The organism is Mycobacterium sp. 29Ha (genome assembly GCF_032883055.1).
In the GTDB taxonomy this organism is placed as follows: domain Bacteria; phylum Actinomycetota; class Actinomycetes; order Mycobacteriales; family Mycobacteriaceae; genus Mycobacterium; species Mycobacterium gallinarum.
Genome location: NZ_JAMQTI010000007.1, coordinates 55,666 through 270,558 on the forward strand (window position 1 = coordinate 55,666; position 214,893 = coordinate 270,558).

General features: G+C 65.4%; 226 protein-coding genes, 5 tRNA genes and 2 pseudogenes (1 of these 233 only partly in view). 103 read left to right on the forward strand and 130 right to left on the reverse strand.

All coding sequences use genetic code 11. The features are described 5' to 3' along the window. The 6 genes from M1248_RS10850 to M1248_RS10875 all read right to left on the reverse strand — a co-directional run. Nucleotides 1–653 carry the 5' portion of an alpha/beta fold hydrolase gene (locus M1248_RS10850; protein WP_163730885.1) on the reverse strand. The gene continues 289 nt to the left of window position 1, outside the view, so 653 of the gene's 942 nt are visible here — the first part of the coding sequence; it begins with the start codon at nucleotides 651–653; its stop codon lies beyond the left edge, outside the window. After that, the gene (locus M1248_RS10855; protein WP_317148329.1) at nucleotides 650–2,008 is read right to left on the reverse strand and encodes a cytochrome P450; all 1,359 of its coding nucleotides are present in this window, start codon (nucleotides 2,006–2,008) and stop codon (nucleotides 650–652) included. Before M1248_RS10855 ends, M1248_RS10850 begins: the two co-directional genes overlap by 4 nt. A 63-nt stretch (nucleotides 2,009–2,071) precedes the next feature. After that, nucleotides 2,072–2,404 carry a DUF4333 domain-containing protein gene (locus tag M1248_RS10860; protein WP_174262102.1) on the reverse strand — a complete coding sequence of 111 codons (333 nt, stop codon included), beginning with the start codon at nucleotides 2,402–2,404 and terminating at the stop codon, nucleotides 2,072–2,074. A 138-nt stretch (nucleotides 2,405–2,542) separates the two neighbouring features. Beyond that, nucleotides 2,543–2,616: transfer RNA gene (locus M1248_RS10865), tRNA-Phe, on the reverse strand. Nucleotides 2,617–2,660: 44 nt separating this feature from the next. Beyond that, a tRNA-Asp gene (locus tag M1248_RS10870) sits at nucleotides 2,661–2,737 on the reverse strand. 43 nt (nucleotides 2,738–2,780) lie between these two features. Then, nucleotides 2,781–2,853, reverse strand: a tRNA-Glu gene (locus M1248_RS10875). A gap of 121 nt (nucleotides 2,854–2,974) precedes the next feature. Between M1248_RS10875 and M1248_RS10880 the strand changes: the two genes are divergently transcribed. Then, nucleotides 2,975–3,050, forward strand: a tRNA-Lys gene (locus tag M1248_RS10880). Between the two features lie 31 nt (nucleotides 3,051–3,081). Here the strand turns inward: M1248_RS10880 and M1248_RS10885 are convergent. Then, entirely contained in the window at nucleotides 3,082–5,061 is a 1,980-nt protein-coding gene (locus tag M1248_RS10885; protein ID WP_317148330.1) for a serine/threonine-protein kinase, read from the reverse strand. A 233-nt stretch (nucleotides 5,062–5,294) separates the two neighbouring features. On the opposite strand from M1248_RS10885, the gene M1248_RS10890 reads away from it, so the two are divergent. Beyond that, nucleotides 5,295–5,645: a DUF2510 domain-containing protein gene (locus M1248_RS10890; RefSeq protein WP_317148331.1), complete on the forward strand. Its 351-nt coding sequence runs from the start codon at nucleotides 5,295–5,297 to the stop codon at nucleotides 5,643–5,645. Between the two features lie 9 nt (nucleotides 5,646–5,654). Here the strand turns inward: M1248_RS10890 and M1248_RS10895 are convergent, their stop codons facing one another. After that, entirely contained in the window at nucleotides 5,655–6,662 is a 1,008-nt protein-coding gene (locus M1248_RS10895; RefSeq protein ID WP_163730893.1) for an oxygenase MpaB family protein, read from the reverse strand. A 75-nt stretch (nucleotides 6,663–6,737) separates the two neighbouring features. On the opposite strand from M1248_RS10895, the gene M1248_RS10900 reads away from it, so the two are divergent. Beyond that, nucleotides 6,738–7,322: a TetR/AcrR family transcriptional regulator gene (locus M1248_RS10900; RefSeq protein ID WP_317148332.1), complete on the forward strand. Its 585-nt coding sequence runs from the start codon at nucleotides 6,738–6,740 to the stop codon at nucleotides 7,320–7,322. Nucleotides 7,323–7,325: 3 nt separating this feature from the next. Here the strand turns inward: M1248_RS10900 and M1248_RS10905 are convergent, their stop codons facing one another. Next, entirely contained in the window at nucleotides 7,326–7,751 is a 426-nt protein-coding gene (locus M1248_RS10905; protein WP_232076183.1) for a hypothetical protein, read from the reverse strand. 88 nt (nucleotides 7,752–7,839) lie between these two features. Beyond that, entirely contained in the window at nucleotides 7,840–8,271 is a 432-nt protein-coding gene (locus tag M1248_RS10910) for a hypothetical protein (protein ID WP_163737739.1), read from the reverse strand. Nucleotides 8,272–8,463: 192 nt separating this feature from the next. Here M1248_RS10910 and M1248_RS10915 point away from each other — a divergent pair, with 192 nt between their 5' ends. From M1248_RS10915 to phoU, 4 genes are all read left to right on the forward strand, one after another. Continuing rightward, complete coding sequence (locus M1248_RS10915; RefSeq protein WP_163730897.1) at nucleotides 8,464–9,477, forward strand: acyl-ACP desaturase; 1,014 nt, start codon at nucleotides 8,464–8,466, stop codon at nucleotides 9,475–9,477. After that, nucleotides 9,465–10,628, forward strand: a complete 1,164-nt coding sequence (dusB, locus tag M1248_RS10920) for a tRNA dihydrouridine synthase DusB (RefSeq protein WP_317148458.1) — start codon at nucleotides 9,465–9,467, stop codon at nucleotides 10,626–10,628. Before M1248_RS10915 ends, dusB begins: the two co-directional genes overlap by 13 nt. Nucleotides 10,629–10,835: 207 nt before the next feature. Then, nucleotides 10,836–12,959, forward strand: a complete 2,124-nt coding sequence (locus M1248_RS10925) for an LCP family protein (RefSeq protein ID WP_317148333.1) — start codon at nucleotides 10,836–10,838, stop codon at nucleotides 12,957–12,959. Between the two features lie 102 nt (nucleotides 12,960–13,061). Then, nucleotides 13,062–13,727, forward strand: coding sequence for a phosphate signaling complex protein PhoU (gene phoU / locus M1248_RS10930; RefSeq protein ID WP_317148334.1), 666 nt, complete (start codon nucleotides 13,062–13,064; stop codon nucleotides 13,725–13,727). A 20-nt stretch (nucleotides 13,728–13,747) separates the two neighbouring features. Here phoU and pstB read toward each other — a convergent pair whose 3' ends face one another. From pstB to pstS, 4 genes are read right to left on the reverse strand one after another with little or no spacing between them, the layout of a single operon-like run. Beyond that, the gene (gene pstB, locus M1248_RS10935; RefSeq protein WP_163730904.1) at nucleotides 13,748–14,524 is read right to left on the reverse strand and encodes a phosphate ABC transporter ATP-binding protein PstB; all 777 of its coding nucleotides are present in this window, start codon (nucleotides 14,522–14,524) and stop codon (nucleotides 13,748–13,750) included. A 7-nt stretch (nucleotides 14,525–14,531) separates the two neighbouring features. Next, nucleotides 14,532–15,434, reverse strand: a complete 903-nt coding sequence (gene pstA / locus M1248_RS10940) for a phosphate ABC transporter permease PstA (protein ID WP_163730907.1) — start codon at nucleotides 15,432–15,434, stop codon at nucleotides 14,532–14,534. Continuing rightward, nucleotides 15,431–16,477, reverse strand: coding sequence for a phosphate ABC transporter permease subunit PstC (gene pstC / locus M1248_RS10945; RefSeq protein ID WP_163730911.1), 1,047 nt, complete (start codon nucleotides 16,475–16,477; stop codon nucleotides 15,431–15,433). The genes pstA and pstC overlap by 4 nt, the downstream gene beginning before the upstream one ends. A 13-nt stretch (nucleotides 16,478–16,490) precedes the next feature. Next, nucleotides 16,491–17,621 carry a phosphate ABC transporter substrate-binding protein PstS gene (gene pstS, locus M1248_RS10950; protein WP_163730915.1) on the reverse strand — a complete coding sequence of 377 codons (1,131 nt, stop codon included), beginning with the start codon at nucleotides 17,619–17,621 and terminating at the stop codon, nucleotides 16,491–16,493. Between the two features lie 226 nt (nucleotides 17,622–17,847). On the opposite strand from pstS, the gene M1248_RS10955 reads away from it, so the two are divergent. Further along, complete coding sequence (locus M1248_RS10955; RefSeq protein ID WP_317148335.1) at nucleotides 17,848–18,525, forward strand: ArsR family transcriptional regulator; 678 nt, start codon at nucleotides 17,848–17,850, stop codon at nucleotides 18,523–18,525. 13 nt (nucleotides 18,526–18,538) lie between these two features. After that, complete coding sequence (locus tag M1248_RS10960) at nucleotides 18,539–19,225, forward strand: arsenate reductase ArsC (protein ID WP_317148336.1); 687 nt, start codon at nucleotides 18,539–18,541, stop codon at nucleotides 19,223–19,225. Nucleotides 19,226–19,269: 44 nt separating this feature from the next. Here M1248_RS10960 and M1248_RS10965 read toward each other — a convergent pair whose 3' ends face one another. The 4 genes and pseudogenes from M1248_RS10965 to M1248_RS10980 all read right to left on the reverse strand — a co-directional run bounded on the left by M1248_RS10965 (nucleotide 19,270) and on the right by M1248_RS10980 (nucleotide 22,315). After that, entirely contained in the window at nucleotides 19,270–20,055 is a 786-nt protein-coding gene (locus M1248_RS10965) for a DUF4239 domain-containing protein (RefSeq protein WP_163730925.1), read from the reverse strand. A gap of 271 nt (nucleotides 20,056–20,326) precedes the next feature. After that, nucleotides 20,327–21,424, reverse strand: a pseudogene (arsB, locus tag M1248_RS10970) (ACR3 family arsenite efflux transporter); the annotation flags it as partial. Beyond that, the gene (locus M1248_RS10975; RefSeq protein ID WP_163730929.1) at nucleotides 21,421–21,789 is read right to left on the reverse strand and encodes an ArsR/SmtB family transcription factor; all 369 of its coding nucleotides are present in this window, start codon (nucleotides 21,787–21,789) and stop codon (nucleotides 21,421–21,423) included. The gene M1248_RS10975 and the pseudogene arsB, both read right to left, overlap by 4 nt. A 49-nt stretch (nucleotides 21,790–21,838) precedes the next feature. Then, the gene (locus M1248_RS10980; protein WP_163730932.1) at nucleotides 21,839–22,315 is read right to left on the reverse strand and encodes an ArsI/CadI family heavy metal resistance metalloenzyme; all 477 of its coding nucleotides are present in this window, start codon (nucleotides 22,313–22,315) and stop codon (nucleotides 21,839–21,841) included. 95 nt (nucleotides 22,316–22,410) lie between these two features. On the opposite strand from M1248_RS10980, the gene M1248_RS10985 reads away from it, so the two are divergent. Then, the gene (locus M1248_RS10985; protein WP_163730937.1) at nucleotides 22,411–22,770 is read left to right on the forward strand and encodes an Rv2640c family ArsR-like transcriptional regulator; all 360 of its coding nucleotides are present in this window, start codon (nucleotides 22,411–22,413) and stop codon (nucleotides 22,768–22,770) included. 91 nt (nucleotides 22,771–22,861) lie between these two features. Further along, on the forward strand, nucleotides 22,862–23,470 hold the full coding sequence (locus M1248_RS10990) for a sigma-70 family RNA polymerase sigma factor (protein ID WP_163730940.1): 609 nt from the start codon (nucleotides 22,862–22,864) through the stop codon (nucleotides 23,468–23,470). Between the two features lie 18 nt (nucleotides 23,471–23,488). On the opposite strand, the gene M1248_RS10995 is transcribed toward M1248_RS10990, so the two are convergent. Then, the gene (locus tag M1248_RS10995) at nucleotides 23,489–23,950 is read right to left on the reverse strand and encodes an ArsI/CadI family heavy metal resistance metalloenzyme (protein ID WP_163730943.1); all 462 of its coding nucleotides are present in this window, start codon (nucleotides 23,948–23,950) and stop codon (nucleotides 23,489–23,491) included. Between the two features lie 140 nt (nucleotides 23,951–24,090). On the opposite strand from M1248_RS10995, the gene M1248_RS11000 reads away from it, so the two are divergent. After that, the gene (locus M1248_RS11000) at nucleotides 24,091–25,389 is read left to right on the forward strand and encodes an FAD-dependent oxidoreductase (RefSeq protein ID WP_317148337.1); all 1,299 of its coding nucleotides are present in this window, start codon (nucleotides 24,091–24,093) and stop codon (nucleotides 25,387–25,389) included. Here the strand turns inward: M1248_RS11000 and mshD are convergent. Both mshD and M1248_RS11010 read right to left on the reverse strand, forming a co-directional pair. Then, nucleotides 25,386–26,291: a mycothiol synthase gene (mshD, locus tag M1248_RS11005; protein WP_317148338.1), complete on the reverse strand. Its 906-nt coding sequence runs from the start codon at nucleotides 26,289–26,291 to the stop codon at nucleotides 25,386–25,388. The two genes, M1248_RS11000 and mshD, sit on opposite strands and share 4 nt — an antisense overlap. Beyond that, nucleotides 26,288–27,055 carry a response regulator transcription factor gene (locus M1248_RS11010; RefSeq protein ID WP_317148339.1) on the reverse strand — a complete coding sequence of 256 codons (768 nt, stop codon included), beginning with the start codon at nucleotides 27,053–27,055 and terminating at the stop codon, nucleotides 26,288–26,290. Before M1248_RS11010 ends, mshD begins: the two co-directional genes overlap by 4 nt. Before the next feature lie 178 nt (nucleotides 27,056–27,233). On the opposite strand from M1248_RS11010, the gene lmeA reads away from it, so the two are divergent. The 8 genes from lmeA to M1248_RS11045 all read left to right on the forward strand — a co-directional run bounded on the left by lmeA (nucleotide 27,234) and on the right by M1248_RS11045 (nucleotide 31,396). Continuing rightward, nucleotides 27,234–28,031, forward strand: a complete 798-nt coding sequence (gene lmeA, locus M1248_RS11015; RefSeq protein WP_317148340.1) for a mannan chain length control protein LmeA — start codon at nucleotides 27,234–27,236, stop codon at nucleotides 28,029–28,031. Beyond that, nucleotides 28,028–28,450, forward strand: a complete 423-nt coding sequence (locus tag M1248_RS11020) for a thioredoxin family protein (RefSeq protein WP_317148341.1) — start codon at nucleotides 28,028–28,030, stop codon at nucleotides 28,448–28,450. Before lmeA ends, M1248_RS11020 begins: the two co-directional genes overlap by 4 nt. Nucleotides 28,451–28,455: 5 nt before the next feature. Beyond that, nucleotides 28,456–28,572 (forward strand): Ms5788A family Cys-rich leader peptide, encoded by a 117-nt coding sequence (locus M1248_RS33365; RefSeq protein ID WP_350310128.1) that lies wholly within the window; start codon nucleotides 28,456–28,458, stop codon nucleotides 28,570–28,572. Nucleotides 28,573–28,667: 95 nt separating this feature from the next. Beyond that, entirely contained in the window at nucleotides 28,668–29,159 is a 492-nt protein-coding gene (locus M1248_RS11025; RefSeq protein WP_317148342.1) for a DUF4395 domain-containing protein, read from the forward strand. Between the two features lie 36 nt (nucleotides 29,160–29,195). Then, complete coding sequence (locus M1248_RS11030; protein ID WP_163730957.1) at nucleotides 29,196–30,029, forward strand: sulfurtransferase; 834 nt, start codon at nucleotides 29,196–29,198, stop codon at nucleotides 30,027–30,029. 1 nt (nucleotide 30,030) lies between these two features. Beyond that, the gene (locus M1248_RS11035; protein WP_163730960.1) at nucleotides 30,031–30,333 is read left to right on the forward strand and encodes a DUF1416 domain-containing protein; all 303 of its coding nucleotides are present in this window, start codon (nucleotides 30,031–30,033) and stop codon (nucleotides 30,331–30,333) included. A gap of 128 nt (nucleotides 30,334–30,461) precedes the next feature. Further along, nucleotides 30,462–31,136 (forward strand): FABP family protein, encoded by a 675-nt coding sequence (locus M1248_RS11040; RefSeq protein WP_174262273.1) that lies wholly within the window; start codon nucleotides 30,462–30,464, stop codon nucleotides 31,134–31,136. Beyond that, a complete protein-coding gene (locus M1248_RS11045) occupies nucleotides 31,136–31,396 on the forward strand; it encodes a hypothetical protein (protein WP_317148343.1) in 261 nt (86 codons plus the stop codon). The genes M1248_RS11040 and M1248_RS11045 overlap by 1 nt, the downstream gene beginning before the upstream one ends. Here the strand turns inward: M1248_RS11045 and M1248_RS11050 are convergent. Both M1248_RS11050 and M1248_RS11055 read right to left on the reverse strand, forming a co-directional pair. Then, nucleotides 31,393–32,244: an ABC transporter substrate-binding protein gene (locus M1248_RS11050; RefSeq protein WP_317148344.1), complete on the reverse strand. Its 852-nt coding sequence runs from the start codon at nucleotides 32,242–32,244 to the stop codon at nucleotides 31,393–31,395. The two genes, M1248_RS11045 and M1248_RS11050, sit on opposite strands and share 4 nt — an antisense overlap. Before the next feature lie 291 nt (nucleotides 32,245–32,535). After that, nucleotides 32,536–33,453 (reverse strand): aminodeoxychorismate lyase, encoded by a 918-nt coding sequence (locus M1248_RS11055; protein ID WP_317148345.1) that lies wholly within the window; start codon nucleotides 33,451–33,453, stop codon nucleotides 32,536–32,538. A gap of 32 nt (nucleotides 33,454–33,485) precedes the next feature. Between M1248_RS11055 and M1248_RS11060 the strand changes: the two genes are divergently transcribed. Both M1248_RS11060 and M1248_RS11065 read left to right on the forward strand, forming a co-directional pair. Next, nucleotides 33,486–34,559, forward strand: a complete 1,074-nt coding sequence (locus M1248_RS11060) for a YgfZ/GcvT domain-containing protein (protein WP_163730969.1) — start codon at nucleotides 33,486–33,488, stop codon at nucleotides 34,557–34,559. Between the two features lie 162 nt (nucleotides 34,560–34,721). Beyond that, nucleotides 34,722–34,898 (forward strand): DUF3073 domain-containing protein, encoded by a 177-nt coding sequence (locus tag M1248_RS11065; protein ID WP_083129021.1) that lies wholly within the window; start codon nucleotides 34,722–34,724, stop codon nucleotides 34,896–34,898. A 3-nt stretch (nucleotides 34,899–34,901) separates the two neighbouring features. Here the strand turns inward: M1248_RS11065 and purM are convergent, their stop codons facing one another. Beyond that, nucleotides 34,902–35,972 carry a phosphoribosylformylglycinamidine cyclo-ligase gene (gene purM, locus M1248_RS11070; RefSeq protein ID WP_083129022.1) on the reverse strand — a complete coding sequence of 357 codons (1,071 nt, stop codon included), beginning with the start codon at nucleotides 35,970–35,972 and terminating at the stop codon, nucleotides 34,902–34,904. Between the two features lie 109 nt (nucleotides 35,973–36,081). Here purM and M1248_RS11075 point away from each other — a divergent pair, with 109 nt between their 5' ends. Next, entirely contained in the window at nucleotides 36,082–36,516 is a 435-nt protein-coding gene (locus M1248_RS11075) for a cupin domain-containing protein (RefSeq protein ID WP_317148346.1), read from the forward strand. Nucleotides 36,517–36,578: 62 nt separating this feature from the next. Then, the gene (locus M1248_RS11080; protein ID WP_317148347.1) at nucleotides 36,579–37,526 is read left to right on the forward strand and encodes an NAD(P)H-binding protein; all 948 of its coding nucleotides are present in this window, start codon (nucleotides 36,579–36,581) and stop codon (nucleotides 37,524–37,526) included. 102 nt (nucleotides 37,527–37,628) lie between these two features. Here M1248_RS11080 and purF read toward each other — a convergent pair whose 3' ends face one another. Then, a complete protein-coding gene (gene purF, locus M1248_RS11085; RefSeq protein WP_163730979.1) occupies nucleotides 37,629–39,161 on the reverse strand; it encodes an amidophosphoribosyltransferase in 1,533 nt (510 codons plus the stop codon). Between the two features lie 218 nt (nucleotides 39,162–39,379). Then, entirely contained in the window at nucleotides 39,380–39,772 is a 393-nt protein-coding gene (locus tag M1248_RS11090; protein ID WP_163730982.1) for a sterol carrier family protein, read from the reverse strand. A gap of 16 nt (nucleotides 39,773–39,788) precedes the next feature. On the opposite strand from M1248_RS11090, the gene M1248_RS11095 reads away from it, so the two are divergent. After that, on the forward strand, nucleotides 39,789–40,994 hold the full coding sequence (locus tag M1248_RS11095; protein ID WP_317148348.1) for an MCE family protein: 1,206 nt from the start codon (nucleotides 39,789–39,791) through the stop codon (nucleotides 40,992–40,994). 41 nt (nucleotides 40,995–41,035) lie between these two features. Continuing rightward, nucleotides 41,036–41,458, forward strand: a complete 423-nt coding sequence (locus tag M1248_RS11100; protein ID WP_163730988.1) for a PPOX class F420-dependent oxidoreductase — start codon at nucleotides 41,036–41,038, stop codon at nucleotides 41,456–41,458. A gap of 4 nt (nucleotides 41,459–41,462) precedes the next feature. On the opposite strand, the gene M1248_RS11105 is transcribed toward M1248_RS11100, so the two are convergent. Genes M1248_RS11105 through M1248_RS11130 form a run of 6 tightly spaced genes read right to left on the reverse strand, consistent with a single transcriptional unit; the run spans nucleotide 41,463 to nucleotide 47,857 of the window. After that, nucleotides 41,463–42,248, reverse strand: a complete 786-nt coding sequence (locus M1248_RS11105; protein WP_163730993.1) for an SDR family NAD(P)-dependent oxidoreductase — start codon at nucleotides 42,246–42,248, stop codon at nucleotides 41,463–41,465. Nucleotides 42,249–42,276: 28 nt separating this feature from the next. Continuing rightward, entirely contained in the window at nucleotides 42,277–42,774 is a 498-nt protein-coding gene (locus M1248_RS11110; RefSeq protein WP_163730996.1) for a hypothetical protein, read from the reverse strand. A 9-nt stretch (nucleotides 42,775–42,783) separates the two neighbouring features. Beyond that, a complete protein-coding gene (locus M1248_RS11115; RefSeq protein ID WP_163730999.1) occupies nucleotides 42,784–43,422 on the reverse strand; it encodes a type II CAAX prenyl endopeptidase Rce1 family protein in 639 nt (212 codons plus the stop codon). After that, the gene (locus tag M1248_RS11120; RefSeq protein WP_317148349.1) at nucleotides 43,422–45,146 is read right to left on the reverse strand and encodes an alpha/beta hydrolase; all 1,725 of its coding nucleotides are present in this window, start codon (nucleotides 45,144–45,146) and stop codon (nucleotides 43,422–43,424) included. The genes M1248_RS11115 and M1248_RS11120 overlap by 1 nt, the downstream gene beginning before the upstream one ends. Continuing rightward, complete coding sequence (purL, locus tag M1248_RS11125; protein ID WP_317148459.1) at nucleotides 45,143–47,449, reverse strand: phosphoribosylformylglycinamidine synthase subunit PurL; 2,307 nt, start codon at nucleotides 47,447–47,449, stop codon at nucleotides 45,143–45,145. Before purL ends, M1248_RS11120 begins: the two co-directional genes overlap by 4 nt. A 60-nt stretch (nucleotides 47,450–47,509) precedes the next feature. After that, the gene (locus M1248_RS11130) at nucleotides 47,510–47,857 is read right to left on the reverse strand and encodes a VOC family protein (protein WP_317148350.1); all 348 of its coding nucleotides are present in this window, start codon (nucleotides 47,855–47,857) and stop codon (nucleotides 47,510–47,512) included. An 86-nt stretch (nucleotides 47,858–47,943) separates the two neighbouring features. On the opposite strand from M1248_RS11130, the gene M1248_RS11135 reads away from it, so the two are divergent. Further along, nucleotides 47,944–48,333: a nuclear transport factor 2 family protein gene (locus M1248_RS11135; RefSeq protein ID WP_163731008.1), complete on the forward strand. Its 390-nt coding sequence runs from the start codon at nucleotides 47,944–47,946 to the stop codon at nucleotides 48,331–48,333. A 112-nt stretch (nucleotides 48,334–48,445) separates the two neighbouring features. On the opposite strand, the gene M1248_RS11140 is transcribed toward M1248_RS11135, so the two are convergent. Next, on the reverse strand, nucleotides 48,446–49,702 hold the full coding sequence (locus M1248_RS11140) for a M18 family aminopeptidase (protein ID WP_317148351.1): 1,257 nt from the start codon (nucleotides 49,700–49,702) through the stop codon (nucleotides 48,446–48,448). Between the two features lie 53 nt (nucleotides 49,703–49,755). On the opposite strand from M1248_RS11140, the gene M1248_RS11145 reads away from it, so the two are divergent. Both M1248_RS11145 and M1248_RS11150 read left to right on the forward strand, forming a co-directional pair. After that, nucleotides 49,756–50,778 carry a Dyp-type peroxidase gene (locus M1248_RS11145; RefSeq protein ID WP_163731014.1) on the forward strand — a complete coding sequence of 341 codons (1,023 nt, stop codon included), beginning with the start codon at nucleotides 49,756–49,758 and terminating at the stop codon, nucleotides 50,776–50,778. Further along, nucleotides 50,778–51,575, forward strand: coding sequence for a family 1 encapsulin nanocompartment shell protein (locus M1248_RS11150; RefSeq protein WP_163731017.1), 798 nt, complete (start codon nucleotides 50,778–50,780; stop codon nucleotides 51,573–51,575). The genes M1248_RS11145 and M1248_RS11150 overlap by 1 nt, the downstream gene beginning before the upstream one ends. Here M1248_RS11150 and M1248_RS11155 read toward each other — a convergent pair whose 3' ends face one another. Genes M1248_RS11155 through M1248_RS11180 form a run of 6 tightly spaced genes read right to left on the reverse strand, consistent with a single transcriptional unit; the run spans nucleotide 51,576 to nucleotide 55,616 of the window. Beyond that, nucleotides 51,576–52,304 (reverse strand): hypothetical protein, encoded by a 729-nt coding sequence (locus tag M1248_RS11155; protein ID WP_317148352.1) that lies wholly within the window; start codon nucleotides 52,302–52,304, stop codon nucleotides 51,576–51,578. Then, nucleotides 52,304–53,650: a hypothetical protein gene (locus M1248_RS11160; RefSeq protein WP_317148353.1), complete on the reverse strand. Its 1,347-nt coding sequence runs from the start codon at nucleotides 53,648–53,650 to the stop codon at nucleotides 52,304–52,306. The genes M1248_RS11155 and M1248_RS11160 overlap by 1 nt, the downstream gene beginning before the upstream one ends. 3 nt (nucleotides 53,651–53,653) lie before the next feature. Next, nucleotides 53,654–53,938 carry a type VII secretion target gene (locus M1248_RS11165; protein ID WP_317148354.1) on the reverse strand — a complete coding sequence of 95 codons (285 nt, stop codon included), beginning with the start codon at nucleotides 53,936–53,938 and terminating at the stop codon, nucleotides 53,654–53,656. Nucleotides 53,939–53,994: 56 nt separating this feature from the next. Continuing rightward, complete coding sequence (gene purQ, locus M1248_RS11170; protein ID WP_083127443.1) at nucleotides 53,995–54,669, reverse strand: phosphoribosylformylglycinamidine synthase subunit PurQ; 675 nt, start codon at nucleotides 54,667–54,669, stop codon at nucleotides 53,995–53,997. Then, nucleotides 54,666–54,917 (reverse strand): phosphoribosylformylglycinamidine synthase subunit PurS, encoded by a 252-nt coding sequence (gene purS, locus M1248_RS11175; protein ID WP_163731030.1) that lies wholly within the window; start codon nucleotides 54,915–54,917, stop codon nucleotides 54,666–54,668. The genes purQ and purS overlap by 4 nt, the downstream gene beginning before the upstream one ends. Nucleotides 54,918–54,953: 36 nt before the next feature. Continuing rightward, nucleotides 54,954–55,616 carry an ATPase gene (locus M1248_RS11180; RefSeq protein ID WP_317148355.1) on the reverse strand — a complete coding sequence of 221 codons (663 nt, stop codon included), beginning with the start codon at nucleotides 55,614–55,616 and terminating at the stop codon, nucleotides 54,954–54,956. 44 nt (nucleotides 55,617–55,660) lie between these two features. Here M1248_RS11180 and M1248_RS11185 point away from each other — a divergent pair, with 44 nt between their 5' ends. Continuing rightward, on the forward strand, nucleotides 55,661–56,314 hold the full coding sequence (locus M1248_RS11185; protein WP_163731037.1) for an MBL fold metallo-hydrolase: 654 nt from the start codon (nucleotides 55,661–55,663) through the stop codon (nucleotides 56,312–56,314). After that, the gene (locus tag M1248_RS11190) at nucleotides 56,311–56,913 is read left to right on the forward strand and encodes a hypothetical protein (protein WP_317148356.1); all 603 of its coding nucleotides are present in this window, start codon (nucleotides 56,311–56,313) and stop codon (nucleotides 56,911–56,913) included. Before M1248_RS11185 ends, M1248_RS11190 begins: the two co-directional genes overlap by 4 nt. Here M1248_RS11190 and M1248_RS11195 read toward each other — a convergent pair. The 6 genes from M1248_RS11195 to M1248_RS11220 form a co-directional block, all read right to left on the reverse strand. After that, the gene (locus M1248_RS11195; protein WP_317148357.1) at nucleotides 56,910–58,553 is read right to left on the reverse strand and encodes an FAD-binding dehydrogenase; all 1,644 of its coding nucleotides are present in this window, start codon (nucleotides 58,551–58,553) and stop codon (nucleotides 56,910–56,912) included. The genes M1248_RS11190 and M1248_RS11195 overlap by 4 nt on opposite strands. A gap of 23 nt (nucleotides 58,554–58,576) precedes the next feature. Continuing rightward, nucleotides 58,577–59,281 carry a DUF2334 domain-containing protein gene (locus tag M1248_RS11200; RefSeq protein ID WP_317148358.1) on the reverse strand — a complete coding sequence of 235 codons (705 nt, stop codon included), beginning with the start codon at nucleotides 59,279–59,281 and terminating at the stop codon, nucleotides 58,577–58,579. 73 nt (nucleotides 59,282–59,354) lie between these two features. After that, nucleotides 59,355–59,846: a glutathione peroxidase gene (locus M1248_RS11205; RefSeq protein ID WP_163731046.1), complete on the reverse strand. Its 492-nt coding sequence runs from the start codon at nucleotides 59,844–59,846 to the stop codon at nucleotides 59,355–59,357. Between the two features lie 10 nt (nucleotides 59,847–59,856). Beyond that, the gene (locus tag M1248_RS11210) at nucleotides 59,857–60,423 is read right to left on the reverse strand and encodes a TetR/AcrR family transcriptional regulator (protein WP_163731049.1); all 567 of its coding nucleotides are present in this window, start codon (nucleotides 60,421–60,423) and stop codon (nucleotides 59,857–59,859) included. 37 nt (nucleotides 60,424–60,460) lie between these two features. Further along, nucleotides 60,461–62,596, reverse strand: coding sequence for a S9 family peptidase (locus M1248_RS11215; protein ID WP_317148359.1), 2,136 nt, complete (start codon nucleotides 62,594–62,596; stop codon nucleotides 60,461–60,463). Beyond that, complete coding sequence (locus M1248_RS11220; RefSeq protein WP_317148360.1) at nucleotides 62,593–63,480, reverse strand: phosphoribosylaminoimidazolesuccinocarboxamide synthase; 888 nt, start codon at nucleotides 63,478–63,480, stop codon at nucleotides 62,593–62,595. The genes M1248_RS11215 and M1248_RS11220 overlap by 4 nt, the downstream gene beginning before the upstream one ends. Before the next feature lie 30 nt (nucleotides 63,481–63,510). Here M1248_RS11220 and M1248_RS11225 point away from each other — a divergent pair, with 30 nt between their 5' ends. Both M1248_RS11225 and M1248_RS11230 read left to right on the forward strand, forming a co-directional pair. After that, nucleotides 63,511–64,131: a hypothetical protein gene (locus tag M1248_RS11225; RefSeq protein ID WP_163731058.1), complete on the forward strand. Its 621-nt coding sequence runs from the start codon at nucleotides 63,511–63,513 to the stop codon at nucleotides 64,129–64,131. Nucleotides 64,132–64,226: 95 nt separating this feature from the next. Continuing rightward, nucleotides 64,227–65,090, forward strand: a complete 864-nt coding sequence (locus tag M1248_RS11230) for a DUF559 domain-containing protein (RefSeq protein WP_163731061.1) — start codon at nucleotides 64,227–64,229, stop codon at nucleotides 65,088–65,090. Here M1248_RS11230 and M1248_RS11235 read toward each other — a convergent pair. The 3 genes from M1248_RS11235 to purB are packed head-to-tail and all read right to left on the reverse strand — an operon-like array spanning nucleotide 65,014 to nucleotide 68,596. Next, nucleotides 65,014–65,940, reverse strand: coding sequence for a tellurite resistance/C4-dicarboxylate transporter family protein (locus tag M1248_RS11235; protein ID WP_163731063.1), 927 nt, complete (start codon nucleotides 65,938–65,940; stop codon nucleotides 65,014–65,016). The two genes, M1248_RS11230 and M1248_RS11235, sit on opposite strands and share 77 nt — an antisense overlap. Then, a complete protein-coding gene (locus tag M1248_RS11240; protein WP_410506652.1) occupies nucleotides 65,937–67,172 on the reverse strand; it encodes a cytochrome P450 in 1,236 nt (411 codons plus the stop codon). Before M1248_RS11240 ends, M1248_RS11235 begins: the two co-directional genes overlap by 4 nt. A gap of 5 nt (nucleotides 67,173–67,177) precedes the next feature. Beyond that, complete coding sequence (gene purB, locus M1248_RS11245; protein ID WP_163731068.1) at nucleotides 67,178–68,596, reverse strand: adenylosuccinate lyase; 1,419 nt, start codon at nucleotides 68,594–68,596, stop codon at nucleotides 67,178–67,180. A 40-nt stretch (nucleotides 68,597–68,636) separates the two neighbouring features. Between purB and M1248_RS11250 the strand changes: the two genes are divergently transcribed. Continuing rightward, a complete protein-coding gene (locus M1248_RS11250) occupies nucleotides 68,637–69,491 on the forward strand; it encodes a DUF429 domain-containing protein (protein WP_163731070.1) in 855 nt (284 codons plus the stop codon). Here the strand turns inward: M1248_RS11250 and M1248_RS11255 are convergent. Genes M1248_RS11255 through M1248_RS11265 form a run of 3 tightly spaced genes read right to left on the reverse strand, consistent with a single transcriptional unit; the run spans nucleotide 69,488 to nucleotide 72,571 of the window. Further along, the gene (locus tag M1248_RS11255; RefSeq protein ID WP_317148361.1) at nucleotides 69,488–70,915 is read right to left on the reverse strand and encodes an APC family permease; all 1,428 of its coding nucleotides are present in this window, start codon (nucleotides 70,913–70,915) and stop codon (nucleotides 69,488–69,490) included. The genes M1248_RS11250 and M1248_RS11255 overlap by 4 nt on opposite strands. Before the next feature lie 19 nt (nucleotides 70,916–70,934). Then, on the reverse strand, nucleotides 70,935–71,900 hold the full coding sequence (locus M1248_RS11260) for an SDR family NAD(P)-dependent oxidoreductase (RefSeq protein WP_163731076.1): 966 nt from the start codon (nucleotides 71,898–71,900) through the stop codon (nucleotides 70,935–70,937). Between the two features lie 41 nt (nucleotides 71,901–71,941). Further along, nucleotides 71,942–72,571 (reverse strand): TetR/AcrR family transcriptional regulator, encoded by a 630-nt coding sequence (locus tag M1248_RS11265; RefSeq protein ID WP_163731080.1) that lies wholly within the window; start codon nucleotides 72,569–72,571, stop codon nucleotides 71,942–71,944. Between the two features lie 95 nt (nucleotides 72,572–72,666). On the opposite strand from M1248_RS11265, the gene M1248_RS11270 reads away from it, so the two are divergent. Continuing rightward, the gene (locus M1248_RS11270) at nucleotides 72,667–73,488 is read left to right on the forward strand and encodes an alpha/beta hydrolase (RefSeq protein ID WP_317148362.1); all 822 of its coding nucleotides are present in this window, start codon (nucleotides 72,667–72,669) and stop codon (nucleotides 73,486–73,488) included. Here the strand turns inward: M1248_RS11270 and purD are convergent. Then, nucleotides 73,485–74,753: a phosphoribosylamine--glycine ligase gene (gene purD, locus M1248_RS11275; RefSeq protein WP_317148363.1), complete on the reverse strand. Its 1,269-nt coding sequence runs from the start codon at nucleotides 74,751–74,753 to the stop codon at nucleotides 73,485–73,487. The two genes, M1248_RS11270 and purD, sit on opposite strands and share 4 nt — an antisense overlap. A gap of 82 nt (nucleotides 74,754–74,835) precedes the next feature. Between purD and M1248_RS11280 the strand changes: the two genes are divergently transcribed. Both M1248_RS11280 and M1248_RS11285 read left to right on the forward strand, forming a co-directional pair. After that, nucleotides 74,836–76,059, forward strand: coding sequence for a cytochrome P450 (locus M1248_RS11280; RefSeq protein ID WP_317148364.1), 1,224 nt, complete (start codon nucleotides 74,836–74,838; stop codon nucleotides 76,057–76,059). Between the two features lie 20 nt (nucleotides 76,060–76,079). After that, the gene (locus tag M1248_RS11285; RefSeq protein ID WP_317148365.1) at nucleotides 76,080–76,721 is read left to right on the forward strand and encodes a TetR/AcrR family transcriptional regulator; all 642 of its coding nucleotides are present in this window, start codon (nucleotides 76,080–76,082) and stop codon (nucleotides 76,719–76,721) included. Here M1248_RS11285 and M1248_RS11290 read toward each other — a convergent pair. The 5 genes from M1248_RS11290 to M1248_RS11310 are packed head-to-tail and all read right to left on the reverse strand — an operon-like array spanning nucleotide 76,660 to nucleotide 81,424. Further along, nucleotides 76,660–77,886, reverse strand: coding sequence for a hypothetical protein (locus M1248_RS11290; protein WP_317148366.1), 1,227 nt, complete (start codon nucleotides 77,884–77,886; stop codon nucleotides 76,660–76,662). The two genes, M1248_RS11285 and M1248_RS11290, sit on opposite strands and share 62 nt — an antisense overlap. Continuing rightward, complete coding sequence (locus M1248_RS11295) at nucleotides 77,876–78,319, reverse strand: carboxymuconolactone decarboxylase family protein (protein WP_317148367.1); 444 nt, start codon at nucleotides 78,317–78,319, stop codon at nucleotides 77,876–77,878. Before M1248_RS11295 ends, M1248_RS11290 begins: the two co-directional genes overlap by 11 nt. 3 nt (nucleotides 78,320–78,322) lie before the next feature. Continuing rightward, nucleotides 78,323–79,186 (reverse strand): NAD(P)-dependent oxidoreductase, encoded by an 864-nt coding sequence (locus tag M1248_RS11300; protein ID WP_163731100.1) that lies wholly within the window; start codon nucleotides 79,184–79,186, stop codon nucleotides 78,323–78,325. Then, on the reverse strand, nucleotides 79,183–79,944 hold the full coding sequence (locus M1248_RS11305; protein ID WP_083127420.1) for an SDR family oxidoreductase: 762 nt from the start codon (nucleotides 79,942–79,944) through the stop codon (nucleotides 79,183–79,185). The genes M1248_RS11300 and M1248_RS11305 overlap by 4 nt, the downstream gene beginning before the upstream one ends. Before the next feature lie 10 nt (nucleotides 79,945–79,954). Beyond that, complete coding sequence (locus M1248_RS11310; protein WP_317148368.1) at nucleotides 79,955–81,424, reverse strand: aldehyde dehydrogenase; 1,470 nt, start codon at nucleotides 81,422–81,424, stop codon at nucleotides 79,955–79,957. Between the two features lie 142 nt (nucleotides 81,425–81,566). Here M1248_RS11310 and M1248_RS11315 point away from each other — a divergent pair, with 142 nt between their 5' ends. The 10 genes from M1248_RS11315 (at nucleotide 81,567) to M1248_RS11360 (ending at nucleotide 89,300) form a co-directional block, all read left to right on the forward strand. Continuing rightward, nucleotides 81,567–82,181 (forward strand): TetR/AcrR family transcriptional regulator, encoded by a 615-nt coding sequence (locus M1248_RS11315; RefSeq protein ID WP_317148369.1) that lies wholly within the window; start codon nucleotides 81,567–81,569, stop codon nucleotides 82,179–82,181. Next, nucleotides 82,171–83,391 carry a cytochrome P450 gene (locus tag M1248_RS11320; RefSeq protein WP_317148370.1) on the forward strand — a complete coding sequence of 407 codons (1,221 nt, stop codon included), beginning with the start codon at nucleotides 82,171–82,173 and terminating at the stop codon, nucleotides 83,389–83,391. The genes M1248_RS11315 and M1248_RS11320 overlap by 11 nt, the downstream gene beginning before the upstream one ends. 11 nt (nucleotides 83,392–83,402) lie before the next feature. Then, entirely contained in the window at nucleotides 83,403–84,230 is an 828-nt protein-coding gene (locus M1248_RS11325; RefSeq protein ID WP_163731108.1) for an SDR family oxidoreductase, read from the forward strand. Beyond that, a complete protein-coding gene (locus M1248_RS11330; protein ID WP_317148371.1) occupies nucleotides 84,227–85,579 on the forward strand; it encodes a cytochrome P450 in 1,353 nt (450 codons plus the stop codon). The genes M1248_RS11325 and M1248_RS11330 overlap by 4 nt, the downstream gene beginning before the upstream one ends. A gap of 11 nt (nucleotides 85,580–85,590) precedes the next feature. Beyond that, a complete protein-coding gene (locus M1248_RS11335) occupies nucleotides 85,591–85,809 on the forward strand; it encodes a ferredoxin (RefSeq protein WP_317148372.1) in 219 nt (72 codons plus the stop codon). A 2-nt stretch (nucleotides 85,810–85,811) separates the two neighbouring features. Continuing rightward, nucleotides 85,812–86,351: a nuclear transport factor 2 family protein gene (locus tag M1248_RS11340; protein ID WP_163731117.1), complete on the forward strand. Its 540-nt coding sequence runs from the start codon at nucleotides 85,812–85,814 to the stop codon at nucleotides 86,349–86,351. A 93-nt stretch (nucleotides 86,352–86,444) separates the two neighbouring features. Beyond that, nucleotides 86,445–87,575 (forward strand): NDMA-dependent alcohol dehydrogenase, encoded by a 1,131-nt coding sequence (locus M1248_RS11345; protein WP_163731120.1) that lies wholly within the window; start codon nucleotides 86,445–86,447, stop codon nucleotides 87,573–87,575. Nucleotides 87,576–87,580: 5 nt separating this feature from the next. After that, the gene (locus M1248_RS11350; RefSeq protein ID WP_163731123.1) at nucleotides 87,581–88,027 is read left to right on the forward strand and encodes a nuclear transport factor 2 family protein; all 447 of its coding nucleotides are present in this window, start codon (nucleotides 87,581–87,583) and stop codon (nucleotides 88,025–88,027) included. After that, nucleotides 88,023–88,874, forward strand: a complete 852-nt coding sequence (locus M1248_RS11355; protein ID WP_317148460.1) for an SDR family oxidoreductase — start codon at nucleotides 88,023–88,025, stop codon at nucleotides 88,872–88,874. Before M1248_RS11350 ends, M1248_RS11355 begins: the two co-directional genes overlap by 5 nt. 21 nt (nucleotides 88,875–88,895) lie before the next feature. After that, a complete protein-coding gene (locus M1248_RS11360; protein ID WP_317148373.1) occupies nucleotides 88,896–89,300 on the forward strand; it encodes an HIT family protein in 405 nt (134 codons plus the stop codon). Between the two features lie 3 nt (nucleotides 89,301–89,303). On the opposite strand, the gene M1248_RS11365 is transcribed toward M1248_RS11360, so the two are convergent. Both M1248_RS11365 and M1248_RS11370 read right to left on the reverse strand, forming a co-directional pair. Further along, a complete protein-coding gene (locus tag M1248_RS11365) occupies nucleotides 89,304–90,752 on the reverse strand; it encodes a sensor histidine kinase (protein ID WP_410506653.1) in 1,449 nt (482 codons plus the stop codon). Nucleotides 90,753–90,780: 28 nt separating this feature from the next. Beyond that, nucleotides 90,781–91,503, reverse strand: a complete 723-nt coding sequence (locus M1248_RS11370) for a response regulator transcription factor (protein WP_163737766.1) — start codon at nucleotides 91,501–91,503, stop codon at nucleotides 90,781–90,783. Between the two features lie 94 nt (nucleotides 91,504–91,597). Here M1248_RS11370 and M1248_RS11375 point away from each other — a divergent pair, with 94 nt between their 5' ends. After that, nucleotides 91,598–92,428: a hypothetical protein gene (locus M1248_RS11375; RefSeq protein WP_163731132.1), complete on the forward strand. Its 831-nt coding sequence runs from the start codon at nucleotides 91,598–91,600 to the stop codon at nucleotides 92,426–92,428. 2 nt (nucleotides 92,429–92,430) lie between these two features. On the opposite strand, the gene M1248_RS11380 is transcribed toward M1248_RS11375, so the two are convergent. Beyond that, the gene (locus M1248_RS11380; protein WP_317148374.1) at nucleotides 92,431–92,760 is read right to left on the reverse strand and encodes a hypothetical protein; all 330 of its coding nucleotides are present in this window, start codon (nucleotides 92,758–92,760) and stop codon (nucleotides 92,431–92,433) included. 49 nt (nucleotides 92,761–92,809) lie between these two features. Here M1248_RS11380 and M1248_RS11385 point away from each other — a divergent pair. The 3 genes from M1248_RS11385 to M1248_RS11395 all read left to right on the forward strand — a co-directional run bounded on the left by M1248_RS11385 (nucleotide 92,810) and on the right by M1248_RS11395 (nucleotide 94,452). Beyond that, a tRNA-Thr gene (locus tag M1248_RS11385) sits at nucleotides 92,810–92,884 on the forward strand. 48 nt (nucleotides 92,885–92,932) lie between these two features. Beyond that, nucleotides 92,933–93,337 (forward strand): HNH endonuclease, encoded by a 405-nt coding sequence (locus M1248_RS11390; RefSeq protein WP_317148375.1) that lies wholly within the window; start codon nucleotides 92,933–92,935, stop codon nucleotides 93,335–93,337. A 677-nt stretch (nucleotides 93,338–94,014) separates the two neighbouring features. Continuing rightward, nucleotides 94,015–94,452, forward strand: coding sequence for a hypothetical protein (locus M1248_RS11395; RefSeq protein ID WP_317148376.1), 438 nt, complete (start codon nucleotides 94,015–94,017; stop codon nucleotides 94,450–94,452). On the opposite strand, the gene M1248_RS11400 is transcribed toward M1248_RS11395, so the two are convergent. Then, nucleotides 94,449–94,715 carry a hypothetical protein gene (locus M1248_RS11400; RefSeq protein WP_317148377.1) on the reverse strand — a complete coding sequence of 89 codons (267 nt, stop codon included), beginning with the start codon at nucleotides 94,713–94,715 and terminating at the stop codon, nucleotides 94,449–94,451. The two genes, M1248_RS11395 and M1248_RS11400, sit on opposite strands and share 4 nt — an antisense overlap. Before the next feature lie 49 nt (nucleotides 94,716–94,764). Here M1248_RS11400 and M1248_RS11405 point away from each other — a divergent pair, with 49 nt between their 5' ends. Together M1248_RS11405 and M1248_RS11410 are read left to right on the forward strand one after the other, a co-directional pair. After that, nucleotides 94,765–95,115, forward strand: a complete 351-nt coding sequence (locus tag M1248_RS11405; RefSeq protein ID WP_163731144.1) for a hypothetical protein — start codon at nucleotides 94,765–94,767, stop codon at nucleotides 95,113–95,115. 272 nt (nucleotides 95,116–95,387) lie between these two features. Further along, nucleotides 95,388–95,807 (forward strand): cupin domain-containing protein, encoded by a 420-nt coding sequence (locus M1248_RS11410; protein WP_317148378.1) that lies wholly within the window; start codon nucleotides 95,388–95,390, stop codon nucleotides 95,805–95,807. 39 nt (nucleotides 95,808–95,846) lie between these two features. Here M1248_RS11410 and M1248_RS11415 read toward each other — a convergent pair whose 3' ends face one another. Continuing rightward, a complete protein-coding gene (locus M1248_RS11415; RefSeq protein WP_317148379.1) occupies nucleotides 95,847–96,731 on the reverse strand; it encodes an NAD(P)-dependent oxidoreductase in 885 nt (294 codons plus the stop codon). A 9-nt stretch (nucleotides 96,732–96,740) separates the two neighbouring features. Beyond that, complete coding sequence (locus M1248_RS11420) at nucleotides 96,741–97,133, reverse strand: carboxymuconolactone decarboxylase family protein (protein ID WP_317148380.1); 393 nt, start codon at nucleotides 97,131–97,133, stop codon at nucleotides 96,741–96,743. A gap of 52 nt (nucleotides 97,134–97,185) precedes the next feature. On the opposite strand from M1248_RS11420, the gene M1248_RS11425 reads away from it, so the two are divergent. After that, a complete protein-coding gene (locus M1248_RS11425; protein WP_317148381.1) occupies nucleotides 97,186–97,860 on the forward strand; it encodes an Abi-alpha family protein in 675 nt (224 codons plus the stop codon). 17 nt (nucleotides 97,861–97,877) lie between these two features. After that, nucleotides 97,878–99,119: a DUF445 domain-containing protein gene (locus tag M1248_RS11430; protein ID WP_174262275.1), complete on the forward strand. Its 1,242-nt coding sequence runs from the start codon at nucleotides 97,878–97,880 to the stop codon at nucleotides 99,117–99,119. 47 nt (nucleotides 99,120–99,166) lie between these two features. Here the strand turns inward: M1248_RS11430 and M1248_RS11435 are convergent, their stop codons facing one another. Beyond that, on the reverse strand, nucleotides 99,167–99,796 hold the full coding sequence (locus tag M1248_RS11435) for a helix-turn-helix domain-containing protein (RefSeq protein ID WP_317148382.1): 630 nt from the start codon (nucleotides 99,794–99,796) through the stop codon (nucleotides 99,167–99,169). Between the two features lie 94 nt (nucleotides 99,797–99,890). On the opposite strand from M1248_RS11435, the gene M1248_RS11440 reads away from it, so the two are divergent. Both M1248_RS11440 and M1248_RS11445 read left to right on the forward strand, forming a co-directional pair. Further along, on the forward strand, nucleotides 99,891–101,105 hold the full coding sequence (locus M1248_RS11440; RefSeq protein ID WP_317148383.1) for a cytochrome P450: 1,215 nt from the start codon (nucleotides 99,891–99,893) through the stop codon (nucleotides 101,103–101,105). Next, nucleotides 101,102–102,079, forward strand: a complete 978-nt coding sequence (locus M1248_RS11445; RefSeq protein ID WP_317148463.1) for an SDR family NAD(P)-dependent oxidoreductase — start codon at nucleotides 101,102–101,104, stop codon at nucleotides 102,077–102,079. The genes M1248_RS11440 and M1248_RS11445 overlap by 4 nt, the downstream gene beginning before the upstream one ends. Here M1248_RS11445 and M1248_RS11450 read toward each other — a convergent pair. Then, a complete protein-coding gene (locus M1248_RS11450) occupies nucleotides 102,057–102,848 on the reverse strand; it encodes a cutinase family protein (RefSeq protein ID WP_317148464.1) in 792 nt (263 codons plus the stop codon). The two genes, M1248_RS11445 and M1248_RS11450, sit on opposite strands and share 23 nt — an antisense overlap. Nucleotides 102,849–102,880: 32 nt before the next feature. Further along, nucleotides 102,881–103,897 carry an NADP-dependent oxidoreductase gene (locus M1248_RS11455; protein WP_317148465.1) on the reverse strand — a complete coding sequence of 339 codons (1,017 nt, stop codon included), beginning with the start codon at nucleotides 103,895–103,897 and terminating at the stop codon, nucleotides 102,881–102,883. Between the two features lie 140 nt (nucleotides 103,898–104,037). On the opposite strand from M1248_RS11455, the gene M1248_RS11460 reads away from it, so the two are divergent. Together M1248_RS11460 and M1248_RS11465 are read left to right on the forward strand one after the other, a co-directional pair. Then, the gene (locus tag M1248_RS11460) at nucleotides 104,038–105,042 is read left to right on the forward strand and encodes a glycosyltransferase family 4 protein (protein ID WP_317148384.1); all 1,005 of its coding nucleotides are present in this window, start codon (nucleotides 104,038–104,040) and stop codon (nucleotides 105,040–105,042) included. Further along, entirely contained in the window at nucleotides 105,039–106,748 is a 1,710-nt protein-coding gene (locus tag M1248_RS11465; protein WP_317148385.1) for an alpha-glucosidase, read from the forward strand. Before M1248_RS11460 ends, M1248_RS11465 begins: the two co-directional genes overlap by 4 nt. Here the strand turns inward: M1248_RS11465 and M1248_RS11470 are convergent. Beyond that, the gene (locus tag M1248_RS11470; RefSeq protein WP_317148386.1) at nucleotides 106,730–108,019 is read right to left on the reverse strand and encodes an MFS transporter; all 1,290 of its coding nucleotides are present in this window, start codon (nucleotides 108,017–108,019) and stop codon (nucleotides 106,730–106,732) included. The genes M1248_RS11465 and M1248_RS11470 overlap by 19 nt on opposite strands. A 73-nt stretch (nucleotides 108,020–108,092) precedes the next feature. Between M1248_RS11470 and M1248_RS11475 the strand changes: the two genes are divergently transcribed. Next, nucleotides 108,093–108,461 (forward strand): hypothetical protein, encoded by a 369-nt coding sequence (locus M1248_RS11475; RefSeq protein WP_317148387.1) that lies wholly within the window; start codon nucleotides 108,093–108,095, stop codon nucleotides 108,459–108,461. 189 nt (nucleotides 108,462–108,650) lie between these two features. Here the strand turns inward: M1248_RS11475 and M1248_RS11480 are convergent, their stop codons facing one another. Beyond that, the gene (locus tag M1248_RS11480) at nucleotides 108,651–108,887 is read right to left on the reverse strand and encodes a hypothetical protein (protein ID WP_317148388.1); all 237 of its coding nucleotides are present in this window, start codon (nucleotides 108,885–108,887) and stop codon (nucleotides 108,651–108,653) included. Here M1248_RS11480 and M1248_RS11485 point away from each other — a divergent pair. Continuing rightward, nucleotides 108,877–110,865, forward strand: coding sequence for a DUF4185 domain-containing protein (locus M1248_RS11485; RefSeq protein WP_317148389.1), 1,989 nt, complete (start codon nucleotides 108,877–108,879; stop codon nucleotides 110,863–110,865). The genes M1248_RS11480 and M1248_RS11485 overlap by 11 nt on opposite strands. A gap of 2 nt (nucleotides 110,866–110,867) precedes the next feature. After that, nucleotides 110,868–111,341 carry a hypothetical protein gene (locus tag M1248_RS11490; protein WP_317148390.1) on the forward strand — a complete coding sequence of 158 codons (474 nt, stop codon included), beginning with the start codon at nucleotides 110,868–110,870 and terminating at the stop codon, nucleotides 111,339–111,341. A gap of 369 nt (nucleotides 111,342–111,710) precedes the next feature. On the opposite strand, the gene M1248_RS11495 is transcribed toward M1248_RS11490, so the two are convergent. Beyond that, a complete protein-coding gene (locus M1248_RS11495; RefSeq protein ID WP_317148391.1) occupies nucleotides 111,711–112,034 on the reverse strand; it encodes a hypothetical protein in 324 nt (107 codons plus the stop codon). A gap of 280 nt (nucleotides 112,035–112,314) precedes the next feature. Next, on the reverse strand, nucleotides 112,315–112,980 hold the full coding sequence (locus M1248_RS11500; RefSeq protein WP_317148392.1) for a M15 family metallopeptidase: 666 nt from the start codon (nucleotides 112,978–112,980) through the stop codon (nucleotides 112,315–112,317). A gap of 112 nt (nucleotides 112,981–113,092) precedes the next feature. Here M1248_RS11500 and M1248_RS11505 point away from each other — a divergent pair, with 112 nt between their 5' ends. The 3 genes and pseudogenes from M1248_RS11505 to M1248_RS11515 all read left to right on the forward strand — a co-directional run. Further along, complete coding sequence (locus M1248_RS11505) at nucleotides 113,093–114,319, forward strand: cytochrome P450 (RefSeq protein ID WP_317148393.1); 1,227 nt, start codon at nucleotides 113,093–113,095, stop codon at nucleotides 114,317–114,319. Nucleotides 114,320–114,339: 20 nt separating this feature from the next. Beyond that, nucleotides 114,340–115,461 carry an XdhC family protein gene (locus M1248_RS11510; RefSeq protein ID WP_317148394.1) on the forward strand — a complete coding sequence of 374 codons (1,122 nt, stop codon included), beginning with the start codon at nucleotides 114,340–114,342 and terminating at the stop codon, nucleotides 115,459–115,461. A gap of 13 nt (nucleotides 115,462–115,474) precedes the next feature. Continuing rightward, nucleotides 115,475–116,323, forward strand: a pseudogene (locus M1248_RS11515) (NAD(P)-dependent oxidoreductase); the annotation flags it as partial. A 17-nt stretch (nucleotides 116,324–116,340) separates the two neighbouring features. Here the strand turns inward: M1248_RS11515 and M1248_RS11520 are convergent. The 4 genes from M1248_RS11520 to M1248_RS11535 form a co-directional block, all read right to left on the reverse strand. Next, on the reverse strand, nucleotides 116,341–116,655 hold the full coding sequence (locus M1248_RS11520) for a hypothetical protein (RefSeq protein WP_317148395.1): 315 nt from the start codon (nucleotides 116,653–116,655) through the stop codon (nucleotides 116,341–116,343). Between the two features lie 55 nt (nucleotides 116,656–116,710). Further along, nucleotides 116,711–117,403, reverse strand: coding sequence for an LpqN/LpqT family lipoprotein (locus M1248_RS11525; protein ID WP_317148396.1), 693 nt, complete (start codon nucleotides 117,401–117,403; stop codon nucleotides 116,711–116,713). Nucleotides 117,404–117,592: 189 nt separating this feature from the next. Further along, a complete protein-coding gene (locus M1248_RS11530) occupies nucleotides 117,593–118,429 on the reverse strand; it encodes an SDR family oxidoreductase (protein ID WP_317148397.1) in 837 nt (278 codons plus the stop codon). A 45-nt stretch (nucleotides 118,430–118,474) separates the two neighbouring features. Next, a complete protein-coding gene (locus M1248_RS11535) occupies nucleotides 118,475–119,398 on the reverse strand; it encodes an enoyl-CoA hydratase (RefSeq protein WP_083127385.1) in 924 nt (307 codons plus the stop codon). 464 nt (nucleotides 119,399–119,862) lie between these two features. Here M1248_RS11535 and M1248_RS11540 point away from each other — a divergent pair, with 464 nt between their 5' ends. The 4 genes from M1248_RS11540 (at nucleotide 119,863) to M1248_RS11555 (ending at nucleotide 122,383) form a co-directional block, all read left to right on the forward strand. Beyond that, nucleotides 119,863–120,222 (forward strand): intersectin-EH binding protein Ibp1, encoded by a 360-nt coding sequence (locus tag M1248_RS11540; protein WP_317148398.1) that lies wholly within the window; start codon nucleotides 119,863–119,865, stop codon nucleotides 120,220–120,222. A gap of 111 nt (nucleotides 120,223–120,333) precedes the next feature. Then, on the forward strand, nucleotides 120,334–120,705 hold the full coding sequence (locus M1248_RS11545) for a hypothetical protein (RefSeq protein WP_317148466.1): 372 nt from the start codon (nucleotides 120,334–120,336) through the stop codon (nucleotides 120,703–120,705). 52 nt (nucleotides 120,706–120,757) lie between these two features. Then, complete coding sequence (locus M1248_RS11550) at nucleotides 120,758–120,922, forward strand: hypothetical protein (protein ID WP_107529025.1); 165 nt, start codon at nucleotides 120,758–120,760, stop codon at nucleotides 120,920–120,922. Next, a complete protein-coding gene (locus M1248_RS11555; RefSeq protein WP_317148399.1) occupies nucleotides 120,923–122,383 on the forward strand; it encodes a trehalose-6-phosphate synthase in 1,461 nt (486 codons plus the stop codon). It begins immediately after the preceding gene. Here M1248_RS11555 and M1248_RS11560 read toward each other — a convergent pair. From M1248_RS11560 to M1248_RS11615, 12 genes are all read right to left on the reverse strand, one after another. Further along, nucleotides 122,370–122,858, reverse strand: coding sequence for a mammalian cell entry protein (locus M1248_RS11560; RefSeq protein ID WP_317148400.1), 489 nt, complete (start codon nucleotides 122,856–122,858; stop codon nucleotides 122,370–122,372). The two genes, M1248_RS11555 and M1248_RS11560, sit on opposite strands and share 14 nt — an antisense overlap. Then, complete coding sequence (locus M1248_RS11565) at nucleotides 122,858–123,553, reverse strand: mammalian cell entry protein (protein WP_317148401.1); 696 nt, start codon at nucleotides 123,551–123,553, stop codon at nucleotides 122,858–122,860. Before M1248_RS11565 ends, M1248_RS11560 begins: the two co-directional genes overlap by 1 nt. Further along, nucleotides 123,553–125,370 (reverse strand): MCE family protein, encoded by a 1,818-nt coding sequence (locus tag M1248_RS11570; RefSeq protein ID WP_317148402.1) that lies wholly within the window; start codon nucleotides 125,368–125,370, stop codon nucleotides 123,553–123,555. Before M1248_RS11570 ends, M1248_RS11565 begins: the two co-directional genes overlap by 1 nt. After that, complete coding sequence (locus tag M1248_RS11575) at nucleotides 125,370–126,566, reverse strand: MCE family protein (RefSeq protein ID WP_317148403.1); 1,197 nt, start codon at nucleotides 126,564–126,566, stop codon at nucleotides 125,370–125,372. The genes M1248_RS11570 and M1248_RS11575 overlap by 1 nt, the downstream gene beginning before the upstream one ends. Continuing rightward, on the reverse strand, nucleotides 126,563–127,990 hold the full coding sequence (locus M1248_RS11580; protein ID WP_317148404.1) for an MCE family protein: 1,428 nt from the start codon (nucleotides 127,988–127,990) through the stop codon (nucleotides 126,563–126,565). Before M1248_RS11580 ends, M1248_RS11575 begins: the two co-directional genes overlap by 4 nt. Then, complete coding sequence (locus M1248_RS11585; protein WP_317148405.1) at nucleotides 127,987–129,033, reverse strand: MCE family protein; 1,047 nt, start codon at nucleotides 129,031–129,033, stop codon at nucleotides 127,987–127,989. Before M1248_RS11585 ends, M1248_RS11580 begins: the two co-directional genes overlap by 4 nt. Next, complete coding sequence (locus M1248_RS11590) at nucleotides 129,026–130,054, reverse strand: MCE family protein (RefSeq protein ID WP_317148406.1); 1,029 nt, start codon at nucleotides 130,052–130,054, stop codon at nucleotides 129,026–129,028. The genes M1248_RS11585 and M1248_RS11590 overlap by 8 nt, the downstream gene beginning before the upstream one ends. Beyond that, a complete protein-coding gene (locus tag M1248_RS11595; RefSeq protein WP_317148407.1) occupies nucleotides 130,054–131,244 on the reverse strand; it encodes an MCE family protein in 1,191 nt (396 codons plus the stop codon). The genes M1248_RS11590 and M1248_RS11595 overlap by 1 nt, the downstream gene beginning before the upstream one ends. Nucleotides 131,245–131,258: 14 nt before the next feature. Next, complete coding sequence (locus M1248_RS11600) at nucleotides 131,259–132,101, reverse strand: ABC transporter permease (RefSeq protein WP_317148408.1); 843 nt, start codon at nucleotides 132,099–132,101, stop codon at nucleotides 131,259–131,261. After that, nucleotides 132,101–132,862: an MlaE family ABC transporter permease gene (locus M1248_RS11605; protein WP_083127371.1), complete on the reverse strand. Its 762-nt coding sequence runs from the start codon at nucleotides 132,860–132,862 to the stop codon at nucleotides 132,101–132,103. Before M1248_RS11605 ends, M1248_RS11600 begins: the two co-directional genes overlap by 1 nt. A 266-nt stretch (nucleotides 132,863–133,128) precedes the next feature. After that, nucleotides 133,129–134,037 (reverse strand): 3-oxoacyl-ACP reductase, encoded by a 909-nt coding sequence (locus tag M1248_RS11610; RefSeq protein ID WP_317148409.1) that lies wholly within the window; start codon nucleotides 134,035–134,037, stop codon nucleotides 133,129–133,131. Between the two features lie 12 nt (nucleotides 134,038–134,049). Continuing rightward, nucleotides 134,050–134,241 carry a ferredoxin gene (locus M1248_RS11615; protein WP_317148410.1) on the reverse strand — a complete coding sequence of 64 codons (192 nt, stop codon included), beginning with the start codon at nucleotides 134,239–134,241 and terminating at the stop codon, nucleotides 134,050–134,052. A gap of 159 nt (nucleotides 134,242–134,400) precedes the next feature. Between M1248_RS11615 and M1248_RS11620 the strand changes: the two genes are divergently transcribed. From M1248_RS11620 to M1248_RS11635, 4 genes are all read left to right on the forward strand, one after another. Continuing rightward, entirely contained in the window at nucleotides 134,401–135,582 is a 1,182-nt protein-coding gene (locus M1248_RS11620) for an acyl-CoA dehydrogenase family protein (RefSeq protein WP_317148411.1), read from the forward strand. Nucleotides 135,583–135,595: 13 nt separating this feature from the next. Beyond that, entirely contained in the window at nucleotides 135,596–136,693 is a 1,098-nt protein-coding gene (locus tag M1248_RS11625) for an acyl-CoA dehydrogenase family protein (protein WP_317148412.1), read from the forward strand. A 48-nt stretch (nucleotides 136,694–136,741) separates the two neighbouring features. Beyond that, nucleotides 136,742–138,262, forward strand: coding sequence for a long-chain-fatty-acid--CoA ligase FadD17 (gene fadD17 / locus M1248_RS11630; RefSeq protein ID WP_317148413.1), 1,521 nt, complete (start codon nucleotides 136,742–136,744; stop codon nucleotides 138,260–138,262). A gap of 117 nt (nucleotides 138,263–138,379) precedes the next feature. Further along, on the forward strand, nucleotides 138,380–139,015 hold the full coding sequence (locus M1248_RS11635; RefSeq protein ID WP_317148414.1) for a trimeric intracellular cation channel family protein: 636 nt from the start codon (nucleotides 138,380–138,382) through the stop codon (nucleotides 139,013–139,015). Nucleotides 139,016–139,262: 247 nt separating this feature from the next. Here the strand turns inward: M1248_RS11635 and M1248_RS11640 are convergent, their stop codons facing one another. The 3 genes from M1248_RS11640 to M1248_RS11650 form a co-directional block, all read right to left on the reverse strand. Continuing rightward, on the reverse strand, nucleotides 139,263–139,730 hold the full coding sequence (locus M1248_RS11640; protein WP_317148415.1) for a GreA/GreB family elongation factor: 468 nt from the start codon (nucleotides 139,728–139,730) through the stop codon (nucleotides 139,263–139,265). 103 nt (nucleotides 139,731–139,833) lie between these two features. Next, nucleotides 139,834–141,099, reverse strand: a complete 1,266-nt coding sequence (locus M1248_RS11645; protein ID WP_317148467.1) for an FAD-dependent oxidoreductase — start codon at nucleotides 141,097–141,099, stop codon at nucleotides 139,834–139,836. Between the two features lie 120 nt (nucleotides 141,100–141,219). Continuing rightward, on the reverse strand, nucleotides 141,220–142,746 hold the full coding sequence (locus M1248_RS11650; protein ID WP_317148416.1) for a helix-turn-helix domain-containing protein: 1,527 nt from the start codon (nucleotides 142,744–142,746) through the stop codon (nucleotides 141,220–141,222). Between the two features lie 344 nt (nucleotides 142,747–143,090). Between M1248_RS11650 and M1248_RS11655 the strand changes: the two genes are divergently transcribed. Then, on the forward strand, nucleotides 143,091–143,801 hold the full coding sequence (locus M1248_RS11655) for an LpqN/LpqT family lipoprotein (RefSeq protein WP_317148417.1): 711 nt from the start codon (nucleotides 143,091–143,093) through the stop codon (nucleotides 143,799–143,801). Between the two features lie 26 nt (nucleotides 143,802–143,827). On the opposite strand, the gene M1248_RS11660 is transcribed toward M1248_RS11655, so the two are convergent. After that, nucleotides 143,828–144,949, reverse strand: coding sequence for a nitronate monooxygenase family protein (locus M1248_RS11660; protein ID WP_317148418.1), 1,122 nt, complete (start codon nucleotides 144,947–144,949; stop codon nucleotides 143,828–143,830). Further along, nucleotides 144,949–146,637: an acyl-CoA synthetase gene (locus tag M1248_RS11665; RefSeq protein WP_317148419.1), complete on the reverse strand. Its 1,689-nt coding sequence runs from the start codon at nucleotides 146,635–146,637 to the stop codon at nucleotides 144,949–144,951. Before M1248_RS11665 ends, M1248_RS11660 begins: the two co-directional genes overlap by 1 nt. 35 nt (nucleotides 146,638–146,672) lie before the next feature. Here M1248_RS11665 and M1248_RS11670 point away from each other — a divergent pair, with 35 nt between their 5' ends. Then, nucleotides 146,673–147,482: a crotonase/enoyl-CoA hydratase family protein gene (locus M1248_RS11670; RefSeq protein ID WP_317148420.1), complete on the forward strand. Its 810-nt coding sequence runs from the start codon at nucleotides 146,673–146,675 to the stop codon at nucleotides 147,480–147,482. Nucleotides 147,483–147,533: 51 nt separating this feature from the next. On the opposite strand, the gene M1248_RS11675 is transcribed toward M1248_RS11670, so the two are convergent. Genes M1248_RS11675 through M1248_RS11685 form a run of 3 tightly spaced genes read right to left on the reverse strand, consistent with a single transcriptional unit; the run spans nucleotide 147,534 to nucleotide 150,551 of the window. Further along, nucleotides 147,534–148,745, reverse strand: coding sequence for a cytochrome P450 (locus tag M1248_RS11675; RefSeq protein WP_317148421.1), 1,212 nt, complete (start codon nucleotides 148,743–148,745; stop codon nucleotides 147,534–147,536). Nucleotides 148,746–148,750: 5 nt separating this feature from the next. Continuing rightward, entirely contained in the window at nucleotides 148,751–149,464 is a 714-nt protein-coding gene (locus M1248_RS11680; RefSeq protein ID WP_317148422.1) for an acetoacetate decarboxylase family protein, read from the reverse strand. A 55-nt stretch (nucleotides 149,465–149,519) separates the two neighbouring features. After that, nucleotides 149,520–150,551 carry an LLM class F420-dependent oxidoreductase gene (locus M1248_RS11685; RefSeq protein WP_317148423.1) on the reverse strand — a complete coding sequence of 344 codons (1,032 nt, stop codon included), beginning with the start codon at nucleotides 150,549–150,551 and terminating at the stop codon, nucleotides 149,520–149,522. A 58-nt stretch (nucleotides 150,552–150,609) separates the two neighbouring features. Here M1248_RS11685 and M1248_RS11690 point away from each other — a divergent pair, with 58 nt between their 5' ends. From M1248_RS11690 to M1248_RS11715, 6 genes are read left to right on the forward strand one after another with little or no spacing between them, the layout of a single operon-like run. Next, complete coding sequence (locus M1248_RS11690; protein WP_317148424.1) at nucleotides 150,610–151,614, forward strand: Zn-ribbon domain-containing OB-fold protein; 1,005 nt, start codon at nucleotides 150,610–150,612, stop codon at nucleotides 151,612–151,614. A gap of 11 nt (nucleotides 151,615–151,625) precedes the next feature. Next, entirely contained in the window at nucleotides 151,626–152,693 is a 1,068-nt protein-coding gene (locus tag M1248_RS11695; protein ID WP_317148425.1) for a thiolase domain-containing protein, read from the forward strand. Next, on the forward strand, nucleotides 152,694–153,875 hold the full coding sequence (locus M1248_RS11700) for a thiolase domain-containing protein (protein WP_163731285.1): 1,182 nt from the start codon (nucleotides 152,694–152,696) through the stop codon (nucleotides 153,873–153,875). It begins immediately after the preceding gene. A gap of 5 nt (nucleotides 153,876–153,880) precedes the next feature. Next, a complete protein-coding gene (locus M1248_RS11705) occupies nucleotides 153,881–154,759 on the forward strand; it encodes a TIGR03619 family F420-dependent LLM class oxidoreductase (RefSeq protein ID WP_317148426.1) in 879 nt (292 codons plus the stop codon). A gap of 3 nt (nucleotides 154,760–154,762) precedes the next feature. Further along, nucleotides 154,763–155,179: a nuclear transport factor 2 family protein gene (locus tag M1248_RS11710; protein WP_317148427.1), complete on the forward strand. Its 417-nt coding sequence runs from the start codon at nucleotides 154,763–154,765 to the stop codon at nucleotides 155,177–155,179. A gap of 29 nt (nucleotides 155,180–155,208) precedes the next feature. Continuing rightward, nucleotides 155,209–155,832: a hypothetical protein gene (locus M1248_RS11715; RefSeq protein WP_317148428.1), complete on the forward strand. Its 624-nt coding sequence runs from the start codon at nucleotides 155,209–155,211 to the stop codon at nucleotides 155,830–155,832. On the opposite strand, the gene M1248_RS11720 is transcribed toward M1248_RS11715, so the two are convergent. Together M1248_RS11720 and M1248_RS11725 are read right to left on the reverse strand one after the other, a co-directional pair. Further along, nucleotides 155,829–156,815 (reverse strand): MOSC domain-containing protein, encoded by a 987-nt coding sequence (locus tag M1248_RS11720; protein WP_317148429.1) that lies wholly within the window; start codon nucleotides 156,813–156,815, stop codon nucleotides 155,829–155,831. The genes M1248_RS11715 and M1248_RS11720 overlap by 4 nt on opposite strands. A 16-nt stretch (nucleotides 156,816–156,831) precedes the next feature. Beyond that, a complete protein-coding gene (locus tag M1248_RS11725) occupies nucleotides 156,832–157,362 on the reverse strand; it encodes a gamma carbonic anhydrase family protein (protein WP_083127348.1) in 531 nt (176 codons plus the stop codon). 130 nt (nucleotides 157,363–157,492) lie between these two features. Between M1248_RS11725 and M1248_RS11730 the strand changes: the two genes are divergently transcribed. From M1248_RS11730 to M1248_RS11740, 3 genes are read left to right on the forward strand one after another with little or no spacing between them, the layout of a single operon-like run. After that, a complete protein-coding gene (locus M1248_RS11730) occupies nucleotides 157,493–158,659 on the forward strand; it encodes a Rieske 2Fe-2S domain-containing protein (RefSeq protein ID WP_163731292.1) in 1,167 nt (388 codons plus the stop codon). Next, a complete protein-coding gene (locus M1248_RS11735; RefSeq protein WP_317148430.1) occupies nucleotides 158,656–159,150 on the forward strand; it encodes a hypothetical protein in 495 nt (164 codons plus the stop codon). The genes M1248_RS11730 and M1248_RS11735 overlap by 4 nt, the downstream gene beginning before the upstream one ends. Nucleotides 159,151–159,158: 8 nt before the next feature. After that, complete coding sequence (locus M1248_RS11740) at nucleotides 159,159–159,800, forward strand: sensor domain-containing protein (RefSeq protein ID WP_317148431.1); 642 nt, start codon at nucleotides 159,159–159,161, stop codon at nucleotides 159,798–159,800. A gap of 3 nt (nucleotides 159,801–159,803) precedes the next feature. On the opposite strand, the gene M1248_RS11745 is transcribed toward M1248_RS11740, so the two are convergent. Genes M1248_RS11745 through M1248_RS11755 form a run of 3 tightly spaced genes read right to left on the reverse strand, consistent with a single transcriptional unit; the run spans nucleotide 159,804 to nucleotide 162,859 of the window. Beyond that, nucleotides 159,804–160,946 carry a sulfotransferase gene (locus M1248_RS11745; protein WP_317148432.1) on the reverse strand — a complete coding sequence of 381 codons (1,143 nt, stop codon included), beginning with the start codon at nucleotides 160,944–160,946 and terminating at the stop codon, nucleotides 159,804–159,806. After that, nucleotides 160,946–161,731 carry an SDR family oxidoreductase gene (locus M1248_RS11750; RefSeq protein WP_163731302.1) on the reverse strand — a complete coding sequence of 262 codons (786 nt, stop codon included), beginning with the start codon at nucleotides 161,729–161,731 and terminating at the stop codon, nucleotides 160,946–160,948. The genes M1248_RS11745 and M1248_RS11750 overlap by 1 nt, the downstream gene beginning before the upstream one ends. Beyond that, nucleotides 161,732–162,859 (reverse strand): hypothetical protein, encoded by a 1,128-nt coding sequence (locus M1248_RS11755; protein ID WP_317148433.1) that lies wholly within the window; start codon nucleotides 162,857–162,859, stop codon nucleotides 161,732–161,734. A 69-nt stretch (nucleotides 162,860–162,928) separates the two neighbouring features. Here M1248_RS11755 and M1248_RS11760 point away from each other — a divergent pair, with 69 nt between their 5' ends. Next, nucleotides 162,929–163,870, forward strand: coding sequence for an IclR family transcriptional regulator (locus M1248_RS11760; RefSeq protein ID WP_317148434.1), 942 nt, complete (start codon nucleotides 162,929–162,931; stop codon nucleotides 163,868–163,870). Between the two features lie 22 nt (nucleotides 163,871–163,892). Here M1248_RS11760 and M1248_RS11765 read toward each other — a convergent pair whose 3' ends face one another. From M1248_RS11765 to M1248_RS11785, 5 genes are all read right to left on the reverse strand, one after another. Further along, on the reverse strand, nucleotides 163,893–164,306 hold the full coding sequence (locus M1248_RS11765) for a hemophore-related protein (protein ID WP_163731311.1): 414 nt from the start codon (nucleotides 164,304–164,306) through the stop codon (nucleotides 163,893–163,895). Nucleotides 164,307–164,401: 95 nt separating this feature from the next. After that, nucleotides 164,402–166,489: a RecQ family ATP-dependent DNA helicase gene (locus M1248_RS11770; protein ID WP_317148468.1), complete on the reverse strand. Its 2,088-nt coding sequence runs from the start codon at nucleotides 166,487–166,489 to the stop codon at nucleotides 164,402–164,404. Next, complete coding sequence (gene dmpG, locus M1248_RS11775; RefSeq protein ID WP_163731314.1) at nucleotides 166,486–167,541, reverse strand: 4-hydroxy-2-oxovalerate aldolase; 1,056 nt, start codon at nucleotides 167,539–167,541, stop codon at nucleotides 166,486–166,488. Before dmpG ends, M1248_RS11770 begins: the two co-directional genes overlap by 4 nt. Next, nucleotides 167,538–168,455, reverse strand: coding sequence for an acetaldehyde dehydrogenase (acetylating) (locus tag M1248_RS11780; RefSeq protein WP_163731318.1), 918 nt, complete (start codon nucleotides 168,453–168,455; stop codon nucleotides 167,538–167,540). Before M1248_RS11780 ends, dmpG begins: the two co-directional genes overlap by 4 nt. A gap of 12 nt (nucleotides 168,456–168,467) precedes the next feature. Beyond that, complete coding sequence (locus M1248_RS11785) at nucleotides 168,468–169,253, reverse strand: 2-keto-4-pentenoate hydratase (protein WP_163731320.1); 786 nt, start codon at nucleotides 169,251–169,253, stop codon at nucleotides 168,468–168,470. A 73-nt stretch (nucleotides 169,254–169,326) separates the two neighbouring features. On the opposite strand from M1248_RS11785, the gene kstD reads away from it, so the two are divergent. Both kstD and M1248_RS11795 read left to right on the forward strand, forming a co-directional pair. Beyond that, on the forward strand, nucleotides 169,327–171,009 hold the full coding sequence (gene kstD / locus M1248_RS11790; RefSeq protein WP_317148435.1) for a 3-oxosteroid 1-dehydrogenase: 1,683 nt from the start codon (nucleotides 169,327–169,329) through the stop codon (nucleotides 171,007–171,009). A gap of 3 nt (nucleotides 171,010–171,012) precedes the next feature. Then, nucleotides 171,013–171,873 (forward strand): MaoC family dehydratase, encoded by an 861-nt coding sequence (locus M1248_RS11795; protein ID WP_163731326.1) that lies wholly within the window; start codon nucleotides 171,013–171,015, stop codon nucleotides 171,871–171,873. A 5-nt stretch (nucleotides 171,874–171,878) separates the two neighbouring features. On the opposite strand, the gene M1248_RS11800 is transcribed toward M1248_RS11795, so the two are convergent. The 17 genes from M1248_RS11800 to M1248_RS11875 all read right to left on the reverse strand — a co-directional run bounded on the left by M1248_RS11800 (nucleotide 171,879) and on the right by M1248_RS11875 (nucleotide 189,773). After that, nucleotides 171,879–173,213 carry a GH39 family glycosyl hydrolase gene (locus M1248_RS11800; RefSeq protein WP_317148436.1) on the reverse strand — a complete coding sequence of 445 codons (1,335 nt, stop codon included), beginning with the start codon at nucleotides 173,211–173,213 and terminating at the stop codon, nucleotides 171,879–171,881. Next, nucleotides 173,192–174,478, reverse strand: a complete 1,287-nt coding sequence (locus M1248_RS11805) for an ATP-grasp domain-containing protein (RefSeq protein ID WP_317148437.1) — start codon at nucleotides 174,476–174,478, stop codon at nucleotides 173,192–173,194. The genes M1248_RS11800 and M1248_RS11805 overlap by 22 nt, the downstream gene beginning before the upstream one ends. Next, on the reverse strand, nucleotides 174,478–176,715 hold the full coding sequence (locus tag M1248_RS11810; RefSeq protein WP_317148438.1) for a hypothetical protein: 2,238 nt from the start codon (nucleotides 176,713–176,715) through the stop codon (nucleotides 174,478–174,480). Before M1248_RS11810 ends, M1248_RS11805 begins: the two co-directional genes overlap by 1 nt. After that, on the reverse strand, nucleotides 176,712–178,133 hold the full coding sequence (locus M1248_RS11815) for a hypothetical protein (RefSeq protein ID WP_317148439.1): 1,422 nt from the start codon (nucleotides 178,131–178,133) through the stop codon (nucleotides 176,712–176,714). Before M1248_RS11815 ends, M1248_RS11810 begins: the two co-directional genes overlap by 4 nt. Beyond that, nucleotides 178,120–178,923 (reverse strand): polysaccharide deacetylase family protein, encoded by an 804-nt coding sequence (locus M1248_RS11820; RefSeq protein ID WP_317148440.1) that lies wholly within the window; start codon nucleotides 178,921–178,923, stop codon nucleotides 178,120–178,122. Before M1248_RS11820 ends, M1248_RS11815 begins: the two co-directional genes overlap by 14 nt. Beyond that, nucleotides 178,920–179,888 (reverse strand): glycosyltransferase family 2 protein, encoded by a 969-nt coding sequence (locus tag M1248_RS11825; protein WP_317148441.1) that lies wholly within the window; start codon nucleotides 179,886–179,888, stop codon nucleotides 178,920–178,922. The genes M1248_RS11820 and M1248_RS11825 overlap by 4 nt, the downstream gene beginning before the upstream one ends. Next, nucleotides 179,885–181,006, reverse strand: coding sequence for a GNAT family N-acetyltransferase (locus tag M1248_RS11830; RefSeq protein WP_317148442.1), 1,122 nt, complete (start codon nucleotides 181,004–181,006; stop codon nucleotides 179,885–179,887). The genes M1248_RS11825 and M1248_RS11830 overlap by 4 nt, the downstream gene beginning before the upstream one ends. 10 nt (nucleotides 181,007–181,016) lie before the next feature. Beyond that, complete coding sequence (locus M1248_RS11835) at nucleotides 181,017–181,379, reverse strand: hypothetical protein (protein ID WP_317148443.1); 363 nt, start codon at nucleotides 181,377–181,379, stop codon at nucleotides 181,017–181,019. Between the two features lie 15 nt (nucleotides 181,380–181,394). Then, on the reverse strand, nucleotides 181,395–182,375 hold the full coding sequence (locus M1248_RS11840; RefSeq protein WP_317148444.1) for an NAD-dependent epimerase/dehydratase family protein: 981 nt from the start codon (nucleotides 182,373–182,375) through the stop codon (nucleotides 181,395–181,397). Between the two features lie 14 nt (nucleotides 182,376–182,389). After that, nucleotides 182,390–182,536, reverse strand: coding sequence for a hypothetical protein (locus M1248_RS33370; RefSeq protein WP_410506650.1), 147 nt, complete (start codon nucleotides 182,534–182,536; stop codon nucleotides 182,390–182,392). Between the two features lie 29 nt (nucleotides 182,537–182,565). Continuing rightward, on the reverse strand, nucleotides 182,566–183,150 hold the full coding sequence (locus tag M1248_RS11845; RefSeq protein ID WP_410506651.1) for a glycosyltransferase family 2 protein: 585 nt from the start codon (nucleotides 183,148–183,150) through the stop codon (nucleotides 182,566–182,568). 624 nt (nucleotides 183,151–183,774) lie between these two features. Then, nucleotides 183,775–184,941 (reverse strand): lipid-transfer protein, encoded by a 1,167-nt coding sequence (locus M1248_RS11850; RefSeq protein WP_317148445.1) that lies wholly within the window; start codon nucleotides 184,939–184,941, stop codon nucleotides 183,775–183,777. Continuing rightward, nucleotides 184,941–185,327 carry a MaoC family dehydratase gene (locus tag M1248_RS11855; protein WP_317148469.1) on the reverse strand — a complete coding sequence of 129 codons (387 nt, stop codon included), beginning with the start codon at nucleotides 185,325–185,327 and terminating at the stop codon, nucleotides 184,941–184,943. Before M1248_RS11855 ends, M1248_RS11850 begins: the two co-directional genes overlap by 1 nt. Nucleotides 185,328–185,368: 41 nt before the next feature. Next, the gene (locus M1248_RS11860; RefSeq protein WP_163731349.1) at nucleotides 185,369–186,337 is read right to left on the reverse strand and encodes a bifunctional MaoC family dehydratase N-terminal/OB-fold nucleic acid binding domain-containing protein; all 969 of its coding nucleotides are present in this window, start codon (nucleotides 186,335–186,337) and stop codon (nucleotides 185,369–185,371) included. Beyond that, on the reverse strand, nucleotides 186,334–187,497 hold the full coding sequence (fadE29, locus tag M1248_RS11865; RefSeq protein ID WP_163731352.1) for an acyl-CoA dehydrogenase FadE29: 1,164 nt from the start codon (nucleotides 187,495–187,497) through the stop codon (nucleotides 186,334–186,336). Before fadE29 ends, M1248_RS11860 begins: the two co-directional genes overlap by 4 nt. Then, entirely contained in the window at nucleotides 187,482–188,495 is a 1,014-nt protein-coding gene (locus M1248_RS11870; RefSeq protein WP_163731355.1) for an acyl-CoA dehydrogenase family protein, read from the reverse strand. Before M1248_RS11870 ends, fadE29 begins: the two co-directional genes overlap by 16 nt. 24 nt (nucleotides 188,496–188,519) lie before the next feature. Further along, nucleotides 188,520–189,773 (reverse strand): cytochrome P450, encoded by a 1,254-nt coding sequence (locus M1248_RS11875; protein WP_317148446.1) that lies wholly within the window; start codon nucleotides 189,771–189,773, stop codon nucleotides 188,520–188,522. A 130-nt stretch (nucleotides 189,774–189,903) separates the two neighbouring features. Here M1248_RS11875 and M1248_RS11880 point away from each other — a divergent pair, with 130 nt between their 5' ends. From M1248_RS11880 to M1248_RS11890, 3 genes are read left to right on the forward strand one after another with little or no spacing between them, the layout of a single operon-like run. Next, a complete protein-coding gene (locus tag M1248_RS11880) occupies nucleotides 189,904–191,067 on the forward strand; it encodes a steroid 3-ketoacyl-CoA thiolase (protein ID WP_163731361.1) in 1,164 nt (387 codons plus the stop codon). Next, complete coding sequence (locus M1248_RS11885; RefSeq protein WP_163731364.1) at nucleotides 191,067–191,456, forward strand: hypothetical protein; 390 nt, start codon at nucleotides 191,067–191,069, stop codon at nucleotides 191,454–191,456. The genes M1248_RS11880 and M1248_RS11885 overlap by 1 nt, the downstream gene beginning before the upstream one ends. 20 nt (nucleotides 191,457–191,476) lie before the next feature. Continuing rightward, nucleotides 191,477–191,932, forward strand: coding sequence for a nitroreductase family deazaflavin-dependent oxidoreductase (locus M1248_RS11890; protein WP_163731366.1), 456 nt, complete (start codon nucleotides 191,477–191,479; stop codon nucleotides 191,930–191,932). Nucleotides 191,933–191,997: 65 nt separating this feature from the next. On the opposite strand, the gene M1248_RS11895 is transcribed toward M1248_RS11890, so the two are convergent. The 4 genes from M1248_RS11895 to M1248_RS11910 are packed head-to-tail and all read right to left on the reverse strand — an operon-like array spanning nucleotide 191,998 to nucleotide 196,776. Beyond that, complete coding sequence (locus tag M1248_RS11895; RefSeq protein ID WP_317148447.1) at nucleotides 191,998–193,989, reverse strand: TRAP transporter fused permease subunit; 1,992 nt, start codon at nucleotides 193,987–193,989, stop codon at nucleotides 191,998–192,000. Between the two features lie 17 nt (nucleotides 193,990–194,006). Next, nucleotides 194,007–195,038 carry a TAXI family TRAP transporter solute-binding subunit gene (locus tag M1248_RS11900; RefSeq protein WP_163731369.1) on the reverse strand — a complete coding sequence of 344 codons (1,032 nt, stop codon included), beginning with the start codon at nucleotides 195,036–195,038 and terminating at the stop codon, nucleotides 194,007–194,009. Between the two features lie 25 nt (nucleotides 195,039–195,063). Further along, complete coding sequence (locus M1248_RS11905; RefSeq protein ID WP_317148448.1) at nucleotides 195,064–195,969, reverse strand: SDR family oxidoreductase; 906 nt, start codon at nucleotides 195,967–195,969, stop codon at nucleotides 195,064–195,066. 33 nt (nucleotides 195,970–196,002) lie between these two features. Further along, on the reverse strand, nucleotides 196,003–196,776 hold the full coding sequence (locus tag M1248_RS11910; RefSeq protein ID WP_317148449.1) for an SDR family oxidoreductase: 774 nt from the start codon (nucleotides 196,774–196,776) through the stop codon (nucleotides 196,003–196,005). Nucleotides 196,777–196,840: 64 nt separating this feature from the next. Between M1248_RS11910 and echA20 the strand changes: the two genes are divergently transcribed. The 7 genes from echA20 (at nucleotide 196,841) to M1248_RS11945 (ending at nucleotide 203,105) form a co-directional block, all read left to right on the forward strand. Beyond that, a complete protein-coding gene (gene echA20 / locus M1248_RS11915) occupies nucleotides 196,841–197,593 on the forward strand; it encodes a (7aS)-7a-methyl-1,5-dioxo-2,3,5,6,7,7a-hexahydro-1H-indene-carboxyl-CoA hydrolase (RefSeq protein ID WP_163731377.1) in 753 nt (250 codons plus the stop codon). After that, nucleotides 197,590–198,465, forward strand: a complete 876-nt coding sequence (gene ipdA / locus M1248_RS11920; RefSeq protein ID WP_163731380.1) for a cholesterol ring-cleaving hydrolase subunit IpdA — start codon at nucleotides 197,590–197,592, stop codon at nucleotides 198,463–198,465. The genes echA20 and ipdA overlap by 4 nt, the downstream gene beginning before the upstream one ends. Then, nucleotides 198,465–199,208, forward strand: a complete 744-nt coding sequence (ipdB, locus tag M1248_RS11925; protein WP_163731384.1) for a cholesterol ring-cleaving hydrolase subunit IpdB — start codon at nucleotides 198,465–198,467, stop codon at nucleotides 199,206–199,208. Before ipdA ends, ipdB begins: the two co-directional genes overlap by 1 nt. Next, entirely contained in the window at nucleotides 199,208–200,269 is a 1,062-nt protein-coding gene (ipdC, locus tag M1248_RS11930) for a (3aS,4S,5R,7aS)-5-hydroxy-7a-methyl-1-oxo-octahydro-1H-indene-4-carboxyl-CoA dehydrogenase (RefSeq protein ID WP_317148450.1), read from the forward strand. The genes ipdB and ipdC overlap by 1 nt, the downstream gene beginning before the upstream one ends. A 276-nt stretch (nucleotides 200,270–200,545) precedes the next feature. Further along, nucleotides 200,546–201,199, forward strand: a complete 654-nt coding sequence (locus M1248_RS11935; protein WP_163731388.1) for a SatD family protein — start codon at nucleotides 200,546–200,548, stop codon at nucleotides 201,197–201,199. Then, a complete protein-coding gene (locus M1248_RS11940) occupies nucleotides 201,196–201,933 on the forward strand; it encodes a hypothetical protein (protein WP_163731392.1) in 738 nt (245 codons plus the stop codon). The genes M1248_RS11935 and M1248_RS11940 overlap by 4 nt, the downstream gene beginning before the upstream one ends. A 56-nt stretch (nucleotides 201,934–201,989) precedes the next feature. Next, complete coding sequence (locus tag M1248_RS11945) at nucleotides 201,990–203,105, forward strand: NDMA-dependent alcohol dehydrogenase (protein WP_163731396.1); 1,116 nt, start codon at nucleotides 201,990–201,992, stop codon at nucleotides 203,103–203,105. A 3-nt stretch (nucleotides 203,106–203,108) separates the two neighbouring features. Here the strand turns inward: M1248_RS11945 and fadA6 are convergent, their stop codons facing one another. The 4 genes from fadA6 to ipdE1 are packed head-to-tail and all read right to left on the reverse strand — an operon-like array spanning nucleotide 203,109 to nucleotide 206,807. Continuing rightward, nucleotides 203,109–204,269, reverse strand: coding sequence for a steroid 3-ketoacyl-CoA thiolase FadA6 (fadA6, locus tag M1248_RS11950; protein ID WP_317148451.1), 1,161 nt, complete (start codon nucleotides 204,267–204,269; stop codon nucleotides 203,109–203,111). Next, on the reverse strand, nucleotides 204,269–204,874 hold the full coding sequence (gene kstR2 / locus M1248_RS11955; RefSeq protein WP_163731403.1) for a TetR family transcriptional regulator KstR2: 606 nt from the start codon (nucleotides 204,872–204,874) through the stop codon (nucleotides 204,269–204,271). Before kstR2 ends, fadA6 begins: the two co-directional genes overlap by 1 nt. Next, nucleotides 204,871–205,659, reverse strand: a complete 789-nt coding sequence (ipdF, locus tag M1248_RS11960; RefSeq protein ID WP_163731406.1) for a (5R,7aS)-5-hydroxy-7a-methyl-1-oxo-2,3,5,6,7,7a-hexahydro-1H-indene-carboxyl-CoA reductase — start codon at nucleotides 205,657–205,659, stop codon at nucleotides 204,871–204,873. Before ipdF ends, kstR2 begins: the two co-directional genes overlap by 4 nt. Then, the gene (gene ipdE1, locus M1248_RS11965; protein WP_163731409.1) at nucleotides 205,659–206,807 is read right to left on the reverse strand and encodes an acyl-CoA dehydrogenase IpdE1; all 1,149 of its coding nucleotides are present in this window, start codon (nucleotides 206,805–206,807) and stop codon (nucleotides 205,659–205,661) included. Before ipdE1 ends, ipdF begins: the two co-directional genes overlap by 1 nt. 47 nt (nucleotides 206,808–206,854) lie before the next feature. On the opposite strand from ipdE1, the gene fadD3 reads away from it, so the two are divergent. Genes fadD3 through M1248_RS11995 form a run of 6 tightly spaced genes read left to right on the forward strand, consistent with a single transcriptional unit; the run spans nucleotide 206,855 to nucleotide 213,363 of the window. Beyond that, nucleotides 206,855–208,420: a 3-((3aS,4S,7aS)-7a-methyl-1,5-dioxo-octahydro-1H-inden-4-yl)propanoate--CoA ligase FadD3 gene (gene fadD3, locus M1248_RS11970; RefSeq protein WP_163731412.1), complete on the forward strand. Its 1,566-nt coding sequence runs from the start codon at nucleotides 206,855–206,857 to the stop codon at nucleotides 208,418–208,420. Nucleotides 208,421–208,428: 8 nt separating this feature from the next. Further along, nucleotides 208,429–209,553, forward strand: coding sequence for an acyl-CoA dehydrogenase family protein (locus M1248_RS11975; RefSeq protein ID WP_163731415.1), 1,125 nt, complete (start codon nucleotides 208,429–208,431; stop codon nucleotides 209,551–209,553). Nucleotides 209,554–209,557: 4 nt separating this feature from the next. After that, complete coding sequence (locus M1248_RS11980; RefSeq protein WP_317148452.1) at nucleotides 209,558–210,523, forward strand: acyl-CoA dehydrogenase family protein; 966 nt, start codon at nucleotides 209,558–209,560, stop codon at nucleotides 210,521–210,523. Then, nucleotides 210,520–211,461 (forward strand): acyl-CoA dehydrogenase family protein, encoded by a 942-nt coding sequence (locus tag M1248_RS11985; RefSeq protein ID WP_317148453.1) that lies wholly within the window; start codon nucleotides 210,520–210,522, stop codon nucleotides 211,459–211,461. Before M1248_RS11980 ends, M1248_RS11985 begins: the two co-directional genes overlap by 4 nt. Before the next feature lie 10 nt (nucleotides 211,462–211,471). Next, nucleotides 211,472–212,212, forward strand: a complete 741-nt coding sequence (locus M1248_RS11990) for a phosphate/phosphite/phosphonate ABC transporter substrate-binding protein (RefSeq protein WP_317148454.1) — start codon at nucleotides 211,472–211,474, stop codon at nucleotides 212,210–212,212. Further along, nucleotides 212,209–213,363 carry a pyridoxal phosphate-dependent aminotransferase gene (locus tag M1248_RS11995; protein WP_163731424.1) on the forward strand — a complete coding sequence of 385 codons (1,155 nt, stop codon included), beginning with the start codon at nucleotides 212,209–212,211 and terminating at the stop codon, nucleotides 213,361–213,363. The genes M1248_RS11990 and M1248_RS11995 overlap by 4 nt, the downstream gene beginning before the upstream one ends. Here M1248_RS11995 and M1248_RS12000 read toward each other — a convergent pair. Next, nucleotides 213,360–214,820: an HNH endonuclease signature motif containing protein gene (locus M1248_RS12000; RefSeq protein WP_317148455.1), complete on the reverse strand. Its 1,461-nt coding sequence runs from the start codon at nucleotides 214,818–214,820 to the stop codon at nucleotides 213,360–213,362. The two genes, M1248_RS11995 and M1248_RS12000, sit on opposite strands and share 4 nt — an antisense overlap. Between the last annotated feature and the right edge of the window lie 73 nt (nucleotides 214,821–214,893).

A 214,893-nucleotide genomic window follows, 5' to 3' on the forward strand; every position in this document is an offset into this window, starting at 1 on the left:
GCCAGCTGCCGAGCGATGCCCGCCGGGCTGGGATCGCGGTCGAAGGCGATGCCGGCACGGGTGCGCACCGCCTCCTCATCGAAGGGAAAGCCGTGGGATCCGATGTGGGCGAAGATGTTCGCGGCCCGATCCATTTCCTCTTCCCTTGTACGCGGCGGCTTCGACGTCAGCATCCGTCGCCACGTGGACAGTGCGGGCCGTCCCAGCCGACGCGCCCCCGTCGTCGACATGATCGAGGTGAGTGTGCGCACCCGGCCCGGATGATGCGCGGCGACGGTCTGCGCGATCATGCCGCCCATCGACACGCCCACCAGGTGCACGTCTCGATGTCCGAGCGCATCCATCAGGCCGACGGTGTCGCGCGCCATGTCACCCAGGTGGTACTGATGCCTAGGATCACCGCCCCGCAACATGGCCACCGGATTCGGCGGACGATAGGTCATGTGGGTGGAACGGCCCGCGTCGCGGTTGTCGAACCGGATCACGTGATAGCCGAGTCCCACGAGTTTTGCGACGAATTCGTCGGGCCAGGAATGTAATTGCTGCCCCAGGCCGGCGACCAGCATGATGGGTGGATCGGCGGGGTCGCCGGCGTGGTCATAGCAGAGTTCGATGCCACGGCCGACGTCCACGACGGTCTCGTTCGCCGTCACGCCGATATCCTCGCCGCGCTGGAAGGACTGGTCTGCGGAGCCGCGGCACGACGCCGATATACGACCGCTCGGCCGCCGCGACCGGGCGCGGTGGCCACGCCACGGGAATGTCTGCGCTCACCCGCGGCGTAGGTGGTGCCGAACTCGAACTCGCGCATCAGCGTTCGCAGCGTGACGACCATCTCCATGTTGGCGAACGCGGCCCCGATGCAGCGGCGGACGCCGCCGCCGTAGGGAATCCACGCGTAATTGTCCGGTGGATTGCCGACAAACCGGTCGGGATCGAACACCTCCGCGTCGGGGAAACTGCTCGCAGCCGCGTGCGCCAGGGTGATGCTGGCCATCACGACGTGACGTTCGGGAATGACCCAATCGCCGAGCCGGATCCGCGTTTTCGTGATTCGCGCTGTGCCGTTGATGACGGGCCGGGTCCGCTGGACCTCCCAGATGGTGGCCTGGACGAGTTCAGACCCGCCCGCGTCGACCTCGGCGGCCAGGCGCGACAAGAGGCGCGGGTGCCTGCGCAGCCGCTCGACCGTCCACGCCAAGGTGGTGGCGGTGGTCTCGTGCCCGGCGGCCAGCAGCGTGAGCAGTTCGTCGGCCACATGGTCGTCGGCTATAGGTGATCCGTCGTCGTACCGCGCCTGCAGCATGAGCGAAAGGACGTCGGTGCGCTGCTCGAACGCCGGGTCGTTGCGGATGTCGGCGATGAGGCGGGCGATGATCTCGTCGTAGCGCCTGCGGTTCTCGGCGAGTTTCCGCCCGGGGCTGTGCGGTCCGAAGTCTCGGCGCACCACCGGCGGCATGACGGCCAACCGAGAGGCGTACAACACCATCTGCGGCAGACAATCGCGCAGTTCGTCCAGGGCCGTCCCCTCGGCGCCGAACACGGTGCGCAGAATGGCGTTGAGGGTGATGCGCATCATCGATGGCATGGTCTCGAATTCCTGACCTTCGGGCCAGGACGCGATTTCACGCATGACCTCTTCTTCGACGATCGCCTCGTAGCCGGCCATCCGCTTGCCGTGGAACGGCGGAACCAGCAGCTTGCGACGTTCCCGGTGCTCGGCGCCCGCGAGACTGAACGTCGAGCCCGGCCCGAACATCTCGCCGAGCACCCCGGCTCGTGCGATCAGGTCCGGTTTGGCCGTGAACAACTCCTTGATCAGGGCCGGATCGCCGACGACGACGGTCGGACCGAAAATCGGCAGGTTGAGCGTGAATGTCGGGCCGTGCCGCCTGGACACCGCGGCGACGGCCTTGTCCCGGGCGGCGAGGAATCCCACGCCCTGCAGCAGCTTGGGTATGCGCGGCGCCGGCGGCAAGCGCACCGGGTCGGTGGTCGGCTCAGCCATGTGATCCCTCCGTGGTACACGATCGTACCAACGGAAGATATGCGCTTCGCCAGAAAGACGCAACTAGTTCCGGCGGGTCGCGATCGAGTATTCGACGTATTGGCCGTCGACCGTCATGATCTGCAGGTAGGCGGTATACGGGCCTTCCGGACCGGTGAACCGGCACTCGAACTGCTGTCCCACCTTCGCCTCCACTCCCGCCGGGCAGGTCACATCGGTCGGGCGGAAGCCGGTGTTCTCGGCGACGACGTCGACGACCGTCTGCGCCGCTCCCTCAGGTATCACGGTCACCGGCGCAGGCTCGGCCTGCGCGGTTCCCACGACCAGTCCGATGCCGGCCAGGCTGAGGCCGCCGGACACCAACAGGTTCGTCGCCAATCGTGCGGCAGAGTTCATGGATCGTTCCTTTCGCATGCGGCCCTGGCGGCCGTCCACGACAGCATGCGGCGGACGCCTTGACGAATTCTTGACGGCTGCGGAAACCCGACCGAACAACGTCGACGATGGGGGCATCGAGGCAGAGTGCCTCTAGAGTGGCCAGGGCCGGGATCGAACCGGCGACCTTCCGCTTTTCAGGCGGACGCTCGTACCAACTGAGCTACCTGGCCGGAAGGCATCGGCCGTGTCGATAACCGAAGTGCCTCGCCAATAGTGGCGACCCTGACGGGACTCGAACCCGCGACCTCCGCCGTGACAGGGCGGCGCGCTAACCAACTGCGCCACAGGGCCTTGCTTTCTACGCTTGCGGCTTCCAATCGTACGGTGCCGCGCGTACCCCCTACGGGATTCGAACCCGCGCTACCGCCTTGAAAGGGCGGCGTCCTAGGCCGCTAGACGAAGGGGGCCAGCCGAATCTCTCCGGGGTACTCACAACGCTGTGACGCTGGGAGCCTCGCTAGCTTAGGGTACGGACACCCCAATCCTCAAACGCGGTCCCCGACGGCACCCAGTATCCTGATGCCTCGCGCCCCTATAGCTCAGTTGGTAGAGCTACGGACTTTTAATCCGCAGGTCCCAGGTTCGAGCCCTGGTGGGGGCACCACAGGGGCACAGAAGTATTGGCGCGGTGCGCGTCACCCGGTCTGAGACGGCACGCCGCGTTCAGAAATGCGTGCCTGGCGAATCACCCGCTCGAGCGCTTGAATGTCGGACTCGATCATGCGTGACAACCAATACGCGAAAATGAATGCGGCAATACCGCCGAGACACACGACCCTGATCGGGACGATGATCTCGGCGATCTCGGGGGCAGTCAGGAAGCTCACTGCCATAATGGCGAGCAATGGCACCGAAGCCGCGATCGCCAGATAGCGCGACAGTCGACGGCTGAGCGCCCGTAGCTGTTCGGCATCGCGCGCATCGGTCTGTCCCTGTGCTATCAGCTCCGGATAGATGCTGCGGACGATGTAGAAGGTCAGCAGGAAAAACGGATACGCGATCGCCATCGCGCCGCCCACCGCATGCGACCCCACGAAGTGGATCGCGGATCTACCGGGCATTCCACCCGCCACGAACTGCAGCGTGAGCGCAAACGTCACCCCAGACAGCACCCACAGACCGATGACGACGAACACCACCCGCTCACTGGCGACAAGGCAGTCGTGGCGCGCCCGGGCCAATGCGTCCGCAGGCGGCGCCGGGCCACGCCGCAGGCGCCGCGGGACGAAGATCACGTACCGGATCGAATAGACCGCCAGCACAATGCCGAGCGGCCAGACGAGTAGGTTGAGCAGCGTTGTGAGCAGCATGAACCGGTCTTGGCCCTGCTCGGAAAGCTTGCTGACGATGAGCAGCTGATTGTGGTGGATGGTGTATGCGGCGGCCAACGCATTGGGAATCACGACGGCCGGCACGGCAATCGGCAGAAAATACGGCCGCAGACGCAGCCGCCAGCTTCGTTCAGGCGGATCCACCAGGTCACGCGCTTGCGGATCGAGGCACAGTTGCAGTTGCTCGGCGAGTTCAGCCCCCGAGGTCCAGCGTTGGTCACGGTCTGCGCTCAGTGCCTTCAGCAGAACTCGACGTAGCGCGGTAGGGCAGTCACTCGGTAGCGCCGCGAGTGCCGCCGACGTGATCCCTTCTGCGCGGGTGGACAGCATCAGATCGAGCGCGGTGGTGTCGCCGACCAATTCAGCCGATTCCGCGCGAGCAGCTTGCGCCGCGGAGTCATCGAACGGTTTCCTGCCCGTCAGCAGTTCCCACAGCATGACCGCGAGTGAGTAGATGTCACTGCGGGTATCGAGGTTCGCCGCGTCGTGGACGTGTCCGGGCCGGGTAGCCATGAGCTGCTCGGGAGACATGTAGGACAGTGAGCCACCGAAGTAGGTGAACGGGCTTGCCCCGGACAGGTTTCGGGCGAAGCTGATGTTGAAATCGGCGAGTTTGGGGGTGCCATCGGGTGCAAGCAATACGTTGGCCGGCTTGATGTCGCGGTGCAGGACGCCCCGCGAATTCGCATAGTGCAATGCTTCGGCCAGTCGCTTCCCCAGCCACGCGACGGTCTCAGGCCAGGAAAGGGTCGCGAGCTCAGCGCGAGCGGTTGATTCGGTGGGCCGGCTCTCGCCGCGTGACTCCAGTGCGACGTCGACCGCGTCGAGCAGCGCCTGACCGGATTCGGGTCGCCGATCGTCACCGAAAATCAGTCGACCGAGGTCGAGCAGCGTCCCGCCGGGCACGTATTGCATGTACAGCAGCCGCCAGTCGCGGTCGCGGAGTATCCGCTGGTCGAAGACCCGGACGATGTAATCGTGATCAAGCTGGGCGAGGGTCTGTCCTTCCTCCCCGCGGTTTGCGGAGATCTTCACCGCCACCAGCCGTTGCATAGACCGTTGACGAGCGAGAAAGACTCGCGCGAATGCGCCGCTGCCGAGTTCGACGAGCAGGTCGAAGTCGTCGAGCCGCTGGCCGACCTCGATCCGCGCGATCTGGGATGGCCCGGAGAGGTCGAACGACGAGCCGAGTGTTCCGGTGCCGTTTCGTGTTTCGTCCACCGTGTCGGCCGACATTTGAGTTGGAGCGAACTCGGCTTGCCGGCGGGCCGTCGGATCGGTCATTGACACCCTCGTTCCAGGTCATCTGCATCTTAACGCTGTGGCACCGGTGGCCTGGGAATTCCGGGTTCAGGATATGCCCATCGCAGCGTCGCACCGCCGCTCCAACCGCCGCATCGTGGACACGAAAGCCGTGCTCTGCGCGTCTGATTGGCGCATCTCGCGTCGTGCTGAACGAAGCCGATCCTCTCGGTCGAGAGTGTTCGACGCGGCCCAGCAAGGCGTAATCTCACAATGTGCTCTACAACCAGGCCCGACGTCCATTTTGGCGGCGGCACCCGGTGGCCACCGGCGTCGCCGCGCTGGTGACATTCTGGTGGCTCGCCAACGGCTGGTACGAAGCGCTCGCCGTCACGGCGATCCTCGCGTTGTTCTTGTTCATCCATCACCGCAGGAGAACGCTCGCCGTCCGCGATGCCGGCCTACGTGCCCGCGCCGACTACGAACACCGGTTGAGCCTGCGCGGCGATCAACGCGGCGTGTTCGGCAGGTACCCACCAGTGCAAGCGGGGTGGTTTCCGGATCCGCAAAACCGATGCAAAATAAGGTATTTCGACGGCGTGGCATGGACGGATCACACCGTCTGACGGCAGGCCTCAGACCTTCGGCGAGTAGTAATGCGGGTTGTCGCGGTACTCCACCGGCGGAAGATTGCGCGCCGGCGTCTCGACCAACGGTGAGTCCGCGGGCAGCCGGCCGCTGGCACGATCCCACGCAGATCGCTTGCGCGGGTGCATCATCACGCGCTTCGGCAGCAACTTGACGACGTGATACACCACCTTGCCGAACAGCTTGTGTAGCCGCTCCTGGCGGGGCGTCCAGGTGTAGCCCATCAGGTCGCGCACCGCCGGATCGAACAGGCCGACGGTCGTGAAATTGAAGAACCGCTGCATCCCCGCGATGTTCAGCTTCCACATCCAGTCGGGCATCCAGTCCAGCGAGGGGTGCTTTGGCATCGATGACAGATCGAGCACCTCGCGTGCTGCCCAGTTGTTCTCCAACACGTTGTGGCACATGTGATCCCAGTACTCCTGGAATTCCTCCCACGACTTCGGAACCGGCCGCATGCTCATGCCGTACATGCGGTACCACACGATGTGCTCGTCGAACAGCTGCCGTTTCTGCGCCTCCGTGAGCCCGCCGCCGAGCCACTCCGCCGCCAGCAGCGTCGACTTGAAGAACGTCGCGTGTGCCCAATAGAAAACGTCGGGGTTCAGCGCGCTGTAGCGACGACCTTGATCGTCGACGCCCTTGATCCCGATGTGATAGTCGCGGACCTGTGCCCCGGTCTGGGGCGCGCGGTCACCGTCGAACACGACGCCGCCGATCGGATACACCGACCGGAACAGCCGCGGCATGCGTTCCATGAAGAAGATCGAGTGCTCTTGGACTGCGGCGCCCAGCTGTGGATGCATGTTCTGCATCGAACCGGCCCAGGGACCCTGCAGCATTCCGGTCCACCGACCGAAGTACTTCCACGTCAGCGAGTCGGGCCCCAGCGGCTGCGGCGGAGCGTCGTATCCCCCTGACGACACCGGGCACCCGACTGCCACAGGAGCCTCGTCACTGTTCACGGGGCATCTCGCGGACGTATCTTGAGTCACTGGGTTAGCTTCCCATCCGGTCAGAATGACCTATTCTGACTACACGCGTTGTCAGAATGGAAGTCTAGGAGGGATGTGGCGTCGGGTCAACGACGGGGCCGGTGGTCCGGTGTGCCCTTGGAGGACCGGCAGGCATTGCGCCGCGACGAGCTGATCGCAGCAGGCGTCGCCCGTCTCGGTCGCGCGCAGGGGCCGGCCCTGACGGTGCGCGGGGTGTGCCAGTCGGCCGGGCTGACCGAACGCTACTTCTACGAGAGCTTCGCCGACCGGGACGAGTTCGTCCGCGCGGTCTACGACGACGTCTGCGCGCGGGCCATGTCCACGCTGACCACGGCGAAAACCCCGCGCGATGCGGTCGAGCAGTTCGTCGCGCTCATGGTCGACGACCCAGCGCGCGGCCGGGTTCTGCTGCTGGCGCCCGAAAAGGAACCGGTACTGACGCGCTCGGGCGCCGAATGGATGCCGAGCTTTATCGAACTCGTGCAGCACAAGCTGACGCGCATCGGGGATCCCGTCCAGGCAGCTATGGTCGCCACTGGCCTGATCGGTGCTTTGACGGCGTTGTTCACCGCCTACTTGAACGGCAGACTCGCAGCCTCACGCGAGCAGTTCATCGACTACTGCGTGGAGATGCTGATGAGCCGCGTATCGAGCTACTGACCCCTAGTTGTCGGGAATCTCAGGACCTGCGAGTTCCTGCTCTTCCTGCTCCGCGGCTTCCTTCTCGGCCTCCGACTTGGCCTCGCGGCCGAGCGGATTCTGCACAGAAGTGCCGGGATTGGTCGCAGAGGCGTAGGCGCCGCTGCAGTTCAGCGCGACATTGACCTGAGATTCGTCGGATGCGTCGATGCGCAGGAACGACGCATCCCATGCGTTCGTGACGATGCAATCGCCCTCGTCGAGCTTGTCGCCGAAACGCGAGGCGACGACCGCGGAACCGCCACTCTCCTGGATCGCCTCTTGCGCATCCGAGTACTTGTCGCCCACAACATCAGGGGCGGCTGATGCGATGCCTGCCCCAAGGAACAGCGACGAGGCTGCCGCGACGGCAAACGCCGAGCCGGTCCCTAGAACGATGAGCTTCTTCACGTGCGCCCGACCTCCACAGTCAATGAACCTCAAAACGGTTGATGACCGTAGCTTATGGCCTCCCGGTCGGGGCCGCTACCGGAGGAGGCTAGCCGTCGGAGGCAGCCGCTTGGGCCTGCCGCTGCTGCGCTGCGCGCTTCGCGGCTTCCTGCTCGGCCTCCAGCTTTGCCTCGCGACCGACCGGACTCGCCAAGGAGTTGCCCGACGAGCCTGGACCTGCCAGAACGCCGTTGCAGTTGAGGGCGAGCAGCACCTCGTTGTTAGCCCGCATACCGCCGCGGACGATGCGCTGATAACCCGCGTCCCAGGCGTTCATCACAAGGCATTTTCCGTCTTCCAGACCCGCACCTGTCCGTGTCGCGATGACAGCGGTGCCGCCTGCCTGCTGGATCATCCGCTTGGCGTCGTTGTAGGTGCGGTTGACCACCTCCGGGGCGGCGTTCGCAGTGCCGGACCCCAGCCAGATACCGCTGCCGGCCACCACCGCCGCGGCCATCGCACCGACACCGATCTTGAGCATGTTCACCTGAGCCCGTCCTCCGAGTCGTCTGCGCCTGGCGTACGGGCCGCAATTATTTGCCCGGCGAAATATTAGCCAGAACACGTGGGTCCCGTGTGGCTTATGTGACACCTGGCGTGGAGACTTGAATGTCACCGCGGGGCACAGATATATTGAGTGCAACCAACAGGTACAGATAACTTGGGAGGGGCCATGTCGAAAGACCTGACCGACCTACAGCTGCTCACCGAACTCGAGCCAGTGGTCGAGAAGAACGTCAACCGGCACCTGACCATGCGCAAGGACTGGAATCCACACGACTACATCCCGTGGTCGGACGGCAAGAACTATTACGCACTCGGCGGCAAGGACTGGGACCCCGAAGAGTCGAAGCTGTCCGAGGTCGCCCAGATCGCGATGCTCACCAACCTGTTGACCGAGGACAACCTGCCGTCCTATCACCGCGAAATCGCGATGAACTTCAGCATGGACGGGCCGTGGGGCTTCTGGGTGAACCGGTGGACCGCCGAGGAGAACCGGCACGGTATCGCGCTACGCGACTACCTCGTCGTCACCCGCGCGATCGACCCCGTCGAGCTCGAGCAGCTACGCATCGAGCAGGTGACCCGTGGCTTCTCCCCCGGCCAGAACCAGCAGCTGGAGGGTGACGCTGAGTTGTTCGCCGACTCCCTGTTCGACTCCGTCATCTACGTGACGTTCCAGGAGTTGGCCACCCGCGTCTCGCACCGCAACACCGGCAAGGCGTGTAACGAGACTGTTGCGGACCAACTGCTGCAACGGGTTTCGGCCGACGAGAACCTGCACATGATCTTCTACCGGGATGTGTCCGCTGCGGGTTTCGACATCGCCCCCGACCAGGCCATGCGCTCCTTGCACAAGGTGCTGACCAATTTCAAGATGCCCGGATATACGATCCCGGACTTCCGCCGCAAGGCCGTCGTCATCGCCTCCGGCGGGGTCTACGACCCCCGCATCCACCTCGACGATGTGGTGATGCCGGTACTCAAGAAATGGCGCATCTTCGAACGCGAGGACTTCTCCGGCGAGTCGGCCCGTCTGCGGGACGAGCTGGCCGCCCACGTCCAGGAGCTCGAAGACACCTGCGTGAAGTTCGAGATCGCCAAGCAGCGCAGGCTCGAACGCATCGCGAAGGTCGCCGAGAAGAAGGCCGCCAAGAACCTTCTGGTGGGGTCATCAGCTTCCTAACAGACGCTCGCCCGGCGCTGCAGATCGGTCCCATCGCACTACGAAGTCCGGTCGTGCTGGCACCGATGGCGGGCGTCACCAACGTCGCTTTCCGCACGCTGTGCCGCGAACTGGAACTGGCCAGGGCCGGCACCGTCAGCGGGCTCTATGTATGCGAGATGGTGACGGCGCGGGCGCTCGTCGAGCGCCATCCGTCGACCATGCACATGGTCACCTTCGCCGACGACGAGACGCCGCGATCGCTTCAGCTGTACTCGGTTGACCCACACAACACCTATCTGGCCGCGAGGATGATCGTCGACGAGGGCCTGGCCGATCACATCGACATGAACTTCGGCTGCCCGGTGCCCAAAGTCACTCGACGCGGTGGCGGGGCGGCGCTGCCGTACAAGCGCAGGCTGTTCGGGCAGATCGTGGCCGCCGCGGTGCGCGCTACCGAAGACACTGACATCCCGGTGACGGTGAAATTCCGGATCGGAATCGATGACTCTCATCACACCCACCTCGACGCCGGCCGGATCGCCGCCGAGGAGGGCGCCGCCGCCGTCGCGCTTCATGCGCGCACGGCGGCACAGCGATACTCCGGCGAGGCGGACTGGGAACAGATCGCCGCGCTGAAACAGCACGTCACGACGGTTCCTGTGCTCGGCAACGGCGACATCTTCGAAGCCGCCGACGCGCTGGCGATGATGGAGGCGACCGGCTGCGATGGCGTCGTCATCGGTCGGGGGTGCCTTGGTCGTCCCTGGTTGTTCGCCGAATTGTCGGCCGCATTCACCGGCACGCCCGCCGCCGCCCCGCCGACACTGGGCCAGGTCGCGGCGATAATCCTGCGCCACGGCGAACTGCTCGCCGCGCATTTCGGCGAGGACAAGGGCATGCGCGACATTCGCAAGCACGTCGCCTGGTACCTCCATGGCTTCCCCGCCGGTGCGGACCTGCGGCGCGCGTTGGCGCTGGTCAAATCGCTGGAGGAACTGCGGAGCCTGCTCCAGAACCTCGACCAGAACATCGAGTTCCCCGCCGCGGCAATGGGGCCGCGGGGCCGGCAGGGCTCACCTGCCGCGGTGTCACTACCCGAGGGCTGGCTAACAGACCCCGACGACTGCACCGTCCCGGCGGGCGCCGAGGTCATGCATTCAGGAGGTTAGTCCGTCTCAGAGTCGTCTCCCACCTGAGACGACTCTGACATCACATCTCTCAGGATGTCTCAGTACGATATGAGTCTCGTTCGTAATTCGGCTCCAACGTCGGGGCCACTGGAGTGTTGCTGGGTGCTGTGACCTGTAGGGAAGCACCGGGTACATCGGAGCCCAACGTCGCGCGCGGCGGTTTATGAGTCGGAGGCCGGTAGAAGGATGAGTGACGGCGACAACGCCACTCCTGGCCGTCATGGCCGGGGTGCCTCGTCGTCGCCGGACGACCAGTCCGACACCTATCAATGGCATACCCGAAGATCTCAGCCGCTGCCAGGCGCCGCGCCGTGGGAGCGCGCACACGTGTCCGACGATGCCGATGCGCCAACCGAGGAGCCATCGGCGTCCTCCCCCGGTAACCACACCGACGGGGTGACGGTCGCCGACCTCATCGCCAAGCTCAACGGCGATGAGGCCGTCCCAGCGGAGCTGAAGCGACACCGGCCCGACCGCAGCACGCCTCCGCCGGCCGAACCGCCGCCGTCGCCGCCTACCGAGATCATCGATCCAGTGCCTGCGTACGGTCGGCACGAGCGGCCCCTCGGATCCGACATCGACCCTCACGAGGTCGCCGCCGAAGTTCCTGAGGCCGAGGACTACTACGACACCGAGATCATCCCGGCCATCGGGATCGACCTGCCGGATCTGACATCCACCCATCGGCACGGCCGCGTTCCGCCGTCTCATATCGGTTCTGGCCGCCGCCAAACCGATGAGCATCGGCCGTCTCGGGGCCGCCGCAGGTCGATGATCGTCGGGCGCGTGGTCACCGCCCTGATCGCCGTGCTCGCTCTTGCCCTCACCGGTGGGGCGTGGCAGTGGCAGTCGGCGAAGAACAACATGCTCAACCGGATCTCCGCGCTCGATCCCGATTCTCGCGACATCCTCGATCCGAACGCACAGTTCGGTGACGAGAACTTCTTGATCGTCGGCGTGGACAGCCGCATGGGCGAGAACGTCGACATGGGTGCAGGCACCACCGACGAGGCCGCAGGCGCGAGGTCGGACACGGTGATGCTGGTGAACATCCCCGCAAACCGTGAACGTGTTGTGGCGGTGTCGTTTCCGCGAGACCTCGCCATCGAGCCCATGCAGTGCGAGCCGTGGGATCCCAAAACCGGGGAATACGGCCCGATCACCGACCCCGAGTCGCCCATGTACGGGGCCGACAAGGTCTACACCGAGTACAAGCTGAATTCCGCGTACGCCGTCGGTGGACCGAAGTGCCTGGTGAAGGTCATTCAGAAGTTGTCTGGCCTATACGTAAACCGTTTCATGGCAGTGGATTTCGCGGGCTTCTCGAAGATGGTCGACGCTCTCGGCGGTGTCGAGGTGTGCAGCACCACCCCGCTCGAGGACTACGAGCTGGGGACCGTGCTGGCCAATGCCGGCCGCCAAACGGTGGACGGCCACACCGCACTTCAGTACGTGCGCGCACGCCAGATCACGACGGAAACCAACGGCGACTACGGCCGCATCAAGCGTCAGCAGCTCTTCCTGTCCTCGCTGTTGCGCTCGATGATCTCCAAGGAAGTGTTCTTCTCGCTGTCCAAGCTCAACAACGTCGTCAACATGTTCATCAACGACAGCTATGTCGACAACATGGACACCAAAGACCTGGTCACGCTGGGCCAATCGGTTCAGGGCATTGCCGCGGGCCGGATCACGTTCCTGACCGTGCCGACGACGGGGTACATGGACGAGTACGGCAACGAGCATCTTCGTGAAGACGACAACCGGGCCATTTTCGACGCGATCATCAACGACGATCCGCTGCCCGAGGAGAAGAACGCCGACAACACCCCGGTGCCCGGCACTCCCGAAAGCCAGACCGAGATACCCACTCAGGACGCCGCGGCACCGACCGAGCTCGTCGACACGATCACGACCGACCCGACCGACATCACGGTGCAGGTGTCGAATTCGACGGGCGAAGACGGGCTGGGTGCGACCGCTGCCGGCGAACTCCAAACGCATGGCTTCAACGTCATCACGCCCGACGATTACCCCGGTCCGCTGGACAACACAACGGTGTTCTTCTCCCCGGGCAACGAGCAAGCGGCGGCAACCGTTGCCGCGTCGTTCCCCAACTCGACCATCGAACGCGCGACCAACCTCGGCGATGTCGTTCAGGTGGTGCTCGGCAACGACTTCTACTCGGTGGCTTCGCCGCCCTCGAGTGGATCTCCGGTGCAGGTCCAGGTCGTGCGCGGCACCGGAAGCACACCGACCAAGCTGCCCGAGGATCTGACCGTCACCAACGCCGCCGACACGACCTGCGAATAGTCCTGTCCGCGTAGCCTCGTCGGCTTTTTGGCATGCGCCATTCACCTGGCGTTCACCCTGCACGCCGTGACGTTCCGGCTGCTCAGACCGTAGGGTGGACGTATGCGAACCGCGTACCATGACCAGTTGGATCAGCTATCTGGGCAGCTCGGCGACATGTGCGGGCTGGCCGGCGCGGCGATGGAGCGTGCAACCCAAGCCCTGTTGCAGGCCGATCTCGTTATGGCCGAGCAGGTGATCAGCGACCATGAGCAAATCGTCGCGATGAGCACGCGCGCCGAGGAGGCCGCGTTCGTGCTGCTGGCGCTGCAGGCGCCGGTGGCAGGCGATCTGCGCTCTATTGTCACGGCGATCCAGATCGTCGCCGACGTCGATCGGATGGGCGCCCTGGCGCTGCACGTCGCCAAGATAGCCCGCCGCCGCCACCCCCAGCATGCGCTGCCCGAAGAGGTCAACGGCTACTTCGCCGAAATGGGCCGAGTGGCAGTCGAATTGGGTAATAGCGCTCAGGAGGTGCTCGTTACGCGCGATCCGGAGAAGGCAGCGCGGATCAGCGAAGAAGACGATGCGATGGATGATCTGCATCGCCACCTCTTCACCGTGCTGATGGACCGCGAGTGGAAATATGGCGTCACCGCCGCGGTCGATGTGACGCTGCTGTCCCGGTTTTACGAGCGCTTCGCCGATCACGCGGTCGAGATCGCCCGCCGGGTCATCTTCCAGGCCACCGGCAACCTCCCAGAAGAAGACCAGCTGGCGTCACGCTGAGGCCGTTCGCCTCAAAGCGCTTAACCGAAGCGGCCGGAGATGTAGTCCTCGGTCGCCTTCTGCGTCGGATTGGAGAAGATCTTCTCGGTCACGTCGATCTCGATGAGACGACCCGGCTTGCCGGTGGCCTCGAGATTGAAGAATGCCGTCTGGTCACTGACGCGGGCGGCCTGTTGCATGTTGTGCGTCACGATGACGATTGTGTAGTCCTGCTTGAGCTCTGAGATCAGATCCTCGATCGCCAGCGTCGAAATCGGATCCAGCGCTGAGCATGGCTCGTCCATGAGCAGCACGTCCGGCTGCACTGCGATTGCGCGCGCGATGCACAGTCGCTGCTGCTGACCGCCAGACAGACCGCCGCCCGGCTTGTCCAGCCGGTCCTTGACCTCGTTCCAGAGGTTGGCACCCTTGAGCGAGCGCTCGGCGACCTCCTCGAGCGTCTTCTTGTTGCGCACACCCTGAAGCTTCAGACCGGCCACCACATTGTCGCGAATCGACATGGTGGGGAACGGATTCGGACGCTGGAACACCATGCCGATGGTCTTGCGGACGCTGACGGGATCGATGCCCGGAGCGTAGATGTCCTCACCGTCCAGCAGCACCGAGCCTTCGACCCGGGCACCGGGCAGGACCTCGTGCATGCGGTTGAGAGTGCGCAGCACCGTCGATTTTCCGCAGCCCGACGGGCCGATGAAGGCGGTGACACTACGCGGTGTGACGGACAATCCCACGTCGGCGACGGCGTGGAACGAACCGTAGTAGATGTTGAGGTCTTTGAGATCCAGCCGCTTGGCCATGAGGCTCCTAAACTCTGTTCCGCGTCAGGTATCGGTTGACGAATGCAGCACCGAGGTACAGCGCCGCGATGATCAGGATGAGGGTCAGCGCGGCACCCCAGACCCGAAGCGCGCCTGCTGCTTCCGGGTTCACCAGCTCGGTGTAGATCAGCAGTGGCAGCGACGCCATGTTGCCCTCGAGGGGATCCATGTTGATCGACCGGCTGTAGCCCACGAGCACCAGCACCGGAGCCGTCTCCCCCATGACCCTGGCAAGGGCCAACAGAATGCCGCTGATCATCCCGGGCAACGCGGTGGGCACAACGATGCGTGCAATCGTCTTCCATTTCGGAATGCCCAACGCGTATGACGCTTCTCGCAGCTCGTCGGGGACGAGTTTGAGCATCTCCTCGGTGTTGCGCACGACGACGGGAAGCATCAGCAACACCAATGCCAGCGAGACCGCGAACGCGCTCTGCTCGAATCCCAGGGTCGCGATCCACAGCGCGAAGATGAAGAGCGCGGCCACGATCGATGGCACACCAGCGAGGATGTCGACCATGAACGTGGTCACCTTGGCGAACCAGCCCCGGCCGTATTCGACCAGGTAAACCGCCGCCATGATGCCCAACGGCACGGAGAGCACCGCGGCGATCGCGGCCTGAATCACGGTGCCGTAGATAGCGTGATAAACACCGCCGGCCATCTCCTCGGGGAGCACGCCGGCAAGAGAGTGGCTCCACCACGTCGACGAAGTGATCGCAGCGATGCCCTTGGCCAGCACCGTGTAGATCAACCAGATCAACGGGATCATCGCGACGACGAACGATGCGGTGAAAAGCGTTGTCGCGAGGCGATTCTTGAACTTGCGACCAGTACTCACCGGGTGGAAGGTCGGGGCCTTCACCGGCTGGTCCAGTGTTGCCGTCATCCTCCGCTAACCCTTCCGCCGGCCGCGGCCCGGGCCAGTGCGTTGACGATGAAGGTCAGCGCGAAGAGCACGAAGCCTGCGGCGATGTAAGCCCCCGTGGGCAGTGGCGCGCTGAACTCCGCTGCTGCCGAGGCGATCTTGGACGCGAACGTGTAGCCACCGTCGAACAGCGACCAGTGGCCCGCCTGAGCTGCCGTCCGCAGGATGATCAGGATGGCAATCGTCTCACCGAGCGCCCGGCCCAAGCCCAACATCGACGCCGCAATCATGCCGCTGCGGCCGTAGGGAAAGACCGTCATCCGGATGACTTCCCACTTGGTCGCACCGAGGGCCTGTGCGGCCTCGACGTGGCCCCGTGGGGTGAGCGCAAAGACTTCGCGGGTGACCGAGGTGATGATCGGGAGAATCATCACGGCAAGAACTATTCCCGCGGTGAAAATCGTTCCGCCGCCAGCCAGTGACACGTTGCCCTGTGAGAACAGGAAGAACCAGCCGAGATTCTCGTTGAGGAAAGTCGCCACCGGGGTGAGCCACGGGGCCAGCACGAAAATGCCCCACAGACCGAAGACGATCGACGGCACCGCCGCCAACAGATCGACCAGCATTCCGAACGGTCGCGCCAACCGCTTTGGGGCATAGTTCGTCAAGAACGCCGCAATGCCGATCGCGATGGGCACGGCGATGATCAGGGCGAACACCGAGCTGAGCACCGTCACCATGAACAGGTCGCGGATGCCGAAGCGCAGGTTGGAAGAGTCGCTGGTGAGGAACTCCGTGCTGGTCAGGAAGTTCGCCTGGTTGGCTTGCAGCGACGGGATCGCCTTGACGATCAGGAACAGCGCCATCAGCGCGATCGCGCCGATGATGGTTGCGCCGGCGGCGACCGCGACGGACTTGAAGACGGTGTCGCCCCAACGTCCCTCGCCCTGCTTCAAAGCCGATCCCTTCCGATCCTTGGTTGGCTTCTCTGGAGTATGCCCAACCCGCTGTGGGCTCGTCGTGTTTGACGAACCCACAGCGGTCGAATCTGGTGTCACAGCCATGGATCGGAGTTGACTAGGTGTTCGCGTTAATGGCGTCAACGGCCGTGGTCAGCCGCTCCTTGAAGGCTTCGGGAACGGGGATGTAGCCGTTCTCCTCGAGACCGGTCTGGCCGTTCCCCAGAGCCGAGTGGAGGAACGCCTTCACCGCCGTGGCAACCTCGGCATCGGGGTACTTCGAGCACACGATCTCGTAGGCCGCGAGCATGATCGGGTACGAACCGGGCTCGGTCGGCATGTAGAACGACGCGGTGTCGAGCACGAGGTCGTTGCCTTCGCCCTTGAACTTGACGCCGTCGATGGCCTTACCCGCCGACTCGGTGCTCAGCTCAACCGGCTCCGGCCCTGCGGAGGTGATGATCCTTGCGATCGACAGGTTCTGCGCCTTGGCGAACGACCATTCGTTGTAGGTGATGGAACCCGGGGTGCTCGCGATCGCTGCGGACGTGCCCTCGTTGCCCTTGGCTCCCTCGCCGACGCCGCCGGCGAAGGACTTGCCCGCACCCTTGCCCCACGCCCCGTCCGATGCCGCGTCCAGGTACTTCTGGAAGTTGTCCGTCGTACCGGACTCGTCACTGCGGAAGATCACGTTGATCGGCTCAGCCGGGAGGCTGGCGCCCTCGTTCAAGGCTTTGATCTCGGGGGCATCCCACGTCTTGACCGTGCCGTTGAAGATCTTGCCCAGAGTGGGTCCGTCGAGAACGAGGTTGTCGACGCCGGCGACGTTGTAGGTGACGGCGATGGGCCCGAAGACGGCGGGCAGATTCCACGCGTCGCTGCCGCCGCACCGCTCCTTGGCCTTCTCTACCTCGCCCTTTTCGGCACTGAGCGGCGAGTCGGAACCACCGAAGTCGGTTTGTCCACCGATGAACTCCGAGACACCGGCGCCCGAGCCGCTCGAGGTGTAGTTCAGCGTGAAGCCGGGGCAGTCCTTCTCGTAAGCATTGATGAAGCGCGTCATCGCATTGGCCTGCGCCGACGAGCCACTGGCCTTGAGCGATTCCTTGCCGCCGCAGTCACCGGCCGGTGTCGACCCACTGTCAGATCCCGATCCCGAAGACGTGTTGTCGTCGCTACCGCACGCCGACAGCAGCAAGGTTCCGGCGGCCAGCAGGCTCAGCGCGGCACCAGTTCGATTGGCCTTCACGAAGCTCCTTTGTGAAACAGGTAGACGCTGGCACGGGCCGACTGGCCCCCGCCGTGACACACGTCGCGTCAAGCAGACCGGTTGCTGCTCGGCTGAGAACCTAAGCGCACGTCGTTAATCACTTGCCTACGGATAGTGAACGGAAGATGAACCGGCAAGGGGCTCGAGGCGACATTTCCACTGGACGAGTTGACATACGATATTCATCTCAGTAGATATTGAGTCAATGTCTGTTGATCCAACTTTCGGCGTAACTCAACGTACGGCGGTTTTCGCCGCACTATCCGATCCCGCCAGACTGACGATCGTCGACCACCTGCTGAATGCCGATGCGTCCCCGTCAGAACTGCGTGCGATGTTGTCAGTGCCGTCCAACTTGCTCGCGCATCACCTCGCCGTACTCAAGAACGCCGGGGTCGTACGACAGACCCGGTCAGAAGCCGACGGGCGACGGACGTACCTCAGGCTCAACCATGCGGCGCTCGACGGTCTGCTGCCATCAGCCCAGCATCGTGCTCGTCGCATCGTGTTCGTCTGCACCCACAACTCCGCCCGCAGCCAGCTTGCCGCCGCAATCTGGAACCGGCGCAGCGAATTACCCGCTACCTCGGCCGGCACAAATCCCGCGCCCCAAGTGCATCGCGGCGCAGTTGCCGCCGCAAAACGCTTCAACTTGTCGATGCGCGCGGTCAAGCCGCGCTATCTAGGTGACGTCCTGGCCATCGACGACATGGTGATCGCGGTGTGCGACAACGCGCATGAGGAGCTTCCCGCTGAACTACTTCGCATCCACTGGTCGATCAGCGATCCGACCCGCACCGCCGCCGCGTCCGCATTCGATGGTGCGGTACGGGAACTCACCGCCCGAATCGACCGCTTGGTCCCCGATGTTCAGCCCGCCTAGTTCAGGAGAAGCCATGACCGACAACATCACTGAGATCACTGAGATCACTGAGCACCATCTCCGTAGCGATCTCTCCATCGACCAGCGTCTGGCGATGAAGACGGCGGCCGGCCAACTCCAGAGGGAATTCGACGGCGTGTTCGGGGTGGAAACCATCGAAAGGTTCCTGCACTCGTCCTATGACCAATTTGCCGGCCGGGCGACGGTGCCCCATTTCCTTCCGTTGTTGGCCGAACGCTTTGCGCGGCAACGACTCCGCGCGCTCGCGCGGGCAGAGGGCAAATCGGGCGACGGAAAGCCGACCGTCCTGTTCCTGTGCACCCACAACGCCGGCCGGTCGCAGATGGCTTTGGGATTCTTCACTCACCTCGCCGGCGATCGGGCGGTCGCGTGGTCCGGGGGCTCCGAGCCAGGCGAGTTGGTCAACCCGGCAGCCGTCGAAGCCATGGCCGAGCGCGACATCGACATCTCGGGCGAATACCCCAAGCCGTGGACGGATGAAATCGTGAGGGCCGCGGACGTCATCATCACGATGGGCTGTGGCGACGCCTGCCCGATATTTCCGGGCCGCCGCTATGAGGAATGGATCCTCGAAGATCCACACGGACAAGACGTCGCCGCCGTACGTCCCATCCGTGACGAGATCGAGCGTCGGGTCCGAGCGCTGCTGACGGAACTCGAGGTGCCGGCTCGTGCGTGACCCTCTGCGCTACCCTGCCGGCGCATCCTCGCGGGGATGCGACCTCACGACAACTGTCGGATGACCTGTTGCAGTGGTTCCGAGGACGTTCCGATTTCACCGATGAATGGGTGTGAGAGTTCCGCGACGAGGAACAGGTTCACAGCCACCAAAATGCCCAGAATCGCAACCATCGTGTAGTGGGTGGCGGGTTTCTTGACATCGTAAATGATTGCGCAGGCCAGGAGCAGGCCGCTGGTCAGCCAGATGACCGCCCACAGCGACCAGGGCGGCCCATTATCAGTTTGCGCTTGCGCCAAGCGCTGTGTACGTGCCTGCCCGACGCTGTCGAGATTGCCGAAAGAGGTTGAAAGTATTGTCTTTTGCGCGTCGGTGCGTGCTTGAACTTCTTCATAGGCCGCATACAGTCGCGTAAAAGCCTCGTCCGCGTCAGGGTATGCGCCGCCCTGGGCGATTTCGCGCCACTCGACTAGCGCTGCCTGCTGGTATTCGAGCAGCGCCTTTCGAATCCGATCTTCATCAGGCTGGTCGAACACTGTGACAGTTCTGGCAAGCTGCACCCCCGCTGCCCCCTCGGTACGCGCTCTTCCATCCGCGTCGCCGATCTGTCCCCACATGGCGGATACGACGAAGCCGAGGAAGAACGCGAACACGAATCCGACCACCCCGAAAGCAAACTTGATGACATCGTTGTGCTCTTCACCTTTGAGGCCGGGGAAACGACGGCGCACAAATACTTGAATGAGGATCGCTCCACCCGCGACGACGACAATGATTCCCAGCAACAACACCCACGACGAAAGGTTGGCCACCAGCCATTGACTAATCATTCGGCTCTCCTGCGACCGCCAGGCAATTCGGGCGGGCGCGGTTACCCGCTCGCTCTAGAGTTCTCTAGCTGGCGAACGTCTTGACTGTAGGAGTCGTTGCGATATTGGGTGCGCGAACGGGAATGACACGCCGGAGCGACGGGCTCTGCTGGCGGCACGAGGCGGATGGGACGCGCCAAAATCAGACCCTTCACTGCTGATATCGACTCCCAGCTCGACGAGAGACGCTACGGATTACTCAACGCACTTACGCTTCGGTGCTGGCAGCCGTCGATGGTTCCGCAGCCGCAGAGTGGTTGCCGCCGACACGCTTTCGCAGCGCAAGAGATACGTAAACGAGTGCGACCAGCACAGGCACTTCGATCAGCGGCCCGACCACCCCGGCCAGTGCCTGACCCGAGGTCGCGCCGTAGGTGGCGATGGCCACGGCGATAGCCAACTCGAAATTGTTTCCCGCGGCGGTGAACGCCAGCGTAGTGGTTCGTTCGTATCCGAGGTGCAGCAGCGCGCCCAACAGGTAGCCGCCTCCCCACATGATGGCGAAGTAAGCGAGCAGGGGCAGGGCGATCCGCGCTACGTCGAGGGGGCGGTTGGTGATCTGATCTCCTTGTAGCGCAAAGAGAATGACGATGGTGAACAGCAGTCCGTAGAGAGCCCACGGTCCGACCGCGGGCAGGAACTTGGATTCGTACCATTCGCGGCCCTTGACCTTCTCCCCGAGACGCCGGGATAGGTACCCGGCCAGTAGCGGTATGCCCAGAAAGATCAGGACAGACTTGGCGATCTGCCACGGCGACGTCGAGATGGTGGTCTGCTCCAACCCCAGCCATCCCGGCAACACCGACAGATAGAACCACCCCAGCACTGCGAACATCAGTACCTGGAATATCGAGTTGAGAGCGACGAGCACCGCGGCCGCTTCGCGGTCCCCGCACGCAAGGTCATTCCAAATGATCACCATCGCGATACAGCGAGCCAGGCCGACGATGATCAAACCGGTGCGGTACTCGGGCAAGTCCGGCAGTAGGAGCCACGCCAGCGCGAACATCAGTGCCGGACCGAACACCCAGTTGAGAAGTAGCGAGCTGATCAGCAGTCTGCGGTCGCCGGTGACAGCGTCGAGTCTGTCGTAGCGGACCTTGGCCAGCACCGGGTACATCATGATCAGCAGACCGAGCGCGATCGGTAGCGAGATGCCGTCGATCTGAACCTTGTCCAAGGCCGTGTTGAGTCCCGGAATCCAGCGGCCGAGCAGCAGGCCGGCGATCATCGCGATTCCGATCCAGACGGGGAGGAACCGGTCCAGCGTCGACAACTTCGCCACGACGGGCGGCGCCGTTGCGTGACGCTGTTGAACTTTGTCGGTCATGCCCGCACCACCGCCGCGTCGGCACTGACACTCAACAATGACGACAACGACCCGAGGACCTCGGGCACGACCGTGTAATACACCCAGGAAGCCCGCCGTTCGGACGTCAGCAACCCCGCATCTCGCAGCACCTTGAGGTGGTGCGAGATCGTCGGCTGCGACACCTTGAGTCCGGGCGAGATGTCGCACACGCACGCCTCGCCGCCGGCGTGGCTTGCCACAGAGCTCAGCAAGCGCAGCCGCACCGGGTCGGACAACGCCTTGAACTTCAACGCCATTTCCGTCGCTTGAGCCGTTGTCAGGGGTTCCCGTACCAACGGCTCGAGCACACAGCAGGCCTCCGAAGACGCTTCCTGATTCGACATATATCGATATTGACTGATATCGAATCAGTAGGCAAACCGACGCCCACCGCTAGCAGCAGGCAGTACTGGCCTTGGCTGGTTCTTCTTCTGCGTGTTCCTCGGCAGTACCGCACGAACACTCGTCTGCCGCTTCCGTGGCGCGCGGACTGCTTCCGAAAGTCTCGGAGTCTGCGAGCACGGTGTAGACCTCCCATCGCTCACCGCCCGGGCCGGACACCCAGACCTTGTCCTGCGTCGCGAAGCAACAGGTGGTGCCGATTTCTTCGTCGGTGAACAGCCCCTCACCGGACAGGCGGGCGATTTCTTCATGCACCCGGTCACTGGTCTCGACCTCGACGCCCAGGTGGTTGAGGGTGCCGCCGTGCCCCGGGTTCTCGATGAGGACGAGCTTGAGGGGAGGCTCGGCGATCGCGAAATTGGCGTAGCCGGGCTTGCGCTTGGCCGGTTGGGCGTTGAACAGCTTCGAGTAGAACGTCACCGCTTCGTCGAGGTCGTCGACGTTGAGGGCGAGCTGAGCTCGGGACATGGTACCTCCTGGAGTACGACATATATCAAACTACCGGACATCGCCAGCATGCCCACCTTTTTGATATATGTCAACACTGCTGGCAAGATGGACTCATGCCCAAGGCCTTGCCCGTGATCGACATGTCCGCCCCCGTGTGTTGCGCCCCGGTCGCCGCGGGTCCCGTCGACGACGCCGCAGCGCTCGAAGTAGCCCTACGGCTCAAGGCCCTCGCCGACCCCGCGCGAGTGAAGTTGATGGCGTTGTTGCTGAGCGCGCCGACCGGCGAACTGAACAGCGGGGATCTGGCAGATGCGGTGCTGCTGACCGAATCGACGGTGAGCCATCACCTGACACAACTACGCAAAGCGGGACTGGTCGAGTCGGATCGTCGGGGCATGAACGTTTATCACCGTGCGCGGCGCGACTCGCTGGTCGCGCTGTGCGCTGTCCTCGACCCGAGTTGCTGCAGCTAGCCGGGAGCAATCCGGTGCCAGTTGCGTCCTTTCGGGGTTACCGTCGTCAATACTGCGGGGCGCCCGTTCGGGTGCCGGAAGGACGGCGGTCATGAGCGCCGAGATGATGGAGACCGACTCTGCGGCTGCGCTGCAGCCGACCGAACAAATGTGGCGCGAGATGTTGCCGCAGCTGCGAAGGTTCGTGCGACGACGTATTGCGGACCCCGACCGAGCCGACGACCTCGTCGCCGAGATCCTGCTGCGCATCCACCAGAACGTGGCCTCACTCGACGATCGAGAGCTGCTGCCGAATTGGGTGTTTCGCATTGCGCGAAACGCGGTCATCGACGAGTACCGCCGGGCCGGCCGCAGTCGAGAACAGCTCACACCGACATTTCGGGACCACCTGATCGAGCCATTCACGGATCAGGACGAACCCACCGCGGTGCGTGAGCTTTCTGCGTGCCTACGGCCGCTGCTCAAGGGACTGTCGGCGGACCAACGTGAGGCGTTGGAGATGGTGGATCTGGCCGGGATGACCCAAGCCGCTGCCGCGCAGCAGGCGGGGGTCTCGCTGTCCGGAATGAAGTCCCGAGTACAGCGCGGCCGCCGGCGACTCGCCGAGCTGTTGGGGCAGTGCTGTGCGCTCACCCTCGACGGCCGCGGCGTGCCAATCGATTACGAGCCGGCACCGGGCTGCGGTTGCGCGAAGGACTGACCGCAGCCCGGCTGACGGCTATGCGCAGCAGGTGCTTTCCGTGTTGTCCTGGGCTGCGCAGTTCTTTGCGCACACGGAGTTCGACTCACCATCCGGGTTGGCCGGGTTGTCGTCGCTGATGCTGTAGAACTCCCACCACCCGAGTGGCACGTCAGGCGCGGTGACGAACACCTTGTCCTGTGTGGCGTGACAGCAGACGTCCTGTTCCGCGACGGTGGTGTCCAAGCCGGCTGCCTCGAAGCGTTCCATCGCCGTGGCGACGTCATCGGCGCTGGCCGCTTCGACTCCGAGATGATTCAGATGCTCTGTGGCTCCCGGCTTTTCGATGAGCACCAGCTTCAACGGCGGGTTCTCGATAGCGAAGTTGGCATAACCGTCGCGGACCTTGTGCGCGGGCACGCCGAACATCTTCTCGTAGAATTCGATCGCGGCAGAGACATCGTCGACGTTGAGCGCGAGTTGGATTCGACTGGTGGACATGGTCACTCCTTCAGAGTCGGTGATTGACACCTGTAATGACGACGCCAAGCTCAACGGGACGCACCGAAGTGCCGTCGTGCGTCCTTTTGGGTGAGCAAGCGTCAGTACCCGTGAACGTCCACCACATAAGGAGAAACATCATGTCGACACAACTCCCAGTAGCTGTCCTCGGAGCGGGTCCGGTTGGGCTGGCAGCAGCCGCTCATCTGACCGAGCGAGGACTCCCCTTCGTCGTCTTCGAAGCGGGTGACTCCGTCGGCGCGAGCATCCGTCGCTGGGGTCACGTGCGCCTGTTCTCGCCGTGGCGAACCGACCTGGATCGCGCGGCACAACGACTTCTCAAGGCGCACGGGTGGAATTCCCCGGATCCGGCCGCCTTTCCGACCGGGGCAGACATCGTCGATGAGTACCTGACGCCGTTGGCACAGCTGGACGCGATCGCGCCGAATGTCCGGCTCCGCCATCGGGTCGTCGGCGTCACCCGGCAGGGTGTCGACAAGCTGCGGGACGACGAGCGCGAGGAACGGCCGTTCATCGTGACCACCAGCGGACCGGCAGGCATGACGCGGACACCGGTGCGTGCCGTCATCGACGCTACCGGCACCTGGCTGACCCCGAATCCGGTTGGCGCCGAGGGTATACCGGCGATCGGCGAAGAGGATTCAGCCCAGTGGATCAGCTACGGCATTCCGGACGTCCTCGGGGCCGACCGGAATCGTTATGCGGAGCGGCGAATTGCTGTCGTCGGAAGCGGCCATTCGGCCAAACACGTGATCCGGGAGTTGTCGCTTCTGGCCGAGCGGGCGCCCGACACCACGATCACCTGGATCGTGCGCAGAGGCGAGGATCAGCGGGTCTACGGGAACGAGGTCGACGCCCGGCTACCCGAACGGGGCAAGCTCGGTGCCGACGCGCACCAGTTGGTTTCCTCAGGACGGGTCCAGCTCGAAACGGGATTCCGTACCGAACGAATCCATGTCGACGAGTTGGGCATCATGCTGGTTTCTCCGGAGGGGCGCGCGGTCGGGCCGTTCGACGAGATCGTCGCGGCGACCGGACTACGACCCGATTTCAGCTTCCTGCGCGAGGTGCGCCTGGACCTCGATCCGTGGGTCGAGAGCACGCGCGCATTGGCGCCGTTGATCGATCCCAACGTTCACTCGTGCGGTTCGGTGCCCCCGCACGGCGCCGCGGAACTCGCGCATCCCGAGCACGGGTTCTATGCGATCGGCGCCAAGAGCTACGGCCGCGCGCCCAACCTGCTGTTGGCGACCGGATACGAGCAGGCCCGCTCCGTCGTGGCCGAACTCGCCGGCGACCACGAAGCCGCCTCGCGTGTCGAGCTGGTCCTTCCGCAGGGCGGATCGGCCTGCGGCCTCAAGACCCAAACCGAGGCGGTGGGAGCCGACCACGCGCTGACAACGAGTGGGCGCGGCTAAGACGACCCGCCCACGGCATAGGCCGCGTCGACATGGAAGACCTCGAAACCCAGTCGCTCGTAGGTCTTTACGGCCGCCGAGTTATCGGCTTCGACGTACAGCATGACCGTGCCTTTCGAGCTTTCCGACAACCGGTCGGCGAGGTGGTGCAGCCCGACGAGCGTCAGCGCGGCACCGAGTCCCCGACCCTGCGCCTCCGGGTCGACGCCGACGACGTACACCTCGCCGAGATCGGCATTGTGGACTTTCGTCCAATGGAAGCCCAACAGGTTTCCGCTCGTGTCGTCGAGTGCCAGGAAGAGCCCGTTCGGATCGAACCACGTTTCGCCGCGGCGCTCGTCGATATCGGCGTCGGTCCATCCCCCCTGTTCGGGATGCCAGGCGAACGCGGAGTTGTTGACGCGCAACAGTTCCGCGTTGTCGGCGGGCCCTGAATACGTGGCGATACGCACGCCGTCGGGAATGGTCGTCGCAGGCAGGTCGGTCAGTGGCCGACGCATCTGCAGCAGCTCCCGGACGACGGACAGGCCGAGCGACGCCGCGGTGGCGCGCGCGGCCTCGAGGTTGCCGTGCGCCCAGATCTGGGCGCCGCCACCGCCCTCACTCAACCCCTGCCGCGCCATTTCCGAACCCAGGCCGCGCCGCCGCGCAGACGGGTGCACGACGAGTTCAGCCATCGCCGATGCCTGTTCGTCGGCAGGCGTCAGATTGAGGTACCCGACCACGTCTGCGCCGTCGACGGCCAACAGGTGCCGGGTGCGGTCGTGGCTCAGTTCACGCAGTACCTGATCGCCGACCGGCGCAACTCCGTCGATCCTGGTGGCCGCGTCGATGAGCTCGTGGATGCGGCGCTGATCGTCCGCGGACAGGCCGGTGCGCCAGTCGATGACCCGACCGGTCACTGACTGTGCAGCGGGTCGGCAAGCGCCTCGGGCACCGCGTCGTATTCGTCGAGGTCGCCGCTTTCGTCGGACGCAGCCGGCGTCGGGGTCCGCCCCCGCGCGGGCCGAACCGCCTTGTAGCCGACGTTGCGCACGGTGCCGATCAGCGACTCGTATTCCGTACCGAGCTTGGCCCGCAGGCGCCGCACGTGCACGTCTACCGTGCGGGTGCCGCCGAAGAAGTCGTAGCCCCACACCTCCTGGAGCAACTGAGCACGGGTGAACACCCGGCCCGCATGCTGCGCCAGATACTTCAGGAGTTCGAATTCCTTGTAGGTGAGGTCCAGCGGCCGGCCGCGCAGCCGCGCGGTGTAGGTGCCCTCATCGATGACGAGCTCGCCCAAACTGATCTTGCCGACGTTTTCCTGATTGGCCGTGCCGCCGCGGCGCCCGACCAGCAGGCGCAACCGCGCATCGATCTCGGCAGGTCCGGTGCTCGGAAGGAGAATCTCGTCGAGACCCCATTCGACGTTGACTGCCACCAGGCCACCCTCGTTGACGACGGCTACCACAGGCACCGACGTACCGGTGGTGCCCAGCAGGCGGCACAGGCCACGCGCGGCGGCCAGATCCGTGCGCGCGTCGACGATCGCCACATCCGCGTTGCCGGCTTCCAACAATGAGGAAACCTCTGTCGGCGCGGTACGTACGTTGTGCGCGAGCAGCGCCAACGAAGGCAGCACGGACTCAGGATTGGGGTCAACGGTCAGTAGCAGTAGATCCAACTGGCCCTCCAACAGCCATGGGGACCTCGCCTGGACAACGATGTCGGTCGGTGACTTCCCAGATTCATGCCTGACATACAGCCGTTACTCGGCCGATGGTCACCTAACGATAGCGCGACACCTCCTGGTGAGCTGACTCAACGCGGTCCAGCGGGCACGAGTGGGCAAGAATGTGCGGGTGCGAAAGCTGCTGATCGGTGTTCTGGCGACGACGACCGCGGTGGTGGTCGGCGCGCTCGGAGTCGACTTCGGCGCGGCGATCTACGCCGAGTATCGCCTGGCCAGAAGTGTGCGAAGCGCCGCTGACCTGGCCTGGGACCCGTCGGTGGCCATCCTCGGTTTTCCATTCATCCCGCAGGCGGCCGACCGCCACTACGACGAAGTGGAGATCCGGGCCGCCGGCGTCGGTCACCCCGTGGTCGGAAAGGCGTCGCTGGAGGCAACACTGCATTCGATCGACCTCCTGGACTCTTCGTGGCTGGTCAGCCCGGAGGCCAAGCTGAGGGTGGGCAAAGCAGAAAGCCGCATCATCATCGATTCGACGCACGTCGGACGGTTCATGGGCATTCCGGACCTGCTGGTCGAGGCACCGACGCGGGAAAGCAACGACTCCACCGGCGGCACCACCGAATCCGGAATATCCAGCAATCGGGGGGTGGTCTTCACCGGCACCCCGACGTCCGCCGGCTTCGACGAGAGGGTCAGCATCGCGGTGGACCTGTCGATCGCCGGGCCGGACCAAACCACCCTGGTCCTGACCGCCACCGACGTGTTGACCGGCGCGGGCACCGCCGATCAGGCCGTTCCCGACGACAAGAAGGACGAGGTGCTGGCAGCGTTCTCCACCAGCCTGCCCGGTCAGAAGCTGCCGTTCGGCCTTTCGCCGACCGCCGAGGGCGCCCGCGGCTCCGACCTCATCATCGAAGGCATCGCCGAGGGAGTAACCGTGCCGCTGAGCGGGTTCAATCAGTCATGAGTTCTTCCTGGGTTCTGGTGGTCGTGGTGCTCGTCGGCGCGCTCGGGCTGGCGTACGTGATCGGCAGGCTGATCACCCTGCGCGCCGGGCTCCTCAAAGCGAGCGAGGACGCCGCCAACGTGGACACCAGTGACCTGGGGCTGTCCGCGACTGGACCGACGGTGCTGCACTTCAGCGCCGAGTGGTGCGGACCCTGCGCCGGAGTGCGACAGGTCGTCGACCAGGTGTGCGCAGAGCTGCCTGGGGTCGCCCATGTGGAGATCGACATGGATGCCAATCCGGAAGCGGCCAGGCGGCTTTCGGTGTTGTCGCTGCCCACCACGATCATCTTCGACGCCGAAGGGCGCCCGCGCTTTCGCACCCACGGTGTACCCAAGCCTGCTGACCTGCGCTCGGCGCTGGAACCACTGTTGGCTTGATCACCATGTCATTGGGTAAGCTGTCGCTCGTGTCCGCCCGCCTCGAGCCGATGCTCACCAAGCGCCGCGCAGTCGATCTGTGCCGCGTTGCGGGTTGTTGCTGTTGTTGTTGTAGCTGCTGAGTAGCCGCGCCGTCCGCTCGCGCCGCACTCGGGAGTAGCCCCATGGGGCCTGCCCTCCCATTCCAGCCAGCCGTCCATGCAACAGGAGCACATCCATGTCGACCAGCACGAACACCATCGCCCCACCTGATCAGGTGGACGTGCGAGGGCCGCGCTTCGCCGCGTGGGTCACCACCGGCGTCCTCATCGCAACGCTGCTGGCGTCTGCCGTCAGCGCCGTCGCTGCGGCAGCGATCCTCGGTGTGCAGGCAATCGTGTTCGCAATCGGCGCACAGCGCGGACCGCAGCAGCATCCGTACGGGCTGATCTTCCGGTCGCTGGTCGCTCCGCGCCTCGGGCCGGTCACCGAGAAGGAGCCGGTACCTCCGCTGAAATTCGCCCAACTCGTCGGATTCGCGTTCGCGGCCGTCGGTGTCGTCGGGTTCGCGGTTGGTGTCCCGTTGCTCGGCCTGATCGCCACCGGCTTCGCGCTCATGGCGGCCTTTCTCAACGCGGCCTTCGGCATCTGCCTCGGCTGTCAGATCTATCCGCTCGTCGCTCGTTTCCGCCCTGGCAAGTTCCCACCACCCCGCCCGCACCCCGCATAACACTTCAAATAGCAAGCAACCGAAAGGATTTCCTACATGGCACGCTCCGACGTCCTGGTCACCACTGACTGGGCCGAGAGCAATCTCGACGCGCCTAACACTGTCTTCGTCGAGGTCGACGAGGACACCTCCGCCTACGAGGGCGGCCACATCGCCGGCGCTGTGCGGCTCGATTGGAAGACCGAGCTGCAGGACCAGGTGAAGCGTGACTTCGTCGATCAGCAGCAGTTCTCGAAGTTGTTGTCCGACAAGGGCATCAGCAATGACGACACCGTGATCCTGTACGGCGGGAACAACAACTGGTTCGCCGCTTACGCCTACTGGTATTTCAAGCTGTACGGCCACGAGAACGTCAAGCTGCTCGACGGCGGACGCAAGAAGTGGGAGCTCGACGGGCGCCCGCTGGTGACAGAGGTCCCGGCCCGCGCTGCTACTTCATACGAGGCCAAGTCGCCGAATAACGCCATCCGCGCGTTCCGCGACGAGGTCATCGCCGCGATCGGCGAGAAGAACCTGGTCGACGTCCGATCCCCCGATGAGTTCTCCGGCAAGATCCTCGCCCCCGCCCACCTGCCGCAGGAGCAGAGTCAGCGGCCCGGGCATATCCCCGGCGCCATCAATGTTCCTTGGAGCAAGGCGGCCAACGAGGACGGGACCTTCAAGTCCGACGAGGACCTGGCCAAGCTGTACGCCGAGGCGGGACTCGATGGCCAGAAGGAGACCATCGCCTACTGCCGGATCGGTGAGCGTTCCTCGCACACCTGGTTCGTGCTGCAGGAGTTGTTGGGACACCAGAACGTCAAGAACTACGACGGAAGTTGGACGGAATACGGCTCTCTCGTGGGAGCCCCGATCGAGTTGGGAAGTTGATATGTGCTCTGCACCGAAGCAAGGTCTGACGTTGCCCTCCAGCGTCGACCTGGAACGGGAAACCGTGATCACCGGACGCGTCGTCGACGACGCGGGCCAGGCCGTCGGCGGCGCGTTCGTCCGGCTGCTGGACAGCTCTGACGAGTTCACGGCGGAGGTCGTCGCGTCGGCTACCGGTGATTTCCGGTTCTTCGCGGCACCGGGCACGTGGACGCTGCGTGCGCTGTCCCCCGCCGGCAACGGCGATGCCAGCATCGCACCGTCGGGCGCGGGTATCCACGAGGTCGACGTCAAGGTCGCCTGAGCCGGTACGCCGGTTCCGTGATCGATTCCACTGCGACCGACGAGGGTCGTCGGCAGTGTTGCGGCTAGACTTTCTGCCGTGGTGCTGTTCTTCGAGATCCTGCTGATCGCCGCCGTGGTGGTCATCACCTGGTTCGCGCTTTACACGCTCTACCGCCTCATCACAGACGAGTCGTGACCTCAGGCGACGACGCTGTAGCGGCTGCGGCCGAGCGCGCGAAAACGACCGCAGCCCGGAATATCCCCGCCCTCGCCGATCTGCCTGCGCCGGCCGATACCGCCAATCTTCGCGAAGGCGCCAACCTCAACGACGCGCTGCTTGCGCTGTTGCCCCTCGTCGGGGTGTGGCGCGGCGAAGGCGAGGGTCGCGGGCCTGACGGCGATTACCGGTTCGGTCAGCAGATCGTGGTCTCACACGACGGTGGTGACTACTTGATCTGGGAGGCCCGATCGTGGCGCATCACCGAGGACGGCGAGTTCGAGAGCGCTTCGCTGCGCGAGTCCGGCTTCTGGCGGTTCATCAATGACCCTGCCGATCCCAGCGAAAGTGATGCCATCGAGTTGCTGCTGGCGCATTCGGCCGGCTACGTCGAGCTGTTCTACGGTCGGCCACTGAACCAGTCGTCATGGGAGTTGGCCACCGACGCGCTCGCGCGCACCAAGTCCGGGATGCTCGTCGGCGGTGCCAAACGGCTCTACGGCATCGTCGAGGGCGGCGACCTGGCCTACGTCGAGGAGCGCGTCGACGCCGACGGCGGCCTGGTACCCCATCTGTCCGCACGGCTGTCGAGGTACGTCGGCTGATGCGCGTGTCCTTGTTGGCCGCCGGCCTCGCCGCGGCAGGCATCCTGGCGGGGTGCTCGTCGAGTTCTCCCGCCGAGCAGTCCACCACCGAAGAGTCGGTGGCGCCGACCGGTCACGGCTCGCTGGCGCAATGCCTCCGTGAACACGGGGTGCCCGCGGCTCCGGGCCCCATGGCCGGGCCGCCGCCTGGCGTGGATCCCGACGCGTGGAACGAGGCGATGCAGACCTGCTCGTCGCTGGCCCCTGGACCGGCCGGCTAACGCAGGACGGGCACACTCCCAGCGCCGGACAACCACTGCTGCTCCAACCGCGTCAGCGTGCCGTCCGAACGCAGTCCATCGACGGCCGACGACACGCAGCGCGTCAGCGGACTGTCCTTGTCGAGCACGATCCCGAACTGCTCCACATCCTCCGCGTCCGTGGGAAGCTGTCCGACGATCTTGCCGCCGCGCAGTTCACCCGCGACGGTGTAGGCGGTCGGCAGGTCGGCGACCAAAGCGTCGATCTCGCCGTCGCCCAGCGCCACCTTGGCGTCGGCGTTGGTGTTGTACACCTCGACCGGGACATCACCCGCTATGGCGATCGCCGCGGTGTGACTGGTCGTGCCGACCTGCACGCCGAGCTGGGTCTTCTTGAGGTCACCGATGCTTCGCGCCTGCGCGGCCGGTGAGGTTTCCGTCGTGACCACCACCTGGGTGACGTCGAAATACGGCGATGAGAAGTCGACGGACGCCCGGCGCTGATCGGTGATCGAGAACTGAGAAAGGTTGGCGTCGAACGTTTTCGGGCCGGGCTCCAGAGCTCCGTTGAACGGTACCCGGACCCAACGCACCTCGTCGGGGGTGTAGCCGAGGTTTCCCGCTACCGCGAAGGCGAGTGCGCTCTCGAATCCCTCCCCGTTGGTCGGGTCGTCACCCATGTACCACGGCGGATAGGCGGGCTGATCGGTGCCGACGGTGAAGATGCCCGGGTAAAGCGTCGACAGCGAGTCCTTGCGGCAGTTCTGAGTGCCCGACGAGTCGGGCTGCTCGACGACGGGGGCGCAGGCAGTGGCGGCGGCCGACGTGGCCACGGCCAGCAGGGCTGGGAGCCACCACCTATTGCCCATGTGCGGCATCATCGCGCACGCAGGGGGGCGACGCCACCGTTGAGGCCCCCAGACATGGGGCGGCCCCCGAGCCATGTGTTCTGGTTGGACAAAACCAAGAGGCTCGGGGGCCGGGTGACTGCGGGGAATTCGCCAGCGCGCCAAGGCGGACAAGTCCCCTCGCGCTGCTAGCTCGCAGCCACCTCACAAGTCCATATGTCATTCAATTTCTCGGACCACCTCCTTCCCTGTGTACGGCCGACGGTACCCGCGGACCGGGAGGGCGACAACAGATTTTGGCCAGTTCAGCGCTCAGCGATCGCTGATGATCGCGGCGTCGACGAGTTCCGCCATGTCACCAGCGAGCGGCGAAGGTGGCAGCGCCTTACCGTCCAGGGTGTGCACCCGTGCGGCAAGGGTGATGCTCGATACCAACCAAACACCTTGTGCCGCAAACAAATCAGCGGGCGTAAGCGCCTGGTAGTCGCACGTATACCCCTTGTTGCGCGCCACCTCGAACAAGGCCTCCTGCGTGGTTCCACGCAGGATCGGATACCACGGCGGCGGGGTCAAGAAAGCGGTGTCGCCGGCCCCATCTTCTGATTCGGTGGCGACCACCACCGTCGACCGCGGACCCTCCAGGATCAGGCCGTCGGCGCCGACGAAGATGACGTCTCCTGCGCCGAGGCGTTCGGCGTGCCGCAGCGCGGCCATGTTGATCGCATAGGACAGCGTCTTGGCGCCCGCCAGCAGCCACGGCATCCCGGTGGTGGCCTCGGCGGAGAGTCCACGCGCCAACGTCACCGCCGCGAGGCCGCCGCTGCGCGCGGCGGCCACCCGGGCGGGCAGCGCACCGATGGTCACAAACGCCGTACCGGATGTCGCCGACCCTGCGGCTCCAACTGGCGGTGAACCGCTTTCGCGCCCACGGCTGTACACGAGCCGCAGCACGCCCTCGCCTGCGCCGTCGGCGAGCCACCGCCGTACCGCCACTTCGACGGCCGCACGCCACCGCGGCAACTCCGGTGCGGGAAGGTCCATCAGCTCCGCCGACTGCGCGAGCCGGGCCAGGTGGGCTTCGAGCAGACACGGCCTGCCGTCGCGGATCAACAGCGTCTCGAAGATGCCGTCACCGCGGACGGCTGCCAGGTCGTCGGCGTACAGCAGTGGGGCGGCCGGGTCGTGCAATTCACCGTCGAGCGTGACCACGACCGCAGGTTGGCTCGCCATGGGCAAGAAGCGTAGCGCCGTAAGGTTGAGGCATGTCAGCTGTGCCAGCCCCCGACACCGGGCCCGACGCCGGAGCCGTCTGGCATCACGGCGATCCCCTCGGCGAACAACGGTCGGCCGCCGATGCAGCGGTCCTGGTGGATCGTTCACAACGAGCTGTGATCACCGTGACCGGCGCTGAGCGCAGCTCGTGGCTGCACAACATCTCCACGCAGCACGTCGCCGACCTCGCCGATGGCACCGTGACCGAGAATCTGAGTCTCGACGGCCAGGGTCGTGTCGAAGATCACTGGATCCAGACCGAGCTCGATGGGGTCACCTACCTCGACACCGAATCGTGGCGTGGCGAACCCCTGACCGCCTATCTGCGCAAAATGGTGTTCTGGGCCGACGTGGTCGTCGAACCCGCTGATCTGGCGGTACTTTCGCTGCTCGGCCCGCGCCTGGTGGATCCGCCGGTGCTCGACGTCCTCGGCGTGGTTTCGCTACCGGCCGAAAGGACCGCGGTGGCCCTTCCCGAGGGTGGTTTCCTGCGCAGGATGGGCGGTCCGGATGTGGAGCTGGATCTGGTGGTCCCCCGCGATCAGGTCGCGGCATGGCACGATCGGCTCGCTGCGGCCGGAGTGCGCGCGGCGGGTGTCTGGGCCTATGAGGCGCACCGCGTCGCCGCGTTGCGGCCACGGCTGGGAGTCGACACCGACGAGCGCACGATTCCGCACGAGGTCGGCTGGATCGGCTCGGCGGTTCACCTGGACAAGGGCTGCTACCGCGGCCAGGAGACCGTCGCTCGCGTCCACAACCTGGGCAAACCGCCACGCATGCTGGTGCTCGTGCATCTCGACGGCTCCGGCGAGAGGCCGGCGACCGGGGATCCCGTGTTGGCCGGCGGTCGGACCGTCGGCCGGCTCGGCACCGTGGTCGATCACGTCGACGAGGGGCCGATCGCCCTGGCATTGGTCAAGCGGGGCCTGTTGGCTGAGACCGAGTTGACCATCGGCGGGGAATCGCCGGTGGCCGCCGTGATCGACGCCGATTCGATGCCGCCACCCGATGCGACAGGCGCCGGACGCCTCGCGGTCGAACAGCTGCGAGGCGGCCCGCGATGAGTGTCGATATTTCGCTGGTTCGCGGGCTCGGGTCCCTCCGGACGGGCCTGCCAGCGCACCGCACCGCGGCACGGTAAAGTGTCGACAGGACGATAAAACACACTCAGATCGGAGCCGCCTGAAATTTGGGCCGCTCCGTTATTGCGCGAGGGGGTACCCCCAATGGGCCGCGGCCGGGCAAAGGCAAAGCAGACCAAGGTTGCTCGTGAGCTCAAATACAGCTCACCGCAGACCGATTTCGACCGCCTCCAGCGCGAACTGGCGGGCGCCGACGATCTCAACGGCACCGACAGGTTGGCCGACGATGACGTGGCCGACGATGATGACTGGCGTCGTTAAGCCCTAGAAGCGCGGGTGCTGGCCCACGAGCTTGGCTCGTGGGCTGTCCTTACCGCCCTTGGTGACGGTGCCCAACGTCCAGCACTTCAGATGCCGGGCCGTCAGCACAGCCAGCGCGCGATCGGTGTCCTCCGGCGCGACGACGGCGACCATCCCGACGCCGAGGTTGAACGTCTTTTCCATCTCGACCCGCTCAACCCGGCCACGCTGCGCGATCATTGTGAACACAGGCGCGGGAGTCCATGTGCCACGGTCGATTTCGGCCGTGAGCCCGGGCGGGACGACCCGCTCGAGGTTGCCGGCCAGCCCGCCACCGGTCACGTGGCAGAAGGTGCGGACCTGTGTTTCGGCGATCAGCGCGAGGCAGTCCTTGGCGTAGATCCGAGTCGGCTCGAGTAGTTCCTCGCCGAGCGTGCGCCCGAACTCCTCGACGTGTCCGGCGAGGTTCATCCGATCGATCTCCAGCAGGACCTTTCTAGCCAGTGAGTAACCGTTGGAGTGCAGGCCGGTCGAGGACATCCCAATGAGCACGTCGCCGGGCTTGACCCGGTCTGGTCCCAGCACGTCGTCGGCCTCCACGACGCCGACACCGGTAGCCGAGATGTCATAGTGGTCGGGCGCCATGAGGCCAGGATGTTCGGCGGTCTCCCCACCCAGCAGGGCGCAACCGGCCATCACACAGCCGTTGGCGATGCCCGAGACCAGCTCGGAGATCCGTTCCGGAACAGTGCGTCCGACGGCGATGTAGTCCTGCAAAAACAGCGGTTCGGCGCCGCAGACGACGAGATCGTCGACGACCATCGCGACGAGGTCGATGCCGACGGTGTCGTGCTTGTCCATCGCCTGGGCGACCGCAAGCTTGGTACCGACACCGTCGGTGGATGACGCCAGCAAGGGTTCCCGATAGCTGCGCAGCGCAAAGAGCCCCGCGAAACCGCCGAGACCGCCCCGCACTTCAGGTCTGGTGGCCTTTTTGGCCAGCGGTTTCAGAAGTTCGACGGCGCGGTCACCGGCTTCGATGTCGACCCCGGCCGACGCGTAGGAGATGCCGGCAGGTTCGGCGCGTTCGGTCATCGCGCACAAGGCTACCGGTGATGACTGCGCGAGGTTGATTGTCCTCCCGGATCGGCATTCACTCCGATCGCTCACGGACGGGGGGCCGAGTATGGGAATGTGACCGACCATGAAACTTGTTCGCTGGTGTACGCCGGCTCTGCCCGTGGTTCTGACGGCCGCCGCTGCCATGGTGGCCCCGGCCGCCGTCGCAACCCCGGCGGTCAACGTCGATTCGGTGGTCATCAATCAGTCGACGGTCGACGGCGTCGACTACATCACCCGCCGGATCACCATCCAGCCCGGCGGCAGTACCGGCTGGCATTATCACGACGGCCGGGTGTTCGGCATCGTCAAGGAAGGCACTCTGACGCGGACCATGGCGGACTGCAAGGACGTGGTCGATCCGGCCGGCGCCCCGGTGACCGAAGGGTCCGGTCCGGACCATGCCCACAACGGCCGCAACCTTGGCCCCCTTCCCGTGGTGCTGTGGGTGGACTACATCCAGCCGGCGGGCACCCCGCTGTCCGTCGACGTCCCGCCGCCGCCCGGCTGCCCAATTTAGGTTTGCCCGAGGCCAAGAACGGAGATCCGGCGTAGGTGTCCGCTGAAACGCCCCATTGCTTGGTGACAGGTGCGACCGGCTACATCGGTGGCCGGTTGGTGCCCGAACTGCTCGACCGCGGGTACGGCGTGCGAGCCTTGGCCCGCCAGCCCGACAAGCTGGCGGACCGGCCGTGGCGGGACAGGATCGAGGTCGCGCGCGGCGATCTCGGTGACGCCGACTCGCTGCGCGACGCGTTCGACGGCATTGATGTCGTCTATTACCTGGTCCACTCGATGGGCACATCGAAGGATTTCGTGGCTGCGGAGGCCGAGTCGGCCCGCAATGTCGTCGCCGCAGCGAAGCAGGCAGGCGTACAGCGGTTTGTGTACCTGGGCGGGCTGCACCCCTCGGGCGCGGAGTTGTCACCGCACCTTCGGTCACGGGTCGCTGTCGGTGAGATCCTGCTGGACTCCGGCATCGAGACGGTCGTGCTACAGGCCGGGATCGTCGTCGGTTCGGGCTCGGCGTCGTTCGAGATGATGCGCCATCTCATCCACCGCCTGCCGGCGATGACTACGCCCAAGTGGGTGCACAACAAGATCCAGCCGATCGCGATCGACGACGTCCTCTACTACCTCGCCGAGGCGGCCACAGCCGATCTGCCCGAGTCACGCACCTGGGATGTCGGCGGCCCCGACGCGCTCGAATACGGCGACGCCATGCAGGTGTACGCGCAAGTGGCCGGTCTGCGGCCGCGGATCATCATCGCGATTCCGTTCCTGACTCCGACGATCGCGAGTCTGTGGATCGGTCTGGTCACGCCCATGCCGCCGGGTCTCGCGCGGCCGTTGATCGAATCGCTGGAGGTCGACGCCGTCATGAGTGAACACGACATCGACGCCGTCATCGGACCGCCACGCGGCGGTCTCACCGCCTACCGGGACGCGGTCGTCAAAGCGTTGACAAATGGCCCGCTGCCGAGCGATCCGCACTGGGCACACGTCGGCCGTAGGCCTGTACCCAGTTAGGGTCGGCACGACGGCCGAGCCGTCAAGGACGCCACGACGGCCGAGCCGTTCAAGGACGCCACGACGGCCGAGCCGTTCAAGGACGCCACGACGGCCGAGCCGTCAAGGACGCCTGAGCGCCGAGACGTTGTCGTTGTCGGCCTGCAGCGGCACTCCGCTGCGGGCCGCGGTCGCCAGCATGTGCTCGATGACGTTCTTGCCCAACGCCGTTTCGCCCGGCAACTCGATCGGGTAGTTGCCGTCGAAGCACGCCGAGCACAGCCGCGACGCAGGTTGTTCGGTGGCCGCGATCATGCCGCGCTGCGAGATGTAGCCCAGTGTGTCGGCGCCGATGGCATGGCGGACACCCTCGAGCAGTTCGTCGGCATCACCTTCGGTGCTCGCGGCGTTGGCGATCAGCTCGGCAGGCGTCGCGAAGTCGATGCCGTAGAAGCATGGCCACTTCACGGGCGGCGATGCGATGCGCACGTGTACCTCGACGGCGCCGGCCTCACGCAACATGCGGATCAACGCCCGCTGCGTGTTGCCGCGGACGATGGAGTCGTCGACGACGATCAGCCGCTTACCGCGGATCACTTCCTTGAGCGGATTGAGCTTGAGGCGGATACCGAGCTGGCGGATGGTCTGCGACGGCTGGATGAACGTGCGCCCGACGTAAGCGTTCTTCATCAGGCCCTGTCCGTACGGAATGCCGGACTCCTGCGCGTAACCGACGGCCGCCGGGGTGCCCGATTCCGGCACGCCGATCACCAGGTCGGCTTCGACGGGCATCTCACGGGCCAGCCGGCGGCCGATATCGACGCGGGCGGCGTGCACCGAGCGGCCCGCGATGTTGCTGTCTGGTCGGGCCAGGTACACGTACTCGAAGACACAACCCTTTGGCTCGGGGTTGGCGAAGCGCGTCGAGCGCACGCCGTCGGCGTCGATGGCCAGCAACTCGCCGGGCTCGATGTCGCGGACGAACGAGGCGCCGACGATGTCGAGCGCCGCCGTCTCGGAGGCCACGACCCAGCCGCGGTCCAGCCGCCCCAACGAAAGCGGCCGCACGCCGTAGGGGTCGCGGGCCGCATAGAGGGTGTTCTCGTCCATGAAGGTGAGACAGAACGCGCCGCGCACGGTGGGCAGCAGTTCGAGGGCGGCCTGTTCCAGCGTCGCGTCGGCGGCGCCGTGGGCCAGCAGTGCGCCGAGAATGTCGGAGTCGGTGGTGGCCGCCGGGGCGCCGCGGGTGCCGAGTAGACCCGCCTCGCGGGCCCGGGTGGCCAGGTCGGCGGCATTGACCAGGTTGCCGTTGTGGCCGAGCGCGACGCCCGTGCCGGCTGCGGTGTTGCGGAACACCGGCTGGGCATTCTCCCAAGTGGTGGATCCGCTGGTCGAGTATCGGCAGTGCCCGACGGCGACATGGCCTTCCATGGCCGCCAGCGTCTGCTCGTCGAAGACCTGGCTGACCAGGCCCAAATCCTTGAATACCAGCACCTGGGAGCCGTCGGCGACGGCGATGCCTGCGGCCTCCTGGCCGCGGTGCTGCAGCGCGTAGAGGCCGTAGTAGGTGAGTTTGGCGACTTCTTCACCCGGCGCCCAGACGCCGAATACGCCACATTCCTCGCGGGGTTCTTGATCGGTCTGCGGGCCGGTCACGATATGGCTGCTCCCAGGGCGGTGTGGGTAGACGAGTTCAGTCTACGGTCATCACCGGTCAATCACGGAAGACCCCGACGATGTCGCGCACAAAAAAGAACGACTTCTGCGGGTCCAGAAATTCCTCGCCTATCACCCACATTCGGCGAACCACCTGGTCACGGACGTGCGACGGCGGCGCGGGCCTGAGCATCGGCTCAGGCGGACGTGTGGCGAAGCTAACCGTCGAGGCGGACCAACGGCAGCCACCCGGCGACCTCGCCGGCGCGCGCCCCGGACGACGTCAACAACCCGCCCGCGGTGGCGTCCGCCACGTCCAGGAGGCCCGTCGCGAGCAACAGCCACGTTCGCGGGTCGGTCTCCACCACGTTGGGCGGATTCCCTCGCCTGTGCGCCGGCCCTGAAATACATTGCACCGCAACAAATGGCGGGACACGGACCTCGACGCTGTTCCCCGGCGCGAGTGCGGCGAGCGTGCGAGCCGTCAATCGCACCGCCTCGGCGAGTTCGGCGCGCGTAGGAGTGGGTTCGCCATCGTCGCGCAGCCACGCGGCGACGGCCGAAACCGCAGCACGCGTCATTGCCGGATCGGCCCTACGAGAGGTGGACATACTTTAGATTCTCAAAGTGTTTGTCGACCGCCACAATCCGCCCTACCGGACGGCGGGCGCGGTCTTGGTGGTGATCGCCGCGGTCGCGGCGAGCCTGCTCTACATGCAGTTCCGGGGCGACTTCATCCCGTCCACACCACTCACGTTGGTCTCGTCGCGCTCTGGCCTGGTCGTCGAACCCGGCGCGAAGGTGACCTATAACGGCGTGGAGATCGGTCGCGTCGCGCGCATCGGCACCGTCGAGGTGGATGGCACCGCGAAAGCGCAACTGTCCCTCGACGTCGACCCCGAATACATCGAGCTCATTCCGTCGAATGTGATCGCCGACGTGCAGGCCACCACCGTGTTCGGCAACAAGTACGTGTCGTTCAGATCACCGGAAGATCCTTCTGCAGAACGTGTTTCGAGCAGAGACGTGATCGAGGTGTCCTCGGTGAGCACCGAGTTCAACACCCTGTTCGAGACGGTGCTGTCACTTGCCGAGCAGGTCGACCCGGTCAAGCTGAACCAGACACTGACCGCCACGGCCGAGGCGGTGACGGGCCTGGGTGACCGGTTCGGCGAGTCGCTGTCGAACGGCAACACCATCCTCGACGACCTCAATGCGCGAATGCCGCAGATCCGCGAGGACACCAGGTTGGTGGCGGGTCTGGTCGACGTGTACGCCGATGCGTCACCGGATCTGTGGGACGGCCTGCAGAACGCGGTCACCACCGCGCGCACGTTCAACGCGCAGTGGGATGACATCGACGCGGCGTTGATGGCCGCGCTGGGCTTCGCCGACCCGGCTGCCGACAGTCTGAATCGCGGCGGACCGTACTTCGTGCGCGGCGCCGCGGATCTGATCCCCACGTCCAAACTGTTCGACTACTACAGCCCCCAGCTGTTGTGCACGCTGCGGAACTTCGCCGAGATCGAGGAGAAGGTCGCCGAGACTCTCGGCGGGAACGGCTACTCGCTTTCGACGTCCTCGGGGACGTTCGCCGGTGCGGGCAACCCGTACATCTACCCCGACAACCTGCCGCGGGTGAACGCCAGGGGCGGCCCGGAGGGTCGTCCGGGCTGCTGGCAGAAGATCTCCCGTGAGTTGTGGCCCGCGCCGTATCTGGTGATGGACACCGGCGCCAGCATCGCCCCCTACAATCACGCAGAACTCGGGCAGCCGATCCTGATCGACTACGTGTGGGGCAGGCAGGTCGGCGAGCTGACCATCAATCCGTGAGCGTTGACATCAACAATTGTTGAGGTTTTACGTTCGCAGGCATGACGTTCAAATCACATGAGATCGAATATCTTCGGCGGGCCGACCTGGGTCGGTTGGCCACCATCCAGCGCGATGGGACACCGCAGAACAGTCCGGTCGGATTCACCTTCAACGAGCAGCTCGGGACGATCGACATCGCCGGTTATCAGATGTCCAAGAGCCAAAAGTATCGCAACATCGCGCACAACGACCGGGTTGCGTTCGTCGTCGACGACATCGCGTCACGCGAGCCGTGGCGGGTGCGTTGCCTCGAGATTCGCGGCACCGCCGAACAGGCCGTGATCGCCCCCTCGCAGGGTGCGGCGGGCGACCATCTGGATACGGCGATCATCCGCGTCACCCCAACGCGGATAATCAGTTTCGGCATCGACGATCAGGACACCGAGCCGCACCAACTGACCGCGGATATCCGGGACGTGTAGCGGCTCAGTCGGGAAAGCCGAACATCTTGACGACGCCGTGATCGCGGCCCGCGGTGTAACCGCCGTCGACCGCGATCGCCTGCCCGGTGACGAACGAGGCATCGATTGACACCAAAAAGGCCGCCATCGCGGCGATCTCATCGGGTCGGCCCCTGCGCTGCAGTGCGTGCTCGTTGGTGATCGACTGCAACGGGCCCTCCATGCCCTCGAGACCCATCACGGCGTTGAGCATCGGGGTGTCGATGAAGCCGGGGCAGATGGCGTTGGCGCGGATGCCGCTGGGGCCGTAGTCCAGTGCGATGTTCTTCGTCAGAAGGACGACGCCGCCCTTGGACGCGTTGTAGGCACTACCACCGGCAGTGCCTTCGAGGCCCTCGACGCTGGCGAGCGTCACGATCGAACCACGCTCACCGTCGACCCTCGGCTGCTCGATCATCTTGGCCAGTGCGGCCTTTGCGACCAGGAACGTGCCGGTGAGGTTGATCGAGATCACCCGCTCCCACTCCTCTTTGGGGAGCAGGTGTACCGGTCCTCCGCCCGCAACACCTCCGGAGTGGACCACGCCGTCGACGCGGCCGGGAACCGCGGCGAACACCTCGGCGACCGCCGCTTCGTCGGCGACGTCGGCTGCGACGAAGGTGAAACGGGCGCCCAGCTCCTCGGTGGGGGCGGCCAGGTCGGTGCCGACGACGGTGCCGCCCTCGGCCAGCAGCCGCCGAGCGGTGGCCAGGCCGATGCCTGACGCGGCGCCGGTGACGACGAAGGTGCGGGATGCGGATCTGTCTGTCATGGGCAGACGATACGCAATTCGATTCGGGTCAGGCGGAATTGGGGTCCGCCACGGTCACGCCTGACGGCAGGTCACCCTCGCGGACCGCGGTGAACGACCGCGAGATCGGCTGACACGGCGATGCCGACTCGACCAGCTCACCGGTCAGCGAAGTCCCCGACGCGGAGAACGACATCGTCGAAGTGCCTGCGGTCTTCTTGCCCTCGCACGCGAAACCTTGTGTCTGGCTGGAGATGTACCGGCCACCGCTTTCGCGGAAGACGTAGGTTGTCGATACGCCGCCGACATTGGTCGCCGTCGCGACGCAGCCGGCGGGCGGACAGGCTGAGCGAATTGCCAACAGCCAGGTGTACGGACCGCGTGGCTCCGGATAGTCGAAGTCACTCGGTTCGGTGCCCGCGAAGCTCAGCCGGTACAGGCCGTCGGTCAACGGAGTCGCCGCGGCGACCGGCGATGAGCAGACCGCGAACGCTGAGCCGGCGACGATGCCGACTGCGGCGACAACTGCGGCCCGGGTGATGGCCATAGGTCACTATCACAGAGAAATCCCACGTGCACGGCTGTTTTGCACTGTCAGTGCCGCGACCGCACCAGACTCGTTGATCGCCAGATGCGCCAGCATCGGGCCGATCAGGCTGCCCGAGCGCTCGTACAGCCAGCCGAACACCCAGCCGGCCAGTCCGGTGACCAGCACGGTGGGAACGACGGGCTCTCCGGTCCTGCGGGCATCGGCGATGTGCGAGAACCCGAAGGTCGCGGCCTGCAGGAACCGGCCGCCGGTGGTCCCGAACGCCTGCGCGGCGACGGTGCCCAGCGCACCGCGGAAGGCAGCCTCCTCCGACCACACCGTGCCCAACGGGATACCGAGCAGGAGCCAACGGAGCGCACCGTCGGGCAGGTCCCGGTCGGCCATCTCCTGCCGCACCCGCGGCAACGCCGTCGCCGCCGCGACACCGAGCACGACAGGGGCGGCAGCGCCGAGGCCGAACCGCAGACCCGAGCCCGGATGCCGGAAGCCGACGGGCGCGCGCGTCAGGGCGACCAGTGCGGCGCCGACGAGGGCGTGCGCGGCGGGGTGCCAGCGCGACGGCAACCGCGGCGCCACCAGGCTCCACCCCACGAGGAGGGCCGCCAGGCCCAGCGCTTCTACCGCCGAACGTTGCCTGGTGCGCACTAGTATTCGGGACCGTCTTCGGCTTCGGTCTTCTGGAGTGCGATGCGAATCCGCTGGGTGTCCTCTCGTGTCCAGCCGTCCGGCGGCGCGACGGCAGCCCAGCCGTCGAGCACAAAGTCGCCGTAGTTGTGCCCGTGCCCGGCCGGGACCGATCCGGCGTTGGTCATGTCGACGGCGACCTGCCAGAACGTGATGATCGGATACCACCGCATCGACGCCGTGCGGTCACGGCCCGGGGGTTCCCGCAGCCAGTCGGGCCTGCTGAAAAGGAGATCCTCCGACCACCACACGACTGGATCCGACGGGTGCTGCATGAACAGCACACGCGTTCCCTCCCAGGGTTTTTCCCCTTCAGTGGCGATCTGTTGGGCATCGGTGGCCTCGGAGAACCGTACTGTCCGGCCGTTGTCGTAGCGCGGCCGGACCTCCGGGGTACCCGGATCGCGGCGCTCGGTGATCGCGCTCCACAGCGGACTCGCGTTCGGCGGGCCGACCCACAGCACCGACGAGAAGCCCATTTCGGCGATGTCGGGTAACCACGCGAACGCGCCCTGGCCGGCCATCGAGCCGAGGCTTTCGCCGTAGAGCACAAGCTTCGGCCTCCGGTCCGGTGGCAGCTTCGCCCAGCGTTCGTGAATGGCGCCGATCATCATGCGGCCGGATTCCATGGACTTCTGCTGGTCGCCCAGGAACGAGATCCAGCTCGGCAGATACGAATACTGCGAGCCGACCAGCGCAGTGTCGCCGTTGTACATCATTTCCAACGACCGTGCGGCGACCGGGTTGATCCACCCGGTGCCGGTGGTCGGGATGATCACCAGCAGCTTGCGCTCGAACGCTCCGGTGCGCTCCAGTTCGCTGAGCAACACCGCCATTCGCTGTTCGTCGGTGTCGGCGGTCTGCAGGCCGACGTAGGCGCGGATGGGCTCCTTGGCCGGCCGACCGTTGAGTTCGGTCAGCTCGGCGGCGTCGGGTCCGGTCGCGACGAAGTTGCGGCCCTGATACCCGAGGGTGTCCCATGGCGCGAAAGAGTCTGGGCTGCCCGACTTTTCGGGTTCCAGCGGCTGAACAATCCCGGGCCGCGTGGTGAAGTTCTGCGGCTGGAACACCTGGTTCGACGCGGTGAGAAACCCACGCACGAGGACACCGTTGATCAGCGTGATCGTCAGCACGACGACGATCACGGTACCGATGAACAAGGCCACCTCGTCGTTGAGTCGCCAGCGCCGGATGAAGAACCGCGCCATCGATTTGATCACGTCGATCAGCACCCGGGTGGCGCCCACGCACGCACCGCCTGCAAGCACCGCGATGATCAGTGTCCGCAGGTATCCGAGCGTCGTCGGCCCTTCGATACCCACCACCGCCGACACCTGGCGCTGCCACTGGGCGGCCGGGATCAGCATCAGTACACTCGCCGCGATCGCCAGCACCACCGTCGCGGTCTTGAACACGTACTGCACCCGCTTGGGCGGCGGCCAACCCTTGCGTCGGCGAATCACGAAGCGGCGGAACAACCTCCAGCCGAATACGCCGATGCCGTAGCCGATGGCCGCATTCAGCCCGCCGATGAGACCCTGGAACAGCCAGTCTCTCGGCAACAGCGAGGGCGTCAGGGACAGACAGAAAAACAGTGCACCAAAAGCGATTCCGACGAAGTCGAGCCGGACCAGGCGCCATGCCCAGACATAGAAGGGGTGTCGTTCGCGGGTCTGCGCAATCACCCGAACAACCCGGGAAGCACGCCCTCCGACGTGCTTCGCAGGTCCTCCAGACTGGCGGTGAACAGGCCCTGCACCTCGACAGCTGCCTCTCCCGCGCGGGGTCCGGGGTCCACGACGCCGATGCGGGTGGCCGGTAGTCCGCGCGCCTCACACATGGCCACGAACCGGCTCTCCTCGGTCCGCGGCACGGCCACCAGCACCCGGCCCGTCGACTCTGAGAAGAGGAATGTGAAGGGACCTGCGCCTTCCTGAAAGTCCTCGGGAACGACGATGCGGCAACCGGTTTCGCCGGTCAGCGCGGCCTCGACGACGGCCTGGATGAGCCCGCCCTCGGACAGATCGTGCGCTGCCGACACCAGCCCGTCACGCGATGCCGCGGCCAGCACGTCGGCCAGCAGCATCTCCCGGTCCAGGTCGACCTTCGGCGGCAGCCCGCCCAGGTGGTCGCCGGTGACCTGCGCCCAGATCGAGCCGTCGAACTCGTCGCGGGTGTCGCCGAGCAGGATCAGGGTTTCGCCGGGTTCGGTGCCTAGTCCGGTCGGGATGCGACGCTTTACGTCGTCGATGACGCCGAGCACACCGACAACCGGGGTCGGCAGGATTGCCGTGGTCCCGGTCTGGTTGTAGAAGCTGACGTTGCCGCCGGTGACCGGAATGCCCAGCTTCGCAGCGCCATCGGCGAGTCCGCGGACTGCCTGGCTGAACTGCCACATGACTCCCGGATCCTCCGGGGAGCCGAAGTTGAGGCAGTTGGTGACCGCCACCGGTGTGGCGCCGGTGACCGCGACGTTGCGGTACGCCTCGGCCAGCGCGAGTTGCGCGCCGGTGTACGGGTCGAGCGCGGTGTAACGGCCCGACGCGTCGGTCGAGATCGCGATGCCGCGGCCGGATGCCTCGTCGACGCGCAGCACTCCGCCGTCGGCGTTCTCGGCGAGGACGGTGTTGCCGCGAACGTAGCGGTCGTACTGCTCGGTGATGTAGGCCCGGCTGCACAGATGCGGACTGCCAAGCATCGCGAAGAGCGTCGCGCGCAGCTCGTCGCCGGTGGTCGGCCGTGGCAGTTTCGCAGAGGTGTCGGCGTTCAGCGCGTCCTGGGTGCGGGGACGCTCGACGGGGCGCTCGTAGACAGGTCCCTCGTGGGCGACCGTGCGCGGCGGGACGTCGACCACGGTTTCGCCGTGCCAGGTGATTTCGAGGCGGTCCCCGTCGGTGACTTCACCGATGACGGTCGCCAGCACGTCCCACTTGCGGCAGACCGCCATGAACGCGTCGACGTTTTCGGGTGTGACAACCGCGCACATCCGCTCCTGGGACTCGCTCGACAGGATCTCCGCGGGTGTCATGTTCGCCGCGCGCAGCGGGACGGTGTCCAGTTCGATCCGCATACCGCCGTCACCGGCTGATGCGAGTTCCGATGTGGCACAGGACAATCCGGCGCCACCTAAGTCCTGGATGCCGACCACTAGATCGGCGGCGTACAACTCGAGGCAACACTCGATGAGGACCTTTTCCATGAATGGATCGCCCACCTGCACCGAGGGCAGCTTCTTGCGCCCCGCCGCGCCGCTCTCGTCGCCGCCGAACGTGTCCGACGCCAGCACGGACACGCCGCCGATGCCGTCGAGCCCGGTGCGCGCACCGAACAGGATGATCTTGTTGCCGGTCCCCGAGGCGAACGCCAGATGCAGGTCCTCCTTCCGGAGCACCCCCACGCACAGGGCGTTCACCAACGGGTTGCCCGCGTAGGAGGCGTCGAACACGGTCTCACCGCCGATGTTCGGCAGGCCCAGCGAGTTGCCGTACCCGCCGATGCCGCGCACGACCCCATCGACGACGCGGCGGGTGTCCATCGCGTCGGCCGCGCCGAATCGCAGCTGGTCCATCACCGCCACCGGGCGCGCGCCCATGGCCATGATGTCGCGCACGATGCCGCCGACCCCGGTGGCCGCGCCCTGATAGGGCTCGATGTAGGACGGGTGGTTGTGGGACTCCACCTTGAATGTGGCCGCCCACCCGTCGCCGATGTCCACGACGCCGGCGTTCTCGCCGATGCCGGCGAGCAATCCGGCACGCATCGCCTCGGTGGTCGTCTCACCGAAATAGCGCAGGTGCACCTTCGACGACTTGTAGGAGCAGTGTTCGCTCCACATCACCGAGTACATCGCCAGCTCAGCGTCAGTGGGCCGACGGCCGAGGATCTCGCGGATCCGCTGGTACTCGTCGTCCTTGAGGCCCAGCTCGCGGTGCGGCTGGGGCTGGTCGGGTGTGGCGGTGGCGTGGTCGACGGTGTCTACAAGATTCAAGCCGTGGGTTAGCTCCGACGTCACCCGGCCAGTCTAGTTTGCGAGCCGGCGGAAACGCCGTCAGCCGCCCGCGACGCAGAAGGCGTTGCCTTCGGGGTCGGCCATCACGACCCAATCGAACTCCGGCCCGAAGCTGTTCCGCGCCGTCTCGCGCGCGCCCAGGCCGATCAGCCGCGCCACCTCGGCCTCCTTGTCGGCGGCGTGGAAGTCCAGGTGGACCTTGTTCTTGCCCGGTGTCGGATCGGGCACGCGCTGAAAGCCCAGAGCCGGCCGGCCTTCGTGGGTGACCATGACGAATTCACCTGGTGCAACGGCATTTACGTCGCCTCCCGCGGCGCGCGCCCACCAGTCGGCGAGGGCGTCAGGGTCGGCGCAGTCGAACGTGATCATCTCCACCGTGAGTGCCATGGGGCTGACCCTAGAGCAGCCGGGCGACAAGGGCGCTTACGTCTGGCGTAATTGAGCGGCGCCGCGTTCGGCCGCACGCTTGGTCCATGACCGAGACCCAAACCCAACCGAAGTTCAGTTCCGAGATGTGGGCCGCGTTCTGGGCGGCACCCGACGAATCGCGCATCGGCGACATCCTGGCCGACGACATCGTCGGCTACTGGCAGGGGGAGCCGAAGCCGGTGCACGGTCGCGAGGCCTACACCTCGAAGATCGTCGAGCTCATCACCGCCGTACCCGACCTGCGGCTGGAGCTGCTGGACAGCGCGACCGTCGACGGCGGCGCCCCCGGCGAGCAGCTGGTGTACCTGCACTACGTCGGCAAGGGCACCGGGCCCGAGGGTCCGATCGCGATCCGCGGGCTGGACCGGGTCCGCGCCCGCGACGGCGTGGTCGTGGAGAACGTCATCCGCTACGACCTGGTGGCGGCTGAGTAGGTTCCGAAGATGGCAACGTCAGCCTGACGGCGCCGGCATGGATATATATGCACGGAGCGGCCGTCAGGGTGACATTGCGATCGGCCCACCCGCTATGACATGACGCGAATGGTCAGCCCGGCGACAAAAACGCTTGCAGCGCAGCGGCGTACGCCGCGACGTCGTGGGCGCCCATCACTTCACGTGCCGAATGCATGGCCAACTGCGCGGCACCCACGTCGACTGTCGGGATGCCGGTGCGCGCCGACGTCATCGGTCCGATCGTGGAACCGCACGGCAGATCGGCTCGATGTTCGTAGCGCTGCAACGGCACATCGGCCTGAGCGCACGCGAGTGCGAACGCCGCCGCGGTCCGCCCGTCGGTCGCGTAGCGCAGGTTCGGCTGCACCTTGAGGACGGGTCCCGCGTTGACCTCGATGAGGTGGCCGGGTTCGTGACGTTCGGGGTAGTTCGGGTGCGTGGCATGGGCCATGTCGCCCGACGCCACCACGGAGTCCGGCATCCGGCGCAGGAATTCCTCGCGACCACCACCGGCGGCCAGCGTGATGCGTTCCAACACGGTGAGCAGCAGCTCGGATTGGGCACCGTGGTCGGACTGCGAGCCGACCTCTTCGTGATCGAACAGCGCCAGCACGGGCACGTGGCCGCGCGGCTCGGCCGCGAGGAAGCCCTCGAGACCGGCGTAGCAGGTCGCCTGGTTGTCCAGCCGCGGCGCGCTGAGAAGTTCGTTTCCGGCACCGGCGAGGGTCGACGGGGTGAGGTCGTGGGTCATCAGGTCCGCGCCAAGGACGTCGGACACGGCGACGCCGGCGCGGTCGGCGACGTAGCCGAGGAAGGACCGGGTCCCACTGCCGACGCCCCACACGGCGTTGACGTGACGTTGTGGGTCCAGCGACACCGATTTGCGGTCCTCGGCGAGATGGATGGCCAGCTGCGGTACGCGCAAGATGGGCTCGTCGATGCGGATCAGGTGATGCTCGATCGCGTCGCCGGCGCGGACGGACAGCCGTCCGCTGATGCCGAGGTCACGGTCCAGCCACGAGTTGAGCCACGCCCCGCCGTACGGCTGCAGCGCGACGACCTGCCAGCCCGAGACGAAGCGGTCGGGATGCTGTTTGACGCGCAGATTCGGGCTGTCGGTGTGGCCGCCGACGATCCGGAACGGCGCCGACGGGCCGTTCTCGGCCTTCCAGGCGACCAACGAACCCGCCCGCAGTGTGAAGAACCGGCCCTCGGCTTGCCAGGCATCGCCTTCGTCCAGCTCGGCGAAGCCGGCGGCGCGCAATCGGTCGGCCGCCGTCTCGCAGACATGGGACGGCGACGGCGAAGCGTCGATGAACTCACACAGGCCCTGCGGACTTGCCGACATGGTTGTTCATCTTCTCCGATCATCGCCGCCGATCTTGAATTAGGGTTCCTAAGGTGCCCGCACCACTGCCGCAGCCGGTCACGGCGCCACTCACACCTGCGGCCATCTTCCTGGTGTTGACCATCGACGACGGCGGCGAGGCGGCCGTGCACGACGGGCTCGCAGATATCGCCGGGCTGGTGCGTGCGGTCGGTTTCCGCGACCCCGACAAGCACCTGTCGGTGGTGACGTCGATCGGCTCGCACGCTTGGGACCGGCTCTTCTCGGGGCCGCGGCCCGCGGAGTTGACCCCCTTCATCGAGTTGTCCGGCCCACGTCATCACGCGCCGTCAACGCCAGGGGACCTGCTGTTGCACATCAAGGCCATGTCGATGGACATGTGTTTCGAGTTGGCGGGCCGGATCGTCAAGGCGTTGGGCGCTGTCGCCGTCGTCGACGAGACGCACGGATTCCGCTTCTTCGACAACCGCGATCTACTTGGCTTCGTCGACGGCACCGAGAACCCCGAGGGTCCACTTGCGGTGTCCGCCACCGAGATCGGCGACGAGGATCCCGATTTCGCCGGCGGCTGCTATGTGCACGTGCAGAAGTACGTACACGACATGTCGTCGTGGGATTCGTTGTCGGTCACCGAGCAGGAACTGGTGATCGGACGCAGCAAGCTCGAGGACATCGAGATGGCCGACGACGTCAAGCCCTCGAACTCGCACATTGCACTGAATGTCATCGAGGGCGAGGACGGCACCGAACTGAAGATCGTGCGTCACAACATGCCGTTCGGTGAGATCGGAAAAGACCAGTACGGTACGTACTTCATCGGTTACTCGCGAACGGCCGCGGTGACCGAGCAGATGCTTTCCAACATGTTCCTCGGTGATCCGCCGGGCAACACCGATCACATCCTGGAGTTCTCCACCGCCATCACCGGTGGGAAGTTCTTCACGCCGATCGTCGATTTTCTCAATGACCCTCCTCCGCTTCCGGCTTCGGAGGCATCACAAGACGTGCCCGCCGCTGCCGGCGTGCCCGTCAGGGACGGCTCGTTGGGCATCGGAAGCCTGAAAGGAACCCGTTGATGAACAACCTGTATCGCGAACTCGCTCCCGTCACCGACGCCGCCTGGGACGAAATCGAGCTGGAGGCGACGCGAACGTTCAAACGGCATGTCGCCGGACGGCGCGTCGTCGATGTCAGCGAGCCGGGAGGCCCGGTGACGGCGGCGGTCAGCACCGGCCACCTCCGCGATGTGTCCCCGCCGGGCGAGGGAGTGGTGGCGCACCTGCGGGAGAGCAAGCCGCTGGTGCGCCTGCGGGTGCCGTTCACGTTGAGCCGCAACGCGATCGACGATGTCGAGCGTGGCTCGCAGGACTCGGATTGGGATCCGGTCAAGGAGGCTGCGAAGAGACTGGCCTTCGTCGAGGACCGGGCGATCTTCGAGGGTTACGGGGCAGCGTCCATCGAGGGAATCAGGGCCTGCAGCAACAATCCTGCGCTGGCGCTGCCGAGCGACGTCCGCGAGATCCCGGACGTCATTTCCCAGGCGCTGACCGAGCTGCGGCTGGCCGGCGTCGACGGGCCGTATTCGGTGCTGCTGTCGGCCGACGTCTACACCGAGGTCAGCGAGACGACCGAGCACGGCTATCCGATTCGCGAGCACCTCAACCGGCTGGTGGACGGCGAGATCATCTGGGCGCCCGCCATCGATGGCGCGTTTGTATTGTCGACGCGCGGTGGCGATTTCGACCTGCAGCTGGGGACCGACGTTTGCATCGGCTACCTGTCGCACAACGCGGAATCCGTCGAGCTGTATCTGCAGGAGACGCTGACATTCCTCTGCTACACCGCAGAAGCGTCTGTGGCGCTGACGAAGTAGCTAGGCCAGGCTCCGCGCGAGACGCTCGACCGCTCGGCCGTCGGTGAGTTCATCGCGCGATTCTGGATGCTCCCAATAGAACCGGATCAGTTCTCGCAATGCCGTGCCGTCCGGCGTCATCCCACCGGCCGCAATCGTCGGCGTGCTGTCGTCGGACATCACGAACACTATGGGACCCGACGTGGACTTCTTTCCGCCAGGAATCTGATCTGTCACGTCCTTCACCTGAAGCCAGTCGCCGGACTCGGACCGCCAGCCCTCCTCCAGAACGAATCCTGCGGGTGTCAGACGCAGATACTTCGTGCAGCCGCGCCGCAGGTTTCGCCACACGTGCGGCGCTGCGATCAACAACAGCACGCCAGAGGTGAACGGAAGCGAGTACCGCATGGCCGCCGGTACCGGAATGGTCACCATCCCGGCGGGCGCGAAAATCGTGTAAATCGCACTGGCGATAACGGCGAGTCCGAACCCGATCTGAATGGGGAGGTCAACTGCGCGGTCGGGCCGGAAGGTGGTTCCTGCGTCATCGACGTCGACCCGTGGTGCCACGTTTCCGGGAACAACCGCGAACATCGGAATTATCAAGCCGAAGCAGAACGCCGAGACTCCCAGCGTCACAAATGCATTGAGTACCTCGCCGCGGAGAACGAAAAGCACGGTCCACGCTGTGCTGAAGACGCCGAACCCACCGAAGAACAGCCCACCCAGGATTGCGGTCGAAAGCTTCATCAGCGGCACACGATATTGCCGATGACGCCGCCGAGATAACCGAACGTCCATCCGCCGACTATGTCGCCGCCGGCAGCAGCCCAGGGTGCAAACTGCGGGCCGGCGGTCCCGCTCACCAGTCCCGCCGCCAGCGCCCCGGTCGCCATTCCGCCCGCAACTCCGGCACCACCCGAAATCGCAGCGACGCAGGCGTCTTCGAACGTCTTTGCTGTCACCGTGTCATACAGCGCCATCGCCACCCCGAGCGTCGGGCCGCCGTACTTGCCGACCTTGCCCAGGTTCTCCACGGATTGCGGTGAGAGCATCGGAATTCCGCGTTCGGCCTGCAGCTCGAGACCGGTGAATGCTCCGCCGACGGTCGTCAGCGCCGGGTGGGCGAAGAACTCGTCGGGCAGGACGCCGTGGCGGCCATCGGCCGTCGTCACACCGCCGGTGCACTTGCCGTCCGCGGTCCGCGTCATCGTGATCTCAGTGCCGTTGGCGAATCTGATGGACGTGAACATTGTTCCGTCATAGTTCGTCTTGTCTTGCGAGAACGTGCTCGACACCTCGTGTCCGTTCTTGTCGTAGTAGGTGTCCTCGACGCACGGCAGCGCTTCGTTCCACTCGTGGATTTCATGCCTGCCGCCGTCCATCATCAGCAGCGTCCTACGCACCTGACCGTCGTCAGTGACCCACTCCTTGCTCTCCCGAACGGTCTGCGCGGTGTCGTTGTCGCGGAAGAGATCCTGCTGCATCAGGCCGTTGAGATCCGTCGGGTTGGGAACTCGGTCACTGGGAGGGACCGTACCTGTGCCGGGGAACAGGCTGCCAAGATCATCGGGACTTGGCACCGAGAATCCGAAATTCTCTGCAGCGGAATGCACCTGGGCCGCAGTGGAGTGGTCGGCGTCGCCGACGGCATTCAGCAATCGATTGATCTCGGCCTGCTCGGTCTTGGCCGCAGCCTGCAGGCTGGCCGCCTTCTCCGCCGACACGCGGGCCGGTTTGATGAGCACCACCCAGATGTCGTTGACACAGAGTTCGCCACGATCGACTTCGTCGGCGTGATTCAGCAGCGCGGTACGAGCGGCGCTGATTGCGACCGCGCCCTTCGACAGCGCGGCCGCAACGCCTTCGGTGTAATGGCTGAACGTCGAACTGGCATCCGTTGCACGGTGAAACATCGCCGCCGCGGCGGCATGCGCGGGCCCGACCCATGCGCGGACCTCGGACATGCGGTCGCAGCCGTCGTCCAGGTTGCGCACCGCGCTGTACACCGCGAGGCCCGCGTCGCTGAGTGCCGATGAGCCATGCTCAGCCGCGTCGGGATTCCAGCTCTGCAGCTGCGATCGTGACGGGAGCACGGGTCAGAACAGCCCGTCGAACGCGCCAGCGAGGGCGCTGTCTTCCACCTCGTACAAGTCGCCGGCGCCACGAACCGCCGCACCCATCTTCGTGATGTTCGTCGCGATGTCGTTGGCCTGCTGCGCGACGTGCTCACCCACGAGGCGCATGGCCCATTGCGTGGAGGACCCTCCAAGCCCGTCGGCAGCCGTCGTCGCCTTGTGTCCGACGTCGGTGGTCAATATGGCGCCAGACTCCGTATTCACCTGCGCAGCAAACGCGCGCAATACTTCAGGATCGACTAACACGTTCTTGAAGGTAACACCGGTCACCGGACCGTCAGCGCACCAGTTTCAGCAGGCCGCTACGCGGCCAACACCTGGTCCAGAGCGGAGTAGAACAGGCCGAGACCGTCGTCGGACGGGCCGGTCAGCGCCTCGGTGGCGTGTTCAGGGTGCGGCATCAGACCGACGACCCGGCCGTTGGCCGACGCGATCCCGGCGATGTTGCGCATCGAACCATTCGGGTTCTCGCGGTAGCGGAAGACGACCCGACCCTCGCCCTCGAGCTTGTCGAGCACGTCCTCGCTGGCAACGTATCGGCCCTCCCCCGACTTCAGCGGCACCAGCAGGTCGGCACCCAGCTCGTACCGCGACGTCCACGCCGTCGTATTCGATGCCACCTCGAGCCAGAGGTCGCGGCACACGAAATGCAGACCGGCGTTGCGGGTCAGCGCACCGGGAAGCAACCCGGCCTCGCACAAGATCTGAAATCCGTTGCAAATACCCAATACCGGGAGACCCTGCGCCGCGGCGCGGACGACCTCACCCATCACGGGCGCGAACTTCGCGATCGCACCGGTCCGCAGATAGTCGCCGTAGGAGAAGCCTCCGGGCACCACCACGGCGTCCACCTTCTTGAGGTCGGCGTCGGCGTGCCAGAGACTCACGGACTCCGCACCGGCGAGCCGGACCGCCCGTGCCGCGTCGACGTCGTCGAGCGTGCCGGGGAAGGTGATCACACCCACTCGGGCCGTCACGCCCCGTCCCCCGCCGGTTCCCGGCTCACGCTCCAGTCCTCGATGACGGTGTTGGCCAACAGCGACTCGGCGATCTCGGCGAGCGTGTCGTCGTCGATGCTGTCATCGACTTCAAGCTCAAACCGCTTGCCTTGCCGCACATCTGAGACCGCGCCGAAGCCGAGACGACCCAGCGCGCCGACGATCGCCTGCCCCTGGGGGTCGAGGATCTCGGCCTTCGGCATCACATGCACTACCACCCTTGCCACGGCGACCACTCTACCTGCGGGTTCTGCCGGGCCGCCTCACCGGCACGATCCGATGTACGCATCGCACAGCGGGGCCGCCATCGCGTCGAACACCTGCGCGTCCGGCGCGGCTGACCAGGGCACGAGCGGCGGCAGCGTCGACCACATGGCCAATTCGACGACGGTGCTGCTGGACGCGTGGGCGAACAGGTACTGGTGCACCACCCGTTGACCGGGGACACTGATCACCGCGGCCAGCCGAAACGGATCGCTCGTCGTGATCGACGGGGAAGCGAGCGGGGCGGTGACCTGGCAGTCCCGCAGCCGCGCTCTGGCCAGATCCAGGGTCTGCGTGGCCGTCGGCCCGAACTGCGCGGTGGGGCCACGCCAGTGAATGACCTGCACCCGTAGCTGCCACTGGCCGGGCGGATTCGTCACCGTCGCCCGCGCGGCCACCGCATAGTCCCTGGCATCGCCGATCAGCGGAGGCGACGCGCACATCTCTTCGAAGGTGAACCTAGGTGCGGGCGCTCTGACGGCGAGTCCGGCCAGGGCGGGCCAGTGATAGATCTCGTCGAGCGGTACGGCGGTGGGCGCGATCCACGCCGAATCGGGAATGGAGTCGCAGATCGGCGGGCAGATGCCGGGCACTGCGGAGGCGGTCGCCGGGGCGATGGTCAACCCGCACGTCGCGACAGCCAACGCCCACAACAATCGCACGTCTGCGCTACCCCCTGGAGAATGCCTGCGCGCACAATATAGGAATGCAATTGACGCATTTCGGCCATTCGTGCTTACTCGCCAACTTTCGTGACGATTCGGCGAACGACACCACGATTCTGTTCGATCCGGGTACGTTCTCCCACGGATTCGAGGGCATCACCGGCCTGTCGGCCATCCTGATCACCCATCAGCATCCCGACCACGCCGACACATCGCGGCTGCCCGCTCTCCTCGACGCCAACCCGCAGGCCGCGCTGTACGCCGATCCACAGACGGCCGCGCAGCTCGGCGGTTCATGGCAAGCGGTGAACGTCGGCGACGAATTGAGCATCGGACACCTCACTGTCCGCGGCACGGGCGGGCGCCATGCGGTCATTCATCCGGAAATCCCTGTGATAGACAATATTTCGTATCTCGTTGGCGATGGCACCCATTCGGCGCGACTGATGCATCCCGGCGATGCGTTGCACGTTCCCGGCGAGCCGGTCGACGTGCTCGCGACACCGGCCGCCGCACCATGGATGAAGATCTCCGAGGCGGTGGACTACCTGCGCGCGGTCGCTCCCACGCATGCGGTCCCGATCCACCAGGGCATCGTCGACCCCAGCGCCAGGGGCATCTTCTACGGCCGACTCGAGGAGATGACCGACACCGACTTCCAAGTACTCGCAGAGGAGAACGGCACGGAGTTTTGACCAGGCTGCGATTCACCGGCCACATCGCGGGATTCGGTACCGAAGCGGGTGTCCGGATGGTCGTCGGGGCGTGGGAGAAGTCGCCGTTCGGCCGCTTTGCCGACGTCATGGTCGAATCGGCGGACGGTGAACGCACCTTACTCGCACCGACATCCGTCATCGCCGAATTCGTCTCGCAGACCTACACTTTCGACCGGATAGAAATCGGGGAGGTTGATGTCCGGCACACCGCCGAGGATTTCAGCGTCACCGCGCCCGGGCTCGCGGTGTCCGGCATCCTCGGAGGTCCCGCGCCGTTCGACTGGTTGCTTCGGGTGGTACCACCGAGACTGATGAGAACGCCGGCCTGGCTGCGCCTCATCAATCCGCTCGCGACGATGCTGGTACCGGGCGTTCGCACCGCGGGCAGCGCGGGCAATGGGCGTCGCGAGTACTACGGGGTCCGGCGCACAAGGCTCATCACAGCCGTCGACGGCACCTTCGATGGAAACCACGTCGGCGGGCTCACGGCGATGCACCCGCCGGTGCGATTCGGCTTCTCGTCCGCACCGTCGACACCGCAGTTCGTGGCGGTGACCACCACCATCGACCTGCCCTAGCCGACGTCCCTCGCCGCCGCCCGACCCGCTGCTCGGCCGGAGAACACACAGCCGCCGAGGAAGGTGCCCTCCAGCGAGCGGTAACCGTGCACGCCACCGCCCCCGAACCCGGCGGCCTCACCGGCGGCATACAGCCCACTGAACACTGAACCGCCGGCCTTGAGTACCCTGGAATCGAGGTCGGTTTCCAACCCGCCCAACGACTTTCGCGTCAGAATATGTAGTTTGACCGCGATCAGCGGACCCGCTTTGGGGTCAGTGAGGGGATGCGGTGCGACGACGCGGCTGATTTTGTCGGAGATGAATGCGCGCGCACCGTGGATCGCGGTGATCTGACTGTCCTTGGTGAACTTGTTGACGGTCTCGCGATCGCGGGCGGTTACCTCCTCCTCCACGACGCCGTAGTCGAGCGGCTCGACGTCGGGCACCGCGTTCATCTTGGAAACCAACTCTCGCAACGAATTCGCGGTCACGAAGTCGACGCCCTTGTCGACGAACGCCTGCACCGGCGGCGGCGCACCCGGCCGCACGCGGCTGAGCACCTGACGCACACTGCGCCCGGTCAGATCGGGATTCTGTTCCTGCCCCGACAGACCGAACTCCTTCTCGATGATGCGGGCGTTCAGCACCCACCACGTGTAGTCCTGACCGGTTCGGGCGATGTACTCCAGCGTGCCGAGGGTGTCGAAGCCTGGGAACAACGGCGGCGGCAGACGCTTGCCGGTGGCGTCCAGCCACAGCGACGACGGGCCGGGAATGATGCGGATACCGTGCAACGGCCAGATCGGGTCGTAGTTCGTGATGCCCTCGGTGTAGTGCCACATCCTGTCGCTGTTGATCACTCGCGCGCCTGCCGTCTCGCTGATGCCGATCATCCGGCCGTCGACGTGCGCGGGCACACCACTCAACAATTGTTCGGGTACGCGGCCCATGCGCGTAGGCCAGTTCTGGCGGACGAGGTCGTGGTTGCCGCCGATCCCGCCGCTGGCGACGATCACCGCCTGCGCCCGCAATTCGAAGTCGCCGACCGAGTTTCGGGACGACGCCTCACCACGGGCCGCATCGGACGGCTCCAGCACCGCGCCGCGGACCCCGACCACGGCGCCGTCCTCGACAACAAGCTCGTCGACTCGACGGCGATGCGCGAAGGTCACTTTCACGTTGTTGCGCAGGCGACGCGCGAACACGTCCACGATCGCCGGGCCGGTGCCCCAGGTGATGTGGAACCTCGGTACCGAATTCCCGTGTCCGCGAGCGTCGTAGCCACCACGCTCGGCCCACCCGACCACAGGGAATGTCTTCAGCCCACGCTCGCGCAACCAGCCGCGCTTTTCGCCGGCCGCGAAGTCGACGTAGGCGTGCGCCCACTGGCGCGGCCAGTGGTCGTCGGGCCGGTCGAATCCCGCCGCGCCGAGCCAGTCCTGCAGCGCCAACTCGAAGCTGTCGCGGATACCGAGCCTGCGCTGTTCGGGGCTGTCGACGAAGAACAGCCCGCCGAACGACCAGTACGCCTGACCACCCACGTTGTTGGCGTTCTCCTGATCGACGATCAGGACCCGGCGGCCACGTTCGACGAGCTCACACGCGGCGACCAGGCCGGCGAGACCAGCTCCTACGACAATGACATCAGCGTCTGCCATGCCGCCACGTTAGCGGCCGCGGGCTATGCGGCGTCTGTCAATGCGCTGTACGGCGTCCACTGATAGACGCCGGGCGTGCACCGGTGCATGAGGGAGAGGTCGACGGCGTCGAGCATCGCCTGCCGCGGTCCTGGCCGACGCAGATGACGGGCCGCTACGGCGACCCGAACGACGCCGTCGCGCCGTGCCGTGCGTTCGGCGGCGAGCACCAACGTGCGGCACCACCACGCCTCGGTGAGAAAACCCTCGCCGATGCCGAGCACCCGGGCGCGCACCGTCGTATCACGCACCAGGTCGGTGATCTCGTTGAGTGCAGCAAGCATACGAAAGCCGTTGCGAGGCAGCGCTGTCACCGTGCCAGGCGACACAGTCCAGCCTGGGGCGACGAACAGTCGCGTGCGCAGCCCCACGTGTTCCATCACGCGGTCAGCGGCCATCAGTCGCAGGTTCGCCTCGTGTGCGGGCAGGGTCGCGAACTCGCCGCGCCGTTTCTTGGTACTCGCTTCGTTGAAGCCGTGCAGCACGATCGCATCGCCCGCATCGCGCCGTCCGCTGAGCCACTGCACGGTGGGCGTGTCTTCATCGAGCCGGTATCCGCCCTTGATTCGCGGTGCCACCAGAAACGACACCGGCACTGCGCGCGCGTCGAGCTGACCGCAGAAGTCCTCGACCTCGGGCATCGTGCGGTCGCTGATCCCGGAAATCGAGACGATCAGTTGTCCAGCCACGCGCCCAGTGTGGCAACTTCAGGTGTCGCAACGGTTTCTGACACCCTGCGCGCAGTTGTCCATCCGGTGCGAACTACCGGGGCAGCACTTCTTCGATGGCCGCGATGACCTCGGGAGCGTCCGGTTCGGTGCGTGGCCGTATCCGCTTGACCACGGTGCCACCCGGTGCGAGCAGGAACTTCTCGAAGTTCCACTGGATGTCGCCCGCTTCACCTGCGTCGTCGGCCGCCTTGGTCAGCTCGGCGTACAGCGGATGGCGGCCGTCGCCGTTGACGTCGGTCTTCTCCAGCAGCGGGAACGTCACCCCGTAGGTGCTGGAGCAGAACTCCGCGATCTCCTCGGCCGAACCCGGTTCCTGACCCATGAACTGGTTGCACGGCACGCCGATCACGGTGAGCCCGCGGTCGCGGTAGTCCTTGGCCAGCCTCTCCAGCGCCGTGTACTGCGGCGTGAGTCCACATTTCGAGGCGACGTTGACCACGAGTACGGCGCCGTCGGCGAGTTGGCCGAGCGTGGTCGGTTGGCCGTCGAGCGTGGTCAAGGGGATGTCGGTGAGCGATGTCATGCCTGGCACGCTACCTGTTCTTGAAAAGCATCCCCGCGACTCGGTGCACCGTCGACATCGGATCGACACCGTCGTCGATGTCGGAGATGTTGCCGTTCAACCACAGCAGCGAGAATCCGTGCACCAGAGACCATGCCGCCAGTTGCGCCGCTCGCGGGTCGTTTTCGGCCCGCGCATCGTCGAGAGTGCCGACGCCACGGACGAGTTCGGCACCCGCCGCGTCCTGCGCCGCGATCAGCTCCTGGTTGTCGGGATCGACGAGCGAGCGGTCGAACATCACCGCGTAGTGTCCGGGATTCTCCAGTGCGAAACGCACGTATGCCCTTGCGGCGTCGATGAACTCGGGGCGGGCACCGTCGAGAGCGGTCGCCAGCTTGCGCCAACCTTCGGCTGCCAGCGCGGTGAACAGCCCGCGACGGTCGGTGAAGTGATGCGCCGGGGCGGCGTGCGAGACCCCGGCGGCACGAGCCAACTCGCGAAGCGAGATCCCATCGGCCCCCCGCTCGGCGACCAGTTTGGCCGCCTCCGCGAGGATCACGGCCTTCAGGTCGCCGTGATGGTAGGAATCCCTGGTCATCCCGTGATCATACCGCCGATCTTGACAATGCCTAGATCTAGGAACGGTCGAGCAGTTCTTCTTCGTATGCGCCGCCGACATGGTTGGCCTTGGCGGCGTCGAGCAGCCATGCGTACTGGAACGCCGTTTCCTTCCACCGCTCGTAGCGGCCGCTGATGCCGCCGTGGCCGGCGTTCATCTCGGTCTTGAGCAGCACCTCGGGTGCACCGTCGGGTTGGGTGTGCCGTAGCGCGGCCACCCATTTCGCAGGTTCGACGTACAACACTCGGGTGTCGTTCAACGACGTCATGGCGAGGATACGCGGATAGCGCTTGGCCTCGATGTTCTCGTACGGCGAGTACGACTTCATGTAGTCGTATACATCGCTGTCCTGCAACGGATTACCCCACTCGTCCCATTCGGTGACGGTCAGCGGCAGGGTCGGATCCAGGATGGTGGTCAGGGGATCGACGAATGGCACCAGGGCGAGGACACCCGCGAACAGGTCGGGAGCCATGTTGGCGACGGCCCCGACCAGCAACCCGCCTGCGCTGCCGCCGTACGCGACCATGGTCTCGGCCCGGGTGATGTCGGTGCCGACGAGATGCTGTGCGACGGTGACGAAATCGGTGAACGTGTTCTTCTTCTCGAGCAGCTTTCCGTGCTCGTACCAGGGACGCCCGAGCTCGCCGCCGCCTCGGACGTGGGCGACGGCGAACACCATGCCGCGGTCGAGCAGTGAAAGGCGGGCGATGGAGAATCGTGGATCCTCACACGACTCGTAGGCCCCGTAGCCATACAGCAGCGTCGGTGCCGGGTATTGCAAGCCGATGCGGTGGACGATCGAGATGGGAACCCGCGCCCCGTCGGCAGCCACCGCCCAGTCGCGACGCTCGACGTAGTCCTCGGAGCGATAGTCGCCGAGCACCGGTTGCTCGCGCAGCAGCGTGCGCTCCCCCGAGGCCAGGTCGACGTCGTAGATCCGCACCGGGATGACGAACGAGGTGGCGCCGATCCGCAGCTTGGGTGAGCTCCAGTTGGGGTTTCCTCCCAGCCCCGCCGACATCAGTTCCGATTCGAAGGTGAGTTCCTCGGGATGGCCGTAGGTGCCGTTGGCGTAGATGGGCCAGAGCTGGATCTTCGGCAATGCCTCGCTTCGGTAGCCGACGACCAGGTGTCCCTCGAACGCGTCGACCGAGTCGAGGCGAACGTCGTCGCGGTGCTCGATCAGCGTGCGGAACGTCATCGGGTCCGACACCGGCGCCTCGACGAGCGTGAAGTTCTCCGCACCGTCGTTGTGCAGGATCAGGAATCGATCCTCACCGCCGACGATGGCGTGTTCCACCGAGTACTCAACCAGCTCGCGGCGCGGCCACACCTGCGTGAACTCCGCCTGCGGGTCGACAGCGTCGCCGTATCGGACCTCGCTCGTGACAGCGCTACCCGCAGCGATGAGAATGTACTTGTCACTGCGCGTACGCCCCACTGCGAGCCAGAACTTCTCGTCGGGCTCGTGATACACCCGGTCGGCAGGTAGGCCGGATCCGATACGGTGCCGCCACACGGTGTCGGGCCGCCACGCATCGTCGACCGTCGTGTAGTAGACGGTGCGGTTGTCCGCGGCCCACGTCACGCCCGCACTTATGCCGGCGATCTCGTCGTCGTACATCGCACCGGTTCGCAAGTCCTTGAACCGCAACGTGTATCGCTCATCGCCCTTGGTGTCGACCGAGAAGGCAAGGACGTTTCCGTCGATGCTGACCCCCGCCGCACCCAGCGCGAAGAAGTCGTGGCCCTCGGCCTCCACGTTCTCGTCGATGAGGATTTGCTCGCCGGGGATCTCGGTCTGCTCGTCCAGCTCCGGCGGCGTCCAGTCGTTGAAATCGCCTATCGGGCAACGGCAATGCACGTTGTACTGCTTACCCTCGAAGCTGCGGCCGTAGTACCACCAGTCGCCGCGCCGAGTGGGCACCGAGAGGTCGGTCTCCTTGGTGCGGGCCTTGATTTCGTCGAAGATCTTCTGCCGCAGGTCCGCGAGGCCCTCAGTGGCGTTGTCGGTGAACTCGTTCTCCGCCTCGAGGTACTCGGTCACCTCGGGATTGGATTTGTCGCGCATCCACTCGTAGGGGTCGATGAAGACGTCGCCGTGATGCTCACGCCGAGCATCGACGCGCTTCGCAATTGGGGGCTTCATGCACCGATCCAGTCATCGAACTTGAGGCCCGAGATGCGTTCGTAGGCTTCGATATAACGCGCACGGGTCGCGTCGATGATTTCTGCGGGCAGCGGCGGCGGCGGTTTGTCTCCGTGACGGTCCCACCCGGACTCCGGGCCGATCAGCCAGTTGCGGACGAACTGCTTGTCGAAGCTGTTCTGCACGACGCCTTCCTGATACTCATCGGCGCGCCAGTACCTGCTGGAATCCGGCGTGAAGATCTCGTCGGCCAGCCGCAGGTTGCCGTCGGAGTCGACACCGAACTCGAACTTGGTGTCGGCGACGATGATGCCCTTGGTCAGCGCATGGTCGGCGCCCTGGGTGTAGGTCTGCAGTGTGCGCTCGCGTAGCTGATTGGCCCGCACCGCTCCGACCAGCTCGATGACGTCGTTGAAGGAGATGTTCTCGTCGTGGGCACCCAGTTCGGCCTTGGTCGCCGGGGTGAACAACGGCTCGATGAACCGGCTGGCCTCGACCAGACCCGACGGCAGCGGGATACCGCACACCGAACCGGTCTTCTGGTAGTCGATCAGCCCGGAGCCGGTCAGGTAGCCGCGGGCCACCGCTTCGACGGGCATCATCTCGAGTTCGGTGACCACCAGCGCGCGGCCCAGGACCTCTTCGGGAATGCGTTCGTCGTCTGGTGGGCCCGCCAGATGGTTGGGCGCCTCGACGAGGTCGAAGAAGAACACGCTCATGGCGGTCAAAATCCGGCCCTTGTCGGGAATCGCGCTGTCGAGGATGTAATCGAAGGCCGAGATCCGGTCGGTGGCGACAAACAGCAGGTGCTCGTCGTCGATTCGATACAACTCGCGAACTTTGCCGCTGGCCAGATGCTGGTAGTCGGACAGAGCGGGGCGCATCGGGCCAGCCTATCGGGCAGCATCTGGTTCATGAGTTCGCGGTTTCTTCCCTATGCCACCACGCCGTCGCGCCTGCTGGCCCAGCTGATCAGCGACATCATCGTGATCACCTGGGCGGTGATCTGGGTGCTGGTCGGCATGGCTGTCCATGCCGCCGTGTCCACGATCGCCGAAGTGGGCCGTCAAGTGCAGGAGGGCGCCAACGGCGTCGCCGACAACCTCAACTCAGCCGGTGACAACACCGACGACTTTCCGCTCGTCGGGGAGTCGCTGGCCAAACCCTTGCGGGCGGCGGCCGAGGCGGCGCTCGACATCGCCGGTGCCGGGCAGAGCCTGGACTCGACGGCGTCGTGGCTGGCGTGGGTGCTGGCGCTGGCAGTGGCCGCGCCGCCGATTCTCTTCGTCGCGCTGCCCTGGCTGTTCCTGCGTATCCGGTTCTTCCGTCGCAAGTGGATCGCAATCACGTTGGCACGAACGCCTGCGGGTGAACAGTTGCTCGCGATGCGGGCATTGGCGAACCGGCCGTTGAACAAGCTGCTGGCGGTCGACGACGACCCCGTCGGAGCGTGGCGCAGCTACGACCCGGTGGCGATCCGCGGCCTCGCGGCGTTGGAATTGCGGGCGGCCGGCGTCCGACGCGTCCGCCAATGACGCGATTTGTGCACGATTTGGAGCGCACACCGCTCGCGATCGTGCACAAATCGCAGGGAGGGAACCGTCAACGCGCTGGCTGACGTCAATACGAGGTGCTCGATGACTTTCTCCGTCGACATGACGGTGTAATCACCCTCGCACAAGCGAAGGCGTGTGGACTCAGCCGGCACGCTGTCAACCGCTGCGAACGCTCGGGGCATTGGCGCCGCTGTTTCCCGGGCGTCTACTTCGTCGATGACAGACCCTTCACCGATTCGGCGCGTATCAGGGCAGCGGTTTGGGGACTCGGTAGGTCCGCGACGGGTAGCGGATTGACTGCGGCGTGGTGGCACGGCCTAACGAAGTTCGCTCCCGACATTGTTGAAGTCACCGTGCCGAGAGTGAGCAACCATCGACGGCGACACGGAGTGCGTTCGCGACGGCGCGACCTTTCATCGAAAGACGTCGTTGAGCGACGGGGGCTTCGTGTCACCGAACCGGCACTGACCGTCATTGAAGCCGCAGTCCGCAGAGGCGGAGGCACCGAGTTGATGGACAGAGCATTGCAGGGCGACTTCGAGCTCACTCAGCTGTGGCGTGCGCACCTTCGCAACAAGGGTCGGCATGGATCGCCTTCGGCTCGCCGCTTACTCCAGGCAGCATCCGACGGTGCGCGCTCGGAAGCCGAACGACTCCTGGTGCGACTGCTGCGAGCCGCCAAGGTATCCGGGTGGAAAGCCAACTTTCCCGTCTGTGGCTACTTGGTCGACATCGCTTTCCCGAATGAGAGGGTGGCGGTCGAGGTCGACGGCTGGGCATTCCACAGCGACCAGAGGACCTTCCAGCGCGACCGCGCGCGTCAGAACGCCATCGCGCTCAGTGGCTGGCAGGTTCTGCGGTTCACCTGGCTGGATCTGACGGAGCACCCGCAGCGCGTGATCGCCGAAATCGTCGCAGCTCTCCGACAGCCACGATGAGCCACGCCGCGAACGCGATCCAGAAGAACGTCAGCGAGATCGTGACAAACCATTGCCAGCCGGTTTCCACGAACATCGCATAGGTCGCCGACGAGTACATTCCGAGCGGGAAGACCGCGGGCCAGCCAAGCCCCACCGATCGCCGAACCGCCACGTAGCCGAGCACCGGAATCCACACCGTCGCCACGATCCACGTCGCGATCGTCACCGCGCGCACGCCGTCGGCGATCGGCCCGGGAATCAGCGCGTGATGCAGATGATCACCGGCCAGCGTCGCGATCGCTATGCCGCCCATCAAAATCCATACATCAGGTTGAACCAGCTCCGGCGACGACGCATCGTGACGCACCCGCCACAGCACCAGCCCGGTCATCGCCAGATACAGACAGATGCCGAGCACCCAGAAGATGAACGCCCAGAAGACGACGTCGAGTTCGGCGAAGACGATCGCCAACCCGGACGTCGCGACCGCAGCGAGCTCCCATCCGCCGCGGGCACGATCGCGCAGCCCCGTCCACCGGTGCCGCCACATCGAGCGAGCGGCCAACGGCGCCAACGACAACCAGCCCTGCAACGCCAGGCCGACCAACACCCACAGCACGATGCGATGATCGGCCAGCCGCGCACCCACCACCGCGCACGCCGCGATATAGGTGAACAGCGCCAGCGTGACATTGGGATCGCGCACATCGAACTCGCGCCAGGCCTTGGCCACAAGAAACATCAACACCGGCAGCCCAACTGCGGCAAGGACGATCAGGATCTCACTGATGACACCGAGGCCGTGATCCGCGGCCGCGATCGACACGATGCCGGTCGCCATGACCGCCGCGAATACGTCGGGTCTCACGGCCGCAGTTCGACCACCATGTGGCGGACGCCCGTGTGCCGGTTGCTGCGCGTCCACTCGACGGACTTGACCAGCCGCACCGACCCGAACCGCGTCAGCAGCTCCTCATAGAGCACGCGCAGCTCGAGCCGCGCCAGGTTGGCACCAAGGCAGTAGTGCACTCCCTGGCCGAATCCCAAGTGCGGGTTGGGTTTGCGGGTGATGTCGAAAGTATCGGCATTCGCGAACACCAGCGGATCGCGATTCGCCGAGCCCTCCCAGATCTGCACCTTCTCGCCGGCCTTGATCTGACAGCCCGCCAGTTTCGTATCGCACGTCGCGGTCCGCCTCTTCGACGGCGACGGCGACGTCCAGCGCACCATCTCCTCGACCGCGGTCGGCAAATGCGCCAAATCTGAACGCAGTGCCTGGAATTGGTCTGGATGCTCGATCAACGCCAACAACCCGCCCGCGACGGCATTGCGCGTGGTCTCCGCACCGGCGCTGAACAGCAGGCTGAAGAACAGGTACAGCTCCATGTCCGAAAGGCTCTCGTCCTCCACCGTCGCGTTTGCGACCACCGACAGCATGTCGTCGGTCGGCGCGGACCGCTTCGCCGCGATCAACTCCTGGCCGTAGGTGTACATCCGCGAACCGGCTTCCTCCGCGGTCAACTGCCCCAGCTGGCCCAATTCAGCTCTCCTGGCCCTGCCGAAATCGAACTGCGGCTCGATCGCCTCGAAAAGCCAATGCCGTTCAGATTCAGGCACTCCCAGCAGTATGCAGATCATCTGCATCGGCAGCTCGGCTGCCACGTCGACCAGGAAATCAAAGGCACTGCACGGCTCGATCTCGTCGAGCAGCCGGCGGGTGCGGGTGCGCAGATCGTCTTCGACGCGGGCGATCATCCGCGGTGTCAGACCTGAGCTGACCAGCCGGCGGATGTGCGAATGCCGCGGGTCGTCCATCATGTTGAGGACCTGCCCCGCGACCGCCAAATCCTGCAGCAGCGTGCCGCCGAACGGCCGCGTACCGCCGGTCACCGACGAGTACGTCACCGGATCCCGGAACACCGCAAGGGTTTCCGCGTAGGTCGCGACGGACCAGAAACCTTCGTTGTCGGGGGTGTTGGCGGTCGGCTCGTGCCAGTAGACGGGCGCCTCGCGACGGTGCACCGCAAACAGATCGTGCGGAAACCCGTTGGCGAAATTGTCGAGGTCGGTGAAGTCGATCTCGGCCAGCGCACCCGCCACTGAGGTCACAGGATGGCGCCCGACGTGTATTTGGCCGCCTCCGGATACCGGCTGACCAACTCGCCCACCGCCTCGACGACGCGGTCGACCTGATCGCCCGCCGCACCCGTGAACGCCTGCTTGTCCGCCAGTGCTGCGTCGAGCGACATCCGGTCCAACGGCAGTCGCGGGTCTGCGGCCAGCCGGTCCAGCAGGTCGGGCTCCTGGCCCTTCTCCCGCATCGCCAGCGCCACCGCGACGGCATGTTCCTTGATCACCTCGTGCGCCGTCTCCCGGCCGACGCCTGCGCGCACCGCTGCGATCAGGATCCGCGTCGTCGCCAGGAACGGCAGATACCGGTCGAGCTCGCGCTGAATCACCGCCGGATAGGCGCCGAACTCGTCGAGCACGGTCAGAAAGGTCTCCGTCTGCCCGTCGATCGCGAAGAACGCGTCGGGCAACGCCACCCGCCGCACCACCGAGCAGAAGACGTCGCCCTCGTTCCACTGCGCGCCCGCGAGCTCGGCTGCCATCGACGCGTAACCGCGCAGCACCACCTGCAGCCCGTTGACACGTTCGCACGAGCGCGTATTCATCTTGTGCGGCATCGCCGACGAGCCGACCTGGCCGGGCGCGAATCCCTCGGTCACCAATTCGTGGCCCGCCATCAGCCTGATCGTGTGCGCCATCGACGACGGTCCCGCACCGGCCTGCACGAGAGCCGACACGACATCATGGTCCAACGATCGTGGGTAGACCTGGCCGACACTGGTGAAAATGTCTGTGAAGCCGAGGAATTCGGCGACGCGCCGCTCCAGATCGGCCAGTCTCGACGTGTCGCCGGAGAGCAGGTCGAGCATGTCCTGTGCGGTGCCCATCGGACCCTTGATGCCGCGCAGCGGGTACCGGTCGATGAGTTCACGTATCCGGGTCAACGCGACCAGAAGCTCCTCGGCGGCCGACGCGAACCGCTTGCCCAACGTCGTCGCCTGCGCGGCGACGTTGTGCGAACGTCCCGCCATCACCAAGTCGCGATAGACGACGGCACGCTCGGCGAGCCGAGCCACCACCGCGACACCGTGCGAGAACACCAGTTCCAGGGAGCGACGGATCTGCAGCTGCTCGACGTTCTCCGTCAGGTCGCGAGACGTCATGCCCTTGTGCACGTGCTCGTGGCCCGCCAGCGCGTTGAACTCCTCGATGCGCGCCTTGACGTCGTGGCGGGTGACCCGCTCGCGCGCCGCGATCGACGCGAGGTCGACGTTCTCGAGCACCCGCTCGTAGTCCTCGACCACGCCCGCGGGGACATCGACGCCCAACTCGGCCTGCGCTTTCAGCACCGCCAGCCACAGTCGCCGCTCGGCCACGACCTTGGCCTCCGGCGACCAGATGGCCACCATCTCATCGCTGGCGTATCGATTGGCCAGCACATTCGGGATCGACACAAACACACAGCTTACGGCCCCGGTAAGGCAGTCTTGCCGTATGTACTTCGTTGGGCTCGATCTCGCATGGGGTGAGAAGAACCAGACCGGTGTTGCCGCCATCGACGCCGACGGCAGGCTGCTGCACGTCGGGGCCGCCGGGGACGACAACAGCATCATCGCCGCGATCGCGCCCTATACCGGCGACGCGTGCCTGGTGGGTATCGACGCTCCCCTGATCGTCAAGAACGCGACGGGACACCGTCCCGCCGAGGCCGCCTACAACCGCGATTTCCAGCGCTTCGAGGCCGGCGCGCGCCCGGCCTTCACCGACAAGCCCGAGTTCAAGCATCCCCGCGGCGCGCGGATCGCCGAAGCGCTCGGTCTCGACCTGGACCCCTCGTCGGATGCGACCAGGCGGGCGATCGAGGTCTTCCCGCATCCCGCGTCGATCGTCCTGTTCAATCTCACCAAGACCCTCAAGTACAAGCGTGGACCGTTCGACGAGCGCAAGGCTGCGCTGCTGACGTTGATGACCCATATCGAGGGTCTCGACGCGGCCACTCCGAGGTTGCGCGTCAATCGCAACGTCGCGTGGGTTGCACTGCGTAAGCGAGTCGAGGCGGCCACCCGGCCGTCACAGCTGGACCGCGACGAGGATCCCGTCGACGCGGTCATCTGCGCCTACGTGTGCTTTTACTGGTACGACAGACCCGAAGACGTCACCATTTACGGCGACGCCGAAAGCGGCTACATCGTCACCCCGACGCTGCCTGGCGACCGTGTCAGGAAGCCGAATCAGGCCGCAGCACAACCGGGTTCGGACGATATCGTCACGCGGCTCGAGCAGGTGCAACAGATGATCGAGCGGGCTCAGCGTGAGCTCACCGCGATCCGCCGACAGCTCGGAGGCTAGTCCGGCAGCTCGGCAAGCTGCGTGGGATCGGTGATGCCCTTCTGCTTGATCCCGAGTTGCTTGTTGATCAGCAGAGTGATTCCGAACAGCACGATGCCGATCACCAGCAGGATCCCGGCGAGCAGGTACTGGGTTCCCGGACGGCCGGACAGCGGTGTCACGAGATAGAGCGAGGCGATGAAGCCGATCACCGGCAACGCCGTCGGAGTCTTGAAGTGGCCGCCGGCCTGCTTGACGTCGCGACGCAGTACCAGCACCGCGACGTTGACCATTGCGAACACCGCAAGCAGCAGAAGGGAAGTCGTGCCACCCAGCACTGAAATCGCCGAATCACTGGCGAACGCGGACACGTAGAAGATCAATCCGAACGCGATCGTCGTGGTGAACAGAATGGCCACCCACGGGGTGCGTCGGGTCTTGTGCACCGACCCCAGGACGGGGGGCAGGACATGTTGGCGCGCCATACCGTAGATCAGCCTGCTGGCCATCAGCATGTTGATCAACGCGGTGTTCGACACGGCGAACATCGTGATGAATGGAAAGAGCGTGCCTATCGGCAAGCCCGGCGCCGCGGCCTCGACCACGTCGACCAGCGGTGTCTTGCTCGCCGTGAGTTCGCCGATCGGCACCAGCGCCACCGCGATGATCGACACCAGCACGTAGACGATGCCCGCGATGGTCAGGCCGCTCAGCAGAACTTTGGGGAAGATCCGCACCGGATCCTTGGTCTCCTCGGCCATGTTGACCGAGTCCTCGAATCCGACCATCGCGAAGAAGGCCAACGAGGTCGCTGCGGTGACGGCGACGAAAGTGCTTCGCTCATCCTCATTTTCGAACAGGATGATGCGGGAGAAGTCGAGGTTGTCGCCGCCCTGGGTAAATGCCCACAGCCCGACCACGATGACCAACAGCAAGCCGGTGATCTCGATGATCGTCAAACCGACATTGAGCTTGACACTTTCGCTGACACCGCGGAGGTTGACCGCGGCCAGCCCGGCCATGAACAGCAAGGCAATGGTCGCGATTCCGACCTTGCCCCAGTCCAGTCCGAAGCCCTTGATCAGGTTGGACGCGAATGCCTGCGACGCGGTGGATGCCGAGGTGATGCCCGAGCACATCACGACGAAGGCGACGATGAAGGTGAAGAAGTGGATGCCGAATGCCTTGTGCGCGTAGAGCGCTGCGCCCGCCGCCTGCGGATACTTGGTCACCAGCTCCAGATATGAGAACGCGGTGATGGTCGCGATCACAAAGGCGAGCAGGAACGGCAGCCACGCCGCACCGCCGACCTCGCCGGCCACCTGCCCGGTGAGCGCATAGACGCCGGTGCCGAGGATGTCGCCGACGACGAACAACAAAAGTAGTCCCGGGCCCATCACCCGTTTCAGTTCCGGCTGCCCCTCCGCAGTTTCCGGCTTTGTCACGATGCGCCTCCTGCCAGTCCTAGGTGAACTGCATTGTTCCGGTCATCGATGAAACCGCGTCGAGGAATCGCGTAACCAGTTCGGGATCCTCGGTGCGCTGCCAGCCGAACGTCGTTGGCCGCTGGGCCCTGTCGTGCCAGAAATGGCCCGGTTCAGATTCGGGTCGGGTGGCGACCAGCCACACCGCAGTGTCTGCACCGTCTGAAGTATCGCGCAGCAGTGGGCGTGTCACCACTCGAAACACCGGTAATGCTCCGGCGACGCCGGGGGTCTCGACCCAACCTGGGTGCATGCTCTCGACCCGAATGTCAGAACCCGAGAGCCTGTGCGCCCACGCCTCGGCGAGCGTCACCTGCATCCGCTTGGTTCGCGCGTACACCCGAACACCGTTGTAATCACCGGATTTCGATTCCATGTCGTCGACCGAAAGCGGCGAGGTGTACATACCTCCCGAGGACATGAAAACGACCGACGCGCCATGGGCATCCCGCAGCAACGGCAACAGTTGCTCGGTCATGAGGTGCGGCCCCAGGACGTGGCAAGCCAATTGGGTTTCGTGACCCTGAGGCGTCTCGATGCGCTCCTTCGGCATCGCACCGGCGTTGTGAACCAACCCGTGGAGTTCTTCGATGCGACCGGAAAGGTCTTCGCACCATGCCCGCACGGCGTCCAGATCGGAGACATCGCAGACTTCTTCGACCACCATCGCACCGGACACCGCGCGCCGGATCGCACCCGCCGACTGCCTGACCTTGTCGGGGTTTCGGCCAAGCAGATGGACGGTCGCGTCGAGTTCGGCGAACGAGCGGGCGATGGCCTCGCCTATCCCTGCCGTCGCACCGGTGACGACAACGCGCTTTCCGGCCATCGCCTTTGGCCGCGGGTCTGCCGGCCACCATGTCCGCCGCAAACGTGAACCGATCTTGGTGTAGCCGAGTACGACGGAGCGGTCCAGCGCGTTGTCGAGAAGCCCGGTGAATCTCACCCTGAGCTAGTTATCCAACATGCGAAGTGCGCAAACGTCGGTCACACCTGGGCGACGTGTTCGTCGATCGGCGCCAGCACATCGATGACGTCGATCAATGTTGCGCGGGCGGTCGCGCGGGGGCCGTCACCGTCGCCCACCAGCGCGGCGACCACCGCGCCGTCGACCGCACACACCAACGCCGTGAGCAGCTCCACGCGCACCGACCGTCCGGACCGCTCGACGACCTCGACGACGGCGTCGGTGCGCTGCTGCAGGATGCGCCGTTCGATATCGCGCAGCCCCGGCTGGCGAGCGCACGCGATGTAGCGCTCGTATCGGGAGATCAACTGTTCGGTGACCCGCAGTCCGTTGGCCTCCCCGACGAGCAGGTCGACCAAGATGTCGGCCGTCGACTCCGCGCCACGGCGCCGCCGCGACAGGGTCGACACCCGCACCTGAAGCTGCTCGGCCTCGCGCGCGCCCGCGTACTCGACTGCCTTGGCGATCAAGTCCTCGAGCGAGGAAAAGTAGTACGTCGTCGATGCCAAAGGCAGCCCGGCGCGACGGGCCACCGCCCGGTGCCGCACTGCGTCGAACCCACCTTCACACAGCAGGTCGGCAGCAGCGCTGACCAGCGCGTAGCGCCTTCTCTCCCCCTTCGGAGTGACCGCTGCTGTCACGTAAAGCATGCTGCCAGTCTCCAGGGCATGGCATCGGGCTTTCGGCCAATCATCAGGCTTTACTCAGGGAAGTCCGCCCTTCTGCTCACCGCCGAGCCGATGGCATGATGGCCGCCATGCCCGAACTGAGTCGACGCGCCCTTCTGCGCCTCGGTGTCGGCGCGGCGGCCGGGGCGGCGGCGCTGCGCCTGTCCTCACCTGCGACCGCAGCCCCCGCCCCGACGTACGTTGACGGCTCGTTCGTCTCGGCGGCGCGCGGCGGCGTCTCGACCAATTGGGCGATCGCGCGTCCGCCGGGACAGACCGCCCCGTTGCGTCCGATCATCGCGCTGCATGGCAAGGGACAGGACGCCGCGGGTGTGATGGCCGGCGGTGTCGAAAACGGACTGGCGCAAGCGGTTGACGCGGGCATCCCACCGGTCGCCGTGGTCGCGGTCGATGGCGGCGGTAGTTACTGGCACAAGCGAACCTCCGGTGAGGACTCGGGTGCGATGGTGCTCAACGAGCTCATCCCGATGCTCGGCGAGCAAGGTCTCGACACGTCACGCGTGGCATTCATGGGATGGTCGATGGGCGGTTACGGCGCACTGCTGCTCGGCGCGCGCCTGGGTGCGGCGCGGACCGCGGCGATCACCGCCGTCAGCCCCGCGTTGTGGACATCCTCGGGTGCCGCTGCGCCTGGTGCGTTCGACGGCGCCGACGACTACGAGGCCAACAGCGTGTGGGGCTTGCCTGCCCTGAACTCGATTCCGATCCGGATCGACTGCGGAGACAGCGATCCCTTCTACTCGGCGACGAAGCAGTTCGTCGGCCAGTTGGCCAGCCCGCCCGCGGGCGGCTTCTCCCCCGGCGGCCATGACGGCGCCTACTGGAGCTCGCAGTTGCCCGGCGAGGTGGCGTGGATGGCGCCGCTGCTCGTCGCTTAGACCGAGACGCGGCCCTCAGCTGCGGCCAACCCGATATCGCCACGAAAGTGGCTGCCCGGCAAGCGAATCGATTTGATCAGCGCATAGGCGGCGTCGCGCGCCGCGGATAGATCGTCCGCGGTGCCGACCACGGACAGCACCCGGCCGCCCGACGACACGATCGCGCCGTCGTCTCGGCGCGTGGTGCCCGCGTGCAGCACCCCGTCGGCCTCCGATCCGGTGATGACATCACCGACCCGCGGCCGGCCGGGGTAGTTCTCAGCGGCCAGCACGACCGTCACCGAGGCGCCACCGCGCCACACCAGCTGCGGCTGCTCGGCGAGCTTCCCCGTCGCCGCTGCGTACAGCAGCTGGCCCAGCGGGGTCTCCAGCAGTGCCAGCACCGCCTGGGTCTCCGGATCGCCGAAGCGGCAGTTGAATTCGACGACGGCGGGCCCGCGCGACGTGAGCGCCAGCCCGGCGTACAGCAGGCCCGAAAAGCCATTGCCACGCTTGACGAGTTCGGCGGCAACGGGTTTGACGATGTCATCGACGATCGCGGTGACCACACCGCTGGGCAGCCAAGGTAACGGTGCGTACGCGCCCATGCCGCCGGTGTTGGGTCCGGTGTCGCCGTCGCCGACCCGCTTGAAGTCCTGGGCCGGCAGCAGGGGCACGACGGTTTCGCCGTCGACGACACAGAACAGCGATACCTCGGGACCGTCGAGGAACGACTCGAGCAGCACCGGGTGTCCGGAGTCGAGAAGACTGGCGGCATGTGCCCGCGCCGCATTGCGGTCCGCGGTCACCACGACACCCTTGCCCGCGGCCAGACCGTCATCCTTGACCACCCACGATGGGTCGCCGACCGCCGGGCCGAATCGGTCCAGCGCCGCGTCGAGGTTGGCGGGGTTGTCGACGATCTCACTGGTCGCGGTGCGCACCCCCGCGGCGGCCATCACGTCCTTGGCGAACGATTTCGAGCCCTCGATGCGAGCGGCGTCCTTCGTGGGCCCGAAGCAGGCGATGCCTGCGCTGCGTACCGCGTCGGCCACACCGAGCACGAGCGGCACCTCGGGGCCGACCACCACCAGGTCGGAGCCGATGCGCTGGGCGAGCTGGACGACGGCCTCGCCGGAGGTGATGTCGACGTCGTACTGGTCGGCGATGATCGCGGTGCCGGCGTTCCCGGGCGCCACCGCAAGCTCCTCGACCTCGGGGTCTCGGCGAAGTGCGAGCAGCAACGCATGTTCACGGGCACCGGATCCGATTACCAGGACGCGCACAACCGCACACCTTAGTGCCTCTCGCGGTGCAGCCCCCGATCGTCTCGGCCATACACTTGACTTAGCAGTGTATGGTCAGAGTATGACGCAGAGCACATGCCCCTTTGGAGCGGGCTTCGACTTCACCGACCCCGATCTGCTCTTGAAGGGCATCCCCGTCAACGAATTCGCCGAACTGCGCAGGACCTCGCCGGTGTGGTGGAACGACCAGCAGGAGTCGATTTTCGATGACGGTGGCTACTGGGTGATCACCCGTCACGAGGACATCAAAGCGATCTCCCGTAACGGCGAGCTGTGGTCCACGAACCGCAAGGGCGCGGTGATGCGGCTGCCCGACGGCGTCACCAGCGAGCAACTCGACCTGACCAAGGCGCTGCTCATCAACCACGACGCTCCCGAGCACACCCGGCTGCGCAAGATCGTGTCGCGGCTGTTCACCCCGCGCGCGGTCGCCGCGCTCGAGGAGAAGCTCGCCGTTGCCGCACATGAGATCGTCCGCGCGGCGAAAGAGAAGGGCACCGGGGACTTCGTCGACGACATCGCGATGAGCCTCCCGCTGCTGGCGATCGCCGACCTGATCGGCGTGCCCGAGGCTGACCGCGAGAAGCTGTTCCACTGGACCAACTCGATCATGAACACCGACGATCCGGACTTCGACTCCGATCCGACGACCGCCAACGCCGAGCTGATGGGTTACGCCTACAACATGGCCGAGGAGCGGCGCCGTTGCCCGGCCGACGATATCGTCACCCGTCTGATCGAGGCCGATATCGATGGCGAATCGCTCGGCGACGTCGAGTTCGCGTTCTTCGTCATCCTGCTGGCCGTCGCGGGCAACGAGACCACCCGCAACGCCATGACGCACGGCATCAATGCCTTCTTCGAGAACCCCGACCAATGGGAGCTGTTCAAGCGGGAGCGGCCAGAAACGACGGTCGACGAGATCATCCGCTGGGCCACGCCCGTGCACTGCTTCCAGCGAACTGCGTTGGCTGACAACGAGATCGGCGGCGTGACGATCCGCGAGGGGCAGCGCGTCGGCCTGTTCTACAGTTCGGCCAACTTCGACGAAGATGTCTTCGAGAACCCCTTCGAATTCAACATTCTGCGCAACCCGAACCCGCATCTGGCCTTTGGCGGCAACGGTGCGCATTTCTGTATCGGCGCCAACCTGGCGCGCATGGAGATCAAGCTGATCTTCGACGAGATCGCCGATCAGATTCCGAACATCGCGAAACTGGATGAACCCCAACGGCTTAGGTCGGGTTGGATCAACGGGGTCAAGGCGCTGCCCGTCTCGTTCTGAGGCGCAGTACTATACGCAGGATGCGTACCCACGGCTGGTCCGGATCGGCACCCGCCACCGACGAGGAGGCCATCAGCCGCATCCTCGAGGCGGCGAGCAGGGCAATCGACGAGCGTGGTGCCGATTTCTCGATCAGCGACGTGGCCCGCACGCTTGGCGTCACCCGCCAGACGGTGTACCGCTACTTTCCCAGCACTGACGCGCTGCTGATCGCCGCCGCCGTCCACGCGGCAAGTGGCTTCCTCGACCGGCTGGCAGCACATCTGCGGGGGATCACCGATCCGGCCGACGCCATCGCCGAGGCCGTCGCAACAGCGCTCGAATGGTTACCCGAGGACAAGCACATCGGCCTGCTCATCATGCCCGGCCAGCCCAGCCGCCACACCGAGTCGGTGACGTCCGACGTCGCGATGGATTTCGGCCATTCGTTGGTACGCAGATTCGACGTCGACTGGACGGGCCTCGGTTACACCGACGCTGATCTCGCCGAACTGGTCGAGCATCTGCTGCGGATCATCCAGTCGTTCGTGATCGACCCGGGCAGACCGCCACGCCGGGGCACCGAGCTGCGGGACTACCTGCGCCGGTGGGTTGGTGGCGCTATACGACCGTCAACGGAAGCGACTTCCGCTCCTCGAACTCCCACGACGCACCACCGCTGAACTTGCACACGGACACCTCGGGCAGTTCCTTTGCTGCGGTGTCCGTTTCGATCACCCGCACGGTCCAATCGGACTCGGTGCCCGACACCTCGGCGCGCAAGTGCGGATCGACCGCCTGGACGATCGCCTGCAACGGCAGATCTGCCGCCGGCGAGACCAGCGAGATCCACGAACCGTCCTCGTATGCAGGTGAGCGCCGCACGTGGACGAAGTCTGGGTCGACGTCGGCGTACACGTAGGCCGCCGGATTCAGCAGCGGATGCAACTCGAGCACCCGCAGTGCGCCCTTGACATCCTTGGAGATCTTCAGTGCCTTGTGGATTCGCTCAGCGGCCACTCCGGCGATACCGATCAGCTGTTTGGTGCGGATCGATCGCGCCAGCGCCGCATCGTCCTTGGCACGCTTCTCGACCGCGATCGTGAATGACTTCACCAGCAGGTGCATCTGCAGGCAAACCTCGTCGGCGATCCGGACCAGCGCCGACTTCGAGAACGCCCCGAAGTCGACATCGGCGAGCAAATTACCCGAATAGTCCGCCATGCCTTCGTCGTTCGGGTCGATGGGCGCGAGCTCAGTGTGGTGGGCGCGAGTGGCACCGACGATGTCCATCGCCGGGATGAACGGAACCTCTGGGTAGGACTCGTCGATGATCACCGTCCACCGACAGTGCGGATGCTGGTCCGACGGTATTCTCGGCGGCCGGTGGATCGGCCGAACCTGCGCCTTGCGGTTGGTGGCCAGGGCCGTCGCGTCGAACGTCGGGTCCTCGATGTCGTGGCACATGCCCTTGACGTATTCCTCGCCCATCGGCTCGACATCGAGAAGGGCGCCACAGTGATTGAGGTAGAACTCACCGTGCCAGCGGTCGTGCACGACGTAACGGAAATCCATGAACTGCGGCGGCGCACCGATGTCGAGTTGCAGGCCCTTGAAGAGGGTGAAGATGTCGACGCCCTCGTAGTTCAGCGCCTTCTGCATCCGCTTGGTGTAGAGCGGGCTGGACGCGGCCCACTCCTCGATGGCGATCTGCAGCATCTCCTCGCGTCCCCACGCGCTGATGCAGTGCGCCATTCCGGAGCGGTCGATGAGCTGACCGATCAACAACAGCTCCGGCACCAGGGTGGCCAGCTCCTCGCGCGACAGCGCGGCATACCTACTCATCATGGACCGAGCCCCCTGAATGCATTCGGACCGCCGCGTTGACGTTGCCCTTCTTGTCTTCACCCTTGCCCCGTTCGGCGGCCTTTTTACGCTGCTTGATCACCTTGGAGACGACCCCGTCGAGCTTGGACCCCAACGGGAAACCGAGGTAGTGAGTCAGGAAGATCGCCATCTCTTTGAGTTCGGTCTCGGTGATCTCACCGTTGGCCAGCGCAGCGTTGGCCTGGATCTCGGCGAGGTCGGCGTTTCCGACAGCGGTGACCACGGTGAGCGTCATCAACCGCTTGTCGCGCATTGACAGACCGGGTCGCGTCCAGATGCTGCCGAAGAGATGGTCGACGGTGAGGTCGAAAAACGGATCGCCCTCGATGTTGGGCATCTCCCAGCCATAGACCTCGTTCATCTTCTCGAGGCCCTTGCGGCGCTGTTCGTCCATCGATCACTCCTTCGCGGTCGAACTCGTGTGCGGCACACCAAGTCCGGCGGCCAAATCTCGCAAAGCTATCTCGGCCAGAGGCAGTTCCACACCGTTGGCCTCACCGAGTCCGAGTGCCAACTTCAGATCCTTCTCGGCCAGACCGCGCGTGTGCACGAACATGTCGTACAGGAAGTGATCCGGTGCAAGCGGTTTGGTGTCGTCACGGAACATGATCGCTCCGGGGCCGCCGCTCTGGGCGTCGCTGTGACGCACCACTTTGCCGAGCTTCTGGAGGTCGATGCCCGCCGCCTCCGCAAGTCGCTGTGCCTCACAGGCCGCGGTGAACCCGATGAATGTCAGCATGTTGCGGGCAATCTTCATCCTGGTGCCCGCGCCTGGCTCGCCGGCGCGCACGACCATCGACGCCCACATCTTGAACACCGGCTTGACCATCTCGTAGGCCTCGTCGTCGGCGCCGACCATGACGGCCAGCTCACCCTTGTCAGCCGCACCTGCTCCCCCGCTGACCGGGGCGTCGACAATATGAATTCCCTTGGGGCGCAGCTGGTCGGCCAAATCAGAGGCGGTATCGGGTTCGATCGTCGAATGAATCGCGATGACGGTGCCGGGCTTGGCGTGCTCACCCAATTGCCCCACGACGTCGCGCACCTGCTGGTCGTTGAGCACCGTGACGCTGATGACGTCGGCATCGGCTACGTCGGCAATGCTGTCGGCGAGGCTCGCGCCGAGTTCCGCCAACGGTGTCATCGCCTCGGTGCGCACATCGAAGACCACGACGCCGCCGGGCCAGTCCACGAGGCGTTTCGCCATCGGAGCGCCCTGGTTGCCGAGGCCGATGTAGCCGAGCTTGACGTCCTCGCTCATCGAATGATCTGTCCGCCGTCGACGTTGAAGATCTGACCGGTGACCCACTTCGCCTGGTCGGACAGCAGGAACAAGCACATGCCGGTCAGATCGTCCACCTCGCCCATGCGCGACAGCGGGATGTTCTTGACGATGTCGGCGACCATTTCCTGCGGCGTGGTGGTGCGATTGGCCTCGGTGTCGATGGGGCCGGGCGCGATGGCGTTGACGCGAATGTTCTGCCCACCGAGTTCGGTCGCGAGCTGCTGGGTGAGGCCGTTGATGCCGACCTTGGCCAAGCCGTAGAAGTTCGAGTAAAGCCACGCTGCCGTGGAGGATTGGTTGACGATCGCGCCCCCGCCGCGCTTGGCCATCTTGCGGTACACCGCGCGGGTACACACCAGCGCACCGTCGAGGTTCACGCTCATGAACTTCTTGTAATAGTCCCAGTCGACGGTGATGAGGAAGTCGAGCTTCATGCCGCCGAAGATCGCAGCGTTGTTGACCAAGTAGTCGATGCCCTCGAACTCGGCGAGTGTCTGCGCGGCCATCTCCTTGGCGGAGTCCGGATCCGAAACATCGACGCGGACGGCGAGCGCGTTGCCGCCCTCACCCTTGATGCCGTCGGCCACCTTCTGCGCACCCTCGACGTTGATGTCGGCGACCACCACAGCCGCACCCTCACGGGCCAGCGCTTCGGCGTACGCCTGCCCGATACCGCCGCCGGCACCGGTGACGATCGCGACCTTCTCCTTGAACTGATCTCCGTAGAGTCCCACGTATGTCTCCTTAGTTCGCCGCTGTGGCAATGGCTTTGATTTCCAGGTACTCCTCGAAACCGGCGAGCCCCATTTCACGGCCGAGGCCGGATTGCTTGTATCCGCCGAACGGCATGTCGGCGGAGTACCAGACACCGCCATTGACGTTGACCGTGCCGACCCGCAACCGTGCAGCGATGCCCGCCGCACGTTCCTCGTCCGCGGAGAACACCGTGCCCGACAGCCCGTAGGGCGAATCGTTGGCGATGCGAACGGCGTCGTCGTCGCCGTCATGGGCGATGACGGTGAGCACCGGCCCGAAGATCTCCTCGCGCGCTACCTTGGCGTTGTTGTCCAGACCCGCGATGACCGTGGGCTCGATGAAGAATCCCGTGTCGCGATCGGCGGGACGTCCACCGCCACAGGCGAATTTGCCACCCTCGGCAGTGGCCGAGTCGAGATAGCCCTGAATACGATCGCGCTGACGTTCCGAGATGACCGGCCCGCAGATGGTGCCCGGATCGTTGGGGTCACCGGGGCGCAGTCCGGCCATGGTGGCCGCTGCGGCTTCGACGGCCTCGTCGTAGCGGGCCCGCGGCACCACGAGGCGAGTGGTGATCGCGCAGCCCTGACCCGCATGCATCGACGCCGTGAACGCCGACATCGAGCAGGCCCCGGCCAGGTCGGCATCGTCGAGCACCAGGAACGCCGACTTTCCGCCGAGTTCGAGGAACACCTTCTTCAGAGTCGGGGCACCGTCAGCCATCACCGCGCGGCCGGTGTTCGTCGACCCGGTGAACGAAACCATGTCCACCCGTGGGTCTTTCGACAACAGCGCGCCGACACCGTGGTCACTGGAAGTGACGATGTTGACCACACCGGCCGGAATGTCGGTGTGCTCGAGGATCAGCTCGCCGAGAATCGCCGCGCTCCACGGAGTGTCTGGAGCGGGTTTGAGCACGACCGTGTTGCCTGCCGCCAGCGCGGGTCCGAGCTTGGCGAGGTTGATCTGGTTCGGGAAGTTCCACGGTGTGATGGCGCCGACGACGCCGATCGCCTCCCTGGCGATGGTCCGACGAGTCTTGATTCCCATCGGCTCGGCGATACCGAGGTCGGTGGTCCATTGATAGCTCTCGGCGGTATCTGCACAGAAGGTCAGATCCTCGACGGGACCTTCGAGTTGGGCCATCGAGGTCAACATCCGAGGTGCGCCCACCTCGGCGATCGCCAGCTCTCTCAATTCTTCGACGCGATCGCGCATCGCCTGCTGCAGTTGGCGGATACCGCGCACCCGCAGCTCGGTGTCGGTCGACCAGCCGGTCTCGTCGAATGCGCGCCGCGCCGCCTCGATCGCCCTACCCATGTCGTCGCTGCTTGCGTCGGCGGCGACACCGAGCACCTCCTCGGTCGCCGGGTTGATGGTCTGGAACGTGCCCCCGCTGCCGGCGACAAGCTCGCCGTCGATGAGCAGACGACTCTCGCGATCGGCGAGGATTCCCATCCGAACTCCTGTGTTCGTAGTACTGGACAACTGTCCGACTATGTTACGTCGAACCTTAGTCGCACTGTGTGGAGAGAAGCAAGGGTACCCAACTTCACCTGTGTACTTGCCTCATGCTGACCACGTCAGATAAGTTGGACATGTGTCCAGTGATCCCGTGGTTGTGGTCGCGCAGCCGTCGTTCCCTCAGCCTGGGGAGACGCCGCGCAACCGCCGCCAGGAGGAGACCTTCAACAAGGTGCTCGCCGCCGGCATTGAGATGCTGCGCGAGTCGTCCTATGCGGATCTGACAGTGCGCGCCGTGGCGGCGCGGGCCAAGGTCGCGCCCGCGACGGCCTACACCTACTTCTCGTCGAAGAACCACCTGATCGCCGAGGTGTATCTGAACCTGATCCGACAGGTGCCCTACTTCACCGACGTCAACGACAGCCGGGTCACCCGTGTCGAGAAGACGCTGCGCAGCATGGCGCTGACCGTCGCCGACGAGCCGGAGGTCGCCGCCGCGTGCACCACCGCGCTGCTGAGCGGAAACGACGAAGCGGTGCGCGCGGTCCGTGATCGCATCGGCGCAGAGATCCACCGCCGCATCCGTTCGGCCGTCGGCCCGGATGCGGACCCACGCACGCTTGCCGCGTTGGAGATGACATTCTTCGGCGCGTTGGTCAATGCCGGAAGCGGCGCGTTCACCTATCACCAGATCGCCGACCGCCTCAGCTATGTGGTCGGCCTCATCATTGGGGACGACAATGAGCGTTGAGACGAGCGATCTGCTCCTCGACCCGTACGACTACGACTTCCACGAAGACCCGTATCCGTACTACAAGCGCCTACGCGACGAGGCTCCGCTGTATCACAACCCCGACTTGGGCTTTTGGGCGTTGTCGCGGCATCAGGACGTGCTGGCTGGATTCCGCAACAGCACCACGCTGTCCAACAAGTTCGGGGTGTCGCTGGATCCGGCGTCGCGCGGTCCACACGCGTCCAAGACCATGTCGTTTCTGGCGATGGACGATCCGGCGCACCTACGGCTGCGCACCCTGGTGTCCAAGGGTTTCACGCCGCGTCGCATCCGCGAGCTGGAACCCCGGGTAACCGAGATCGCGATTCAGCATCTCGACACGATGCTCGAGAAGGCGGGCTCCTCCGCTTCTGAGACCGTCGATTACGTCAACGAATTCGCGGGCAAGCTCCCGATGGACGTGATCTCCGAGCTGATGGGCGTGCCCGTCGAGGACCGCGACCAGGTGCGGGCGTGGGCCGACGGTGTGATGCACCGCGACGAAGGCGTGACCGACGTGCCGCCCGCAGCAATCGAGGCGTCGCTCAACCTGATCGTCTACTACCAGGAGATGGTCGCCCAGCGCCGCAAGCAGCTCACCGACGATCTGACGTCGGCATTGCTCGAGGCCGAGATCGACGGCGACCGTCTCACCGACGAGGAGATCCTCGGGTTCATGTTCCTGATGGTGATCGCCGGCAACGAGACCACCACCAAACTGCTTGCCAACGCGGCGTTCTGGGGCCACAAGAACCCCGATCAGCTGGCCCCGGTGTACGCCGATCTGGACCGTGTGCCGCTGTGGGTCGAGGAGACGCTTCGCTACGACACCTCGAGCCAGATCCTCGCCCGCACCGTCGAGGGCGAACTGACGCTGTACGAGACGACCATCCCCGATGGTGACGTGCTCCTGCTGCTTCCCGGCTCTGCCCACCGCGACGAGCGGGTCTTCGATAACCCCGACGACTTCATCATCGGCCGCGAGATCGGGGCCAAACTCCAGAGCTTCGGCAGCGGCGCCCACTTCTGCCTCGGTGCACACCTTGCCAGGATGGAAGCCCGAGTCGCGCTGACCGAAATGTTCAAGCGAATCCGCGGATTCGAAGTCGACGAGGCCAACGCCGTCCGCGTCCACTCCAGCAATGTCCGCGGATTCGCTCACCTACCCATGACTCTCGAGTTCAACTGAAGGTCGTTTCAATGCCGCGCTTCGCACCACTTCCCGACCGCCGACCGGCCATCGTCGCCGGTGCCTCCGCGGGCATCGGAGAGGCCACCGCCCTCGAATTGGCATCTCGCGGCTTTCCCGTCGCACTCGGTGCCCGCCGGGTCGAGAAGCTCAACGACCTCGTCGGAAAGATCCGCGCCGAAGGCGGCGAGGCCGTCGGGTTCCACCTCGATGTGACCGACCCCAATTCGGTGAAGTCGTTCGTGGCCAACGCCGTTGACGCACTCGGCGAGATCGAGGTGCTGGTCGCCGGTGCCGGTGACACCTACTTCGGCAAGCTCGCCGAGATCACGACCGACGAGTTCGACTCCCAGCTGCAGATCCATCTCGTCGGGGCCAACCGGTTGGCGACCGCGGTGCTGCCGGGCATGCTTGAACGTCAGCGCGGCGACCTGATCTTCGTCGGCTCCGACGTCGCACTCCGCCAGCGCCCCCATATGGGCGCCTACGGGGCGGCCAAGGCAGCGCTGGTCGCGATGGTGACGAACTACCAGATGGAGCTCGAGGGCACCGGTGTCCGCGCGTCGATCGTGCATCCGGGACCGACCAAGACGAGCATGGGCTGGAGCCTGCCGGCCGAGAAGATCGGCCCCGCACTTGAGGATTGGGCGAAGTGGGGGCAGGCCCGACACGACTACTTCCTGCGTGCTTCCGATCTCGCGCGCGCGATCACCTTCGTCGCAGAGACCCCGCGCGGCGGCTTCATCGCCAACATGGAACTGCAGCCAGAAGCCCCATTGACCAACGCACCGGCAGAGCGTCAGAAGCTGGTCTTGAACGAGGAGAACCTGAACTCATGACCACTGCGATCGTGCCCCGGGTTTCCGGCGGCGAGGAAGAACATGGACACCTCGAGGAGTTCCGCACCGACCCGATCGGACTGATGAAGCGCATCCGCGAGGAATGCGGCGACGTCGGCTGGTTCCAGCTGGTGGACAAGAACGTCATCTTCCTGTCCGGCGCGGAGGCCAACGAGTTCTTCTTCCGTTCTGCCGACGAGGATCTCGACCAGGCCGAGGCCTACCCGTTCATGACGCCGATCTTCGGCAAGGGCGTGGTTTTCGATGCCAGCCCGGAACGCCGTAAGGAGATGCTGCACAACTCGGCGCTGCGTGGCGAGCAGATGAAAGGCCACGCGGCCACCATCGAGCGTCAGGTCAAGGGGATGATCGCCGACTGGGGCGACGAAGGTGAGATCGACTTGCTCGATTTCTTCGCCGAGCTGACCATCTACACCTCGACGGCGTGCCTGATCGGTGAGAAGTTCCGCAACCAGCTCGACCACCGCTTCGCCGAGTACTACCACGACTTGGAGCGCGGCACCGATCCGCTGTGCTACGTCGACCCCTACCTCGACATCGAAAGCTTCCGGCTACGAGACGAGTCACGCGTCAAACTCGTTGCGCTGGTGCAGGAAATCATGAATCACCGGTTGGCCGACCCGCCCGAGGACAAGGCCGACCGGGACATGCTCGACGTGCTCGTCTCGATCAAGGACGAGGACGGCAACCCGCGGTTCTCCGCCGACGAGGTGACCGGCATGTTCATCTCGCTGATGTTCGCCGGTCACCACACCAGCTCGGGCACCTCAGCGTGGACGCTCATCGAGTTGATCCGTCACCCAGAGATCTACGCCGAGGTGCGCGACGAGCTCGACGAGCTCTACGCCGACGGCCAGGAGGTGAGTTTCCATGCGCTGCGCCAGATTCCGAAGCTGGACAACGTCGTCAAGGAAACGCTGCGCCTGCATCCGCCCCTCATCATCCTGATGCGCGTCGCACAGGGCGAGTTCGAGGTCAAAGGCTTCCCGATCCACAAGGGCGATTTTGTGGCGGCTTCCCCGGCGATCTCCAACCGGATCCCCGAGGACTTTCCGGATCCCGACGAATTCAACCCGGACCGCTACAACAAGCCCGAGCAGGCCGACATCGTGAACCGCTGGACGTGGATTCCCTTCGGCGCGGGCCGACACCGTTGCGTCGGTGCGGCGTTCGCGCAGATGCAGATCAAAGCGATCTTCTCGGTGCTGTTGCGCGAGTACGAGTTCGAAATGGCTCAACCGGCCGACAGCTACCGCAACGATCACTCCAAGATGGTCGTCCAGCTGGCCAGGCCCGCCAAGGCCCGGTACCGCAGGCGCAGTTCTTAGGAGAGCCGCAGATGAGCCCCTCATCGAACTTCCGAGTTGAGGTCGACCTGGACCTGTGCCAGGGACATGCCATGTGCGAGCTGGAGGCACCCGATGTTTTCACCGTGCCCAAACGCGGCAAGGTCGAGATCCTCGACACCGAGCCGCCCGACGACGCCCGCGACGAAGTGCAGAACGCGGTCGACATGTGCCCCACCCAAGCTCTGTTCATCAAAGAGAAAGAAGACTGACAATGGCGTCACGCGAACAACTCGACGACTGGGTAGCCCGGTGGCTCAAGGCCAATCAGGACTGCGAAAAGGCAGGCGACTGGAAACCCCTCGCCGACTTCTACACCGATGACGCGACCTACGGCTGGAACATCGGGCCGAAGGAGGACGTGATGTGTATCGGCATAGAAGAAATACGCGAGATCGCCTTAGGCCTCGAGATGGAAGGTCTGGAGAACTGGGTCTACGAGTACCAGAAGGTGCTCGTCGACGAGAAGCAGAACGAGATCGTCGGCTTCTGGAAGCAGATCGTGAACAAGTCCGACGGTACCCAGGACGAGATTTACGGCATCGGCGGCAGCTGGTTCCGGCTTGACAGCAACCTCATGATCGAGTGGCAGCGCGACTTCTTCGACTTCGGCCACGTCGCCTACATGTTCGGCAAGCTCATCGAATCCGGCGACCTCAGCGAGGGTATGCAGAAACGGATCGAGCGATCCATGGCAGGCGAGAAGCTACCCGGCTACTACCCTCTCGGCCAAGCTCCAGCAACAATCTGGTAGCGCCCGGCCAAGCGGTTGCTTGGGGGTGCGTGTGACGCACCTAACTAATGGCTCTAGTCTGGCCTCACAGGCACTAACGGAAGGCACATACGGATGAAGACAAAGGGCGCTCTCATCTACGAGTTCAACCAGCCGTGGTCTATCGAGGAGATCGAGATCGGCGACCCCGTCAAGGACGAGGTCAAGATTCAGATGGAAGCGTCCGGGATGTGCCACTCCGACCACCACCTGGTCACCGGAGACATCCCGATGGCCGGCTTCCCCGTGCTGGGCGGCCACGAGGGCGCGGGCATCGTGACCGAGGTCGGCCCCGGCGTCGAGAACGTCGCCGTTGGCGATCACGTGGTGCTCTCCTTCATCCCGTCATGTGGTGAGTGTCCGACTTGTCAGAGCGGTCAGCGCAACCTGTGCGACCTGGGCGCGCTGCTGCTCACCGGCACCGCGGTGTCCGACGGCACCAACCGGGTGCACACCGCCGACGGCAAGCCGGTCATCCCGATGACCCTGCTCGGCACCTTCAGTCCGTACATGGTCGTGCACAAGAGCTCGGTCGTGAAGATCGATCCGTCCATCCCGTTCGAGGTGGCCTGCCTCGTCGGCTGTGGTGTGACCACCGGCTACGGCTCGGCCACCCGCAGCGCGGACATCCGTCCGGGTGAGGATGTGGCGATCTTCGGAATCGGCGGCGTCGGCATGGGCGCGTTGCAAGGTGCCGTGAACGCAGGCGCGCGCAACATCTTCGCGATCGATCCAGTCGAGTGGAAGCGCGATCAGGCGCTGAAATTCGGTGCGACACATGTCTACCCGGACGTCTTCTCCGCGATGGCCGGCATCGCCGAGGTCACCGCGGGCGGCATGGCGCGCAAGACGATCATCACGACCGGCGAGCTCAAGGGCGAGGACATCGACAACTACCTCAACTGCACGTCCAAGGGCGGTACCTGCGTGGTGACCGCGGTCGCCAACATGGCCGAGATGGACGTGAAGCTGAACCTCGCCCTGCTGACGCTGATGCAGAAGAGGTTGCAGGGCACCATCTTCGGCGGCGGCAACCCGCATTACGACATCCCTCAGCTGCTGTCGATGTACAAGGCGGGAAAGCTCAACCTCGACGACATGGTCACCCGGCAATACAAGCTGGAGCAGATCAACGACGGCTACCAGGACATGCTGCAGGGCCGCAACATCCGCGGCGTCATCCGGTACACCGACGAAGATCGGTAATCGCCATGTCCGACAGCACGATTGACACAGTCGAGAAGACACCGGTCGTCACCGCTTCCGAGGCGTCGTGGCGCTGCGTGCAGGCCGGCGACAAGGACGGCTGGCTGGCGCTGATGACGGACGACATCGTCATCGAGGACCCGATCGGTCCGTCGGTGACGAATCCCGACGGCAACGGTGTGCGCGGCAAGGCGGCGGTCGGCGAGTTCTTCGACACCAACATCGGACCGAACAAGCTGACCGTCACCCGCGAGGCGACGTTCCCGTCCAGCTCTCCGAACGAGATCGCGTACATCCTGGTGCTGCGCACCCTTTTCCCGAACGGCTTCACCGCCACCGTGCGCGGCGTGTTCACCTACAAGGTCGACGATGCCGGGCTGATCACCAACCTGCGCGGCTATTGGAACATGGACGCAATGGAATTCGGGCAGGAGGAAGGCGGCGGCGATTAGCCGCCTATCCGGCCGCGGCGCCGTCGTCGTCGGTGGCACCCGCGGCATCGGGCTCGCGGTGGCGCAACTGCTCGCCGAACAGGGCGCCGGAGTGGTGCTCAACGGGCGCGACACCGATACCGCGATCCACGCCGCCCAGCGGATCGACCGTGCGGTCGCCCATCCCGGATCACCGTCGAACCCCGACGTGGCCGACGCGCTGATCGACAGGTGCATCGACGAGTTCGGCCGGATCGACATCCTGATCAACTGTGCGGGTACGCCGGGACTGGCCGGTGAGTCGATCCTCAACGTCACCAGCGAGCTGTTCCGCGATCTCATCGACGCACACCTGATGACCACGTTCGAGACGTGTCGGGCCGCCGCGCCGAAGATGGTCGAGCAGGGTGGCGGTTCGATCATCAACACGAGTTCGTTCGCCTACCTCGGCGACTACGGGGGCACCGGCTATCCGGCGGGCAAGGGCGGAGTGAACGGGCTGACGTTGGCCGTCGCCGCGGAACTCAAGGAACACGGTGTGCGAGCGAATGTGGTGTGCCCCGGCGCGAAGACGCGGCTGTCGACGGGCGGGGAGTACGCATCCCACATCGCCGAGCTGAACCGTCGCGGCCTGTTGGACGACGTCAGCATGGAGGCCGCGCTGGACGCGCCCCCCGCCGAGTACGCCGCACCCACGTATGCCTATCTCGCCGGTGATCTGGCCAAGGATGTGACGGGCCAGATCTTCATCGCCGCAGGCGGTTTCGTCGGACGCTTCGACCGTCAGACACCGGCGATCATCGGCTACCGCGACCACAATGACTCCCCGCCGTGGACGGTCGAGGAACTCGGCGACCTGATCCGCTGAGCGCCCCGTAAGCTCGGGCACATGGCGAGCGTGTTCACCAAGATCATCAACCGAGAGCTGCCCGGTCGATTCGTCTACGAAGACGATGACGTCGTGTCGTTCCTATCGATTGCGCCTATCACCGTCGGCCACGCGCTGGTGGTGCCTCGCGCCGAGATCGACAACTGGCAGAGCGTCGACCCCGCAGTGTTCGGCCGGGTCATGGAGGTGTCGCAGCTGATCGGCAAGGCCGTCATCAAGGCCTTCCCCTGCGAACGCGCGGGTTTGATCATCGCCGGCCTGGAGGTGCCGCATCTCCATGTCCACGTCTTCCCGGTGAACAACCTCTCGGACTTCGGTTTCGCGAACGCCGACCAGAACCCGTCGCCGCAGTCGCTCGACGACGCTCAGGCCAAGATCAAGGCCGCACTGGCCGAATTGCGCTGACGCTCAACCGACATGGGCGGGCACGTCGGCGATCCGCGGTAGCTCAACCCGGAACCGGCAGCCCTGTCCGGGCGCGGTGGTGACGCTGACCGTGCCGCCATGCGCGTACACCAGCGAGTCCACGATCGAGAGCCCGAGTCCGGTGCCACCGCTCGCCCGCGCGCGCGACGAGTCCGCGCGGTAGAACCGTTCGAAGACGCGATGCGCGTCCTCGGTGTTCATGCCCGGCCCCTTGTCGCACACCTCGATCACCGCGGTGTCGTCGTCCGTGCCAACGCGCACGGTGACGTCGGCGGTATCCGGGGTGTGCTGCAGCGCGTTGGTCATCAGGTTGGACAGCACCTGCCGCAGCCGCGGCTCGTCTCCGAGCACCTCGGGTGTTCCCGGCCCGTCGAAGACCTCCATCGTGATCGTGCGTTTCGGCGCGATCGAGCGCGCGTCGTGCACGGCATCGCTGGCCAGCACCAGCAGGTCGACCCTGCGCCGATCCAGCGGGCGCTGCGCGTCGAGTCGGGCCAGCAGCAACAGGTCCTCGACCAGCAGACCCATCCGGCTCGATTCGCTTTCGATCCGGCTCATCAGCATCTCGACGTCGTTGGCTGCGCCCTGCCGGTACAGCTCGGCGAAACCCCGGATGGTGGTCAACGGCGTGCGCAGCTCATGGCTGGCGTCGGTGATGAACCGTCGCATCCGCTCCTCCGACCCGCGCGCCTTCTCCGCGGACGACTCAGATGCCGCCATCGCACTTTGGATCTGAGCGAGCATGCCGTTGAGCGCCAACGACAATCGGCCGACCTCGGTGCGGGGATCACGTTCGGGAACCCGACGATCGAGCTGACCCGCCGCAATCGCCGCGGCGGTCCGCTCGACTTCTGAGAGCGGGCGCAGGCTTCGGTGCACGACGGCATAGCTGGCCACACCGAGCACCAGCAGCACCGCCAAACCGATGCCGAGTTGCGCGTACGTCAGCGCCCGCACGGTCGTCTGGACGTCGGACAGGTCGATGGCCACGGTGGTGAGCTCACCCTGCGGGCCGCGCACCGTCATCGCGCGCCATTCGACACCGGAGTCGCCGACCGAGCCGATGGTCACCGGGACCGGCCCGACGTCGTTGTCATCAGGGAGCGCGGGTTCGGCGTCGCGGTCGTTGACCGCCATCCAGATGTTTCCGTCGGGACCGATACCCCGGACGTAGAAGTTCGACGGCGGCCGCGCGGGATTGGGTCCTTCCATGGGTAGCGCCGGGAGGTGCCGGGGAGCTTGCGCCCAGCTGCGGGAGGCGTCGAGCAATTCCTGGTCGACGCGGTTGCTGAGCGTGTGGCGCAGGATCGAGGTGACCGCGACGTCGGCGGCGAGCAAACCGCATGCCACCAGCACGAGAGTGGCGGCCACCAGCCCAACCCGCAGCGGGATGCCTCGTCCGCTCAGAACGCCCACGCCCCCATTGTTCAGGTCTGTGGTCTGCTCGACTAGCAAGCGCTCATCGCGGCTCGCGCAGGACGTACCCGACACCGCGCAACGTGTGCAGCAGGCGTTGCTCGCCGGTGTCGATCTTGCGGCGAAGGTACGAGACGTAGGACTCGACGACGTTCACGTCCCCGCCGAAGTCGTAACGCCACACGTGGTCGAGGATCTTCGGCTTCGACAGGACGGTGCCCGCGTTGATGATGAAGTACCGCAGCAGAGTGAACTCCGTCGGCGACAGGGCGACCGGCTCGCCGGCCTTCCACACTTCGTGGGTGTCCTCGTCGAGTTCGATGTCGGCGAAGGTCAGCCGGGAGCTGCGAGCCTCCTCGACCGCGCCGCGACCCGAGCGCCGCAGGATGACCCGCAGGCGTGCGACCACCTCTTCGAGGCTGAACGGCTTGGTCACGTAATCGTCGCCGCCGAGCGTGAGGCCGGCGATCTTGTCTTGCAGCGAGTCGCGCGCCGTGAGGAACAGGGCCGGGGCGTCGATACCGTCGGCGCGCAGTCGGCGCAGCACGCCGAACCCGTCCATCCCGGGCATCATCACGTCGAGTATCACCGCGTCCGGCTTTACTTCACGGGCCTTGTCCAGGGCGGCGGAGCCGTTGGACGCCGTGTGGACCTCGAATCCCTGGAACTTCAGACTGACCGACAGAAGCTCCACGATGTTCATCTCGTCGTCGACGACGAGGACCCTGGCTTCTGGGGCTTTTTCGGGTGCAGCAGGCATCGCCATCTCGCTACTGTCCACCTATTGCCTTGTAATGATCCTGCCCGATAGCTGTGTACTTCCTGTGAGTTTATGCTTGCGCGGTCCATAGACTGGGGAAATGAACCTGGGCAAAGCCGTAACCGACCTGGCCACCGCGCCGGTCAGGGTCGGACTGGCAATGGCGGAGACAGGGCTTTCGATGGCCAGCGGCGCGCTCGGCATCGCACAGCGGACCCTCGGTGAGACGAATGCCGATGCCGGCGGGTCGGCTTCGTTCGCGCACCTGCTGGGCCTCGACGACGCAGTCGAACGCGCAAATCGCCTGGCCAGGCTCATGGATGACGATGCGCCACTGGGCCGGGCGCTGGCGCCCAACGGCCCGCTCGACCGGCTGCTGCGCCCCGGCGGCGTCGTCGACCAGGTGACCGCCGAGGGTGGCCTGCTCGACCGGCTGACCGCGGAGAACGGAGCAGTCGCGCGTGCGTTGGCGCCGGGCGGGATCGTCGACCAGGTGACCGCCGAAGGCGGGCTGCTGGACCGGATGACCACCGACGACGGCGCGATATCGCGGGTCATCGCCCCTGGCGGCCTGGCCGATCAGTTGCTGGCCAACGACGGCCTGATCGAGCGGGTGCTGCGAGAGGACGGGGTGGCCGACAAGCTGCTGGCCGAAGGCGGGCTGCTCGACACCCTGACCGACGAGAACGGCCCGCTGCTGAAGCTGGCCACCGTCGCCGACACGCTGAACCGGTTGGCGCCCGGACTGGAGGCGCTGGCGCCGACGATCGATGCGCTGCACGACGCCGTCATCACCCTGAGTCAGGTGGTCAACCCGCTGAGCAACATCGCCGACCGGATTCCCCTGCCGGGCCGACGGCCCAGAGCACGCGCCAGGGCCGAAGCATCGAGGACTGTGACGTCGCAGCGGGTCATCGACGTCGACGAGTGACGTCAGCTGTCGCGTTCGACCTTGTCGACCAAGTTGACGATGCTGTCCGGCGGCGGAGGTTGACCCTGCGGCTGCCACTCCTGAAGCAGCAGAACCGCGGCACCGCGCAGCATCCGCAGGTAGTCATCGACGTCGCCGGACGCCTTGTATGACTCGATTCGGCGGGCGACGTTCGGCACGAGCGGATCGAGTGCAGTGGCGACCGACAGCCCCATGCTGGCCTCGGTGCTGGCGCTCTGGTCGAGCAACGTCAGCAGTCGCTCGACGTCGGGCCGCTTCAAACCCGGGTAGACATGCGGCAAGTCCTCGAGCAGATCGTCTTTGACACTCACACCGCAGCGAGTCCCCGAATGTGCGACCCGATAAACTCGTAGCCCGCAGGCCTCCTTAGCTCAGTGGTAGAGCGTTCGCCTTGTAAGCGGAATGTCATCGGTTCAATCCCGATAGGAGGCTCCACGTTCCGCCCGCTGGCTTGATGTCGGTGGCCGACCATAGCTTACGTGCATGAGGCGATGTCGCGGTTGCGGTTGTGAACTGACAAGGCGCAGCCAGAAGGTCTACTGCGGTAACGCATGTCAGCAGGCGGCCCGACGGAAGTCGAGCCTGCAACGGTGGCTCGAATCCGGCAACGCGCGGGTCGGCACCACTCGCGGCCACTACATCCGCGAGCACATCGCCGACGCCCAGTCCGGTTGTTGCGCGATCTGCGGTGCACCGAGCATCTGGTTGGACCTGCCGCTCGCGTTGGTGATGGACCACATCGACGGGGACCCGACCAACAATCGGCGGGAAAACCTGCGGCTGATCTGCCCGAACTGCGACTCGCAGCTCGCAACCTACAAGAGCCGCAACCGAGGCAAAGGACGCCACTTCCGCCGACAGCGGTACGCCGACGGGCAGTCGTATTAGGTCGCCCGCGTCAGTTATTCTCCGAACAGCCACGGATTGAGGACCGGTTGCGTCCGTTGGTCCGCGGCTAGACGGCCGCTGGTGCAACTGTGGTGTTAAACAGTCAGCATCAGACTGGCCGCCGTCGAAACACGCTGTGTGCACAGACGCGGCAACCGCAAGGGATCGAACCTACGTAGCAGCTCATCTGAATACTGGTGCCATTGCAGTGGTCCACTACTGCGCCAGCGGTCGCATCCGCGCATGACGATCAATAGCGTGGCGCCCGTACTGCGCCTCGGCGGCGTCGGCACGACATATCGCAGGGGCGACGAGCAGTGAAAGTCCTGACTGACCTCGACTTCGCCTTGGATGCAGGCGAATTCGTTGTCGTCACCGGGCCGTCGGGGTCAGGCAAGTCTCAAACCGCTGGCAATGAAGCGGTCAACGCCAACGCCGGTCGCGGCGCCAGCGGCCGCCAGGCCTGCCTAACCCAAGACTTTGCGACGATTCACCGTCACGATCCGCGAGCCTAGCGCCGGCCGTATATCTGCGACGGAAAGGCCGATGAGTTTGCCCCGAATTCACTCAGCCGGACGCTTGCTGGGCCATCATTGTTGGGTTCGGTAGCCAACGTCGGGGCTTCTACTTGGCATCACCGGCCGCGCAACTCATGTGTGCCCCGACGAAGGAGAACGATGATCAACCGAATCGCGAAAATCGCAGTGGCGACCACCGGTCCGGCGCTGGCCGGATTGGGATTGGTGACGACCGCGTCCGCCCAGGGACCCAGCTACCAGGGCGGCAACTGTCCGCCGGGCCAGACGTGCACCCACTGGCTACCCGGCCAGCCCCCGCCGCCGGGCGGTCAAGTGCTGACGTGGGACTGGAACGTCCCGCACGATTGGTACTGGACCTCCGAGGGCATCGTCGACGTCACGACCAACACCATGTACCCGTGGTCAGGCTCGCCGCATCCGGCTTCACCGCCACCAGCTCCAGTCGGCGCGCCCCCGGCTCCGCTGCAACCGCCGCCGGGTATGCCGTTCTGCAGCCCGCGCGGATCGCTGATCATCATCCCGCCGATCTGCGACGAGATCGGCTATGACTGGCCGCCAGGCTCGCTGCGGCGCTAGTTCCTGACTGTCGGGCTGTGGCCCACGGTGACACGAGGTGTCCTGCGCGGCTGTTGACTTTGCGCCATCGCGAAGCACACGCCGTAATGGCCACCCGTGCAGGTGATCCCGTTCATCGTCGGGGCGGGGCCACCGGATCTGTTCGTCGGGACGCCGTTGGCGTCGGTCGCCGGATACCCCGGAGTCGGTTCGGCGAGCGCGGCCGGCGCCGCGGCGATCAGGACAGCGCAGATACCACCCACGATCAACGCTGATGACCACATATCTGCAGGCTACGCCGATTTTGTGATTGTCCGTTCGAAAGGAACAGAGATGAACCGATTTTCACGGTTCGCAACGGCGCTCGCCGCATGCGCCGCCGTCGCGTCCGGAATGGGCGCCGCCACCGCAACCGCCCAGGGCGGATACACGTGGTGCCCCGGCCAACCGCTGCCGATGCACGGCCTCGGCTGGGACATGAACGTGTGCCATACCTTCGTCACCGTCCCGATGGGCAAGGGCAACGTGCCGATGTTCGACGTGGACGGCAACGCGATGGCCAGCTACCTGTGGATGGATTCCCCACCGCCGCCCATGGGTCCGCCGCCGCCGCCGGCTCCGCGGCCGGCGCATTGCCCGCCCTGGAACGTCATCGTCGGGCCGTCGGAATGCGGCGGCCTCTAGTAGGCCGAGGCGCATAATATATGTCCAACTGTTCAGATGATGTGATAACTTGAACACGCGGACCGGCCGAGCGCGTCGTCGATGCAGCACATCACGTCCGACTTGCCCACCGGCAGGGGACGGCCGGTCCGCGTATATTCCTGCGATTCAACCGAATTGGGCTCATGCGTGAGGTGTCCGCCGACGGCAAGCTCGTCGACTAGCCGGCCCTGTCACATATCCCGGGCCTGCCCGGTCTTCGCGGTGTACCCGCAGAAACCGAAGGAGCCCAGATGACCACACCGAAGCAGCGCAGCAACGCGTGGCAGACCGCGGCAACCGTGCTGCAGGAGGCCACGCCACCGGACGTGGCCGCGGGTTCGCACGCGATGACCATCGCCGTGGAGTTCCCTCCCGGTGACCCCGGCACGCCGCCGCACCGTCACAGCGGGCCGGCGTTCGGCTATGTGCTCGAGGGCGAGATGCTGTTCGAACTCGAGGGGGAGGCGCCGCGGGTCGTCAAGGCCGGCGAGACGTTCTGGGAGCCCGGCGGCGACGTCATTCACTACTCGGACGGAAATGCCCGTGACGATGTCAAGGTCCGCTTCCTCGTCACGATGCTGTGCGCTCCGGGTAAGCCGATGCTCACCCTCGTCGAAGACGACGAACTGATCTCGCGCCGAGACCGGCGTGTCACAGCCGCCAAATCCTGAGTGAATAAGGAGATTCCGATGTTCTGGTGCAGACCATACTCAGGATTCGCGCGCCTCGATGACGACGCCCGCCGCGGCTTCGATCGGTTTGACGATCGACGTGAAGTCGGAGTCGGGCCCCTCCGCGGCCAGCGTGCTTTCCCACAACTGAGCGATCGCGCCGGCCAACACGGTGTCCAGCCCCATCGACTTGGCCTCGTCGAGGTACAGCCGGACGTCCTTGACCATCAAACCGGTCGCGAAACCGTAGTCGAATGTGCGCGGCAACACCGCCCGCGGAAACTTGTCGCGACTCGCGTGGGTCCCGCCCGAGCCCGCGTTGAGCACGTCGATCATCACCTGGGCGTCCAGGCCGGCCTTGACGCCCATCGCCAAGGCTTCCGCGGTGACCGCGAGCGATGATGCGGCGATCAGGTTGTTGACGAGCTTCATCGTCTGCGCCGCACCGGGTTTCGTGCTGATGAACATGGTACGGCCGATCGCGTCGAATGCGGGCGTGCATGCTTCGAACTCTGCGCGCGGCCCGGAAACCATCACCGCAAGCGTCCCCGCCTCGGCGCCGTGCACACCACCGCTGACCGGACTGTCGAGCGCGGCCACTCCGTGATCGGCCAACAGCGCGCTATTTTGTTGCGCTGTACGGCTTCCCACCGTGGAGAAGTCGACGAAGCGACGGATGGCCGAACCGCCCGCGACGGCCTCGGCGACATCGGTGGATGCCTGCGGCGTCGGCAGGCTGGCCATCACGGTGGGCACCCGGCCGGCGACGTCGGCCGCGGATTTTGCGGCCTCGGCACCGCGCGCCACAGCGTCGTCGACGACGGCCGTTCGGGTGTCGAAGACGACGACCCGATGTCCGACGGCCACCAGCCGGCACGCGATCGGGAACCCCATGTTCCCCAAGCCGATGAAGCCGACGTCCATTCCGCGCTCCTAACTTTCTCCGGGGCCCTGTTCGATCTCGTCGAAGGCCGCTCGCGCGACGCGGAAGCTGTCGACGGCGGCGGGGACCCCGCCGTAGATCGCCACCTGCAGAAGGATCTCCCGAATCTCCTCGCGTGTGACGCCATTGGTGAGCGCACCTTTGACGTGGGTCTTCAACTCGTTCGGCCGATTCAGCACGGCGAGCATCGCGAGGTTGAGCATGCTGCGCGTCTTCAGTGGCAGACCCTCGCGACCCCACACCGCACCCCAGCAGTACTCGGTCACCAGATCCTGCAAGGGTCCCGAGAAGTCGTCGGCATTGGCCATCGCCTTGGCGACGTACGCCTCGCCGAGGACCGCGGCGCGGATCTCCCGGCCCTTGTCAAAGGTGTTCTGGTTCACGCTCTGCCTCCCTTTTCGCCGATTCTTGCAGTCGAGCCGTTAACGTTGCGCCGTGGGGAACTCGCAGGACCCGCTCGACCGCGTCGCCGGGCTCGCATCCGGCGCTGCCCGGTTCTGGCTTCGCACGTCGATACGAACCCAGGAACAGCTGATGGGCTGGCTCGGCGACGATTCCGACAAACCCGCATCCCCGCCCGAGCGCCCGGAGCCGACCGCCCCCGACCCACCACAGGCCGACGGCCTCGGGTCGAAGATGCGGAACCTGCTCGACCGTGCACTCGACAACAGCACGAGTAGCAGCCAGGTCGAACTGTTTCACCACATCCTCGACCAGTTGGTCGCCGACGAAGCGCGCATCATCAGCGCGCTCTCCGACGGTTCGTCATCGCCGGTGGTGACCGTGCACGACTGGGTTCGACGCGCCGCGCCCGGCCGCGCGGTCCTGGAGAACGCCTCGCTCATCGGCCGTACGGCCAATGTCGCGTTACCCGCGATGGTCCCCACCTACGTCAGCCATCTACTGTCGTTGGGGTTGGTCGAGATCGGTCCCGAGGATCCCGATCTGAAGGACGACTACGAGGTGCTGCTGGCGGAGACCGCGGTACTGGACGCAATCAAGAGAGCCTCTCGCGGCCCTCTGGTCGCAAAGGTCGACAAGTTCACCCTGTCACTGTCCGGGCTCGGCAAGTCGTTGTGGGAAGCGACGATGCAGCAGGGCGGCACGTGAGCGATCTCGTTGTCGCCATGCAGTCCTGGGCGGAGATCAAGAACGACTTCGGCGCCAACTGGCTGATCTACCTGTCGATGCCACTCGTGGCCGCATTTGTCGGCTGGGGCACCAAAATTGTTGCGCTGGAGATGATCTACCGCCCACTCGAGTTCAAGGGCATCGGACCGATCGGCTGGCAGGGCATTGTGCCGCGGCGCGCGGGCAAGGTCGGATCCAAGACCATCGAGTTGCTCACCACGAACCTGCTCAAACCCGAAGAGCTGCTGGAGCGAATCGACGCCGCGGAGGCGGTCGAGGCCTTGCGCGGCCCATTGGTCGAGGCCATCGACGAGATCACGCGCGACCTCGCCGAGCAGATTCGCCCCGGCCTGTGGGACTCACTGCCCGACCCCGCCCGCAGGGCCATCCAGGATCGGATTCAGGCGCAGGCGCCCAAGGTCACCGAGAACATGCTCAACGAGATGAAGTCGGACCTGAGCCGCTACGTCGATCTGCAGTTTCTCGCGGTCACCACGTTGGTGCGCAACAAAGAGAAGCTCAACAAGCTGATGCGCGGTGTCAGCGACGACGCGATGGCCTTCGTCCGGCGCAGCGGAATCTATTTCGGCCTCGCCATCGGTCTGGTGCAGATGATCGCGTGGGCCCTGTTCAAGAACCCGTGGATCATGCCGGCGTTCGGTTTCGCCGTCGGCTTCCTGTCTGACTACATCGCGCTCAACATGTTGTTCCGTCCCGTGCACGAGAAGAAGTTCTTGGGCTTCATCCCGTTTCAGGGGATGCTGCACGCCCAGCGCGAGAAGATCACGCGGGACTACGCCAAGATCCTCGCCGACGATCTGTTCTCACCGGAGATTCTCTTCGACGGCATTCTCAAGGGTCCCGGCTCGGACAAATTGTTCGCGCTGGCCGCCAAGGAGACCGAGGCCGCCATCGACGCACAGACGGGGATCGCGGGCCCGCTCGTTGTGCTCGCCGTCGGCACGAAACGCTATCGCGCCCTCAAGGATCGGGTGGTCGGGCTCGTGCTCGAGCGTCTGCCGTCGACACTGCTCGAAGCACAGGACTACGCGACGAGCGTGATAGACCTCGAGAACACCATCGTCGAGAAGATGGACCAGCTCACGAACGAAGAATACGAGTCGATTCTGCGGCCGATCTTCAAAGACGACGAACCGTTGATGATCACCGTTGGCGGTATCCTCGGCGGCGTGGTCGGCGAGGTGCAGGTGCTCATCATCGAACAGTTCGGGCATTGATCCAGATCACATGAGCGCGTGCGTTTTACGCGCGCGCAGGAGTAGAACTAGGGCCAGCTGTTCGACGAGGGCTCGAAGCGCAGCGGTACCGCGCGCGGGAGGGTGCGTTGCCGAGCTCCCGTCGATATCGAGTCGATGAGCAGAGCGACGTAACGCCGCCAACCGTCGCTGTCGGAATCCATCGTCGACAGCACGCCGTAGAGCATCGCGATGAAGCGGGGCAAGTCGTCGGCAACCACGTCGGCCCGGATCACTCCCGCTTTCCGGCCGCGCGCGACAAGCCTGGCCAGGGCGTCGTTCAGCTCGGCCGAGACGTCGGACCGCAGCGCGCCCGCACGACGCGCCGCGGTCAGCATGTGGTGCTCGCGGGCCCCCAGGGAGATCGCCGCCTCGATCAACGCGACCAGTCCGCGCATCGGGTCCTTGTCGCCAAGGGCCTTCTCGATCACCGGGGTGAGGTTCTCGGCGATGCTCTGGTCCAGTGCGGCGTTGATCAAGTCGCCCTTGGTGGGAAATCGCCGATACAGCGTCCGCTCGCCGACGCCCGCGCGGCGGGCGATGGCCTCCATCGGCGCCTCGGCCCCCAGTTCGCCGTAGACGTCGCGCGCTGCGCGAAGAATGCGCTCCGCGTTGCGCGCCGCGTCGGCGCGCAACGGCCGATCGGCGATGTCGGTCATCATCCCAGTCTATCTGACAGTTGACTGCCACTCCGCTGGGTCCTACCCTCGGGACTAACTGTCAGGACACTGACACTTGACGGAAACGCCGGTGATGACAAGCACTTCCACAGCCACAGAGTCCGACCTCCCCGCAATCCCCGCTGCGCGCTCGGCGACCTGCCCGTTGCGCCCGCCCGCAGAGTTCGCGCAATGGCGCGACGAGCCCGGCCTGCGACGGGCGATCTATCAGGGCAGGCCGACGTGGGTAGTCAGCCGGTACGAAGACATCCGGGCCGCGCTCGTCGATCCCCGGCTGTCCGCCGAAACCATTCCATCCGAAATGATGCCGAAGGACAGCGAGAACAGGACGCCGATCATGTTCGCACGCGTCGACGATCCCGAACACCATCGCATCCGGCGAATGCTGACCAGAGACTTCACCTTCCGGCGCGTCGACGGCATGCGACAGCAGATCCAGGAGATCGTCGATCACTATCTCGACGCGATGCTCGACGCCAGCCCGCCGGCCGATCTCGTGCGCGCCTTCGCGTTGCCGGTGCCCTCGCTCGTCATCGCGCACCTGCTCGGCGTACCCGGCGACGACCTCGAAATGTTCCACCGTCACACGACGGTCGGGTTGGACGTTCGCACCTCCGACGAAGAGAAGGCGAAGGCCTTCGGGGAGATGTTCGCCTACATCGCCGAGCTGGTCGAGCGCAAGAAGCACGAGCCCGGTGACGATCTGCTCAGCCGACTCGTCACCGATCATGTGGTGACCGGCGACATCAGCCCAGAGACCGCTACCGTCACCGGCGCGATCATGATGCAGGCCGGTCACGAGACGACGGCGAACATGATCGCCCTGGGAACCGTTGCGCTGATGGAACATCGGGAGATGTTCGAGCTGCTCGGGCATACCGACGACCAGTCGGTGATCGCCAAGATCGTCGAGGAATTGTTGCGCTACCTTGCCATCGTGCACAGCCAGGTCGACCGGATCGCGACCGAAGATCTCATCCTCGGCGGACAACAGATCCACGCCGGCGACTGGCTGGTGATGAACTTGCCCGCCGGAAACTGGGATCCCGACTTCGTCGACAACCCAGATGTACTCGATGGTGACCGAAATGCGCGCGGCCACTTGGGTTTCGGTTACGGCGTGCATAGTTGCATCGGTGCGAACCTCGCCCGGGTGGAGATGCAGATCGCGTTCGCGACGTTGGCGCGACGAGTGCCGGGACTGCGACTGGCCGTGGACGTGGAAGAGCTGAGATTCAAGGGCGAATCCGGTATCTACGGCATGAAAGAGCTTCCGGTCACGTGGTGACACCGACACTGCGATTCGACGGGCAGGTCGCCGTGATCAGCGGCGCGGGCGGTGGTCTCGGCCGGGAGTACGCACTGTTGCTCGCGTCGCGGGGCGCGCACGTCGTCGTCAACGACATCGGTAGTTCCGTCAACGGTGACGGCTCGGACCACGCAGCCGCCGACGCGGTCGCCGACGAGATCCGGGCGATGGGCGCAGAGGCGGTCGCCGACCACCACAGCGTCACGTCGCCCGAGGGCGGGCAGGCCATCGTCGACGCCGCCGTCGGGGCGTGGGGGCGGGTCGACATCCTGATCAACAACGCCGGCATCGTGCGCGACGCCCCCTTCGAGGACGTCACGCCCGAACGCCTCGATCCACTGCTGGATGTGCATCTGCGGGGTGCGTTCAACCTGACACGGCCGGCGTGGAAGGTGATGCGCGCACAGGGCTATGGCCGGATCCTCAACACCTGCTCGGCGGCCGGACTGCTCGGCGCCGAGCGGATGAGCAACTACGGCGCGGCCAAGACCGGCCTGGTCGGCTTGACCCGCGTGCTGGCGGCCGAGGGAGCCGATACCAACATCAAGGTGAATGCCATCGCGCCGATTGCGTTCACGCGGATGCTGCAGCAGTCCATCGACAATGCGTTCGCCGCGCCGCACCAGAACGACGCCGCTGAACAGGCCGTCCTCGATGAGCTTGCCGACCAATACCTGAAGCGCCTGGACCCCGCACTTGTCGCACCGGTGGCGGCGTTCCTGACACACCGCCAGTGTCCGGTGTCCGGCGAGATCTACACCGTCGGCGCCGGCCACGTGGCGCGCTTCTTCATCGGCAGGACGAAGGGCTTCTACCGTCGCGAACTGTCCGTCGAGGACGTGCGTGACCACCTCGACGAGATCCGGGATGAAACCGGCTACACCGTGCCCGGCGGCCCGGCAGACGAGATGGCCGAACTATTCGCCACCATCATTGCACCGGCGCCGGACTAGGGGCTGGGGCCGGGGCTGGGGCTGGGCCAGGCAACATGGCGGCGTCCGGCACCCGTGCGGGGTTGAGTCGCGCCACCGCGTAGGCGGCCGCCTCGTTGACGCTTCCGTTCACGCCGTACATCGCATGCGAGAAGCTCGGCGGACCAGCCGGTGCCCCGTTACAGATCGTGTCGTCAGGCGCGCAGACCTTGAGGGTCTTGCCGACGTACGACGGACCGATCGTGATGGGCGGTGCCCCTCCGCTGGCCAGGAACTCCGGCGACGGCAGGCCGATCAGCACCACCGCGGCGACGTGGTCAGCCACCTCCGACGGCATCGGGTTCGGGATGAACTCGCGGTACTCGGCGGGCACCTCTTCGGGAATCTCGGCCGAGGTCACGTAACCGGCGAGGGCTGCGCCCTGAGAGAATCCGCCGAGCACGATCTGAGTGTCAGGACAGTTCGCCGCGGTCGCCTCGATGTGCGTACCTGCATCGCGGATGCCGTCGACGACGGTACGGGCAAAGGCGATGCGATCACCCATGAAGTCGCTGCTGGCGGCGTAGTTGACCGGGTAGACGTTCACGGACCGGGGCGCCGCTTGGGTGCGCACCGCATCGACGAACGCCTGGCCGACCCCGCCGACGCCCGGGGGTTCACCGGTGCCGCGGGCGAAAACCACCTCGACATCGGGGCAGCCTTGGGCGGCGGCGAGTGGGGCGGGTGCGAGGAGGAAGGCTGCGACGGCAGTGACGGCGACGCCGAGCAAACGAAGGGCGTTGGAAACCATGCCCACTTGTACCCCCTTTCCTTCGGAGGTATTCAGCCGTTTTTTGGTTCGCTGATCTTCACCAACATCTTGCCGATGTTCGCCCCGGTGAACAACCCGTTCATGGCGTCGACGCACGACTCGATGCCCTCGTAAATCGTCTGGCGGTGGACGAGCTTGCCTTCATCCGACCAACGACGCAGGGGGCCGAACGCTTCATCGAATCGGCTCCACTCGTCGAGCGCGTTGAAGCCCTGCATGGTCGCGGTCTTGGCGAGCAAATTCACGTAGTTGGCCGGTCCGGGATGCTCACCGGTGAGGTAGCTGGAAATGACACCGCACAGCACCACACGCGCCTTCGGCGCGAGACGGCCGAGCACAGCATCCAGAATCGGACCGCCGACGTTGTCGAAGTACACGTCGACCCCGCGGGGGCAGTGCTCCTTCAGCGCGGCCTTCAAGTCGTCTTCCCGGTAGTCGATGCACGCATCGAATCCGAAATCCTCGACCACCGCCTTGCACTTGTCGGGCCCACCTGCGATGCCCACGACGCGGGCGCCCGCGATCTTGGCGATCTGACCGGCCACCGATCCGGTGGCTCCCGCCGCAGCGGAGACGACCACCGTCTCCCCCTCCTTGGGCTTACCGATGCCGACCATGCCGAAGTACGCGGTGGCGCCCGTCGGTCCGTACACGGACATCACTGCGAGTTGGTCGACCTTGTCCTGCGGGCCTGGCACCGGGGTGGTGAAGATGTCGTCGCGACAGATCACGTACTCCTGGAAATTGGTGAGCGTCGTGACGACGTCGCCGACGGCGTACGCGTCACAGCGCGACTCGACCACCTCGCCGATGCCGGCCGCGCGGATGACCTCACCGATCTGCACGGGCGGCAGATAGCCGGGTTGATCGTTGAGCCAGGTGCGCGCGGCGGCGTCGATACCGACATACGTCGTGCGGATCAGTGCCTCACCCTCGGCGGGCTCGGGCGCCGGTGTGGTCACCAACTCGGTGTCGCCGGGCGCCACCAACCCGGTCGGACGACGACGCAAGACGATCTGGCGGTTCATCAGTTGGGCCACGTTGGTGAAACTACCTAATACAGACCCCCTTTCGGCCGGGGTTTCACCGGACTCGGCCGACGCCGGCGCGCACGGCCGAGTAGCCTGAGAACATTCCCATTCACGGCGAGACTGGCGGTCCGATCCGAGTGGCGGTGCTGGCGCCGATCGCCTGGCGGACACCGCCCCGTCACTACGGACCTTGGGAGCAATTCGCCTCGTTGCTCACCGAGGGACTGGTGGCGGCCGGTCATCACGTCACGCTGTTCGCCACCGGGGACTCGATCACCACCGCCAGCCTGCATGCAACCTCTCCCGTCGGCTGGTCCGAGGAGGCGACTATCGATGCCAAGGTTGCAGAATGCCTACACGTCGCCTCGGTTTTCGAGCGCGCCGGCGACTTCGACATCATCCACAACGGGTTCGACTTCCTGCCACTCACATACAGCGACCTCGTCACCACACCGGTGGTCACCACGATTCACGGGTTCTCGTCCGATCGGATCATTCCTGTTTATGAGCGCTACGACACCACGACCGCATACGTGTCGATCAGCGACGCCGACCGACATCCGAATCTGCATTACGCCGCCACCGTCCACCACGGCATCGATACCGACGAATTCGCGATTCACCCCAATCCCGGCGAGCATCTCCTGTTCTTTGGTCGGATCCACCCCGACAAAGGCACCGCGCATGCGATCGAGGTCGCTCGTCGAAGCGGACGTCGGCTTGATATCGGCGGGATCATCCAAGACGAGAGGTACTTCCGCGACGAGATCGCACCGCACATCGACGGCGAGCATGTGCGTTACCTCGGGGCTGTCGAAAAGTCCGACCGCGCCGCGGTATTGGGAAACGCGCATGCGTTGCTCCATCTCATCGACTTCGATGAGCCGTTCGGCTACAGCGTCGTCGAGGCGATGGCGTGTGGCACACCGGTCGTCGCCAACAACCGAGGTTCGATGGGCGAACTGATCATGCATGGGACGACCGGCTTTCTGGTCGACGACATCGAGTCGGCGGTCGCCGCTATTGATGCGGCGGGCAAGCTGAACCGGCGCACGATCGCCGAACACACCGCGGAACGCTTCACGGTAGCCACAATGATCGGCAAGTACGTGGAGGTCTACCGCGACGTGATCGGCAAGTGACTCGGCGCGACCGCCGCAATGCGGCATGGTGGAAATCGGCTGTCGTCTACCAGATCTACCCGCGCAGCTTCGCCGACTCGAACGGCGACGGCTTCGGTGATCTGGCTGGCATCATGACGCGGCTCGACTATCTGCGCACGCTCGGGATCGACGTGATCTGGTTGTCACCGATCTACCCTTCACCGCAAGCCGACAACGGTTACGACATCAGTGATTACCGCGACATCGATCCGCGCTTCGGCACGTTGACAGAATTCGACGCGTTGCTCGCCAAGGTGCACGAACTCGGTATGAAACTGGTGATGGACCTCGTCGTCAATCACACCTCGGACGAACACCCGTGGTTCGCCGAGTCGCGCTCATCCCGCGACAGCCCAAAGCGGGACTGGTACATCTGGCGGGACGCACGTGACGGCGGTGAGCCGAACAACTGGGGATCACTCTTCTCCGGCTCGGCGTGGGAGTGGGAACGAGGCACCGACCAGTACTACCTGCATCTGTTCGACCGCAAGCAGCCGGATCTGAACTGGAGGAATCCGCAGGTACGAAAGGCCGTGCAGGACATCATGGTTTGGTGGCTCGACCGCGGTGTCGACGGGTTCCGAATGGATGTCATCAACTTCACCTCCAAAGCTGACGGGCTGCCCGATGCGCCCGCGATCGCCGGGCAGCGCTTCGTCGTTGCATTCGACAGTTTCGTCGATGGTCCGCACGTGCACGAGTACCTGGCCGAGATGAACCGAGAAGTTTTCGGGGGCCGCGACGGCGAGTACCTCACCGTGGGAGAGATGCCCGGCGTGAGCCCCGAACAGGCTCGGCTGTATACCGATCCGGCCCGCGGTGAGCTCGATATGGTGTTCCAATTCGAGCACGTCTCCGTCGACCATGGCCCTGCGGGCAAGTTCGACTGGGTCGGTCGCGACTTGGTCGCACTCAAGAAGTCGCTTCACCGGTGGCAGGTGGCGTTGGCCGAGACCGGCTGGAACAGCCTGTATTGGAACAACCACGACCAGCCCCGTGTCGTGTCCCGATTCGGGGATGACGACCCGGAATACTGGGCCGCCTCGGCGAAGGCACTCGCGACTGTCCTGCACGGCATGCGTGGCACCCCGTTCGTCTACCAAGGCGAGGAACTCGCGATGACGAATTTTCCCTTCCGAAGTCCGCAGGACCACAAAGACATCGAGGCGGTGAACTACTACAACGCCGTTGTCGAATCCGCTGGCGATGAGGCTGCGGCGCTGGCCGGCCTGGCCGAGATGAGCCGCGACAACGCCCGAACACCCATGCAGTGGGACCACGGACCGAACGCGGGATTCACCACAGGCAACCCATGGCTGTCGGTCAATCCAAATTACACCTGGCTGAACGCCGCAGCCCAGATCGACCGCACAGATTCGGTCTTCGCGCACTACCAGGCGCTCATTCGCCTCCGCCACGAGCTGCCCATCCTGGTCGATGGTGATTTCACGCCGCTGATGGAAGACGATCCCCAGATCTGGGCATACTCCAGAAACTCATCGGCTGCAAGACTTCTCGTGATCGCAAACTGCGGTCGCGAAGTCCGGAACGTAGAAATCGGGCGAGAGTGGATGGCGGCCGACCTTCTGCTCGGCACCCTGCCCGGCGCACCCGCTGCGCCATCGTCGCAGTCTCTCGAACTTGCCGGCTGGGACGCACGTATCTACTACGCAGTCGCCCCTTGATCTGATTCGACCATCTCATTGACGAAGCGCCTGCTCGCCAGGAGATAGCAGATGATCGCGATCACCTGTGCCGCAGGCACGATGAGCAAGGCCCGGCCCAGCGACATGGAGCCGAGCTCGGCCTTGAGCGCATCGCTGATGACGCCGGTCAAGAACGGGCCGGCCGAGCCGACCATGGAGCCGACGAACAAGAAGATCGCCGAGGCCGTCGCGCGCTGTTGGGCTGTTGCCAGCCGCTGAATCGCGGCAATCGACGGCGCCATGTGCGCGGTCCCGATGACGTAGCTCAACGCGATGAACCAGACGCACAGCGTGCGGTTCTCGACGACGAAGGCCAGCACCGAAAAGGGGACTAGGACAGCGGTCACCGCGGCCACCAACCACAGTGACCATCGAGGATCCCTGGAGGACAAGCGATCCGCGACGCGGCCCACGATCAGCAGGCTGCCGATCCCGGCCAGACCGCTGGCGATTCCGTACTGCACGCCGACCTCACCGAGCGTCATTTCGCGCGTCCTGATGAGGTAGGCGGGGGCGAACGTGGTCAGCGAGTAACCTGCGAACGAAATGAACGCGGCGCCGAGGACGACGCCCATGTAGCTCGGTTTCTTTAGCAGATCAAGCACTTTCGCCGCCTGCACGTCGCCGCCCGTGGGTGCGGTCGCAACGGGCATCGGCTGGCGGCGGCCGAGGACGAGAAGCACGAGGGGGGCGAACACGACACTGATCGCACCCATCACCACGAACGCGGTCCGCCACCCGAGCGTCTGCGCGAGCAGTCCGCCGCCGATCAGGCTGGCGGCGCTGGCCAACGGAATGGACACGGAGATGACGGCCAGCGGCGCGGCGCGGCGTTCCGGTGGAAAGTTCCGTGCCACATAGGCGTGCGCGGCCGGCGTACTGCCCGCCTCCCCTACCGCGACTCCAATACGGGTCAGCGCGAGCTGGAACGCGGACTGCACGGCTCCGCCGAGCACCGTCATGGCGCCCCACAGGGTCAGGCATGTCGAGATCACCAGACCGAACGCGCCGCGATCGGCGATCCGAGCGATCACCAGCCCGATCACCGCGTAGACGACCAGGAACCAGAAGCCGTTGATCACGCCGATTGCGGTGTCGGACAACGCCAGATCGTTCTTGATCGGCTCGGCCAGGACGGCGGGCAGGAACCGGTCGGCGTAGTTGAGGGTGCCGACCACGGCGAGCAGCGCGACCGCCGCCCAGGCGCGCCGTGTGCTGTGGGGCGTGAGTCGCTCATCGGCAAGAGTCATCCGCCGAAGCTTCACAGATCACGTTCTGCATGTCACGCGCATGAACGCGACATCTGGGTGTAAAAGGGGAGCCATGGCAGAAGCGGGTGTCTGGGTGGTGTGGGGGATTCCCACGCGAGGACGTGAAACGCAGGCCCTCGAATTCCTGAAGGACAAGCTGACCGGGTACCTCGAAGAACTCAAGCGTGACGGGCGGATCGAGCGCTTCGATGCCGCCATCCTCAAGCCGCAGAGCAACGAATTAGGGGGATTCGTTCTCATTCAGGGCACCCGGCAGCAAATTGACAGTCTGCATCAGGACAAACAATTCGAGACGTATGCCTATGAGGTGCAAGCCATTGCCGACAGTGTAAACATCGTGGAGGCCTGGGTCGGAGATGGTCTGCCCTACGCGTTCGGCTTGTACGAGGACGCGCTGCGTGACGCTGGCTTGATGTCTTAGCCGAGAGAGAGCACGCCAGACTAACTTTTCAGCAAAACGCCACCAAGATCAGAGCCACAGCGACCAATGTGAATCCTGGGACGTTTGGCCCATTTTGCTATTCGGACCGGTTGCGTGCTGTCTAATTGACACTGACGTCGGGTTGGGGCCACTTCACCATGTGAAAGGTATGGGCATGGGACCTGCCAGTTATATCGGCCGCGTAGGTGGCCTGGCCGTCGCCTTAGGCGTCGGCACGGCAATCGCGATGGGCCACGGCGTGGCAGCAGCAGAGATGTCAGATTCATCGTCCCCCTCGTCCGATTCCCCTACCGGCAACACGTCAACGACGGACTCGTCGACCGGCAATACGTCGACGACCGACTCGTCCACCACCAACACGTCTACCACCGACACCTCGACCGTCGACTCTTCGATGACGCCCAAGACGCCCGAATCAGGCGCTGGCGGCGCCAATGGGGCGACGCAGAATGTGACGCGCGGCGCCGTCGAGCCCGGGCAGGTGAGTGCCCAGACCAACACCGGCACGTCCGGACCGGCGCCGGAAATCAAAGACCCTGACGCCAAAGACGAAGAGGCTCCGGACACCAAACCGGAGGAATCCGAGCAGGTGCCCGCTGCCGAAGAAGAAGTTGTCGACGAAGTCGAACCCGAGGAACAGCCCCTTGAAGAGGGCGGCGCGAAGGAAGAGATCGTCGAGAAGGTCGACGCCAAGAATTCGGGTAACGATCCCGCATCGCGTACCCCATCGCAGCCGGGCACCATCACCACCACGGTGACGGGCCAATCAACGACGGACCCCGGCTCGGCCAAGCAGGAGGAGGTCGTCGGCGGCGCGACGTTCGTCGACGCGCGTGTCCTCGCCGCGTCGGGACCATTGAACATCTCTCCGATGATGGCCGCGCAGACGGCGGAAGATGTCACCGTCGCACCGGAGACCGATCCCGATCTGCTCACCGAGATGGTCGACGCTATCTCGAAAGTCGTCGACTCGTTGCTCAATCCGCTTGCGGGAGACGTGCCGATCGATCCTGCTGCGCCACTGGCGTGGGGACTGCTAGCCTTCGCCCGCCGCGAGGTGGACGACTTGGTCAATGCGCTCACTGATAACACGGAGGAGAACATGGCGCTGGCCTCCACGCAGACCATGAGCCTCGCGTTGACGGCACCGACACCGCCGCCGACGGTGCGGCCAGGTTTCCCCGTGCCCGGCCAATACCTGAGCGTATCAACACAATTCGTCGACTGGATCACCGGTAACAATCCAGCGAACAACACCCAATACTACTACGGTGTCACGGGCACCGACCTCGGCATCATGTGGGACAACGGCATGGTCGACGACCCGACCACCCCAATCAACGAACACCAGGTCCTAATCGCCTTCGGCGACACCTTTGGCCTCGGCGGCATGGCGGCGGGTACCCATTGGCGACCCAACGTCCTGTTCCGCAGTGTCGACGCCGATCTGTTCAACGGCATGGACTTCACAGACCCAGAATGGTTCACCGGCAGCGACTTCGGCGGATCACCGTTGACCTATGTTCCCTCAGGTGCGCCGTACCAGTACATGGCACGGCAGATCATTTTCCCCGAAGGGCTGCCCGCCGGGATCACCCTGATTCCGACCGCGGGCATCTCGGTGCCGACACCAGGAACCGAATACGGCGTCACGCAGTACATCAGCTTCATGTCGGTGACCCAGTGGGGCGCTCCCGGGGTGTGGACCACGAATTACTCGGCGATCGCCTACTCCACGGACAACGGCGAGGTATGGCACGTGGCCCCGCAGACCGTCCGCTACAACAACGCGGCGACCGGCAACCAAAACTTCCAGCAGATGGCGTTCGTCAGGCCGGGCGACGGTTACGTCTACGCATACGGGACACCCAACGGTCGGCAGGGCGCGGCCTACGTTGCCCGCGTCCTCGAGCGCGACATCCTCGACCTGAGCAAGTACGAGTACTACAGCGCGGGCAGCGCCGGCGGATGGTACGGCGTGGGTGCCACCCCGGCCGGCTGGGTCAAGGGCAATCCGGCGGCTGCGACGCCGCTGTTCGGCCAGTCGACGACGACGCCAGGGGCCTGCGGAGCCGTCAATGACAACCCAGGCAGCGCAGTCAGCGAGATGTCCGTCCAGTACAACCAGCAGCTCAAGAAATTCGTCGCACTTCACGGCGACCGGAACAACAACATCGTCATGCGAACCTCCGATAGGCCGGAGGGCGGGTGGTCGGGACCGACGGTGTTGCTGACCCAGCAGAACGGCGGAATCTACGCGCCGATGATGCATCCGTGGTCGCCGTCTACGCAGGGCACTGGAACCGACCTGTACTGGAACCTGTCGCTGTGGTCTGAGTACAACGTCATGTTGATGAAGACAGATCTCAGCAAAGTGAAGTGAGCATGAAGCGCACGATGGCGGGAGTGGTCGCAGCCGTCGCCTTGGTGTTCGCATCGGGTGGCGCAGCCGCTGATCCCATCGGTCCGCAGGCGAATACGCCGTGCCCGCCCGACGCCGCCGGGGCGGCGACACGGCCCGCGGACGCGAAGATACCACTGGTGTGCACAGGTGGCAGTTGGCAGTCCGAGACGACACCGCAGCCTCCGAACGACCGCTGGCTCAGCGTCGGTCCGCCGATCCTGCTGCACGGGAACGGACGGCAAAACCCGGACGTCCAGTCCGGCGACTGGACTGGCACGCCCCGCAATGCGGACACCCGATGCCGCGCCGAACAAACGACCGTCCTCGAACCCGGTGTCCTCACCGCTCCCGAGATCGCTGAAGGATCTGCGGGCCAGCAACTCGTGGTCACATTCGAGCCGAGGTTGTTCAACGTGACGCTGAGCGGCGACTGTTTGTGGATTCGAAAGGATTAGGTTCCGCATCGGTTCCGCATCGGACTGGGTAGTAACGCCGCATGCCGGAAGCCAACGAAACCGCCGTCGTTACTGCGTGCGGGCGGTGTGGTTATCCGACGCACGGGCCGCGGGTCTGCGCGTTTTGCCTGCCGACGACCGAGCATACAGCCGTAGGGCGGTTCAGCCCGCGAACGAAAGCGAAGTTTCGTCACACCGTGTGACGGCCCGGGTGGCCGGAAAGGTCGACGGGTCCGCTCCTGCCACAACGGAGTTTCGGTAGTACGCATGTTTCGCATCTGCGGAGCGCTCGAATCGGCGTTCAGCACGCGGATTGTCGAGGGGTCGGCGCCTAGGATCTGCTTTCCCATCCAGTAGACCCGCGCCTTGTCAGTCGCATACGGCCCTCGAAGGGGCGGAACGATGGCATATCGGCGTCGGCGATCTGGTCGGTGAAGTAGGAGACCCGCTGATCGCCGTGTGCGTACGCGCCACCCCCCACACGGAACGTCGCGGGGTCGGCGCCGTCGATGGGGTTGCCGTTGACGTGGACCTCCGCGTGTCCTTGGTGAACAGGTAGTGGTCCGCGTTGGAGATGATCGCGAAGTGTGCGGGATCGTCGGACAAGAGGTCGCCGACGCTCCAGTACACCGCGGTGCTGTGCTTGCACAGTTCCCTGTCGAGCAGTTCGAAATGGGCCGGGTCGTCGCTCACCCGTCGATCGCGTTGGTAGACGTGACGGGCGTCCTTGCGAAGTTGGGGCGGTCGAGGAGCTCGAAGGTCGCCGCGTCCGCGTCCGGCAGAGGACGGCCGTCGACGCAGACCGTCGACCGTCGCGGGCGGAGGTCTGGTCGAACGCCCGGAACGAGGCGGGGTCGGCGTTGGAGACGATCACCAACGCGTCGCCGGGGAACGAGCGCAGGTAGTAGACCTTCTCGCCGCGCACGTGGTGCCCGCCGCCGCGATCAACCTGCGCACCGGGGAATCAAATCACCTAATTCACAGGAACATCGAGAATCGGGTGGTTGGCGTAGGCGCCGGGTGCGTCGAAATGCCACCACTCGCCCTTGTAGACGGTGAACCCGCCCGCGGCCATCGCCTCGCGCAGCCGGGCGCGGTTCGCCTGCGCCGCCGCGCTGACTCCGTCGGTGGCGTACGCGTTCGCGCGGGGCGTGAACTCGTCGAAGCCGGTTCCCATGTCCACGAGCGCGCCGTCATGTGCCAGCGTCACGTCGACCGACAGCCCCGCCTCGTGGCTACGGGCATAGGGTCCGGGCTTGCTGACCCAGCCGGGCTCGGATACCACCTCGTACATCTGGACCTGCACCGCGTGCGGCCGGTAACAGTCCCAGAAAACGAGGACATCGCCGTCGGCCCGCAGGATGCCGGCGGCGGTTCTGAGGCCGTTGGCCATGGACTGAGCGACGAGGCACCGTGCGTCGGCCGGATACATCGCCACCCCGACGAAGTTGTTCGACGTCGCGTACCGCAGGTCGATGACGGCGTCGGGCACAACGGTCCGGACGTCGACCAGTCCGGCGGCACGCGCCGCATCCGAAACCGGCGGGATGTCGGGGGCCGCCGACGCGACGCCGGGCGAGCCGGGCACACCCCACGCCACGATGCCCGCGACGAGTAGACCTGCGATGACCTGTCGCATTCGTGACCTCACTCTGCGCTGAAATCTCGGGTTGGGGTAGTCGCCTACGCTAGTCCGCTTCCCCGCCCCGGATCGACCATCGAGGTGTCCTTCAAACGCCGGGGAGGCCCTCATGACCATCACACTTGAACCCACCATCGTCGACCTGCCGACAGTCGACTACGAAACCGCACCCGACCCTGCGGAAGCGCACCGCCGACTGGCCGTCGCGCTGAGCCAGGGGCCGGTCGTGATGGGGGCGCACGGCCCCGAGATTCTGAGTTACGACCTGGCCCGCACCGCGCTTCGCGATCACCGCATGTGCGTGCCTGAAGGCCTTGGCCTCGAGACGCAGGGCATCACGTCGGGCCCCATCTGGGATCGCGCGGTCTCGACCATCTTGAGCATCAATGGACCCGACCACGATCGGCTGCGCCGTCTGGTGTCGAAAGCCTTCACACCGCGGGCGGTGGGCCGCCTCGACACGGTGATCACCGACATCATCACGCGACTGGTCGAACCGCTGCTGCCCGCGGGCGCGAGCGAGATCGTCGCGGACATCGCCCGCCCCTACCCGGTCCCGGTGATCGCGGAGCTGCTCGGCGCGCCGAGCGAGGACTCGAAGCTGTTCTCCGAGTGGGCCGATGACTTCTTCAAGCTGTTCACCTGGAACGTGGCCGAGCACGAGCAGGTGATTCTGCAGGCGTGGGCGGAGCTCGACGACTACATCGACGCCATGGTCGCCGAACGCCGCAACTCGCTGACCGACGATCTGATCTCGGATCTGATCCGCGCCGAGGACGACGGCGACCGGCTGACGACACCCGAGCTGCGCATGCTCGCGGCGGGCATCCTGATGGCGGGCACCGACACCACCCGCAATCAGCTCGCGGCAGCGGTGGACACGCTGTGCGATCACCCCGACCAATGGGAGTTGCTCGCCGAGCGGCCGGAGCTGGCGATGAACGCGGTCGAGGAGCTGATGCGCTTCAACCCCGTCGTCTTCGGCGCGATGCGGATGACGATCGAGGACGTCGAGTTCGGCGGCGTGACGATTCCCGCCGGCACGTTCGTCATGGTGAACACGGCCGCGGGCAATCGCGACCCCGAGGTGTTCGACGATCCGCATCGCCTCGACATCACGCGTGCGGGTGCAGCGCCTATGCAGACGTTCGGCGCGGGTGCGCACTACTGCCTCGGCGCGAACCTGGCACGACGCGAGCTTGCCGAGGCCCTGGTGGTGATGACCCAGCGGATGACCAACGTGCGGCGAGCGGCGCCCGCGGTGTGGAAGCCGTTGGTGGGCATCACCGGTCCCGCGGTGTTGCCGATCGAGTTCGACGAACGCGGCCGCAACTGAAGTCGGCTTACACTTCGACGGTGCGCGACGTCCTCGACGATTTGCTATCGGTATGGCGGACCGGTGGCACGGCGGGCGTCGCCACCGTCGTTCGGACGATCCGGTCGGCGCCGCGGCAGCCCGGAGCGACGATGCTCGTCGCACCCGACGGGACGGTGGCGGGCTCGGTGTCCGGGGGGTGCGTCGAGGCGGCGGTCTACGAAATGGCCAACGACGTCGTCGCGTCCGGGCAGGCCCGGTTGCAGCGCTACGGCGTGAGCGACGATGACGCGTTCACGGTCGGGCTGACCTGCGGGGGGATCGTCGACATCTTCGTCGAGCCGGTATCGCGCAGCACCTTCCCGCAATTGGAGACGATTGCCGACGACATCGCCACCCATCGCCCGACCGCCGTCGCCACGGTTATCGCCCACCCGGACCGACAGCGGGTGGGGCGCAGGATCGTCGTGGGACAGCACGGGGTCGACGGCTCGCTGGGATCGCATCGGGCCGACGCCGCGATCATCGACGACGCGCGGGGTTTGCTGGCGGCCGGGCGGTCGGCGGTGCTGTCCTACGGCGCCGACGGACAGCGGCAGGAGTCCGGCATGGAGGTGTTCGTCGCCAGCCATGCTCCGCGTCCCCGGATGCTGATATTCGGGGCGACCGACTTCGCGTCGGCGCTTGTCACGCAGGCTTCGTTCCTGGGTTATCGGGTGACGGTGTGCGATGCGCGGCCGGTGTTCGCGACACCGGCGCGGTTCCCGGGTGCCGACGAGGTCGTCGTCGACTGGCCGGGCCGCTATCTCACCGGACAGGCGGCCAAGGACTTGATCGATGACCGCACCGCAATCTGCGTGCTCACCCATGACGCCAAGTTCGACGTTCCGGTCCTCCACGTCGCGCTGCGACTGCCGCAGGTCGGCTATATCGGTGTGATGGGCTCGCGGCGCACCCACGACGATCGGATGGCCCGCCTGCGCGAGGCCGGCATCTCAGATGTGGAGTTCGGCAAGCTGTCGAGCCCGATCGGCCTCGATCTGGGTGCGCGCACACCGGAGGAGACGGCGGTATCGATCGCCGCGGAGATCATCGCGCGACGGTGGGGCGGCGGGGGTCTGCCGCTCGCGGATACGGATGGACGAATCCACCACGACCGGTGAGGTGCGGCCGTAGGCGGCCGGGCATGAGGTGACGGCGTACAACCGCTCACCGGGCAAGGTCGCCGCTTTGGTCGAGAAAGGCGCCGGCGAGGCGCGGACCGTGGCCGAGGCGTGCGGGGGCGACGTCGTGATCACGATGCTGGCCAACGACGATGCGGTGGAGACGGTCACATTCGGCGACGCAGGCATTCTCGCATCGCTTCCGGCCGGCGCCACTCATGTCTCGTCGAGCACGATCAGCCTCGCGCTGGCGGAACAGCTGACGGACGCGCATGCCGGGGCGGGGCATCGGTTCGTGGCGGCGCCGGTGTTCGGGCGTCCGGAAGCGGCGGAAGCGGCCAGGCTCTTCGTGGTGGCTGCCGGTGAACCCGCTGCGGTGCAAGCACTTTCGCCGGTATTCGATGCGATCGGTCAGCGGACGTTCGTCGTGGCGGAACAGCCGAAGGCGGCGAACCTCGTCAAGCTGAGCGGAAATTTCCTCATCGCGTCCGTCATCGAGTCGCTCGCTGAGTCCATGGCACTGGTTCAAAAGGCCGGCGTCGATAAGCAGAACTACCTCGAGGTGCTGACGTCGACGCCTTTCGATGCGCCGGTCTACAAGACTTACGGCGGCTTGCTGGCCCGCGAGGAGTTCGAGCCGGCCGGATTCACCGCATCGCTCGGCCTCAAGGATGTGCGCCTCGTCCTCGCCGCGGGCGAGGCGCTACAGGTGCCGCTGCCGGTGGCGAGCCTGATCCGCGACCGCTTCCTCACCTTGCTCGCCAATGGCGGCGCTCATCTCGATTGGTCCGCGCTCGGCAAGGTGGCCTCGTGGGAAGCCGGCGCTGCAGACGGTGGTGGTTCGTTTCGATCGGCGCTTTGACCCGCCTCAGTGGGGTGTCAGCCGCGAGGCCACGTGGTGCGTGGCGCGGGCCCTCCGGGGGGAGCGGGCTGCAGCGCTGCGCCAGGAACCTGCGAGTTCTGCCAGGCCGCCATGCACAACCCGATCCTGCCGGGCTTACACCAACCGCCGGTGCCCGACACCCCGAGAGTGGTCTGGGACTGCGACCAGCACACCCCGGTGCGCTGGTCCAACACCTCGCCGGCCGTACACTGCGCGTGCGCCGCCGGCGCAGTCACCAGGGGGGATGACATCAGCACGGCGCTGCACACCGAAGCCAGTAGGAAGCCTGGAGCCGTGATTCGGATTCTCATATCGATGCTTCTCCGTCGGTAAGCAGGGCACGTGGGTCTCGGTCGGTGCGAGCTGTCATGACGATGGGGTGATCGTCGTCTGTTCATCGATCACTTTGGTGGCATCGAGCACCACATTCTGTTCGTCTCCTAGGCTCTCGCCGTTCAGCTGCAGGACGAATAGACCATCCGCTGCCGGCACGACGACCGTCTTCTGGGCGACGAATCGCGTCTTACCGTCCTGCACATAGGTACCGGCGAACTCGATGGCGTCAAAGCCACTCAACGTGCTCCTCTTCGGCTCTGCCAGCGGCTTGAATTCGGACATCCCCTGCAACTGCTCCGGGGCATACTCGAAGATTTTCTCCGCGTCGACGTCGCCGGTGAGCTTGGAGGCAATCGCGTACATATCGGGCGGGTCATTGGGATCTGTCGGGTTGTCGTAGACGATGGCACCGTAAGCCCAGTCCGGCGTCATTTCGCCGGCGTCGCTCCATTGGGGCGGGATCGGGAAATCGATTGTCGGGGTTCCTGTCTCGCCTGGTTTGATCGGCGTTTCGGCAATCCCGTTGTCCGTGATGTAAGCATTGATCGTCTCATCGGCGCCCGCCTGGGGGCTTGGTGCGGCGGCGGTACCGGTCTCGGTCGACGTGGAAGTCGAGGTCGTCGTCGTAGTTGCCGTGTCGCTGCCGGAACCACAGCCAACGAGCCCGAAGATCACAGCGACGGCGACCAGTCCCGCCGTTGTCCCTGGTTGGTGGTTCTTCATCGGCTCGCTATCTCCTAACCAAGTTTTGCCAACAACACCGCATCAAGATCATGGATCCGAGAGTAGGCGCCTAAAGCATCTGATATTGGCTTCTTGGTCAATTTGAGGGTTCCACTGATTGTGGGCGGCCGGTTCCGTGTCGACCTCGGCCGGCGGCTCGGCATCGGCGATCAGCCAGACGCCCCCGCGTTACTGCGCGACGACCCCGCGCAGGCCTTCGGCCCCGAAGAGCGGCTCGAGCATCGCCGAGTAGTCGGGCCCACGGCGCACCAGTACCCCGCCGTCGACGTTGATCACCTGGCCGGTGACGTAACTCGCGGCGTCGCTCAGCAGGAACACCGCACAGTTCGCGATGTCTTCGACTTCACCCGGCCGGGGCAGTGGTGTGATACTCGCGTAGTCTGCGCTCAGCTCGGCCGAATCAAGAACCGGCGCAACGAGTTCGGTGCGGATGAGGCCCGGCCGGATGCAGTTCACCCGTACCCAGGACGCGCCGAGCTCGTCAGCCGCCAGTTGCATCATGTGGTCGATGCCCGCCTTCGAGACCCCGTAGGCGCCGAACCACCGGTGGGTGTTGCTCGCAGCGATCGACGAGATACCGATGAAGGATCCGCCGCCGCCGCGAACCATCTCCCGCGCGGCGTGCTTGAGCACGTACATGGTGCCGTTGATGTTCAGGTCGACGGTGCGTCGCCACGCCTCGGAATCGATCTGCGTGATCGGCCCGATCGTCTCGCTGCCACCGGCGCAGTGCACGACACCCTGCAACCGGCCGGACCATGCGGTCGTCGCCTCCACGACGCGGGCGACCTCGTCCTCGTTGGTGACGTCGGCGGGCTCATACAGCACCTCACCGGGTCCGCCCAGAGCCTTGATCTCGTCAGCCGCGGCCGAAAGCCTGTCTGCGTTGCGTCCGACGAGCATCGCATTTCCGCCGGACGCGACCACCGCGGCCGCGCACGCTTTGCCGATGCCACTGCCACCACCGGTGACCAGAACCGTTTGCCCCGTCAATGACAGTTGCACTGCAGACCCCTTCGTCCGACAACTAGAACAGGTTCTAGTTATACGTCACGGCTCGTCATAGCGCGCAGGCTTGGGCGCTCCCAACGTTCGCCAGTCCGGTACGTCTGGCGGCAGTCCGACCGGGTAGCGGTTCTCGTTGGCGGCCGCCCAGTGGGCGTGCCCGAGTTCGTGGATGTGGAACGCATGCCGAAGCGCCTCGGTGAAGCCCATCGCGTCGGCCGCGGCATTGACCGAATCCTTGACCAACAGTGCCGCCATCGTGGGTCGCTCGGCGATGCGCCTCGCGAAATCAAGCGTCTTGTCCTCGAGCTCGGAGCGCGGGAAGACCTTCGACACCATGCCCAGCCGGTAAGCCTCTTCGGCGTCGATCGAATCACCGGTCAGCAGAAGCTCTTTCGCCTTACGCGCGCCGAATTCCCATGGGTGCGCGTAGTACTCCACTCCCGGCATGCCCATCCTGACGGCGACGACGTCGCTGAACTTCGCGTCGTCGGCGGCGACGATCAGGTCGCACGCCCAGATCAGCATCAGGGCGGCCGAGATCGCGTTGCCCTGCACCTGCGCGATGGTGATCTTGCGCAAATCGCGCCAGCGGCGGGTGTTCTCGAAGAAGTAGTGCCACTCCTGCAGATACGTCTTCTCGGCAACGGCGTGCCTCGTGGCTCCGTTGATCGAGAACGTCGGATGCTGGCCGGGGCCGGGCTTGCGCTCCAGCATCGCCTCCTCCGAGCCGAGATCGTGTCCGGCAGAGAAGTTCTTGCCGCGGGCGGCGAGAATCACCACCCGGACCTCGTCATCCGCCTCCGCACGGCCAAAGGCTTCGTCCAGCTGCACCAGCAGAGTTCGTGACTGGGCGTTCTGCGCTTCGGGCCGGTTGAGCCAGATGCGCGCAATACGCCCCTCGTCCAGAGTCTCGTAGGTGACCTGTTGTCCGGTCGGTTCCGCACGTGTCACATCAGGGCTAGCCACAGCCGACCACCTCGTTCGTGTAATTGGACAGCTTGCACATTACGGTGCTTCGTCAAGCGGTCGCTCAGCGGTGCCACAGCCATCGCGCAGCGAATGCACAGTCTGATGGGTGCCAACTTGCAGAAAATGCGCCCACCTCGCTATTCCCTTGTTTACGAATTGACTTGAGCCACCCGACGCGGGGCACAGGCTGACGTCATCGGCGCTTCGCACCCGTACAGCAAATTAGAAGTGCGAGAGCTGGCCGCCCAGCGGATCACCGCATCACGACTCACAATGCGCCCCGCGATCGACGGAATCCCCTGCGGTGCCACAATTCGGGTCAGTGCATCGGACTCGCGGAAGAGCAGCAGGCCCAGACTCCCCTGGTTCAGCCGCACACCAGCGTGAGCTCCAGCCCCTGACCGCGCGGGCGCTGCCTCAGAAGATCCACAGAATCGCGGCGCGATCACTAGACTCTCGGAATGGCCTCTTCCTCATTCGCGATCCGGCGTCACCTTCTGATCGGCGCCTTCGTCGTCGTCGCGGCGGCAGCCGCGCCCGCCGTCGCCGCGTACTCGATGCCCGAGCCCGGAATACCGGTGGCGCAATGCACGGGTGGTGAGGAACCCGACCAGTTCACGACCACCTGCGTTCCATTCATGGTGCCCAACGCCGGATCCCCGTACACCACGACCGCGGCCAACCCGGATGTGCCGGAGATCGACGGCATTCCGTGCATCGGGCACAACTCGGGTCAGTGCATCGGTCTGGCCGAGGATCAAGCGCTCATCCCGAATGTCACGCCGCGTTCGACAATCAGCTCCAGCCCTACGGTGACCTAGCCCCGGCTTGGTATTGGCTCGTAATCAGCCAACTCACGGAAGCTGTGCAGGAAGTCGGCAACTTCCATAGAATCTTGCCGACGACACGGTCTAACTAGAGAAAGCGTGACGATGGCGACCTTCCAGCTCTCAGCTCGACGACTGATCCTTGCCGGTGGCTTTGCGGTCGCAGTTGCCGCGGCCCCCGCAATCTCCGTACTCGCGGTACCGGCCACCGAACTCGCCCCCGTTGCACAGCCGTGCAACGGCGGTGAAGAGGCCGACCAGTTCACCGGCGTCTGCGTCCCCCACACGGTTCCCAACTCGGGCTCCTCGCCGTACACGACGTTGCCGGGCAACCCCGACGTTCCTACGGTCATGGGCATCCCCTGTGCCGGACACAACTCGGGTCAGTGCATCGGCCTTGCCGAAGAACAGCAGGCCATGACAGTGACCCCGCCGCCTGCGCCGATCGTCGGCCACAGCCCGACGGTGACGAACTAGCCTTCGGAAGCCTCCGAACAGGGGCTATGACACCGTCCCCTAGAGTTGTCATATGCCTGCGAAATCTGATCCCGCCGAACTCGGCGACGTCGAACCGCTTGCCGACAGCACTGCGCGCCAGGCCAGGCGCGTCGTGGCCGCATATGCGAACGACGCCGACGAGTGCCGGATTTTCCTGTCGATGCTCGGCATTGGACCCTCGAAACTCGAGGCGTAAGTGAGTCGGGGGGGTGACCGGAAGGTCAGCTCCGGAGATTCCGACTTCGTCGTGGTGGCCAACCGGCTGCCCATAGACATGGAACGGCTGCCGGACGGCACCACGACGTGGAAACGAGCCCCAGGCGGCCTCGTGACAGCTCTGGAGCCACTTCTGCGTCGCCGTCGGGGTGCCTGGATCGGTTGGCCTGGCGTACCCGACGCCGGTGACGAGACGATCGAGCAGGACGACATGCTGCTCTGTCCGGTCAGCTTGTCCGCCGAGGACATCGCCGAGTACTACGAGGGCTTCTCGAATGCGGCGCTGTGGCCCCTGTATCACGACGTCATCGTCAAGCCGATCTACCACCGCGAATGGTGGGACTCCTACGTCGACGTCAACCGCCGGTTCGCGGAGGCGACGGCGAAAACGGCGGCCAACGGCGCCACGGTGTGGATCCAGGACTATCAGCTGCAGCTGGTTCCGAAGATGCTCCGGGAGCTGCGACCCGACCTGACCATCGGCTTCTTTCTGCACATCCCGTTCCCGCCGGTCGAGCTGTTCATGCAGATGCCTTGGCGCACCGAGATAATCGAGGGGCTGCTCGGCTCTGATCTCGTCGGCTTCCATTTGCCCGGCGGCGCGCAGAACTTCCTGATACTGGCTCGTCGGCTCGTGGGCGCCAACACCTCGCGCGCGAACATCGGCGTGCGTTCACGGTTCGGCGAAATCGAAGTCGGCTCGCGCACCGTCAAAGTCGGCGCGTTTCCGATCTCCATCGATTCGACGGCTCTCGATCAGCAGGCACGGACACGCCCGATCCGTCAGCGGGCCAAGGAGATCCGCCGCGAGCTCGGCAATCCGCGAAAGATTCTGCTCGGTGTGGACCGGCTCGATTACACGAAGGGCATCGACGTCCGGCTCAAGGCGTTCTCGGAGTTGCTCGACGAGGCCCGCGCGAATCGTGAGGACACCGTGTTGGTCCAGCTCGCGACGCCGAGCCGGGAGCGAGTCGAAAGCTACATCGCGATGCGCGAGAGCATCGAACGTCAGGTCGGCCACATCAACGGTGAACACGCCGAGGTCGGGCATCCGATCGTGCACTACCTGCACCGGCCGATACCTCGCGACGAGTTGATCGCCTTTTTCGTCGCGGCCGACGTCATGCTCGTGACGCCGCTGCGCGACGGTATGAACCTCGTCGCCAAGGAGTACGTCGCTTGCCGCAGCGACCTCGGCGGCGCCCTGGTCCTCAGCGAATTCACCGGTGCCGCAGCCGAATTACGCCAGGCCTATCTGGCGAATCCGCATCACCTCGAAGGTGTCAAGGACGCCATCGAAGCGGCGTTGAATCAGACACCTGAGGAGGGCAGGCGTCGGATGAGAGCCATGCGTCGCCAGGTGCTCGTACACGACGTCGACCTGTGGGCACAGTCGTTCCTCGAAGCGCTGACCGCAACCCGCGACGCTAAATCGGAGTGATGTAGTCGATCAGCCACTTGCCGTCGATCTTCTGGTAATCGACGCGCAGTCGCGCACCGTCGTAGATCGGCTGCTCACGGTTCGTCTTGTCCGAAACGGTCCGGTTGATGTAGACCATCACCGCCGCCGAATCCCGCTGCGCGTCCAGCACTCCGACGCCGACCACGTTGGCTTGACTCACTAGTTCTCGAGCCCGGGCCTGCGGAATGATTTCAGCGTTGGCCCTGTCCTCGAACTCCTTGCGGTAGCCGGGTGTGAGCATGCTGGACGCGTCGGTGAGGTTACGCTCGACGGTCTTGTAGTCATAGGTGAATACGCTCGGAATCTGTTTCTGCGCAAGTGGTCCGAGCTCAGCGCGAGCCGCTTGCTCACCACGTGTCTCCACCCGCTGCCAGTACAGCCCGCCACCCACTGCGGCGAGGCTCACGAACGCGACAGCCACCAGCGCGACGATGCCGCGCACGACCCAGCGCATCAGTTACCGCCGTTGGGATAGTTGAGGTCGTAGGCCGTCATTCGCCCGTCGTCGTCCTCGTGCACGATGATGCGCAGCCGGTACGGCTGCGACGGCCTGTTGTTCCCGTTCATGTCACTGGCGGTGACCCTCGCCGAGACCAACACTGTTGCGTTGTTGCTGACATCGTCGAAGCTCTCGAGGGCGGCGCCGTTGATCACCGTCTCGGAACTGCCGCCGGTCTGCCGGAAGATCGCCTTGAGATTCTCGACATTGTTGTTCTGGCTGAACATGTCGCGCAGCGGGCCGCTGGTGCTGTCGTAAAACTGGTCGACGCTGTCGTCGACGGTGTCCGGCTTGAAGCTGAACATGTTGACCACCACCTGCGTCGCGGTGTCGACAAAGCGTTGGTTGCGCGCCTGCGCTTCTTCGGCGCTGTTCTTCTGGACGATGAACACCGCCACGGCGGCGCCCACAATGGCGGTCGCGACAAGCCCACAGGCCAGTGCCACGGCCGTGACGAGCCGGCTGGGCGCCAACCGGCGCGACGGCGGGGCCACGGGCTTGACGACCTTGTGAACGGTCGTCGCACCGACCGCTTCAGCCGTCGGAACGCTTACGGCGGTGGTCTCGGGGGCCTTGCCGGTCGTCGGACCTGCCGGCCGGGAAGCGCGCCGGCGCACGGGCTTCCCCGGTGGTGTCTGGGTGGACGTCATTACACCTGCTTCGGATACAGCATCAGATCAAGCCAGTTCTCAGTTGGCCGCAGATCAGCGGCACCGGGCGCGTACACCCCCGTACCGCCGGCCGGGTCAACGAAGACTCCTGTGTGCTGATCGTACGTCCCGTAGGCAGCCCCATCGGCCGCAGGTGGCGTTCCCGCAGGTGACGGCGCTGCGTCTGACAATCCCGCGAGCGGCGCAGCCGCAGGTGGCAGTCCCGGAGGCGGTGGCGCGGGTGCAGGCGGTGGCGGTGGCCCGTAGGGCCCGGCGAAGATGTCCGGTGGATTGGTCGGATTGGTCGCCCAGCCCGGCGGGATCGCCGGCGGCGGCCACGCGTTCGGATACGGCGCCGGCGGAATCCATGCCGTGTACGGCGGCGGCGGCGGTCCCGAATTCGGCGGCGGAATGTACGGCCACGGCTGATGGGGCGCCGGCCCGGGGCCCCTTGGCACGTCAGGCGGCAACAGGCCGGGAGCGACGGGATATCCCGGATCCGGATCAGCTTCCGGCGGGATATACGGGAACTTGTTGGGCGGCAGGATATTTCGCCCATCCTCGGGCGTGTCATCCTCCATGACGTCCGACGGCGTGCCGATCGGCACCGGCGGACCGCGCCATGGGTTGTTGCCCAGCGGCACATAGCCGGCCGGGTCGCGGCACAACTGGATCGTCGGGGCGCGCTTGCCGGGGAACTCCTGGCACGGGTAGTTCCTCGCGCCACGGACCACGCTCGGATCGTTCTGCGGGACCTTGCAGTACAGGTCCGTCGGCAGATCGCGAATGGTTGTGTCACCAGGGGTGCGGATCTCCGCCCCTGGCAGGAATCCGGTCGTGCACGGCGGCGGGTCGTTGATCGAGATCTTGAAGTCCTGCTTGCCGCCCTCGCTCACGGGAAGCTGACCGCCGATCGTCATCAGTGACGCCTGCAGTGCGGGAAAGACGACCAGCGCCTGTTCGATCGACTTGTGGTAGATGACGCCGACGCGGCCGAAGTTGGCCAGGTTGGCGGCGAGCACCGGGAACGACGGGCGGATGCCCGAGAACGTCTCGCTGGCCTCGGCGGCGGCCCCCGGCGCGGTGGCGAGCAGGTCACGCACCTGGGGGTCCGCGCCTGCCACTTCAGTGGTGAGGCGCGCAAGGCCATCGAACGACGACCGGATGTCGTCGCCACTTTGGATCTGCGCGTCCAGGAACGGTCCCGCCTGGTCGATCAGCGTCGAGGTCTGCGGCCAGCTGGCATTGGCCTCGTCGATCAGCGTCCGTGCCGACGAAAGCAGTCGCGCGAGCTCCGGCCCGGAGCCGTTGAACGCCGCGAACGTCTCACGCAGCAGGTCCTGGAGGCGGGTGTTGTCAAGGCTGGTCACCAGGCTGTCGGCCTCTTGCAACAGCTCGGCGACGTCCTGCGGGATCGCCGTCCGATCCTTGGGAATGGTCGCGCCGTTGCGTAAAAGCGCCTGCGAGGGATCCGCGGGCGGAACGAAATCCACGTACTGCTCGCCGACCGCCGACACGCTCTTGACGGTGGCGGTGGAGTTCTCCGGGATCTTGATGCTGCTGTTGATCCGCATGCGCGCGGCGACACCGTCATCGGTCAGGCTGACGGACTCGACCCGGCCGGCTTGGACGCCGCGGAACGTCACATTGGCGTTCTCGTAGAGTCCGCCGCCGGCTACAAAGTTCGCCGTGACCTCATACGTGCCGATGCCCAGCCGGGCGGGAATACGTACGTACAGCAAGGCAATTGCGCCGACCGCTAGCACGGTCACGACGGCGAAGATCCACAGTTGAATTCGCGTAGTTCGACTGAACATTACTCCGCTGGCACCTCCTGGCCCGACGCGGTGCCAGCCGGGATCTTGAACGGGTCAGCGGCCTGCCCTGAGAGGTTCGCCATCTCACCGGTGAGGAACTCCGGCGGGGTGACGACCTCGGCGAGGCGCTTCATGTTCGGGTCGAAGAACGACGTCGTGAAGATGGTTTCGCCGAGCCGCCGGATCGTCAGATCGAAGGTCGAGAAGACGTTCAAGTAGTCGCCCCTCGCCACCTTGGGCAAGTTCTTGCCGGGGAACGGGAACGTCGCCAGGCTGTCCAGGCTGTACACGAGATCCGAGCGGGTGTCGTTGACCGGCTTGATCACCGAGTACACGTCGATGACGTCCTTGGCGAAGTCATCCTTGGTTTCAGCCAGGACGCGCGACGCCACCATGCCGAGGCGCTGTAGTGCGGCGAAAGCGTCGACGATGTCGCCACGGTTCTCGTTGAGTACCTTCAGCGCTCCCGGCAGAGTGCCCAGCGCCCGGCCCAGACTGTCCTTGCTGCGCGCGAGGACACCGGCGAACCGGTTCAGGCCCTCGGCTGTCGCGATGATGTCGTCGGTCTGACGATTCAACGACGAGGCCAGTTCGGCGAGCCGCGGGATCAGACCGGCGAACTGCCCTTCACGGCCGGCCACCGCGTTGTAAAGCTCCTGCGTGATGTCTTGCAGCGCACCGAGATTGCCCTTGTTGACGACCGTACCCAACGCGGACAGCACTTCCTCCGTCGTCGGAGCGCGGCTGCCGTCACTCAGCGGAATCTGAGCGCCCTCACGCAGTTGGCCAACCGGCTCCTGGTCGATCGGCGGGGCCAGCGCTATGTGCTGCGAACCCAACAGCGACGTCTGCCCGACGCGCACCGTCGAGTTCTCCGGCAACTTCACGTTTTCGTCCAGCGACAGCTTCACCGCCGCGTAGAAGCTGCCATCGGCACGCTGAACGGCCTCGATGCCCGAAACGCTGCCGACCGTGACGTCGTCAACCAGCACCGGCGAGTTCTGCGGCAGCGTCGCCACGTCGGGCACTTCCACCGTGATGGAGAAGGAGCCCTTGCCGTGCCCGGCGGTGCCAGGCATGACGAGCGAGTTCAGCCCGCCGAACTGGCAGCCGGCAAGCAGCACTGCGCCGGAGCCGATGGCCAGCGTCCGGGTGGCCGCGCGACCCGCTTTGAGGCGCACTGGCAAGCGTGTCACTGTCCACCTCCATGCGGGACGCCGCCGGCCTCGGCGGGAAGCGGACCGGGCGGAATCGGCGCGGGCGGTGCACCCGGAACCGGACCGGGCGCGGGCGCTGGGCCTGGCGGGAGTATGACCGGACCGAGCGTATAAGGCTGCGCGGGCGGCGGCGGTCCCGGCACCGCGGGCTGCGGAAGCAGCAACGCGCTGGGATCTCCTGGATCACCCTGTCGCGGCGGGAACCGCCCGTCGGCGGGAATCCACTCCAGGTAGGGGATGTACGTCTTGGCCTTGGCCTCGGTGGCCGGGGTGTCGTAGATGACCTGGCCCTTGTAGGCGGTGATCGTGTTGATCCCGTGCTCCATGAACGGCGGGAAGTTCATCGCGAGGCGCTTCAACACCGGGGCCATCCGCTGGCGGCAGATCTCGGATCGCTTGTCATAGTCGGGCATGCCCGCGCCATCGAAGTTGCCGCAAATGAACTGCACCGGGTTCTGGAACTCCGGCAGGCCGAGCAGACCGTTCGCGGTGCCCTGTGCGGGATTGTAGATGTTGTAGAAGTTCACCAACGCGTTTGGAAGGACATGCAGGATCTGCTCGACGTCGTCGGTCTGGTTCGTCAGGATGCTGGTGAAGTCGGTCAGCCTGTCAATGCTGCCGATCAGCGTCTCGTTGTTCTCATCTAGGAAGCCGCGAACGTCCGAAAGGGCCTGGTTGAGGCTGCCCAGGGTGTCGTCGAGCCCCACCGTGCTGTCGGCCAACACCTGAGATACCGAAGCCAAATGCCCACTGAATTGGACGATCTGCTCGTTGCTATTGGAAAGCGCGTCGACCAGGATCTGCAGATTCTTCACCGTGCTGAACAGGTCGGTGCTCGAGTCGCCCAGTCGCCCCGCGGTCTGTGACAACTCGCGCAAGGCTTCTCGGAACGAGTCGCCGTTGCCGTCGAAGGTGTCGGCGGCCTGATTGACGAACTCGCTCAATGGGCCCTGAACCTGGCCCGCCGACGGTCCGAGCTGCTGGCTGAGCCTCGTCAGCTCGGTCTTGACGTCGTCCCACTCCACCGGCACCGCAGTGCGGTTCAACTCGATGGTGGCACCATCCTGCATCTCCGCGCCGTCTTTGTAGACCGGCGTGAGCTGAACGAACCGGGCTGCAACGAGGTTCGGCGCCATGATCACTGCGCGGGCGTCGGCGGGCAGCTTGACGCCGTCCTTCACCCTCATGGTGATCTTGACGGCATCGGCTTGCGGCGTGATCGACTCGACGGAGCCGACCGGAACACCGATGACGCGAACTTCGTCGCCCGGGTAGATGCCCGCCGCCGAACCGAAGTATCCGACAAGCTTGTAGGTGCTCACACGTGGCCATACCACGTACAGGCCACCGATCAGCGCCACCACCAGCGCGCCGACGATTCCGAAACGCATCCAGCGGCTCATGGCGACTTCGGCTTAATGATCAGGCGCTCGTTGATGAACCCGCGCAGGAGGTCGGAGAGGCTGTCCGGAAGCTTGCCCGGCTGGAAGTACAGGTCCAACAGCGCGGCCTCCTGCGTGGTGTTCGGTATCGCGTTGGGCAGGTTCACCTGGAAGCCCGAAGCCGAGCCGACCGACTCGCCGAGCGCAGTGGCATACGGCGGCAAACGCTTCAGCGCCTCGCTGATGTGCTCACGGCGTTCGAGCAGGTTGTCCAGCACTAAATTCAGTTTCCTCAGGGCCGGGCCGAATTCACGGCGGTTATCGGCGACAAATCCCGAAATCTGCTGTGACACATCGTCGATGCCTGCGATCAAGTTGCTCAGCGCAGCCCGCCGCTCATCAAGCGCGGCGAACAGTTGATTGCCGTCGGTGACGAGTTGATTCACCTGACCGGCCCGGTCGGCGAGTAGCCCGGTCAACGACTTAGCGCGGGCCAACAGTTGGCCCAACGCTTCGTCGTTGGCGTTGATGCTGCGTGACAACGTCGCCACCCCGTCGAGCGTTCGGCGCAGCTCGGGTGTGGCATCGCGAAATGAATCGGTAAGCACACCCAACGCCTGGGTCAACTGCTCCTGGTCGACCGCACCGGCGTTCTGACCGAGATCCGACAGGGCCATGTTCAAGGTGTAGGGAACTGTCGTGCGAGCCACGGGAATTGAGGTCACCGACCCGCTGCCCTCCGGAGCGACCCCGAGCGACCTCTCACCCAGCACGGTGTCGGTTCGGATCGATACGAGAGTCTGATCGCCCAGCCGGATATCGCGGTCGACGGTGAAAGTCACCTTTGCGACTTCGCCTGCGAGAGCGACGGCGCTCACTTTGCCGACCGTGATGCCGGAGATGTTGACGTCGTTACCCGGCGAGATGCCACCGGCGTCGGCGAAGAAGGCCTCATACGACTTGCCCTGGGGAAAAAACGGCAGGCTGCTGTAACCGAATGCGACGAATACGATCATCACCACGACCGCGATTCCGAAGATGCCGGCCCGGAGCGTCCTATCCATTTTCCGAGCACCTGCCCTTCGATAGGTCCGGCACGCCGCCAATCGGCAGGAGAATGTCGCTGCCTGCCGGCCCGTTGAACTTGAGTGTCGCCGAGCAGATGTAATAGTTGAAGTACGACCCGTAGGAGCCAAGGGCATTCAACCGCAGGTAATTCTCGGCAAGCGGTTCGACGACCGCGTTGACCTCGGCCTTCCGGTTGTCGAGTTCAGTCGCCAGCGGGCGAAGATTCTCGAGCACACCCTGCAGCGGCCGTCGCGAATTGGCCAGCATGTCGGTCAGATCCACCTCGGCCGAAGCCAGCGGTGGAATCGCTCCGGCGATCGGGTCCCGGCCCTCCGCCAGACCGGTGACCAGCTTCTGCAGCTCGTCCACGCTGGCGTCGAATTCGACGCTCTTCTCGTCAATGGTCCCCAGCACCTCGTTGAGATTCTGGATCACCTCAGAGATCACCTGGTAGCGATCGCCCAGAGTTTGGCTGAATGATCCTGTCTCCGAGAGCAATCGATTTAACGCGCCGCCCTCGCCCTGCAACAACTCGAGGATCGCACCGCTGATCTGGTTGACCTGCTCACCATCGAGACCCTTCACCACCGGCCGTAGACCACCGAGCAAGGCGTCGAGGTCGAGCGCCGGCTGCGTATTCGTCTTCGGAATGGTGCTGCCCTTGGACATCTTGCGCAGTTCGCCTGGGCCCGAGGTGATCTCCATAAAGCGATCACCGACCAGGTTTTCATAGCGGATCACGGCCCGCGTCGACGAGTACACCTGGTACTTCTTGTTGAGGGTGAACGCCACATCCACGGTGTTGTCGGGATTCAGCTTCACATCCTCGACGGTGCCCACCGGAACCCCCGCGATCCGCACGTCGTTACCACCCTCGAGCCGCGAGGCGTCGCTGAACGTGGCGTGGTAGCGGTTCGTCGAGGCGAACCGGAACTCTCCGAAGATCACTATCAGACCGGCGGCAACCAGCAGCATCGCCACCACGAAGATGCTCACCTTCGTCAGGATTCCCTTCATCAGAAGTCGTCCCGTTCTGCGAATGCGCCGTTGAAGAGGAACTGGAATGTACTCGGGGCGTCGACCTGGACCTCTGTGAACGGCTCATACGGGATGAGGGCGTTGTCGGTGACTAGAAATGGTGACCTGTAGTAAGAGCCGCCGAATTGCATGTTGGGAAGGTTGGGAAGGCCGCGGCAATTAGGGCCACCGGTGGCGTTCACGATCGGCAGGCTCTCCGGATACGTGTATGAGGGCACGCCCAACACGAAGCTCGAGCTGACCATCGCGCCGGGTTTATAACCACCGAGGACGTCTGAACCCCGCTGGCGGCCCTTCGCGATACCTTGGATGATGCAGCCGAGTTCCGGCGAGTAGTCGCCAAGCACCTTCAACGGCGCCCGCATCCGCTGGATGGCGGCGATGTAATTTTCTGCCGCCGGTTCCAGAGTGTCGGCTCCCTCGTTCGCAAGGCCGATTGTCGCGAGCAGCGTGGCGTTCAGGTTCTCCTGCTCGTCGACGACCGTCTGGCTGATGGTCGGCACGTTCTTGATGACGGTCACCAGGTCGGGGCCGGCATCGCCGTAGATGTTGGCCACCGTGTTTGTCTGCGCGAGAATCGCCTCGACCTGCGGCAGCTTCGGATTCAGCTGCGCGAGGTACTGATTCAGCCCGGCCGAGCTGACGCCGACGTCCTCACCATGACCGCGCAGGCCCTCCGCGAGCGCCGACATCGTTGCGTTCAGATGGATGGGATTGATCTTGTCCAGGACATCGATCAGCGTCTGGAACAACGTGTTCGCTTCGAGCTGGACATCCTTGGCCGCGATCACGGCACCGGCCCGCAACGGCGTACCCGAGGGTTGCTCCGGCGCAAGGAATTCCACCGACTTGGCGCCGAACACCGTCGTGCTGGCGATCCGCACCGGTGCGTTCGACGGGACGAAGTCAAGCTCGCCCTTGTTGATCGCGAGCGTCAGCTTCGCTTCTTTACCGGTATACGAGATGTCTTCGACCTTGCCGATCTGGATCCCGCGGTACTTGACCTTGGCGTCGCGGTCCATCACCAGACCGGCACGTTGAGAGGTGACCACCACGCTCTCGGTCGGCGTGAAGGCGGCGGAGTAGGAGAGATAGGTGAACACCGAGAACGCCACGATGATCGTCGCCAGCACTGCGGCGGCGATCCTGATCGCGACTGTCCTCGACATGGTTTCTCTTCCCCTTAACCCGAGAGGTTGAAGTTTCCGGTGGCACCGTACACGGCCAGGGAGATGAACAAGGTGATGATGACGACGACGATCAGCGAGGTCCGGACCGCCTTACCCACCGCGACACCGACGCCGACGGGTCCGCCGGATGCGTTGTAGCCGTAGTAGGTATGGACCAACATCACCGCGACCGCCATCACGATTGCCTGAGCGAAAGACCACAGCAGATCGGTCGGGATCAGGAACGTATTGAAGTAATGGTCGTACAGCCCGCCGGACTGTCCGTTGACGAAGACGGTGATGGTGCGGGCCGAGAAGAACGCGGCCAAGACAGCGAGCGAGTACAGCGGAATGATCGCGATGAGCCCGGCGACGATGCGGGTGGACACCAGATAGGACATCGAGTGCACGGCCATCGATTCGACGGCGTCGATCTCCTCGGAGATGCGCATGGCCCCCAGTTGGGCGGTGGTGCCCGCACCGATAGTGGCCGCGAGCGCGATGCCGGCGATGATCGGCGCCACGATGCGCACGTTGAGGTACGCCGATAGGAAGCCGGTGAGGGCCTCGATGCCGATGTTGCCCAGCGATTCGTAGCCCTGTACGGCGATGACACCGCCGGAGGCCAGGGTGAGGAACGCCGCGACGCCGACCGTGCCGCCGATGAGGACCAGCGCGCCGGTGCCGAGCGTCATCTCCGCGATCAGTCGGGTCGTTTCCTTGCCGTAGCGCCGCACCGCGTTCGGCATGTACCGGACCGACTCGGCGTAGAACAACGCCTGCTCGCCGAAGGTGTCGACGGCTCTGGGGAACCATCCGAGTGCCCGCCGCATTTTCAGCGTCACGTCGTAGCTCATCAGCCGAGCACCCGAACGCCGATTGCGGTCATCAGGACGTTGATGACGAACAGACAGATGAAGGCGTAAATGACGGTCTCGTTGACGGCCTCTCCGACGCCCTTGGGTCCGCCCTTGACGGTCAGGCCGCGGTAGCAGCCGACGAGGCCTGCCATCACACCGAACAACAGGGCCTTGACTTCGGAGATCACCAGCTCGCCCAAGCCGGTCAGGATCGTCAGACCGTTGATGAACGCACCGGGGTTCACCCCTTGCAGCAGCACGGAGAACACGTAACCGCCGGTGAGACCGATCGCGATCACCAAGCCGTTGAGCAGCAGGGCGACGGTGGTCGAGGCCAGCACACGCGGAACCACAAGGCGCTGAATAGGATCGATGCCGAGCACTCGCATCGCATCGATCTCTTCACGGATGGTGCGGGCACCCAGGTCGGCGCAGATTGCGGTGGCGCCGGCGCCGGCGATCACGAGCACGGTCGAGATCGGGCCCAGCTGCGTCACCGTGCCGAACGCGGTACCGGAGCCGGACAGGTCCGCCGCACCGATCTCGCGCAACAGAATGTTGAGGGTGAAGGCGACCAGCACCGTGAACGGGATCGAGATCAACAGGGTCGGGATGAGCGCAACCCGCGCGATCATCCACGTCTGGTCGAGGTACTCGCGGAACTGAAAGGGGCGTCGAAATATCTTGACGAAGGTGTCCATCGACATTTCGAAGAAACCGCCCACGGCCCGAGTCGGTGCCGCGAGCTGTTCGATCAACCTCGGGCTCCGTTTCTCTGCGGTGGCGGGCGGAGGGCTCGCGTGGCGAAGACTTCGGATAACGTCGCCGACGCTTGCTTTACACCCCTGGTTTAAGCACTGCTCTTAGTGAGCCGGATCATACTAACTAGAACAAGTTCACAGTGTCAAAGAACTGGAAAAAAGGTCCAAATTGTTATATCCGCGCTGGTCAAAGCCGGTGTGACACACGCCATGTTAGAACGTGTTCTAGTCTCTCAAGTCGCGGGCGGTCAGGATCGTCAGACTTATGAATTCATAATGTCGGTGGCTGCGAAATTCGCATCCGAGCCGCGTTCAGCAAAGTAGTCGCGCAATGTATTTGACAGGTCCGTAGGTTTCCAGGCGTCACCCAGCGCGCTGAACTGAGCTTCGACCGTTGGCGCCGCAACAAGCGTCACAGTAGGACCGTAAACGATGAAGAGCTGTCCGTTGACGCCTTCCGCAGCGGGCGATGCCAGAAATTGCACCAACGTGACGACATGCTCGGGCGACAGCGAGTCGATCTGCCCCTCGGTCAGTTCCGGCGCCTCGCCGAACACGTCGGCGGTCATCGCGGTGCGGGCGCGGGGCGCGATCGCGTTGGCCCGCACGCCGTAGCGTTCCAGGGCCCGCGCCATCGTCAGCGTCAGCGCGGTGATGCCCGCCTTCGCGGCGCCGTAGTTCGCCTGCCCGACCGGCCCGACCAGGCCGGCCTCGGACGACGTATTGATGACGCGGCCATAGACCTGTCCGTCATTCTCCTTGGCCTTACTGCGCCAATACGTCGCAGCGTTGCGGGTCAGCAGGAAGTGCCCCCGCAGATGGACCGCGATGACCGCATCCCAGTCCTCATCGGTCATGTTGAACAGCATGCGGTCGCGCGTGATGCCCGCATTGTTGACGACGATGTTCAGACCGCCGAGGCCGTCGGCGGTGGACACCAGCTCGTCGGCCGTCGACCGCTCGCTGATGTCACCGGCGACCGCGACTGCCTTGGAACCCGCGGCGACGATCTCGTCGATCACGTCGGAGCGGTCCAACGCACCTGCGATGTCGTTGACAACGACGGTGGCGCCGGCTCGCGCCAGACCGATGGCCTCGGCGCGGCCCAGTCCAGCGGCCGCGCCGGTCACCACGGCAACTAGGCCGGAAAGATCAGTCGCATCTGCAGTCATTTATGAATACCTCTAGTCTCTGCGGATCAGGGCTGCTCGAGGGCACTCGGCGATCGCCTGCTCCGCCAGGTCCTCCTGGTCGGCGGGCACCGGATCGGCCTTGACGACCGCGTAATCCTCGTCGTCGAGATCGAACAGGTCGGGGGCAATTCCAACGCATACGGCGTTACCCTCGCAACGGTCACGGTCCACTTCCACTCGCATGACGCACTCCTTGCGCTCGGGGCTGCTTCGAGCAACCAGTGTGGCACCGGCCTGGACCCCAAGACTAGAACGTGTTACAACCGGGAGTGAAGTCGGGCTGGACTTCGGTTCAAGCCTGGTGCACTTATACCGGTGCTCTACAGAAGTTAGGACAAGGCGATGCGGATCGGCTACACCCCAGAGCAGGAGGAGTTGCGTCGCGAGCTACGGGCGTACTTCACCAAGCTGATGACCCCCGAGCGCGCCGAAGCGCTGGCCTCCAGCGACGGCGAGATGGGGCGGGGCAACGTCTACCGCGAAACGGTCGCCCAAATGGGCAAGGACGGGTGGCTGACGCTCTCGTGGCCCAAGGAGTACGGCGGCCAGGCGCGTCCGCCGATGGACGGGCTGATCTTCAACGACGAGGCCGCCATCGCGAACGTCCCGGTGCCGTTCCTGACCATCAACAGCGTCGCGCCGACGATCATGCACTTCGGCAGCGACGAGCAGAAGAAGTTCTTCCTGCCCAAGATCGCCGCCGGAGAACTGCACTTCGCGATCGGATACTCCGAGCCGGGCGCCGGTACCGACCTGGCCGCGCTGCGGACCACGGCGGTACGCGACGGCGACGACTACGTCATCAACGGTCAGAAGATGTGGACCAGCCTGATCGCCTACGCCGACTACGTGTGGCTCGCGGTGCGCACCAACCCTGAGGCCAAGAAGCACCGCGGCATCTCGATGCTCATCGTGCCGACGACGGCCGAGGGCTTCTCGTGGACCCCGGTGCACACCATGGCCGGCGTCGACACCAGCGCCACCTACTACCAGGACGTGCGGGTGCCGGTGTCCAGCCTCGTCGGCGAGGAGAACGCGGGGTGGAAGCTGGTCACCAATCAGCTCAACCACGAGCGCGTCGCACTGGTTTCCGCGCAGCCGATCTTCTCGGCGCTCGACGGTGTCCGCGAATGGGCACAGAACACCAAGGACGCCCATGGCAGGCGCCTGATCGACTCCGAGTGGGTTCAGCTGAACCTGGCTCGGGTGCACGCCAAGGCCGAAGTGCTCAAGCTCATCAACTGGGAGCTCGCCTCCTCCACGGATGCCGCCCCGTCACCGGCTGACGCGTCGGCCGCGAAGGTGTACGGCACCGAATTGGCGACCGAGGCCTATCGACTGCTGATGGAGGTGCTCGGCACCGCCGCGACGCTGCGCACGAACACCCCCGGGGCCCTGCTGCGGGGGCGCATCGAACGCATGCACCGCTCGTGCCTGATCCTCACCTTCGGTGGCGGCACCAACGAGATCCAGCGCGACATCATCGGCATGGTCGCGCTCGGCCTGCCCAGGGTCAACCGGTAAGGACTGAGACGACATGGACTTCAAGACAACTGAGGCATCCGAGGATCTCGGAGGACTGGCGCGCACCATCACCGAGTCCGTCAGCACGCCGGAACGCCAACGCGAACTCGACGGTCTCGACGAACGCTTCGACAAGACGCTGTGGAGCAAACTGATCGAAGCCGACATCTTGTCCACCGCTGCGCCGGAATCCCTGGGCGGCGGCGGATTCGGAGCATTGGAGCAGGTCGCGGTGCTCGTCGCACTGGGTAGGCAGATGGCCGCCGTGCCGTATCTGGAATCGGCAGTGTTGGCCGCGGGCGCGCTGGCGACGTTCGGGTCCGAAGCCCTGCAGCAGGAGTGGGCGGTGCCCGCCGTCAACGGGCAGAAGATCCTGTCCGTTGCGCTCGACGGTGAGATGGGCGAAGGTCCGGTGCAGGCGAGTGCGAACGGAGACGGATTCCGGTTGACCGGCAGCCGCACCCAGGTCAGCTACGGGCCGGTCGCCGACGCGTTCCTCGTGCCCGCCGAAACCGATTCCGGCACCAGGGTCTTCGTGGTCGCCGCCTCCGATTCCGGTGTCGCGGTCGAGTCGCTGAGCACCACCGGACACGGCAGCGTCGGCCATCTGGAACTGCAGGGTGTTGGGCTGGGTGCCGACCAGATCGTGGGTGACGGCGAGGTACTCGCCTGGCTGACCACGCACGGCACGTTGGGCCGCAGCGCTTTTCAGCTCGGAGTGCTGGAGCGCGCACTCGAGCTCACGGCCGAATACGCCCGCGAGCGTGAGCAGTTCGAGCGGCCGATCGGCAGCTTCCAGGCCGTCTCGTCACGGCTGGCCGACGGCTACATCGACGTCAAGGCGCTGCGCCTGACCGTGACGCAGGCGGCGTGGCGGCTGTCCGAAAACCTGCCGGCCGAGGTCGAGGTCAACACTGCGGCGTTCTGGGCGGCCGAGGCGGGGCATCGCGTCGCCCACACCACGGTGCACGTTCACGGCGGCGTCGGAATCGACACCGATCACCCGGTGCACAGGTACTTCCTGGCGGCCAAGCAGACGGAGTTCGCGGTCGGCGGGGCCACTGGGCAGCTGCTGCGCATCGGTCGCGAACTGGCCGACACGCCCGCTTGAACCCCGCGACCGGAGGGAGCCATTGAACCCCGCGACCGGAGGGAGCCATTGAACCCGGCGACGGGAAGCGAGCTTCCCACCGTTACCGCGCTGATCGCACCGCTGGTCGACGTCGACGACCGCGGGGTCTACTTCGAGGACACGTTCACCACGTGGCGTGAGCACATCACCAACGGTGCTGCGGTGGCGGCTGCGCTGCGCGCGCGCATGAATCCTGAGCGGCCGCCGCATGTCGGTGTGCTGCTGCAGAACACCCCGTTCTTCTCCTCGGTTCTGGTGGCGGCGGGGTTGACGGGAATCGTGCCGGTGGGGTTGAACCCGGTGCGCCGTGGCGCGGCCCTGCAGCGCGACGTCACGCACGCGGATTGCCAGGTGGTGCTTGCGGATTCGGCATCGGCGGCTGTCGTCGGCGACATCGAACACATCGACGTCGACTCACCGCAGTGGGCAGCCGAGGTGGCGCGCCACTCCGACGAACCCGTCGTCGCATATGACGCCGACCCGGGTGATCTGTTCATGCTGATCTACACGTCGGGCACCAGCGGGGACCCCAAGGCGGTCAAGTGCAGCCAGGGCAAGGTCGCCATCGCGGGTCAGATGATGACGCAGCGATTCGAGCTCGGGCCCCGAGACGTCTGCTACGTGTCGATGCCGTTGTTCCACTCGAACGCGGTGCTGGTCGGCTGGTCCGTAGCCTTGGCCTCGCAGAGCTCACTTGCGTTGCGGCGCAAGTTCTCCGCGTCGCAGTTTTTGCCGGATGTCCGTCGGTTCGGTGCCACCTATGCCAACTACGTGGGCAAGCCGCTGTCGTATGTGCTCGCCACTACCGAACAACCCGACGATGCCGACAATCCGCTGCGCGCCGTGTACGGCAACGAGGGCGCACCCGCCGACGTCGAGAGGTTCGCCAGCCGGTTCAACACCCTGGTGATGGACGGGTTCGGTTCGACCGAGGGCGGCATCGCGATCGGCCGCACACCGGACACCCCGCCGGGAGCGCTCGGCCCGCTGCCCGAAGGCACCGAAATTCTCGACGTCGAGACCGGGGAGCCCTGCCCGCCCGGCGTCACGGGCGAGTTGGTGAACACATCCAACGCCGGGCGTTTCGAGGGCTACTACAACGATCCGGGCGCCGACGCCGAGCGGATGCGCGGCGGGGCGTACCACAGCGGCGATCTGGCCTACCGCGACGAGAACGGCTACGCGTACTTCGCCGGCCGGCTCGGTGACTGGATGCGCGTCGACGGCGAGAACCTCGGCTCAGCGCCGATCGAGCGGGTGCTGCTGCGCCATCCCGACGTCGTCGAAGTGGCGGTGTACGGGATCCCCGCGCCCGACGTCGGCGACCAGGTCATGGCGGCGGTGGTGCTGACCGACGGCGCATCGTTCGACCCGGAGCAGTTCCGCGAATTCCTCGCCGATCAATCCGACCTCGGACCCAAGCAGTGGCCGTCGTTCGTGCGGGTCGGAACGGATTTACCGCGCACCGAGACGTTCAAGGTGATCAAACGCCGGCTGCAGGCCGAAGGGACTGACTGCGACGACCCGGTGTATCCCGTTCCACGCTGAGAATTGATACGCGCAGGACCGACGTTACGGACACTGTGCGGTGGGATGTAGCTCTTTTGAAACGTACGAAGTAACGGATCCCGCGATCACCTGAAGCTCGCGCGGTATACCTCTCTCATGTTGGCTGAATCGCCATTGTGGTTGGTCCTCGATCTCGTAGGCACTTTCGCCTTCGCGCTCAACGGCGCGCTGACCGCAGTGCGCGCCGAACGGCTCGATATTTTCGGAGTCATCACGCTGGGCATGTTCACCGGTTTGGGCGGGGGCACGATCCGCGATGTCCTGCTCGACGCCTTGCCGCCCGCCACCTTCGTGGACTGGCGCTATTTGGCAGTGGCGTCGGCAGGCGGCCTGATCGCGTTCGCGCTCAGCCGTGTTCTCGACCGACTGGCCGCCACCATCAACGTTCTCGACGCCATCGGGTTGAGCGTCTTTGCGGTGTTGGGTGCCTACAAGGCACTCGACATGGGATTCGGCGTGGCGCAGGCGATCATCGTCGGCACTATCACCGCTGTGGGTGGTGGCACCATTCGCGACGTCCTGATCGGTCGGATTCCCACGGTCCTTCGTAGCGAGCTCTATGCCATTCCTGCACTGATCGGGGCGGGCTGCGCCGTCGCGGCCCACAGCTTCGGCTACCACGGGACGGCCGTCGCGCTCGGCGCGGCTCTGGTCTGCTTCGCCATCCGCCTGATCGGCATCCGATTCGATCTACACGCACCTCGACCGCCGGGCCGGCGCCACGACAGCTGACCATGCCTGCGAACTCACGTCGAGTGAGGGGCCGCGCGGACAGCCGGCCTCTCCCGACTCATTCGGCTTTGTCGAACCACCTGTGGCTCGGGAAGCGCTCCCCCGTCGGACTCCCATCGGTCCAGAGCGATAGGTTTCATCGTGCGAGCATCATTGTGTCGCAATGTTCTTCGAGACGAGGTGTGGGTGATTCCTCCCAACGATGTAAGCATTTCAGCTCCTGTTCTGCGAACGTCATTCGAGTCCGCTAGCTAATCTCCGCGTTGTGCAGGCCGTAAGGAACGGCTGCCAACATGGTGACGGAAAGCGCAGCACCACTTGGCAGTTGATAGGTGCGGCGCTCACCAGGTCGTGCGCCGAGGATGGCGGCGCCGAGCGGGGATTGGATGGAGTACACCTCGCTATCGCCGTGTTCGGCCCCGCGAACGCCGAGGAGAAACGATTCGGTGTCACCGGTGTCGTCGTAACGAACGGTGACGACCATGCCTGGCTCGGCGATCCCGTCATCGGGCGGATCGTCGCCAACGACCGCGTTGATGAGTAGGTCATGGATCTGTTGAATACGCCTTTGACGGGCACGCTGAATTGCGGTGGCATTTTCGCCGATGTCTCCATCGCCGTCCGTGGTCGCACAGAGTTTGCGCAGGGTTGCCAATTCCTGGTGCAGGCTTTCGTGGGCGTCTGTCGAGATCCAGACGCGTTGTGTGTCTCTCATATACGGTCCTCTCATTTCCAAAGGGATCGTCGTCAGGGGCGGGCCGCAACAACTGCGCCGCCCCTGACGACTCGCGGTGCCCGAAACGGGCGAGACCCTCGGTCTAGGTAACAACTCGCCGCAGCGGATCGAAAGGCCGCAGGGCTTCGGGTTGCTTGCCGGTGGTGATCTGTTCGGTCAGTAGCCGGCCGGTGATCGGCCCATGTGCTAGACCCCACATGCCGTGCCCGCCAGCGATATACACGTTGCGAGACATCTCACCGATCAATGGCAGGCCGTCGGGGGTTATCGGTCGCGGTCCCACCCAGATGTCGCTGCGTTCGGCCCATCGAACCCCTTCCAGCAGCGGACTCACGGAGGCGACGATTGCGCCGACACGTTCAGCCATCAATGGCTCATGCGGGTCGCGGAATTCCATCGTGCCCGCCACCCGCAGTGCCCCGTTGAAGGGAGTGCAGGCCACTCGCGCGTCCGGCAGGTAAATGGGACCGGGTATGGGCCGCTCGACGGGCACGGTGAACGAGTAACCACGACCGGCCCTCACCGGCACCCGCAGTCGGCTGCCGGCCAGTCGTGAAAGCCACGCGCCGGTGGCGATCACCGCAGCGTCGGCGGTCAACGGCTTGCCGCGGTAGGGCAACACCGTCGCTGAGTTACCGGAGCTGAAGACGCCCCGTACATCCGCCGTGAGGATGGTGGCTCCCCGCTCTTCGACAGCCCTTCCCAGGGCCGTGACGAAACGACCCGGATCCACGAATCGTTGACCGTTGATGTTGAGCGCGGCGGTGATCGCCGGCGACGCGAGCGGAACCTGCTCGCGCAGTGCCTCAGCAGACAGCCCGGTGACGAACACAGACTGTCCGGCGTTCTCGAGGGCACGGAGGTCCCGCAACATGTTCTCCGCGTCACGGGTCGTTCGGAACACCGCCGTGATCGGAGCATCGGTCACGGGCGCGTCGACCCCGTTCCCGACAAGAACGTCGTATGCCTCGATGCATTCCTCGTTGAGCGGCACGTTGGCTTGCACCGCGCGAATCCACGCCGACGGACGACAGTTGGCTGCGAATTGAATCAGGAACGACCACAGTGCACTGTCCGCGGACATCGGGATGTGCAGAGGAGCGTTCCGGTCGCGCAACGATCGCAACCCGTAGCGAAGCAGTTTCGGAGAGTTCAGCGGCATCGTCAGCGCGGGTGAGATCCAGCCGGCGTTACCGCGGGAGGCTCCGGCGGCTACGCCTGCGCGGTCCACCACGGTGACGTCGACTCCCCTCTCCTGCAGGAACCACGCCGTCGACAATCCGACGATGCCTGCGCCGACCACGACCGCAGACCGCGGACCGCCATCGATACGCACGTCGCCGACCATTGCCATACCTCCATCGCTGAATCCATCTACGGACATGGTGGCCTGACCATCGACGGCAAGGCTTGCCGCGAGGGGACAACCAACGGCGGCTCCGTTGTGGTGATCCGACAAACGGCGTGGTCAGTCGGTTTGAGTGGCAGCAAGTTCGATCATCATGGCCAGCCGCTTGCGGGCGTCGTCCAATTGAAGGTCGGTGATCTCGCCCATCTTGCGCAAGCGGTACCGCACGGTGTTCTCGTGCACGCCCAATCGGTTGCCCGCTTCGGCGGGGTCGCCCATGGCCTCCAGCCAGGCCCTCAGAGTCGACACATAGTCGGTGGTGTTATCGGCGTCGTGGCGTCGCAACTCGGCGACGGGTCCGCGGTCGGGGGTCCGGCCTGAGCGCGCCGCTGTCCGAAGCCGTTGCAGCAGGATCTCGTCCCACGACTCGTCATAGGCCGGCGGCGGGGCATCAGCCGGCTTGATCCCGTGCAGCGCGAGACATTCGTCGGCTTCCTGACGCGCCGCAGGCAGATCTGTGGCCGTGGCCGCCTTGCTGATACCGGCCAACACGGTCAACCGACCGGGCAGAGACGCCTGCAGCCCCGCGAACCACCGTCGAGCGGACTCCGCCTGCTCGCCCGGCAACAACGTGTACACCGTGTTGCCGGAGAGGGCACTTCGGCCGGGACGTGACCAACCGAACCCGGCCGTCGCCCGCTCGAAGGCGAGTAGAAGACCCGCATCTCGATCGAAGTCGATGAAAGCCTGCACTGCGATCACGCGCATACGGCCTGGCGCCAAACCGAGTCGGCTGGCCGACGCCGCGGCATCGGGGCTGCCGTTCAAGAGTCGCAGCACCAATTCGGATTCGACCTGACGCTCCAAATCCGCGCTGGCGCGTGAGCGCAACAAATGTAAGGCCACTGTCCGGGCCCCGTCGGCAAACGCCGTCCGTTCGGGTTCGACCAGCGGCTCGAGGCAGGCAACCCACAACGACCCCATGAGTTCTGTCCCCGAACGCACCGCAACGACCATGCGGCCCGACATTCCGCGATCGGTGTCCGGACTGACGAACAGCGGTTCGTCAGAGGTTGCAAGATGCGCGAAAACGCCTCGAGTTTCGAAGAATTCGCGCAGACTCGCCGGCGCCTGCCTATCCATGACCGTCGCGACACGGGCCGGATCGGCGTTCTGCTGCATCGTGGAGTATGCGAGCACCCGCGACAACGGATCCTCGATGGTGACCGCGCCACCGACCATCTCGGCCAGGCTATCGGCGAGGGCGAACAGATCGGTTGGACCGCGGCCGGATTCGGTTTCCCGACCTTCCAGAACCAGCCCGTAGACGACAGCCGAAAGCTCACTCCAGGAAACCGATGCATCGACAACCATCATCGCGACGCCCTCGTCCATCCCGGCGAAGGTGGTGGTGTCATCGTGGTCACGCAGAAGGACGACCACGGCGTGCGCCGACACCGCCCACCGCAATGCCTCGTCCGCCGAACGCGCCCCGATGGCCAGCAGCACGTCGCCGATGACCGTACGGCCGCGTGCAACCTCGTGCACTACGACGCTGCCGAGTTCCGTGGAGCGCGGTATTGGACAGAAACGCAGTCGGACGCCGTAGCTTCCCAGCACGTTCACCAAGCGGTCCAAAGTGACCACGCACTTCTCCTTTTCAGCCGAGTCTATTGTCGGTCAATGTGGGGTACCGCGAATACGCGCCGACGACTGCGCTGGCCGACCTGGATGCATCGCCGCGATCGTCTCCTCGTTGTCGAACGACAAGGTATTTCCACCCGGCAGTTCGACCGCCACATGCGGTGCGTCGGAGCCCGGCACCGGAAGACCGAGTGGCCGGTAGAAGTCCAGCGAAGCTCTGAGGTCGCTGGCGAATAACTACTCGCCCTTCAAGGCGGCCCTTTTCGATTACGCTTCGTCACGACCAAAGCAACCGGCCATGTTTGCCGACAGCGGCGACACGCGTTGCAGGACGACAGGAGTGACTGATGAGGCGCACGGCGATCACCGGAGCGGCCGCATTGGCTGCCGCTCTGGCCCTGGTGTTGTCGGGCTGCGGCTCGGACACCAAGACCGAACCGGCCACCAGCGAGTCGGAGACCACGAGCACCACCACGACCGAGGCCGCACCGACGACAACGGCCAAAGTCGCTCCGCGCGATGAGGATGCCGCCGGCCCGAACCCGACGATCGCCAGCTACATCAAGGAGAACAACATCCAGGAGGCGCCGGTCAAGCGCGGCGACCCGGGCTCACCCACCATCGATCTGCCGATCCCCGACGGCTGGGAGCCGGCCGGGGAGAACACCCCGGAGTGGGCCTACGGCGCCATCATCTACACCGGTCCCGAAGCCGCCGAGTACTCGCCGAGCATCGTCGCGCTGGTTTCGAAGCTGACCGGCAACGTCGACCCGCAGACGATCATCGACCTGGCCCCCGGCGAACTGCAGAACCTGCCCGGCTGGAGCGCGTCGAACGAGGGTGAGAACAGCACGCTCAGCGACTACCCGGCCTACCAGCTCGGCGGCACCTGGGAGTCGGAGGGGCAAACCAAGATCGTCGCCCAGAAAACCGTCGTGATCCCGGGAGCCGACGGCCTCTACGTGCTGCAGCTCAACGCCGACGGCCTGGAGAACCAGGGCGACATCGTCGGCGCGGCAACGGATGTCATCGACGAGCAGACGACGATCACCCCGTGATGTAAGGCTGTTCGCGGCGGCGTGAGCTAGTTACCGCGGATACCGTCGAGTCGCTTCGAGGCCTCGTCGAAACCGGAGACCAACTCGGCGATGATGTCGGCGACCGGCCGGATCTCGTTCATCCGTCCGACGATCTGACCGACGGGCATCGCGACGGTGTCGGGATTGTCCGATTCGTTCATCCGCTGATGGGCCTCGCTGACGAGGATGTTCTGCAGCGGCATCGGCAATGGCTCGGGTGCATCGGGGGCATCCCAGGCGTCGGTCCACTTCGACTTCAGCAGGCGCGCAGGCTTTCCGGTGTAAATACGGCGGCGCACGGTGTCGCTCGAGTTGGCCCGCAGCAGGGCCTCCTGGATCGTCGACACACCGGACGGCTTGCGATGGCCCAGGTCGTACTCGGCCGACGTCAGGAACGCCGAGCCCATCCACACCCCCTGAGCGCCCAGCGCGAGGGCCGCGGCGACCTGCCGCCCGGTGCCGATACCGCCTGCCGCCAGCACCGGGGTCTTACCGTCAAGCGCATCAACGATTTCCGGCCACAGCACCATCGAACCGATCTCGCCGGTGTGTCCACCCGCCTCGTGGCCCTGCGCCACCACGATGTCCACGCCGTTCGCGGCATGACGCTGCGCGTGCTTGGCGCTACCGGCCAGGGCCGCCACCGGCACCCCGGCCGCGTGCACCTGATCGATCACGTCCTTCGGCGGTGAGCCAAGGGCGTTGGCGATCAACTTGATCGGGTGCTTGAGCGCCACCTCGACGTGCGAACGGGCCACCGAGTGCAGCCAGCCGAGCACACCCGCGCTGCGCTCCCCATCCTCGGGCAACGGCGGAACACCGAGATCGGCGAGGGTCTTGTCGATGAAGTCACGGTGGCTCTGCGGGATGAGCTTGCCGATATCGGCGGCCGTGCCCTCCTGCGGGATCTTGGCCGGCATCACGATGTCGACACCGTACGGCTTACCGTCGGTGTTCTCGTCCATCCAGCACAGCACGTTCTCGAGATCGTCGGCGTCGTTGAACCGCACGCAGCCGAGCACACCGAGACCGCCGGCCTTGCTGACCGCGGCGGCGACCTTCTCCGACGGCGTGAAGACGAATATCGGATAGTCGATGCCGAAACGGTCACACAGCTCGGTACGCATCAGGATGTGCTGCCCGCGTGCTTGACGTGTGCGTCGTCGGCGGGCCGCTCCTCGGTGATGTCCTTGGCCCACCGGTAGTCGGGCTTGCCCGCGGGCGTGCGGTGGATCTCGTCGACCCACCAAACCTTGCGCGGCACTTTGTAACCCGCGATCTCATTCCGGACGAACGTGTCGAGTTCGGCCAGCGTCGGGTTGGTGCCTTCGCGGCGGTGGATGACGGCGGCCACGCAGTTCCCGTACCGCTCGTCGGGCACCCCGACCACCAGCGCGTCGAAGACGTCAGGGTGGCCCTTGAGCGCGGCCTCGACCTCTTCGGGGTAGATCTTCTCGCCACCACTGTTGATGGACTGCGAACCGCGGCCGAGCATCGTCACGGAGCCGTCCGCGTCGACCTCGGCGTAGTCACCCGGAATCGCATAGCGCACCCCGTTGAAGGTTCGGAAGGTCTGCCTGGTTTTCTCTTCGTCCTTGTAGTAACCGACCGGGATGTTGCCCTTCTTGGCGATCATCCCGCGCACCCCGGAGCCCGGCTTGACCTCGTTGCCGTCCTCGTCGAGAACGACGGTGCGATGGTCGATCGTCACGCGCGGTCCGCCGGTGTGCGACTGGCCCTTCGCCACGATGCTGGTGCCGCCGAAGCCGGTTTCCGAGGAACCGATCGAGTCGGTGATCACCCGGTTGGGGAGCAGCTCGAGGAACTTCTCCTTGATGCTCGTCGAGAACAGCGCGGCCGTGCTGGCGAGCAGGAACAGTGACGACAGATCGGGCTCGCGGCCCCCGTCGTGCAGTTTGGTCAACGCGTCCAGCAGCGGGCGAGCCATCGCGTCGCCCGTGAAGAACAGCAGGTTCACCTTGTGCTTCTCGATGGTCTGCCAAACCTCGTCGGCGTCGAACTCCGGTGCGAGCACTGTGGTTTGACCCGAGAAGATCGACATCCAGGTGGCCGACTGGGTGGCGCCGTGGATCATCGGCGGGATCGGGTAGCGGATCATCGGCGGATTCTCCGCGGCGGCCTTGGCCAGGTCGTACTCATCCTTGACGAACTCGCCCGTCGCAAAGTCGGTGCCGCCGAACAGCACTCGGTAGATGTCCTCGTGGCGCCACATCACGCCCTTGGGGAAGCCGGTCGTGCCGCCGGTGTAGAGCAGGTAGATGTCGTCGGCGCTGCGCTCACCGAAGTCGCGCTCGGGCGAGCCCTGCTCCAGCGCCGAGTAGAACTCGACACCGCCGTAACGCTGGTAGTCGTCGTCGCTGCCGTCCTCGACCGAGAGGACGGTCTTGACGGCGGGTGTCTCGGGCAGCACGTTGGCGACGCGGTCGGCGTAGCGGCGCTCGTGCACCAGCGCGACCATGTCCGAGTTGTCGAACAGGTACTTCAGCTCGCCCTCGACGTAGCGGAAGTTGACGTTGACCAGAATCGCACCAGCCTTGACGATGCCCAGCATCGCGATGACGATCTCGATGCGATTGCGGCAGTACAGCCCGACCTTGTCGTCCTTCTTCACGCCTTGGTCGAGGAGGTAGTGGGCCAGACGGTTGGCCTTCTCCTCCAATTCGGCGTAGGTCAGCTGTTCGTCACCCGAAATGAGGGCGACACGGTCTGGCACGGCATCGATGGCGTGCTCGGCAAGATCAGCAATGTTCAGGGCCACAGCACATAAACTAGAACGTGTTACATTTCGAGACAAGTCTGTGGCATCGACGCTGGAAGGCGGACTAGTTCGTGAGCGACGAAGGAAAACCGGAAAAAGGCCCCGACGCCCTCATTGAGCAGCGCGGACACACCCTGATCCTGACGCTGAACCGACCGGAGGCGCGCAACGCACTGTCCACCGAAATGATGTCGATCATGGTCGACGCCTGGAACCGCGTCGACGAGGATCCCGAGATCCGCACCTGCATCCTCACCGGCGCAGGCGGCTACTTCTGCGCAGGTATGGACCTGAAGACCGCAACCAAGGCGCCTCCCGGCGACTCGTTCAAGAGCGGGGCGTTCGACCCGACGAAGATCGAGGCCCTGCTGAAGGGTCGTAGGCTCACCAAGCCGCTGATCGCCGCCGTCGAAGGCCCGGCCATCGCAGGAGGCACCGAGATCCTGCAGGGCACCGACATCCGCGTCGCGGGTGAGAGCGCGAAGTTCGGCATCTCGGAGGCCAAGTGGAGCCTGTATCCGATGGGCGGCTCGGCGGTGCGGCTGCCGCGCCAGATCCCGTACACGATCGCGTGCGACCTACTGCTGACCGGACGCCACATCACTGCCGCCGAGGCGCTGTCCTACGGCCTGATCGGCTACGTCGTCCCCGACGGCACCGCACTGGAAAAGGCGCTGGAGATCGCCGACGTCATCAACAACAACGGCCCGCTGGCCGTGCAGGCGATCCTCAAGACCATCCGTGAGGCCGAGGGCATGCACGAACTCGACGCGTTCAAGCCCGACACCGCCAACGGCATCCCGGTGTTCCTGTCCGACGATGCCAAGGAAGGCCCGCTGGCGTTCAAGGAGAAACGCGCGCCCAACTTCCAGATGAAGTAGTGATTTCGGTGCGCAAACCGTCGCTGAGCGATCGCAAGCGCACCCAAATCGCTATCTCAGCACGCGCTTGCTCGGGGTGAACGTCACCGGCATCGACTCCAGGCCGCTGACGAAGTTCGCCGGCCGAAGTGGCAGCACGGCGTCGGAGGCCAGCTGCAGGTCAGGCATCCGCTCCAGCACCCGCCGCGTCATGTTGATCAACTCGATGCGCGCCAGCTGATTTCCGAGGCAGAAGTGTGTCCCGAATCCGAATGCCAAGTGGCTGTTGGGGTCTCGCTGAATGCGGAAGTTCTCCGGGTCTCCGAAGACGGCTTCGTCGAAGTTCGCCGACTCGAATAGCAGGAGCATCTTCTCACCGGCTTTGAGGCTCGCGCCGTGAAACTCCGTGTCGGCGGTGACCGTTCGCGCCATGTTCTTCAACGGCGATGTCCAGCGCAGCATCTCCTCGATCGCGCCGGGCAGCAGATCGAAGTCGTTGCGCAGCAGATCCCACTGATCGCGGTTGCGGATCAGCTGCTCGATGCCGCCGGAGATGGTGTGACGTGTGGTCTCGTCGCCGCCGACGAGAATCAGCAGGGTCTCCTGCAGGATGTCGTCGTCGGACAGCTGTTGACCGTCGACCTCGGCGTGGACCAGGACGCTGATCAGATCCTCGGTCGGTTCTTCCCGACGCTGGGCGATCTTGTTCATGGTGTAGTTGTTGTATGCCATGAAGGCGTCCATCGTGACCTGCATTTCTGCTTCGGACACAGTGGAACTGAGGCCGACCATCATCTCGTCGGACCACTTGAGAAACAGCTCGCGCTCTTCGGGGAGCACGCCGAGCATGTCTCCGATGACGGCCATCGGCAGCGGCGCCGCAAGGTCGGTCACCAAATCGCATTCGCCGCGCTCACACACCTGGTCGATGAGCCAGTCACACAACGCGCCGATGGTCCCGTCCTGGACCTTCAGCCGTTTGCGCGTGAAGCCGGCATTGACGAGCTTGCGGCGCAACAGATGTGCGGGATCGTCCATGTCGATCATCATCGGCAGCGGCCCCTGATCGGGACGGATGCCACCGGCGTTGGAGAACAGCTCGGGATTGCGCTCGGCCTCGATCACCGCGGCATAGGTTGCCGCGGCCGCCAATCCGTTGCGATCCCGGAACACCGGCTCGTTCTTTCGCATCCACTTGTAGACCTCGCGGGACGCCGGCCGATCGGCATAGAAGGCGCCGTCGGCGAGATCCACATCCGGCTTCGTTGCCGTGGTCGGTGACATATTGGTCAAACCTCCTGCGCGTCTGCGAATGTCATCTCGACGTTGCCCGCCGAACTGGAGACCATCGCACGTTTGGGGAAGCCTAGCGAGGCCAGTTCTTTGGCGTAGGGATGTTCGCCGAGACGGACGGTCGCACCGCCGGGTCGGTACCGAACATCGGTCGTCTTCATCTCGCCGAGGGTCTGACGGCGGACACCGTCGCGGTACGAATAGGTGGGGTGCGACTGTGGGCGCGACGTGAACGCCGACGGCACCGGTAGTCCCGGCTTGAAGTCCATGCCAACGGCGAACTGGCCGTTGATCGTCACGTCGAACGAATACGTGTGGCCGTCCCGAATCACGAAGTCGGCCATCACCTTCGGGTAGCCCCAGATCTTGCATCCGGCCTCGAGGGTGAACGGTTGGTCGACGGGCAGGTGGTGGACGAACGCCCCCGCCGACTGCAGGGCGCGCAGTCCCTTCGCATCCGATCCCGGTGGGTTCACCATGATGTTGGTGCCGTACTCGTAGTACTCGCCGAGATCGGAGTCGATGTAGCGCATCAGCATCAGCACGGCCATCGCGCGGTTCGGCCGGTAGCGGCAGACCTGCAAACCGCTGTAGTCGATCATCGCCTGGGCGGCGTCGGCGTCCACCGGGAACATCGCCATGTGCTGAGTCGCTTTGCGGACCTTGACCGGCATGGTGAGCACCGTGCCCGCGATGGTGTGCTGGCTCATCGGGTCAATCTAGAACGCGGACTAGACAACTAGCAAGGAAGTGTCTACCCGAGTCCTATACGAGTGCGGCGAGGTCCCGAATCTGCTCGGGTGATCGCGCGCCGACGACCATCATCGTCACGCCGGCGGCCTCCCACGCCTTGATCTGTTCCTGCACGTAGGCGAGGTCACCCACGATCGCCGAATCGTCGACGAGCTCGTCCGGGATGATCTTCGCCGCCTCGTCCTTGCGATCGGAACGGAACAACTTGGTGACGTCGTCGACCACCTCGGCGTACCCCATGCGGCGGTAGACGTCGGCGTGGAAGTTGGTGTCCTCGGCGCCCATCCCGCCCATGTAGAGCGCCAGATGGGGCTTCATCAACTCCATGATCTCGGCGCGATCGTCGGTGACGACGACCTGTGCGGTCGCGCAGATCTCGAACGTCTCGCGGGTGCGCCGCGCGCCGGGACGCGCGAAACCCTCGTCGAGCCACTCGTTGTACATGCCGGCGATCCGCGGCGAGTAGAAGATAGGCAGCCAGCCGTCACAGATCTCGGCGGCCAGCGCGACGTTCTTCGGTCCCTCGGCGCCCAGCATCACCGGGATGTCGGCGCGCAGCGGGTGGGTGATCGGCTTCAGGTTCTTGCCGAGCCCGGTGGTCCCCTCGCCCGTCAACGGAAGCGGGTAGTGCGGGCCGTCGCTGTGCACCGGCGCCTCGCGGGCCCAGACCTGGCGCAGGATGTCGATGTACTCGCGGGTGCGGGCCAGCGGCTTGGGGAACTTGGCGCCGTACCAACCCTCGACCACCTGCGGCCCCGACACCCCGAGGCCGAGGATGTGCCTGCCGCCGGACAGGTGGTCCAGCGTGAGGGCGGCCATCGCGCACGCGGTCGGCGTCCTGGCCGACAGCTGGATGACCGAGGTGCCCAGGCGCATCTTGGTCGTTTCACGGCCCCACCAGGCCAACGGCGTGTATGCGTCCGAACCCCACGCCTCCGCGGTGAACACGGTGTCGAACGCGGCCTCCTCGGCGGCCGCGACCAGTTCGGCGTGGTTCTCCGGCGGCTGCGCGCCCCAATAACCCAGCTGCAGTCCTAGCTTCATCAGTCCGCCTTCCGACCCGTGGTTGAAACCATTCTTAGAACCTGTTCTACTCGATGCCGTGACCACCAGCCAAAGCAGCCCGGTGCAGATCGATCCGCATGAGCCGCCACTTTCGGCGCCGTTACGGCTTTCTTTCGACTACACCCGTTCAGTCGGACCACTCCTATCCCAGTTCTTCACCGCCCTGCGAGAGCGACGGATCGTCGGCGTACGCGGTTCGGACGGGCGGGTGCACGTGCCGCCCGCTGAGTATGACCCCGTGACGTACGAGCCCCTGACCGAGGTCGTACCGGTGAGCAGCGTCGGAACGGTCATGTCGTGGACCTGGCAGTCGACGCCGCTGGAGGGCCAGCCGCTCGACAAGCCGTTCGCGTGGGCGTTGATCAAGCTCGACGGCGCCGACACCCCGCTGCTGCACGCGGTGGACGCCGGGTCGTCGGACGCGATCAGCACCGGCACCAGGGTGCATGCGCACTGGATCGACGAACCGGTCGGCGCGATCACCGACATCGCCTGGTTTCTGCCTGGCGAAGACACGGAACCCGAAGGCAAGCCCGACGATCGCGAACCGGTCAAGATCCAGGTGGCGCCGTCGATGATCGAGATCCAGCACACCGCCTCGCTGCCCGAGAGCAGGTTCCTGCGTGCGCTCGAGGAAGGCAAGCTGCTCGCGGCGCGGACCAGGAAGGGACGCGGCGATAAGCCAGGCCCCGTGTACTTCCCGCCCAAGGAGGCCGATCCGGCCACCGGCCTGGAACTCGACGAGTTCCTCGAACTCGACGACAAGGGCACCGTCACCACCTTCGCCATCATCAACATCCCGTTTCCCGGACAGCGCATCAAGCCGCCCTACGTCGCGGCGTACGTCCTTCTCGACGGTGCCGACATCCCGTTCCTGCATCTGGTCACCGAGATCGACCCGGCGGACGTCCGGATGGGCATGCGGGTGCAGGCCGTGTGGAAGCCTCGCGAGCAATGGGGCCTGGGCATCGACAACATCGACTACTTCCGGCCGACGGGCGAGCCCGACGCGGATTACGACACCTACAAGCACCACCTGTAAAGGGCCCTTTGATGACTGGTTCGAATGATGTAGCAGTGGTGGGCTTCGCACACGCACCCCACGTCCGCCGCACCGACGGCACCACCAACGGGGTCGAGATGTTGATGCCGTGCTTCGGCAAGCTGTACGACGAGCTGGGCCTGCAGCAGACCGACATCGGCTTCTGGTGTTCGGGCTCCTCGGACTACCTTGCCGGCCGGGCCTTCTCGTTCATTTCGGCGATCGACTCGATCGGTGCGGTTCCACCGATCAACGAAAGCCACGTCGAAATGGACGCAGCGTGGGCGCTGTACGAGGCCTACATCAAGCTGCTCACCGGTCAGGTCGAAACCGCATTGGTCTACGGGTTCGGTAAGTCATCAGCGGGCACGCTGCGACGCGTTCTGGCATTGCAGACCGATCCCTACACCGTCGCGCCACTGTGGCCGGACTCGGTGTCGATGGCCGGTCTGCAGGCCCGGGCAGGCCTGGACGCCGGCAAATGGACCGCCGAGCAGATGGCTCAGGTGGCGCTGGATTCCTACGCCGCGGGCGGACGTACCGACAAAGAAGAGGTCACCGGAAGCGTCGACGAGTTGCTGTCCCGGCCGTTCTTCGCCGATCCACTGCGCCGCCATGACATCGCCCCGATCACCGACGGCGCGTCGGCGATCGTCCTCGCCGCCGGCGACAAAGCACGGGAACTGCGTGAAAACCCGGCCTGGATAACGGGTATCGAGCACCGCATCGAGACGCCGATCCTCGGTGCGCGCGATCTGACCACCTCGCCGTCGACCGCGGCGTCGGCCAAGACTGCGACCGGCGGGGATGCGGGTTCGATCGAGGTGGCGGAGATCTACGCACCGTTCACCCATCAACAGCTGATCCTGAAGGAAGCCATCGGGCTGACGGACAAGACGAAGATCAATCCCTCAGGTGGCCCCCTCGCGGCCAACCCGATGTTCTCGGCCGGTCTGGAGCGCATCGGCTTCGCGGCACAGCACATCTTCGACGGCTCCGCGCAGCGGGTGCTGGCCCACGCGACCAGTGGCCCTGCGCTGCAACAGAATCTGGTTGCCGTTCTGGAAGGGAAGAACTAGATGGCGGGTCCATCCCAAAAGCACCTGGCAGCGGTGCTCGGCACCGGGCAGACGAAGTACGTCGCCAAGCGCCACGACGTGTCGATGAACGGTCTGGTTCGCGAGGCCATCGACCGGGCGCTCGAGGACTCGGGCTCGACGTTCGACGACATCGACGCCGTGGTGGTCGGCAAGGCGCCCGACTTCTTCGAGGGCGTGATGATGCCGGAGCTGTTCATGGCCGACGCCACCGGCGCCACGAACAAGCCACTGATCCGCGTGCACACGGCCGGCTCGGTGGGTGGCTCGACCGCGATCGTCGCCGCCAGCCTCGTGCAGTCCGGCAAGTACAAGCGCGTGCTGACGATGGCGTGGGAGAAGCAGTCCGAGTCGAACGCCATGTGGGCGTTGAGCATTCCGGTGCCGTTCACCAAGCCGGTCGGTGCGGGCGCCGGTGGCTACTTCGCGCCGCACATCCGCGCCTACATCCGTCGCTCGGGTGCACCGAGCCACATCGGCGCGATCGTCGCGGTCAAGGATCGGCGCAACGGCGCCAAGAACCCGTTGGCTCATCTGCACCAGCCCGACATCACCGTCGAGAAGGTGATGGAGTCCCCGATGCTGTGGGACCCGATCCGCTACGACGAGACCTGTCCCTCGTCCGACGGCGCTGCGGCCATGGTGATCGGCAACGAGGAAGCAGCAGAAGCGCATATCGCCAACGGTCACCCGGTCGCCTGGATTCATGCCACGTCGCTGCGCACCGAACCGCTTGCCTACGCGGGTCGCGACCAGGTCAACCCGCAGGCCAGCCGGGACGCCGCGGCCGCCCTGTGGAAAGCAGCGGGCATCAAGAGCCCGATCGATGAAATCGACGCCGCCGAGGTCTACGTGCCGTTCTCCTGGTACGAGCCGATGTGGCTGGAGAGCCTCGGCTTCGCCAAGGAAGGCGAGGGGTGGAAGCTCACCGAGGCGGGCGAAACCGAGATCACCGGCCGCATTCCGCTCAATGCCTCCGGCGGTGTGCTGTCGTCGAATCCGATCGGCGCCTCCGGGATGATCCGGTTCGCCGAGTCGGCGATCCAGGTGATGGGCAAGGGCGGCGATCATCAGGTCCCGGGCGCTCGCAAAGCGCTGGGCCACGCGTACGGCGGTGGCGCACAGTATTACTCGATGTGGGTCGTGGGAGCTGACAAACCGTGACTCGCATGCAGTACACCATCAGCATCGCGTTCAGCCCACTCGACCAGCTGATCGAAATCGCCAAAACGGCTGAAGAACTCGGCTTCGACAACATCGCGCTGCCGGACTCGATCTTCTATTTCGAGGAGCAGTCCGTCGACTATCCCTACACTGCCGACGGCAAGCGGATGTTCGATGAGAACTCGCCCTGGGTCGATCCGTTGATCCTCGCGGGTGCATTGGGTGCGGTGACGTCGAAGCTGCGCTTCTACACCAACGTGATGAAGCTCGGTTCGCGGAATCCGCTGCTACTGGCCCGACAGGTCGGGTCGGTGGCAAACCTCACCAACAACCGATTCGGCTTCGGCGTCGGGATCGGCTGGGCTCCCGAGGAATTCGAGTGGTGCGGGGTGCCCTACGCGAAGCGCGGCAAACGAGTCGACGAGATGATCGATGTCATCAAGCTGGTGCTCGCCGGCGGCATGGTCGAACACCACGGCGAGTTCTACGACTTCGACCGGCTGCAGATGAGCCCGGCACCGTCGGAGCCGGTGCCGTTCTACGTCGGCGGGCACACTGATGTCGCGCTCAAACGCGCCGTCCGCATCGGTGACGGATGGACCAGCGCGATGATGACCTGCGACCAGCTAGCCGAGACGATCGGCAAGATCAAGAAGCTGCTGGCCGAGAGCGGGCGTGCCGACGACCCGTTCGAATACCAGGCCGTGTGTATCGACAAGTTCGGTGTCGACGGCCACCGCGACCTCGTCGCGGCGGGTGTCACCGACTACATCGGGATTCCGTGGGTGTTCGAGGGCCTCGCCTTCGACGCACCGGTGGAGCAGAAGAAGGACGCGATGAAGCGCTTCGCCGATACCTACATCCACTCTGGCTGGCAGGACTGACGCATGGCGGTCACCGACCCGAACGCCCCGGTTCACCTGGCGGGCAAGCGTTCTCGCGAGGCGGCGATCGCACACGACAAGGATGCCTGGCTGGCGAACTTCGCCGACGACGCCGTCGTCGAGGATCCGATAGGGCCGTCGCACTTCGATCCGGAGGGTAAGGGTCACCGCGGCAAGGAAGCAATCGCACTGTTCTACGACAAGGCGATCGCCCCGAGCGACCTGACCTTTCACTTCGAGCAGACGTACCAGTGCGGCAACGAGGAGGCCAACGTTGGCCACATCGTGATCAGGGCCGCCGGCTACGAGGTGAAAGCCGAAGGTGTGTTCACCTACCGCGTGAACGACGACGGCAAGATCGTTGCACTGCGGGCGTTCTGGGAGCTCGACCGGGCGACGGCGAGCGCTCGCAAAATCTAGCGCCCCTCCGGCTGTGGCACGGTGGAGGTATGCGATCCAGATCCACCGCGGCCTTGGCAGCGTTGATGTGCGTGGCAGCGATCGGATGTGACTCATCCGGCACTGGCCCCGCCGGTACCGTTCCGAGCCTGCCTGCGTCAACGACCTCATCAGCGTCGGCCGCTCCGAGCACCACCAAGACGGACCAACAGGCCGACTACAGCCGATTGCTGCTCCAGCCAGGTGACCTCAGCGACGACGAGGACATGTTCACCGAGCAGTCGAGCACACCGTCCGGTCCGGACGGACTGCCCGGTGCCAGTGCGTTGTTCGTCAACCAGGACGACACCAGGGCCATCTCCGACACCATCGTGATCTATGCGGATGCCGAGACGGCCGCCGACACCCTGAAGGCGGCGCTGCCCACCATCGGCTCCACGATCACCGGCGCCACCACCCGTCCGGCGCCGGTCGGCAGCAATGGCACGATGGCCGTCGGCACGTCGGCGGACGGCAGTAAGGCCACCACACTGCTGCTGTTCAACGAGGGCCCGGCGTTGGTACGTCTGGAGTTCCAGAGCGCTCCGGGTGACGTCACCACTGACCAGTTCGTCCTCAACATCGGCAAGATGCAGCAGATCGCACTGCGAACCGGGTTGGCGCCGGCCGGTTAGCGTCCGAGTCGTTCCATGGCCGACGTCGCCACGCCGAACGCGAACCGCTTCGCACGGCGGGCGGCATCGGCGAGCACACGATTCCTGCTCTCCTTCAGCGTCGCCTCGTCACCGACGCTGACCGGACCGCCGACGTTCACCCAGCAATAGGTCCCCAGGCAGCGTCCGGCCCGGGACGCGACCGCCTTGGTGATTCGGCGGTCGACCTCGAGGCCGGGTTGCGCACGACTCGGCACGACGCACCGGATGGTCGGCATCGTCACCGCGAGCACGGCCCCGCCGAGCGAGAGGCGTCCGCCGGTCCACTGCGACTCGGGCAGCCCGTCCTCGGGATTGGCGACTGTGAGCAGGATGTTGGGGCGGAAGCGGCGCACATCGACGGCGTCGGGGTCACCACCGAGTTCGGCGCCGATGGTCGCCAGGCTCGTTTTGGTCATGACATGGACGGGCGCCAAGTCGACGAACATGCCCGGCGGCGTCGAGTACCTGCCCAGCAAAGTCAGGTCGGTGACCCGGAGCATCGACATGTCCGGGAACTTCTCACCTTCGGCGATCCCGAAGTCCTTGCGCAGCGCGGCGATCGACATGTTCTCGCGCTCGTCGCGGCTCAGCTTGTGCAGCGAAGTGTCGTCGGCGGGTGGCAGTGCGGTCAGACGGACATCGCGATCGGCCAGCTCGGAGAGCTTCTTGTGCACATCGGGGTCGCTGCTGGAGCACACACTGCCGTCGGGGAAGGTGATCTGGACCTCGGGCGCATTACCTGGGCCGGCGTCGGCACCGACCGGATGCGCATAGCGAGCCGTTACACCGAGCAGGGCAGGGATGCGCCTGGCTGTCGCGGTGACGTCGCGTTCGAGGTCGCGAACCGCCCACAACCGGTCGCCGCGCAGACCGCGGGCGCCGATGTCGATCTGCTCGAGCTGCTCGCCGCCGAGGGACTTCACCGGGTAGCGCCACAGCGCTGTGACCTGACCGAACGACATGCGGCTACGGTACGCGCTACTCGGGGATGAGCTGCAGCCCCGCGATGTAGCGACGGGCCAGATCCTGATAAGCGCCGGGATTGGTCTTCACCCACATCTCCGCGCCGGTCCCCGCCACGGGTCCGCGGACTTTCGCCGGGGCGCCGGTCACCACCACCTCGTCGGGGATCTTGGTGCCGCCGATGACCAGCGAATGCGCCGCGATCAGGCTGCGTGCGCCGATGACCGCGCCGTCGAGCACCGTGCAGTGGTTGGCCAGCACGGCCTGGGCGCCTATGTGCACGCCATGCACCACGCACCCGTGCGCGACCGTCGCACCGGGTCCGACGTCGACCGGGATGCCCGGTGGGGCGTGCAGCACACAACAGTCCTGCACGTTCGCGCCCTCGCGGACGACGATCGGGGCGAAATCCGCCCGGAGTACCGCGTTGAACCACACCGAAGCACCCGCCTCCACATGCACGTCACCGACCAGAGTGGCGGTCGGAGCGACGAAAGCACTGGGATCGACGATCGGTGATCGCCCCTCGAACGAGTACAACGGCATTGTCTAGATATACCGCAGTTGTCTCGCGATAGTGCCCGCGCGAAAAAGCAGGTAGATGCGTTTGATTGCGCGGCCGCAGGGAAAAACTGTAACGTGTTCTAGTTAGAGCCACAGAAACGGGAGGCCCACCGTGACTACCGAAACAGCAGCCGTCCGCGAAATCGACACCGGGGCGCTCCCGGACCGGTTCGCGCGCGGTTGGCACTGCCTCGGTCCTGTGAAGGACTACCTCGACGGCAAGCCGCACGGTGTGGAGATCTTCGGCACCATGCTCGTGGTCTTCGCCGACTCCAACGGCGACCTCAAGGTGCTGGACGGCTACTGCCGGCACATGGGCGGCAACCTGGCGCAGGGCACGATCAAGGGCGACGAGATCGCCTGCCCGTTCCACGACTGGCGCTGGGGTGGCGACGGCAAGTGCAAGCTGGTGCCCTACGCCAAGCGCACCCCCCGACTGGCCCGCACCAAGGCCTGGCACACCGACGTCCGCGGTGGTCTGCTGTTCGTCTGGCACGACCACGAGGGCAACCCACCTCAAGAAGAGGTGCGCATCCCCGACATCCCGGAGTTCGCCGATGACGGGTGGACCGACTGGCGGTGGAACACGATGCTCATCGAGGGCAGCAACTGCCGCGAGATCATCGACAACGTCACCGACATGGCGCACTTCTTCTACATCCACTTCGGCCTGCCGACGTACTTCAAGAATGTCTTCGAGGGCCACATCGCGTCGCAGTACCTGCACAACGTGGGCAGGCCCGACGTCAGCGATCTGGGCACCTCCTACGGTGAGGCGCACCTGGATTCGGAGGCGTCCTACTTCGGGCCGTCATTCATGATCAACTGGTTGCACAACAACTACGGCGGGTTCAAGGCCGAGTCGATCCTGATCAACTGCCACTACCCGGTCACCCAGGACTCGTTCGTGCTGCAGTGGGGTGTCATCGTCGAGAAGCCCAAGGGCCTGGACGAGGCGACCACCGACAAGCTCGCGCGGGTGTTCACCGAGGGCGTCAGCAAGGGCTTTCTGCAGGACGTCGAGATCTGGAAGCACAAGACGCGCATCGACAACCCGCTGCTCGTCGAGGAGGACGGCGCGGTCTACCAGATGCGCCGCTGGTATCAGCAGTTCTATGTCGACGTCGCCGACGTGACTCCCGACATGACCGACCGCTTCGAGATCGAGGTCGACACCACGGTGGCCAACGAGAAGTGGCATGTCGAGGTCGAGGAGAACCTCAAGACTCAGGCCAAGGAGCAGGACGAGAATGAAAAGGCAGAGCACGCGAGCTCATGACCCCGCGTGAGGACGCCCCTGACTCCGGTCAGATTGTCGGCCCCGCCGACGTCGACCAGCTAGCCAGGTCGATGCTGCTTCTGCACGGCGTTCATGACGACGACCACGCGCACGGCGAGGCCGGGGGTCCGAAGGAAACGGGCGCTCGAAGTTGGTCCAAGGCACCGGCTTTCGGCGACGACCGGGCCGAGGCACTTCGGGAGGCCACCGCACGCGACCGTGAGCGTTACCTGAGATCGGGGCTGGTTTCGGTCGACTGCCGGTTCTGCCACGTGGCGGTCGAGGTGAAGAAGCTCGGTCCCGCGCAGACGTCGGTGCAGTGGAACTCCGAGGCAACCCGGCGCTGCGCGTACTTCAAGGAGATCCGGGAGGCCGGCGGCGATCCGGCACGGGAGCGGTCCTGTCCCAAGCTCGCGGGCAGTATCAAACACGCTGTGGTCGAAGGCTGTCTCGAGGAGATGTCGTCGGCACCCTCGCCCGGCGACGGCTAGCTTCCACCATGGCGGCGCGGTGGTCGGTGCTTCTGCTCGCACTCGCACTGGTTCCGGGCTGCACCGACGTCGTTGACACCCCACCGAAGGCCGCGCCGCCGGTGGCTCCTATCACCGCCGGGCAGGTCAAGGACCTGCTGAGCGCCAAAGTCGAGAAGTACGACGGGAATCTGTTCTCCACCGTCGAACCCAGCGAGTGCAGCGGCGTCGCCAAAGAGGTGGATCCGCCGTTCATTTTCGACCACGATCCGGCTGCGACCGACGGCGGGCACTGGATGGTCGACGACGTGGGCCGCCAGGTGTACATCGAGGAGATGGTCGGCGTGTATCGGGCAGACTACGACGCGAAGAATGCACTGGCGCAGGCGAAGCAGACGCTGCAGTCGTGTGCGGATACTCCGTTCACGGTCACCGACATGAAAGGCCGCTCGTATGACTTCACGCTGCTGCCCCCGGTGACGTCCAGTTCGCCCAACATCCTGCTGTGGTCCTTCACAGCCAACGACTGGGCCTGCGACAGTACGTTCGTCGCTGCCCACAATGCGGCGATCGAGATTTCGACATGCGGTCCGGTCGGCGGTTATCCCGTGGAGACCCTGGCCACCGATGCATTGGATCGCATTGAACGGCTGGCCAATACGACGGCCTGACCGTCACAGCCCCTTGAACTGCTCCTTGACCTGCTCGTCGGTCAGCCCGTAGTCGGCGAGTGAGTACGTGTGCTTCGGCGCGCGCGGGCCCTGTTGACTTTCGGCGTGGCTCTCGGTAATCGCCGTGCGGGCCTCGTCGGTGAACTCGATGTCGAAGTGCGAATAGATGCCCTCGACTGCCGACACCGGATCCTTGACGAACTCGAAGTAGTCGACGTCGCAGAACTGCGCCTGGTCAAGATCGGCCCGAACCTCGTTGAAACGCTTGAGACCTCGCGTCCACGTCTCCATGGCGTCCGCGCCGATCTGCGCGCCGACGAACGAGTTCGACCATCCTTCGGTCGTGTGCTGCGCCAGCGAACACATCGACGCCATGATGGTCTCCGCGGGTCGATGGCACTGCACGATGAGAGCATCCGGATACGTCTTGAAAATCGCGTCGAGCGCGAACAGATGGCTCGGATTCTTGAGCACCCAGCGCTTCTCGGCGTCGTTGAGACCGATCAACTGCAGGTTCTTGCGATGCCGCTGATACGGCTTGGTCCAGTCCTGCTTGGCCAGCCACTGTGAATACGTCGGCAGATGGGACAGCGTCTCGTAGGACACCGAATGCAGCGACTGGCGCAGCAGCTGCCAGCACTCCTCCACCTCGTCGGCAGTCATGTAGTGCAGACCGGTGTAGTCCGGATTTTCCGCATGCGCCTTGGCGAACTGGGCGTCGATCTGCGCGAAAACCGGGTTCTCCGACCATGTCTCGCGCGGCGGACGGGGTTGTGGAAACTCGGCCAGCCAGAGTTCCAGCCCTTGATGCCGCGGGTCGGCGGTGAGCAGTCGGTGAATGACGGTCGTGCCCGTGCGCGGCAGCCCGGTGACGAAGATGGGACGCTCGATCGTCACGTCGGCGTGTTCGGGGTACTGCTTCCAAGCCGCCTCCGACACCAGTCGAGCCACCAGTGCGTTGCGCACGAAGAACCGGTTCATCTTGCTACCGATTTCGGTGAGGTCCGCATCGCGCCGGAATGATTCCAGCAGGACGGCAAGTGCCTCGCGGTAGTTGTCGTCATCGACACCGAAATCGTCGAGTCCGCACGCCTTCGTCGCCGAGGCGTGCAGATCGTCGACGGTGCCGACGTCGGTCCTAGTCATCAGGCCTTGTACTCCCCGCAGTTGACGTCCAGCGCCTGCCCGGTGATACCGCTGGACAGATCACTGGCCATGAACAGGATCGCCGATGCGACCTCGTCCTCGGTCGGCAGCCGTTTCAGGTCGGATCCGGCGGCGGCCGCGTTGTAGATGTCCTCGACACTGGTGCCGTACTTCCCGGCCTGGTGCTCGAAGTAGCCCTTCAGGGTTCCACCCCAGATGTAGCCGGGCAGAACGGAGTTGACGCGGATACCCTGCTCGCCGAGTTCGGTCGCCAATGTCTGCGACATCGCCAGCAGCGCCGACTTCGCCATCTTGTAGGCGCCGTACTTGGCCTGCGAGTGGCGCACCACCATGGAGTTCACGTTGACGACGGAGCCCTTGGACTCGGCCAGCGCAGGCGTGAAGCCCTGGATCATCCGCAGCGCGCCGAACACCGTCAGCTCGATGGCGTCCTTCATGTGCTCGAACGTCGTGTTGGCGAACGGCTTCATCGACGGCACCCGGAAGGCGTTGTTGATCAGTACGTCGACCTTGCCGTACGCCGCCAGCGTCTGGTCGACGAGGTTGCTCACCTGCGCTTCGTCGGTGATGTCAGTACCCACCGTGACCGCACGCCTGCCGATGTCGGTGATCTGCTTTGCGACGTCCTCGAGCCGCTCGACGGTGCGGGCGGCCAGCACCAGATCCGCACCCGCTTCAGCACATCGCCTGGCGAGCGTGGTGCCCAGCGCCGGGCCGACGCCGGAAATAACGACAACTTTGTCTTTCAAAAGTTCCGCGGACACCTAACCCACCATCCTGTCGCCGATCTGCTTCTGACGCAACGCGATCCGCGCCCGCCAGTCCTCGTCTGAAATCTTGTTGGCCCCGTAGTTGGGCAGCGCGGCGGCCACCTTGTCGATGTCGACCACCTCGACGCTCGGGCCGTCGGCCTCCGTCAGTTCACGGGAGAGCCGCTGCCAACGGAACTGCAGGTAGCCCTTGCGGTGGCCGAGGGTCTCCACCCAATTCGTCACGCCCGGGTTCGCATCCGAGACGACGTAGCGGATCTTGCCGTCCGGATCCGCTTGCGCCTGAGTGCCATTGAGCGACGTCTGGTGGTTGATGTAGTCCAGCGAGATGTACCAGAGACTGCCCAGCTGGAAGCCCAGGTACGGCGCATCGGTGACCGGCAGCGTGATGATCATCGCCTGATCCGGTGCGAGGTCGAAGTGGCCGACCGACGAATACTGCGTCGCCAGACCACCCGGCGTGAGCCGCGGCGCGATCATCGTGTTTACCGGCAGCGTGTTGTAGAACCACTGCGGAAACTGCAGCCATGTCTTCACCCGCTGCACGAGCTGCTTACCCGCGACCGCATAGCGCTTCTCGATCAGCTCCCGGGTCAACGGCGGCGGCGCGGTGCCCGCGGTGTCGGTTCTGGCGATACTGATGTACCCGCGCCGCGCCGACCAGTCGTTGTAGACCTCGCGGACCACCAACTGCGACGGGCTTGTCGGGGTGACCCGCCACTCGTAGTTACCGTCGGCGTCGATGTCGAGCTCACGGTCGTCGAACGCGGCCTGGCTCGGCGGGACGTTGTCGTCGGTGTACTCACCACCGAGCATCTGGAAGCAGAGGTCCGTGGTGGTGCCACGGTGGCCGGTGACGACGTACTCGTAGCCGGGCTGCACCCGGGTGCCGAAGTACATCGCATCCGGATTGTCCAGGCCCATCTTGGTGAACGGGCCGGTACCGGATTGCATGAACGGATGGTCGCGGTCGTAGTCGAACGCCAGATGCGTACATCCCGAGATACAACCCGCCAGGTATTGCAGGCCCTCGAGCAGGTCAGCTTCGGATTCGATGAACGGAGCGGCGGCGACAAGGCTTTCCGCCTCGGCGATCGCGTCGATCAATGGCTGCGAAAACACCCTTTGAAACTAGAACGCGTTCTAACAAGAGTCAATATATCGACCGCTTCGGTACATATATGGACCGAAATGTATGCTGCACGGGTGTCCGCCCCCGAGTCTTCCGGCCGCGCGTCGCCCCCCACCGACCGGGTCGTACGGATCCTCGACTACCTGGCGGGCCGCCCCACGGAGCGGTTCGGGGTGTCCGATCTCGCCCGCCGGGTCGGACTGAGCAAGCCGACGTGCCTCGGCATCGTGACGTCCCTCGCCGATGCGGGATACCTCGTGCGCGACTCCACCGACAAGACCTACCGCCTTGGTCCGTCGTTGATCACTCTCGGCCACAAAGCGCAGGAGTCGATGCGGGTCAGTCCGGCGGCACGCGAAGAACTGCGGAGGCTGTCGGCGCGGTTCGGGGTCACCGCGGCGCTGTCCGGTGTCATCGACGACCGGATCACACTGCTGGACCTGGTGGCTCCCGCCGGTGCCAGTCCGGGCGTCGAGGTGGGGCAGAGCTATCCGTTCGCCCCACCCGTCGGATTGATGTTCGTGCTGTGGGATGAAGAGGCCGAACGCAATTGGCTCGCCAAGGAACCGACGATCCCGCTGCGCACTCATTCGGACCGGCTCAACAGGGTGATCGCCAGGTGCCGCGAGGACGGCTATCTGGTCGAGCGGCTGACGCCCGGCGGTCGACGGCTCTACTCATTGATGGCGGGGATGTCGAGCAACCTGCCCGACGAATTGCGCGCGCTCCTCGGCGAATTGGTCTCCGACATCGGTGAGCGCGTGTACCTGCGCGACGAAAACGGGCAGGCCGGCCGGAAGCGACATGACATCAGCGTGATCTCGGCACCGGTCTACGACCACAACCAGCGTCAGGTGATGGTGGCTTCGATGCACATCGGAAAGTCACTGACGGACAACGAGATTGTCGAGCGGGCCCGCGCGCTGGTGGCGACCGCCGATGCGGTCAGCGCTCAGCTGGGAAACACTCAATCGCGCCGGCAGAGCAGCCGACGCGATTGAGCGGTGGAGATTCAGTTAGCTGTTAGAGGTCAGTCAGCGCCTCGGTGATCGGGGTCGGTGCCACCTGGACACCACACTGGCTGGCCAGATCGATGGCCGGCTGGTTGATTGTCATCAGCTCGGTTTCGACCTTCGGATTCTCCGCAAAGTACGTGCGGAAGCCCTGCGTCACATCGGCAGGTGACGTGGTCACAATCTGCGTCAGCGCGTTATTGGCGTCCGGGTTCGTGGCCAGATAGGCGCTGGTGGACTCCGCCACCGTGCGTGACGTGTCGGCGATCGTGCTGACGCTGCAGTTCTCGGGCTCCGTACCCGGACCCGGCGCGGGCTGGGCATTCACGACCGGAATCACGATGGCCGCGGAACCGAAAGCAAGTAGACCCCCGGCGAACATGCCGTACAGGCCGCGTCGAACGGTCTTCTCGGACATCTTCATCAAATCACTCCTCTAGTCGGCGACCTCGTGGTCGCTGTCAAAGGCGTAACCGATGTGGGGTCGGGCTTAAACAAACGCCTGGCCGGCCCGGCGTGTCAGCTGGTGGTGGCCACCGTGAAGGGAAGGACGGCGGGGGCCCCCGCCGCGCGCACGACCCTGGCGGCCATGGTCAGCGTCCACCCACTGTCGGAGAGGTCGTCGACGAGCAGCACCGGTCCGCCGACTGCGGCGACAAGGCCGGGATCGGGGGCCAGCCACGCCGCATCGAGTGCAGCGACGCGGTAGGCCGAGTTCGCCGCGGTCGCCGGTCGCCGCGTCGGCGAGTAGTGCAGCGTGCCGAGGTCGGTCAGCCTTCCGAGTCGGGCAAGCTCGCGGCTCAGCGAGGAAACAAGCGTCGGGTGGCGGTCTGAATCCAGTGCCATCACCGCCGTCGGCCGCTGCGCCCAGTCCCAGGAAGCCAGCACCTTCACCGCGGCGGCCACCAGGTCGTCGGATACCTCGGCGTCGGGTTCGTCGAGCACGCGCCGCAACCGCGCACCCCACCCGAGATCCGTCAGCCTGCCGATGGCGCGTCCTGGTTCCGGGCCGTCGGCGATCCTGCCGCTGAGGTCGATGCCGAGCTTGGCCAGCCCGGACGGCCATTGCTTGCGCGGCGCGAGTTCCACACCGGGACGCATGAGCCGTCGTCTGGTCGCCTCCGTGGTAGCCGGGTCGACATCGGCGCTGACGTGTTCGCCCGTGCAGTTGTCGCAGCGACCACACCGCTCGCCCACCTCGAGTGACGGGTCGTCGAGTTGGCCACGCAGAAACGCCATCCGGCACCCGTCGGTCGCCTGGTAGTCCAGCATCGCCTGCTGTTCGCGCTTGCGGGCTTCGTCGAGCTTGCGGTACCGCGGCTCGTCGTACTCCCATGCCGCTCCGGTGCCGACCCAGCCACCCTTGACGCGGCGCACGGCGCCGTCGACGTCGAGCACCTTGAGCACCATCTCCAACCTCGACCGCCCCAGGTCCACGAGGGGCTCGAGCGCGGGTGTTGACTGCGGCCGCTCCGGGTCCAGCACGCCAATCACGTTGCGCACCATGGACTCCGACGGGAACGCCACCGAGGCGAAATACCGCCAGACGTCCTGGTCTTCGTGGCCGGGCAGCAAGATGACCTGCGCGCTCTCCGTGGCTCGTCCTGCGCGGCCGACCTGCTGGTAGTAGGCGATCGGCGAGGACGGGGCACCTAGATGGACGACGAAGCCGAGGTCGGGTTTGTCGAACCCCATGCCCAGCGCCGACGTGGCCACCAGCGCCTTGACCCAGTTGGCCAGCAGATCCGCCTCGAGCTGTTCGCGTTCGGCGGCTTCGGTGGACCCGGTGTACGCGGCGACGTCGTGGCCCTGCTCACGCAACAGCGACGCGACGTCATGCGCCTGAGCGACGGTGAGGGTGTAGACGATCCCCGATCCGGGCAGCGAATCGATGTGTGCTGCAAGCCAAGCCGCGCGTTGTGCCGGATTGCCGGCGTTGACCACCGATAGTCGCAGCGACTCGCGATCCAAGCCGCCGCGCAGCACCAGCGTGTCCTTGCCTCCGACGCCGAGTTGGGCGGCGACGTCGTCGACGACCCGGTCATTGGCAGTGGCCGTGGTCGCCAGCACCGGCACGTCGGCACCGAGTTCACCGATCAGGGTGCGGATGCGTCGGTAGTCGGGCCGGAAATCGTGGCCCCAGTCCGACACACAGTGCGCCTCGTCGACGACGACAAGACCGGCGTCGTGCGCCAGCGCGGGCAGCACCTGATCGCGAAAGTCGGGATTGTTCAACCGTTCCGGGCTGACAAGCAGGACATCGAGCTCGCGTCGGTGCACGCGCTCGTTGATCTCGTCCCAGTCGGCGACGTTGCTGGAGTTGATGGTGGCGGCATGCACCCCGGCCCGTTCGGCGGCGCCCACCTGGTTGCGCATCAGCGCCAGCAGCGGCGACACGATCACCGTCGGGCCCCGGCCCGCTTCGCGCAGCAGTTTGGCGGCGATGAAGTACACCGCCGACTTACCCCAGCCGGTGCGCTGGACGACCAATGCCCGGCGCCGTGCGACGACGAGCGCCTCGATCGCGGTCCATTGGTCGTCGCGCAGGACAGCGGTCGGCCCGGCCAGCTGTTCGAGCAGCGCCTGTGCGGCCTCGCGTGTTGTCAGCTCGTCGGCGCCGCTTCTTGTTCGCGCTTGATCTCCAGCGCGATGTCGATCAGCTGGTCCTCCTGGCCGCCGATCAGCTTGCGCTGGCCCGCGCGGTGCAGCAGTTGGTGCGCGGGCACGCCGTAACGCTCGGACTGGCGGATGGCGTGCTTGAGGAAGCTCGAGTACACACCGGAATAGCCCATGATCAGCGCGTTGCGGTCCAGGAGGCATTCGGCCGGCATCGCGGGTGCGACGACCTCTTCGGCGGCATCGGCGATGTCGAAGAAGTCGATACCGGTTTTGACGCCGATCTTGTCGAACACGCCGATCAGCGCCTCGACCGGCGCGTTGCCCGCACCGGCGCCGAAGCGGCGGCACGAGCCGTCGATCTGTTTGGCGCCCGCCCGCACGGCCTCGATGGAGTTGGCGACGCCGAGGCCGAGGTTCTCGTGGCCGTGGAAGCCAACTTGGGCGTCATCGCCGAGTTCGGCGACGAGAGCCGAAACTCGGTCGGCCACACCCTCGAGCACCAGCGCACCGGCGGAGTCGACGACGTAGACGCACTGGCAGCCGGCGTCGGCCATGATGCGTGCCTGCGCCGCAAGCTTCTCCGGCGGGATCGTGTGGCTCATCATCAGGAAGCCGACCGTCTCCAAGCCCAACTCGCGGGCCAGCCCGAAGTGCTGGATCGAGACGTCGGCCTCGGTGCAGTGCGTGGCGATCCGGCAGATCTCGCCGCCGTTGTTCTGTGCTTCTTTGATGTCCTCTTTGGTGCCGACGCCGGGCAACATGAGGAAGGCGATCTTGGATTCCTTGGCCGTCTCGGCGGCCAGCTTGATCAGCTCCTGCTCCGGGGTCTTGGAGAACCCGTAGTTGAAGCTGGACCCGCCGAGCCCATCGCCGTGGGTCACCTCGATGACCGGCACACCCGCGGTGTCCAGCGCCGCGACGATGGCCTGCACCTCGTCCTTGGTGAACTGATGACGCTTGTGGTGGCTGCCGTCGCGCAGCGACGTGTCCGTCATCCGGATGTCCCACATGGGGTTGAAGTAGATCTCGTCAGTGCTCATGCTTGAGCTCCAGTTCCCGCGGAGGCGCGATCCTTCGCGATCTCTTCGCCGACCTTGGTGGCCGCAGCGGTCATGATGTCCAGGTTTCCAGCGTAGGGCGGCAGATAGTCGCCCGCACCCTCCACTTCCACGAAGGTCGTGACCAGGTGGTTTCCGCCGTTGAACACCGTCGGCTCGTCGAACTGCGGCTCGTTGAGCAGCCGGTAGCCCGGCACGTAGGTCTGCACCTCGGCGACGACATCCTTGATCGACTGCGTGATCGCGTCGTGGTCGGCATCCTCGGGGATGGCGCAGAAGATGGTGTCGCGCATGATCATCGGCGGATCGGCCGGGTTCAGGATGATGATCGCCTTACCTCGCTTCGCGCCGCCGATGACCTCGACGCCCGCACTCGTGGTCTTGGTGAACTCGTCGATGTTGGCCCGCGTTCCCGGTCCGGCCGAGGCCGACGAGACAGACGCGACGATCTCGGCGTACGGCACATCCACGACGCGGGACACGGCGTACACCATCGGAATGGTGGCCTGTCCGCCGCAGGTGACCATGTTGACGTTCGGGGCGTCCAGATGCTCACGCAGGTTGGCCGGCGGGATGACACCCGGTCCCACGGCCGCGGGGGTCAGGTCGATGGCGCGGATGCCTGCCTCGGCGTAGCGCGGTGCGGCGTCGCGGTGCACGTAGGCGCTGGTGGCCTCGAACACCAGATCCGGCTTCTCGCTCTGGGCCAGCAGCCAGTCCACACCCTCGTGCGACGTCTCCAGCCCGAGCTTGCGCGCCCGCGCGAGGCCCTCGCTCTCGGGATCGATCCCGATCATCCAGCGGGGTTCGAGCCACTCCGAGCGCAGCAGTTTGTACAGCAGGTCGGTGCTGATGTTCCCCGACCCGACGATGGCGACTGATGCCTTCTGAGGCATTGGTGCTCCTAGTTATTCGAAACTCAGGTGGACTGAACCTAACCCGGCGAAGTCGGCGACGAAATTGCTGCCGGGCGGTGCATCTATCGCACGCGTGCACGACCCCGGCAGCACGATGTCGCCGGCCTTCAACCGGACCCCGAAGCCCTCGACTTTGCGCGCGAGCCACGCCACCGCGGTGACCGGGTTGCCGAGCACCGCATCACTGCGGCCCTCCGCGACGACCTCGCCGTTGTTGGTGAGCACGGCGTCGATGTTGCGGATGTCGATGTCCTTCGGCGACACCCTGGCCTCACCGAGCACCCAGCCCGCCGACGACGCGTTATCGGCGATCGTGTCGCAGAGCTTGATCTTCCAGTCGGTGATGCGGGTGTCGATCAACTCGATCGCGGGGGCGAACGCCGCCGTCGCCGCCAGCACGTCGTCCTCGGTGCATCCGGCACCGGGCAGGTCGTCGGCGAGGATGAAGCCGACCTCGACCTCCACCCGTGGGTAGAGGTAGTTCGCCGAGGGCACCTTGCGGTCCTCGTAGACCTGCATCTCGTCGAGAAGGTGCCCGTAGTCGGGTTCGTCGACGTTCATCATCTTCTGCATGGCCTCCGACGAGAGGCCGACCTTGTGACCGATCACCCGAGCGCCTTCGGCGACCCGCTGGCGGATGTTGATCAGCTGGATCTCGTAGGCATCGACCACATCGATGTCGGCGTGCGCGTCGGTCAGCGGGGTGATGGGCACGCGGCTGCGTTCCGCCTCGGCCAGGTCGGCGGCGAGCTGTTCACGCACCTGGGCGCTGAGCATATTTGCGAAGTCCCCTCGTTTGTTCGACCGGCGCAGTTGTTGTAAGGCCGGGCAATTCTATAACGTGTTCTACATGACTGGTCAGGAGTATGACGTCGTCGTCGTGGGAAGCGGCGCCGCCGGCATGGTTGCCGCCCTCACCGCCGCCCACCAGGGACTTTCCACAGTAGTCGTCGAGAAGGCTCCGCACTATGGCGGTTCCACTGCGCGGTCAGGTGGCGGCGTGTGGATCCCAAACAACGAGGTCCTCGAGCGTGACGGGGTCCAAGACAGCCCGGCAGCGGCGCGGACCTACCTGCACGCGATCATCGGCGATGTCGTGCCCGCGGAGAAGATCGACACCTATCTGCAGCGTGGGCCCGAGATGTTGTCGTTCGTGCTCAAGAACTCGCCGCTGAAGATGTGCTGGGTGCCGGGCTACTCCGACTACTACCCCGAGACACCGGGCGGGCGGGCCGCGGGACGCTCGATTGAGCCCAAGCCGTTCGACGCCCGCAAGCTCGGGCCCGACGAGAAGGGCCTCGAGCCGCCCTACGGCAAGGTGCCGCTGAACATGGTGGTGATGCAGCAGGACTACGTGCGGCTGAACCAGATGAAGCGCCACCCGCGCGGGCTGCTGCGCAGCGTGAAGGTCGGCGTGCGCTCGGTGTGGGCGAACGCCAGGCGCAAGAACCTCGTCGGCATGGGCCGCGCGCTGATCGCGCCGTTGCGCATCGGCCTGCAGAAGGTGGGCGTGCCGGTCCAGTTGAACACCGCGCTGACCGACCTCTATGTCGAGGACGGTGTGGTGCGCGGTATCTACGTCCGAGACACCAATGCTCCGGAATCGACCGAGCCGCAACTCATCCGGGCCCGCAAAGCCGTCATTCTCGGGTCGGGCGGTTTCGAGCACAACGAGCAGATGCGCGTGAAGTACCAGCGCGCCCCGATCACCACCGAGTGGACGGTCGGCGCGAAGGCGAACACCGGTGACGGAATCCTGGCGGCCGAGAAGCTTGGCGCCGCACTGGAGATCATGGAAGACGCCTGGTGGGGGCCGACGGTTCCGCTGGTGGACGCACCGTGGTTCGCGCTGTCCGAACGCAACTCCCCCGGGTCGATCATCGTGAACATGGCCGGTAAGCGGTTCATGAACGAGTCGATGCCCTACGTCGAGGCCTGCCACCACATGTACGGCGGTCAGTACGGCCAGGGCCCCGGTCCCGGCGAGAACATCCCGGCGTGGCTGGTCTTCGACCAGACATACCGCGACCGCTACATCTTCGCGGGATTGCAACCAGGGCAGCGCATTCCCAAGAAGTGGATGGAGTCCGGCGTCATCGTCAAGGCCGACACCATTGCGGAGCTGGCCGAGAAGACGGGGTTGTCCGTCGATGCGCTGACCGCGACGATCGAACGCTTCAACGGCTTCGCACGGTCCGGCAAGGACGAGGACTTCCAGCGCGGCGAGAGCGCATACGACCGTTACTACGGCGATCCGACGAACAAGCCGAATCCCAACCTCGGTGAGATCAAGCAGGCGCCGTTCTACGCGGCCAAGATGGTGCCAGGCGACCTGGGCACCAAGGGTGGCGTCCGTACGGACATCCACGGGCGTGCGCTGCGCGACGACGGTTCGATCATCGAGGGTCTCTACGCGGCGGGTAACGTCAGCTCACCGGTCATGGGACACACCTATCCAGGACCGGGCGGGACGATCGGCCCCGCGATGACATTCGGATACCTGGCAGCACTGCACATTGCGGGAAAGAGCTAACACATGCCCATCAATCTCGACGAGGCGCTGGGCGCCGAGCTTCCGCCCGCTGAATTCTCCTGGACCAGTAGCGATATCCAGCTCTACCACCTCGCCCTCGGCGCGGGCGGCGACCCGATGGACCAGCGCGAACTGCGGTACCTCACCGATGGCACCCCACAGGTGTTGCCGACGTTCGCCAACGTGGCGCAAAGCTTCCACCTGACCGAACCACCCACCGTTCATTTCCCCGGTATCGACATCGAGCTTTCGAAGGTGCTGCACGCAAGCGAAGCGGTGTCTGCGCCAGGGCCGATCCCGCCGTCGGGCACCGGCGTCGCCGTCACCCGGTTCACCGACATCTGGGACAAGGGCAAGGCCGCGGTGATCTGGTCGGAGACCACGGTTTCCACGCCGGACGGCAACGTCTTGTGGAAGCAGAAGCGGTCGATCTTCGCTCGCGGCGAGGGCGGCTTCGGCGGCGAACGCGGCCCGTCCACGTCGTCGGAACCGCCGCAGCGCGCCGCGGACTTCGAGATATCGATCGCGGTGTCGCCGCAACAGGCACTGCTATACCGCATGTGCGGTGACCGCAATCCGCTACATTCGGATCCCGAATTCGCAGCCGCCGCAGGCTTTCCGAGGCCGATCCTGCATGGCCTGTGTACCTACGGCATGACCTGCAAGGCGATGGTCGACACCTTGCTCGACGGCGACACCGCCCGGGTCGGCAGCTACGGCGCCCGGTTCGCGGGCGTGGTGTTTCCCGGCGAGACGCTGTTGGCCAGCGTCTGGAAAGAGGGTGACGGTTTCACCGCCGTCGTCACCGCGCCCGAGCGTGACAACGCGGTGGCACTGGCGGGCGTGGAGTTCGTCCCTGCCTAGCTCGATCAGCCGAACGTGTCGTCGACCCAATCGAGGGCTTCCACCCAGCGCGGCAGCGTCACCCACTTGACTTCGTACGGCGACATCTCCATCTGCTGACGGTGGACTGTGGCGCTGATCGGTGCGTCGGTGGTGTTGACGACCAGCAGCGTCCGACCCGCTTCCAGCGCAACCAAGCCATCGGCGGCGGGCACCTTTCGCCGCTCGACATCCGGCGGAAAATCTCGGACGAAGCGCTCGATGACATCGGTGAGAAAGGGCAGCGGTTGCCCTCCGTCAGGCTTCCAGGTATCGGTCCACAGGCAGATGGCGCAATCCGCCCCCTTCGGATACGGATTCCAGTAGAGGACTGTCTGCGCCCCGGTGCTGGCGAGCTCGATCATGGCCGAAACTCGCAGCGCCACTTGGTGTTCCGGTGGAAAATCTAGTGACGCCGGATCCACATACCATTCCGTCCACCAGATCGGCAGATCGGTCTGCTTCTGCAGCCAGGCCCCGACCGCACCGAACTCCTCCAGCGCCGCGAACTCGTTGGAAGCCCCGGTCGTGGTGGTGGCGTGTCCGTCCACCACGACGAAGTCGGCACCTTTGCGGTGCTGGTTCCAGTAGGTGAAGGCATCGAGAACGCGCTGATCCACCGCACCCCAAGCGCCGTGCAGCTCTTCGGAGGCATCAGGTGAATTCGGCGGCAGGCTGGCGAAGTCGAGGTACGGTCCGCCGACCTGGTTCTCCGGATTGGCTTCTTTCACCGCGTCGTAGACAGCGTTGTAGAGGTCGGTGTAATCCTCAGCGCGCCAACGCTTGCGTTCGTCGTCGAAGAAGCCTTTGAACTCGTTCCACACAACGAAATGCCGCACGTAGGGGTAGCGTTGGGCCACCTTCTTGCTGAGCGCGGCGAAGTCGGCGAAATGCTCGGGTAGCGGCGCAACCTCGAGGTTGTCCCAATCGGTTTCCCCTTCTTCACCGCCCTTCATCCAGTCCGGTGAGCAGCACAGCACAATCACCGGCACGCCGCCGGTGCGCTGGATGAAATCCATGCGCAGGTCGAGATCGGCGAAGTTGTACTGTCCCGGCGCGGGTTCTGGATTGTCGACCCCCCATCCCATGATGTGCTGGGACTGCAACATCGGGGGCCCCGCCTTGAGCGCGTCGGCAATCGTGTCGACGGCCGCGGGCTCGCCGTCGTCGGCGCTGAACTGAGTGTGGGTGAATCCCCAACCCGGCCATGCGCTGTCGCCATCACCCTCGTCGAAGACGTATGGAAGGGACGCGGCCAGCGTGACCGCCGTGACGAGCAGCGCGGCGACCGCCACCAGAACTACTCGGATGACGCGGCCCATGGGATTTCCTTCTTTCCAGTCCTTCGACGGCGGGCGCGCCAGAGCGCAACGAGGCCCCCGAGCGCCTGCGGGATGAACCGGGCGAGCATGACGAAGAACGGCTTTAGGTCGTCTCTGGCCAGCCATGCCAACTCGACAGTTCCGGCCTGGGCAGCTTCCGGCGGTGTGGCATACCCCCGGACGCGGTAGGCGAGCATCGCAGGCACGTCGAAGTTCTCGACGACCAAGCGTCTCCCGTCGACCTGGTTGGAGGGGGGCACGTCGCATCCGGTGAGATCCATGTGCAGCGCGCGCACCACGTCGATTCCCTCATCGGTCTCGAACAACCGGAACTGGGCGCCGACCCTGGGGTTGAAGTCGAGCAGCTTGTACCGGCCGTCGCGCGGGTCGTAGCGCCAGTCCAGATCGACCGCCCCCCGATAGCCGACGCGTTTCACCAAGTGCGCCGTCATCTCGACGAGGGTGGGGTTGGGCAACGAGCAGGCGGACGAGGTCATGCCGGCGTGCGGTGGCAACGATCGCACCTTGACCCCGGTGAACTGCACCAGGCACGTCGCCGATGCGTCGCAATACGCGTTGACGATCCAGTCTTCGGCGTCACCGGTGGGCAGATAGTCCTGCAGGACGACACTGAATTTCTCGCCCCACCCGCGAGCGAGGGCTCGCAGCTCGGCGGCATTGCGGATCACCGTGGTGCCCGCCACGGCTCGCGCGCGGTGCCGCTCGAACGCCTCGAGATTCTTCACGACCAACGGGAACGACGCTTGCGCCGCAATCCGGTCGAGCTCATCGGGATTCGTGGGGAACGCCGCCCAGGGCGTCGGCACGCCATGCTCACTGCACAGTTCATACAGCCCGCGCTTGCTGGCGAGACGGCGGGGCAGCATCGGCTCGATATCCGGAATGAGGAACGCACCGCGGAGATCGGCGGCGTGTTCGGCGATGAGGACCGCTATCTCGTCGTCGGTCGGGACCAGCACGGTCGGCCGGCCGATCCGCCGTCCGATGTCGAGCAGCTCCGCGATGAGCCATGCCGGGTCTTCGAGTCCGGTTGTACGCCAAACGAAACGGTCCGTCAGGTAGCGCGACACCGCCGCCGGTGTCCATCGATCCTCGGTCACGGCGTACACCGGAATGCCGAGTCGGCCGAGGCTGCGGATCGCTCCGACGCCGCCGTGATGCCACGAGTACTGGCCGACCTTGACGACGAGCGCAGGTACCGACCGGTCGACGTGGAGCGGTGAGAGCGTGGTCCGATGCCGCATCAGATCACCGACATGAATCGCTCGAGGACGACCAGCGCGAACCCGATCAGCAGTGGTATCGCCGCAATGGTCAGTGGACGCAACCGGCGGCCGGCGGCCGGCCCGAGCCGCGCGCTCATCGCTTCACGCACCCCGAGGATGCCCAGCAGCAGGACCAGGAAGACCAGGCCGATCGCGGTCCACTCGGTCTTGCCCACCTCGATTCCGGTGGCCGGCGGTTCATAGGGGACCGGCTCGTGCGAGGCGCCGTGATCCAGCGTGTAAACGGTCGCGTCCGGGTTGTCGAGCACGATGCGCATCCCTGGCGCCGCGCTGAGCGCTTGCCGGAACCGTGGTCCCCAATCCACCGCGAAACCCTCACCGTAGCTGAGGTAGTCCTCCTGCCCCTTGGTGGTGATCAGGTACGTCCCCGGTCCTTGCTCCCTCAGCCGCGCGAGCACTCCCGACACGTCGGACGGGTCGCCGGGCGCTTCGGTGTTGGTGAGGCTGACTTTCTCGACGTCGCGGTAGCCCAATGGCATGAATGGGGTGTCACCACGAGTGGGTGGACCGCTGACGAACAGGAAGTGCCCGCCCGCGGGCATCTGTTCATAGATCGATTCCACCGTCGCGACAGTCTCGTCGGTGATCTGCTCGAACTGCTCGTTGCCGTAGCGGGTGAGGAAGAACGAGAAGAGCAAGCCCAGGGTGCACACCGCTGCCGCGGCGCGTGCCAACATCGAGGGCCGCGCGCTCGGGTGGGGGAAGAACGCCAGCGCGGCCAGCACGCAAGCGGGTGCGAGCGAGAAGAGATAGACGCGCATGGCGATCTCGCCGCCGTAACTCTGCAGGAGCACGAGCAGTACCGGAACAACGATGAGGACCAGGAGCACGCGGTCCTCGATGCGGCGACGCCGCCGGCGCAGCAGACCCCACGCCGCCATCGCGAATAGCAGCAACGTGGTGGCGATCCGGGCATAGAGGACGAGCTGGTGTTCCTCGCTGCTGTGCGACGTTCGCGTGACGACGTTGGCCGACACGGTTCCGTTGACATCCCCGACGCTGCCCACGATCACACCGAGGTGACCCGACCAGTAGGGGTAGGTCAGGTAGCTGATCCAGGCGACCAGGATCACGCCGAGCAGCACCGGTAGCCCGGTGAGCGTGCACCGGCGCGCCAGCACCAGTCCGGCAGCGCTCATCAGCATGGCGAACGGTGAGAGCTGATGGCTGACCGTCGCCGCGGCGAACAGCCCGACGATGACCGCGAGCAGCACGACGCGTTCGGCGGGCCTGGCCATCCGCGGCGGGGCCTCACCCGACGTCGGATCGCCCCATGCCCGGCGCCAGATCCGGCCCGCGCGGGCGATCCGTCGGTGGGTAGTGGCCCTGGGGGTGACCGGGGCGCGGAACCATGTGACCAGCAGACCGACGAACAACAGATAGAGCAGCAGCGTCCAGCCCTGCGGCGAGAAGTAGTCCTGCCCGATCCAGTTGAGCACACAGAACAACCACGCGGCCAACCACTTCGCTTGCCACGACATCTTCAGCGCGCTCAGCAACAGCGCGAACGCCACCAGGTACAGCAGATTGCTCACCACGGGCGTGAAGGTGAGGATCGGCGTCAGTGCCTCCCGGTCGCCCGAACCAACCAGGGACGCCGCCAACGCGAAGAAGCCCGGCCACGACCAGCGGGCGTCCAGCCCAGGCGCCGTCGTGCCGGTGCGATCGATGAACTCGACGAAGCCGGCATGGATCCAGCTGATCGGAAAGCGCGGCTGAGATTCGAGCACGGTAGTGATGCCGTGCAACAGCACCACGAACAGCACGAGTTGGATGCCCAACAGCCACGTGTAGCGCCGCTGCAGTGAGAGAGCTCCGATGAAGCCGACGTTGAGCAGCACGACGCCGACGAACATCGTGACCGGCAGCACTGAGATCAGCCCCAGGCCATTCATGACCGCGAGGTCGACGGTGTGCAGCTGCATCGCGCACAACGCGACCGCACCCAGGGTCAACAGGCACAGGGTTGTAACGGCCAGGATATGGCCGCTACCTGCCCGGGGGGCACGGTGCCGTCCCCCGCTCCCTCCGGCCCGTCGCGGCGTGGCCGAGACCAGGTCGAGCTCGGAGAGGTCGACCGGTGGCAGATGTGCAGGCAGCCGGTGACGTCCGCCGCGGTTGGCCGGCGGCCAATCGAGTTCCGGCGCGGCTGAGGTCAGATCGGCCGGGGGCCGATCGAGGAGTGTCGCGGTCATGAGCGGTCTGACAGAAGCGTGATCCGCTCGGCCGAGGTGATCGACACATTGGCCATGACCCGGTCATCGGGGCGCCACCCCAGCAACTGCGCCAGCCCTGGCAGAGCCACCAGCATCGCGATGAGTTGGCCGACCAGCACGGCGACGCCGACCGCCGTGATGGTGTGGATGCCGAACGGTTCGTCGACGAAGTAGAGGATGGTGACGACGACACCCATCACGAGCACGCCGCGCAGGGCCTGCAGCCGGGCGATCTGCACGCCGTCACCGCGGGCGCGCAGCACCCCGATGTAGATGTCGACGATCGCCCTCGGCAGGGTGGCGAACGCGAGCAGCTGCAGGAGCGGAACCGCATCGACGTACCCGGCCCCGAGCAACCCCAGGCCGTAGGGAGCGATGAGACTCACCGCGACTGCGCCGACAAGCAGCAGGAACAACCCCCGGCTGAGGGCGGAGCGGCAGTTCTCCGCCAGCCGCGGGGCGTCGTACACACCCTCCACGGCAAGCGACGTCGCCATGTTGTTGCCGACGACGCTCATCACCCCGGCCAGTGACCATGCCACATAGAAGTACGCGTAGGTGTGCGGCTCGACGCGGGTGGCGACGAGGACCGGTACGAGGAAGATCGTTCCGAAGAGGAACAGCGCGCCCAGGTAGTCAGCGGCAAAGAACCGGCCGATCTCCGCACGGGTCACATCGAAGACGTGCGCGTAGGTCCGGATGTGACGAGGCACGAGCCAGCCGAAGATCAGCAGGGTCAACGGGACCATGACGACGATCATCGGGATGACCCAGGCGAAGAAGACACCGGACCTGGGGAACGTCGCCGCCAGCACCACCAGCAACACGACCTTGCCGACACCGAACAGGGCGTTGGCAACCGGCACCCAGATCGACGCCCGCAGCGCAGTCAGCACGTTCTCCTGAATGGTGATGACGCTGACGGCGACCGCGGCGATGCAGAACCACAACGCCATCTCTGGTGAGCGAAGGAGGTCGAATGACGGCCCCCACCATTCGAGGGTGCCGAGAAACGCCAGGGCGAGCACCGCGATCACAGTCACCGTGAGAATGTGCGCCCAGGCCACGACGGCGGTCGTATGTCGTCCGGCCTTGGGAATGAAACGGTTCACGGTGCCCGCTGCGTTGACCGCGATCAAGCCGGCCAACATCATCAACGCGGAGATCACGGCCGATCCGCGACCGACGTCGGGATCGCTGTAGTGGCGCGCCGCCAAAAACCAGAACGCCATCCCCAAACCGCCCGAGATCCCCGTGTTCAGGATCAGCGCACTGGCGTTGCGGTGGAAGTGCTCACCGCCGCGCCCGATGTCGTGAACGCGGTGGCGAGATCTGGGGCGCCTCGCCGTCACGACGACGTCGGTTGGCGCCCGCTTCTCGAGCTCATGCAATGCCAAGCACCTGCCTTGCGGCCCGCCGCGCGCCGCGGACACACGCATAGCCTGCCGTCAGCAGCCGGTCACGCCGGAACACGTGGACGCCCTCGACGATGTCGGTGAACGCGGGCAGGTTGGTGGATCGCCGGACGGTCAGGCGAGGGAGGGTGAACAGATCGTCGGACGGGGTCGCGCGCACGTTCCGCACCGAGGCGGCGAACCGGTAGCCGGCCGATCGAGCTGCCAGCCGTACCCGCGTGCTCGAGTAGCCGTACGGGTACGCCAGGGCGCGAACCGGAGCATTGATGGCATCCTCGAGCAGCGCGCGGCTGCGGCCCAGTTCGTGGCGCAGCTCGGCATCACCGAGCTGATCGAGCTGGGGATGGCTGTGGGTGTGCGCGGCCATCTCGATACCTGCCTCCGAGAGCCCGGCGATCTGCGCCCAGCTCATCATCCTGTCGAGCGGTTCGCCCGCGGCGTCGGGCCCGGCGTCGGCGACCCAACCGGTCGTGACGAACACGGTCGCCGGGAACCGGTGACGCCGCAAGATGGGCCAGGCCTCACTCGCGAAATCGGCATAGCCGTCGTCGAACGTCAGCACCACCGGCCGCTCCGGCAGGGCGGCACCGGTCCGGAACGCGTCGGCAAGATCCGAGAACGTGAGCCCGGTGAAGCCGTTGTTGGCCAAGTAAGAAACCTGGATTTCGAACGACCCGGGAAGAACCGCAAGCCGTCGCGTCGCAGCAGGCGGTTCATCCGCGACGGAGTGGTACATCAGAATCGGGATCGACTTGATCGAGGCTTCGGTCATCGGGAGGCCCCTACGGTCGGCCGCCGACGGCGTGCCGCGCCGCCCCGCAGATAGCCCGCCGCGGTGGTGAGCAGTCCGACCGTGATCGCGTAGGCGCGTTCGATACCGCCCGCATCGCCGCGCAGCGCATCGCCCAGCCCCTTCGCCACACCGCGGGTGAGGGTGCGGGCGGTGTAACTGCGCTCAGCCGAAAGCCCCTCGGCGACACCAACACTGCGCGTGACTGCTGCCTTCGACAGACCCTCGGCGTAGCACCGGGAACGGAAGTAGGCGAACTGCTCCCGGGCGTGCGGTACCCGATGCCAGATCACCGCACGGGGTTCGAAGACGAACGTCCACTCGGGCCGGTGCTGGTTCACCCGGATGCAGAACTCCGTCTCTTCACACCCCAGCGGACGACTCTGCTCCGACGTCCGCCCGATGTCGATCGGGAAGCCGCCGGCGACCGAAAACACCTCACGGCGGAACGAGGCGTTGCCGCCCAAGAGGTTGCGAACCGGACCGGGATCCCTACCAGTGAAAGTGCATCCGAGCACCCAGTCGAACTCCGCGGGAAACCACCGCGGCCGATCGGAATCCCACAGCGGAAGCGTGGTTCCGCCGACACCGACGATGTTGTCGTCGGTGTACGCGTCGCGCAGATGCACCAGCCAATCGGGGTGAGCCACCGCATCGTCGTCCAGGAAGACCACAACGTCGCCGGTCGTCACCTCGACGCCGGTGTTCTTCCCGCCCGAAAGCCCTCGTTGGTGCCGGTTTTCGACGACCGTGGCGGCAGGCAAAGCCGCACGCAGTCGCTCGTGAAGTTCGGGGTTGTGGTCGACGACGACCACGATCTCGTCGGGCCGCGTGGTCTGGGTCACCACCGACCTGACGGCGGCGAGCACGTCGTCCCATCGATCGAACGTGTAGGCACAGATCACCACCGACATGGTGAGTGGGCGCCCTGACGCCGTGGGTGTCATTTGGAACCTCTCCTCGAATCGGCCGCGTGGGCCGGCACGGTCAGCGCGGAATGGACGCGGCCGTAGCTACGCAACACTGCGTCGGCTGACCGATAGAGCCTCGGTGAGGCCATTACTGATTGACGCAGGTTCCGCAACGGGGCGCGGCCCGCGTAGTACAGCGCCGCACCCGCGGACGGTCGCAGCACCTTGCCCTCGCCCACGATCAGATCGCTCGTCTTGAACAACTCTTTGTGTTCGTATGTGCCACGGCCCAATTCGATGCGGCGAACGCCCTGCGCCGAGGCCTGCTCGATGAGCGCGAGGCGGAGCAGCAGCCCTGGCGAGTACCTGGCGAATTCGGGGTCATAGGCCGTGAACCAGCCGGACATGACGCCGCCGCGGCGCAGATATGCGTCGGCGGCGACCGGGTGGTCACCGGCGTACAGCACTGAAAGGACGAGTGAGAAATGCGGTGATCGCAGGTCGAACAGGTCGGTGACGAGGCTCCGAACCCAGGGGCGCGAAAACTGGTCGGCACGCCCGGTCGCCCTGTACTGATCAGACTTCCACGCCATCAGCATCTGAAGTCTGTCCGGATCGGTCGCCTCGAATTCGAAACGCAGTGGGCCGAAGTCCCGTTCGAGCCGACGCCGCTCCTTCGGCAACTTCTTCGCCACCCTCGTCGACCGTCGCCGCAGGTCGGCCAGCACAGCCGCCGAACCGTCGCTCAGGTCGATGATCGGCGCCTTGGCGCGAAGCACCTGGAAGCGTTCGAAAGGCTTCTGGCCGTCGACGAGGTGATCGAACTCCCACACGCCGAGGCCACACTCCCGTAGCAGTTCGTGCGCGTTCCAAACCGCGTCGGGTGCGTGCACCACACCCTGACATCCGGCGAGGCCTGGCGCCACCGGTAGCCCGTAGCCCAGAGCCTTGCGCTCGAACGGAAAGAAGCCGACGATTTCGCCCGCGTCCTCGAGGATCGCGACACGCGTTCCCGGTCGCACTCCGCCCGCGACGACCGCCAGTTCAGGACTCATGTACGGACTGCCCAGTTCGGGCTGCACCCGCTGAAACGACCGCCAGATGGCGGACTCGGCGGCGCCCAACTCAGCCGCGGGGATGACCGTTGTCTTCATGCCCGTCTGCCTACCCGCGCCAGTTAGCACGGCGAGGAATCGGTATGAGCCACAGCGCGGCTGCCGTGACGCCCACCGCGATCACGCCCCCTGGGCGCGACCACAATTGGGCCGACAGCATCGACTGCGCGACAAGGGTGTTGACCGCGATCGCACCGGCCATGCCGACGATCAGGGCGACGACGGTGTGCACGCTCGGCAGCAGTCGGGCGATCGCCACCGCGGGGGCGAGCAGCAGGAAGCTCGCCACCATGGCGCGGCTGAATGGTGCGTTCGAGTGGGCTGGGAGGAGCGCTATCCCAGCGGCGGCGACGGCGGTCACTAGGGCGCCGGTCATGCGAATCGATGTTTCGGTCTGGTATTTGACTGGCACGCGCACCTCCTCAGCTCAGGCGATTGCGACGGGCTCGGGTTCGACGGCAGCGCGTAGCCATCCGACCGTGCGCGCGATTCCCTCGATCAGGTCCACCGCGGGCGTCCAGCCGAGTTCGGCTTCGGCTTTGTGGGCATCTAGCGCGATCGCCTGCAATTCGCCGGTGCGGGCATCGGCGTAGCGCGGCGCCGGCGCCCCCTCCAGGACCTCGGAGATCAGCCGATGCACTTCGTTGACACTGGCCTGCCGTCCGGTGCCGACGTTGTACACGCCGTTGGTGCCGGCTGGTGCGTGGGCCGCGCACATGAAAGCGTTCACCACATCGTCTACGTACACGTAGTCACGGGTCGCGCTGCCGTCCCCGTACACGGTTACGTCCAGCCCGAGGCACATCGCGCTGCCGAAGACAGCGATGACCCCAGCCTCGCCGTGCGGATTCTGGCGCGGCCCATACACATTGGACAGCGCCAGGCAAATCGGTTCCAGACCGTACATGCCCGCGTAAGCACGCAGGTACTGTTCGCCCGCGACCTTGGCGACCGCGTACGGCGATTGCGGGTTAACGGCGGTGTTCTCGCCGACGGGCAGGTGCTCCGGCGCGCCGTAGCGCGAGCCACCGGAGGCCGCGTAGACGATCCTGCTGACTCCGCCGTGCCTGGCGGCCTCGCAAAGATTGATCGTGCCCAACACGTTACTGAGGGCATCGAACTTCGGGTCGCGCACCGAAACCCTAACGTCGATCTGCGCGGCCAGATGAAAGATGACGTCCGGATTCGTTTCCGCGACGACGTCTTTGAGCTCAGGCGTTTGGACGTCGATCTCGAGCAGGCTGAACCGGCCGGGAATCAACCTGTTGACCCGGAACGCATCGTGGAGGTTGGCCGCGTTACCGGTGCTCAGGTTGTCGATTCCGACGACCTGGTGGCCTTCCGCCAGAAGCCGGTCTACCAGGGTAGAGCCGATGAAGCCCGCGGCGCCGGTGACAAGAGTTCGCATGATGGCGGCGATCCCTACGAGCGCCTGCCGGCGAGGACGGTGTTGAGTACCCGCCAGCCGTCCCGGATTGCGCGCAGGTTGGAATTGCCGGTGCGACGGGGCATCTCGAGGCTCGGCACCTCAGCGATGCGCAGGCCGGCCTGCACGGCACGCACGGTCATCTCGGCTTCGATCTCGAAACCCGTTGCCGTCAGCGCGAGATGATCGAGATAACGGCGATGGAACGCACAGAAGCCGTAGCACAGGTCGGTGAGCTCGGAGTTGTAGAGGGTGTTGAAAACGACCAGCAGGAATCGGTTCCCGAGCCGGCGGAAAGGTGTGATGTCCAGCGACCCGCCGCCGCCCATGAACCGCGAGCCCTTGACGAAGTCGTAGCCGTTGGCCAGGAGTGCACGTAGTGCCTGATCTCCTGCGGTGACATGCTGCCGTCGGCGTCCATCATCACGATGACGTCGCCGGTGGCGGCCAGGAACCCGGTACGCAATGCGCTGCCCTTGCCCGTGCCTTCCTGCGGCACGACCCTGATGTCGGGGCGATAGCGCATCGCGGTGATCAGTGTCGCGTCGGTCGATTCACCGTCGACGAGGATGATCTCGTGCACATCGTCGGCGATCTGTTCCAGAACCCACGCGATGTTGCGGGCCTCGTTGCGCACTGGGATGACGAGGCTGACGGTGGTCGCTTGGAGGGCGGCGTTGTGCGGTTTCGTCAACGGGCTGCGGATCGGTGCTGAATGGGCGGTGGTGCCGTTGCCGTTGGTTATCGCACTGGTCATCTGAGTACTCCGCTCAAAGCGCTCGGTGGTGGATTGCTCTTGCTTCGCGTAAGCCCCGTGAGGAGCCTCTGCAGCGAGCCGAAATTTGAAGGTCCTGAGTTGATCCGTCGCCCCTGCGAACGTGATGACGAATGGAGAAGAGAGCGCGCATGGCGCGACATAGCACCTTTACCTAGCCCTGCTTCCCGTTCGCGTCTCGTACAGACTAGGAAGTTGCCAGATCTACGGCAACTCGAAAGTCACAAGTGTTGAGAGAACGCTTGCGTTTGCAAAGATCCTCCCTATCCGTTAACCGAACCGCCGCAGTTAGGTGGCCGACATCTGCCCAGCTACTGTCACACTTAGGTCCAGGAATGGGTTTCTTGCTGCGGATATCGTGCAGGGCCATTTTCGTGCTCGTCAGTAATGAATCGATAGATCACTTTTGCTGGATTTGATCCCACGAACGGGACAGCAATGCCGTTCAATGTGTGATCTTGGTAACTCGATAGTTTGCTAGATTTGAACGGCGGCGCGCTTTTTTCAGTGACGGACAGCCCAGCTGCCGCGGATCACCACTTCGCCGACGCACGACCGGTAGCCCGACCGCATGCAGCGGCCGGGCATCGTGATCGAGCGAGGGCGTCAGCCCAGAATCAACCCAGAGGTGGGTACGCCGGTCCCCGCGGTCACCAGGACGTGCTCGACGTTGTCGACTGGGTTCACCGATGTTCCGCGGAGCTGCCGCACACCTTCGGCGATGCCGTTCATGCCGTGGATGTACGCCTCACCCAGCTGGCCGCCGTGAGTGTTGATCGGCAGCCTGCCCCCGACCTCTATCGCGCCGTCCTTGATGTAGTCCTTCGCCTCACCGGCTGCGCAAAACCCCAGCTCCTCCAGCTGGATGAGCGTGAACGGGGTGAAGTGGTCGTACAGGATCGCGGTCTGGATGTCGGCGGGCGTCAGCCCCGACTGCTCCCATAGCTGCCTACCGACCAAGCCCATCTCCGGCAGCCCCAGTTCCGACCGGTAGTAGCTTGTCATCGAATACTGATCGGGGCTGGAACCCTGCGATGCCGCTTCGATGACGGCGGGCCGGTGCTTGAGATCCTTGGCTCGCTCAGCGGACGTAATCACAAGCGCCACACCGCCATCGGTCTCCTGACAGCAGTCGAGCAGCCGTAGCGGCTCGGCAATCCACCGTGAGTTCTGGTGATCCTCGATGGTGATCGGCTTCTCGTAGAAGTACGCCTTTGGATTGTTGGCGGCGTGCTTACGGTCGGCCACCGAGACGGCGCCGAAGTCCGCGCTGGTCGCACCGGAGTAGTGCATGTAGCGCTGGGCGATCATCGCCACCTGAGCGGCAGGCGTGGACAGGCCGTGCGGATACGAGAACGAATTGTCCACACCGGTGGAGTCGGCGTTCTCCACCAGTCGCATCTGAACCTGACCGAAGCGCATCCCTGACCGCTCGTTGAAAGCGCGGTATGCCACAACGCAATCCGCGACCCCGGTGGCCACCGCGATCGCTGCCTGTTGGACTGTGGCACACGCCGCGCCACCACCGTGATGGATCTTGGAGAAGAATTTCAACTCACCGATTCCGGTGGCGCGCGCTATCGACACCTCGGTGTTGGAGTCCATGGTGAAGGTGACCATGCCGTCCACGTCGGCCGGGGTGAGGCCGGCGTCGTCGAGTGCGTCCAGCACGGCTTCGGACGCCAGCCGCAATTCGCTGCGGCCGGAGTTCTTGGAGAAGTCGGTGGCGCCGATCCCGACGATCGCCGCCTTTCCGGAAAGCTCACCCGACATCAGGCATCTCCGATCGTCAACGTCGCGGTGGCGATCACATGATCGCCAAGGCTGTTGCTACCAGTCACTTTCAGTGAGATCCGGCCGTCCTCGACGGCGGTGACTTCACCTCTGAACGTCACGGTGTCATACGCGTACCACGGCACACCTAGCCGCAGCCCGATCGTCTTGATGATCGCGTTCGGTCCGGCCCAGTCGGTGATGTAGCGCTGCACGAGGCCGGTGTCGGTCAGGATGTTGACGAAGATGTCTTTGGAACCCTTGGCCTGCGCCTTGTCCCGATCGTGGTGCACATCCTGATAGTCACGCGTGGCAATCGCCGTCGACACGATGAACGTCGGATCGCCGTAGAGTGCGAGCTCGGGCAGCTGCGTGCCCACCTGGATTTCCGGAGCCGCTCCGGCGGCGACATTAGACCCAGGTGCGCTCACTTTGCGGGCTCCCATGCGTAGTTGGTCCAAGCCGGCCCGGAATCCCCTTCGGGGAAGTCGATATACATTGCGCGGACCGGCAATCCGATCTTCACCTCCGCGGGGTCGACGTTGCGGAGCTCGCCGAGCATCCGCACACCCTCCTCGAGTTCGACCAACGCGATGATGAAGGGCAACGTGCGGCCGGGCACCTTCGGCGCGTGGTGCACCACGAAGCTGAACACCGTCCCGTTACCGGAGGCGACGACGTAGTCGGTTTCCAGCTCCTTGTCCTGCCAGAGTGCCGGCACGGGCGGATGCTGCAGCGTGCCGTCGCCGCGCTTCTGAATACGCAGCTCGTGCGCGTTGACGCCGTCCCAGAAGAACTTCGTGTCACGGGACGACGCGGGACGCATCATGCTGTCGGCGTCGAGATCGTCGGGCACCGGCGATGCGGCACTTGCCTTATCTTGGTCGGCCGGCCTGAACTTCATGATGCGCCACATCATCTCGGCGACGTCTTCGTCGCCAACCTGCCAGGAGATCCGCTGGGTGATGAAGAAACCCTCGCCGAGCGCGGTCCGCTTGGGGCCGACGACGTCGGTCAGCTCCGCGGCGACGCTGACCTGCTCACCGGGACGCAGGTAACGGTGATAGGTCTGCTCACAGTTCGTGGCGACGACGCCGATATACCCTGCGTCGTCGAACAATCCGAGGATCTTGCCCAGCGGATCGTCGTCGGGCCGGTTGCCGCCCAGCCCCATCATGGTCCAGACCTGGATCATCGCGGGAGGCGCGACGGTACCCGGATGACCCGCCGCCTTGGCGGCTGCCTCGTCGACGTAGATGGGGTTGTTGTCCCCCATCGCATCGAGCCAGTGGTCGATCATCGGCTGGTTCACCGGGTGACGGGCCACCCGCGGCTTGCTCTTGCCTTCGGCTTTGACCCGCTCGGCGGCCGCCTTGATGTCGTCCACCGCACTCATCGGGGCACCCTCGGCACCTTGAGCCCAGCCGCTGCGATCATTTCCCGCATCACCTCGTTGACACCTCCGCCGAACGTGATCACCAGATTGCGCTTGGTCTGCGAGTCCAACCACTCGAGCAGTTCCGCGGTCTCCGGATCGGCCGGATTGCCGTACTTGCCGACGATCTCCTCGGCGAGGCGGCCCGCGTATTGAATGCGCTCGGTACCGAACACCTTGGTGGCGGCGGCATCCGCGACGTCAATGGTCTCGCCGGAGGCGGCCACCTGCCAGTTCAGCAGCTCGTTGATACGCCACATCGCCTTGAGTTCGCCGAGTGACCGCTTCACGTCGTCGTGGTCGAGTGGGGTGTCGCCGTTGGAACCGGGCTTGGCGGCCCAGTCGTGCACCCGGTCGTACAGTGAGGCGAATCGCCCTGCCGGACCCAGCATGACGCGTTCGTTGTTCAGCTGAGTCGTGATCAGGCGCCAGCCGCCGTTCTCCTCGCCGACCAGCATCTCGGCGGGCACCCGGACGTCGTTGTAGTACGTGGCGTTCGTGTGGTGAGCGCCGTCGGACAGAATCATCGGCGTCCAGCTGTAGCCGGGATCCGTCGTATCGACGATCAGCATCGAAATGCCCTTGTGCTTGGCGGCTTCCGGATCGGTACGGCAGGCCAGCCAGACGTAGTCGGCATCATGGCCACCGGTGGTGAACACCTTCTGGCCGTTGACGATGTATTCGTCGCCCTGTTTGACCGCGGTGGTGCGCAGCGATGCGAGGTCGGTGCCGGCCTCAGGTTCGGTGTAGCCGATCGCGAAATGGATTTCGCCGGCCAGGATCCCGGGCAGGAACTTCTTCTTCTGCAGCTCGGTGCCGTACTGCTGCAGCGTCGGCCCGACGGTCTGCAGGGTGACGGCGGGCAGCGGCACGTCGGCGCGGTGTGCCTCGTTGACGAAGATCGACTGCTCGATGGGGCCGAAACCCAGGCCGCCGAACTCCTTGGGCCAGCCGACACCCAGCTTGCCGTCGGAGCCCATCCGCTTGATGATCGCGCGGTAGGCCTTGCCGTGGCGGTCGCTTTCCATCTCCTGGTGCTCTTCAGGGGAGATGAGGTTCGAAAAGTACTGCCGCAGTTCGGCTTGGAGCTGCTTCTGCTCGGGGGTCAGTTCGATATACATTGCGCTCCCACCAGATCGAGTCGGTGCGACGGGCCGCCAACCAGCCGGGTCAGGTCCTTGACGCCGGAGTAGTAGCGGTCCATCGGATAGTCGATGTCCATTCCCATCCCGCCGTGCAGATGGTGACACAGCTGCATCGCCGGCGGCGCCTCTGAGGCCAACCAGTAGCCGAGGATGTCGGTGTCGTCGTCGGCGTCCAGCCCTTCGGAGAGCCGCCACAACACCGAGGTCGCGGCCAAGGTCAGTGTGCGAGAGGCGATGTAGACCTCGGCGAGCTGTGCGGCGACGGTTTGGAACGTCGACAGCGGCTTGCCGAACTGCTCACGGTTGGCCACGTAGTCCGCGGTGAGCCGTAGGGCACCCGCGACCAGACCCGACGCGAACGCGCCGATGGCCGCCAGCGCCAGCTGGTTGACCCGCCGCGGCTGCGCACCGTCGAGCACCCCGTCCACCTCGGCATCGGAGAACGTCACCGAGTACTCGTCGCCGTGGTTGGCGGTCGGCGTCTTGACCAGCTGGACTCCCGCCGCCTTCGGGGAGATCACCGCAACAGAGCCGCCAGCGGTCACGATCAGCCAATCCGCCTGTTCCGCATAGGGAACCGCGACCTTGACCCCGTTCAGCTTCCCGCCGGAAAGCGAGGTCGCGGGCCGGTCCGGCAGCGGCGCGCCGGGCTCATTGAGCGCCGCGGTGAGCACGGAGCCCTTCGGCACCCCGGCGAGGTAGCGATCCTGCTGCTCGTCGGACGCCAACTCCAGCAGCGGGATCAACCCGAGACCAAGCGTCGCCAGCGCGGGGCTCACGGTGCCGTGTCTGCCGATCTCGATGAGCGCGGTCCCGATCTCGGCAAGTCCCAGGCCGTCGCCACCGAGGCGGTCGGGTACGCCGAAGGCCGTGATGCCGCCGGATACCAGCGCGTCCCAGCTGTTGTCCCTGCCGAGCGCCGACGTCACCACATCGGCGACAGCCTGCTGCCCTTCGTCCGGACTGAAATCCACCGAATCCTCCTTGATCCGCGAAAGCTACTGGGAGACGGGTGTGCTCGCTCCCGTGTAGTCAACCTGCCAGTGCTTGATGCCGTTCAGCCACCCCGACATCAACCGCTCGGGCTCCCCGATCGGTTTGAGATCGGGCATCGCGTCGGCCACTGCGTTGAAGATCAGGTTGATGGTCATGCGGGCCAGGTTCGCTCCGATGCAGTAGTGCGCACCGGTGCCGCCGAAGCCGACGTGGGGGTTCGGATCCCGAAGGATGTCGAACTGATGAGGATTGTCGAAGACCTCGTCGTCGAAGTTGGCCGAGCGGTAGGACATCACCACACGCTCGCCCTTCTTGATCTTCACACCCGCGAGCTCGGTGTCCTCGAGCGCGGTGCGCTGGAACGCGGATACCGGGGTGGCCCAGCGGATGATCTCGTCCGCCGCGGTGGCGGGGCGCTCCTTCTTGTACAGCGCCCACTGATCGGGATGCTGTGAGAACGCGATCATGCCGTGGGTGATCGAGTTGCGCGTGGTTTCGTTGCCCGCGACCGCGAGCATCACGACGAAGAAGCCGAACTCGTCGTCGGACAGCTTCTCGCCCTCGATGTCGGCCTCGATCAGCTTGGTGACGATGTCCTCGGTCGGGTTCTTGGCCCTCTCCTCGGCCATCTTCATCGCGTACTGGATCAGCTCGAACGAGGAGATCGCCGGATCGACATCGGCGTACTCCGGGTCTTCACCGGCGGTCATCTCGTTGGACCAGCGGAACAGCTTGTCGCGATCGTCCTGCGGCACACCGAGCAGTTCGGCGATCGCCTGCAACGGCAGTTCACACGAGACCTGTTCGACGAAGTCTCCGGAGCCTTCGGCCGCGGCGGTCTCGGCGATCTTCTGGGCACGAGCGCGCAGTTCGTCCTCGAGCCGCCCCACCGCACGCGGCGTGAAGCCGCGGGAGATGATCTTGCGTAACCGGGTGTGCTGCGGCGCGTCCATGTTCAACAACACGGCCTTCTGCAGGTCGATGGCGTCGCGGGTCATCCCCTGCGGCCACGTCGGGATGGCGCCGTCGGGCGAACTGCCGAAGAGGTCGCTGCGCTTCGACACCTCTTTGACGTCGGCATGCTTGGTGACAAGCCAGTAGCCCTTGTCTCCGAATCCGCCGGTGCCGCCCGGGACGTCCACCCAGTGGACGGGCTCCGAGGCCCGCAGCTCGGCGAGCTCCTCCACGGGTAGACGCTCGAGGTTCAGGCTCGCGTCGAGGAAATCGAAGTCTGCGGGAATGTTGTGGGATGCCATGACTGTGCGCTCCTTTTCAACACAAATTGCAACGTGTTCTAGTGCCAGTAAAACATGCCTTCTCCGCAGATAAAAGGCAGGTCACCATCCTCGCTTGTCAGAGTAATGAAACGTGTTCTAGCCTGACGGAATGGGTAACCCTGTCATCGTTGAAGCCACTCGCAGCCCGATCGGTAAGCGGAACGGATGGCTATCCGGCCTACACGCCACCGAGTTGCTGGGCGCAACACAGAAGGCTCTAGTCGAGAAGGCCGGCATCGACGCCGGCGACATCGAGCAGGTCATCGGCGGCTGCGTCACGCAGTTCGGCGAGCAGTCGAACAACATCACCCGGGTCAGCTGGCTGGTCGCCGGGCTGCCCGAGCACGTCGGTGCGATGACGGTGGATTGCCAGTGCGGCAGCGGCCAGCAGGCCAACGGCCTGATCGCCGGCCTGATCGCGGCCGACGCCATCGACATCGGCATCGCGTGTGGCATCGAGGCGATGAGCCGCGTCGGTCTCGGCGCCAACGCCGGCCCCGATCGCGGCATCCTGCGCCCCGCCTCGTGGGACATCGACCTGCCCGACCAGTTCACCGCCGCCGAGCGCATCGCGCAGCGCCGCGGGATCACCCGCGAGGACATCGACCAATTCGGCTTCGACTCGCAGCGCAAGGCCGCCCAGGCCTGGGCGGAAGGACGCTTCGACCGCGAGATCAGCGGTATCGAAGCGCCCGTGCTCGACGAGAACAAGCAGCCGACCAGTGACCGGCACATCGTGACCAAGGACCAGGGCCTGCGGGAGACCACGCTGGAGGGTCTGAACTCGCTCAAGCCCGTGATCGAGGGCGGTATTCACACCGCGGGCACGTCGTCGCAGATCTCCGACGGTGCCGCCGCCGTGCTGTGGATGGACGAAGCCAAGGCCAAGGCGCTCGGCCTGAAGCCGCGGGCACGCATCGTCAGCCAGGCGCTCGTCGGCGCCGAGCCCTATTACCACCTCGACGGCCCGGTGCAGTCGACGGCGAAGGTGCTCGAGAAGGCCGGCATGAAGATGGGCGACATCGACATCACCGAGATCAACGAGGCCTTCGCCTCGGTCGTGCTGTCGTGGGCGCGGGTGCACAACCCCGACATGGACAAGGTGAACGTCAACGGCGGCGCGATCGCGCTCGGCCATCCGGTCGGCAGCACCGGCAGCCGCCTGATCACCACCGCGTTGCACGAGCTGGAGCGCACCGACAAGAGCACCGCGCTGATCACCATGTGCGCGGGCGGAGCGCTGTCCACCGGAACGATCATCGAGCGGATCTGATGTCCGCGGCCCCGTCGTCCACTGAAGCCCAGCGCATCGCGGCCGCCCAGGCCTACATCGACGCGCTGGTCTCCCACGACGCGGACCAGGTGCCTTTCGCGCCCGGGTGCACGCGCATCGAAGTCGGGCTCAAGACCGGGTTCTCCGGAGATCACCTGCGCCGCAGCCTGAATCGTGGCTTGCAGTACCGGGTGATCCAGGCGACGACGGTGCCCGAGTTCACCGTCGTCGACGGCAACACCATCCGGGCGAAGTTCGATCTCGTGACGAAGCCTTCGCTGTTGGGGCGCAAGGTCGGCGCGCACATCGACGAGACGTTCCAGATCCCGGCCGACGGCCTGATCCACCACATCCGCGCAGGGATTCGTCCCTTCCTCACTGGGTCGTAGAAGTCTCTAGGATCACCGGCATGGCCAAATCGCGCCCCCGCTTCATGGACACGAAGGCTTCCGACACCTTCATCAAGTGGATGTCGAAGCTCAACACCTACCTGTACCGGCGCAGCGGGGGCGAAGGCTTCGGCAGCGATTTCCAGGGCATTCCGGTGGCACTGCTGACCACCACCGGCCGCAAGACCGGTGAGCCGCGGATCAGCCCGCTGTACTTCCACCGCGACGGCGACACCGTCGTCGTCGCGGCGTCCAAGGGCGGCAGCGACAAGCACCCGATGTGGTACCTGAACCTGAAGGCCAACCCGAAGGTCCAGGTTCAGATCAAGAAGGAGATCCTCGATCTCACGGCGCGCGACGCCACCGAGGACGAGCGCGCGAAGTACTGGCCGCGCCTGGTCGAGATGTATCCGTCCTATGAGGACTACAAATCCTGGACCGACCGGGTGATCCCCCTCGTCATCTGCGAGCCGTAACTGGCCGGCGGAAATTCTCGCGTGTAACCACATGGCGCGATCCGGGCTGAAATTCGTCCCTGTGGTTACACGGGACGAGGGATGTCGGGAGGCGGCTGATCGAGTGGTTCCGTTGGTCGTCGGCGAGCCATGACGACGTTCACCACCGCGGCCACCGCCAACAGACCCGCTCCGATGGCGATCGTCACCGGGTTCAGATAGAGCAGCAGCGCGGCCGCCGGTATGCACAGCGCCCTTTCGGGCCAGCCCGCGCGACGGATAATCCAGCCTCCGGTGACGACGGCCAGCGCGGCCACCGCCAGCGCGGCCACCGCGCCCGTCCACACCATGTCGACGAATGACCGCAGCCCAAGCAGACCTTCACCGTTGTCGGTCCAGACGAACGCGAACGGTACGAGGAACGCGGGCAGGGTGTACTTCCACGTCTGCATCATCGTGGGGATGACTCGTCCGCCGGTGATCGCCGACGCCGCCACCGACGCCAGCGCCGTCGGCGGCGTGACTTCGGAGAGCACCGCGAAGTAGAAGACGAACATCGCCACCGCCGGCGCAGCGACACCGAGGTCCTGCAGCGCGGGCCCGACGATCACCCAGCTGATCACGAACGACGCGGTGACCGGCACCGCGAGCCCCAGCACCGAGACCGCCAACGCGGCGAACATTGCCGTCAAAATCAAGACGACCGTTGGGTTTTCGGAGATGAGGCGCGCGGTGTTGACGAGGATGGAGTTCAGCTGCAGACCGAGTCCCGTGCGCGTGATCATCGCGGCGACAACGCCCGCAGCCGCACACACCGCCGCCACCGAGAGCACGCCGCGCACCCCGTTGGCCAGCGCCCGGTAGAGCCGCACCGGGGTCAGTCGGTGTTCGCGGTCGAAATACGAGAGCACGATCTGGACGGCGATGGCGTAGACGACCGCGCGCATCGCCGACACGTCCAGCGCGAGGAACACGACGATCATCACCAGCGAGACCAGGTGGTAGCCGAACCTGCCGAGCAGTCGCCAGAACGACCCGGCGTCGACGCTGCCGACCTCGCGTGTGCCGTACCGCCGCGCGTCGATCTCGACGGCCAGCAGGATGCCGAGGTAGTACAGGATCGTCGGCACGACCGCCCACACCAGGACGGTCAGGTACGGCACCCCGAGGTATTCGGCGATGATGAACGCCGCCGCACCGAGCGTCGGCGGCGACAGGATGGCGCCGATGCCCGCGGCGGCCAGCATTCCGCCCGCGTTTTCGCGCGGGTACCCGGCGCGGCGCAACACCGGCCACGTCACCGAGCCCAGGCTCACCGTCGTCGCGGTCCCGGATCCGGAGACGCTGCCCATGAGAAACCCGGCCAGCGTCACCGTCCGCCCCGGTGCCGCCCGCGACCGGCGGAACGCGGCGAACGAAAGGTCGATGAAGAACTTGCTCGCACCTGACGCCTCGAGCACCGCTCCGTAGATGGTGAACAGGACGATGTAGGTCGCCGCGACATCGAGCGGCACGCCGTACAGCCCCGTCGACTGCATGAACGACGCGCTGACGATCTGAACCCAATCCACCCCGGCGTGGGCGATCGCGGCACCCTGCGGCAGGTACCCGCCGTAGTAGGCGTACCCCAGCGCAAGCAGGCACACGATGGGCAGCGCCACGCCTGTGGTCCGGCGGCACGCCTCCAGGACGAGTAGCACGACGATCGTCCCGACGATGACATCGACCATCGCCGGCGTGCTCTGCCGGCTGAGGAATTCGTCGAATCCGCCACCGCCGTCACCGATTTGGAACGGCAGCACCGGGTAGAGACACACCACCAGCGCGGTCACCGCCAGCAGCCAGTCCACCACCGGCTCCGCGCGGCCAAGCCGCATACCGGATCGGTAACACAACAGGGTGAGCGGAAGGACTGCCGCCAGGAACAGGATCAGCGAAACCTGATTGCCCTGCGCCAGCGGGAAGAACACCTGGTACAGCGCGAACAGCCCGATCAGGACGCAGCCCACGGTCACCAGGTGGTGAACCCAGCCGGTCAGCTGCCGGGCCGGCTTCTCGTCCTCGTAGGCGGCCGACACAGCCGCTTCGGTGGAGGTCAGTTCGCCGCGCCGAGGTCGTCAAGGGCGCGCTTGGCGCCGGGATGCAACGGCACGGGCATGGTTTCGCGCGCGGTGTCGAGCGAGATCCCCTCGGCCGCCTTGTTGACCTTGACCAGTTCGGGCCTGTGGTCGAACAACGCCTTGGTCAGCACGCAGGCGGTGTTGCCGTCCATATCGTTTTTGACCAGAAGCAGATTGGGCACCACGACCGTCGCCACATCCGTCGGCGTCTGATAGGTGCTCGCCGGGATGGCGCCCTCTTCATAGATCGGGTTGATGTTCTGCAACTTCGGCAGGGTGTCGGTCACGTCGATGAACTTGACGTTGTCGCGCTGGCTGACGAACAGGTCGGTGATGCCACCGGTCGGCAGCCCGCCCGACCAGAACATCGCGTCGATCGAGCCGTCCTTCATCCCTTCGACCGTCTTGCCGAGTTCGGTCCGCTGGGCCTGCACATCGTTTTTCGGGTCGAGCCCGGCAGCCTCCAGCATGCGGTTGGCGATGACCTCGGTGCCCGAGTTCGGCGAACCGGTGGACACCCGCTTGCCGCGCATGTCGAGGATCGAGTTGATGCCCGCATCGCTGCGGACGATCACCTGGGTGTAGTTGGGATACAACCTGCTGAGCGCGGCGATGGGCTGATCGTCGTCGAACGCCGCCATGCCGTTGACCGCATCGGCCGCGGTGTCGGCCAATGAGAACGCCACCTGGTGGGTGCCCGCCACGAGTTGCTGGATGTTCTGCAGCGAGGCCGACGTCTCGGCGGCGGTGGCCTTCAACTTGCCATCGGTCTGCTGATTGATGGCTTCGGCGTAGGCGCCACCGAGGGCGTAGTACACCCCGGTGGTGTTGCCCGTCGCGATGCTCAGCCTGGCGTCGGACGTGACTTCACACGACGTCGGCTCCGTCGCCGCCGCCTCGTTGTCGCCGCCACGCTGACCGCCACAACCGGCCACCACCAACAGGATTGCGCAGAGAACTCCATACCGTCTCACCGCTCCATCATGGAAGCCGGCGCGCCTCCGCATGGCGTTTCGGCGCAATCGGCGGCGATCAGGCCCCGTACACCGGCACGGGCGGGCGCGCCTCGGCCAGCAGTTTACCGACGACAGGACCGAGCTCCGCCGGATCCCAACGCGCGCCCTTGTCGATTTGCGGGCCGTGGGCCCAGCCCTCGGCGACGCGAATGATGCCGCCCTCGACCTCGAACATCTTGCCTGTGACGTCCTTGGACTCGACGCTGCCGAGCCAAACCACCAGCGGCGAAACGTTTTCCGGCGCCATCGCGTCGAAGTCCTTGTCCTGGGTGGACATCATCTCCGCGAACACCGTCTCGGTCATCCGGGTCCTGGCCGACGGCGCGATGGCGTTGACCGTGACCCCGTAGCGGCCCATCTCCGCGGACGCGACGAGCGTCAACGCCGCGATCCCGGCCTTGGCCGCACTGTAATTGGCCTGTCCCACACTGCCTTGCAGGCCGGCGCCGGAGCTCGTGTTGATGATGCGCGCGTCGACGGCGTTGCCGGCCTTGGACTGGGCGCGCCAGTAGGCGCCCGCATGCCGCATGGTCGCGAAGTGTCCCTTGAGGTGCACGGCGGTGACGGCGTCGAACTCTTCCTCGCTGGTGTTGGCGAACATCCGGTCGCGCACGATGCCGGCGTTGTTCACCAGTACGTCGAGCCCGCCGAACGAATCGACGGCAGTCTGGATCAAGCTCTCGGCCTGCGCCCAGTCCGCGACGTTGGCCCCGCTGGTCACGGCTTCGCCTCCGGCAGCGGTGATTTCGTCGACCACGCCCTGTGCCGCGCTACCGCCGCCCGCCGGCGAGCCGTCCAGCCCCACACCGATGTCGTTGACCACCACTCGCGCACCCTCGGCGGCGAACGCCAGCGCATGTGCGCGCCCAATGCCGCCGCCTGCACCCGTCACGATGACCACGCGGCCGTCGAGCAGTCCCATATCTCTTGTCTCCTCGGTTGTTTGAAGAATGTGTTACTTGATGTCCGCAGAGGTCGTCGCCAGGTAGTGCGGAGGCTCGCCGCCGCCGTGCACCTCGATGGAGGCGCCGCTGATGTAGGACGCCGCGTCGGAGGCCAAGAACGCGGCGGCCCAACCCACGTCGTCCGGCTTGGCCAGCCGTCCCAGCGGAACGTTCTTGGAGATGGCCGCGATCGAATCGGCGTCGCCGTAGAACAATTCGGATTGCTCGGTCTCCACCATCCCGACGACCACCGAGTTCACCCGTACCTTCGGCGCCCATTCGACGGCCAGCGTGGCGGTGATGCTCTCCATGCCCGCCTTGGCCGCGCCGTACGGCGCGGTTCCAGGTGTCGGCCTGCGCCCACTGACGCTGGCGATGTTGATGATCGAACCGCCCTGAGCCTGCTCCTGCATCACTGCGTTCGCGTGAATCGACACCGAAAGGGGTCCGAGCAGGTTGAGCTCGACGATCTTCGTGTTGAACTTCGCCGACGACTCGGCGGCCAGCACATAGGGCGATCCGCCCGCATTGTTGACGACGACGTCCAGGCGCCCGTGCGTATCGGCAATCGTCTTGATCAACGCCGCCACCGACTCGTCGTCGCGGACGTCGCAGCTGTGGAATTCGTACGGCGATCCCTCTACCGGCCTGCGGGCGCACGTCACCACGGTCGCACCTTGGGCGGCGAACACAGAGCTGATGCCCGCGCCGACGCCGCGAACCCCTCCGGTCACCAGGACGACCCTGTCGTTGAGTCCGAGGACTATCTCTGGGCGGTCGGTCACTGTGCTAGCGTACCAAGCAAGTGCTTGCTTAGGTAGAGACCCCCAGAGTAACCGAGGTATCCGCATGACGATCACCACCAAGACGGTCGAGCCGGGCATCGTCTCGGTCACCGTGGACTATCCGAAGGTCAACGCGATCCCATCGCGCGGCTGGTTCGAACTCGGCGACGCGATCACCGCCGCCGGCCGCGACCACAGCACCCACGTCGTGATCCTGCGCGCCGAGGGGCGCGGCTTCAACGCGGGTGTGGACATCAAGGAGATGCAGAACACCGAGGGCTTCACCGCGCTCATCGACGCCAACCGCGGCTGCTTTCACGCCTTCCGCGCGGTGTACGAGTGTGAGGTGCCCGTGGTCGCCGCGGTCAACGGCTTCTGTGTCGGCGGCGGGATCGGACTCGTCGGCAACGCAGACGTCATCGTCGCGTCCGACGACGCGACCTTCGGCCTGCCCGAGGTCGAGCGCGGTGCCCTGGGTGCGGCGACGCACCTGTCGCGACTGGTGCCCCAGCACATGATGCGCCGACTGTTCTTCACCGCGGCCACCGTCGACGCCGCGACCCTGCACCATTTCGGTTCGGTGCACGAGGTCGTGCCGCGCGACGAGCTCGACGAGGCCGCGCTGCGGGTGGCGCGCGACATCGCCGTCAAGGACACCCGCGTCATCCGCGCGGCCAAGGAAGCGCTGAACCTCATCGATGTGCAGAGGGTGAACTCGAGTTACCGCATGGAGCAGGGCTTCACGTTCGAGCTCAACCTCGCAGGCGTGGCCGACGAGCACCGCGATGCGTTCGCGGGGACGAAGAAGGGCAAATGAGCGACAAGAGAACAACTTTGGACGAGGCTGTCTCGTCCATCGAGAGCGGTATGACCATCGGCATCGGCGGCTGGGGGTCGCGGCGCAAGCCGATGGCGTTCGTGCGCGCGCTGCTGCGCACCGACGTGAAAGATCTGACGGTCGTCACCTACGGCGGTCCGGACCTCGGCCTGCTGTGCTCGGCAGGCAAGGTCAAGCGCGTCTACTACGGCTTCGTGTCCTTGGACTCACCGCCGTTCTACGACCCGTGGTTCGCCAAGGCCCGCACCAGCGGCACCATCGAGGCCCGCGAAATGGACGAGGGCATGGTGCGCTGCGGTCTGCAGGCCGCCGCACAGCGCCTGCCGTTCCTGCCGATCCGTGCCGGGCTGGGCAGCGACGTCCGCGCGTTCTGGGGCGACGAGCTGAAGACCGTGAAGTCGCCCTACCCCACGGGAGACGGCTTCGAGGAACTGATCGCCATGCCTGCGTTGAACCTCGACGCCGCATTCGTCCACATGAATCTCGGTGACGCCCAGGGCAATGCCGCATACACCGGCATCGACCCGTATTTCGACGACCTGTTCCTGATGGCCGCGCAGAAGCGGCTGCTGTCCGTCGAACGGGTGGTGTCGACGGAGGAATTGATCAAGGCGGTGCCGCCGCAGGCCCTGCTGATCAATCGGATGATGGTCGACGCCGTTGTCGAGGCACCCAACGGTGCGCACTTCACCACGGCCGAGCCAGACTACCGCCGCGACGAGAAGTTCCAGCGGCATTACGCCGAGGCGGCGGGTTCCGACGACACGTGGCAAGACTTCGTCACGACGTACCTATCCGGCAGTGAGGCCGACTATCAGGCCGCCGTGCGGAAGTTTGGAGATAGCCAGTGATGTCAGTGACCCGTGCCGAGGTGTGCGCCGTCGCGTGCGCCGAATTGTTCCGCGACGCAGGCGAGATCATGGTCAGCCCGATGGCGAACATGGTGTCGATCGGGGCCAGGCTGGCGCGCCTGACCTTCTCCCCAGACATCCTGCTGACCGACGGAGAGGCCCGGCTGTTGGCCGATACCCCGGCGCTCGGTGCGGCCGGGGCGATCGAGGGCTGGATGCCGTTCGGCCGTGTCTTCGAGACGCTGGCCTGGGGTAGGCGCCATGTCGTCATGGGTGCCAATCAGGTTGACCGCTACGGCAATCAGAACCTGTCGGCGTTCGGCCCGTTGCAGCATCCGACCCGCCAGATGTTCGGCGTGCGCGGCGCGCCCGGGAACACCATCAACCACGCGACGAGCTACTGGGTGGGTAACCACTCCAAGCGGGTGTTCGGCGAATCGGTCGACGTGGTATCCGGAATCGGCTGGGACAAAGTCGATCCCGACAATCCCGCCTACCGATTCGTCAACGTGTTCCGGGTGGTCTCCAACCTCGGAGTATTCGACTTCAACGGACCCGACCACCAGATGCGCGCGGTGTCGCTGCACCCCGGCGTCGAGGCCGAGCAGGTCGCCGAGAACACCTCTTTCGAGTTGCACGGCCTCGAGGAGGCCGATACGACGCGGCTGCCCACCGAAGAGGAGCAGCGGCTGATCCGCGAGGTCATCGATCCGAAGTCGCTACGGGACAAGGAAATACGATAATGGTCAAGCTGCGCACTCCGCTGACCGAGCTGGTCGGCATCGAGCATCCGGTGGTGCAGACCGGCATGGGCTGGGTGGCGGGTGCGCGGCTGGTTGCGGCGACCTCCAATGCCGGTGGGCTCGGCATCCTGGCATCGGCGACCATGACGCTCGAGGAGCTGGCGACCGCCGTCACAAAAGTGAAGGCCACGACCGACAAACCGTTCGGCATCAATATCAGGGCCGACGCCGGTGACGCGAATGAGCGCATCGACCTGCTGATCCGCGAAGGCGTCAGGGTGGCGTCGTTCGCGCTGGCACCCAAACCCGACCTGATCACGAAGCTCAAAGACGCCGGGGTCGTGGTGATCCCGTCGGTCGGTCTGGCCAAGCACGCCAAGAAGGTGGCCGGCTGGGGTGCCGACGCGGTCATCGTCCAGGGCGGCGAGGGTGGCGGCCACACCGGTCCGATCGCCACCACACTGCTACTGCCGTCGGTGCTGGATGCGGTCGACATTCCCGTCGTCGCAGCGGGCGGATTCTTCGACGGCCGCGGACTCGCCGCGGCGCTGTCCTACGGCGCGGCCGGCGTCGCGATGGGCACGAGGTTCCTCCTGACGTCGGATTCGACGGTCCCCGACGCGGTCAAACAGCGCTACCTCGAGTCCGGGCTGGACGGCACCGTCGTATCGACGCGCGTCGACGGTATGCCGCACCGCGTGCTGCGCACCGGACTCGTGGAGAAGCTCGAGAGCGGCTCCAAGCTCCGCGGTTTCTCCGCGGCAATCCGAAACGCGCAGAAGTTCAAGAAGATGTCCGGCATGACGTGGCGTTCGATGATCAGCGACGGCCTGGAGATGCGGCACGGCAAGGAGTTGACCTGGTCGCAGGTCGTCATGGCGGCCAACACGCCGATGCTGTTGAAGGCCGGTCTGGTCGAAGGCAACACCGATGCCGGTGTGCTGGCTTCGGGCCAGGTGGCAGGCATCCTGAGTGACCTGCCGTCGTGCGCCGAACTGGTCGAATCAATCGTGGCCGATGCGGTCAAACACCTGCAGGCGGCGGCGTCCTTCGTCGAGTAGTCCCATCCGGAGCGGCGACGAACTCCTGCTCGGGACGACCCGTGGTGCCGTACCGCAACCGTGTCTTGACCTCACCGGCGGCCGCGAGACCCCGATCGCCGAGGAGACCTCCGCGGAAGACATCGGCCCGTCGGCGGCGCGCGGTGCCTGCAGGACAAGCTGTTTGGTCGGTGATGTGGCGGTGACCGACGCCTGCTGCGCGGCGACCTTCGGGCGCAGCGCCGACTTTATGAAGTTGTGAGCTTCATTTCCAACCAATGAAGCTATTATCTTTATATGGCCGATGTTAAGTCCAGGGCTTCATCAGGCCTGCGGGCCGCGCTGATCGGCGACGTCGTCGGATCACGCCTCGTCGCCGATCGCCCGGCGGTCCACGGCGCGGTGAACGATGCCCTGCGTGACGTCGGTGCGGGCGCGATCGACTCACCGGCCTTCACCGTCGGCGACGAATTCCAGGGCAGTTATCCCACCGTCGGCGCGGCGATCGACGCCGCACTGTCCATCCGCCTCGCCGTCGCGCCGCACATCGATGTCCGGTTCGGCATCGGCTGGGGCACGGTGTCGGTGCTCGATCCCGAGCGCGGTATCCAGGACGGTCCGGGTTGGTGGGCCGCGCGTGAGGCGATCGAGTGGACGGCCGCCGCGCAACGGCAACCCGGGCTGGCCTTGGTTCGCACGTCGTTCCGGGTCAACGGCGTTGACCGCACCGACGCCGACGCCATCAACGCCGCCCTGCTTTGTCGGGACCATCTGCTTGGATCGCTGGACGACCGATCGATACGGATAGTGAAGGGCCTGTTGACCAACCAGACGAAGAAGGACATCGCCGCCGCCGAGGGCATCAGCGCATCGGCGGTGTCCCAGCGCACCGGGCGCGACGGCCTCGACCTGATCGTCGTCGCATCGCAATACCTGCGTGGTGTCCCGTGAGCGCACTGGCGGTGATGCTGATCGCGATGGGCATCGCCGACGTGACGCGGCGATCGACCGACCGGTCCTGGGTGGCGCCCGCCGTCGCGGTGGCTGTGGTCATCGGGTCCGCGGCGCTTGCCGGGCTGTGGCACCCCCGCGACATCGTGTTGCTGGAGATCGCCATCGCGGCGAGCGTCGCGTGGGTCGTGCTGTGTGCGCGCTCCGAGCGAACCGGCGACAGCCAACTGGCTCCGCTGGTCGTTTTCGCCGCAGCGGTCGGTCTGCTGATTCTGTTGTCGGGCTTGGGGTCTGAAGCAGGCGGGTTAGTGCAACGGTGGTCGGCGTGGGTCGACCTGCCAGGAATCGCCGACCTGGAAACCGACCGGATACTCATGGTCGTCGCGGTGGTGCTGCTGCAAATCGTGACCGGTAACCAGTTGGTGCGGCTGGTCCTCGCCTCGGTCGGCGCGGTCAAGCCCGCCGGCCAGCCGCAGGCATCGGATCGACTCAAGGGCGGTCGTCTTCTCGGCCCGATGGAACGGCTGCTCATCCTCGGGCTCGGACTGGCCGGTCAGCTCGCGGCCGCCACCGCGGTGGTCGCGGCCAAGAGCATCATCCGGTTCCCGGAGATCAATGCGCAGAAGGCCCGTGAGAACGGGCACATCGGGATCGATGACGTCACGGAGTACTTCTTGGTCGGCAGCTTCGCCAGCTGGATCGTCGCCCTGGGCGGGCTGGTTCTCGCACAGTAAACAGTAAGCCTTTCGATCCAGCCCGAACCGGCCCCGGTGTCCCTAAACTCTCGCGCATGAAGACGAACGCCGCCGTTCTGTGGGAACTCAACAAGCCGTGGAGCGTCGAGGAGATCGACCTCGACGGACCGAAGGAGGGCGAGGTCCTCGTTTCGTTCGAGGCCACCGGGTTGTGCCATTCCGACCATCATGTCCAGACCGGCGATCTCGCCGGCGTGACGCTTCCGACGATCGGCGGGCACGAGGGTGCCGGCATCGTTCAGGAAGTCGGTCCCGGCGTGAAGGACCTCAAGCCGGGCGACCACGTGGTGGCGTCCTTCCTGCCGGCGTGTGGCCGCTGCCGCTGGTGTGCCAGCGGACATCAGAACCTGTGCGACATGGGCGCGGTCATTCTGTTGGGCCTGCAGGCGGACGGCACCTACCGGCGCAGGGCGCAGGGTAAGGACGTCGGCGTCATGGTGGGCGTCGGCAGCTTCTCCGAACTGAGCACGGTGTCGGAAGCCTCGTTGGTCAAGGTCGACGACGACCTGCCGCTGTCGCGCGCGTGCCTGCTGGGCTGCGGGGTGATGACGGGCTGGGGGTCAGCCGTGAACACCGCCGACGTGACCCCAGGTGACACCGTCGTGGTCATCGGATGCGGGGGTATCGGCAGCGGTGCGATCCAGGGTGCACGACTGGCAGGGGCCGAGCACATCGTCGTCGTCGACATCGTGGAATCCAAGCGGGACAAGGCGTTCGAGTTCGGCGCCACCCATTTCGTGACATCCATGCCGGAAGCCATGGAGTTGGTCGCCGATCTGACCCGCGGCGTGATGGCCGATTCCGCGCTGCTGACGATGGGCCTACTCAAGGGCCCGATGATCAACGAGGCGATGGACATCGTCCGCAAAGGGGGTGCGGTGGTGATGACGGCGATCGCATCGATGGCCGACGTCACGCCGACCCTGCCCATGGCGATGGTGACGCTGTTCCAGAAGCGGCTGCTGGGCAGCCTCTACGGCGAGGCGAACCCGCGCGCGGACATCCCGCGACTGCTCAACCTCTACCGCGACGGCAAGCTACTGCTCGACGAGACCGTCACCACCGAGTACAAGCTGGCCGACATCAACAATGCCTACGACGACATGCTCGCCGGCCGCAACATTCGCGGTGTGATCGTTCACGACCATTGACGGTCAGAGGCGCTCGATGATCGTGACGTTGGCGGTGCCGCCACCCTCGCACATCGTCTGCAAACCGTAACGACCGCCGGTGCGCTCCAACGTGTTCAGCATCGTCGCGAACAGCTTGGCGCCCGTCGCACCGAGCGGGTGACCGAGCGCGATCGCGCCGCCGTTGGGGTTGACCTTCGCATGGTCGACGTCGAGCTCCTTGATCCACGCCATCACGACCGGTGCGAATGCCTCGTTGATCTCGACGGTGTCGATGTCGTCCATCGTCAGGCCGGTCTTCTTCAGCGCGTACTGGGTGGCGGGGATCGGCCCCGTCAGCATGAACACCGGGTCGGCACCGCGGGCGCTGATGTGGTGGATGCGGGCGCGCGGCTTCAGATTATGAGCCTGCACTGCGTTCTCCGATGCGAGCAGCACCGCGCTCGCACCGTCCGAGATCTGGCTGGCCATCGCGGCGGTCAGCCGGCCGCCCTCGACGAGAGTCTTGAGGCCGGCCATCTTCTCCAGCGACGTGTCGCGTGGTCCTTCGTCGATGACGAAGCCAGCCCCATCGACATCGACGCCGATGATCTCGTTTTCGAAATGCCCGGCGCGGATCGCCTCCTGCGCGCGCTGATGGCTGGTCAGTGAGAACTGCTCCATCTCCTCACGCGAGAGACCCCACTTCTCGGCGATCAGTTCCGAACCGCGGAACTGCGAGATCTCCTGGTCGCCGTAGCGGTGCAGCCAGCTCTTGGATTCGTTGGTCGGCGAGGTGAACCCGAACTGCTCGGCGACGGTCATGGCCGACGAGATCGGGATCTGGCTCATGTTCTGCATTCCACCCGCCACGATCAGGTCGGCCGTGCCTGACATGATCGCCTGTGCGCCAAAGGAAATGGCCTGCTGGCTCGACCCGCATTGGCGGTCGACGGTGACGCCCGGCACCTCTTCGGGGTATCCGGCGGCCAGCCATGACAGCCTGGCGATGTTGCCTGCCTGCGGCCCGATGGCGTCGACGCAGCCGGCGATGACGTCATCGACGGCGCCCGGGTCGACGTCGACGCGGTCGAACAGTCCGCGCCACCCGGCGGCGCCCAGATCGACGGGATGCACGCCGGACAGACCGCCGTTGCGCTTGCCGACAGCGGTGCGGACAGCTTCGATGACATATGCCTCAGGCATTACTCGACTCCTTCTTTGGTGATACCACCGAGAACTATGGATAGGTACTGTCGGCCGACCTCTTCGGCCGTGAGCGGTCCGCCCGGCTGATACCAGCGGACCGAAACCCAGGTGGTGTCGCGGATGAACCGGTAGACCAGGTCGACGTCGATGTCGGGCCGGAAGTACCCGTCTTGGATGCCCTGGTCGAGCAGGTCCAGCCACATCTTGCGCTGCTCTTGATTGCGTTTCTCGACATAGGAGAACCGCTCCTGGCCCGCGAGCCGCTTGGCCTCGTCCTGGTAGATGACGACCTGCGCGTGCCGGTGCTCGATCGCCTCGAACGATGCCATGAACAGACCCTTGAGCCGCTCCAGCGGATTGGGTTCTTCTGCCACGATCTGCTCGTACCGATCGAACAGCCAGTCCAGGAAACCACGCAGCACCTCGTCGACCATCTCCTCCTTCGACGAGAAGTGGTGGTAGAGACTGCCGGACAGGATTCCCGCCGAGTCGGCGATGTCACGCACCGTCGTCGCCCGTAGCCCACGCTCGGCGAACATCGTCGCGGCGAGCTCGAGGAGCTCGTCGCGCCGCGTCTGTCCAGCGGGACCTTCGGTACTCATGCCCGTTGGCTCGACACCGAAATCACTTCTCCAGTCAGGTAACTGGAGTAGTCGCTGGCCAGGAACGCGATGGTGGCGGCGATCTCCCATGGCTCGGCAGCTCGCCCGAACGCCTCGCCCTCCGAGAGCCGGTCCAGCAGGTCAGAGCTGCTGACCTTTTCCAAGAACTTGTGCCGGGCGATGCTCGGTGACACCGCGTTGATCCGAACGTCGTGCTCGACGGCTTCGATTGCGCTGCAACGGGTCAGCGCCATCACGCCTGCCTTGGCGGCGGCATAGTGCGACTGGGAGTGTTGTGCCCGCCAGCCGAGGACACTGGCGTTGTTGACGATCACCCCGCCGTGGTCGGCGTCGCGGAAGTACCGCAGCGCGGCACGCGTCGCACGCATCACCGACGTCAGGGTCACGTTGAGGACGCGGTCCCACTCCTCGTCGGTCATGTCGACGACGGGCGTCTCGCCACCCAGACCTGCGTTGTTGACCAGCACGTCGAGCCGTCCCATCCGGGCGGTCGTCGACGAGATCAGCGCGTCGACCTGCGCGGTGGAGGTCACGTCGCACACCACGCTCTCGACGCGACCGAGGCCGAGTTCGAGGAGCTGATCGCGAGTTTCACCGAGGCGTCGCTCGTGGTGGTCGGAGATCACGACGTCGGCACCCTCGGCCAGCGCGCGTCGTGCAACCGACGAGCCGATGCCTGTGCCAGCGGCAGCGGTCACCACGACCACCTTGCCGGTCAAAAGTCCGTGGCCCTCAATCTCTTTCGGTGCTTCGGCCAGGCTCATCAGCCCTTCACCTCACGGGGTAGGCCGAGCACCCGCTCGGCGATGATGTTGCGCTGGATCTCGTTGGAGCCGCCGTAGATCGTGTCCGCCCTGGCGAACAGATACAGCCGCTGCCATTCGTCGAAGTCGCCGTCGGTCAGCGTCAGGCCGTCGCGGCCCAGCACCTCCATCGCGATCTCGCCGAGCTCACGATGCCAGTTGGCCCACAACAGTTTCGAGACGTTGTCTTGACCCGGCTGCTCGACATCCATGGTCGCCAGCGCATAGGACCGCATGGTGCGCAGACCCGCCCACGACCGGGTCAGCCGCTCGCGGATCAGCGGATCGTCGGCTGCGCCGTTGCGCTTGGCGAGCTCCGCGACGCCGGAAAGCTCACGGGCGTACTCGATCTGCTGGCCGAGCGTCGACACACCACGCTCGAACGTCAACAGCCCCATGGCGACCCGCCACCCATCGCCCGGCGTCCCGACCACCAGGTCGGCCGCGGTGCGCGCGTCGTCGAAGAACACCTCGTTGAACTCCGAGTCGCCCGTCAACTGCACGATCGGCCGCACCTCGACACCCGGTTGATCCAACGGCACCAGAAGGAAGGACAGTCCGGCGTGACGCTTGGAACCCTTCTCGGTGCGGGCGACGACGAAGCACCACTGCGCCCAGTGCGCCAGCGATGTCCACACCTTCTGCCCGTTGATCACCCACTCGTCGCCGACGAGCTCGGCGGTCGTCGACACGTTCGCCAGATCGCTGCCCGCGCCGGGTTCGGAGTAGCCCTGACACCACAGTTCGGTGACGTCGAGAATCTTGGGCAGGAAGCGCTGCTGTTGCTCTGGTGTTCCGAACGCGATCACCGTCGGCCCGAGCAGTTCCTCACCGAAGTGGTTCACCTTCGCGGGCGCGTTGGCGAGGGCGTACTCCTCGTAGAACGCGACGCGGTGCGCAACGGTCAGGCCGCGGCCGCCGTGCTCCTCCGGCCAGCCGAGACATGTATAGCCGGCGGCCGCGAGATGCTGGTTCCACGCGCGTCGTTCCTCGAACGCCTCATCCTCGCGACCCGGCCCTCCGCGGCCCTTGATCGCGGCGAATTCGCCGGCGAGATTCTCGGCGAGCCAGTCGCGGACCTCGGCCCTGAACTCCTGGACCTCTATCACCCCTGTAGGCTAACCTACCAAGCACTTGCTTTGTTAGAGGAGCATCGATGACGGACCGTTCGAGGACCATTCCGCAGGTCCTGGATCGGATTGCTGACCAGTTCTCGGACCATGACGCCCTGGTTACGACCGCCGGCAGTGCCGGCAATCCAGCCGGCGACCGTCAGCTGACCTACGCGCAGTTGCGCGCCGAAGTGCGCCAGGCCGCCGCAGCCATGATCGACCTGGGCGTGCAGGCCGGGGACCGGGTCGCGATCTGGTCGCCGAACACCTGGCACTGGGTGGTTGCATGCCTGGCCACGCACTATGCCGGCGCGGTGATGGTGCCGCTGAACACCCGCTACACCGCGAGCGAGGCCACCGACATCCTTGCCCGCACCGCCGCTCCGCTGCTGTTCGCGGCGGGCGAGTTCCTCGGCGCCGACAAGGCCGCGTCCATTGACCGCGAGGCTCTTCCGGACCTGCGGCACGTAATCCGCGTCCCGATAGAGAAGGACGACGGAACGTGGGACGAGTTCGTCGCGCGCGGCACAGACCTCGCCGTCGTGGACGCCCGCGCCGCAGCCGTCACGCCTGACGACGTATCCGACATCCTCTTCACCTCCGGCACCACGGGCCGCAGCAAGGGCGTGCTTTGCGCACATCGCCAGTCGCTCGACGCCCCCGCCGCATGGGCTGCCTGCGGAGAGCTCACGAGTGCGGACCGCTACCTGTGCATCAATCCGTTCTTCCACAACTTCGGCTACAAGGCCGGCATCCTGGCGTGCCTGCAGACCGGCGCGACGCTCATCCCGCAGTTGACGTTCGACCCGGAGAAGGCGATGGCCGCGGTGGCCGAACACCGCATCACCGTGCTGCCCGGGCCGCCGACGATCTACCAGACCCTGCTGGACCATCCGAAGCGCGGCGACTACGACCTGACGTCGCTGCGATTCGCGGTGACCGGTGCGGCGACGATCCCCGTGGTGCTGATCGAACGCATGCAGACCGAACTCGACATCGACATCGTGCTGACCGCGTATGGCCTGACCGAGGCCAGCGGGTTCGGCACGATGTGCCGCGCGGACGACGACGCGGTCACGGTGGCCACGACGTGCGGGCGCCCGATCGCCGACTTCGAACTACGCATCGACGACCCGTCCGAGGACGGCTCGGGGGAGGTGCTGCTGCGCGGGCCCAACGTGATGCTCGGTTACCTCGATGATCCCGAAGCCACCGCCGCCGCAATCGATTCCGACGGCTGGCTACACACGGGCGACGTCGGCCGATTGGACGAGCGCGGAAACCTGACCATCACCGATCGGCTCAAGGACATGTACATCTGCGGCGGGTTCAATGTCTACCCCGCCGAGATCGAACAGGTGTTGGCGCGCCTCGACGGCGTCGCCGAGTCGGCCGTCATCGGGGTGCCCGATGATCGCTTGGGCGAGGTCGGCAAGGCGTTCCTCGTACTCAAGCCGGGCGCGGAGCTGGACGAAAAACAGGTAATCACCTACACGCGTGAGCATCTCGCGAACTTCAAGGCACCGCGTTTCGTGGAGTTCCTCGATGTGCTGCCACGTAATCCGGGCGGCAAAGTGGTCAAGCCAGTTCTCCGCGGGATGCGGAAATAGGAGCACTGATGGATCTCAATTTCGACGACGCGACCCTGGACTTCCAGTCCGAGGTGCGCGAATTCCTCTCGGCGAACAAGGACAAGTTCCCGACGAAGTCCTACGACACGGCCGAGGGCTTCGAACAACATCGGGCCTGGGACAAGGTGCTCTTCGACGCCGGCTTGTCGGTGATCACGTGGCCGGAGAAGTACGGCGGCCGCGACGCGTCGCTGCTGCAGTGGGTGGTCTACGAGGAGGAGTACTTCCGCGCAGGCGCGCCAGGCCGCGCCAGCGCCAACGGCACGTCGATGCTCGCGCCGACCCTGTTCGCGCACGGCACCCAGGAACAGCTCGACAGAGTGTTGCCCAAAATGGCCAGTGGCGAAGAGATCTGGGCGCAGGCCTGGTCGGAACCCGAGTCGGGCAGCGACCTCGCGTCGCTGCGGTCGACCGCCACCAAGACCGACGGTGGCTGGTTGCTCAACGGCCAGAAGATATGGAGCTCGCGGGCGCCGTTCGGCGAGCGCGCGTTCGGGTTGTTCCGCTCGGATCCCGAGGCCCAGCGGCACAAGGGGCTGACGTACGTCATGTTCGACTTGAAGGCCGACGGGGTCACGGTGCGCCCGATTGCCCAGTTGGGTGGCGACACAGGTTTCGGGGAGATCTTCCTCGACGACGTGTTCGTGCCTGACAACGACGTGATCGGTGAGGTGAACGACGGCTGGCGTGCGGCGATGAGTACGTCGAGCAATGAGCGCGGGATGTCGCTGCGCAGCCCGGCGCGCTTCATCGCACCCGCCGAACGCCTTGTCGCACAATGGAAAGCCAATCCCGATCCCGTATTCGTCGACCGGGTAGCCGACGCATGGATCAGGGCGCAGGCCTACCGGCTGCACACGTTCGGCACCGTGACCAGAGTCAGTGGCGGCGGTGAACTGGGCGCCGAGTCGTCGGTGACCAAGGTGTTCTGGTCGGATCTCGACGTCGCGATTCATCAGACCGCGCTGGACATGCGCGGCGCCGACGCCGAGCTGGTCGACTCGTGGACCGAAGGTCTGCTGTTCGCACTGGGCGGTCCGATCTATGCGGGCACCAACGAGATTCAGCGCAACATCATCGCCGAGCGCCTACTGGGCCTGCCGCGGAAGTAGACAGATGAACTTTGAGATTGACGAACAGCAGCGCGACTTCGCCGCCAGCATCGACGCCGCTCTCGGCGCGGCCGACATGCCCGCCGCGGTGCGCGCGTGGGCCGCGGGCGACCCCGCGCCTGGCCGCAAGGTCTGGGCACAGCTGGCAGACCTGGGTGTGACAGCCCTGATGGTGCCCGAGAAGTTCGACGGGATCGAGGCGCACCCCGTCGACCTGGTGGTCGCTGCCGAACGGCTTGGCCGGTGGTGCGTTCCCGGGCCGGTGACCGAATCCATTGCGGTGGCACCGGTTCTCCTCGCCAGCCACGATGACGGGGCCGCGCGCAGCGCTGCACTGGCGGCCGGTGAGCTGATCGCCACGGTCGCGTTGCCCCCGCAGGTCCCGCGTGCGGTGGACGCCGACACCGCGGGCCTGATCCTGGTGGCGGCCGACGGCAAGGTCAGCGACGGCACCGCGGGCGAGCAGGTGGAATCCGTCGACCCGAGCCGAAAGTTGTTCGAGGTCAGCGTGTCCGGTGAGGGCCAGGCGGCCGATGTGGCACGCGCATACGAGTTCGGCGTGTTGGCGACTGCGGCGCAGCTGGTCGGGGCAGGGCAGGCGCTGCTCGACATGTCGGTCGAGTACGCCAAGCAGCGCAGCCAGTTCGGCACGGTGATAGGTACGTATCAGGCCATCAAACACAAACTCGCCGATGTACACATTGCCCTCGAGCTCGCTAGGCCCCTGGTCTACGGGGCGGCGCTGTCGGTGGCCGACCAGACGCCGGAGACGGCGCGCGACGTCAGTGCCGCCAAGGTCGCCGCGTCGGACGCCGCGCTGCTGGCGGCACGCTCTGCGCTGCAGACCCACGGCGCGATCGGATTCACGCAAGAGCACGACATGTCGCTGTCGCTGTTGCGGGTGCAGGCACTGCGTTCGGCGTGGGGCGATCCCGCGCTGCACCGGCGACGGCTTCTGGAGGCATTGTGAGCGAAGAACGGGAACTGCTGCGGGGCACGGTAGCCGCACTGGTCGAGAAGCACGCGTCGCCCGAGGCCGTGCGGCAGGCGATGGAGTCCGAGCGAGGATTCGACGAGTCGCTGTGGAAGTTGTTGTGCGAGCAAGTGGGTGCCGCCGCTCTGGTGGTACCCGAGGAACTCGGCGGTGCGGGTGGTGAGCTCGCCGACGCCGCCGTCGTCCTCGAAGAACTCGGTAAGGGTCTGGTGCCTACACCTCTGCTCGGCACGACGCTGGCTGAGCTGGCGCTGCTGACCGCCGAGCAACCCGACGCCGACGCGCTGGAAGAACTTGCGGCCGGTACCAAGATCGGCACCGTCGCGTTCGATACGAATTTCGTGATCAGCGGCGACGTCGCCGACATCGTGATCACAGCGGACGGTGAGCGACTGAAGCGGCTGTCGGAGTTCACCGCGCACCCCGCGAAGACCATGGATCCGACGCGTCGGCTGGCCCGCGTCGAATCGCAGGGCGATACCGAGATCGGCGCCGACCCGGGGCTGGCCGATACGGCGGCGATCCTGCTCGCCGCCGAGCAGATCGGAGCGGCTGCGCGGTGTCTCGATCTCACCGTCGCGTACACCAAGGACAGGGTTCAGTTCGGCAGGCCGATCGGCAGCTTCCAGGCGCTCAAGCACCGGATGGCTGACCTGTATGTCGCGGTGCAGACGGCGCGGGCCGTCGTGAACGACGCGGTAGCCGAACCGTCGCCGACGTCAGCGGCGTTGGCGCGATTCTCGGCGAGCGAAGCGTTCTCCAAGGTGGTGGGCGAAGCGGTCCAGATGCACGGCGGCATCGCCATCACGTGGGAGCACGACATGCAGTTGTACTTCAAGCGAGCGCACGGCAGCGCGCAGCTGCTCGGGCCGCCTAGGGAGCATTTGCGCAGGCTCGAGTCCGAAGTGCTCTAACGTTGGCCACGTGACATCGCTGTCCTTCGTCCTGGACCAGAATCTCGGGTTGCCGACCAGCGACGAGCCGTGGAAGAGCATTCTCACCGCGGCCGACATCGTCGCGAGCCAGACCGCCGATCTCGCCGCCATCGACGAGGCTATCGCCCGACACCAGCCGGACGTCGCGTATGTGCCGACAGCGGACTTTCACCGGATCGTCCGAAGTGGTGACGACACCTACGTGGGACTGGCGATCGCCACGTCCAAGTTCACCGGCGATCCTCGTCAGACCAGCCTGCTCGTCGTCAGGGCCGATGATCCCGCGACGGGGTTGGCCGATTTGCAGGGCGCGGACTACGGATACATCAACACGGCCTGCACGTCGAGCTACTTCTCACCGGCGATTCTGTTGGCGAGGCTGGGGAAAGCGCGGGATGAATTCCTGCATCTGATTGCAGTCCCGGCGTGGCAAGGCCAGATCGATGCCGTTGTCTCCGAGCGAGTTCGGGCGACGATGGTCCTGGAGGATGTCTGGAGAGCAAGGTCGGAGAACGCCAAGGCGACGAAGATCATCGGGCAGTACGACAACTGCAAACCACCGGTGGTGATCGCGCGCAAGGGACTGGACGAAGGCACCCGCACCATGCTTCTCGGCGCGCTGGTCGCGTGGGTGCCTGATTGGAGCGGCGTGTACGGCGGACTCAAGCCCTTCTATTACGCCGACGTGCACGGGTTCTTCCACGACCTCGATCAACTCCCGGCCCGATGAACGTCTCGTTGCGTGCCGGCATCCCGCCGTTCTATGTGATGGACGTGTGGCTGGCTGCGGCGGAGCGTCAGCGCAGTCACGGCGATCTGGTGAATCTCTCGGCGGGTCAGCCGAGTTCCGGCGCACCGCAAGCGGTGCGCGCGGCGGCGAAGGCAGCGCTTGATCATACGGTGCTTGGTTACACTGTGGCGCTTGGTATTCCGGAGCTGCGGGCGGCGATCGCAGCGTCGTATCAGACTCGGCGCGGGCTGACGGTCGATCCGGCGGACGTGGTGGTGACCACCGGGTCGAGTGGCGGTTTCCTGCTGGCGTTCCTCGCATGTTTCGACGCGGGCGACCGGGTGGCGATCGCGAGTCCGGGCTACCCGTGTTACCGCAATATCCTGTCGGCCCTGGGGTGTGAGGTCGTGGAGATCCCGTGCGGACCGCACACGCGGTTCCAGCCGACGGCGCAGATGCTGGCCGAACTCGATCCGCCGGTTCAGGGCGTCATCGTCGCGAGCCCTGCGAACCCGACGGGGACGGTGATTCCGCCGGAGGAACTGGCGGCGATCGCGTCCTGGTGCGAGTCGACCGGAGTGCGGCTGATCAGCGACGAGGTCTACCACGGGCTGGTCTATGAGGGTGCACCCGAGACGAGTTGCGCATGGTCCACGTCGCGACAAGCCGTTGTGGCGAACAGCTTTTCGAAGTACTACGCGATGACCGGCTGGCGGCTGGGCTGGCTGCTGGTTCCGAAGGAGCTGCAGCGGGCCGTCGACTGCTTGACGGGCAACTTCACCATCTGCCCGCCGACGCTGGCACAAGTTGCCGCGGTCGCGGCGTTCACGCCGGAGGCGGTCGCCGAGGCAGACGCCCTGCTGCATCACTACGCGAGCAATCGGACACTCCTGCTCGACGGACTCCGCGGCATCGGCATCGACAAACTCGCGCCGACCGACGGCGCCTTCTACGTGTACGCCGACGTATCGCACCTGACGACCGATTCGCTGTCGTTCTGCTCGAAGCTGCTGGCCGACACCGGTGTCGCGATCGCGCCCGGCGTCGACTTCGACACGGTGCGGGGCGGATCGTTCGTGCGGCTGTCCTTTGCGGGCCCCGAGAGCGATATCGAGGAGGCTGTTCGCCGCATCGGCGCGTGGCTTGCCTAGAACGGTGGGGGCGAGTTGTTTTGTTCGCGTTCGGCTTTGATGCGGGCTTCGCGGTCTTGGGTGCGGGTGCGTTTACGTTGGGGCATCATCAACCCCCGGTCGGTGCTGAACGTCTGCGGCTTCAGTGGGGGTGGCAGGTCTCCGGTGGTGGTGTCCCAGTCGGGGAAGTAAACCTGTGATCCCGGATGAGTCGTGTAGGTGTGTCCGGTCGGCGAGGTCCACACCGCGCCACCATCGGGTCGCAGTGTCAGCTCCCAATCCCCGGTCCAAAAGGTCTTGAGCAAGTGATGTTTTCGGCACAGACACGCCAGATTCGACGCATGCGTGGCCCCCAGCGGGTAGGGGATCACATGATCGATATCGCAGAACTCCGCCGCCGTGGTGCAGCCGGGGAACCGGCACGTCAGATCCCGCGCCCGCACAAACCGCGCCAGCATCGCCGACGGCCGATACCCCGACTCGGGTTCAGCATCAGGTGTGCACAGGGGTTGCAGTTTGGCGCCGTTGCGCAGCAACTCGGCCAACAGCGGGGTCGGCAGCACCTCGGTCCCCGACAGCAGCGCGGTGCCAGAGGATTTGGGCCTTGCCGGGGCTGGGGTCTGCGGCCCCGAAGTAGCGGATGCAGTGGTGGCAGGCACGTCACCTTTCAGCCCGTCCACCGTGGCTTGATCGGTGTAGACGGTGACGACCAACGACGACTTCGGCGCCGGCTGGCCCGCCCGCGCCTCACAGGTCGGGGATTCACACGCACACGGCAGATGATCATTACCGTGGCTCCACGCCCCGATCGCATCGGCGCGACGCTCACCGGCCGAGCGGGGATCGTTGGGACACACCGTGGCCGCCATCGCCGCGATCTTCTTCTTCAACACCGCCGCATCCGCGGCGGTCAACCGACCCCACACCGATGTCGTGCCCGCCTCATCCTCGAGGTCACCGACCACGAAGTCGCGGCTCCGCGCGACGGTCTTGGCCACCATCAGCGCCGACTCATCGAACTCCAACACCAACCCATCCACCGCCGCGATCAACTTGTCCTCGCCCAGCGGACCCCACCTGCCAGCCCGCTCCGCGATCGCACGATCGATGACCGCCCATATCGCGTCGTCGGTGATGAACTGCGTGCGCCAGGTGATCGCCCCCACCACCCGCGCACTCACCTCGCCTCGAGCGAACATCGCGGCCACGGCAGGCAGACGATCCCGCAACGCCACCGCGATGCGCATCTGCCCTGAGGCCTTCCGCGGGCTGATGTTCATCGCCGCCGCGACCTCGGCCGCTGTGCAGTCCCACCAATCGCACGCCCACCGCGCCCGCTCATCATCATCAAGAACACGACGACGCTTCAACTCCGCGATCGCCGCCAACCGCCGCGCCGCGGTCGCGGCTTCAGCCCGAGTCAGATCCGCGATCGCCGCGACGACGGTGGCGTCGTCGGCTTCGGAGAACTCGAACATACATTCGAATATAGACCAGTCCACTGACTCAAACTTCTTGGCAGGGTCGCGTTGTGCATACGCGGCTGATGTT

Bases quoted from the DNA above. Each gene is read 5' to 3' on its own strand.
- M1248_RS10855 (WP_317148329.1), bottom strand. From the start codon at position 2,008: ATGGCTGAGCCGACCACCGACCCGGTGCGCTTGCCGCCGGCGCCGCGC.
- M1248_RS10860 (WP_174262102.1), bottom strand. From the start codon at position 2,404: ATGAACTCTGCCGCACGATTGGCGACGAACCTGTTGGTGTCCGGCGGC.
- M1248_RS10885 (WP_317148330.1), bottom strand. From the start codon at position 5,061: ATGACCGATCCGACGGCCCGCCGGCAAGCCGAGTTCGCTCCAACTCAA.
- M1248_RS10910 (WP_163737739.1), bottom strand. From the start codon at position 8,271: ATGCTCAAGATCGGTGTCGGTGCGATGGCCGCGGCGGTGGTGGCCGGC.
- M1248_RS10915 (WP_163730897.1), top strand. From the start codon at position 8,464: ATGTCGAAAGACCTGACCGACCTACAGCTGCTCACCGAACTCGAGCCA.
- M1248_RS10925 (WP_317148333.1), top strand. From the start codon at position 10,836: ATGAGTGACGGCGACAACGCCACTCCTGGCCGTCATGGCCGGGGTGCC.
- phoU (WP_317148334.1), top strand. From the start codon at position 13,062: ATGCGAACCGCGTACCATGACCAGTTGGATCAGCTATCTGGGCAGCTC.
- pstB (WP_163730904.1), bottom strand. From the start codon at position 14,524: ATGGCCAAGCGGCTGGATCTCAAAGACCTCAACATCTACTACGGTTCG.
- pstA (WP_163730907.1), bottom strand. From the start codon at position 15,434: ATGACGGCAACACTGGACCAGCCGGTGAAGGCCCCGACCTTCCACCCG.
- pstC (WP_163730911.1), bottom strand. From the start codon at position 16,477: ATGGCTGTGACACCAGATTCGACCGCTGTGGGTTCGTCAAACACGACG.
- M1248_RS10955 (WP_317148335.1), top strand. From the start codon at position 17,848: ATGTCTGTTGATCCAACTTTCGGCGTAACTCAACGTACGGCGGTTTTC.
- M1248_RS10960 (WP_317148336.1), top strand. From the start codon at position 18,539: ATGACCGACAACATCACTGAGATCACTGAGATCACTGAGCACCATCTC.
- M1248_RS10965 (WP_163730925.1), bottom strand. From the start codon at position 20,055: ATGATTAGTCAATGGCTGGTGGCCAACCTTTCGTCGTGGGTGTTGTTG.
- M1248_RS10975 (WP_163730929.1), bottom strand. From the start codon at position 21,789: ATGTCGAATCAGGAAGCGTCTTCGGAGGCCTGCTGTGTGCTCGAGCCG.
- M1248_RS10980 (WP_163730932.1), bottom strand. From the start codon at position 22,315: ATGTCCCGAGCTCAGCTCGCCCTCAACGTCGACGACCTCGACGAAGCG.
- M1248_RS10985 (WP_163730937.1), top strand. From the start codon at position 22,411: ATGCCCAAGGCCTTGCCCGTGATCGACATGTCCGCCCCCGTGTGTTGC.
- M1248_RS10990 (WP_163730940.1), top strand. From the start codon at position 22,862: ATGAGCGCCGAGATGATGGAGACCGACTCTGCGGCTGCGCTGCAGCCG.
- M1248_RS10995 (WP_163730943.1), bottom strand. From the start codon at position 23,950: ATGTCCACCAGTCGAATCCAACTCGCGCTCAACGTCGACGATGTCTCT.
- M1248_RS11000 (WP_317148337.1), top strand. From the start codon at position 24,091: ATGTCGACACAACTCCCAGTAGCTGTCCTCGGAGCGGGTCCGGTTGGG.
- M1248_RS11020 (WP_317148341.1), top strand. From the start codon at position 28,028: ATGAGTTCTTCCTGGGTTCTGGTGGTCGTGGTGCTCGTCGGCGCGCTC.
- M1248_RS33365 (WP_350310128.1), top strand. From the start codon at position 28,456: ATGTCATTGGGTAAGCTGTCGCTCGTGTCCGCCCGCCTCGAGCCGATG.
- M1248_RS11025 (WP_317148342.1), top strand. From the start codon at position 28,668: ATGTCGACCAGCACGAACACCATCGCCCCACCTGATCAGGTGGACGTG.
- M1248_RS11030 (WP_163730957.1), top strand. From the start codon at position 29,196: ATGGCACGCTCCGACGTCCTGGTCACCACTGACTGGGCCGAGAGCAAT.
- M1248_RS11035 (WP_163730960.1), top strand. From the start codon at position 30,031: ATGTGCTCTGCACCGAAGCAAGGTCTGACGTTGCCCTCCAGCGTCGAC.
- M1248_RS11045 (WP_317148343.1), top strand. From the start codon at position 31,136: ATGCGCGTGTCCTTGTTGGCCGCCGGCCTCGCCGCGGCAGGCATCCTG.
- M1248_RS11050 (WP_317148344.1), bottom strand. From the start codon at position 32,244: ATGGGCAATAGGTGGTGGCTCCCAGCCCTGCTGGCCGTGGCCACGTCG.
- M1248_RS11055 (WP_317148345.1), bottom strand. From the start codon at position 33,453: ATGGCGAGCCAACCTGCGGTCGTGGTCACGCTCGACGGTGAATTGCAC.
- M1248_RS11060 (WP_163730969.1), top strand. From the start codon at position 33,486: ATGTCAGCTGTGCCAGCCCCCGACACCGGGCCCGACGCCGGAGCCGTC.
- M1248_RS11065 (WP_083129021.1), top strand. From the start codon at position 34,722: ATGGGCCGCGGCCGGGCAAAGGCAAAGCAGACCAAGGTTGCTCGTGAG.
- purM (WP_083129022.1), bottom strand. From the start codon at position 35,972: ATGACCGAACGCGCCGAACCTGCCGGCATCTCCTACGCGTCGGCCGGG.
- M1248_RS11075 (WP_317148346.1), top strand. From the start codon at position 36,082: ATGAAACTTGTTCGCTGGTGTACGCCGGCTCTGCCCGTGGTTCTGACG.
- M1248_RS11090 (WP_163730982.1), bottom strand. From the start codon at position 39,772: ATGTCCACCTCTCGTAGGGCCGATCCGGCAATGACGCGTGCTGCGGTT.
- M1248_RS11100 (WP_163730988.1), top strand. From the start codon at position 41,036: ATGACGTTCAAATCACATGAGATCGAATATCTTCGGCGGGCCGACCTG.
- M1248_RS11105 (WP_163730993.1), bottom strand. From the start codon at position 42,248: ATGACAGACAGATCCGCATCCCGCACCTTCGTCGTCACCGGCGCCGCG.
- M1248_RS11110 (WP_163730996.1), bottom strand. From the start codon at position 42,774: ATGGCCATCACCCGGGCCGCAGTTGTCGCCGCAGTCGGCATCGTCGCC.
- M1248_RS11130 (WP_317148350.1), bottom strand. From the start codon at position 47,857: ATGGCACTCACGGTGGAGATGATCACGTTCGACTGCGCCGACCCTGAC.
- M1248_RS11135 (WP_163731008.1), top strand. From the start codon at position 47,944: ATGACCGAGACCCAAACCCAACCGAAGTTCAGTTCCGAGATGTGGGCC.
- M1248_RS11140 (WP_317148351.1), bottom strand. From the start codon at position 49,702: ATGTCGGCAAGTCCGCAGGGCCTGTGTGAGTTCATCGACGCTTCGCCG.
- M1248_RS11150 (WP_163731017.1), top strand. From the start codon at position 50,778: ATGAACAACCTGTATCGCGAACTCGCTCCCGTCACCGACGCCGCCTGG.
- M1248_RS11155 (WP_317148352.1), bottom strand. From the start codon at position 52,304: ATGAAGCTTTCGACCGCAATCCTGGGTGGGCTGTTCTTCGGTGGGTTC.
- M1248_RS11185 (WP_163731037.1), top strand. From the start codon at position 55,661: ATGCAATTGACGCATTTCGGCCATTCGTGCTTACTCGCCAACTTTCGT.
- M1248_RS11195 (WP_317148357.1), bottom strand. From the start codon at position 58,553: ATGGCAGACGCTGATGTCATTGTCGTAGGAGCTGGTCTCGCCGGCCTG.
- M1248_RS11205 (WP_163731046.1), bottom strand. From the start codon at position 59,846: ATGACATCGCTCACCGACATCCCCTTGACCACGCTCGACGGCCAACCG.
- M1248_RS11210 (WP_163731049.1), bottom strand. From the start codon at position 60,423: ATGACCAGGGATTCCTACCATCACGGCGACCTGAAGGCCGTGATCCTC.
- M1248_RS11215 (WP_317148359.1), bottom strand. From the start codon at position 62,596: ATGAAGCCCCCAATTGCGAAGCGCGTCGATGCTCGGCGTGAGCATCAC.
- M1248_RS11220 (WP_317148360.1), bottom strand. From the start codon at position 63,480: ATGCGCCCCGCTCTGTCCGACTACCAGCATCTGGCCAGCGGCAAAGTT.
- M1248_RS11225 (WP_163731058.1), top strand. From the start codon at position 63,511: ATGAGTTCGCGGTTTCTTCCCTATGCCACCACGCCGTCGCGCCTGCTG.
- M1248_RS11250 (WP_163731070.1), top strand. From the start codon at position 68,637: ATGTACTTCGTTGGGCTCGATCTCGCATGGGGTGAGAAGAACCAGACC.
- M1248_RS11265 (WP_163731080.1), bottom strand. From the start codon at position 72,571: ATGCTTTACGTGACAGCAGCGGTCACTCCGAAGGGGGAGAGAAGGCGC.
- M1248_RS11270 (WP_317148362.1), top strand. From the start codon at position 72,667: ATGATGGCCGCCATGCCCGAACTGAGTCGACGCGCCCTTCTGCGCCTC.
- M1248_RS11280 (WP_317148364.1), top strand. From the start codon at position 74,836: ATGACGCAGAGCACATGCCCCTTTGGAGCGGGCTTCGACTTCACCGAC.
- M1248_RS11285 (WP_317148365.1), top strand. From the start codon at position 76,080: ATGCGTACCCACGGCTGGTCCGGATCGGCACCCGCCACCGACGAGGAG.
- M1248_RS11290 (WP_317148366.1), bottom strand. From the start codon at position 77,886: ATGATGAGTAGGTATGCCGCGCTGTCGCGCGAGGAGCTGGCCACCCTG.
- M1248_RS11295 (WP_317148367.1), bottom strand. From the start codon at position 78,319: ATGGACGAACAGCGCCGCAAGGGCCTCGAGAAGATGAACGAGGTCTAT.
- M1248_RS11300 (WP_163731100.1), bottom strand. From the start codon at position 79,186: ATGAGCGAGGACGTCAAGCTCGGCTACATCGGCCTCGGCAACCAGGGC.
- M1248_RS11310 (WP_317148368.1), bottom strand. From the start codon at position 81,424: ATGGGAATCCTCGCCGATCGCGAGAGTCGTCTGCTCATCGACGGCGAG.
- M1248_RS11320 (WP_317148370.1), top strand. From the start codon at position 82,171: ATGAGCGTTGAGACGAGCGATCTGCTCCTCGACCCGTACGACTACGAC.
- M1248_RS11325 (WP_163731108.1), top strand. From the start codon at position 83,403: ATGCCGCGCTTCGCACCACTTCCCGACCGCCGACCGGCCATCGTCGCC.
- M1248_RS11330 (WP_317148371.1), top strand. From the start codon at position 84,227: ATGACCACTGCGATCGTGCCCCGGGTTTCCGGCGGCGAGGAAGAACAT.
- M1248_RS11335 (WP_317148372.1), top strand. From the start codon at position 85,591: ATGAGCCCCTCATCGAACTTCCGAGTTGAGGTCGACCTGGACCTGTGC.
- M1248_RS11340 (WP_163731117.1), top strand. From the start codon at position 85,812: ATGGCGTCACGCGAACAACTCGACGACTGGGTAGCCCGGTGGCTCAAG.
- M1248_RS11345 (WP_163731120.1), top strand. From the start codon at position 86,445: ATGAAGACAAAGGGCGCTCTCATCTACGAGTTCAACCAGCCGTGGTCT.
- M1248_RS11350 (WP_163731123.1), top strand. From the start codon at position 87,581: ATGTCCGACAGCACGATTGACACAGTCGAGAAGACACCGGTCGTCACC.
- M1248_RS11360 (WP_317148373.1), top strand. From the start codon at position 88,896: ATGGCGAGCGTGTTCACCAAGATCATCAACCGAGAGCTGCCCGGTCGA.
- M1248_RS11370 (WP_163737766.1), bottom strand. From the start codon at position 91,503: ATGGCGATGCCTGCTGCACCCGAAAAAGCCCCAGAAGCCAGGGTCCTC.
- M1248_RS11375 (WP_163731132.1), top strand. From the start codon at position 91,598: ATGAACCTGGGCAAAGCCGTAACCGACCTGGCCACCGCGCCGGTCAGG.
- M1248_RS11390 (WP_317148375.1), top strand. From the start codon at position 92,933: ATGAGGCGATGTCGCGGTTGCGGTTGTGAACTGACAAGGCGCAGCCAG.
- M1248_RS11395 (WP_317148376.1), top strand. From the start codon at position 94,015: ATGATCAACCGAATCGCGAAAATCGCAGTGGCGACCACCGGTCCGGCG.
- M1248_RS11400 (WP_317148377.1), bottom strand. From the start codon at position 94,715: ATGTGGTCATCAGCGTTGATCGTGGGTGGTATCTGCGCTGTCCTGATC.
- M1248_RS11405 (WP_163731144.1), top strand. From the start codon at position 94,765: ATGAACCGATTTTCACGGTTCGCAACGGCGCTCGCCGCATGCGCCGCC.
- M1248_RS11410 (WP_317148378.1), top strand. From the start codon at position 95,388: ATGACCACACCGAAGCAGCGCAGCAACGCGTGGCAGACCGCGGCAACC.
- M1248_RS11415 (WP_317148379.1), bottom strand. From the start codon at position 96,731: ATGGACGTCGGCTTCATCGGCTTGGGGAACATGGGGTTCCCGATCGCG.
- M1248_RS11430 (WP_174262275.1), top strand. From the start codon at position 97,878: ATGCAGTCCTGGGCGGAGATCAAGAACGACTTCGGCGCCAACTGGCTG.
- M1248_RS11435 (WP_317148382.1), bottom strand. From the start codon at position 99,796: ATGACCGACATCGCCGATCGGCCGTTGCGCGCCGACGCGGCGCGCAAC.
- M1248_RS11440 (WP_317148383.1), top strand. From the start codon at position 99,891: ATGACAAGCACTTCCACAGCCACAGAGTCCGACCTCCCCGCAATCCCC.
- M1248_RS11450 (WP_317148464.1), bottom strand. From the start codon at position 102,848: ATGGTTTCCAACGCCCTTCGTTTGCTCGGCGTCGCCGTCACTGCCGTC.
- M1248_RS11455 (WP_317148465.1), bottom strand. From the start codon at position 103,897: ATGAACCGCCAGATCGTCTTGCGTCGTCGTCCGACCGGGTTGGTGGCG.
- M1248_RS11470 (WP_317148386.1), bottom strand. From the start codon at position 108,019: ATGACTCTTGCCGATGAGCGACTCACGCCCCACAGCACACGGCGCGCC.
- M1248_RS11475 (WP_317148387.1), top strand. From the start codon at position 108,093: ATGGCAGAAGCGGGTGTCTGGGTGGTGTGGGGGATTCCCACGCGAGGA.
- M1248_RS11485 (WP_317148389.1), top strand. From the start codon at position 108,877: ATGACGCCCAAGACGCCCGAATCAGGCGCTGGCGGCGCCAATGGGGCG.
- M1248_RS11490 (WP_317148390.1), top strand. From the start codon at position 110,868: ATGAAGCGCACGATGGCGGGAGTGGTCGCAGCCGTCGCCTTGGTGTTC.
- M1248_RS11500 (WP_317148392.1), bottom strand. From the start codon at position 112,980: ATGCGACAGGTCATCGCAGGTCTACTCGTCGCGGGCATCGTGGCGTGG.
- M1248_RS11505 (WP_317148393.1), top strand. From the start codon at position 113,093: ATGACCATCACACTTGAACCCACCATCGTCGACCTGCCGACAGTCGAC.
- M1248_RS11520 (WP_317148395.1), bottom strand. From the start codon at position 116,655: ATGAGAATCCGAATCACGGCTCCAGGCTTCCTACTGGCTTCGGTGTGC.
- M1248_RS11525 (WP_317148396.1), bottom strand. From the start codon at position 117,403: ATGAAGAACCACCAACCAGGGACAACGGCGGGACTGGTCGCCGTCGCT.
- M1248_RS11540 (WP_317148398.1), top strand. From the start codon at position 119,863: ATGGCCTCTTCCTCATTCGCGATCCGGCGTCACCTTCTGATCGGCGCC.
- M1248_RS11545 (WP_317148466.1), top strand. From the start codon at position 120,334: ATGGCGACCTTCCAGCTCTCAGCTCGACGACTGATCCTTGCCGGTGGC.
- M1248_RS11550 (WP_107529025.1), top strand. From the start codon at position 120,758: ATGCCTGCGAAATCTGATCCCGCCGAACTCGGCGACGTCGAACCGCTT.
- M1248_RS11560 (WP_317148400.1), bottom strand. From the start codon at position 122,858: ATGCGCTGGGTCGTGCGCGGCATCGTCGCGCTGGTGGCTGTCGCGTTC.
- M1248_RS11565 (WP_317148401.1), bottom strand. From the start codon at position 123,553: ATGACGTCCACCCAGACACCACCGGGGAAGCCCGTGCGCCGGCGCGCT.
- M1248_RS11570 (WP_317148402.1), bottom strand. From the start codon at position 125,370: ATGTTCAGTCGAACTACGCGAATTCAACTGTGGATCTTCGCCGTCGTG.
- M1248_RS11580 (WP_317148404.1), bottom strand. From the start codon at position 127,990: ATGAGCCGCTGGATGCGTTTCGGAATCGTCGGCGCGCTGGTGGTGGCG.
- M1248_RS11585 (WP_317148405.1), bottom strand. From the start codon at position 129,033: ATGGATAGGACGCTCCGGGCCGGCATCTTCGGAATCGCGGTCGTGGTG.
- M1248_RS11590 (WP_317148406.1), bottom strand. From the start codon at position 130,054: ATGAAGGGAATCCTGACGAAGGTGAGCATCTTCGTGGTGGCGATGCTG.
- M1248_RS11595 (WP_317148407.1), bottom strand. From the start codon at position 131,244: ATGTCGAGGACAGTCGCGATCAGGATCGCCGCCGCAGTGCTGGCGACG.
- M1248_RS11600 (WP_317148408.1), bottom strand. From the start codon at position 132,101: ATGAGCTACGACGTGACGCTGAAAATGCGGCGGGCACTCGGATGGTTC.
- M1248_RS11610 (WP_317148409.1), bottom strand. From the start codon at position 134,037: ATGACTGCAGATGCGACTGATCTTTCCGGCCTAGTTGCCGTGGTGACC.
- M1248_RS11615 (WP_317148410.1), bottom strand. From the start codon at position 134,241: ATGCGAGTGGAAGTGGACCGTGACCGTTGCGAGGGTAACGCCGTATGC.
- M1248_RS11620 (WP_317148411.1), top strand. From the start codon at position 134,401: ATGCGGATCGGCTACACCCCAGAGCAGGAGGAGTTGCGTCGCGAGCTA.
- M1248_RS11625 (WP_317148412.1), top strand. From the start codon at position 135,596: ATGGACTTCAAGACAACTGAGGCATCCGAGGATCTCGGAGGACTGGCG.
- M1248_RS11635 (WP_317148414.1), top strand. From the start codon at position 138,380: ATGTTGGCTGAATCGCCATTGTGGTTGGTCCTCGATCTCGTAGGCACT.
- M1248_RS11640 (WP_317148415.1), bottom strand. From the start codon at position 139,730: ATGAGAGACACACAACGCGTCTGGATCTCGACAGACGCCCACGAAAGC.
- M1248_RS11645 (WP_317148467.1), bottom strand. From the start codon at position 141,099: ATGGTCGGCGACGTGCGTATCGATGGCGGTCCGCGGTCTGCGGTCGTG.
- M1248_RS11655 (WP_317148417.1), top strand. From the start codon at position 143,091: ATGAGGCGCACGGCGATCACCGGAGCGGCCGCATTGGCTGCCGCTCTG.
- M1248_RS11660 (WP_317148418.1), bottom strand. From the start codon at position 144,949: ATGCGTACCGAGCTGTGTGACCGTTTCGGCATCGACTATCCGATATTC.
- M1248_RS11675 (WP_317148421.1), bottom strand. From the start codon at position 148,745: ATGTCACCGACCACGGCAACGAAGCCGGATGTGGATCTCGCCGACGGC.
- M1248_RS11680 (WP_317148422.1), bottom strand. From the start codon at position 149,464: ATGAGCCAGCACACCATCGCGGGCACGGTGCTCACCATGCCGGTCAAG.
- M1248_RS11685 (WP_317148423.1), bottom strand. From the start codon at position 150,551: ATGAAGCTAGGACTGCAGCTGGGTTATTGGGGCGCGCAGCCGCCGGAG.
- M1248_RS11695 (WP_317148425.1), top strand. From the start codon at position 151,626: ATGACTGGTTCGAATGATGTAGCAGTGGTGGGCTTCGCACACGCACCC.
- M1248_RS11700 (WP_163731285.1), top strand. From the start codon at position 152,694: ATGGCGGGTCCATCCCAAAAGCACCTGGCAGCGGTGCTCGGCACCGGG.
- M1248_RS11705 (WP_317148426.1), top strand. From the start codon at position 153,881: ATGCAGTACACCATCAGCATCGCGTTCAGCCCACTCGACCAGCTGATC.
- M1248_RS11710 (WP_317148427.1), top strand. From the start codon at position 154,763: ATGGCGGTCACCGACCCGAACGCCCCGGTTCACCTGGCGGGCAAGCGT.
- M1248_RS11715 (WP_317148428.1), top strand. From the start codon at position 155,209: ATGCGATCCAGATCCACCGCGGCCTTGGCAGCGTTGATGTGCGTGGCA.
- M1248_RS11720 (WP_317148429.1), bottom strand. From the start codon at position 156,815: ATGTCGTTCGGTCAGGTCACAGCGCTGTGGCGCTACCCGGTGAAGTCC.
- M1248_RS11725 (WP_083127348.1), bottom strand. From the start codon at position 157,362: ATGCCGTTGTACTCGTTCGAGGGGCGATCACCGATCGTCGATCCCAGT.
- M1248_RS11735 (WP_317148430.1), top strand. From the start codon at position 158,656: ATGACCCCGCGTGAGGACGCCCCTGACTCCGGTCAGATTGTCGGCCCC.
- M1248_RS11740 (WP_317148431.1), top strand. From the start codon at position 159,159: ATGGCGGCGCGGTGGTCGGTGCTTCTGCTCGCACTCGCACTGGTTCCG.
- M1248_RS11745 (WP_317148432.1), bottom strand. From the start codon at position 160,946: ATGACTAGGACCGACGTCGGCACCGTCGACGATCTGCACGCCTCGGCG.
- M1248_RS11760 (WP_317148434.1), top strand. From the start codon at position 162,929: ATGTATGCTGCACGGGTGTCCGCCCCCGAGTCTTCCGGCCGCGCGTCG.
- M1248_RS11765 (WP_163731311.1), bottom strand. From the start codon at position 164,306: ATGAAGATGTCCGAGAAGACCGTTCGACGCGGCCTGTACGGCATGTTC.
- dmpG (WP_163731314.1), bottom strand. From the start codon at position 167,541: ATGAGCACTGACGAGATCTACTTCAACCCCATGTGGGACATCCGGATG.
- M1248_RS11780 (WP_163731318.1), bottom strand. From the start codon at position 168,455: ATGCCTCAGAAGGCATCAGTCGCCATCGTCGGGTCGGGGAACATCAGC.
- M1248_RS11785 (WP_163731320.1), bottom strand. From the start codon at position 169,253: ATGCTCAGCGCCCAGGTGCGTGAACAGCTCGCCGCCGACCTGGCCGAG.
- kstD (WP_317148435.1), top strand. From the start codon at position 169,327: ATGACTGGTCAGGAGTATGACGTCGTCGTCGTGGGAAGCGGCGCCGCC.
- M1248_RS11795 (WP_163731326.1), top strand. From the start codon at position 171,013: ATGCCCATCAATCTCGACGAGGCGCTGGGCGCCGAGCTTCCGCCCGCT.
- M1248_RS11800 (WP_317148436.1), bottom strand. From the start codon at position 173,213: ATGGGCCGCGTCATCCGAGTAGTTCTGGTGGCGGTCGCCGCGCTGCTC.
- M1248_RS11805 (WP_317148437.1), bottom strand. From the start codon at position 174,478: ATGCGGCATCGGACCACGCTCTCACCGCTCCACGTCGACCGGTCGGTA.
- M1248_RS11810 (WP_317148438.1), bottom strand. From the start codon at position 176,715: ATGACCGCGACACTCCTCGATCGGCCCCCGGCCGATCTGACCTCAGCC.
- M1248_RS11820 (WP_317148440.1), bottom strand. From the start codon at position 178,923: ATGACCGAAGCCTCGATCAAGTCGATCCCGATTCTGATGTACCACTCC.
- M1248_RS11825 (WP_317148441.1), bottom strand. From the start codon at position 179,888: ATGACACCCACGGCGTCAGGGCGCCCACTCACCATGTCGGTGGTGATC.
- M1248_RS11830 (WP_317148442.1), bottom strand. From the start codon at position 181,006: ATGAAGACAACGGTCATCCCCGCGGCTGAGTTGGGCGCCGCCGAGTCC.
- M1248_RS11840 (WP_317148444.1), bottom strand. From the start codon at position 182,375: ATGCGAACTCTTGTCACCGGCGCCGCGGGCTTCATCGGCTCTACCCTG.
- M1248_RS33370 (WP_410506650.1), bottom strand. From the start codon at position 182,536: ATGACCGTGCGTGCCGTGCAGGCCGGCCTGCGCATCGCTGAGGTGCCG.
- M1248_RS11845 (WP_410506651.1), bottom strand. From the start codon at position 183,150: ATGACCAGTGCGATAACCAACGGCAACGGCACCACCGCCCATTCAGCA.
- M1248_RS11850 (WP_317148445.1), bottom strand. From the start codon at position 184,941: ATGTCGGGTGAGCTTTCCGGAAAGGCGGCGATCGTCGGGATCGGCGCC.
- M1248_RS11860 (WP_163731349.1), bottom strand. From the start codon at position 186,337: ATGAGTGCGGTGGACGACATCAAGGCGGCCGCCGAGCGGGTCAAAGCC.
- fadE29 (WP_163731352.1), bottom strand. From the start codon at position 187,497: ATGTATATCGAACTGACCCCCGAGCAGAAGCAGCTCCAAGCCGAACTG.
- M1248_RS11875 (WP_317148446.1), bottom strand. From the start codon at position 189,773: ATGGCATCCCACAACATTCCCGCAGACTTCGATTTCCTCGACGCGAGC.
- M1248_RS11880 (WP_163731361.1), top strand. From the start codon at position 189,904: ATGGGTAACCCTGTCATCGTTGAAGCCACTCGCAGCCCGATCGGTAAG.
- M1248_RS11885 (WP_163731364.1), top strand. From the start codon at position 191,067: ATGTCCGCGGCCCCGTCGTCCACTGAAGCCCAGCGCATCGCGGCCGCC.
- M1248_RS11890 (WP_163731366.1), top strand. From the start codon at position 191,477: ATGGCCAAATCGCGCCCCCGCTTCATGGACACGAAGGCTTCCGACACC.
- M1248_RS11900 (WP_163731369.1), bottom strand. From the start codon at position 195,038: ATGCGGAGGCGCGCCGGCTTCCATGATGGAGCGGTGAGACGGTATGGA.
- M1248_RS11905 (WP_317148448.1), bottom strand. From the start codon at position 195,969: ATGGGACTGCTCGACGGCCGCGTGGTCATCGTGACGGGTGCAGGCGGC.
- echA20 (WP_163731377.1), top strand. From the start codon at position 196,841: ATGACGATCACCACCAAGACGGTCGAGCCGGGCATCGTCTCGGTCACC.
- ipdA (WP_163731380.1), top strand. From the start codon at position 197,590: ATGAGCGACAAGAGAACAACTTTGGACGAGGCTGTCTCGTCCATCGAG.
- ipdB (WP_163731384.1), top strand. From the start codon at position 198,465: ATGTCAGTGACCCGTGCCGAGGTGTGCGCCGTCGCGTGCGCCGAATTG.
- ipdC (WP_317148450.1), top strand. From the start codon at position 199,208: ATGGTCAAGCTGCGCACTCCGCTGACCGAGCTGGTCGGCATCGAGCAT.
- M1248_RS11935 (WP_163731388.1), top strand. From the start codon at position 200,546: ATGGCCGATGTTAAGTCCAGGGCTTCATCAGGCCTGCGGGCCGCGCTG.
- M1248_RS11945 (WP_163731396.1), top strand. From the start codon at position 201,990: ATGAAGACGAACGCCGCCGTTCTGTGGGAACTCAACAAGCCGTGGAGC.
- fadA6 (WP_317148451.1), bottom strand. From the start codon at position 204,269: ATGCCTGAGGCATATGTCATCGAAGCTGTCCGCACCGCTGTCGGCAAG.
- kstR2 (WP_163731403.1), bottom strand. From the start codon at position 204,874: ATGAGTACCGAAGGTCCCGCTGGACAGACGCGGCGCGACGAGCTCCTC.
- ipdF (WP_163731406.1), bottom strand. From the start codon at position 205,659: ATGAGCCTGGCCGAAGCACCGAAAGAGATTGAGGGCCACGGACTTTTG.
- fadD3 (WP_163731412.1), top strand. From the start codon at position 206,855: ATGACGGACCGTTCGAGGACCATTCCGCAGGTCCTGGATCGGATTGCT.
- M1248_RS11975 (WP_163731415.1), top strand. From the start codon at position 208,429: ATGGATCTCAATTTCGACGACGCGACCCTGGACTTCCAGTCCGAGGTG.
- M1248_RS11980 (WP_317148452.1), top strand. From the start codon at position 209,558: ATGAACTTTGAGATTGACGAACAGCAGCGCGACTTCGCCGCCAGCATC.
- M1248_RS11995 (WP_163731424.1), top strand. From the start codon at position 212,209: ATGAACGTCTCGTTGCGTGCCGGCATCCCGCCGTTCTATGTGATGGAC.
- M1248_RS12000 (WP_317148455.1), bottom strand. From the start codon at position 214,820: ATGTTCGAGTTCTCCGAAGCCGACGACGCCACCGTCGTCGCGGCGATC.